The 173121-nt window shown below is 69.3% G+C and carries 165 protein-coding genes and 4 tRNA genes; 90 read left to right on the forward strand and 79 right to left on the reverse strand.

Going from position 1 to position 173121, the window contains the following annotated elements:
• The first annotated feature begins 48 nt into the window (after positions 1–48).
• Together B7438_RS07625 and B7438_RS07630 are read left to right on the forward strand one after the other, a co-directional pair.
• Positions 49–1203 (forward strand): acyl-CoA dehydrogenase family protein, encoded by a 1155-nt coding sequence (locus B7438_RS07625; protein ID WP_085368953.1) that lies wholly within the window; start codon positions 49–51, stop codon positions 1201–1203.
• A complete protein-coding gene (locus tag B7438_RS07630; RefSeq protein ID WP_085368954.1) occupies positions 1203–2642 on the forward strand; it encodes an aldehyde dehydrogenase family protein in 1440 nt (479 codons plus the stop codon). The genes B7438_RS07625 and B7438_RS07630 overlap by 1 nt, the downstream gene beginning before the upstream one ends.
• A gap of 28 nt (positions 2643–2670) precedes the next feature.
• Here the strand turns inward: B7438_RS07630 and B7438_RS07635 are convergent, their stop codons facing one another.
• The 8 genes from B7438_RS07635 to B7438_RS07670 form a co-directional block, all read right to left on the reverse strand.
• The gene (locus B7438_RS07635) at positions 2671–3444 is read right to left on the reverse strand and encodes an isocitrate lyase/phosphoenolpyruvate mutase family protein (RefSeq protein WP_085368955.1); all 774 of its coding nucleotides are present in this window, start codon (positions 3442–3444) and stop codon (positions 2671–2673) included.
• Positions 3441–4766: an alpha/beta hydrolase gene (locus B7438_RS07640; protein ID WP_085368956.1), complete on the reverse strand. Its 1326-nt coding sequence runs from the start codon at positions 4764–4766 to the stop codon at positions 3441–3443. Before B7438_RS07640 ends, B7438_RS07635 begins: the two co-directional genes overlap by 4 nt.
• Before the next feature lie 76 nt (positions 4767–4842).
• The gene (locus tag B7438_RS07645) at positions 4843–7113 is read right to left on the reverse strand and encodes a glycoside hydrolase family 3 N-terminal domain-containing protein (protein ID WP_085368957.1); all 2271 of its coding nucleotides are present in this window, start codon (positions 7111–7113) and stop codon (positions 4843–4845) included.
• The gene (locus B7438_RS07650; RefSeq protein WP_085368958.1) at positions 7110–8198 is read right to left on the reverse strand and encodes an ABC transporter permease; all 1089 of its coding nucleotides are present in this window, start codon (positions 8196–8198) and stop codon (positions 7110–7112) included. The genes B7438_RS07645 and B7438_RS07650 overlap by 4 nt, the downstream gene beginning before the upstream one ends.
• Positions 8199–8200: 2 nt before the next feature.
• Positions 8201–9286: an ABC transporter permease gene (locus tag B7438_RS07655; protein ID WP_085368959.1), complete on the reverse strand. Its 1086-nt coding sequence runs from the start codon at positions 9284–9286 to the stop codon at positions 8201–8203.
• A complete protein-coding gene (locus B7438_RS07660) occupies positions 9283–10095 on the reverse strand; it encodes an ABC transporter ATP-binding protein (protein ID WP_085368960.1) in 813 nt (270 codons plus the stop codon). The genes B7438_RS07655 and B7438_RS07660 overlap by 4 nt, the downstream gene beginning before the upstream one ends.
• Entirely contained in the window at positions 10092–10916 is an 825-nt protein-coding gene (locus B7438_RS07665) for an ABC transporter ATP-binding protein (RefSeq protein WP_085368961.1), read from the reverse strand. Before B7438_RS07665 ends, B7438_RS07660 begins: the two co-directional genes overlap by 4 nt.
• An 85-nt stretch (positions 10917–11001) precedes the next feature.
• Complete coding sequence (locus B7438_RS07670; protein ID WP_085368962.1) at positions 11002–12681, reverse strand: ABC transporter substrate-binding protein; 1680 nt, start codon at positions 12679–12681, stop codon at positions 11002–11004.
• Positions 12682–12832: 151 nt separating this feature from the next.
• Here B7438_RS07670 and B7438_RS07675 point away from each other — a divergent pair, with 151 nt between their 5' ends.
• Positions 12833–13480 carry a TetR/AcrR family transcriptional regulator gene (locus tag B7438_RS07675; protein WP_085368963.1) on the forward strand — a complete coding sequence of 216 codons (648 nt, stop codon included), beginning with the start codon at positions 12833–12835 and terminating at the stop codon, positions 13478–13480.
• A 19-nt stretch (positions 13481–13499) separates the two neighbouring features.
• Here the strand turns inward: B7438_RS07675 and B7438_RS07680 are convergent, their stop codons facing one another.
• Entirely contained in the window at positions 13500–14252 is a 753-nt protein-coding gene (locus B7438_RS07680; protein ID WP_085368964.1) for a DeoR/GlpR family DNA-binding transcription regulator, read from the reverse strand.
• Positions 14253–14458: 206 nt separating this feature from the next.
• Here B7438_RS07680 and B7438_RS07685 point away from each other — a divergent pair, with 206 nt between their 5' ends.
• Genes B7438_RS07685 through B7438_RS07710 form a run of 6 tightly spaced genes read left to right on the forward strand, consistent with a single transcriptional unit; the run spans position 14459 to position 19955 of the window.
• Entirely contained in the window at positions 14459–15610 is a 1152-nt protein-coding gene (locus tag B7438_RS07685; RefSeq protein ID WP_085368965.1) for an extracellular solute-binding protein, read from the forward strand.
• Entirely contained in the window at positions 15610–16557 is a 948-nt protein-coding gene (locus B7438_RS07690) for an ABC transporter permease (RefSeq protein ID WP_085368966.1), read from the forward strand. Before B7438_RS07685 ends, B7438_RS07690 begins: the two co-directional genes overlap by 1 nt.
• Positions 16557–17378, forward strand: a complete 822-nt coding sequence (locus B7438_RS07695; RefSeq protein WP_085368967.1) for an ABC transporter permease — start codon at positions 16557–16559, stop codon at positions 17376–17378. Before B7438_RS07690 ends, B7438_RS07695 begins: the two co-directional genes overlap by 1 nt.
• 29 nt (positions 17379–17407) lie before the next feature.
• Positions 17408–18460, forward strand: coding sequence for an ABC transporter ATP-binding protein (locus B7438_RS07700; RefSeq protein WP_256921915.1), 1053 nt, complete (start codon positions 17408–17410; stop codon positions 18458–18460).
• Positions 18457–19164 (forward strand): glycerophosphodiester phosphodiesterase, encoded by a 708-nt coding sequence (locus B7438_RS07705; RefSeq protein ID WP_085368969.1) that lies wholly within the window; start codon positions 18457–18459, stop codon positions 19162–19164. Before B7438_RS07700 ends, B7438_RS07705 begins: the two co-directional genes overlap by 4 nt.
• A complete protein-coding gene (locus B7438_RS07710; protein ID WP_085368970.1) occupies positions 19161–19955 on the forward strand; it encodes an inositol monophosphatase in 795 nt (264 codons plus the stop codon). Before B7438_RS07705 ends, B7438_RS07710 begins: the two co-directional genes overlap by 4 nt.
• Here the strand turns inward: B7438_RS07710 and B7438_RS07715 are convergent.
• Both B7438_RS07715 and B7438_RS07720 read right to left on the reverse strand, forming a co-directional pair.
• Entirely contained in the window at positions 19906–20379 is a 474-nt protein-coding gene (locus tag B7438_RS07715) for a hypothetical protein (RefSeq protein ID WP_085368971.1), read from the reverse strand. The genes B7438_RS07710 and B7438_RS07715 overlap by 50 nt on opposite strands.
• 43 nt (positions 20380–20422) lie before the next feature.
• Positions 20423–21745, reverse strand: a complete 1323-nt coding sequence (locus B7438_RS07720) for a replication-associated recombination protein A (protein WP_179150756.1) — start codon at positions 21743–21745, stop codon at positions 20423–20425.
• A 56-nt stretch (positions 21746–21801) separates the two neighbouring features.
• On the opposite strand from B7438_RS07720, the gene B7438_RS07725 reads away from it, so the two are divergent.
• A complete protein-coding gene (locus B7438_RS07725; RefSeq protein ID WP_085368973.1) occupies positions 21802–22398 on the forward strand; it encodes a dihydrofolate reductase family protein in 597 nt (198 codons plus the stop codon).
• 38 nt (positions 22399–22436) lie between these two features.
• On the opposite strand, the gene B7438_RS07730 is transcribed toward B7438_RS07725, so the two are convergent.
• Positions 22437–22901 carry a MarR family winged helix-turn-helix transcriptional regulator gene (locus B7438_RS07730; protein WP_085368974.1) on the reverse strand — a complete coding sequence of 155 codons (465 nt, stop codon included), beginning with the start codon at positions 22899–22901 and terminating at the stop codon, positions 22437–22439.
• 56 nt (positions 22902–22957) lie between these two features.
• Between B7438_RS07730 and B7438_RS07735 the strand changes: the two genes are divergently transcribed.
• From B7438_RS07735 to B7438_RS07770, 8 genes are all read left to right on the forward strand, one after another.
• Positions 22958–23851 (forward strand): alpha/beta hydrolase, encoded by an 894-nt coding sequence (locus B7438_RS07735; RefSeq protein WP_085368975.1) that lies wholly within the window; start codon positions 22958–22960, stop codon positions 23849–23851.
• Positions 23852–23894: 43 nt separating this feature from the next.
• Entirely contained in the window at positions 23895–24716 is an 822-nt protein-coding gene (locus tag B7438_RS07740) for a hydroxypyruvate isomerase family protein (RefSeq protein WP_218775150.1), read from the forward strand.
• Between the two features lie 32 nt (positions 24717–24748).
• Positions 24749–25375: an RNA polymerase sigma factor gene (locus tag B7438_RS07745; protein WP_085368976.1), complete on the forward strand. Its 627-nt coding sequence runs from the start codon at positions 24749–24751 to the stop codon at positions 25373–25375.
• Positions 25372–26181, forward strand: a complete 810-nt coding sequence (locus B7438_RS07750) for a hypothetical protein (RefSeq protein WP_085368977.1) — start codon at positions 25372–25374, stop codon at positions 26179–26181. Before B7438_RS07745 ends, B7438_RS07750 begins: the two co-directional genes overlap by 4 nt.
• A 128-nt stretch (positions 26182–26309) precedes the next feature.
• Positions 26310–27326, forward strand: a complete 1017-nt coding sequence (locus tag B7438_RS07755; RefSeq protein ID WP_085368978.1) for an NADP-dependent oxidoreductase — start codon at positions 26310–26312, stop codon at positions 27324–27326.
• A gap of 28 nt (positions 27327–27354) precedes the next feature.
• Positions 27355–28206, forward strand: a complete 852-nt coding sequence (locus B7438_RS07760; protein ID WP_085368979.1) for an alpha/beta fold hydrolase — start codon at positions 27355–27357, stop codon at positions 28204–28206.
• Positions 28207–28259: 53 nt separating this feature from the next.
• Positions 28260–28976, forward strand: coding sequence for an SDR family oxidoreductase (locus tag B7438_RS07765; RefSeq protein WP_085368980.1), 717 nt, complete (start codon positions 28260–28262; stop codon positions 28974–28976).
• Positions 28977–29017: 41 nt separating this feature from the next.
• A complete protein-coding gene (locus tag B7438_RS07770; protein ID WP_085368981.1) occupies positions 29018–29623 on the forward strand; it encodes a TetR/AcrR family transcriptional regulator in 606 nt (201 codons plus the stop codon).
• A 162-nt stretch (positions 29624–29785) separates the two neighbouring features.
• Here B7438_RS07770 and B7438_RS07775 read toward each other — a convergent pair.
• Positions 29786–29875: transfer RNA gene (locus tag B7438_RS07775), tRNA-Ser, on the reverse strand.
• 101 nt (positions 29876–29976) lie between these two features.
• Between B7438_RS07775 and B7438_RS07780 the strand changes: the two genes are divergently transcribed.
• On the forward strand, positions 29977–30783 hold the full coding sequence (locus tag B7438_RS07780; protein ID WP_085368982.1) for an SGNH/GDSL hydrolase family protein: 807 nt from the start codon (positions 29977–29979) through the stop codon (positions 30781–30783).
• Between the two features lie 64 nt (positions 30784–30847).
• Here the strand turns inward: B7438_RS07780 and B7438_RS07785 are convergent, their stop codons facing one another.
• Positions 30848–31774 carry an alpha/beta fold hydrolase gene (locus B7438_RS07785; protein WP_085368983.1) on the reverse strand — a complete coding sequence of 309 codons (927 nt, stop codon included), beginning with the start codon at positions 31772–31774 and terminating at the stop codon, positions 30848–30850.
• 115 nt (positions 31775–31889) lie between these two features.
• Between B7438_RS07785 and radA the strand changes: the two genes are divergently transcribed.
• Entirely contained in the window at positions 31890–33251 is a 1362-nt protein-coding gene (gene radA, locus B7438_RS07790; protein WP_085368984.1) for a DNA repair protein RadA, read from the forward strand.
• Positions 33252–33496: 245 nt separating this feature from the next.
• Here the strand turns inward: radA and B7438_RS07795 are convergent, their stop codons facing one another.
• The 4 genes from B7438_RS07795 to B7438_RS07810 all read right to left on the reverse strand — a co-directional run bounded on the left by B7438_RS07795 (position 33497) and on the right by B7438_RS07810 (position 37896).
• Positions 33497–34129 carry a hypothetical protein gene (locus tag B7438_RS07795; RefSeq protein WP_085368985.1) on the reverse strand — a complete coding sequence of 211 codons (633 nt, stop codon included), beginning with the start codon at positions 34127–34129 and terminating at the stop codon, positions 33497–33499.
• A gap of 44 nt (positions 34130–34173) precedes the next feature.
• Positions 34174–34692, reverse strand: a complete 519-nt coding sequence (locus tag B7438_RS07800) for an amino-acid N-acetyltransferase (RefSeq protein ID WP_085368986.1) — start codon at positions 34690–34692, stop codon at positions 34174–34176.
• Positions 34693–34809: 117 nt separating this feature from the next.
• Positions 34810–37335 (reverse strand): ATP-dependent Clp protease ATP-binding subunit, encoded by a 2526-nt coding sequence (locus tag B7438_RS07805; RefSeq protein WP_085368987.1) that lies wholly within the window; start codon positions 37333–37335, stop codon positions 34810–34812.
• A 129-nt stretch (positions 37336–37464) separates the two neighbouring features.
• Entirely contained in the window at positions 37465–37896 is a 432-nt protein-coding gene (locus B7438_RS07810; protein ID WP_247597154.1) for a hypothetical protein, read from the reverse strand.
• A 58-nt stretch (positions 37897–37954) separates the two neighbouring features.
• Between B7438_RS07810 and B7438_RS07815 the strand changes: the two genes are divergently transcribed.
• Positions 37955–38935 (forward strand): pirin family protein, encoded by a 981-nt coding sequence (locus B7438_RS07815; protein ID WP_085368989.1) that lies wholly within the window; start codon positions 37955–37957, stop codon positions 38933–38935.
• Between the two features lie 75 nt (positions 38936–39010).
• On the opposite strand, the gene cls is transcribed toward B7438_RS07815, so the two are convergent.
• Both cls and B7438_RS20515 read right to left on the reverse strand, forming a co-directional pair.
• Complete coding sequence (cls, locus tag B7438_RS07820; protein WP_085368990.1) at positions 39011–40474, reverse strand: cardiolipin synthase; 1464 nt, start codon at positions 40472–40474, stop codon at positions 39011–39013.
• Positions 40475–40578: 104 nt separating this feature from the next.
• Positions 40579–40752: a hypothetical protein gene (locus B7438_RS20515; RefSeq protein ID WP_179150758.1), complete on the reverse strand. Its 174-nt coding sequence runs from the start codon at positions 40750–40752 to the stop codon at positions 40579–40581.
• Between the two features lie 106 nt (positions 40753–40858).
• On the opposite strand from B7438_RS20515, the gene B7438_RS07825 reads away from it, so the two are divergent.
• Positions 40859–41677 (forward strand): cytochrome c oxidase assembly protein, encoded by an 819-nt coding sequence (locus tag B7438_RS07825; RefSeq protein ID WP_256921919.1) that lies wholly within the window; start codon positions 40859–40861, stop codon positions 41675–41677.
• Between the two features lie 18 nt (positions 41678–41695).
• Here B7438_RS07825 and lysS read toward each other — a convergent pair whose 3' ends face one another.
• The 13 genes from lysS to tilS all read right to left on the reverse strand — a co-directional run bounded on the left by lysS (position 41696) and on the right by tilS (position 53644).
• Positions 41696–43210: a lysine--tRNA ligase gene (gene lysS, locus B7438_RS07830; protein ID WP_085368991.1), complete on the reverse strand. Its 1515-nt coding sequence runs from the start codon at positions 43208–43210 to the stop codon at positions 41696–41698.
• Between the two features lie 31 nt (positions 43211–43241).
• A complete protein-coding gene (gene panC / locus B7438_RS07835; protein ID WP_085368992.1) occupies positions 43242–44120 on the reverse strand; it encodes a pantoate--beta-alanine ligase in 879 nt (292 codons plus the stop codon).
• A gap of 60 nt (positions 44121–44180) precedes the next feature.
• Positions 44181–44939, reverse strand: a complete 759-nt coding sequence (locus tag B7438_RS07840) for a Rossmann-like and DUF2520 domain-containing protein (RefSeq protein WP_085368993.1) — start codon at positions 44937–44939, stop codon at positions 44181–44183.
• Positions 44939–46630 (reverse strand): PH domain-containing protein, encoded by a 1692-nt coding sequence (locus tag B7438_RS07845; protein WP_143465717.1) that lies wholly within the window; start codon positions 46628–46630, stop codon positions 44939–44941. The genes B7438_RS07840 and B7438_RS07845 overlap by 1 nt, the downstream gene beginning before the upstream one ends.
• Positions 46627–47112, reverse strand: a complete 486-nt coding sequence (locus B7438_RS07850; protein WP_085368994.1) for a PH domain-containing protein — start codon at positions 47110–47112, stop codon at positions 46627–46629. Before B7438_RS07850 ends, B7438_RS07845 begins: the two co-directional genes overlap by 4 nt.
• Positions 47096–47575 carry a DUF3180 domain-containing protein gene (locus B7438_RS07855; RefSeq protein WP_085368995.1) on the reverse strand — a complete coding sequence of 160 codons (480 nt, stop codon included), beginning with the start codon at positions 47573–47575 and terminating at the stop codon, positions 47096–47098. Before B7438_RS07855 ends, B7438_RS07850 begins: the two co-directional genes overlap by 17 nt.
• Positions 47572–48102: a 2-amino-4-hydroxy-6-hydroxymethyldihydropteridine diphosphokinase gene (folK, locus tag B7438_RS07860; RefSeq protein ID WP_256921920.1), complete on the reverse strand. Its 531-nt coding sequence runs from the start codon at positions 48100–48102 to the stop codon at positions 47572–47574. Before folK ends, B7438_RS07855 begins: the two co-directional genes overlap by 4 nt.
• Before the next feature lie 11 nt (positions 48103–48113).
• A complete protein-coding gene (gene folB, locus B7438_RS07865) occupies positions 48114–48500 on the reverse strand; it encodes a dihydroneopterin aldolase (protein WP_085368997.1) in 387 nt (128 codons plus the stop codon).
• The gene (folP, locus tag B7438_RS07870) at positions 48493–49296 is read right to left on the reverse strand and encodes a dihydropteroate synthase (protein WP_085368998.1); all 804 of its coding nucleotides are present in this window, start codon (positions 49294–49296) and stop codon (positions 48493–48495) included. Before folP ends, folB begins: the two co-directional genes overlap by 8 nt.
• Positions 49293–49868 (reverse strand): GTP cyclohydrolase I FolE, encoded by a 576-nt coding sequence (folE, locus tag B7438_RS07875; protein ID WP_085368999.1) that lies wholly within the window; start codon positions 49866–49868, stop codon positions 49293–49295. The genes folP and folE overlap by 4 nt, the downstream gene beginning before the upstream one ends.
• Before the next feature lie 13 nt (positions 49869–49881).
• The gene (gene ftsH / locus B7438_RS07880) at positions 49882–51888 is read right to left on the reverse strand and encodes an ATP-dependent zinc metalloprotease FtsH (protein WP_085369000.1); all 2007 of its coding nucleotides are present in this window, start codon (positions 51886–51888) and stop codon (positions 49882–49884) included.
• A gap of 96 nt (positions 51889–51984) precedes the next feature.
• Positions 51985–52536, reverse strand: coding sequence for a hypoxanthine phosphoribosyltransferase (gene hpt, locus B7438_RS07885; RefSeq protein WP_055899140.1), 552 nt, complete (start codon positions 52534–52536; stop codon positions 51985–51987).
• A gap of 16 nt (positions 52537–52552) precedes the next feature.
• The gene (tilS, locus tag B7438_RS07890; RefSeq protein WP_085369001.1) at positions 52553–53644 is read right to left on the reverse strand and encodes a tRNA lysidine(34) synthetase TilS; all 1092 of its coding nucleotides are present in this window, start codon (positions 53642–53644) and stop codon (positions 52553–52555) included.
• Positions 53645–53655: 11 nt separating this feature from the next.
• On the opposite strand from tilS, the gene ppa reads away from it, so the two are divergent.
• Complete coding sequence (gene ppa, locus B7438_RS07895; protein WP_256921931.1) at positions 53656–54180, forward strand: inorganic diphosphatase; 525 nt, start codon at positions 53656–53658, stop codon at positions 54178–54180.
• Positions 54181–54267: 87 nt separating this feature from the next.
• On the opposite strand, the gene B7438_RS07900 is transcribed toward ppa, so the two are convergent.
• Together B7438_RS07900 and B7438_RS07905 are read right to left on the reverse strand one after the other, a co-directional pair.
• Positions 54268–55590 (reverse strand): NlpC/P60 family protein, encoded by a 1323-nt coding sequence (locus B7438_RS07900; protein WP_085369003.1) that lies wholly within the window; start codon positions 55588–55590, stop codon positions 54268–54270.
• Positions 55583–56887 (reverse strand): M23 family metallopeptidase, encoded by a 1305-nt coding sequence (locus B7438_RS07905; RefSeq protein ID WP_256921921.1) that lies wholly within the window; start codon positions 56885–56887, stop codon positions 55583–55585. Before B7438_RS07905 ends, B7438_RS07900 begins: the two co-directional genes overlap by 8 nt.
• A gap of 428 nt (positions 56888–57315) precedes the next feature.
• Here B7438_RS07905 and B7438_RS07910 point away from each other — a divergent pair.
• The 5 genes from B7438_RS07910 (at position 57316) to B7438_RS07930 (ending at position 58911) form a co-directional block, all read left to right on the forward strand.
• Positions 57316–57388 (forward strand) — tRNA-Glu (locus tag B7438_RS07910).
• A 51-nt stretch (positions 57389–57439) separates the two neighbouring features.
• Positions 57440–57516: transfer RNA gene (locus tag B7438_RS07915), tRNA-Asp, on the forward strand.
• Positions 57517–57578: 62 nt separating this feature from the next.
• A tRNA-Phe gene (locus B7438_RS07920) sits at positions 57579–57654 on the forward strand.
• A gap of 99 nt (positions 57655–57753) precedes the next feature.
• Positions 57754–58221, forward strand: a complete 468-nt coding sequence (locus B7438_RS07925) for a DUF6153 family protein (RefSeq protein ID WP_085369004.1) — start codon at positions 57754–57756, stop codon at positions 58219–58221.
• 84 nt (positions 58222–58305) lie between these two features.
• Positions 58306–58911, forward strand: coding sequence for a DUF305 domain-containing protein (locus B7438_RS07930; RefSeq protein WP_085369005.1), 606 nt, complete (start codon positions 58306–58308; stop codon positions 58909–58911).
• 61 nt (positions 58912–58972) lie between these two features.
• Here the strand turns inward: B7438_RS07930 and B7438_RS07935 are convergent, their stop codons facing one another.
• Both B7438_RS07935 and B7438_RS07940 read right to left on the reverse strand, forming a co-directional pair.
• On the reverse strand, positions 58973–59557 hold the full coding sequence (locus B7438_RS07935; protein ID WP_085369006.1) for a dihydrofolate reductase family protein: 585 nt from the start codon (positions 59555–59557) through the stop codon (positions 58973–58975).
• 27 nt (positions 59558–59584) lie between these two features.
• Complete coding sequence (locus B7438_RS07940) at positions 59585–60820, reverse strand: MFS transporter (RefSeq protein ID WP_085369007.1); 1236 nt, start codon at positions 60818–60820, stop codon at positions 59585–59587.
• A gap of 47 nt (positions 60821–60867) precedes the next feature.
• Here B7438_RS07940 and B7438_RS07945 point away from each other — a divergent pair, with 47 nt between their 5' ends.
• The gene (locus B7438_RS07945) at positions 60868–62295 is read left to right on the forward strand and encodes a PLP-dependent aminotransferase family protein (RefSeq protein WP_085369008.1); all 1428 of its coding nucleotides are present in this window, start codon (positions 60868–60870) and stop codon (positions 62293–62295) included.
• Positions 62296–62305: 10 nt separating this feature from the next.
• Here B7438_RS07945 and B7438_RS07950 read toward each other — a convergent pair whose 3' ends face one another.
• Genes B7438_RS07950 through B7438_RS07980 form a run of 7 tightly spaced genes read right to left on the reverse strand, consistent with a single transcriptional unit; the run spans position 62306 to position 69452 of the window.
• Positions 62306–63769, reverse strand: a complete 1464-nt coding sequence (locus tag B7438_RS07950; protein ID WP_085369009.1) for an NAD-dependent succinate-semialdehyde dehydrogenase — start codon at positions 63767–63769, stop codon at positions 62306–62308.
• Positions 63770–63794: 25 nt separating this feature from the next.
• Positions 63795–65021, reverse strand: coding sequence for an iron-containing alcohol dehydrogenase (locus B7438_RS07955; protein ID WP_085369010.1), 1227 nt, complete (start codon positions 65019–65021; stop codon positions 63795–63797).
• Between the two features lie 46 nt (positions 65022–65067).
• Entirely contained in the window at positions 65068–65838 is a 771-nt protein-coding gene (locus tag B7438_RS07960) for an SDR family NAD(P)-dependent oxidoreductase (RefSeq protein WP_085369011.1), read from the reverse strand.
• Between the two features lie 37 nt (positions 65839–65875).
• Complete coding sequence (locus B7438_RS07965) at positions 65876–66658, reverse strand: HpcH/HpaI aldolase/citrate lyase family protein (RefSeq protein ID WP_085369012.1); 783 nt, start codon at positions 66656–66658, stop codon at positions 65876–65878.
• A 2-nt stretch (positions 66659–66660) separates the two neighbouring features.
• Positions 66661–67575 (reverse strand): hypothetical protein, encoded by a 915-nt coding sequence (locus B7438_RS07970; protein WP_085369013.1) that lies wholly within the window; start codon positions 67573–67575, stop codon positions 66661–66663.
• Between the two features lie 24 nt (positions 67576–67599).
• Positions 67600–68532 carry a 3-keto-5-aminohexanoate cleavage protein gene (locus B7438_RS07975; protein ID WP_085369104.1) on the reverse strand — a complete coding sequence of 311 codons (933 nt, stop codon included), beginning with the start codon at positions 68530–68532 and terminating at the stop codon, positions 67600–67602.
• The gene (locus B7438_RS07980) at positions 68529–69452 is read right to left on the reverse strand and encodes a DUF6282 family protein (protein ID WP_085369014.1); all 924 of its coding nucleotides are present in this window, start codon (positions 69450–69452) and stop codon (positions 68529–68531) included. The genes B7438_RS07975 and B7438_RS07980 overlap by 4 nt, the downstream gene beginning before the upstream one ends.
• 203 nt (positions 69453–69655) lie before the next feature.
• Here B7438_RS07980 and B7438_RS07985 point away from each other — a divergent pair, with 203 nt between their 5' ends.
• The 12 genes from B7438_RS07985 (at position 69656) to B7438_RS08040 (ending at position 80184) form a co-directional block, all read left to right on the forward strand.
• Positions 69656–70432 (forward strand): IclR family transcriptional regulator, encoded by a 777-nt coding sequence (locus B7438_RS07985; protein ID WP_085369015.1) that lies wholly within the window; start codon positions 69656–69658, stop codon positions 70430–70432.
• A gap of 5 nt (positions 70433–70437) precedes the next feature.
• Positions 70438–71307 carry an ABC transporter permease gene (locus B7438_RS07990; protein WP_085369016.1) on the forward strand — a complete coding sequence of 290 codons (870 nt, stop codon included), beginning with the start codon at positions 70438–70440 and terminating at the stop codon, positions 71305–71307.
• Positions 71304–72185: an ABC transporter permease gene (locus B7438_RS07995; RefSeq protein ID WP_085369017.1), complete on the forward strand. Its 882-nt coding sequence runs from the start codon at positions 71304–71306 to the stop codon at positions 72183–72185. The genes B7438_RS07990 and B7438_RS07995 overlap by 4 nt, the downstream gene beginning before the upstream one ends.
• A 9-nt stretch (positions 72186–72194) precedes the next feature.
• A complete protein-coding gene (locus B7438_RS08000; protein WP_085369018.1) occupies positions 72195–73334 on the forward strand; it encodes an ABC transporter ATP-binding protein in 1140 nt (379 codons plus the stop codon).
• Positions 73335–73405: 71 nt separating this feature from the next.
• Positions 73406–74485 (forward strand): extracellular solute-binding protein, encoded by a 1080-nt coding sequence (locus B7438_RS08005; protein WP_085369019.1) that lies wholly within the window; start codon positions 73406–73408, stop codon positions 74483–74485.
• Positions 74486–74550: 65 nt separating this feature from the next.
• Positions 74551–75342, forward strand: coding sequence for an IclR family transcriptional regulator (locus B7438_RS08010; protein WP_143465720.1), 792 nt, complete (start codon positions 74551–74553; stop codon positions 75340–75342).
• On the forward strand, positions 75323–76303 hold the full coding sequence (locus B7438_RS08015; RefSeq protein ID WP_085369021.1) for a cyclase family protein: 981 nt from the start codon (positions 75323–75325) through the stop codon (positions 76301–76303). The genes B7438_RS08010 and B7438_RS08015 overlap by 20 nt, the downstream gene beginning before the upstream one ends.
• A 17-nt stretch (positions 76304–76320) precedes the next feature.
• Complete coding sequence (locus B7438_RS08020; protein WP_085369022.1) at positions 76321–77040, forward strand: CoA transferase subunit A; 720 nt, start codon at positions 76321–76323, stop codon at positions 77038–77040.
• A gap of 12 nt (positions 77041–77052) precedes the next feature.
• Positions 77053–77724: a CoA transferase subunit B gene (locus B7438_RS08025; protein WP_085369023.1), complete on the forward strand. Its 672-nt coding sequence runs from the start codon at positions 77053–77055 to the stop codon at positions 77722–77724.
• Positions 77721–78893 carry an acetyl-CoA C-acyltransferase gene (locus B7438_RS08030; RefSeq protein ID WP_085369024.1) on the forward strand — a complete coding sequence of 391 codons (1173 nt, stop codon included), beginning with the start codon at positions 77721–77723 and terminating at the stop codon, positions 78891–78893. Before B7438_RS08025 ends, B7438_RS08030 begins: the two co-directional genes overlap by 4 nt.
• A 72-nt stretch (positions 78894–78965) precedes the next feature.
• Complete coding sequence (locus B7438_RS08035) at positions 78966–79484, forward strand: DUF2127 domain-containing protein (protein ID WP_085369025.1); 519 nt, start codon at positions 78966–78968, stop codon at positions 79482–79484.
• A 28-nt stretch (positions 79485–79512) separates the two neighbouring features.
• The gene (locus tag B7438_RS08040; RefSeq protein ID WP_085369026.1) at positions 79513–80184 is read left to right on the forward strand and encodes a Type 1 glutamine amidotransferase-like domain-containing protein; all 672 of its coding nucleotides are present in this window, start codon (positions 79513–79515) and stop codon (positions 80182–80184) included.
• A gap of 9 nt (positions 80185–80193) precedes the next feature.
• On the opposite strand, the gene B7438_RS08045 is transcribed toward B7438_RS08040, so the two are convergent.
• On the reverse strand, positions 80194–80808 hold the full coding sequence (locus B7438_RS08045) for a TetR/AcrR family transcriptional regulator (protein ID WP_085369027.1): 615 nt from the start codon (positions 80806–80808) through the stop codon (positions 80194–80196).
• 138 nt (positions 80809–80946) lie between these two features.
• Here B7438_RS08045 and B7438_RS08050 point away from each other — a divergent pair, with 138 nt between their 5' ends.
• Positions 80947–81381, forward strand: coding sequence for a DUF6069 family protein (locus B7438_RS08050; protein WP_085369028.1), 435 nt, complete (start codon positions 80947–80949; stop codon positions 81379–81381).
• Here B7438_RS08050 and B7438_RS08055 read toward each other — a convergent pair.
• Positions 81354–82028 carry a phosphatase PAP2 family protein gene (locus B7438_RS08055; RefSeq protein ID WP_085369029.1) on the reverse strand — a complete coding sequence of 225 codons (675 nt, stop codon included), beginning with the start codon at positions 82026–82028 and terminating at the stop codon, positions 81354–81356. The two genes, B7438_RS08050 and B7438_RS08055, sit on opposite strands and share 28 nt — an antisense overlap.
• 107 nt (positions 82029–82135) lie before the next feature.
• Positions 82136–82849: an SDR family NAD(P)-dependent oxidoreductase gene (locus B7438_RS08060; RefSeq protein WP_085369030.1), complete on the reverse strand. Its 714-nt coding sequence runs from the start codon at positions 82847–82849 to the stop codon at positions 82136–82138.
• A 73-nt stretch (positions 82850–82922) separates the two neighbouring features.
• On the opposite strand from B7438_RS08060, the gene B7438_RS08065 reads away from it, so the two are divergent.
• Positions 82923–83462, forward strand: coding sequence for a TetR/AcrR family transcriptional regulator (locus B7438_RS08065; RefSeq protein WP_085369031.1), 540 nt, complete (start codon positions 82923–82925; stop codon positions 83460–83462).
• A 25-nt stretch (positions 83463–83487) separates the two neighbouring features.
• Here B7438_RS08065 and B7438_RS08070 read toward each other — a convergent pair whose 3' ends face one another.
• On the reverse strand, positions 83488–83964 hold the full coding sequence (locus B7438_RS08070) for a hypothetical protein (RefSeq protein WP_085369032.1): 477 nt from the start codon (positions 83962–83964) through the stop codon (positions 83488–83490).
• Between the two features lie 253 nt (positions 83965–84217).
• Here B7438_RS08070 and B7438_RS08075 point away from each other — a divergent pair, with 253 nt between their 5' ends.
• The 10 genes from B7438_RS08075 (at position 84218) to B7438_RS08120 (ending at position 95133) form a co-directional block, all read left to right on the forward strand.
• Positions 84218–84463, forward strand: a complete 246-nt coding sequence (locus B7438_RS08075; protein ID WP_143465722.1) for a hypothetical protein — start codon at positions 84218–84220, stop codon at positions 84461–84463.
• An 88-nt stretch (positions 84464–84551) separates the two neighbouring features.
• The gene (locus tag B7438_RS08080) at positions 84552–84989 is read left to right on the forward strand and encodes an Hsp20/alpha crystallin family protein (RefSeq protein WP_085369034.1); all 438 of its coding nucleotides are present in this window, start codon (positions 84552–84554) and stop codon (positions 84987–84989) included.
• Positions 84990–85159: 170 nt separating this feature from the next.
• Positions 85160–86416, forward strand: coding sequence for an ABC transporter substrate-binding protein (locus B7438_RS08085; protein ID WP_085369035.1), 1257 nt, complete (start codon positions 85160–85162; stop codon positions 86414–86416).
• Positions 86413–87363, forward strand: a complete 951-nt coding sequence (locus B7438_RS08090) for a carbohydrate ABC transporter permease (RefSeq protein ID WP_085369036.1) — start codon at positions 86413–86415, stop codon at positions 87361–87363. Before B7438_RS08085 ends, B7438_RS08090 begins: the two co-directional genes overlap by 4 nt.
• Positions 87353–88207, forward strand: a complete 855-nt coding sequence (locus B7438_RS08095) for a carbohydrate ABC transporter permease (protein WP_085369037.1) — start codon at positions 87353–87355, stop codon at positions 88205–88207. The genes B7438_RS08090 and B7438_RS08095 overlap by 11 nt, the downstream gene beginning before the upstream one ends.
• Entirely contained in the window at positions 88204–89529 is a 1326-nt protein-coding gene (locus tag B7438_RS08100) for a family 1 glycosylhydrolase (protein WP_085369038.1), read from the forward strand. The genes B7438_RS08095 and B7438_RS08100 overlap by 4 nt, the downstream gene beginning before the upstream one ends.
• A 2-nt stretch (positions 89530–89531) precedes the next feature.
• On the forward strand, positions 89532–91361 hold the full coding sequence (locus B7438_RS08105) for a glycoside hydrolase family 2 protein (RefSeq protein ID WP_179150759.1): 1830 nt from the start codon (positions 89532–89534) through the stop codon (positions 91359–91361).
• A 49-nt stretch (positions 91362–91410) separates the two neighbouring features.
• Positions 91411–92517 (forward strand): LacI family DNA-binding transcriptional regulator, encoded by a 1107-nt coding sequence (locus B7438_RS08110; RefSeq protein WP_085369039.1) that lies wholly within the window; start codon positions 91411–91413, stop codon positions 92515–92517.
• Between the two features lie 106 nt (positions 92518–92623).
• Positions 92624–94537 (forward strand): arabinofuranosidase catalytic domain-containing protein, encoded by a 1914-nt coding sequence (locus B7438_RS08115; protein ID WP_085369040.1) that lies wholly within the window; start codon positions 92624–92626, stop codon positions 94535–94537.
• Between the two features lie 80 nt (positions 94538–94617).
• On the forward strand, positions 94618–95133 hold the full coding sequence (locus B7438_RS08120) for a hypothetical protein (protein WP_085369041.1): 516 nt from the start codon (positions 94618–94620) through the stop codon (positions 95131–95133).
• Positions 95134–95143: 10 nt separating this feature from the next.
• Here the strand turns inward: B7438_RS08120 and B7438_RS08125 are convergent, their stop codons facing one another.
• Positions 95144–97720: a LuxR C-terminal-related transcriptional regulator gene (locus tag B7438_RS08125; RefSeq protein ID WP_179150760.1), complete on the reverse strand. Its 2577-nt coding sequence runs from the start codon at positions 97718–97720 to the stop codon at positions 95144–95146.
• A 189-nt stretch (positions 97721–97909) separates the two neighbouring features.
• Here B7438_RS08125 and B7438_RS08130 point away from each other — a divergent pair, with 189 nt between their 5' ends.
• From B7438_RS08130 to B7438_RS08140, 4 genes are all read left to right on the forward strand, one after another.
• Positions 97910–98122 (forward strand): hypothetical protein, encoded by a 213-nt coding sequence (locus tag B7438_RS08130; RefSeq protein ID WP_085369043.1) that lies wholly within the window; start codon positions 97910–97912, stop codon positions 98120–98122.
• Between the two features lie 117 nt (positions 98123–98239).
• Positions 98240–98371, forward strand: coding sequence for a hypothetical protein (locus tag B7438_RS20820; protein WP_256921924.1), 132 nt, complete (start codon positions 98240–98242; stop codon positions 98369–98371).
• Entirely contained in the window at positions 98368–98769 is a 402-nt protein-coding gene (locus tag B7438_RS08135) for a hypothetical protein (RefSeq protein ID WP_085369044.1), read from the forward strand. Before B7438_RS20820 ends, B7438_RS08135 begins: the two co-directional genes overlap by 4 nt.
• Positions 98770–98771: 2 nt before the next feature.
• Positions 98772–99152 carry an SHOCT domain-containing protein gene (locus tag B7438_RS08140; RefSeq protein WP_085369106.1) on the forward strand — a complete coding sequence of 127 codons (381 nt, stop codon included), beginning with the start codon at positions 98772–98774 and terminating at the stop codon, positions 99150–99152.
• Here the strand turns inward: B7438_RS08140 and B7438_RS08145 are convergent.
• On the reverse strand, positions 99149–99814 hold the full coding sequence (locus B7438_RS08145) for a winged helix-turn-helix transcriptional regulator (RefSeq protein ID WP_085369045.1): 666 nt from the start codon (positions 99812–99814) through the stop codon (positions 99149–99151). The two genes, B7438_RS08140 and B7438_RS08145, sit on opposite strands and share 4 nt — an antisense overlap.
• A 78-nt stretch (positions 99815–99892) precedes the next feature.
• Between B7438_RS08145 and B7438_RS08150 the strand changes: the two genes are divergently transcribed.
• On the forward strand, positions 99893–101398 hold the full coding sequence (locus tag B7438_RS08150; protein ID WP_085369046.1) for a DHA2 family efflux MFS transporter permease subunit: 1506 nt from the start codon (positions 99893–99895) through the stop codon (positions 101396–101398).
• 46 nt (positions 101399–101444) lie between these two features.
• Here B7438_RS08150 and B7438_RS08155 read toward each other — a convergent pair whose 3' ends face one another.
• Positions 101445–101846, reverse strand: coding sequence for a glyoxalase/bleomycin resistance/extradiol dioxygenase family protein (locus B7438_RS08155; RefSeq protein WP_085369047.1), 402 nt, complete (start codon positions 101844–101846; stop codon positions 101445–101447).
• Positions 101847–101973: 127 nt separating this feature from the next.
• Here B7438_RS08155 and B7438_RS08160 point away from each other — a divergent pair, with 127 nt between their 5' ends.
• The gene (locus tag B7438_RS08160; RefSeq protein WP_085369048.1) at positions 101974–102435 is read left to right on the forward strand and encodes a pyridoxamine 5'-phosphate oxidase family protein; all 462 of its coding nucleotides are present in this window, start codon (positions 101974–101976) and stop codon (positions 102433–102435) included.
• Positions 102436–102492: 57 nt separating this feature from the next.
• On the opposite strand, the gene mmsB is transcribed toward B7438_RS08160, so the two are convergent.
• From mmsB to chvE, 3 genes are all read right to left on the reverse strand, one after another.
• Entirely contained in the window at positions 102493–103668 is a 1176-nt protein-coding gene (gene mmsB / locus B7438_RS08165; RefSeq protein WP_085369049.1) for a multiple monosaccharide ABC transporter permease, read from the reverse strand.
• On the reverse strand, positions 103665–105209 hold the full coding sequence (mmsA, locus tag B7438_RS08170; protein ID WP_085369050.1) for a multiple monosaccharide ABC transporter ATP-binding protein: 1545 nt from the start codon (positions 105207–105209) through the stop codon (positions 103665–103667). Before mmsA ends, mmsB begins: the two co-directional genes overlap by 4 nt.
• 74 nt (positions 105210–105283) lie before the next feature.
• Positions 105284–106411, reverse strand: coding sequence for a multiple monosaccharide ABC transporter substrate-binding protein (gene chvE, locus B7438_RS08175; RefSeq protein ID WP_281727771.1), 1128 nt, complete (start codon positions 106409–106411; stop codon positions 105284–105286).
• Positions 106412–106776: 365 nt separating this feature from the next.
• Between chvE and B7438_RS08180 the strand changes: the two genes are divergently transcribed.
• Positions 106777–107805 (forward strand): LacI family DNA-binding transcriptional regulator, encoded by a 1029-nt coding sequence (locus B7438_RS08180; protein ID WP_085369051.1) that lies wholly within the window; start codon positions 106777–106779, stop codon positions 107803–107805.
• Positions 107806–107851: 46 nt separating this feature from the next.
• Here B7438_RS08180 and B7438_RS08185 read toward each other — a convergent pair whose 3' ends face one another.
• The 5 genes from B7438_RS08185 to B7438_RS08205 form a co-directional block, all read right to left on the reverse strand.
• Positions 107852–108862 (reverse strand): glycosyltransferase family 1 protein, encoded by a 1011-nt coding sequence (locus tag B7438_RS08185; protein ID WP_143465724.1) that lies wholly within the window; start codon positions 108860–108862, stop codon positions 107852–107854.
• A complete protein-coding gene (locus B7438_RS08190; RefSeq protein ID WP_085369053.1) occupies positions 108859–109731 on the reverse strand; it encodes a glycosyltransferase family 2 protein in 873 nt (290 codons plus the stop codon). The genes B7438_RS08185 and B7438_RS08190 overlap by 4 nt, the downstream gene beginning before the upstream one ends.
• On the reverse strand, positions 109707–110822 hold the full coding sequence (locus B7438_RS08195; RefSeq protein ID WP_085369054.1) for a glycosyltransferase: 1116 nt from the start codon (positions 110820–110822) through the stop codon (positions 109707–109709). Before B7438_RS08195 ends, B7438_RS08190 begins: the two co-directional genes overlap by 25 nt.
• A gap of 180 nt (positions 110823–111002) precedes the next feature.
• Positions 111003–112112: a polysaccharide pyruvyl transferase family protein gene (locus B7438_RS08200; RefSeq protein ID WP_085369055.1), complete on the reverse strand. Its 1110-nt coding sequence runs from the start codon at positions 112110–112112 to the stop codon at positions 111003–111005.
• Entirely contained in the window at positions 112109–113578 is a 1470-nt protein-coding gene (locus B7438_RS08205; RefSeq protein WP_085369056.1) for an oligosaccharide flippase family protein, read from the reverse strand. The genes B7438_RS08200 and B7438_RS08205 overlap by 4 nt, the downstream gene beginning before the upstream one ends.
• Positions 113579–113656: 78 nt before the next feature.
• On the opposite strand from B7438_RS08205, the gene B7438_RS08210 reads away from it, so the two are divergent.
• From B7438_RS08210 to B7438_RS08225, 4 genes are all read left to right on the forward strand, one after another.
• A complete protein-coding gene (locus B7438_RS08210; protein ID WP_143465726.1) occupies positions 113657–114982 on the forward strand; it encodes a hypothetical protein in 1326 nt (441 codons plus the stop codon).
• Between the two features lie 8 nt (positions 114983–114990).
• A complete protein-coding gene (locus B7438_RS08215; RefSeq protein ID WP_143465728.1) occupies positions 114991–116451 on the forward strand; it encodes a polysaccharide biosynthesis tyrosine autokinase in 1461 nt (486 codons plus the stop codon).
• On the forward strand, positions 116448–117092 hold the full coding sequence (locus B7438_RS08220; RefSeq protein WP_085369057.1) for a hypothetical protein: 645 nt from the start codon (positions 116448–116450) through the stop codon (positions 117090–117092). Before B7438_RS08215 ends, B7438_RS08220 begins: the two co-directional genes overlap by 4 nt.
• A 198-nt stretch (positions 117093–117290) precedes the next feature.
• Positions 117291–118382 carry a DUF5937 family protein gene (locus tag B7438_RS08225; RefSeq protein WP_085369058.1) on the forward strand — a complete coding sequence of 364 codons (1092 nt, stop codon included), beginning with the start codon at positions 117291–117293 and terminating at the stop codon, positions 118380–118382.
• Positions 118383–118410: 28 nt separating this feature from the next.
• Here the strand turns inward: B7438_RS08225 and B7438_RS08230 are convergent, their stop codons facing one another.
• The 9 genes from B7438_RS08230 to B7438_RS08270 all read right to left on the reverse strand — a co-directional run bounded on the left by B7438_RS08230 (position 118411) and on the right by B7438_RS08270 (position 129996).
• Positions 118411–119919, reverse strand: a complete 1509-nt coding sequence (locus B7438_RS08230; RefSeq protein ID WP_085369059.1) for a glycoside hydrolase family 3 protein — start codon at positions 119917–119919, stop codon at positions 118411–118413.
• An 81-nt stretch (positions 119920–120000) separates the two neighbouring features.
• Entirely contained in the window at positions 120001–122757 is a 2757-nt protein-coding gene (locus B7438_RS08235; protein ID WP_256921925.1) for an FAD-binding and (Fe-S)-binding domain-containing protein, read from the reverse strand.
• On the reverse strand, positions 122754–123443 hold the full coding sequence (locus B7438_RS08240; RefSeq protein WP_085369061.1) for a PIG-L deacetylase family protein: 690 nt from the start codon (positions 123441–123443) through the stop codon (positions 122754–122756). The genes B7438_RS08235 and B7438_RS08240 overlap by 4 nt, the downstream gene beginning before the upstream one ends.
• A 47-nt stretch (positions 123444–123490) precedes the next feature.
• Positions 123491–124375: a carbohydrate ABC transporter permease gene (locus tag B7438_RS08245; RefSeq protein WP_085369062.1), complete on the reverse strand. Its 885-nt coding sequence runs from the start codon at positions 124373–124375 to the stop codon at positions 123491–123493.
• Positions 124375–125343, reverse strand: a complete 969-nt coding sequence (locus B7438_RS08250; protein WP_085369063.1) for a carbohydrate ABC transporter permease — start codon at positions 125341–125343, stop codon at positions 124375–124377. Before B7438_RS08250 ends, B7438_RS08245 begins: the two co-directional genes overlap by 1 nt.
• Before the next feature lie 74 nt (positions 125344–125417).
• A complete protein-coding gene (locus tag B7438_RS08255; protein ID WP_085369064.1) occupies positions 125418–126719 on the reverse strand; it encodes an extracellular solute-binding protein in 1302 nt (433 codons plus the stop codon).
• Positions 126720–126751: 32 nt separating this feature from the next.
• The gene (locus B7438_RS08260) at positions 126752–127726 is read right to left on the reverse strand and encodes a GNAT family N-acetyltransferase (RefSeq protein WP_085369065.1); all 975 of its coding nucleotides are present in this window, start codon (positions 127724–127726) and stop codon (positions 126752–126754) included.
• A 132-nt stretch (positions 127727–127858) separates the two neighbouring features.
• The gene (locus tag B7438_RS08265) at positions 127859–129061 is read right to left on the reverse strand and encodes an exo-beta-N-acetylmuramidase NamZ domain-containing protein (RefSeq protein ID WP_085369066.1); all 1203 of its coding nucleotides are present in this window, start codon (positions 129059–129061) and stop codon (positions 127859–127861) included.
• A 65-nt stretch (positions 129062–129126) separates the two neighbouring features.
• Positions 129127–129996, reverse strand: a complete 870-nt coding sequence (locus tag B7438_RS08270) for a MurR/RpiR family transcriptional regulator (protein WP_085369109.1) — start codon at positions 129994–129996, stop codon at positions 129127–129129.
• Positions 129997–130154: 158 nt separating this feature from the next.
• On the opposite strand from B7438_RS08270, the gene B7438_RS08275 reads away from it, so the two are divergent.
• The 10 genes from B7438_RS08275 (at position 130155) to mgrA (ending at position 138446) form a co-directional block, all read left to right on the forward strand.
• On the forward strand, positions 130155–131075 hold the full coding sequence (locus B7438_RS08275) for an N-acetylglucosamine kinase (RefSeq protein ID WP_179150761.1): 921 nt from the start codon (positions 130155–130157) through the stop codon (positions 131073–131075).
• Complete coding sequence (gene murQ / locus B7438_RS08280) at positions 131068–132009, forward strand: N-acetylmuramic acid 6-phosphate etherase (RefSeq protein WP_256921927.1); 942 nt, start codon at positions 131068–131070, stop codon at positions 132007–132009. The genes B7438_RS08275 and murQ overlap by 8 nt, the downstream gene beginning before the upstream one ends.
• Positions 132010–132112: 103 nt before the next feature.
• Positions 132113–132763, forward strand: coding sequence for a GNAT family N-acetyltransferase (locus B7438_RS08285; RefSeq protein ID WP_085369069.1), 651 nt, complete (start codon positions 132113–132115; stop codon positions 132761–132763).
• Positions 132760–134058, forward strand: a complete 1299-nt coding sequence (locus B7438_RS08290) for a sensor histidine kinase (protein WP_085369070.1) — start codon at positions 132760–132762, stop codon at positions 134056–134058. Before B7438_RS08285 ends, B7438_RS08290 begins: the two co-directional genes overlap by 4 nt.
• Complete coding sequence (locus tag B7438_RS08295; protein ID WP_085369071.1) at positions 134055–134729, forward strand: response regulator transcription factor; 675 nt, start codon at positions 134055–134057, stop codon at positions 134727–134729. The genes B7438_RS08290 and B7438_RS08295 overlap by 4 nt, the downstream gene beginning before the upstream one ends.
• A 115-nt stretch (positions 134730–134844) precedes the next feature.
• The gene (locus B7438_RS08300) at positions 134845–135729 is read left to right on the forward strand and encodes an ABC transporter ATP-binding protein (protein WP_085369072.1); all 885 of its coding nucleotides are present in this window, start codon (positions 134845–134847) and stop codon (positions 135727–135729) included.
• Positions 135726–136850, forward strand: a complete 1125-nt coding sequence (locus B7438_RS08305; RefSeq protein ID WP_085369073.1) for an ABC transporter permease — start codon at positions 135726–135728, stop codon at positions 136848–136850. The genes B7438_RS08300 and B7438_RS08305 overlap by 4 nt, the downstream gene beginning before the upstream one ends.
• A 24-nt stretch (positions 136851–136874) precedes the next feature.
• Positions 136875–137135 carry a lipopolysaccharide assembly protein LapA domain-containing protein gene (locus B7438_RS08310; RefSeq protein ID WP_085369074.1) on the forward strand — a complete coding sequence of 87 codons (261 nt, stop codon included), beginning with the start codon at positions 136875–136877 and terminating at the stop codon, positions 137133–137135.
• Between the two features lie 39 nt (positions 137136–137174).
• Positions 137175–137333, forward strand: coding sequence for a hypothetical protein (locus B7438_RS20520; RefSeq protein WP_168690303.1), 159 nt, complete (start codon positions 137175–137177; stop codon positions 137331–137333).
• A gap of 75 nt (positions 137334–137408) precedes the next feature.
• Positions 137409–138446: an L-glyceraldehyde 3-phosphate reductase gene (gene mgrA, locus B7438_RS08315; protein WP_085369075.1), complete on the forward strand. Its 1038-nt coding sequence runs from the start codon at positions 137409–137411 to the stop codon at positions 138444–138446.
• Between the two features lie 26 nt (positions 138447–138472).
• Here mgrA and B7438_RS08320 read toward each other — a convergent pair whose 3' ends face one another.
• Complete coding sequence (locus B7438_RS08320; RefSeq protein WP_085369076.1) at positions 138473–139180, reverse strand: SOS response-associated peptidase; 708 nt, start codon at positions 139178–139180, stop codon at positions 138473–138475.
• A gap of 113 nt (positions 139181–139293) precedes the next feature.
• Here B7438_RS08320 and B7438_RS08325 point away from each other — a divergent pair, with 113 nt between their 5' ends.
• The 6 genes from B7438_RS08325 (at position 139294) to B7438_RS08350 (ending at position 150705) form a co-directional block, all read left to right on the forward strand.
• A complete protein-coding gene (locus B7438_RS08325; protein WP_256921928.1) occupies positions 139294–139821 on the forward strand; it encodes a DUF2087 domain-containing protein in 528 nt (175 codons plus the stop codon).
• Positions 139822–140247: 426 nt separating this feature from the next.
• A complete protein-coding gene (locus tag B7438_RS08330; protein WP_085369078.1) occupies positions 140248–141768 on the forward strand; it encodes a sugar transferase in 1521 nt (506 codons plus the stop codon).
• A 61-nt stretch (positions 141769–141829) separates the two neighbouring features.
• A complete protein-coding gene (locus B7438_RS08335) occupies positions 141830–146548 on the forward strand; it encodes a PKD domain-containing protein (protein WP_085369079.1) in 4719 nt (1572 codons plus the stop codon).
• An 8-nt stretch (positions 146549–146556) separates the two neighbouring features.
• On the forward strand, positions 146557–147708 hold the full coding sequence (locus B7438_RS08340; RefSeq protein WP_085369080.1) for a glycosyltransferase family 4 protein: 1152 nt from the start codon (positions 146557–146559) through the stop codon (positions 147706–147708).
• An 83-nt stretch (positions 147709–147791) separates the two neighbouring features.
• On the forward strand, positions 147792–149126 hold the full coding sequence (locus B7438_RS08345) for an O-antigen ligase family protein (protein ID WP_085369081.1): 1335 nt from the start codon (positions 147792–147794) through the stop codon (positions 149124–149126).
• A 121-nt stretch (positions 149127–149247) separates the two neighbouring features.
• A complete protein-coding gene (locus B7438_RS08350) occupies positions 149248–150705 on the forward strand; it encodes a polysaccharide biosynthesis tyrosine autokinase (protein WP_085369110.1) in 1458 nt (485 codons plus the stop codon).
• A 176-nt stretch (positions 150706–150881) separates the two neighbouring features.
• Here the strand turns inward: B7438_RS08350 and B7438_RS08355 are convergent, their stop codons facing one another.
• The 4 genes from B7438_RS08355 to B7438_RS08370 form a co-directional block, all read right to left on the reverse strand.
• The gene (locus B7438_RS08355) at positions 150882–151577 is read right to left on the reverse strand and encodes a hypothetical protein (RefSeq protein ID WP_085369082.1); all 696 of its coding nucleotides are present in this window, start codon (positions 151575–151577) and stop codon (positions 150882–150884) included.
• Positions 151574–152395: a CDP-alcohol phosphatidyltransferase family protein gene (locus tag B7438_RS08360; RefSeq protein WP_085369083.1), complete on the reverse strand. Its 822-nt coding sequence runs from the start codon at positions 152393–152395 to the stop codon at positions 151574–151576. The genes B7438_RS08355 and B7438_RS08360 overlap by 4 nt, the downstream gene beginning before the upstream one ends.
• Positions 152395–153615: a DUF1972 domain-containing protein gene (locus B7438_RS08365; RefSeq protein ID WP_085369084.1), complete on the reverse strand. Its 1221-nt coding sequence runs from the start codon at positions 153613–153615 to the stop codon at positions 152395–152397. The genes B7438_RS08360 and B7438_RS08365 overlap by 1 nt, the downstream gene beginning before the upstream one ends.
• 199 nt (positions 153616–153814) lie before the next feature.
• Complete coding sequence (locus B7438_RS08370) at positions 153815–154720, reverse strand: glycosyltransferase family 2 protein (RefSeq protein WP_085369085.1); 906 nt, start codon at positions 154718–154720, stop codon at positions 153815–153817.
• Between the two features lie 74 nt (positions 154721–154794).
• On the opposite strand from B7438_RS08370, the gene B7438_RS08375 reads away from it, so the two are divergent.
• A complete protein-coding gene (locus B7438_RS08375; protein ID WP_085369086.1) occupies positions 154795–155736 on the forward strand; it encodes a glycosyltransferase family 2 protein in 942 nt (313 codons plus the stop codon).
• Complete coding sequence (locus tag B7438_RS08380; protein WP_085369087.1) at positions 155733–156461, forward strand: polysaccharide deacetylase family protein; 729 nt, start codon at positions 155733–155735, stop codon at positions 156459–156461. The genes B7438_RS08375 and B7438_RS08380 overlap by 4 nt, the downstream gene beginning before the upstream one ends.
• Here B7438_RS08380 and B7438_RS08385 read toward each other — a convergent pair.
• On the reverse strand, positions 156451–157497 hold the full coding sequence (locus B7438_RS08385; RefSeq protein ID WP_085369088.1) for a glycosyltransferase: 1047 nt from the start codon (positions 157495–157497) through the stop codon (positions 156451–156453). The genes B7438_RS08380 and B7438_RS08385 overlap by 11 nt on opposite strands.
• A 149-nt stretch (positions 157498–157646) precedes the next feature.
• Here B7438_RS08385 and B7438_RS08390 point away from each other — a divergent pair, with 149 nt between their 5' ends.
• Both B7438_RS08390 and B7438_RS08395 read left to right on the forward strand, forming a co-directional pair.
• Complete coding sequence (locus B7438_RS08390) at positions 157647–158762, forward strand: glycosyltransferase family 4 protein (protein WP_256921929.1); 1116 nt, start codon at positions 157647–157649, stop codon at positions 158760–158762.
• On the forward strand, positions 158759–160108 hold the full coding sequence (locus B7438_RS08395; RefSeq protein ID WP_085369089.1) for an oligosaccharide flippase family protein: 1350 nt from the start codon (positions 158759–158761) through the stop codon (positions 160106–160108). Before B7438_RS08390 ends, B7438_RS08395 begins: the two co-directional genes overlap by 4 nt.
• Positions 160109–160205: 97 nt before the next feature.
• Here B7438_RS08395 and B7438_RS08400 read toward each other — a convergent pair whose 3' ends face one another.
• On the reverse strand, positions 160206–162761 hold the full coding sequence (locus B7438_RS08400; protein WP_256921930.1) for a right-handed parallel beta-helix repeat-containing protein: 2556 nt from the start codon (positions 162759–162761) through the stop codon (positions 160206–160208).
• Between the two features lie 445 nt (positions 162762–163206).
• Here B7438_RS08400 and B7438_RS08405 point away from each other — a divergent pair, with 445 nt between their 5' ends.
• Both B7438_RS08405 and B7438_RS08410 read left to right on the forward strand, forming a co-directional pair.
• Positions 163207–163791 (forward strand): hypothetical protein, encoded by a 585-nt coding sequence (locus B7438_RS08405; protein ID WP_085369091.1) that lies wholly within the window; start codon positions 163207–163209, stop codon positions 163789–163791.
• Between the two features lie 90 nt (positions 163792–163881).
• Positions 163882–164304 (forward strand): adenylyltransferase/cytidyltransferase family protein, encoded by a 423-nt coding sequence (locus B7438_RS08410; protein WP_085369092.1) that lies wholly within the window; start codon positions 163882–163884, stop codon positions 164302–164304.
• 80 nt (positions 164305–164384) lie between these two features.
• Here the strand turns inward: B7438_RS08410 and B7438_RS08415 are convergent, their stop codons facing one another.
• From B7438_RS08415 to B7438_RS08425, 3 genes are read right to left on the reverse strand one after another with little or no spacing between them, the layout of a single operon-like run.
• The gene (locus B7438_RS08415) at positions 164385–165569 is read right to left on the reverse strand and encodes an amidohydrolase (protein WP_085369093.1); all 1185 of its coding nucleotides are present in this window, start codon (positions 165567–165569) and stop codon (positions 164385–164387) included.
• A 5-nt stretch (positions 165570–165574) separates the two neighbouring features.
• On the reverse strand, positions 165575–166531 hold the full coding sequence (pip, locus tag B7438_RS08420; RefSeq protein ID WP_085369094.1) for a prolyl aminopeptidase: 957 nt from the start codon (positions 166529–166531) through the stop codon (positions 165575–165577).
• Between the two features lie 10 nt (positions 166532–166541).
• Positions 166542–167432 (reverse strand): neutral zinc metallopeptidase, encoded by an 891-nt coding sequence (locus B7438_RS08425; protein WP_085369095.1) that lies wholly within the window; start codon positions 167430–167432, stop codon positions 166542–166544.
• 46 nt (positions 167433–167478) lie between these two features.
• Here B7438_RS08425 and B7438_RS08430 point away from each other — a divergent pair, with 46 nt between their 5' ends.
• A complete protein-coding gene (locus B7438_RS08430) occupies positions 167479–168504 on the forward strand; it encodes a malate dehydrogenase (RefSeq protein WP_085369096.1) in 1026 nt (341 codons plus the stop codon).
• A 30-nt stretch (positions 168505–168534) separates the two neighbouring features.
• Here the strand turns inward: B7438_RS08430 and B7438_RS08435 are convergent, their stop codons facing one another.
• Positions 168535–170634 carry an acyl-CoA dehydrogenase gene (locus tag B7438_RS08435; RefSeq protein ID WP_085369097.1) on the reverse strand — a complete coding sequence of 700 codons (2100 nt, stop codon included), beginning with the start codon at positions 170632–170634 and terminating at the stop codon, positions 168535–168537.
• A 188-nt stretch (positions 170635–170822) separates the two neighbouring features.
• Between B7438_RS08435 and B7438_RS08440 the strand changes: the two genes are divergently transcribed.
• From B7438_RS08440 to B7438_RS08450, 3 genes are all read left to right on the forward strand, one after another.
• Complete coding sequence (locus B7438_RS08440; RefSeq protein ID WP_143465732.1) at positions 170823–171308, forward strand: SRPBCC domain-containing protein; 486 nt, start codon at positions 170823–170825, stop codon at positions 171306–171308.
• Positions 171309–171339: 31 nt separating this feature from the next.
• Positions 171340–171885, forward strand: a complete 546-nt coding sequence (locus B7438_RS08445; protein WP_218775152.1) for a helix-turn-helix domain-containing protein — start codon at positions 171340–171342, stop codon at positions 171883–171885.
• Positions 171882–173121: MFS transporter (locus tag B7438_RS08450; protein WP_085369099.1), on the forward strand; the 1240-nt coding region annotated here is incomplete at its 3' end. The genes B7438_RS08445 and B7438_RS08450, both read left to right, overlap by 4 nt.

Here is a 173121-nt window from a genome sequence, read left to right on the forward strand (position 1 = left end):
CCACTCCACACCCGACGACGACCCCCGCACCCACCGACAGGAACCCCGATGACAGCCCTCTCCGACACCTTCGACCTCGCACCCCTCCTCACCGCCGAGGAGCTGGGCTGGCAGGAGCGCGCGCGCACGTTCGCCCGCGAGCGCCTGCTCCCGGTGGTCGACGAGGACTTCGAGAACCGGCACTTCCGCCGCGAACTCATCGCCGAGTTCGGCGCCGCCGGGTTCCTCGGCATGCACCTCCCCGACGATGGCTGCGCCGGGGCCGGAGCCGTCAGCTACGGCCTGGTCTGCCACGAGCTGGAGGCCGTCGACAGCGGGTGGCGCACGTTCGTGTCCGTGCAGGGTTCGCTCGCCATGACCGCCATCTCGCGGTTCGGCTCGTCCGATCAGAAGGCCCTCCTTCCCGCGATGGCCCGCGGCGAGCTGATCGGCTGCTTCGCGCTCACAGAGCCGCAGGGCGGAAGCGACCCCGCCGCGATGACCACCACAGCCACCAGGGACGGCGACGACTGGCTGATCAGCGGGCGCAAACGCTGGATCGGCCTGGCGGGCGTCGCGGACGTCGCCGTGGTGTGGGCGCGCACCGACGACGGCATCCGGGGCTTCGTCGTCGACACCGCCTCCCCCGGCTTCACCGCCACGATCATCGACGACAAGCTCTCCATGCGCACCTCCGTGCAGTACGAGATCGACCTCGACGCGTGCCGTGTCCCCGCCTCGGCGCAGCTGCCGGATGCGGTCGGACTGTCCGCACCGTTCACGTGCCTCAACGAGGCGCGGTTCGGCATCGTCTGGGGCGCGATGGGCGCCGCCCGCAGCTGCATCGAGGTCGCTGTCGAGCGCGCGACGTCTCGCGAGGTGTTCGGCTCACCGATCGGCTCGAAGCAGCTCATCCAGCAGCGCCTCGCCGACATGCTGGTCGAGTACGAGAAGGGCATGCTGCTCGCCCTGCACCTGGGTCGCCTGGAGGAGCGGGGAGCCATCACACCCGTGCAGATCAGCGTCGGCAAACTGAACAACGTGCGCGAGGCGCTGACCATCGCGCACAGCGCCCGGACGATCCTGGGCGGTGACGGTGTCACGAGCGCGTTCCCGGTGATGCGGCACATGGCCAACCTGGAGTCGGTGAGGACCTACGAGGGCACGGACGACATCCACACGCTCGTCATCGGCCGCTCGCTCACCGGGCTCTCGGCGTTCTGATGCCAGGACCGACCCCCGTGGAGGAGGCGGTCGCCGCCGCGGCCGCGTCCGGCTTCACCGCCACCACCCGCTCGGAGCGCGCCGCCGCCCTCGTCGCCTTGGCCGCCGCGCTGGAGCGAGCGAGCGCCGAACTCGTCGCCATCGCCGCGGCCGAGACGCACCTGACGCCCGGCCGCCTCTCCGGCGAGGTCACGCGCACCGCGAACCAGCTGCGCTTCTTCGCCGAGGTGATCGAGGAGGGCGGCTATCTCGAAGCGGCGGTCGACCGCGCCGACCGGTCCACGGTTCCTCCGCGCCCCGACCTGCGGCGCATGCTGCGCCCGCTCGGCGTCGTGGCCGTGTTCACCGCCTCCAACTTCCCGTTCGCGTTCTCGGTGCTCGGCAACGACACCGCGTCCACCATCGCGGCGGGGTGTCCCGTGGTGGTCAAAGCGCATCCGGGGCACCCGGTGCTCTCCCGCCGCACCGCGGAGCTGGCAAGGGAGGCGCTGGCCGCCGCGGGCATCCACCCCGATGCCATCACCCTCGTGGAGGGCATGGAGGCCGGAGTCGAACTCGTCCGTCACCCGCTCGTCACCGCGGTGGCGTTCACGGGTTCCGAGCGCGGGGGCAGAGCCCTCTTCGAGGTGGCGGCGTCGCGTCAGCAGCCCATCCCGTTCTACGGCGAACTGGGCAGCATCAACCCGGTCGTCATCACCGCCGCCGCGGCGAGCGCCGACGCCGCCTCCCTCGCCGCCGGGCTGGTGGAGGTGGTGACCAGGGACGCCGGGCAGTTCTGCACCAAGCCTGGCCTGGTGTTCGTCCCGGCCGGGCACGGCTTCGCCGCAGCGGTGGCGAGCGAACTCGCGTCGGCTCCCGCGCATCCGCTGCTCACCGACGGCATGACGAGCGCGTTGGAGCAGCGGGTGTCCGCGCTCTCCCGGCGCGACGACCTCGCGGTCTCCCGCGGGCCAGGAGACGCGGACGCGCGCCCCGCCGTGGTGACGGCGGACATCGCGGCGTTCCTCGCCGACCCGGATGCGCTGCTCGCCGAGTGCTTCGGCCCCCTGACCGTCGTGGTCGAGTACACCGCCGGCGACGACCTGCTCCCCGCGCTCGGCCACCTGCCCGCCTCGCTGACGGCGACCATCCGCTCGGCGCCGGACGAGGACGTGACCTGGCTCGCCGCGATCCTGTCGCCCCGGTGCGGAAGGCTGGTCTTCGACGGCTGGCCAACCGGTGTCGCGACGGGATGGGCCCAGCACCACGGCGGAGCGTGGCCGGCCACGACGGGCTCGCTGCACAGCTCGGTCGGCGCCAGTTCGCTCCGCCGCTTCCTCACCCCGGTCGCCTACCAGAACGCCCCGGAGAGCGTGCTGCCGGCCGAACTCCACGACGCGAACCCACTGCACCTCCCGCGCCGGGAGAACGGCCGGCTGGTGCCGGCTACACGCGGGTAGTCCACCGGGCCAAGAAGGAAGCTCCCGCTCACGCTCTCCGCAGCGCCGCGAAGTCCAGCAGCCGCTGCTGCGACTCTGCGTACGACGTCGCCGACGGCACCGCGCGCCCGTCCCGGACGGCCGCAGCGACCTCCACGGCCGCGTCGATCGCCACGCGGTACGGCAGCGACCCAGTGCTCACCCTGCGCACGCCGAGCTCCCCCAGCCTCGCCAGCGACAGACCCGGCGTGACGAGCACGTTGAGCGGGAGCGGGATGGCGGCGGCCAGCTGTTCGATGGTCGCCGGGTCGGAGGCGCCCGGCACGAAGATCCCGTTGGCACCCGCGTCGGCGTACGTCTTCGCCCGCTCGACGACGGCCGCGACCGTGTCGTCTTCGTGGAACCAGTACGAGTCGATCCTGGCGTTGACGAACACGTGGGGGGCCGCGCGCCGGATCGCCGCGATCTTCGCCGCGGGGATGCCGGGGTCGACGAGTCGCCCGTCCGCCGAGTCCTCGAGGTTCACCCCGGCGACGCCGAGCCCTGCCACGAAGTCGGCCACCTCGGCGGGGTCGTCGCTGTAGCCGTCCTCGATGTCCGCGGAGATGTGCACGGGCAGGATGGTGAGCATCCCGACCAGCGCGACGGTCGCATCCCTGCTCGCGCCCCCGGCGTCCGGCCGGCCGGTGGATGCGTTGACCCCGAAGCTCGTCGTGCCCACCGCGGGGAAGCCCGCAGCGACGAAGGCGAGCGCCGAGCCGACGTCCCACGCGTTCGGCAGCAGCAGCGGAATGTCCTGGTCGTGCAGTGCGGTGAACGTCATGGTGGTCCTTCCCACCCTGCGAGAGTACCGCCGGGCGCAGGGATCGGCGCACGAGCGACCGCGGTCACCAGGCCGACCTCGCGGAGGGACTGCGTCCCCACGTCGAGGTAGCCGTGCTCGGCCAGGTGCGCCAGGAAGGCCTTCTGCCTGTCCTGCGGGGCGGGGATCGCCGTCCACACGGCGGACCGGATGTCGTCGTTGTACGCGGAGTGCAGGATCGGCGCATGGCCGGTGACGGCAGCCAGCCCGGCCGCCCGGTCGCCGTCGACGGGGAGCACGTGGGCGCCGAACCCCGGCGAGCGAGGGTCGGAGCGGCTCGCCCTGCCGAGCCCGGCCTCCGCGTCTGCTGCCGCCTCTCCGGCGAACACCGCTCCCGCGTGCAGGGCGGCTGCGGTGGGGATGCGCTCCTCGACCCCGGCGGATCCGAGCATCACGAAGGTGCTCACTCCGAGCGGTGTGTCTGCCAGGGCGTCCGCTGCCATCGTCGTGCCGTAGGAGTGCGCCACCACGTTCAGGGTGGGCGCATCGTGGGAACGGGAGGCGGCCAGACCCTGGATCGCCTCGGTGAGCTCCGGAGCCCCTCGCGTCGCGTACTCGCCCAGTGCTGCGTCGATGCCGACCGGCGGCACGACGTACCCCATCCAGGCGATGACCGCGTGATCGGCCGGAGCAGCAGCATCCCGTTGCGAACCCCACAGGTTCTGCGCGGCCAGCGCCCACAGCTGCATGTCGGTGGCGTACGTGCCCATGCCGGGAACGGCCCAGGTGACCATCGACGCCGTCTCCGGGTTCCCCACCGCGATGGCCGCGGTCGGGCGCACGCCGGGAACGAATTCGATCAGATGCCGCGACGGGTGGGTCTTCGCGTGCAGCGCGGCGGAGATCGCCGTGTACGCCGCCAGGCTCAGCAGCCCCGCCTGCCCGGACGGGTGCGTCCGGACGGCAGCCCTGGCCGCGGCCAGCTGCTCGGTCAGCGCGCGCCGGTTGGCCCGGTCGCGGACCGTGTACGAGACGCCGTCCAGGTTTCCGACCAGGCTGGGCAGGTCGCGCTCCAGCCGGCTGCGCGCTGCCGCCGGCAATGCGGGCCAGTCCCGCGCCGCCTGGCGGGGCAGCGAGTTCAGCAGCTCGAGGATCTGGTCGGGATGCTCGGAGATGACGGCGTCCACCGCGCTGCCCTCGAGCGAGGCCAGCTGGTGCAGGACCAGCGAACTCGACTGCTGGCCGCCCGCCGGGGCGACGACCACTGCGGCGACGGCGAGCACCGACGCGCCGCACGCGACCAGGATGCGCCGCACACCGTGAGCCCGAGTCGCACCCCTCATCTCCCCGAGGGTACGCCCAGCTGGGCCACCGGACGCGGGCGGAGCCGGACGCCGCCGTCGTCCGGTGGCCGCGTGATCAGCGCACCTCGAACCCCGCGGCCAGCAGGTCGGAGTTCCGCGACGACGGGCCGACGAGCACCTCGAACGCGCCGGGCTCGACGCGGCGCAGCCCCGCAGCATCCACGATCGTGCACTCGGCGACGGGCAGCCGGATGCCCACCCGCGCGGACTCGCCCGGCGCGAGGTCGACGTGCCGGTATGCCTTCAGCTCCTTGTCCGCCCAGCTCACGCTCGTGACGAGGTCGCGCACGTACAGCTGCACGGTCTCGCGGACGGGGCGTTGCCCGGTGTTGCTCACCGTCACCTCCGCGACGATGTCGTCCTGGAGGCCGACCTCCGTGCGCGCGACCGTGAGGTCCGCGTACTCGACCGTCGTGTACGAGCGGCCTTCGCCGAACACCCAGGCCGGCGCCTGCGTGAGGTCGGCGTAGCGGTCGCCGTGCTGGCCGCGGAGCTGGTTGTAGTACGTGGGCTGCTGGCCGACGTGCCTGGCGAAGGAGATCGGGAGGCGCCCCGACGGCTCCACCTGTCCTGCGATGATCTCGGCGATGGCCTGGCCGCCCAGCATCCCCGGGTTGGCCGCCCACAGCACGGCCGCGGCCTGCGCGACCGACGGAGGAAGCACGAGCGGCTTGGAGGCGAGGAGCACCACGACCACCGGCTTCCCCGTCGCGATCATGGCGTCGAGCAGCGCGTTCTGGCCGCCGATCAGCTCGAGGGTCGCCGTCGAGCGGCCCTCGCCGACGAGTTCGATGCGGTCGCCGACGACCGCGACGACCACGTCGGATGCCTCGGCGGCGGCGACCGCTTCGTCGAGCATCCGCTGGTCCGGCTGCGACGGCACGACCAGCGGCGGCCTGGGCTGCCCGTCCGGGAACGTCGCGCCGAGCGGGTCGGGCGCGAGGGTCAGGATGTCCGCCCCGCGAGCATGCTCGACGGTCCAGCCGTCGATCGCGCTCAGCCCGTCGAGCACGGTGGTGATCATCTCGCGCGGCTGGCCGTCGAGCCACCCAGCCTGGCCGGAGCCTCCCGCCCAGTCGCCGAGCTGCGTCTGGGCATCGTCGGCGAGCGGTCCGACGAGCGCGACGCGGAGCGGAGACGACGCAGACGACGCCAGCGGAAGGGTGCCGTCGTTCTCCAGCAGCACGATGGAGCGGCGAGCGATCTCGAGGTTGAGGTCGGCGTGTTCTGCGCTGCCGACCACCGCGTCGAGCTCGGCCTGCGGCAGGCGCGGGTTCTCGAAGAGTCCGAGATCGAACTTGATGGTCAGGATGCGCGCGACGGCGTCGTCGAAGTCGTCCTCCGCGAGCAGCCCCGCCGCCACGGCTTCGAGGGCGCCCTCGTAGAACAGCGGCGTCGTCATGATCATGTCGTTGCCGGCCTTCACCGCGGCGGCCGCCGCGTGCGCGTAGTCGGGCTGCACCTTCTGCTCCCAGACCATGCGACCGACGTTGTCCCAGTCGGTGATGAGCGTTCCGGTGTACCCCCACTCGCCGCGGAGCACCTCGCTGAGCAGCCAGTCGTTCACCGTGATCGGCACGCCGTCTGTGCTCTGGTAGCCGAGCATGAAGGTGCGGCAGCCCTCGCGGGCCACGCGCTCGAACGGAGGAAGGAACCAGCTGCGCAGCTTGCGCCGCGAGATGTCCGCCTCGCTCGCGTCGCGGCCGCCCTGCGTCTCGGAGTATCCGGCGAAGTGCTTCGCCGTCGCGAGGATCGCCGTCGGGTCGTCGAGGCCGTCGCCCTGGTAGCCGCGGACCATCGCGCTCGCCAGCTCGCCGATCAGGTACGGGTCCTCGCCGAACGTCTCGCTGATCCGCCCCCAGCGCAGGTCGCGGGCGATGCACAGCACGGGAGAGAAGGTCCAGTGCACTCCGGTCGCCGCCACCTCTTCGGCAGTGGCCCTGGCCACGCGCTCGATCAGGTCGGCGTCCCACGACGCGGCCATGCCGAGCTGGGTCGGGTAGATCGTCGCGCCCGGCCAGAACGAGTGGCCGTGGATGCAGTCCTCCCCGACCAGGAGCGGGATCTGCAGCCGCGTCTCCGCCGTCAGCCTGTTCGCCTCCAGGATGCGTTCCGGCGACGTGTGCAGGATGGAGCCGGCGCGGCGGCGCAGGATGTGGTCCTGCAGATCGTCCCGCGCATCCAGTTGCAGCATCTGCCCGATCTTCTCCTCCACCGTCATCCGGCTGAGCAGGTCGTCGACCCGCTCCGCCGTCGTGAACGATGGATCCCGGTACGGGACGAAACCGGAGGGCCGTGCCTCTGTTGCCGTCAGGGTCGATGTCATTCGGCAGTGCCTTCCGAGGTGGTTCCTGGCGAGGTGGTTCCCCGCGAGGTGCGGACCTCCGTGACGGTGGCGTTGATGTTCAGACCTTTCCGCTTCATGGCGCGAGCGCGCTCACCGGCCGAGCGCAGCCGGGGGTTGACGTACTCGTCGATGCCGAAGTTGACGAGAGAGAGGGCCACCCCGAGGATGGCGATGCACAGACCGGCGGGGACGTACCACCACCAGTAGTCGGGGAAGGCGTTGTTCTGCTGCGCCCAGAACAGGATGGTGCCCCAGTTGAGGTTCGACACCGGGATGACGCCGATGAACGCGAGCGTCGTCAGGCCGAGGACCGCCGCGGTCATCGTGCCGACGAAGCTGGACGCGATGAGCGCCAGCAGGTTCGGCAGCATCTCCACCAGGATGATGCGGTGCAGCGGTTCGCCGTTCGCCCGCGCCGCCTGGATGAAGTCGCGGTTCCTCAGCGACATGGTCTGCGCACGCAGCACGCGCGCTCCCCACGCCCATCCGGTGAGACCGAGCACTGCGGCGATGACGACGAGCGGCGGATCCTGGAACTGCGACGCGATGATGATCATCAGCGGCAGCCCGGGGATGACGAGGAACACGTTCGACAGCGCCGACAGCGCCTCACTCTTCCAGCCGCGCAGGTATCCGGCGGTCACGCCGACCGCGATCGCGACGATCGTGGCCATGATCGTGGCCAGGAACCCGACGACGAGCACGCCGCGGGTGCCGTAGACGAGCTGGCTGAACACATCCTGGCCGATGTGGGTCGTGCCGAGGAGGTGCTGGAACGACGGCGGCTGAAGTGTCGCGCTCAGGTTCTGCGCCTGGGGGTCGTACGGGGCGATCAACGGGGCGAAGATCGCGACCAGCACGAACACACCGAGGATGATGAGCCCGGTGGCGGACTTCGGGTTGCTGAACATCGCCAGCGACAGCTTCAGCTGCGACCAGAAGGTCTTCTTCTCCGGACTCTCGCTGCCCTGCTGGGGACGACCTGCCAGGACGGCCGCCGTCTCCGGGGCTCCGACGCCGACCGGCTGCGCGAGCGTGGATGTTCTCTCTGCGGGGGTGGTCATGATCAGGCCTCCGTCTGACGTGTGCGCGGGTCGAGGATGGCGTATGCGATGTCCGCGATGATGTTCGCGACCAGCACCGCCAGCACCAGGACGAGGAAGATGCCCTGCATCAGCGCGTAGTCCTTGGCGTTCGTCGCGTTGAGCAGCAACAGCCCGATGCCGGGATACGAGAACACCATCTCCATCACGAGCGTGCCGCCCACGATGAAGCCGAGCGCGAGGGCGAAGCTCTGGATCTGCGGCAGCACGGCGTTCCGGGCGGCGTAGCGCCAGAGCACGCGGCGGTTCGGCATCCCCTTGGCCTGCGCGACCGTGATGTAGTCCTCGTCGAGCACGGTGAGCATCATGTTGCGCATCCCGAGCACCCAGCCGCCGAGCGAGACGACCACGATGGTCGCCACCGGCAGCACGGCGTGCGAGACCACCTCCGAGATGAACTCGGCGTTCCAGCCGGGTTCGACACCGACCTCGTACGCGTGCCCGGCGGGGAACCAGCCGAGCGTCGTCGAGAAGATCGCGATGAAGATCAGGCCGAGCCAGAAGTACGGGATGGTGCCGAGGAACGTCGTGACAGGCACGAACGCATCCAGGCCGCTGCCGCGCTTCCACCCGATGACCGCGCCGAGGCTGGTGCCGATCACGAACGAGATGATCGTGGCGACGCCCACCAGTCCGAGGGTCCACGGCAGGGCGGACGCGATCGCATCCCCCACCGGCGCCATGCCCGTGGAGATCGAGACGCCCAGGTTGCCGTGCAGCAGCATGTTCCAGTAGTCGAGGTACTGCTGCCAGAGCGGCACGGAGGTGTCCAGGCCGAACATCGCACGCAGCGCTTTCTCCGCCTCCGGGGTCAGCTGCCCCTGGCTGCGCGCCATGAACGACGACACCGCGTCGCCCTTCATCATGCGCGGAAGGAAGAAGTTGACGGTGATGGCTGCCCACAGCGTGAACAGGTAGAACGCCACCCGGCCGCCGATGAACCGCCACGGGATGCGCGGACCGCTGCGCTCCGTGCGGGCGGCGGTCGTGCCGACGAGGGTCGGGTCGACCGGGGTCTTGTCGACGGGGGTCTGGGTCTCTGCGCTCATCGCGCACCTCCCGAGTTCTGGGCGGACAGTTCCCGGAAGAACTTCTCCGGGTCCGGCGAAGCGGCGCGCAGTTCGCGCGTGTACGGGTCGCTCGGACGGAGGATGACGTCGTCCGCCGTCCCGCGTTCGACGACCCTGCCCTGGTTGAGCACCATGATCTCGTCGCTGAAGTGGCGAGCAGTGGCCAGGTCGTGGGTGATGTAGAGGACGCCGAGCCCTTCCTCCCTCTGCAGGTCGGAGAGGAGGTTGAGCACGCCGAGGCGGATCGACACGTCGAGCATCGAGACCGGCTCGTCCGCCACCAGGAGGGCGGGGCGCGATGCCAGAGCCCTGGCGATGGCGACGCGCTGCCGCTGACCGCCCGAGAGCTCGTGCGGGCGGCGGTCGATCACGGCGTCAGCATCCAGGCGCACGCGGAGCAGCAACCTCCGCACCTCCGCATCCACCTCGGAGCGCGGGACGACGTTGTCGAGTCGCAGCGGGCGCTCGATGTGGTGGCGGATCGAGTGGGACGGGTTCAGCGAGGCGAACGGGTCCTGGAACACCATCCGCAGCTGCTGGCGGTAGCTCCGCAGCCGCCGTCCGCTCCGCGGGATCGGGACGCCGTCGAGCAGTACATCGCCGCTCGTCGGGGTCTCCAGCTGGGTCAGGATCTTGGCGATCGTGGACTTGCCGCTCCCCGACTGGCCGACCAGGCCGATGGTCTGGTGCGACGACAGCGTGAAGCTCACGTCGTCGAGCGCTCTGAGCTGTCCGGAACCGCGGACGTTGTAGACCTTGGTGACGTTCCTGAATTCGAGGGTCGTCATCGCGCGACCACTCCTCTCTCGCCGGTCAGGCGCGGGAACGACGCCAGGAGGTTCTTCGTGTACTCGTGCTGCGGGTCGTTCCAGATCCGCTCCGCGGTCGCGAGCTCGACGATCTCGCCCTCGCGCATGATCGCGATCCTGTCGCTGATCTCCAGCAGGAGGGGGAGGTCGTGGGTGATGAAGACGACGGAGAAACCGAACTCGTGCCTGAGCTGGGAGATCTGCCGCAGGATCTCGCGCTGGACGAGCACATCCAGAGCGGTCGTCGGCTCGTCCATCACCATCAGCTGCGGCCGGAGGGCGAGCGCCATCGCGATCATCACGCGCTGGCGCATGCCGCCGGACAGCTCGTGCGGGTACGAGCGCATCCGCTGACCGCCCACCTTGACGATCTCCAGCAGTTCGACGACGGCCTTCTTGCGTTCGGCGCGGCTCAGTTCCGGCCGGTGCACGATGAACACGTCTTCGAGCTGGGCGCCGATGGTCGCCACCGGGTTGAGGGCGTTCATCGCTCCCTGGAAGACCATCGAGATCTTGTCCCAGCGGAACCGGCGCATCTCCTCGACCTCGAGGGCGTTGATGTCGATGTCGTCGCCGCTCTTGTCGTGGAACACGACGCTTCCGTCGGTGATGACCGCCGGCGGACGGAGGAGTCGCTGCACGCCGTATGCGAGCGTGGTCTTCCCGCACCCGCTCTCCCCGGCGAGGCCGACGATCTCGCCCCGTTTGATGTCGATGGTGACGTTCTTGACCGCCCGCACAGGGGGATCGACGTCGTACACGACCGAAAAGTCGCGCACGGAAAGAAGGCTGTCTGTCATGTGCTTGTCGCTTTCTTGCTGGCCGCGAAGCATCCGGGGCGGACTCGGGAGGTGAGTCCGTCGTCCGCCCCGGATGCGCTGGGGACTACTTGGCAGCCGGCTTCAGCTTCATGACCACCTGCACAGCCCAGGGCTGCGTGGGGTCTGCCGTCGCGTACTGGTCGGACTCGCTCGGCCACCCGGTGAACTTGCGGGTGTTGTACTCGCCGAGCTGCGGGTGCGTTCCGATGGCGATGGCCGGCACGTCCTCGACGAAGATCTTCTGGATCTTGTTGAGGGCTGCGGTGCGCGATGCGTCGTCCGAGGCCTGCGCGTATTCCTTGAGCAGCGCGGTCGCCTCCGGGTTGTTGTAACGGCCGAAGTTGTCAGCGACCTTGCCGCCCGCTGCCTGCTCCAGGTATGCGCCGTTCATCACGTCGTCGTAGATGTGCCACGGGTTCGATCCCGATCCCGTCCAGTGCAGCACGGCGTCGAAGTTGCCCGTCGCCACGTTGGTGGTCCAGGTGTCCGCGTCCGGGGTGGCCACCTTGGCGTCAGCACCGAGCGTGTTCTTCACCTGCGTCGCCACCAGCTGGATGCCCGTGACGTAGTCGTTCCAGCCCTGCGGGTCCTGCAGGGTGAAGGAGACCGGGTTTCCGGACGGGTCGATCAGCGCGCCGCTCTTCCAGGTGTAACCGGCGTCGGTGAGGACCTTCTTGGCGCCGTCGACGTCGATCTTGAAGTTCTGGTCCTTGTACTCGGGGGCGATGTACTGGTCACCCGTCGGCTGCGGGATGCCGGTCACGCTCTTCAGCTCGGGACCCGCGTTGCTGCGCGCCTTCTCGGCGTGCGCGGTGCGGTCGACGACCATGTTGACCGCCTTGCGGAACGCCACGTTGTCGAACGGAGCCTTCGTCGTGTTGACCACGATCATGTCCGGGCTCAGGATGTTCGCACCCCAGAACACGTTGTGCTTCTTGTCCTTGTCGACGTAGTTCTTCTGGTAGTCGGTGATGAAGATCTGCGCCCAGTCGGTCTCGCCGTTCTGCAGTGCGCGGAGGAGGCCGGTGTTGTCGTTGTACTCGAGGTACTTCAGCTCGGCGACGGGGACCTTGCCGCCCCAGTAGTCGGTGCGGGCCTTCAGCACGACGCCCTGCGACGAGAAGGTCTTGATCGTGTACGGGCCGGTGCCGACGGCGTCCTTGACCGCATCCTTGGTCGGGTCTGCGATGCCCTTCCAGATGTGCTCGGGAACGATGGCGGTTTGCAGCACGTCGCCCTGCTTGACGAACTTCGACTCGGTGAAGCTGAGCACGACGTTGCCGCCGTCCTTCTTGACGTCTGCGAGCTTCAGGCCGGCCAGGTCGAGGGCCGGCGTGCTCTTGATGAGGTTGAAGGTGTAGACGATGTCGTCCGCGGTGAACGGCTTGCCGTCGCTCCACTTCACGTCCGCGCGGGGCGTGACGGTCAGCTGCGTGTAGTCCGCGTTCCACTCGACCTTCGAGGCGAGCCACGGGGTGGTCTCGTTCTTGCCGACCGGGTTGACCATCGCCAGGGGCTCGAAGATCATCCGGTTGTATCCGAGGGACTGGCCGGAGCCTGTGCTGATGAACGGGTTGTTGATCTGCGTGGCGAGCACTGCGGAGCCGTCCGGCTTCGCGATCGTGAGGGAGCCGCCGCTCCCGCCGTTCGCGGTGGACGAGCCGCTGGATGAGCAGCCGGTGAGCGCGATCGCGCTGAACGCGGCGATCGCGGTTGCCGTGATCAAGTACTTCTTAAGCCTCATTGCTTCTCCTTCGTGGCGGACACATCCGTTGTGTCCTGTGGTGCGTGGAATGTCGCTGACGATAACTTGCTTACTGGACAGAAAGCAAGTTGGGGCAAGGTTACTGAGTGGTAAGCTCGCTCGCAACCAGCACGAGAAGGAAGCGATAGGAATGGCAACAAGCGGCGGCAGTGCCAGTCCACGCCCGGAAACGGAACGCAAGCGCAAGGAGATCCTGCGCGCGGCGATCGAGACCTTCGGAACCAAGGGTTCGACGAACGGCACCCTCGCCGACATCGCCGAGCAGGTCGGCATCACCCACGCGGGCGTCCTGCACCACTTCGGCTCCAAGCAGAACCTGCTGCTCGAGGTGCTCGAGTTCCGCGACAAGGACGACGTCGCCCAGCTGCCGGACCGCCACGTCCCCCGGGGTCCCGCCCTGTTCGCGCACCTCGTCGCGACCGCGCAGCGCAACGCTCTCCGGCCCGGCATCGTGCAGGTGTACACCGTGCTCTCCGCCGAGTCCGTCACCGACGACCACCCCGCGAAGGCGTTCTTCCAGGACCGCTACCGCGTGCTCAGAGAGGAAGTCGACGCTGCCTTCCGCGCCCTCTGCGCCCAGGAGAACCTCACGGAGCCGGAGACGATCGACAAGGCGGCCGCATCCATCCTGGCCGTCATGGACGGCCTCCAGCTGCAGTGGCTGCTCGACCCCACCGCCGTCGACCTCGCCGGGGCGAGCGAGTTCGCCATCCAGGGGATCGTCAACAGCGCGCTCAACCCCGGACCGAAGCTCGGCACCTACCTGCGCGAGGGCTGAGCCCGTTCGCGGGCGCCGCCTACTCGGCCAGCACGATCCGCGTGCCGTGCTCGGCGGCCGCCTCCAGCGTCGCCGTGCCTGACCCCGGCGTCGTGACGACCGACTCGAAGTCCCGGATGGACGCGATGCGGTAGACACCCTCCCCGGGGAACTTGAGCGACGTGGCGACCAGGATGCTGCGGTCGGCCGCGCGGCGCATCCTGTCTTTGATGCCCGCCTCCTGATTCAGGTCGGTGACGACCGAGCCGTCCGGGCGGATGCCCCCGCTGCTGATGACGGCGACGTCGGCGTGGATCAACGCCAGCATCTGCTCGGTGAGCGGGCCGGAGACGGTACCGGGCTTCGAGCCGACCGCGCCGCCGAGCAGGATGAGCGTGCACGTCGGATCGTCACCGAGCGCGCGCAGGATCCACAGGTTGTTCGTGACGATGGTGACGGGACGGTCCTTCAGCTGCCGCGCGATGGCGAGCGTGGTGTGGCCGATGTCGAGGAGCACCACCTGGCCGTCGCCGATCAGGTCGGCCGTCGCAGCGGCGACGACCAGTTTCTCTCCGGCGTCCGGGTCGAGATCCGGATACTCGTCGTCCGGCGTCTCCGCCGGCTTCGCTCCCCCGTGCACCCTGCGCAGGCTGCCGGCGATCTCGAGTCGTTCGAGGTCGCGGCGGATCGTGGTTCCGCTGACCGCGAGGAGCTGCGACAGTTCGTCCACCGTCGCGCTCCCTGCTCTGCGGACGCGGTCGACGATGGCAGCTTCGCGCTGGTGGGTGAGCATGTTCTCTTCTCTCGTGGCGGGCGAACCTCAGTCTCGCCGTGCTCATTTTCGCTCATATGAACGCCGAATGAACAGTATCTGGCGCTCATTTGAAAGGTGCTGCGCAACTATCGCCAAGAACGTGCACCCCCGATTAGCGTGACGAGTGTTCGCCCCGACGACCAGGACGAACGCCCCTCCACCCCCTTCCCTCTCAGGAGTGCTCCGTGAAAACCCCTCGCCTGATCGCCTCCGTGGCAGCCGTCGCTGCCATCGGGCTCGCCCTCGCCGGCTGCGCGCAGAGCAGCTCGGCCGCGTCGTCCACCGACGGCGCAGACAAGAAGCTCACCGTCTTCCTCAGCGCAGACACCAACATCCAGGATCTCTGGCAGAAGACGCTCATCCCCGCGTTCGTGAAGGCCAATCCGGGATACAGCGTGTCCGTCGACTTCGACCTGCACGGGCTGCACGACCAGCAGACCGTCGCCAAGCTCACCGCGGCGACCATCCAGAAGAAGGACCCCGGCTACGACCTCGTCGACGCCGGTTTCGTCTCGCAGGTCGCCGCATCCGGGCTGCTCGAGAAGGTCTCCGGCACCGACGTCCCCGGCCTGAAGGACGTTCCGAAGGACCTCGTCACGGCCGGCGGCAACGGCGGCATCCCCTACCGCGGCTCCAGTGTCGTGCTCGCGTACGACACCAAGACCGTCGCCACCCCGCCGAAGACGCTCGACGACCTGCTCGCCTGGATCAAGGCCAACCCCGGCAAGTTCACGTACAACTCCCCGGACACGGGAGGCAGCGGCCAGTCGTTCGTCACGACCGTGCTCGACCAGAACGTCTCCGCCGCCGACCGCACCAAGCTGGTCACCGGCTCGGCGCCCGAGGTCGAGGGCGACTGGGACAAGGGATTCGCGACGCTCGCGAGCCTCAACCCGTACGTGTACCAGAAGGGCGTGTACCCGAACGGGAACAACCAGGTGCTCGATCTCCTCTCCAGCGGCCAGATCTCGATCGCCCCGGTGTGGAGCGACCAGTTCGTCACCGGCCACAAGAACGGCCAGATCCCCGCGAACATCGCGTACACCCAGATCTCCGACCCGTCGCTGACCGGCGGCGCCAGCTACCTCGGCATCCCCTCCGCCACCCCGCGCAAGGCGGGAGCAGAGAAGCTGGTGTCCTGGCTGCTCACCCCGGATGCTCAGGCGCTCGTCGCAGACAGCATCTCCGGATACCCGGTGATCGCGCTCGACAAGCTGCCGTCCTCGGTTCAGGACCAGTTCAAGAACGCCGACATCGCCAACCTCCGCCCGGCATACTTCGCCACCACCGCCGCCGACATGAACAAGGCGTGGGCGCAGAAGGTCCCCGGCAAGTAATGGCCACCGTCACCGCCGCCCCGGCGGCGACCACCGCGGTCCGCAGCGCCAGCACGGCGCGGCGGTCCGCGGTGACCGGCTTCCTGCTCGCGCTGCCTCCCGTGGTGGTGATCGCCCTGTTCGTCGGGGTGCCCGTGGTGCTCGCCCTCGCGTTCAGCGTCGGCTTCACGGGCGGCCTGAACTCCGTGATCGCGGCGGTCGGCCAGAACGTGCACCACGCGGACGGCGTCCTGCCGACCTTCGCCGCATACGGCGATGTATTCGCCACCGAGGCGTTCTGGCAGGACCTCGGACTGACGCTCGGGGTGACCGTCGCGAGCACCGCGATCGTCGTCGTCCTCGCCGGCGGCATCGGCCTGTACCTGCGGCTGCGCGGCGGCTGGCTCGCCCGGTTCCTGTCCGCCATCGCCATCGTGCCGCTGTTCATCCCCGTGGTCATCGCCTCCTGGGCCATTCTCACCTTCTACTCCGCCGACGGCTTCCTCCGGAGCCTGCTCGCGCAGGTCGGCGTCGACGGCCCGGTGTGGGCGTACACGGCGACCGCCATCGTCATCGGCTCGGCGTGGACGTCCCTTCCGTTCGCCGTGCTGATGATCGTGTCCGGGCTGCAGTCCGTTCCCGACGCTCTGATCGAGGCGGCCAGGGATGCGGGAGCGGGCACCGTGCGCATCGTGCGCACCATCCTGCTGCCGATGAGTGCCGTCCCGATCGTGATCGCCGTCACCTTCACCGCCATCGGCGTGATCGGCTCGTACACGGTCCCGTACTTCACCGGCCCGAACGCTCCGACCATGCTCGGCGTCGCCCTGGCCAGCTACTTCACCTCGTACAACCAGCCGCAGCAGTCGCTCGTGATGGCCTTCGTGGTCTTCCTCGCCGCGGCGGGCATCGGCGCGTTGTACGTCTGGGCGAACTTCCGCAGCGCCCGCCGCGAGGGGAGGATCTGATGCCGCGCGCCGTCTCCGCCGTGCTCCGCGCATCCGGTGCCACGCTGTTCGCGATCGTGCTGCTGGTGTTCGTGCTCGGTCCGCTGCTCTGGCTGGGCGCCCACGCGTTCGCGGACACCTGGACGTACCCGCACCTGCTTCCAGACTCGTGGACGCTGCGCTGGTGGTCGACGGTGTTCAGCGATCCGGCGCTCGGCTCGTCCATCCAGAACTCGCTGCTCATCACGCCGGTGGTCGTGCTCGTCTCCGCCGTGGTCTGCCTGCCCGCCGCATACGCCTTCGCGCGGTTCGAGTTCCCCGGTCGCCGGCTCTTCCTGATCGGCCTGTTCGCCACGAACGCGTTCCCGCGGATGGGGCTGTTCGCGACCCTCGCCTCCCTCTACTACGCGCTCGGCCTGATGAACACGATCGCCGGCGTCGTGGTGGTGCAGCTGCTCGGGACGATCGTGTTCATGACGTGGATCCCGGCCGCCGCGTTCTCCGCCGTCCCCCGCTCGCTGGAGGAGGCTGCGCGCGACGCGGGAGCATCCCGGGCGCGCGTGTTCTTCACCGTCACGCTGCGTCTCGCGCTCCCCGGCATCCTGGTCGGCGCCGTGATGGCGTTCCTCGCGGCGTTCGACGAGGCGCAGGGCACGTATCTGGTCGGCGCACCGGACATCCTCACCATGCCGACCGAGATGTACAGCCTCGTCCTCAACTTCCCCAAGCAGGTCGCCGCGGTCTTCTCGATCCTCCTCGCCATCCCCTCCGTCGTGCTGCTGCTCACCGTGCGCAAGCACGTGATGGGCGGGCAGCTCGCCGAAGGCTTCCAACTCAAATGACCGTCAGGCCCACGAACAAGGAGCACTCCGTGACCTCCCCCTCCGCCGCGACCGTCGGCTCCGGTGCAGACGGCCTGCGTCTGTCCGGGCTCAGCAAGACGCTGGGCGGCCGCACCATCATCGACGACCTCGACCTCACCGTGCAGAGCGGCGAACTGGTCTCCCTGCTCGGTCCGTCCGGCTGCGGCAAGACCACCACGCTGCGGATGATCGCCGGGTTCCTCGCTCCGGACGCCGGCAGCATCACGATGGCAGGCCGCGACGTCACGCGGCTCGGGCCGGACAAGCGGCCGAGCGCGATGGTGTTTCAGAACTACGCGCTCTGGCCGCACCTGACCGTGGCGAAGAACGTGGCGTACCCGCTGAAGCTGCGCACGCTGTCGCGCGCGCAGATCGCGGAACGGGTGGATGCGATCCTGACCCTGGTCAACCTGCTGCACCACCGGGACTCGCGCCCTCCGCGCATCTCCGGCGGCGAGCAGCAGCGCGTCGCCCTCGCGCGCGCTCTCGTGCAGGAGCCGGACGTGCTGCTGCTCGACGAGCCGCTCAGCAACCTGGACGCGAAGCTGCGCGTGAAGGTGCGCGAGGACATCCGGGACCTGCAGCAGCGGCTCGGGATCACCACGGTCATCGTCACGCACGACCAGGAGGAGGCGCTCTCCATCTCGGACAGGGTCGCGGTGATGAACGCGGGCAGGATCGAGCAGTTCTCGACGCCGACGGAACTCTACGCCCGCCCGGCGACCGAGTTCGTCGCGACCTTCATCGGCTCGCTCAACCGCTTCGACGGCTCGTTCGACGGCTCGCGCGTCGTGGAGGGCCCCGGCGTCGTCGGCATCCGGCCGGAGGACGTGGTGTTCACGCAGGCGCCCGTGCCCGGCGGGGTGCGCGCCGTGGTCGAGCGGGTGGTGCCGCACGGTCACTTCCACGAGCTGCGGCTGCGCCGCGACGACATCACGCTGAACGCGTACGTCACCGGCCAGCCGCCGCAGCTGGGGAGTGTCGGCTTCGCCACCGTCGAGTCCGCCCTCCTGTACAGGGACGGCCGTCTGGTCGAGCGCGCAGAGGCGGTGGTCGCATGACCCCGCGCGCCTGCGCCCACCGCGGCGACTCGTCGGTCTTCCGCGAGAACACCATCCGGGCCGTGCGGTCGGCTCTCGACAAACGTGCAGAGGTGGTCGAGATCGACGTGCGGCTCACCGCCGACGGCGACGTGGTCGTGCTGCACGATCCGACGCTCGAACGGCTCTGGAACGATCACCGCGCGATCGACGACGTGCCGACCGCCGACCTCGCGTCCTTCGGAGCGGCCGACGACCGGCCTCCCCTGCTCGCCGAGCTGCTGCCGCTCTTCGCCGACGCGGAGAGCAGGCTGGTGATCGACATGGAGGAGGCGCGTTTCGCCGCCCCCGCGCACGCCGTCGTCGCGGCATCCGGGATCACCGTCGACTGGTGCGGCGACCTCGACGGGATGCGCACCATCCGCTCCCTCGACCGGGATGCGCGCATCTGGTACCCCTGGGCCGCGCCCGTCGCACCGACCGCCGACGACATCGCGAGCCTCGCTCCCGTGACGATCAACATCCCCTTCGCCATCGCCGGCGACGCCTTCGTCCGAGCGGTCCACGACCTCGGCCTCACCGTCACCGCGTGGACTATCGACGACCCGGCCGACCTCGCGGCGGCCGTCGCCCTCGGCGTCGACACCGTCACCACCAACCGGCTCGACCGGCTCCAGGCGATGCGGTCGCAGCCCGTCTCCTCCCGTGCGGAGGTGGCGCGATGACCCCGGCCGAACTCGTCGACGCCCGCGACCGCGCCCGCGAGCTCGGGGCCTGGGCCGCCGAGCAGATCCGCACGAGCAGGATCACCGAGGTCTCCACCAAGGCGAACCCGGCCGACCTCGTCACCGAGCTCGACCAGTCGATCGAGCGGCACGTGCGCGAGCGGATCTCCGCCTGGTACCCGGATCACGCGTTCGTCGGCGAGGAGTACGGCGGCGAGTCTGCGCCCGGCCGCCCGACCTGGTACCTCGACCCGGTCGACGGCACCACCAACCTCGCCAACGGCGTGCCGTGGACGGCGTTCTCCCTCGCGCTCGCCCTGGACGACGTGCCCCTCGTCGGCGTGGTCGCCGACCCGTGGCAGAACGCGCTGTTCGACGCCATCGCCGGTGACGGCGCTCGTCGCGACGGCGAAGCGATCGCCATCGCCCCCGGCGGTTCCCTCTCGGGAGGCGTGGTCGGCAGCGAGCTGGCCGGGCATCAGGCCTGGACGGGAATGCGCGAGCTCGCGCAGGCGCTCACCGATCGGTTCTGCACCCTCCGAGTGATGGGTTCGGGCACGCTCACCCTGCTCGGGCCGGCGGCGGCGCGCGGGGTCGGCGCGGTCATCCACCGGTTCAGCCCGATCGACCACCTGGCCGCCTGCCTCATCGCGGCGGAGGCCGGGGCGGTCGTGCTCGGCGAGGACGGGCAACCAGCCGTGTTCCCCGCGACCGGCGGCGTGCTGGTCGCCGCACCGGAGGTCAGCGAGGAACTGTACGACCTGTGGCGGGCTGCACTCGCCGGGCGATGATCAACGACGCCGGGATGTGCCCGGCCGCGAGGACCAGCGCCGCCGCGGCGATCCAGAGGTTGCCGAGCCAGGCCGCCGTGCTCAGGAACACCACGACGGGCAGCACGGCCATCGGGACCGGGATCACCCACCAGCGCCGGTAGAGCGTCTCCCCCGCTCGCCCCGTTGCGAGGTACCGCGCCCACAGGGCGTAGTAGCCCGACAGCGCGGCGAGCGCGGGAACCGCCCACCAGCCGACCAGCTCGCCGGGCTCGGTGATCGGCGGGACGACCAGGCAGAGCGCCTGCCCCGCGCGTTCCAGCCACCCGAGCAGCCGGGGCACGCGCGCCTCCGGCATCGGGGAGAGCGGCGGGAACCACACCAGCAGCAGGTTGGGAGCGAGCACGGCGAGCGCCATGATCAGACCCAGCAGAGAGAAGCCCACGCATGAAGGCTAGCGGTGCGCGATCTCGCTCTCCCGCATCCGGTCAGTCGTCGGCGGCGGCCTTCCCGCCCCCTGCACCCTGATCGCGGAGCTTCGCCCACTGCCGGAGGCGTTCCGCGACGTTGCGTTCGTACCCGTTCTCGGTCGGTTCGTAGAACGTCTCGCGGGCCATGTCGTCCGGGAAGTAGTTCGCGCCGGAGAAGCCGGTCTCGGTGTCCGGGTCGTACTGATATCCCTTGCCGTAGCCGAGGTCTTTCATCATCCGGGTGGGGGCGTTCAGGATGTGCGCGGGCGGCATCAGCGATCCCGTGCGCTTCGCCGCGGCGTTCGCCCTGCTGAACCCGCGGTACACGCCGATCGACTTCGGCGCCGTCGCCAGGTAGAGCACGGCCTGGGCGATCGCGAGTTCGCCTTCCGGCGAGCCGAGGCGTTCGTAGACGTCCCACGCGGCGAGCGCCTGCTGCACCGCGTTCGGGTCGGCCATCCCGATGTCTTCCGTGGCGAACCGGGTGATCCGGCGGGCGATGAACAGCGGGTCCTCTCCGCCGGCGAGCATCCGGGCCAGCCAGTACAGAGCGGCGTCCGGATCGGAGCCGCGCATCGACTTGTGGAGGGCGGAGATGAGGTTGTAGTGCCCCTCCTGCGACTTGTCGTACAGCGGGGCGCGCTTCTGCACGGCCGCCGCGAGCGCCGCCGAATCCACGGGTGCTGGGAGCGACTGCACCTGCTCGATCATGTTCAGCAGGTAGCGGCCGTCGCCGTCCGCCATCGCGATGAGGGCCTGCCGGGCGTCGTCGTCGAGCGGCAGCGGTGCGCCGAGCAGTTCCTCCGCACGCGTGATGAGGATGCCGAGGGCCGCGTCGTCGAGGCGTTTGAGCACGAACACCTGGCAGCGGGACAGGAGGGCGCCGTTGAGTTCGAAGCTGGGATTCTCGGTGGTCGCTCCGACGAGCACGATCGTGCCGTCTTCGACGTACGGCAGGAAGGAGTCCTGCTGCGCCCGGTTGAACCGGTGGATCTCGTCGACGAACAGCAGCGTGCCCTGCCCGATCTCGCGCCGCCGCTGCGCGGCCTGGAACACCTTGCGGAGGTCGGCGACGCCGGAGAACGTGGCGGAGAGCGGTTCGAACGCCAGGTTCGTCTGCTCGGCGAGGAGGCGCGCGATGGTGGTCTTCCCGCAGCCGGGCGGTCCCCACAGGATCATCGACACGAGTCGCTGCGCAGCGACCATCCGCCCGATCGGCGCATCCTGGGCGAGCAGGTGGTCCTGGCCGACCACGTCTGCCAGGGTGTGCGGGCGCAGCCGATCGGCGAGCGGACGGGATGCGTCGTCCACGTCGAACAGAGAAGGCGGTAGCTCGCTCACGATCGCAGACTACCGTGGGGACCACCGCATCCCCAGCTGAGAGAAGGGAACACGACATGAGACTCACGATCAGCCTGCAGGTCACTCTGGACGGCGTCGCCCAGGCGAACGGCGGCAACAACGAGGAGATGGACCCCGGTTTCACCCGCGGCGGCTGGGCGCTGCCGCTGGGCGACGACGAGGCGGTGCAGTACATCCTCGACACCTGGCGACGCCCGGATGCGTTCCTCCTCGGCCGCAAGACCTACGGCCTGTTCGAGACATACTGGGGCGCACGCAGCGACGACGACGGCTTCGGCGCCGCGATCAGCTCGAAGCCGAAGTACCTGGTCTCCAGCACGGTGTCCGACCCCACCTGGCAGAAGACCACCGTCATCTCCGGCGACGTCGCCGAGCGCGTGCGCGAGCTGAAGGCGCAGCCGGGCGGCGAGCTGCTCGTGGTGGGGAGCGCCGCGCTCGCCCGCTGGCTCCTCGAGAACGAGCTGGTGGACGAGCTGAACCTCATCCAGTTCCCGGTGATCGTCGGCGAGGGCGAGCGCCTGTTCCCGGAACGCGGACTCGACTTCGCCCTCGACCTGCTCGACTCCCGGGTGTTCGGCACCGGGATCGTCGCCCTCACGTACGGAGTGGGAGGGCGGCCGGAGTACGCCTGAGCGACGACGACGACGACGGCTGCGGCCAGCGCCGAACCTCACCCCACCGGGATGCCGGCCTTCGCTGCCTCCAGCGAAGCGCGCAGCTCGGACAGGACCGCCGCGACGGCCTCCCGCCGCTCCCGCGGGATCGGGATGAGGGCATCCAGCTGCGCAAGGAACACCGCCTCCGCCTCGTCGACCAGGCGCTCCCCCTCCTCGGTGAGGCTGACCAGCGACGACCTCCCGTCCGACGGGTTCGGGTGGCGCCGGGCCAGGCCGCGCTGCACCAGGCGGTCCACCCCCTTGCTGATGGCGCCGACCCCCGCGACGAAGTTCTCGGCGATGTCGATCACCCGTGCGCCCGGCTTGGCCGCGAGGTAGCGGAGCATCTCGAACTGGGATGCGGCGATCCCGTGCTCGGCGCGCAGTGCGTCGTCGACCGCGTTGTACAACCGCGTCTCGGAGCGGACGAGGTCGTCGAAGAAGCCGGCCAGGTCGTCGCTCGCGCTTTTGTATGCCACGGCATATAGTCTAATGACTACATGCCTCGGCATACATCTACGCGATCGGAGAGACCATGAGCACGGAACAACGGAGGAACCTCGCCGAGCAGCTGCGGCTCGCCCCGGCGCAGCCACCGGCGACGATCGAGCAGATGCGGGCCGAGTTCGCCGCCCTCATGGGCTCCTTCCCCGTGCCGGGCGGCATCCGCACCACCCCCACCCGCCTCGCAGACCGGGCAGCCGTACTGGTCGAGCCGGAGGCGGACCAGCGCCCGGGCACTCTGCTCTACTTCCACGGCGGCTCCTTCATCCTCGGTTCGCCGACGACCGCCCTGAGCATCACGGCGCAGCTGGTCCTCCGATCCGGGATGCGGGCGCTCTCGTTGGACTACCGCCTGGCGCCCGAGCATCCCTTCCCCTCCGCCATCGACGACGGTGTCGCCGCATATCGGGAACTCCTCTCCCAGGGCACGCCGCCGTCGTCCATCGCCTTCGTGGGCGACTCGGCGGGCGGCGGACTGTCGGTCACCACCTGCCTGGCCGCGCGGGATGCGGGCCTGCCGCTCCCGGCGGCGATCGTCGCATTCTCCCCCGGCCTGGACCACACCCGGTCAGGGAGCAGCATGGTCACCAAGGACGGCGTGGACCCCTTCTTCACCGCCGAGGCGATGCGACGCACGGGCGAGCTCTACCTCGCAGGCCAGGACCCGGCTCAGCCGCTGCTCGCCCCCGCGGTGCACGCCGACCTTCACGGCCTGCCGCCGATGCTGCTGCAGGTGGGGACGAACGAGCTCCTGCTGGACGACTCCGTCCGCCTGGCCGAGCGCGCTCGCGACGCCGGCGTCGACGTCATCCTGGATGTCACCGCCGACGTGCCCCACGTGTTCCAGGCGTACGTCGGCGTGCTGGACGAGGCGGCGGAAGCGCTCGACCGGGCAGCGCTGTTCCTCCGCCAGCGGGTGGAATGATGAAGCGACCGCGCTGAGCCGCGCCCACCGACAGGAGACCGCCGTGACCACCATCGCCGCCAATCTGGAGTGGCTGTTCACCGAAACGGCCGACTGGACCGCCGACCGCATCCGGGCAGCAGCGGCCCACGGTCTCGACGCCGTCGAGATCTGGGGATGGCGCGACAAGGATGTGGAGGCCATCCGGGCGGCGCTCGACGAGACCGGCGTCACGCTGCTGTCGCTCATCGTGGACCCACAGCTGCAGCTCACCGACCCGTCCACGCACGAGCCGTATCTCGACGGGGTGCGCGATTCGCTGGAGGTCGCGATCGCGCTCGGCGCCCCCAACCTCGTGGTGGTGGCCGGCCAGGAGCTGGATGGGGTGCCCCGGCAGGACCAGCACGATGCGGTCGTCTCCGTCCTCTCGCGCGCGGCGGCGATCGTCGGGGACAGCGGGGTCACGCTGCTCCTGGAGCCGTTGAACTCGCGTGTCGACCACGTCGGGACCTACCTCTGGTCGACGAGGGAGGGACTCGACATCGTGCGCGAGGTCGGCTCCCCGCAGCTGCGCCTCCTGCTCGACGCCTACCACGCGCTCGTCATGGGCGAGGATCTCGCGGCCGTGGTCGGCGACGACATCGCCCTGGTCGGCCACGTGCAGGTGGCCGATGCCCCCGGCCGGCACGAACCGGGCACAGGGACGATCGACTGGCAGGCGCAGTTCCGTCTCCTCCGCGACCTCGGCTACTCGGGCCGCTGGGGCATGGAGTACGCCCCGAGCCGCGAGACGGCCGCCTCGCTCCGCCACGTCGAAGACCTGGCAGCACTGGTCGACGGACCGCGCGCGTCGGGAACCACGGCGTTCGTCGCGGACACTACTTAGATATGAGGGGTATTCGACTGGACGAGCCGACAGTGCTCGAACGTGTGCGGGGCGGTGACGCCGACGCGTTCGGGGAGCTGTTCGACCTGCACCACGATCGTGTCTTCCGCCAGGCCATGCGACTGACGGCGTCTATCCACGACGCTGAGGACGTGACGGCCGTGGTGTTCCTGGAGGCCTGGCGCCGCAGGGATGCGATGCGCGAGGTGAACGATTCGGTCATCGGCTGGCTGCTGGTGATGACGAACTTCGTGTTCCGCAACTATGCGCGCGCATCCCGCCGCTACCGCACCGGGCTGGAGCAGCTGCCACCGCCCGAGCACGCGCCGGATCACGCGGACGCCGTGGACGAGCGCATCGACCGCGACTCCCGCCGTGCGGCACTGCGCCGTGCGCTGGCCACGCTGCCGCGACGCGACCAGGACATCCTGACGCTGTGCGTGCTGGAGGAGCTGAGCACGGCCGACGCCGCCGCGGCGCTCGGCATTGCGCCGGGCACGGTCAAATCGCGCCTCTCCCGGGCGAAGACCCGGCTCACCGAACTGCTGCAGCAGGACCCCACCGCGGCGGAACCTGCCACGAGTCCCGCCGCGACGGAACCCACCACGACGAACCCCACTACGACGAACCCCACTACGACGAACGGAGGAGAGCGATGAGCACCGAGCCCACCTTCGACCCGCGCCGCAAGGCCGCGATCCGCGACCTGGTCGTCACGCACGCGGCCGCAACGCAACCAGGCACCGCCCACAAACGCACAGCGCTGATCGTGGCCCTGGTGCTGCTCGCCGTCAGCATCTCCGGCGGCACGGTGGCATACGCCCTCGGCACCGGACTTCTCGACCCGGCCCCGGTGGCGACCGCGACGCCGACACCGACACCCACTCCGACGCCGACGCCGACCGAGACACCGACCCCGACGTCGACGCCCACCACGGTGGCGCCCGTCGACGATCCGGCAGATCCGTCCACCTGGACCATCCGTTTCGATGGTGTCGGTCCGGTCAGTCTCGGGACGCCTTTCGCGGCGCAGCACCAGATCATCCCCGCGTTCTCCGACGCCACCGACCCGATCTGTGTCCCAGAACTGGCGTTCTTGCTCGCCCCCAACGGCCTCCGCTTCAGGTTCGTGGGCGCAGCCGACGGCTCCGACCAGACCGCGGCCATCGAGTTCGGCAATTTCGGAACCGGCGCCGACGACCACGCGAATACCCCGAAGACGCCTGAGGGCATCGGTATCAGTTCCACGGCCGAGGAACTGCTCGCCGCGTATCCGAACATCCAGCAGACGGGCACGTACAACGACCTCGTCACCTACTACGGCCTGACGGACAACCAGGGCGGCTGGATCGTCTTCGCCGTGATGAACGGCGCGGTCACCGACATCCAGATCGCCAACGAAGCTGTCCTGCCGATCGGTCAGAAAAGAGTCAATTCCATCCCTTCCGAGCGCTGCCCCGCCTGACGGGTGGGCCAGGACGCCCACATCACCTGCGGCATCCCGAGCCCTCTCCACCCGGCCCCACTTGACACAATTTCTGACTGTACTCATAATTGAGTGCAATCACTAATCCTGTCAAGAAGGGCACACTCGTGCACGCACTCTCCCTGACCGCATATAAGGAGCCGCTCCAGCGCTCGGAGGTTCCCGAGCCGACCGTCGGCCCGGACGACGTGCTCGTCGCGGTGCAGGCGGCCGGGCTCAACCGGCTGGACGAAGGGATCCGGCAGGGGCAGTTCACGCAGATCGTGCCCCTGCAGCTTCCGCACACGCTCGGGCTCGACCTTGCGGGCACGGTCATCGAAGTCGGTTCCGCCGTCCGGAGATTCACCCCGGGCGACGAGGTCTTCGCCCGGCCGCGGGATGGTCGCATCGGCACGTTCGCCGAACGCATCGCCGTCTCCGAGGACGATGTCGCGCGCAAGCCTGCCTCCGTCGACATGATCGAAGCGGCATCCCTCCCCCTCGTCGCGCTGACCGCCTGGCAGGCGTTCGTCGAGCGAGGCCACCTGCATGCGGGTCAGAAGGTCCTCATCCACGCGGGTGCGGGAGGGGTGGGCACGATCGCCATTCAGTTGGCGAAGCATCTCGGCGCAACCGTTGCCACCACCGTCAGCGCGGCCGACCGCGACTTCGTTCGCGGGCTCGGGGCGGATGTGGTGATCGACTACCGCACAGAAGACTTCGAAACCCTACTCAGCGGTTACGACCTCGTGCTCGACAGCCTCGGGGGTGAGAACCTCGAGAAGTCGCTGCGCATCCTCAAGCCCGGCGGCACAGCGATCGGCATCGCCGGTCCGCCTGACCCCGCGTTCGCTCGACGGATCGGGATGAATCCCGTGCTCCGGGCGGCCGTCACCGGGCTGAGCCGGAAGATTCGCACGCAGGCGAAGCGCCTGGGCGTGACGTACGAGTTCCTCTTCATGCGCGCGGACGGCGCGCAGCTCGAGCAGATCGCGGCGCTGGTCGACGAGCAGGTACTCCGGCCGGTCGTCGGCCGCGTCGTCCCGTTCGAGCAGGTCCCCGCCGAACTCGGTTCGCTCGCTCGCGGCATTCGCGGCAAGTCCGTCGCCGCCATCGCCGGCCCGTCGCCGCGCGCCGACCGCTGATCGTCACCCACCACCGAAGGAGCCCACCATGAGCACGGAACCCGTCGTCACCGCATACCGTGACGCCCCCACACGGACCATCCGCGTCGGCGACACGACCGTCGCCTACCGAGAGCTGGGACCGGCAGGCGGCATCCCGGTCGTCTTCTTCGTGCACCTGGCCGGAACGCTCGACAACTGGGATCCACGGATCGTCGACCCGATCGCGAAGCACCGCCACGTCATCGCCTTCGATCAGCGCGGGGTCGGCGGTTCCTCCGGGAAGGTTCCCACGACCCTCGAGGCCGCAGCGGACGACGCATACGCGTTCATCACGGCGCTGGGATACGACCTGATCGACGTCTTCGCCTTCTCCATGGGCGGGATGATCGCGCAAGACCTCATCCTGAAGCACCCCGGCCTGGTCCGCAGGCTCGTCCTCACGGGAACCGGCCCGCGCGGCGGCAAGGACATGGACAAAGTGCTTTGGACCACGTACTGGGACATCCTCCGCGCCGCGCTCGCCCGGTCCGACCCCAAGGAGTTCCTCTTCTTCAACCGCAACGCGACGGGCAAAAAGGCGGGAAAGGCCTTCATCGGGCGACTCAAGGAACGCGTGACCGACCGCGACAAGGACATCTCGCTCTCCTCGTTCCACACCCAGCTGAAAGCCATCCAGAGGTTCGGCAGATCGGCACCGTCCGACCTGTCACGGATCACGCAGCCCACGCTCATCGCCAACGGCGACAACGACCGGATGGTGCCCTCCGTCCTCTCGGAGGACCTCCACCGGCGCATCGCCGGCTCCGAGCTCGTCATCTACCCGGACTCCGGCCACGGTGCGATCTTCCAGTACCACGAGCACTTCGCGCCGGTCGCCGTCGACTTCCTCGGCGCCTAGCCGAGGCCGCACCCCTCACCCACACCGCTACCCCGAACAGTCAAGGAACCCTCATGCCATCGCTCACCAATGCCGTCGTCCTCGTCACAGGCGCGAACGGAGGAATCGGCACCGAGTTCGTCCGTGCCGCCCTCGACCGCGGCGCGTCCAAGGTCTACGCCACCGCGCGCAACCCCCAGGCGTGGACGGACGATCGCATCGTCCCGCTCCCCCTCGATGTGACGGACGCCGACTCCATCGAAGCGGCCGTCAGCGCGGCGGGCGATGTCACCGTGGTGATCAACAACGCAGGAGGGGTCCCGCCGACGGCGAGCATGCTCGACATCTCCGAAGCCGACCTCCGCGCGAACCTGGAGCTCAACTTCTTCGCCCCGGTGCGCGTGTCACGCGCGTTCGCCCCCACCTTGATCGCGGCCGACGACGCTGCCCTGGTGAACATCCACTCTGTCGCCAGCTGGTACGCCTTCGGCGGGACGTACAGCGCGTCGAAGGCCGCACTCTGGTCCGCGACCAACTCGCTGCGGCTGGAACTCGACCCGCTCGGCGTGCTCGTCACGGGAGTGCACGTCGGATACGTCGACACCCGGATGGCCGCGCACGCGGACGGCCCGAAGATGCTGCCCGGCGACCTTGTCGCCGCGGTGTACGACGCCGTCGAGGCCGGCGCGTACGAGGTCGTCGCCGACGACATCAGCGCCCGCATCAAGTCCGGCCTCGCCGCGCCCATCGAGGTCCTCTACCCGGAGTTGAGGACTGCGGGCGGCAACTAAACTCGTCTCCGAGCCGACCGACCACGTCGAAGGAACCCGAAATGAGCGACGTCACCGCCGAACTGGGGCGGCGCGAACGGAACAAGCGCGCCAAACTGGACCGCATCACCGCGGCAGCCTCCGAGCTGTTCGCCGTGCACGGGGTCGACGACGTCACCACCCAGCAGATCGCAGAGCTCGCCGATGTCGGCACCGGCACCGTGTTCCTCTATGCGAAATCCAAGGGCGAACTCCTCCTGCTCGTCCAGAACGCCCACTACGCCGAGGCGCTCGAGGAAGGGCGGGCCGCGGCCGCAACAGCACCGGATGCGCTCGAAGCGCTGCTCGCCGTCGCCCGCCCGATCGTCGCCTGCAACCGGGTCCAGATCGACAACGGACGCACCTACCTGAAAGAGATGGCCTTCGGCGATGCCGACGAGCCCCACCACCGCGCCGCGCTCGACATCGTCGCGCGGACCGAGGAGCTCCTGAGCGAGACCCTGCTGAGGCACGAAGCGAGTACTCCGGCGGACGCGCCCGTCCTCGCCCACGTCATCTCCGCGATCATGCTCCTCTCCATGGCGTCGGCCCCGGATCCGGAGACCTCCGTCGACGACGTCGTGCGCGAGATCGCGACACAGCTCGCCGCGGTGCTCGCGCAGCGGTGAGCGTCAGAGCCGGGCGATCATCGACAACGAATCGGCACAGCGAGGGGCTCTCCGAACGAGCTGACGGCCTGTGACCACGTGCCCGCCGACTGGCGTCTCCGCTCTTCGCGCGGGAGCAACGGCCTAGAAAGCAGAAAACCCCTGGCTAACCAGGGGTTTTCGTGGCGGTACCGGTGGGATTTGAACCCACGGTGGGCTTTCACCCACACAACTTTTCGAGAGTTGCACCTTCGGCCGCTCGGACACGGTACCGCGGACTATCGTACGCGAACGCCCCGCCGACCGCCAATCGACAGCGAACGGTCAGCGCACCACCAGCGCGCGTCAGGATGCGCGCGAGTACAGTGCTGGGAATGGGAACGAAGAGTCGTGTCGCTGTCGGTGCCGGTGTTTCCACGGTCGCGGTCGGGCTTCTCGCGTGGGCGCGGGTCAGGAAGGCTCAGGACACGCTGGAGGCGAGCCGGGTCCGGCTGAACGAGACGCTGCCCGTGCACTCCAAGTGGTGGCGGGATGCGGCCAAGGTGGAGGGCGAGCTGCTCTATGTGGCCATCGGCGACAGTGCAGCGCAGGGCATCGGCGCCTCCGCCCCGCGCAACAGTTACGTCGGCGTGATCGCCGACCACATCAAGGCCGCGACCGGGCGCTCGGTCCGGATGGTCAACCTCAGCGTGTCCGGCGCCACCGTCGCTCTCGCCGTGGCCGATCAGCTGCCGCGGTTCGCCGAGTTGAAACCGGATATCGTCACCGTCGCCATCGGAGCCAACGACATCGCCGCGTTCGATCCCGACCTGTTCGAGGAGGGCATCCGGAAGGTGTTCAACGCCGTCCCCCAGGATGCGATCGTCGCCGACCTGCCCTGCTTCTACCTGCCGTGGAACGAGAAGAAGGTCGCCGTCGGCAACGCCATCCTGCGCCGCGTCGCCGCCGAGCGCGGGCTTACGGTCGTCCCGCTGCACGACACCATGAAGCGTCAGGGGTTGCGCGGCATCGTGACCCAGTTCGCCGAAGACCTGTTCCACCCGAACGACCGCGGCTACCGGGTGTGGGCGTCCGCTTTCCTGCCGGCCGTCACCGCCCACGTGGTGCGCCGGTTCCCGCGCCGTCCGGTCACCGCGGCGACGCAGCAACCGCAGCAGCTACCGGATGCGCAGGCCAGCTGACCGCAGCTGACCGGCAGTGGATGCCCGGGGCGGCGCAGCACAACGCCTTCCCGCCCCGCTGCCATCACCCCTTCGACGTGCCCGGCGCCAGGTGCGACAGCACCCGCTCCCACGCGGGGATCACCACGAGGTGACCGGCGCCCGGCATCATCTCGACCCGCGCATCCGGGATCGCCTTCTGGTACCAGCTGGCGTGGGCGTTGCCCGCGAGCGGGTCGGCCTGGCCGTTGACGATGAGCGTCTTCGCCGCGATGTCGGCGAGGTCGAAGCCCCACGGGCGGGCGGTGTAGCTGAGGATGTCGGCCGCGACACCGCCAGGACCCTGCCGGAAGGCGTCCTTGAGCATCCGGCCGAGGCGGTCACGGGCGCCCGGCCTGGCGAGCGCTGCGTCGTCGACCGGGGATGCGCCGAGCAGGTCGAGAGGCACGTCGGCTTCCTGGTCCGCGGCGTTCACGGCGTCGGCCTGCGGCTGCAGCATTCCGCTCAGCTGGGCGAGCGCCGCATCCGGTTCGAGCGTCGCCAGGTGGTCGGACATGGCCTGCAACTGCGGGTCGATCCACTCGACCGCGTCGTTCGGGGCAGGCGTGCCGATGATGGCGACGCGGTCGGCGATGTCGGGGTGCCTGGCCGCGAAGGCGAGGGCGATGCGGCCGCCGGCCGACCAGCCCGCGATGCCGATGGTCTTCGGGCGGTTGACGCCCATGCTCGACTCGTCCCTGTTCATCGACCGCAGGTATTCGGCGATGTCGTCCGCCGCCTGCGTGATGCTCGGCCAGGTGCCGGCGGGCAGCGGGTCGCTCGAGCCGTAGCCGGGGCGGTCGAACGCCAGGATGTGCACGTTCCTGGTGCTCGACGCATCCGGATCCGGGTCGAAGACGGACGACCCGGGGGCCGGGTGGCAGAACACCACGATGCGCTCCGCCATCGAATCGCCGAGCCCGGTCACGCCGAGCTTGCGGCCGGACGCCAGTGTGAAGGTCAGATTCGCCATGCCGCCTATTGAACCCCTCACAACCGACACTGGCCAGCAGTTGCCCACAGTCCGCGCGATCCTCCGCCCGATGACGGTGGTCCCCCGTAGTGTGAAACCGGATCGAGGAGGTTGCGTGGCGAAGGCTCAGCTCAACTATCGCTGCACGGAGTGCGGCTGGACGACGGCCAAGTGGGCCGGCCGCTGCGGCGAGTGCCAGGAGTGGGGCACCGTCACGGAGGCCACGGCGCCGACGGGCGTCCTGCGCGCGCTCAAGCCCGTCTCGATCGGGGCGGACCGCGCCGCCCGCTCCATCACCGACATCGACACGGCCACGGTCAGCCACTGGCCGAGCGGCATCGCCGAGTTCGACCGCGTGCTGGGCGGCGGCATCGTGCCCGGCGCCGCCATCCTGCTGAGCGGAGAGCCCGGCGTCGGCAAGTCCACCCTCCTGCTCGAGGTCGCCTCCCGCGCCGCCCGCGCCCGGTCGCGCGTGCTCTACGTGAGCGCGGAGGAGTCGGTGAGCCAGGTCAGGATGCGCGCGGAGCGCACCGGGGCGATGCACGACCACCTCTTCCTCGCCTCGGAGACCGACCTCGCCACCATCGTCGGCCAGATCGACGCCGTCGACCCGCGACTCGTCATCGTCGACTCGGTGCAAACGGTGTCCAGCAGCAACGGCGAGGGTCTCGCGGGCGGACCGAGCCAGGTCAGGGAGGTCGCGAGCACGCTCATCCGGGTGGCGAAAGACCGCAACCTGCCCGTGCTGCTCGTCGGCCACGTCACCAAAGACGGTTCCATCGCCGGGCCGCGCCTGCTCGAACACCTGGTGGATGTGGTCTGCCAGTTCGAGGGAGACCGCCAGACCGCGCTCCGCTTCGTCCGGGCGCTCAAGAACCGCTTCGGCCCCACCGACGAGGTCGGCTGCTTCGAGATGTCGGGCGACGGCATCGTGGAGGTCGCCGACCCGAGCGGGCTGTTCCTCAGCCGCACCACCACGCCGGTCTCCGGCACCTGCGTCACCGTCGCGATGGAGGGGCGCCGTCCGCTCCCGGTCGAGGTGCAGGCCCTCGTCGTGGCCACCACAGCGCCCAATCCGCGCCGCGTCACGAACGGCGTCGACTCCTCCAGGGTCGCCATGCTGCTCGCCGTCCTCGAACGCCGCGCCGGCATCCGCCTCGGCGACAAAGACGTCTACGTCTCCACGGTCGGCGGCGTGCGCCTCACCGAGCCGGGCGCCGACCTCGCCATCGCCCTCGCCATCGCGTCGGCCGCCAACGAGAAGGCCATCCCGCACACGCTTGCGGCGTTCGGCGAGATCAGCCTGGCCGGCGAGATCCGCCCCGTCGCCAGCGGCAAGCAACGGGCGGCGGAGGCCACGCGCCTCGGCTTCACCACCCGGGTGGATGCGCGCAGCGAGAGCATCCGCGAAGCCCTCCGCGTAGCGTTCACGGCCGCGATCTCCGACCGCGAGCGGGAGCTCGACGCCGCGTTCTGACCCGCGGGGGCCGCCATTCTGGCGAGATGCCACTAACTGTCGCGAAACGCCCGGGATCCGCCACAGTTGGTGGCATCTCGCGAACGCGAGCGGGCGCTCGACGCCGCATCCTGACCCGGGGTGGCGCGCCAAGCTCGCGAGATGCCAGTAACTGTCGCAAAACGCCCGGGATGCGCGACAGTTACTGGCATCTCGCGGCCGCAACCGCGACCCCAGCCGCAACCGCCGCCGCAACCGGCGCGGGCTCAGTTCAGGATGAACTGCTTCGACTCCGCCGACTCGATGCCGGACACCGACGTGGTCAAGTGGTACGACGCCCCGCCGGCGGGAACCTGCTCGCGCGTCTGCTGGCACGTGGCCGGGTCGGAGCGCGTCCTGTCCCACTCGATCGGCGTCTGCGACGACACCGTCTTGCCGGGTTGCAGCAGCACTTCCGCATCCACCTTGTCCGACTGGCAGTCTGTCGACTTCCAGTACGTCTCCGTGCCGCTGGTGATCGTGAACACCTGCTGCGCCGTGCCTGCGTCGATCTTGCAGGACACCGTGCCCGTGTTCGTGATCGACACCGTCAGTTTCGGCAGCTCGCCGGCGGCGTAGGTGTTCGCGTCGGTGTTCGCCGTCACCTTCACGTTCGCCGGTTTGCAGGGCTGGCCGCTCGCCGTCGTGTTCTCGGTCGGGATGCTCGTGCCGTCCGCGCCAGGGGTCGCCGGCTTCGAGTTCGTCGCTGCCGGCGTCGGCGTGCCCTGGGACGAGCCGGGCCGCACGACGATCAGCACGACGACGACGATCACGGCGATCACGCCGAGGGCGAGGATGAGCCGGCGTCGCCAATAGACGTTGCTCGGCTGCGGGCCGACAGGATGCTTGAACGTCGACATGCCTGCAGGATAGCGGCGGCCGCGACGAATGCCGCGGCAACGCGCTAGAGCCGCTTTAACATACGAGTATTTCCCAAGGTATTGGGCTTCACCCGAGCCAGGTCGAGGAACTCCGCGACACCTTCGTCGTGCGAGCGGACCAGCTCCGCGTACACCTCGGGGTCGACCGTCTCACCGCCCATGTCCTCGAACCCGTTGCGCTCGAAGAACGCGACCTCGAAGGTCAGGCAGAACAGGCGGCTGAGGCCCAGCTCCCTGGCGTCGTCCTCCAGCCGCCGCAGCAGCGCGTGGCCGATGCCCCTGCCCAGCCAGTCCTCGGAGACGGCCAGGGTGCGCACCTCGGCGAGGTCGCGCCACATCACGTGCAGCGCCCCGCAGCCGATCAGCTCACCATCCGGCGTCTCCGCGACCCGGAACTCCTGCAGCGACTCGTAGAACACCACCGCATCCTTGCCGAGCAGGATTCGTCGCTGCACCAGCGGCTCCACGAGCTCCTGGATGCGCACCACGTCACTGGCACGCGCCCGGCGGATGACGAACCCGGCGCTGTCTGAACCACTCACTCGCCCAAGCCTAGCGACCCACCGCATCCGGATGCGCACACATGAACACACGCACACGCGAAAGCGGGGCCGCCATTCAGGCGACCCCGCTCCCGGGATACAACAGGTTCGGCTACCTCACTCGGAGGATGCGGCCAGGTCCGGCGTCGCCGGCCCCGTGCCGATGGCGGCCGCGGCGTTGACGCCGGCGCCGATCGGCTCCTTGCGGGCCTCCGTGGTGAACACGAACTCGCCGTCCTTGAAGTCGACGTGCACGTGGTCGCCGGCGTTGAGCTCTCCGTGCAGGATGCGCTCGCTGAGACGGTCCTCGATCTCGTGCTGCACAGCGCGGCGCAGCGGACGGGCTCCGAGGGTGGGGTCGAAGCCGACCTCGATCAGGCGCTCCTTGGCGGCCTGCTCCAGCGTGATCGTCATGTCACGGTCGAGCAGCCTGTCGGAGAGGCGCTTGATGAACAGGTCCACGATCTGCAGCAGTTCCGGCTTGGACAGCTGCGGGAACACGATGATCTCGTCGACGCGGTTCAGGAACTCGGGCTTGAAGTTCTTCTTCAGCTCCTCGTAGACCTTGCCGCGCATCCGGTCGTATCCGGTGGTCGGGTCGCCCTCGATCTGGAAGCCGACGGGGCCGCCGGAGATGTCCTTCGTGCCGAGGTTGGTCGTCATGATGATAACCGTGTTCTTGAAGTCGACCACGCGGCCCTGACCGTCTGTCAGACGTCCCTCCTCCAGGATCTGGAGCAGCGAGTTGAAGATGTCGGGGTGTGCCTTCTCGATCTCGTCGAACAGCACCACGCTGAACGGCTTGCGGCGGACCTTCTCGGTGAGCTGCCCGCCCTCTTCGAAGCCGACGAATCCGGGAGGAGCACCGAACAGTCGCGAGACCGTGTGCTTCTCGCCGTACTCCGACATGTCGAGGGAGATCATGGCCGACTCGTCGTCGAACAGGAACTCGGCGAGCGCCTTGGCCAGCTCGGTCTTTCCGACACCGGTAGGGCCGGCGAAGATGAACGAACCGGACGGACGCTTCGGGTCCTTCAGACCGGCGCGGGTGCGGCGGATGGTCTTGGAGAGTGCCGCGATGGCCTCCTCCTGACCGATGACCCGCTGGTGCAGCGCCTTCTCCATGAAGACGAGGCGTGCGGACTCCTCCTCGGTGAGCTTGAACACCGGGATGCCCGTGGCCTGGGCCAGAACTTCGGCGATGAGTCCCTCATCCACCTCTGCCGTGGTCTTCACGTCGCCGGAGCGCCACTGCTTCTCGAGGCGCAGCCGCTCGCCGAGGAGGTTCTTCTCCTCGTCGCGCAGCGATGCGGCCTTTTCGAAGTCCTGGTCTTCGATGGCGGCTTCCTTCTGGGAGCGCACCGCGGCGATCTTGTCGTCGAACTCGCGCAGCTCCGGCGGGGCCGACAGGATCGACAGCCGCAGACGTGCTCCGGCCTCGTCGATCAGGTCGATCGCCTTGTCCGGGAGGAAGCGGTCCTGGATGTAGCGGTCGGCGAGGTTCGCCGCCGCGACGATCGCGCCGTCGGTGATGGACACCTTGTGGTGCGCCTCGTAGCGGTCGCGCAGCCCTTTGAGGATGTTGATCGCGTGGGGCAGCGACGGCTCGGCCACCTGGATGGGCTGGAAGCGGCGCTCGAGGGCCGCGTCCTTCTCGAAGTGCTTGCGGTACTCGTCGAGCGTGGTGGCGCCGATCGTCTGCAGCTCACCGCGGGCGAGCAGCGGCTTCAGGATGGAGGCCGCGTCGATCGCGCCCTCGGCAGCGCCTGCGCCGACGAGGGTGTGGATCTCGTCGATGAAGGTGATGATGTCGCCGCGGGTGCGGATCTCCTTGGTGACCTTCTTCAGGCGCTCCTCGAAGTCACCGCGGTAGCGGGAGCCTGCGATGAGCGAGCCGAGGTCGAGCGTGTACAGCTGCTTGTCCTTCAGCGTCTCCGGCACGTCGCCGCGGACGATCGCCTGGGCGAGCCCTTCGACGACTGCGGTCTTTCCGACGCCGGGCTCACCGATCAGCACGGGGTTGTTCTTGGAGCGGCGCGACAGGATCTGCATGACCCGCTCGATCTCCTTCTCGCGTCCGATCACCGGGTCGAGCTTGTTGTCGCGCGCAGCCTGGGTGAGGTTGCGGCCGAACTGGTCGAGGATCTGGCTGCCTGCCTGCGCGGTGGCCTGATCGTTGCCTCCGACCTGGACCTGCTCCTTGCCCTGGTATCCGCTGAGCAGCTGGATGACCTGCTGGCGCACGCGGTTGAGGTCGGCGCCCAGCTTCACGAGCACCTGGGCGGCGACGCCCTCTCCCTCACGGATGAGGCCGAGCAGGATGTGCTCGGTGCCGATGTAGTTGTGGCCGAGCTGCAGCGCCTCGCGCAGGGACAGCTCCAGCACCTTCTTGGCACGCGGGGTGAACGGGATGTGCCCTGTCGGCTGCTGCTGGCCCTGGCCGATGATGTCCTGGACCTGCTCGCGAACGGCATCCAGCGAGATGCCGAGCGACTCGAGCGCCTTGGCGGCGACACCCTCACCCTCGTGGATCAGGCCGAGCAGGATGTGCTCCGTCCCGATGTAGTTGTGGTTGAGCATCTTGGCTTCTTCTTGGGCCAAGACGACGACGCGGCGGGCTCTGTCGGTAAATCTCTCGAACATGTCTACTCCTCAGACGCCGTTGCAGGGTTGGCGTCGATACAAAGAGAGTAACCACCGGAGGGCGCCGTTATAGCCCCTGTTCGCCGTGGGCGTGACAGTGTTTCCCCCGACTGTCCGGGATGCGCAGCCTCAGCCCCGCAGGCCGGGCAGGGTGAGCGTCGTGTCCGGCAGAGTGATGGTGACGTCGGAGGTGGTCGTCACCCCGGACGGCGTCTCGAAGATCGTGGTGTGCGGCACGTAGTCGCGCGTGCAGACGCCGCCGGGGGCGGGCTCGAGCATCGCCTTCAGCTGATTGCTGGCGGTGACGGACACCGATGCGACGGTGGGCGGGCAGGTCGAGCTGCCGTAGAGCACGATCGCGAAGCGGTCGCCGTCCTTCATCCAGACGGCCCACGCGGCACCGCCCGCGCTGCTCGCGGGGGCCTCGACACCCTTCGGTTCGCCCGCGTAGTCCTCCACGGGTTTCGAGGACGCTGCCGTGCATCCGGTCAGTGCCAGGCCGGCCAGGAGCACGCCGACGACGGCCACGGTTGCGCGGCTCGCCGCGAGAGTTCGATGCACGCTCTCATTCTAGGAAGCCGGAGGTGGTTCGTGGCTGTGCGCGTTCTAGGATGCACGTGTGAGCAACCTGGAACGCGACCCGGCGGAGGTGCTCGTCGACGACGAGCCGCGCATCGGAGACGATGCCGTCGAGATCCTCGAACCGCGGGATGTGCCGCTCGGCGGCCCGCGCGCGATGAACGTGCGCCGCACGCTCCCCCAGCGCCGCCGCTCGCTGATCGGCGGCTGGTGCTTCATCGACCACTACGGTCCGGACGACGTCTCGGCGACCGGCGGGATGCGCGTCCCTCCGCATCCGCACACCGGCCTGCAGACCGTCAGCTGGCTGTTCGAGGGCGAGATCGAGCACAGGGACAGCGTCGGCAGTCACGCGATGGTGCGGCCGGGCGAGCTCAACCTGATGACCGCGGGACGCGGGATCAGCCACTCCGAGGTCTCGACGCCGCAGACGACCCGCCTGCACGGCGTGCAGCTGTGGGTCGCGCTGCCGGACCGGTCGCGCGCGACGGAGCCGTTCTTCGAGCACCACGTGCCGGTCGCCGGGCAGCTCGGCGCCGCGGAGGTGCGCACGTTCGTCGGGCAGCTCGCGGGGAGCGGGACGGACGCCACCGTGTTCAGCCCGCTGCTCGGCGCCGAGCTGCTGGTCCGCGGCGCCGGGGAGATCGTGGTGCCGCTCGACGCGTCGTTCGAGCACGGCATCCTGGTGGACGCCGGGGACGTCTCCGTGGCGGGCGTGCCTGTGCCGCGTGCACACCTCGCCTACCTCGCGCCCGGACGCGACGCAGTGACCGTGACCGTCGGCGACGGCGGGGCACGGCTGGTGCTGCTCGGCGGTGAGCCGCTCGATGAACAGATCGTGATGTGGTGGAACTTCATCGGGCGCGGGCACGATGAGGTCGTGCAGTTCCGCTCCGAGTGGATGCGCGACGTGATCGACGACGAGGACGCCCACGGCCGGTTCGGCACCGTCGCGGGCTACGACGGCCGGGCGCTCCCCGCTCCCGACCTCCCCACCGTGCGCCTCAAGCCGCGCGGCTAGCGCGAGATACCAGCAACTGTCGCGAAACGCCCGGGATGCGGCGCAGATAGTGGCATCTCGCCGTCCCGGATGCGGCTACTGCAGCGCCGAGGTCAGCCGCGCGAGGTTGTCCAGCACCGTGGACCGCAGCGGCTGCTTCATCCACTCATCGAGCGTGAGCTCGCGGCTGTCGCGGCGGTAGCCGTCCTCGACGGCCCGCATCTCGTCCACGAACGAGCGGCCGCGCACCATCAGCGACACCTCCATGTTCAGCTGGAACGAGCGCATGTCCATGTTGCTCGACCCGATCACGGCCACGTCGTCGTCGATCGTGAAGTGCTTGGCGTGCAGGATGTACGGCTTCTTGTACATCCAGATCCGCACGCCGGCGCGCAGCAGCGCCTCGTAGTACGACCGCTGCGCGTGGTAGACGAGCGCCTGGTCGCCGACCTCCGACACGAACAGGTCCACCGCGATCCCGCGCTGCGTCGCGGTCGTGATCGCCATCAGCATGGCGTCGTCCGGCACGAAGTACGGCGATGTGATCACGATGCGTTCCTGCGCGTAGTAGAGCAGCGCGAGGAACAGGCGCAGGTTGTTCTCGCCGGGGAACCCCGGCCCGGACGGCACCACCTGGGCATCCAGCGCGTTCGCGGTGAGGTCGTCGGTGATCGGCTCCGTCTCGCGGCGGAGCAGTTCGTCGGTCTCGCTGTACCAGTCGGTGATGAAGATCGCGTTGAGACCGGCGACGATCGGCCCCTCCAAGCGCACGATCAGCTCTTTCCACTTCAGTCCGCGCCGGATGTTCGACTTCTTGTTGTAGCTGCGGTCGATCACATTCTGAGAACCCATGAAGCCGACCCGGCCATCCACGATCAGCAGCTTGCGGTGGTTGCGCAGGTCGGGCCGCTGGTACTTCCCACGGAACGGCTGCACCGGCAGCATCAGGTGCCAGGATGCGCCCATGTCGGTGAGGCGCTTGGTGGTCTGCTTGTAGTCCCTGGTGCGGTACGACGCGATGTGGTCGAGCAGCACGCGCACCGAGACGCCGCGCTTCACGGCATCCTCCAGCGCGTCGAAGAACGGCTTGGTGGTCTGGTCGCAGCTCAGGATGTAGAACTCGACGTGCACATAGCGGCGCGCTGCCCGGATCTCCTCCGTCATCGCATCCAGTGACGCCTGATAGTCGCCGTTGAGGCTGGCCGTGTTTCCGCCGACGAGCGGCATCGCCCCGAGATTGCGGTTGAGGGCGACGACGGACTCCAGCCACGGCGGCCACGGATGGTCGCGGCTGACCCGCTCGATGCCCTCCGTGCTCTCGATGATGAACTGGTTGATCTCCGCCTGCTTGTCTCGACGGCTCTTCGGCAGCTTGTACGAGCCGATCAGCAGGAAGAACAGCACGCCGATGTACGGGATGAAGAAGATGGCGAGCAGCCAGGCGGTCGCCGATGTCGGCTTGCGGTTGCGCGGCACGACGATCACGGCGATGACGCGGATGATGAAGTCGACGAGCAGCAGCAGCACGACGATCGCGGTGGTGAGGAACCCTGCGTCCATCGGCGCGCATCCCCTCTACCGATTGTGTGGGCGCGCTGAGGTGCAGGCCCTATCGCTTACCGTATCGAAGGGAAGGCCGCGAGGGTACTCACGACGCGGCGCAGCTACGCCTTGGGCGCGAGGCCGCGGCGTGCGCGCTCTTCGGCCTCCATGCGGGAGTACGCCTTACGCTCGGTGCGGTCGGCGCGAACGATGGAGCGCATGATCAGCCAGAAGAGCAGACCGACGAGGACGGTCGGTGCGAGCGACCACACGATCCCAGCTACGACATCATTCATAACTTGATAATGGTAGCTCCTGCACCTGAGAACGGAGACCATCACGCCACCCGTCACCGTCTTCCTCGCCACCTGGCACTTCGACCCGGTCGCCGCCGTCGCTCTCGTGACCGCTGCCGGACTGTACATCGCCGGCATCCTGGCCCTCCGCCGCCGCGGTCATCGCTGGCCGGTGGCGCCCACCGTGTGGTTCTTCGCCCTCGGCCTCGGCTCGTACGCGTGGGTCTCGTTCGGGTTCCTGGGCGCGTACAGCTCGGAGCTGCGCTGGGCGTTCACGACCCGCATCGCCCTGCTGCTGTTCGCCGTTCCCGCACTGATGAGTCTGGGACGCCCCGTCGCCCTGGCCCGCCTGGCTCTCAGCGGACACCGGGCGAGCAGGCTGGAGGCGACCCTGCGCTCGCGCGCGATCCGCCTGTTCGGGAACGCGATGTTCGCGCCGCTGTTCGCCTGCGCGGTGTTCCTCGTCTTCCTGACACCGCTCGCCGCCGTGCTGCGCGACAACCCGTGGTCGGAGTGGTCGATCACGGTCGTCGTGCCGCTCGCCGGGATGCTCATGGTGCTGCCGATCGCCGCCCACTCGATCATCCGCACCAGCTTCTTCGTGACGGTGGAGTTCCTGCTCGCGTTCGTCGAGATGCTGCTGGATGCGGTGCCCGGGCTGCTCCTGCGGCTCAACGACGGGATCCTGGATCACGCGCCCGCTGTGCTGGGTCCGCTGCCGTTCTGGTTCCCGAACGCGCTCCACGACCAGCATCTGTCCGGCGACTTCCTGTGGTTCATCGCAGAAATCGCGGACGTGCCCGTGCTCATCATCCTGTTCGTGCGCTGGATGCGCCTCGACCGCCGAGAGGCCAACCGGATCGACGCACTCAGCGACGACGAGCTGGATGCGCTCACGCGCGACCACCTGCGCCAGCGGCCGTGAGGGGCGGGGCGGAAGCCGCTACTTGACGAGCGGGAAGAGGATCGTCTCGCGGATGCCGAGGCCGGTGAGCGCCATCAGCAGGCGGTCGATGCCCATCCCCATTCCACCCGACGGCGGCATGCCGAATTCGAGAGCGCGCAGGAACTCCTCGTCGAGACGCATCGCCTCGACATCGCCCTCCGCGGCCAGCTTCGCCTGCTCGACGAACCGCTCGCGCTGCACGACGGGGTCGACCAGCTCCGAGTATCCGGTCGCGAGCTCGAAGCCGCGGGTGTAGAGGTCCCACTTCTCGACGACGCCCTCGCGCGAACGGTGCGCGCGCACCAGCGGGCTGGTGTCGACGGGGAAGTCCATCACGAACGTCGGCCGCACCAGGGTGTCCTTGACGAAGTGCTCCCACAGCTCCTCGACGTACTTGCCCGGCAGGGGATGCTGGATCTCGATCCCCTCCACAGCCGCGATCTCGCGCAGTCTCTCCACAGATGTCGCGGGAGTGATCTCTTCGCCGACCGCCTCGGACAGGCTGTCGTACATGCGAATTCGATCCCACTCCCCGCCGAGGTCGTACTCGGTGCCATCGGCCCAGGTCACGACGTGCGAACCGGAGATCGCCTGCGCGGCGTTCTGGATGAGGGTCTGAGTGAGGTCGGCGATCGAGTTGTAGTCGCCGTACGCCTCGTACGCTTCGAGCATGGCGAACTCGGGCGAGTGCGTGGAGTCCGCGCCCTCGTTGCGGAAGTTGCGGTTGATCTCGAACACGTGATCGATGCCGCCCACCACGGCGCGCTTCAGGTACAGCTCGGGTGCGATACGCAGGTAGAGCTCGGTGTCGAACGCGTTCGAGTGGGTGACGAACGGGCGCGCGGACGCCCCGCCGTGCATGACCTGCAGCATCGGGGTCTCCACCTCGATGAAGTCGCGCTCCGAGAACGTCTTGCGGAGGCTGGCGACGGTCTTGGCGCGATCGATGACGTTCTTGCGGGCCTGGTCGCGCGCGATCAGGTCGAGGTAGCGGCTGCGGACGCGCGTCTCCTCGTTGAGCTCGTTGTGCAGGTTCGGCAGCGGAAGCAGGGCCTTGGATGCGATGGTCCAGCTCTCCACCATGATCGACAGCTCGCCGCGGCGGCTCGAGATCACTTCGCCGGAGACGAAGAGGTGGTCGCCGAGGTCGACGAGTTCCTTCCACTCCGCCAGCGACTCCTCGCCGACGGCCGCGAGCGACACCATCACCTGGATGCGCGTTCCGTCGCCGGACTGCAGCACCGCGAAGCACAGCTTGCCGGTGTTCCGGAGGTGCACGACGCGTCCTGCGACGCCGACGGTCTCTCCGGAGACCTCGTCGGCCTGCAGGTGGCCCCACTTCGCGCGCACGGCGGGAATGGTCGTGGTGATGGGCACAGCGACCGGGTACGCGCCGCCCGCGGGAGTCTTCGCCTCGGCGATCAGGCGCTCGCGCTTGCCGAGGCGGACGGCCTTCTGCTCGCTGATCTCGTCAGCGGAGAGTTCAGGCTCGGGGGTCTGCTCGTCGGTCATCAGTGTCTTTCGTTCGTGCGGAGGAGGCCGTTCAGCTGATGCTGATGCGCTCGTTGTCGATCAGCCTGGTCGTTCCGACACGGGCTGCCACGAGCACCACGGCTGGGCCGTGGTGGCCTTCGGCGACGGCGAGGAACGAGTCCGGGTCGACGACCACGAGATAGTCAAGCTTAACGGCTGGTTCGGTGTCGAGACGCGCGCGGGCGGCGGCGAGCACCGCATCCACTCCTCCCGTCGCTGCTGCGGCCTTCGCGGCGGCGAGCGCCTGGGAGAGTGCGACGGCGGCGGCGCGTCCCGCCGGGTCGAGGTAGCTGTTGCGGCTCGACAGGGCGAGGCCGTCGGATTCGCGGACCGTGTCGACCACGGCGATCGTGACCGGCAGGTTCAGCTCGTCGACCATCCGGCCGACGAGGTGCACCTGCTGTGCGTCCTTCTGGCCGAACACCGCCACGTCGGGGCCGACGATGTTGAACAGCTTGGCGACGACCGTGAGCATCCCGTCGAAATGGCCCGGCCGGGATGCGCCCTCGTAGAGGGAGCCGATCGAGCCGGCGGTGACGCGGGTCTCCGTGGCGCCGTTCGGGTACATCTCCGCGGGGCTCGGCGCGAAGACGATGTCGGCGAGGCCGGCGAGTTTGGCGACGTCGGCGTCGAGGGTGCGGGGGTAGCGGTCGAGGTCCTCGCCCGGGCCGAACTGCAGCGGGTTGACGAAGATCGAGACGACGACGATCCCGCCGAGGTCTTTGGCGTGCGAGACCAGCCGGAGGTGCCCGTCGTGGAGGGCGCCCATCGTCGGCACGAGCACGACGCGACCGGATGGCGCGTCAGCGCTGCCTTCGAGGGCTGCGTCCCTGCGGCCGGAGGCGATCCGTGCGCGCAGTTCGGGAATGGTGGTCACGACGTCAGGCATCTGCTCCCCTAACGGCCGGTGCGCCGGGCGGGCGCGGAGTTGAACGGCCAGTCATCCAGGCTACTCGCCGCGGAGGAACCAGCCGCGATCGTCCCCCTGCTGCTCGTCGAACACCTCGGACAGGTCGATGGATGCCGGTGCCGACGCCGTCGTGATGGCGTTGTCGACGGCGGAGCGCAGCAGCGAGCTGAGGAACGGTCCAGGGTTGTCGACCCCGATGTCCCGCAGGATGCCGGTGGACTGCTCGACGATCGCCCGCGAGAACGAGGTGGCCGTCGCGACGGCCTCCGCGTACGCCTCTCGGTCCTTCTCGGCGATGACCACCGGCTCCCCGCCCATCTCGACCACCAGTGCCTGAGCGATCGGCAGCACGGGAGCGGGAGCGGTGACAGCGAAGTAGCTCTCGGCCAGCCTGGCGAGGTCGAGGCTGGTGCCGGTGAACTCGACGGCGGGATGCACGGCGATCGGGATCACGCCCGCCGCAGCGGCCGGCTGGAGCACAGACACGCCGAACCCGGGTGCGGTGTGCATGACGATCTGGCCGGGCTGCCAGCTGCCGGTGGCGGCGAGCCCGGCGACCAGACCGGGCAGTTCGGCGTCCGGCACGGCGATGACCACCAACTCGCTCCGCTCCACCAGCACGGGAACATCCAGGATGGGCGCGTTCGGCAGCATCGCCCCGGCCCGCTCCCTGCTCGCCTCCGACACGGCAGAGACCCCGACGATGGCGTGTCCAGCTCCCGCGAGCGCAGCGCCGATCACCGGCCCGACACGACCAGCGCCGATGATGCCGAGACCGAGTCGTCCGGAACGCTGCATCAGAGGTGCTCCTCGGGGGTCGTGGTGGGGGGCGCGGGCGGCGTCGGCGCATCCAGTGGGGCGGCCTGGTCGAACGGGAGCTCCGCCCAGCGGTGGCTGCGGTCGGACTGCGCGGAGGCGATGGCGCCGGCGGCGACGTCGTCGAAGAGGTGGACGCTCTGGGGTGCGTCCAGCGCTGCCAGCCTGGGTCGCACCGGACCCGAGACCGTGTGCAGGCGGGCGCCGGCGAGGCCGAGCATCCTGTCGATCGGGCCCTGCTGGATTTCGAGGCTCTGCAGGCGGGCGAGCGGGACCATCGCCAGGCTGCGCCACACCGCGCCGCGGCGCAGCAGGATCACCCCGTCGACGATGCTGTACCCGTTGCGCCTCCAGGAGAGCGGTCGCACCCAGGCGGCGCGGCGCGGGCTTCCGACGTAGGAGTCCCGTCCGCGCGATGTCATCCCGGCGACGATCATTTCGCGGTGGGCGTCCGTCGCGAAATCGGGGAGCACGAGGCCGAGCACCCGTGCGACGTCGGCCGCGTCGCCGACCGGGAGCATCGTGGTGTTCGGCTGCCCAGCCGCGCCCTTCTCCTTCGAGTGGCCGGCCGTGTCGATCCGGATCTGCCACCAGCCGAACGGACGCCACAGCAGCGGCTGCAGCACCTCGACCGCGTGGATGCGGCCGGGCGGCAGCGTCTCGTTGCTCAGGCTGAGCAGGCCGAAGCCGACGCGCACACCGTCCGGCGTTCCCGCGATCGAATAGCGCAGTGACTTCGTGAAGCGGTTGATGTAGAAGCTCGCCGACCCGAGCAGGCCGGGCAGCACCACGAACAGCAGCCACACCCGGCCCGTGGATACGCCGATCACCAGCAACGCGACCACCACCAACAGGAAGATGGTGAAGCCGCTGAGCACCAGCGAGCCGAGCAGGCGCAGCGGCGGAATCTTCACGACCGACTGCGGCGGAGCGACGGTGGGGTCGAGTTCCGGCGCGATGAACTCGTTGACGCGACGGGTCACCAGTCCGGACACGGCGCCTCCGGCCGCGGCGGCACCCTGCACGCCGGCCGGCGAACCATCCGGACCGGCCATGCCTCCCTGAGGCCCGGGCTCACCGAACGACTCAGTCACCTCTGGCGGACGGCTCTCCGCCTCGCTCGCACGCACCCCCGACGCCAGCCGCAACACGTCGCCGCGCAGCCCGTCGGCCAGCGACGAGCCGAGGTACGCCAGCTGCACGTTCGCGTCGTGTCCTGCCACGCTGATGTCCAGCTTCGCCGCGCCGAAGATCCGCGCGAGCACCGGGCGCACGATGTTGATGCCCTGGATGCGGTCCAGCCGGGCTTTGCGCTGCGTGCGGAAGAGGATGCCGCTGCGCACCTCCACCGCGTCGCCCGTGATGCGGAAGCTGTGCATCCGCCACGACAGGTAGAACGCTCCCAGGCAGAGCAGCAGCACCACCACGATCGCGAGGAGGGCCCAGCCTTCCCAGCCGTGGTCGTAGATCTGGTCGATCGGGTCTCCGCCGTAGTCCGGCGTTCCGATGAAGATGCCGACGATGCGTTCGCGCAGGTTGGAGAGCACGAAGCCGAGGATCGCCACGAAGACGATGCCACCGCGCAGCAGGGGCGTGGCCGGATGCAGGCGGTGCCATTCGCCGTCCGTGAACCGTTCGGCGGCGCGTTCCGCTGCGCTGAGCGGGGCGCTCACAGTCCTGCCCGCCTGCTCTCCGCGAGTTCGACGAGACGGTCGCGCAGGTCGGCGGCGACCGGTTCGGGGAGTCCGGGGATGACCACGCCGGTGGATGCGGCCGCCGTCACGAACTTGAGGTCGGCCAGGCCGAGGATGCGTCCGACCGGGCCGCGATTGATGTCGATCAGCTGCATCCGGCCGTACGGCACGGACACGAAGCGCTGGTACATGATGCCGCGGCGGAAGAGCAGGTCGTCCTCGCGCATCCGGTAGCCGATGGAGCGCGCACGGCGGGGCGCGATGATGAGGCTCACGATCGTGATGACCACCACCGCCGCCAGCAGCACCCAGCCCCAGCTCCACTGGGCGACCAGCCACAGGAAGGTCGCCGCCGCCGCAAGCACCACGCCGCTGACGACGGCGCTCACGATCACGACGACCACGTATTTCGGGGAGACGCGCTGCCACTCCCCCACGCTCAGGTCAAGACGATTCGACATGGACATTCTCCGGATCGCCGTTCTTGTCGTCGGGTGGGATGGTGCAGAGGTATTCGGCGACCAGCCCGGCGATCAGCAGCACGATGGCGCCGACGGTCGTGGAGACGGTCAGCCAGATCGTGCCGCCGGCCGGGATGACCGAGCGACTCAGCAGATAGACCAGGAGGCCGGCGCCGAGGCCGGTGAGCAGGGCGCCGGACAGGCTGCACGCCTTCGCGAGCACCACGATCCGCATCGCCTGGAACGGGTCGATCGGCCGGGCGTTCCTGCCGCGGACGGCTCGGCGGATCGGCACGGCGAACGCGACGACGATGATCGAGACGGCCACCAGCGTGATCGGCAGGGTGAGCGGAGGCACGAACACCGCGAGCCCCGACCCGGCCAGCGCCAGTTCGATGAGGAAGCCGGCGACCGCGGCGACGACGCCGAGGACGATCAGCGGGACGGGGGTGGTGCGTTTCACGATGCGCTCCCCTCGTATCGGCGGACAGGGTCGGTGGCGCGAGCGGCGAGAGCCGCGACCGGTCCGTGGCCGGTGAGCTGCGCATCCGGTGCGATGTCGAGCCAGGGCACCAGCACGAACGCGCGCTCGGATGCACGGGGATGCGGCAGCGTGACGCGCTCGTCGTCGGAGACGATGCCGTCGTAGTCGACGATGTCGATGTCGATGGTGCGGTCGCCCCAGCGTTCGTCGCGCACCCGGCCGAGCCGGTCTTCGACGGCGTTGACGGCGTCGAGGAGGGCGAGAGGGTCGAGGATCGTCTCGACCAGGGCGACAGCGTTCAGGTATGCGGGGGCGTCGTGGTCGATGCCGTCGAGTTTGAGGGCGGGCGTCTCGTAGAGCGGGGACACCGCATCCACCCGGATGCCCGGCGTCGCCTCGAGAGCGGCGACGGCGGCGCGGATGGTCGCCTCCCTGTCGCCGAGGTTGCCGCCGAAGGCGAGCACGGCCGGGTGGCCGACGCGCATCCGCTGCGGCCTGGGCGTCACGCCTCCCGGTGTCACGATCGCTCCCGCAGGATGCGCACGGCCACGTCGCCGAACGGCACACTGATCGGGGCGTCCGGCTTGTGCACCGTCACCTCGACCGCGTCGACCGGGGGATGCGCGAGCACGACGGCGGCGACGCGCTCGGCCACCGTCTCGATCAGGTCGACGGGGTCACGGCGCACGGCGTCGGCGATCTCCTCGGCCAGCTCGCCGTAGTGGACCGTCTGCGCCACGTCGTCGGACGCCGCCGGTGCCGCCAGGTCGAGCCAGGCGGTCACGTCGACCACGAAGTCCTGCCCGTTCTGCCGTTCGAAGTCGTAGACGCCGTGGTGCGCACGCACGCGCAGGCCGGTGAGGACGATCGCGTCGGACGGTCGGGTCGCAGCTGGCCTAGTCATCGCTTCCAGCTTGCCACGCCCGCACGACATCGAGGGCGATCCTGGTGGATGCGACATCGTGCACGCGCACGGCCCACGCCCCGTCGCGGGCGGCGAGCGCGCTGATGACGGCGGTGGGCGCATCCCGGTCGGTGGCGGAAGCGCCGTCGGGCAGCAGCGCGCTCAGGAATCGCTTGCGGGAGGCGCCGATCAGGATCGGGTACCCCAGCGTCTCGAACGCGCGGAGCCCGGCGAGCACCTGCCAGTTGTGCTCGCCCGTCTTGGAGAAGCCGAGGCCGGGGTCGAGGATGAGCCTGCTCGGGTCGATGCCGACGTCGAGCAGCGCGGTGACGCGCGCGGACAGTTCCGCGCGCACCTCGCCGACCGTGTCCGTGTAGCGGGCGAGGGATTCCATCGAGTCGCTCTGGCCACGCCAGTGCATCACCACGTACTGCAGGCCGGTGTCGAGCAGGGCCTGCGGCATGCCGGGGTCCGCGAGGCCGCCGGAGACGTCGTTGATGATCGCGGCGCCGACATCCGCCGTCGCCCTGGCCGTCTCCGCGTTCATCGTGTCGACGCTCACGGTGATGCCGCGGGAGGCGAGCTCGCGCACGACGGGGACGACGCGTGCCTGCTCCTCTGCGGGGTCGACCCGGAGGGCGCCCGGCCTGGTGGACTCGCCGCCGACGTCGATCATGTCCGCGCCCTGCTCCACCAGGTCGATGGCATGCGCGATGGCGGCGTCCGGTTCGAGCCAGAGGCCGCCGTCGCTGAAGGAGTCCGGTGTCACGTTGAGGACACCCATGATGAGCGTCACGCGATGCCACGCCCGATCAGGGCCACGAGCTCCGCGCGCGCGGCCGGGTCTGTGAACGCGCCGCGGGCGGCCATCGTGACCGTCGTGCTCGCGGTCTGCCTGGCGCCGCGCGTTGTCACGCAGGTGTGCGCCGCATCGAGGACCACCAAGACGCCGCGCGCCTCCGTGCCGCGTTCGATGGTGTCCGCGATCTGCTCGGTGAGCCGCTCCTGCAGCTGTGGCCGGGCGGCGAGCGTGTCGACCACCTTCGGGATGCGCCCCAGGCCGACCACCTTCTCCCCCGGCAGGTATGCGACGTGCGCCATGCCGAGGAACGGGAGCAGGTGGTGCTCGCAGATGGAACGGAACGCGATGTCGCGCAGCAGGATCGTCTCGGCCTTGTCGGTCTCCAACGGCACGGCGTCGCCCAGCTCGGCGGCAGCATCCTTGCCGAGGCCGGAGAAGAACTCGGCGTACGCGTCGGCGACCCGCGACGGGGTCGCCGCCAGTCCCGGACGCGCAGAATCCTCGCCGATGGCGGCGAGGATCTCTGCGACAGCTGCCTCGATGCGCGGACGATCGAAACCGGTCATGCGCGCGCCGGCTCTACGCGGTGGCCGGGCGCGGCTTGCGAACGGGTGCGCGCTTGGGCTTCGACGGCGGCTCGGAGTCGACTCCACCGTCCACGGCGCCGGCGTCGATCGGCGCCTTGGCCTTGGGGTAGTCGATCGGAGGGAGGTCGGAGATCGGGCGCTTGTCGCTGGACAGCCACTGCGGGCGCTCCGGCAGCTTCACCACGTCTTCGAAGATCTCGGCGATCTGGTTGTGGTCGAGCGTCTCCTGCTCCAGGAGAGCGGCGGCGAGCCGGTCGAGCACAGCGCGGTTCTCGTTGATGACCTGCCAGGCCTCGTCGTGCGCCTTCTCGATCAGGGTGCGCACCTCGGCGTCCACCTGCTCGGCGATGCGCTCGGAGTAGTCGCGCTGGTGACCCATGTCGCGGCCGAGGAACATCTCGCCGTTGGCCTGGCCGAGCTTGACGGAGCCGATGTCGGCGCTCATGCCGTATTCGGTGACCATCTTGCGGGCGATGGAGGTGGCCTTCTCGATGTCGTTGGATGCGCCGGTGGTGGGGTCGTGGAACACGATCTCCTCCGCGACACGGCCGCCCATCGCGTATGCGAGCTGGTCGAGCAGCTCGTTGCGGGTGACCGAGTACTTGTCTTCCAGCGGCATGACCATCGTGTATCCGAGGGCACGGCCACGCGGGAGGATCGTGATCTTGGTGACGGGGTCGGTGTGACGCATCGCGGCGGCGGCGAGAGCGTGGCCGCCCTCGTGGTACGCCGTGATCAGCTTCTCCTGGTCCTTCATCACGCGGGTGCGCTTCTGGGGACCGGCGATCACACGGTCGACGGCCTCATCCAGCGCACGGTTGTCGATCAGCTGCGCGTTGGAGCGGGCGGTCAGCAGGGCGGCCTCGTTGAGCACGTTGGCCAGGTCTGCACCGGTGAAGCCCGGCGTCTTGCGCGCCAGCACTTCGAGGTCGACGGAGGCGGCGAGCGGCTTGCCGCGTCCGTGCACCTCGAGGATCTTCTTGCGGCCGACCATGTCGGGGGCGTCGACGCCGATCTGGCGGTCGAAGCGACCGGGGCGCAGCAGCGCAGGGTCGAGGATGTCCGGACGGTTGGTGGCCGCGATCAGGATGACGTTGGTCTTCGGGTCGAAGCCGTCCATCTCCACGAGCAGCTGGTTCAGCGTCTGCTCGCGCTCGTCGTGCCCGCCGCCGAGACCGGCGCCACGGTGGCGACCCACCGCGTCGATCTCGTCGACGAAGATGATGGCCGGAGCGTTCTCCTTGGCCTGCTGGAACAGGTCGCGGACACGGCTTGCGCCGACACCGACGAACATCTCGACGAAGTCCGAACCGGAGATCGAGTAGAACGGCACGCCGGCCTCACCGGCGACGGCGCGGGCGAGCAGGGTCTTACCCGTTCCTGGAGGGCCGTACAGCAGCACGCCCTTCGGGATGCGGGCGCCGACCGCCTGGAACTTCGCCGGCTCCTTGAGGAAGTCCTTGATCTCTTCGAGCTCTTCGATGGCCTCGTCGGAGCCTGCCACGTCTTCGAAGGTGACCTTGGGGCTCTCCTTCGTGACGAGCTTGGCCCTGGACTTGCCGAACTGCATGACCTTGTTGCCGCCGCCCTGCATCCCGGACAGCATGATCCAGAAGAACACGCCGATCAGCAGCACGGGGATGAGGAAGCCGAGCGCGGAGAGCAGCCAGTTGGGCTGCGGGACCTCGTCGTCGTAGCCCTTCGGCAGGTTGGCGTCGTCGACGGCCTTGACCACGTCGGCGCCGCGGGGCGTGACGTAGTAGAACTGCACCTGGCTGCCGAGCGTCTTGTCGGCCGTCTTCAGATTCAGGTCGACGCGGTTCTCACCGTCCACGATCTTCGCGCTCGAGACCTTGTCGTCTTGCAGGAGCTCGAGGCCCTTCTGCGTCGACACTGCCTTGAAGCCCGACATGGTGATCAGGCTCGAGCCGATCCACACTGCGACGATGGCCAGCACGATGTAGAGAATCGGCCCGCGGAAGATCTTCTTGACGTTCATGGTGCAGCCAGAGTACCGCCACGGGACTGTGCGCCGCCTGCGTGTTCGCTCTGGGCGCGCCGGGCGTTCAGAACGCCCGTGATCGCCCGGTCGGGATCAGCTGTACACGGAGGGCGCGAGAATGCCGACGCCCCGCAGATTGCGGTACTTCTCCGCGTAGTCGAGGCCATAGCCGACCACGAACTGGTTCGGGATCTCGAACCCGACGTACTTCACGTCGATCTCGACCCTGGCGGCCTCCGGCTTGCGCAGCAGGGTGCAGATCTCGATGGACTCCGGGCCGCGCGAGCGCAGGTTGGCCAGCAGCCACGACAGGGTGAGGCCGGAGTCGATGATGTCCTCGACGATCAGAACGGTCTTGCCGTCCAGGTCGGTGTCCAGGTCTTTCAGGATGCGCACGACCCCGCTCGACGCGGTGCCGGAGCCGTACGAGCTCACGGCCATCCAGTCCATCGTGACCGGGATCTTCAGCTCGCGCGCCAGGTCGGCCATGACCATGACGGCGCCCTTGAGCACGCCGATCAGGAGGACGTCTTTGCCGGCGTAGTCGCGTTCGATCTCGCGGCAGAGCTCGGCGATACGGGAGCGGATCTGCTCCTCGGTGATGAGAATCTCGGTCAGGTCGTCGTGAACGTCCGTGAGTTCCATGAGGGAGGTGCTGTCCTTAAGAGTTGGGGGAAAACATGAGCAGCCCGTTCTGCCTGACAACTCTAACGCCTGGGAGGCTGAGCGGACCCTGGCCGTGCCAGTCGGTGATCAGCTCGGCGACCGCGAGCGTGTGCGCGCGGCTGAGCGACACCCCGAACTCGGCGGAGACGACCAGCCGGATGATCCGCTGACGAAGGGCAGGAGGGTCGGCCGCGAGCCCGCGCACGTCGAGGGCGACCGCTCCGTCGTCGGTCTGGGTCACCAGTTCGAGCGCCCAGTCGAGGGCGAGGCCGTCGAGCGCGTCGTCGTCCTCGCGCAGCTGTTCCGCCGTGCGGGCGAGCGCCTCGGCGATGCCGGGACCCAGCTCCCGTTCGAGCACGGGGAGCACGGTCGAGCGCACCCGCACCCTCGCGTACGACGGGTCTGAGTTGTGTGGGTCCTCCCACGGGGTCAGCCCGCTGTCAGAGCAGAACGCGTGCGTGGTCTCCCTGCGCAGCGCGAGGAACGGGCGCAGCAGTGTGCCGGTGTCCGCCGCCATGCCTTGCAGGCTGCCCGGGCCGGAGCCGCGGGCGAGGCCGAGCAGGACCGTCTCCGCCTGGTCGTCGAGGGTGTGCGCCAGCAGGATGCGCTCAGCGCCCGTGGATGCGCGTGCCCGGGAGAAGGCGGCGTGGCGGGCGGCGCGTGCGGCGGCCTCCGGACCGGAGCTGTCCGCATCCACGGTCACCGTCTCGACGATCACGGGGTCGAGGCCCAGACCGCGGGCGGTGGTTGCTGCGGCGGCGGCGACGTCGGCAGAGCCGGGTTGCAGGCCGTGGTCGACGATCACGGCGCCCGCCCGGTATCCGGCGCGCGGCGCCTCGAAGGCGGTGGCGGCTGCAAGGGCGAGCGAGTCCGCTCCCCCGCTCAGGCCGACGAGCACCAGCGCGCCGGCGGACAGTGGATGCGGTCGCTCCGGCCCGTGGTCGTCGTGCGCATCCGGGGCTTCGAGCACAGCCGCCGCTGCCAGTGCGGTGCGCACCGCACGCCGCGCGTCCGCGATCGGCGGGGTGAGACGGGGGCGGCGTTCGGCGCGGGGCGGTTCGGCGCCTGGAGAACCGTTGAGGTGCATCCAGTAACGTTATTGCAGACTTTTCGACACAAGGAGAGAACACCATGGCCGAATACGATGCGATCATCGAAATCCCCAAGGGGAGCCGCAACAAGTACGAAGTGGACCACGAGACCGGCCGGGTGTACCTCGACCGCGTGCTCTACACCGGGTTCGTCTACCCGACCGACTACGGGTTCTTCGAGAACACGCTCGGCCTCGACGGCGACCCCGTCGACGTGCTCGTGCTGCTCGAGTACCCGGTGTTCCCCGGCGTGGGCATCAAGGTGCGCCCGGTCGGCGTGCTCAACATGAGCGACGAGGCCGGCAGCGACGCCAAGGTGATCGCCGTGCAGTACAAGGACCCGCGCTGGGCGCACATCCAGGACGTCGATGACATCCCGGAGGGCACCCGCGCCGAGATCCAGCACTTCTTCGAGCACTACAAGGACCTCGAGGCCGGCAAGTGGGTCAAGGTCGACGGCTGGGGCGACGCCGCAGAGGCGAACGCCATCATCGAGGCGGGCATCGCCAAGCTCGCCGAAGAGGGCCACTAGTCCCCACGCAATCGAGTCCGGACTTATGCACGCCCGCCGCGGCGTGTCGCGTGCATAAGTCCGGACTCGATTATTTAAGGACCGTTGTCAGGCGCTGGGGCGGGCGACCTGGTACCAGGGGGAGCCCCAGACGGACTGGATCTTGACGACGTCGCCCTCGGTGGGGGCCGCGATCATCATGCCGCCGCCGATGTAGATGCCCACGTGGTAGAAATCGCCGGGAGCGTCGCCCCAGAAGATGAGGTCACCCGCCTGCTTGTCGCTGTACGAGACCAGCTGGCCGCGGTTGGCCGCGGTGTAGTACTGGTTGTTGACCGAGTGGCTGCCAATGTAGACGCCGGCGTACCCGTAGGCCTTCATGGTGAGGCCGGAGCAGTCGTAGCCGCCAGGGCCCTCTCCACCGAAGATGTACGGCTTGCCGAGCTGGGCGCGCGCGTAGGCGATCGCCGTGTCGACGACGTTGCCGTTCGGCGGTGCGACCGGGCCGCCGCCTCCGCCGCCGCCGCTGGGGGCTGTACCGCCGCCTCCACCGCCGCCTCCACCGTTGCCGCCGCCTCCGCCGGAGTTCTTCGCCTGCTCCTGCCGCTGGCGCTCTGCCTCCGCAGCCGCTGCGGCAGCAGCCGCCTGTGCGGCCCTGACCTGCTCGCCCTGCAGATACGCGGCCTCGGTCTGGGTCGACGTGTTCTTCAGCGTGGCGAGCTGGGCGACCAGCTCGGTGGACTTGCTCTGCTGGGTGGCGAGCGCCGCCTGGGCCTGCGCCTGCGCATCCTGAGCGGCCTTGAGCGCGTCGTCGGCCTTCGCGGCCAGCGACTGGCGCTCGGTCTTGGCGACCTTCGCCTGCGCGGTCAGCGACTCCGCGTTGTTCTTGTCTTTGGTGGCCTGCTCGTAGACGTCCTTCGACTGGGCGGTGAGCTTGCTCATCGTGCCCAGCTGGTAGAGCAGCTTGTCGGCGGCGGAACCGGAACCGCCGCCCTTCAGCATCAGATCGACGGAGAGGTCGCCGCCGCCGCTCGACTTCGCCAGGTGGGAGGCGAGCAGACCGGCGCGCATCTGCGAGGTCTTGGCCTTCTCCGCCGCGGCAGACGCCTGCTTCTGCAGGTCGGCTTCCTTCTTGGTGGCCGCCGTCAGAGCGTCCTTCGCCTGGAAGTACGCCTCCGCCGCCTTCTCGGAGGCGACGCGGGCCGCATCCACCGAGGACTGCAGTCCGGAGATCAGCTGGGTGATGTTGTCGATCATCGCCTGCTGGTTCTGGACGTTCGCTTTCGCCTGCTGCACGTCGTTCCACGACGGGTAGTCGTCTGCGAATGCGGGCGCGGCGATGACGCCGACGGATGCGGTGACCACACCCATGACGCCCGCGCCGATCATGACGCCGGGGCGAACCCGCGGCCTGTCGTTCTGGCTAGCCAAGTGGTGCCTGCCTTTCCCTCATGAACGGAATCCCGTCGATCTTCACGCCGCCGAGGCGCACCTCGAAGTGCAGGTGGCACCCCGTGGATGCGCCGGTCGTGCCGACGCGTGCGATCGGCTGGCCGGCACTGACCGACTGGCCGATGCCGACGAGGATCCCTCCGTTGCGGATGTGCGCATAACCGGTCTGCACACCGCTTCCGTGGTTGATCAGGACGAAGTTGCCGTACGAGCCGTTGGGGCCCGCGTACTCGACGACGCCTGGATATGCGGCGTAGATCGGCGAGTTGCATCCCGCGCCGATGTCGATGCCCTGGTGGTATGTGCTGCCGACGCCGCCCGGCGACGGGCGGGAGCCGAAGCCGTCGGTGATCGGGCCGGCGGCGGGGACGGCCCAGCCCTGCGGGCCGACATAGCCGCCCGGCAGTCCGCCGGAGCCCTGCGCAGCCGCGGCTGCCGCCGCTGCCGCGACACCGGCCTCGTAGCCGGCGACGGTCTTGCTGACGGTGTCGCGCAGAGCGGCGAGCTGCGCCTGCATCACGACGATCTGCTTCTGCTGCTCCGCGAGCTTGTCCTGGGCGGCCTTCGCGGCCTCGGCCGCAGCCTTGAGCGCGGCCTCCGCGGCGATCCGCAGCTTCTCGCGCTCCGCCTTGGCCACGACGGCCTGTGCGGCGAGCGCTTTCGCCGTGTTCTGAGCGGCCTTGGCGTCGGTGTAGACCCTGTTGGACTGCTCGACCAGCTTCGACATGCTGCCGAGGTCGGAGAGCAGCTTGTCCGGGCTGGTGCTCGAGGCGCCGTTGCCGCTCAGGAAGAGGTTGGCTGTGAGGTTGCGACCACCCGTGCGGTACAGCTGGGCGGCGAGCTTGCCGGCCTGAACGCTCGCGTCGTCCGCCTTCTTCTGGCTCTCGTCCGCCTGCTTCTGGATGAGGTCGGCCTTGATGTTGGCGTCGTCGAACGCAGCCTCCGCCGCCTGCAGCTCCTGGCCGCGCTTGACGGCCTCGGCCTGCGTGGCCGCCACCTCGCCCTTGAGCTGGCTGATGAGTCCGTTGATCCTGTCGACCTGCGCGGAGGCCGCTCCGGCGTTGGCCTTGGCGTTCTGGACGTCCTGCCAGCTCGGGTACTGGTCCGCGTACGCGGGGGCAGCGACGGCGCCGACCGCGAAGACGGTCGCGACGCCGATGGCGGCGACCAGGGCGCGCATCCGGTGCCGGATGGAGCCTGTGCGGCCGAGCAGGCCGGCGCGCCCGGCGGCGGGAGCTCGTCGGGGGCTGGGTGAGACCGGTTCAGTGCGCTTCATCGTTTCCTCGAACCCGTTCGCTCGTGCTCGTTTGAGTCACATGAGTCACACGGGTCCCGCTGTCAACGTGTGCAACTTTAGCAACAAGCACTCCGGGAGCCCAGGGTCGGTGGGCTGTGGATGCTCGAAGACACGGAGATCGACGGGGGGCGGCGCGCGACTGCACGGACAGCCCGGGCGGCCGTCGAGAGCGAATCTAACCCGCGATCGAGAGGAAACCGTGACCATTCGCTGGCTGGTCGCGGGATGGTCGCGGCATGGCGGAAATGGGTGGAATGCGCGCCGCTGGGTGCGCGCGCGGTCCGGCCCCGCGCATCCCGAACAGCCGGACCCGCCCGGGATGCACGCAGGATTCGCTTTTGCCCGGGGGTTTCCGTATGCTTGTTCGTCGGTGGTCATCGGAAAGTGAAAGCGATCCGTGACGTTCCGGCCCCATCGTTTAGCGGCCTAGGACACCGCCCTTTCACGGCGGCAGCACGGGTTCGAATCCCGTTGGGGTCACTGTCCGTTGAAGGTAACGGCGTCCTATATAATTGAATAGCTTCACATTGAGGCCCTGTAGCGCAGTTGGTTAGCGTGCCGCCCTGTCACGGCGGAGGTCGCGGGTTCAAGTCCCGTCAGGGTCGCCACGACGAGAAGCCCTTCCCTTGGGAAGGGCTTCCGTCTAGAGGCGGCATCGGTCGTCTCGAGAGGCTCTGTAGCTCAGTTGGTAGAGCGTTCGACTGAAAATCGAAAGGTCACCGGATCGATGCCGGTCGGAGCCACCAGAGAAAACCCCCGGTTCGCCGGGGGTTTTTTGTTGGCCCGACGACGCCCCGGCCGCGCATCCAGACTGTGCCGCTAGCGTGGCAGCGGAAGGAGAACGCATGCTCGCCGACGGCATCTCGATGAACACCCGCACGTGGCGCCGCCTGTTCATCCTCCTGATCGCGGTCGCGGGCATCGTCGCGGGCATCCTGGCCATGCACGTGGTCAGCACACCGGTGAGCCAACCGCACGAATTCGCCGCGTCCCACGTGGCGGCCGGTGTCGCGGACCAGGCTCCGTCTCACGGAACCGCCGCGGACCCCTGGGCTCTCCCTGCGGCGATGTCAGCCACGGGAACGACCAGCGCCTGCGCCGCCGGCGGTTGCGACCCGATGCACGACATGACCGTCATGGTGTGCACGCTCGCGCTGCTCGCCGCGACCATCCTGCTGCTGGCTCCCGCTCTGGCCAGGGCTCTGCTCGGTCCCGGCACGCAAGCCGCACCCTCCACCCTGATCCGGACGGCCGCCAGGACCATCGGATCGTCGCCGCCGTCTCTTCTGGCTCTCTCCGTCGACCGCAGATGACGCACGCAGCACCGCCGCGCACGCGCGGTGGTGCTTCAGCCTGCCCAACATCTGCACATCCACACGACGAAAGAGACAATCCACATGAACATCAGACTGATCGCGCTCGCCTCCGGCGCCCTCCTGACCGCAACGGCACTGGCCGGATGCACGCCCGGCCCCTCCGGGGACGGCTCCGGGATGGGGAACATGCCGGGGATGGACCACAGCTCCAGCACGGACGCCGCGACCTCCGACCACAACCACGCAGACGTCACGTTCGCGATGGAGATGGTGGCCCACCATCAGCAGGCCATCGAGATGTCCGACACCCTACTGAATAAGCAGGGTGTCGACGCGCAGGTGACCGGGCTCGCGCAGAAGATCAAGGCTGCTCAACAGCCGGAGATCGACACCATGAACGGGTGGCTCCGGGCCTGGGGGCAGGAGACCGGCATGAGCGGTATGAACATGGACGGCAGCGGCATGATGTCGCAGCAGGACATGGACGCGCTCACCGCGGCGTCCGGCACCGAGGCATCCCGGCTGTTCCTTACCCAGATGATCCAGCACCACGAGGGCGCCATCACCATGGCGGCGGCCGAGACCGAAAAGGGACAGGCGACCGATGCCGTCGCGCTGGCGAAGAAGATCGTCACAGCGCAGACCGCCGAGATCGCCGAGATGAAGAAGCTCCTCGCGAGCCTCTGACCTCTCTGGTCGAACGCGGGCGCCGTCACCTCTCTCCGGAGTCGTGGCGGCGCCCGTCGTCTCAGTCGCCCTGCCGCACTTCCCGCCCCGCGTCGTAGTCGAGCAGCAGTGCGCCGGTGTCGAGCTGGCGGGAGCCGACCAACGTCAGGTCGGTGGCGGGGAGTCCGTCGGCGAAGATGGAGCGGCCGGAGCCGGCCAGGCGTGGCATCAGCAGCAGGCGGTAGTGGTCGACGAGGCCGGACTTTGTCAGGGCCGCGACGAGGGAGATGCCGCCGACGGCCACGATTTCACCGTCATGGCGCTGCTTGATGCGGGTGACCGCCTCGTCCAGTGGGCCGCGCTCGACGGTGGCGTTCCATCCCGGCTGCTCGAGAGTGTCCGAGATGACCACCTTCGGCAGGCGGTTCATGGTGCGGGCGAACGCCCGGTACTCGTCGCCGTTCTCGGCGGTGTCAGCTGTCGGCCAGTACGCCGCGTTGAACTCTAAGGCGGTGCGTCCGTACACGAGCAGCTGGCCGTCGTGCGCGTTCGTGCCCGACCAATACTGCTGCATTTCGTCGGACCAGTCCGGCGAAATCAAGCTGCCGTCCGCCCGCTCGGTGAATCCGTCGATGGTCATGAACATCGCGACCGTGAGTGTTCCCATTGTCGTTCTCCTTCTGTCGGTGGTGCGTTATCGGGTGGGACCGGTGGTGGATGCGGTGATGGTTGCACTGGCGGATGCGCTGCGCCGCACGAGCGTGAGGACCAGCGGCAGCGCCACGGCGAGCGCGAGGAAAGCGAGGGCCGGCCCGACCAGGGCGGCGAGGGCGCTGACCGCGAACGCGCCCGCCGCCATACCGCCGTCGTAGCCCGCGTTCCAGAGGGCGCTGACGGTGGCGAACTGCCGTTCGTCCGCACGCTCGTACATGGCGGAGATGGTGCTGTTCTGCAGGGTGCCGAAGCCGAGACCGAAGACCACGCCGCCGGCGAGCACGAGGGGAGCGCTGGCGGTCGCCGCCATCGCGGCCATACCGACGGCCGAGAGTGCGATGCCGGGGAGGAACAGGCGGCGGTGCCCGAGACGGTCGCCGTACCGGCCGGCGAGCCAGCGTCCCAGCCCCGCCGCGGCCGGCTGCACCAGCAGCAGGGCGGGAGCGAGAGCGGAGGCGGAGCCGGTCAGCGCACCGGGGACACAGGTGACGACGACCCCGGCGACGGCCGCGGAGGCCGCGAACACGAGCGCCGGCCGCAGCAGCTCCGGGGAGCGCAGGCCCACGAGGATGCCGGTCCCCGACCGTCCGGAGGTTCGCGAGGAGACCTGCGCCGTCTGCGCCCCTGCTGCGCGCCCGGGCAGCCCGCCGACCGACGCCACCGCGAACAGAGGCACCGCCCCGGCGATCGCGAACACCCATCCGGGACCAGCCACGGCGCTGAGAGTCACCCCGAGCGGCAGCGCGAGCAGCGAAGGAACGGCGCTCACCAGCCCGGCGAGCGCGAGGCCCTCGCCGCGGCGATCGGCCGGGACGATCGCCGCGGTCACCGCGCCTCCCGCGACGATCGCCAGCGCGAAGCCCAGACCCCGCAGCACGCCGGTGGTCACGAGAACGGGGAGGGACACGGAGAACAGCAGAACGAACGTCGGAGCTCCGAGCAGCACGAGCCCCACCGCGAGGACCGCCCGGGCGCCGACCCGCTGCATCAGCCACGGCGAGGCCAGCTCGCCGGCGACGGTCGCCGCGAGCAGCGCGCCGTTGGCGACGCCGCCGCCGACCGGTGAGTTCGCGTCCGCGAGCAGCGGCACGGCGGCGAGCGGGAGGAAGAAGCCGACAGAGCAGGCGACGATCGAGACGAAGCGCAGCAGGAGCGGGCGCGTCACCAGCGGGGAACGCTGCGGAAGGGCGGTGGTGCTGAGGCTCATCGTGGTCATGGGAACGACCCTAAATTCGGGGTGGCATGGCGGTAAGATCCATTCGCATGGCGGTGGAGTGGTCCAATTCGACTCCCGAGCTGCTGGTCCGGCTGGACCGCGACTCCGGCGTTCCGCTGCGCACCCAACTACAGACGAACCTGCGGGCCGCGATCCAGGATGGGCGGCTCGCGGCAGGCGAACGGCTCCCCTCCTCGCGCGATTTCGCCGCCAGCCTCGGCGTGGCCCGCGGAACGGTCCAGGACTGCTACGAGCAGTTGCGGTCGGAGGGATACCTCGTCGCGCAGACCGGATCGGCGACGCGCGTCGCCGCGGTGCAAGTCGAGCCGGTCGAGCCGGTCGAGGGAGTCGGGGAGGCGCCGACCGTCGGGGTGCCGCACACCCCACCCGCCCGGGTCGCCGACTTCGCGTCGGGAGTCCCCGACCTCGGCACGATCCCGCGCGACGACTGGACGTGGGCGATCCGCGAAGCGACGAGGAGCGCCCCGAACGCCGCCTTCGACTACGGCGACCCGCGCGGAGACCCGAGCCTGCGGGAGGTGGTCGCCGCGTACCTCCGGCGCGTCAGGGGGATGAACGCTCGGTCTGCCCAGATCGTCGTGTGCGCGGGATTCGCCCAGGGCGTCGCGCTCACGTTCCGCGCACTCGCCCGGCGCGGCATCGCCACGATGGCGGTGGAGGATCCCGGCTCGATCGGCACGGTCACGCGCGCGGCGGAGGCGGTCGGCGGCTCGGCCGTGCCCGTGCCGGTGGACGAGCTCGGCATCGACGTGGCGGCGCTCGACGCGAGTGGAGCACGCGCGGTGGTGCTGACCCCCGCGCACCAGTGGCCGACCGGCGTCGTTCTCGCCCCCGAGCGGCGCCGCGAGCTGCTCGCCTGGGCCGTGCGCCGCGACGGCATCATCGTGGAGGACGACTACGACGCCGAGTTCCGCTACGACCGCGAACCGATCGGATCGTTGCAGGGGCTGGCGCCGGACCGGGTGGTCACGCTCGGAACCGTGAGCAAGTCACTCGCGCCCGCCCTGCGCCTGGGCTGGACGGTGACGCCGGCCTGGCTCGCAGACGAAGTGGCGGCCGCGAAGGAGTCCGCCGACCGCGGCGCACCGACGCTCGACCAGCTCGCCCTCGCCCGTCTCATCGAGTCCGGACGCTACGACCGGCACCTCCGCCGGATGCGCACCCTCTACGCCGCCCGCCGCGACGCGCTCGCCTCTGCTCTGCTGGCGCACGCGCCGACGGTGAGACTGACCGGCCTGGCGGCGGGGTTCCACGCGGTCGCCCACCTGGCACCGGATGCGGACGAGCAGCAGATCGTCGACGAGGCCCGCACGCGCGGGGTCGCGCTCTACGGGATGAGCACGTACCGCTCGACGAACAGCCCGCATCCGCCGCAGCTGGTGTTCGGGTTCGGCAACACGTCGGAGGAGTCGATCCGGGCTGGGGTGGCGGCCGTCGCCGACCTGCTCCGGTGACGTGCCCGCATCACGCCGTCAGGGCCAGATACTTCTCCTCCAGGAACTCCAGAATGCCCTCGCTGGAGCCTTCGCGGCCGAGCCCGCTCTGCTTGACGCCGCCGAACGGGGCGGCGGGGTCGCTCACCACGCCGCGGTTGATGGCGATCATGCCGGCCTCCAGGCGGCGTGCGACCGCGATGGCTTCCCGCTCCTCGCCGAAGACGTAGGCCATCAGGCCGAAGATGGTGTCGTTCGCCATCCGCACCGCCTCGTCCACGTCGTCGTATCGCACCACGGCGGTGACCGGTCCGAAGATCTCGTTCGCGTTGATCTCGGAGCCGTGGCGGACATCCGTGACCAGGGTCGCGTCGTAGAACGCACCCACCGCCGAGCTGCGGCCACCCTGCACGACGGTCGCACCGTCGCGCACCGCCGAGTCCACGAGAGCAGCCACCTTGTCGCGCTCCTTGACGGAGACCAGGGCGCCGAGCTGGTTGGACCGGTCGAGGCCGGGGCCGACCTTCAGCGCTCCGAGCTCGCCGGCCAGGCGTGCGACGAACTCGTCGTGGATGCTGGAGTGCACGTAGAAGCGGTTCGCCGCGGTGCACGCCGAGCCGCCGTTGCGCATCTTGGCCAGTAGGGACTCCCGCACCGTCACGTCGAGGTCGGCGCCGGGGAGGACGACCACCGGGGCGTTGCCGCCCAGCTCCATCGACGCGCTCACCACCGTGTCAGCGCAGGCGTGCAGCAGTTCGCGGCCGACCTCGGTCGAACCGGTGAAGGAAAGCTTCCTGACAGCAGGATGCGCGAGCATCTCGGCGACGATCGGCCCGGTCGGCACCGGGGTGACCAGGTTCACCACACCCGCCGGGAAGCCGACCCTGCGCAGCACGTCGACCACGTACGCGGCGGTCAGCGGCGTCTCCCTGGCCGGCTTCAGGATGACCGTACAGCCGGCGGCGAGCGCCGGCGCGAGCTTGCGCGTCGCCATCGCGGCCGGGAAGTTCCAGGGGGTGATCAGCAGGGAGACCCCGATCGGCTGGCGGTCGACCACGATGCGCTTGTCTCCGGCAGGGGAGAGCCGGTACTCGCCCGGGATGCGCACGGCCTCCTCGGCGAACCACCGGAAGAACTCCTTGGCGTAGTTCGCCTCGCCGATCGCGTCTGCGTACGACTTGCCGTTCTCGCGGATCATGATTTCGGCGAACAGCTCCACCTCGTCGGTGAGCACCTCGTATGCGGCGCGCAGCAGTTCGCTGCGCTGCCGGGGCGGGGTGTCCGCCCAGGCCGCCTGCGCCGCAGAGGCAGCCTCGACGGCGGCGAGGCAGTCCTCGCGGGTGGCGATGGCGAAGTCGGCGATGGTGCTGCCGTCGGACGGGTCGACGACGGGGAACGTCGTCCGGGCCGATCCCTGCCGCCATTCGCCGTCGATGAACAGGTCGGAGACGAGCGGAAGGGAGGCCGTGGTCGGCGCGGGGAGGGTGCTGGTCATGGGCGTTCTCCAGGGAGGGTGGTGGTCAGCGGACGGGGGCGGCGAGCATGGCGCGGTCGCCCGCGTAGGCCGCCTCGAGGATGGCGAGCAGCAGTGCGGGGTCGGAGCCGATCGGCGAGATGTCGACGAGACGTTTCGAGCGCAGCGCCAGCTCGGCGATGTGCGGCAGCTGGTCGCGCTCGATGCCGAGCTCGGCGAGACTGCCGGGGATGCCGATGGTGCGGCAGAGGTCGGCTACTCGGTCCACCGCATCCTGCGCGGCGATCCGGGTGTCCGTCTCCGTTCCGCCCATGGCCGCGTCGATCGCGGCCAGCTTCTCGGGGATGACGGGCACGCACGCCTGAAGCACGTACGGGATCATGAGTCCGGTGCCGAGTCCGTGGGGGGTCTTGGTCAACGCTCCGATCGGGTACTGCAGCGCGTGCGAGAGATGGGTTCCGCTCGGGCCGAACGACATCCCGGCAAGCAGGCTGCCGAGCGCGACCTGCTCGCGCGCATCCCGGTCGCCGCCGTCCGCGACAGCGCTCGCGAGGTTGGGGGCGATGGCGCGGATCGCGTCGAGGGCGAGACGGTCGGCGAACAGGTTGTGCCCGGTGAAGACGGGGAGGTCCCCCGACCAGTCCAGCGGCAGGTCGGCCGCCGTGAACGATTCGAGCCCGTGCACGAGGGCGTCGATGCCGGAGAACGCGGTGACGGACGGCGGTGCTCCGAGCGTGAGCTCGGGATCCACCAGGGCTGCCGCTGGCACGAGATACGGGCTGGAGATGCCGATCTTCATCGTCTGCGCCGGGTCGGAGACGACCGCGACAGGCGTCACCTCGGATCCCGTTCCGGCGGTGGTGGGCACGGCGACGATCGGCAGCACCGGACCCGGCACCCGGTTCTCGCCGTAGTAGTCGCTCAGAACACCGCTGTGGGCCACGAGCAGTGCCACCAGCTTCGCTGCATCGAGTGCGCTGCCGCCGCCGTAGCCGAGGACCACGTCAGGGGCGAACGCGGCGGCTGCTGCTCCGGATGCGGTGAGCGAGTCGACGGGCAGCTCGGGCAGCACGTCGGTGTGGACCTCGACCGTGAGGCCGGACCGGTCGAGCCCGTCCAGGACGGCGAGGAACTCGGGCGACGATGCGAGCATCGGGTCGACGACGGCGAACACGCGGATCCCGTGCTCGGCGATCACCCGCGGCAACTGGGCGCGCACGCCGAAACCGAAGTGGATGCGCGGGGGCAGCCGAAGGGTGCCGGAGGCTGGCATGGTGGTTCCTCTTCTCTGGTGCGATGCGGGGTCAGGCGATGCGTGGTCAGGCACTGAAACCCCCGTCGACGGGCAGCACGACGCCGCTGATGTGGCTCGCGAGGTCGCTCAACAGCCAGGCTGCTGCCTCGCCGACCTCTGCCCCGCTGCCGACCTTGCGCAGCGGGGTCGCGGCGATACGCGCCTCGACCCCGCCGGGGATGGCGGCGCGGGTCTGGTCGAGCATGGGCGTCTCCGTCGGGCCGGGCGCGAGCGCGTTGACGCGCACGCCCACCGGGCCGTTGTCGTGCGCCGCGGTGCGGGTGAGACCGATGACGGCGTGCTTGGTGGCCTGATATGCGCCCATCCCGGAGCTGCCGCGCAGACCGCCGATGCTGCTGACGTTCACGATGGAGCCCGCCCCCGCCTGCCGCATGATGCGCAGCTCCTCGCGGAGGCACAGCCACACGCCCTTGACGTTGACGGCGAGGATGCGGTCGAAGTCCTCCTCGGACACCTCGTCCAGGCGGCCGCCCTGGGTCAGGCCGGCGTTGTTGAACGCGCCGTCGAGCCGGCCGAAGCGCTCGACGGTGGCGTCGACGACCCTGGCGACGTCTGCGGCGACGCTGATGTCGCCGATGGCGTGTGCTGCATCGTGCCCGGCCGCGGTGAGCTCGTCGGCGACGGCGCGCAGGGGGCCCTCCGTGCGGGCGACGAGCATGACGGACGCTCCGTGCGCGGCGAACACCCGGGCCGCGTCGGCGCCGATGCCCGCGCTGGCGCCGACGACGAGGACGACCTTGCCGGCGAGCAGAGGCGATCGAGAGGGTACGGTCATTGCAGTTCCTTCCGGGAGGGAGCCGGGCCGGCGGGTGTCAGGCATAGGTGACCGTCCTCCCCGCGGCGAGCGCGGACGCTGCGGCAGCGCCGAGCAGACTCGCGTCGTTGCTCATCATCGTGAAACGGTACCCGGCGTCGACGGCTGCCTGCACCGACGCGGCCGACGCTCCCCCGGCGTTGCCGACCGGCACACCGGCAGCGTGACCGCCGCGGATCGCCGTCTCGATGATGGCCACGATCTCCGGGTCGGTCTCTGTACGGCCTTCGGCGGTGGACAGGTCGGCGGCGCCGATCAGCAGGGCGTCCACCCCGTCGACCGACGCGATCTCCTCGGCGGAGCGGGCGGCGGCGGCGCTTTCGATCTGGGCGATCAGCACCACCTCCTCGTTGCCGTAGCGCAGATACTCCGAGCGCGGCATCGCACCCCAGCCGCCGGCGCGGCTCGTGCTTCCGACCCCGCGGGTGCCGAGGGGGGCGAACCGCACGGCCGCCGCGGCGTCTCGCGCCTGAGCGACCGTGTCGACGTGCGGGAGCATGATGCCCTCCGCTCCCGCGTCGAGGACCCGCTGCACGAGACCGCCGTCGAGCGCCGGGATGCGCACGATCGGCGAGACACCGGCGAGCAGGGCGACCCCGATGTGCCGGGAAGCGGTCTCGACGCTCATCGCCGAGTGCTCCAGGTCGATCACCGCGAAGTCGAAGCCGGCGTGGGCGATGAGCTCCATGCTCTCCATCGCCGGCAGCTTGACCCAGGTGCCGATGGCGGGGCCGGTGGACACGGCCAGTGCCTGCTTGAACATGCTCGATCGAGGCAGCATGCTCACCGCGCAGGGTAGTCGTCGGCGTTGAGGACCCAGCCGGAGGCCGAGAAGTCCTCGCGCGGGGGCGAGAAGATGTCGAGGAGCTGCTGATGGCCGCCGACGCCCTGGGTCGTGTGCACCGTTGGCGGCGGGATGACGCAGATCGACGGCGTGCCGATCTCGCGATGCTCGTCTGGCCGCCACTGGGCGGAGTCCGGTCCCCACGGATAGCGGATGTGGTGCACGAATCGCCCCTTCACGCCGAACGAGATCTGCTCGAAGTCGTCGTGGTGGTGGGGAGAGAGCTTGTGCTGATCGCGGGGCCCCGGCTCTTCGGCGAGGAAGTTGACCATGAGGTTCGTCGTGCGGAAGATCCGGCCGAAGCGGCCATCCGCGATCGGGGTGTCCGCGAGAAGGTAGACGCGCAGCCGGAAGCCTCCGACCGGGTCCGGCCACGGCTCGAGAGGAGCCGCCCGGAGGTCGGGTTCCGCATAGGCGTCGGCGTTGACGGCGGTCGCGCGCAGGGCGTCGTCGACCGTCGAGAACAACCGGATGACCGGACCATCGGCCAGCACCTCCACCATGCTGTCCCCGGGAGGCACGGCGACGAACGCCTCCTCGACCACCTCAGCGGTCCGGCCGCCGGCGGTGATGCGCAACGGCGCGCTGTCGGAGTAGAGCAGCACCGCATACTCGTCTGGCTGCCCGGTGCGCGAGAACACCTCGCCGGCCTTGGCCTCGGAGTACGCGATCACCAGGTTCGCGGCCCGCGCGACCCAGGTCCGGCCACCGGCCTCCCCGACGAACGACGGCTCGAGGTCGTGGAACGCGATCCACTGCGACGGCTTGATCGGCGTGGCCGGGTCGATCGCGCGCGCCGTCGGCTGCGCGACGGCGAGCTGCGAGCGGATGTCGTCTTTGGCATACATCGTCATGTTCGTTCCTTCTCGTCCGTGTGCTTAGAGCGTGACCAGGTCCGCGCCCTTGAGCGCGAGCATCCGGCGGGCGTCGTCCGGCGTCGCGATCGGCCGGCCGAGGTCTTCGACCACGGCGCGGATCTTGCGGACCTGCTGGGCGTTGCTCGTCGCGAGCTCTCCCTTGCCGATCCACAGGCTGTCCTCCAGTCCCACCCGGACGTGCCCGCCGAGCCAGGCGCTGTGGGTGCCGAACTGCAGCTGTGCGCGCCCGGCCGCGAAGGCCGAGAACGCATATTCGTCGCCGAAGAGCTTGTCGGCGATGGCCACCATGTGGGTCAGGTTCGCGTGGTCGGCGCCGATGCCGCCCAGGATGCCGAAGACGCCCTGGATGAGGAACGGAGGCTTCACGAGCCCGCGGTCGGCGAAGTATGCCAGCGTGTAGAGGTGCCCGATGTCGTAGCACTCGTACTCGAACCGGGTCCCGAGCTTCTCTCCGAGCTCGCGCAGGGTGTACTCGATGCGGTCGAAGGAGTTGATGAACGGCTGGGAGTACGTGTTCAGCACGTACTGCCGCTCCCACTCGTGCTTCCACTCCGTCACCTTGTCCGCGATCCCGGAGTACACGAAGTTCATCGAGCCCATGTTGAGGGATGCCAGCTCCGGGGCGAATCGCAGGGCTCCGGCCAGGCGCTCCTGCATCGACATCGCCGACGAGCCGCCGGTGGTGATGTTGATCACCGCATCCGTCTGCTCCAGGATGCGCGGCACGATCTGCTCGTACACCTCGGCCTCCCAGGCGGGGCGGCCATCCGGGTGGCGGGCGTGGAGGTGGATGATGGCCGACCCGGCTGCCACCGCCTCCAGCGCCGACGCAACCACCTGGTCGGCGGAGAGGGGCAGGTGATCGCTCTGCGACGGCACGTTCACCGAGCCGGTGACGGCCGTGCTGATGATCACCTTCTCTGCCGCCTTCATCGGTTGCTCGCCTCGAGGCCGAGCAGGAACGCCGTGTTGCGGCAGATCATCTGCCGGATGTCCTGCTCCTTCACCCCGTGGTCGAGCAGCTGCTGCACCACATACAGGTAGCCGTCGACCGGGAGCGGGTTGCCCTTCTGGCCGAGGTCGGAGTCGATCACCGTGTGCTCGGGTCCGACCTTCTCGATCCAGTCGACGAGCTGGGAGATCGGGAAACCGGGGGCGGGGACGCCCGGGTGGTACATCGACAACTCGTGCTCCACGAAGGCGCCCAGGCCGATCATCTCCTCCACATCGTTGTCCGATGCGTTGACGATGAAGTCCGGGTGGTGCAGGAGCAGGCGACGCACGCCGTTCTCCTTCGCGGTCGCGAACAGCGCCTTCATCGACTCGGCGTCGAGGTGGCCGCCGGAGAGCATGATGTCTGCCTGACCGATCAGCTGCGTCACCCGCACGGTCTCCGCCGAGACATTCCCGTCGGCGGCCCAGACCGTCTCCTCCTTCTCTTCCAGGTTCGACCCGGCGGTCGGGAACCCGTCGTCGTGGCTGTGCGCGCGGATATGCTGGCCGGCCGAGACCGTCGGCCCCCACACGGCGCGACCGCCCATCTGGATGGCGACGGCGACGGCCGACGGGTTGATGCCGCCGACCTCCGAGTTGAGCGCGACCCCGCCATATGCCGGGGTCGGCGCCTCCCTGAGGCGGTCGCCCATCGCGAGCAGGTCCATCACCGTGTTGTGGTGGTGCGACTTGATCAGGATGGCGCGCATGCCGATGCGTGCGGCGTCGTACGACGCCTCCACGTGATCGAGCCGGCGCGGGAACGGGCTCGGGCCGGAGTGGACATGCAGATCGACGGCTCCCTCGAGAACCTTCAGCAGCGCGGGGGACGGGGTGGGCGTGTCATCGGTGGCGAGCATCCGAGAACCTCCTTGTGTTCGGATCACGTACTTTTCGTTCAGAATACGGACGAAAGCAGCCCTTGTCCACTGGAAGTCTCGAAAAACGCTGCGCTCTAGCTCATCCGGAATGTTCATGATCCGAAATTGTGGATTGCATTATGGACATTTACTTGCTTTACTGAACGCTGACAACGCTTCGACCCTCGACGAGGAGGTGAGTCATGATCGAGCAGACTGCAGCACACGGCGACGAGCCCCGGGCGATCGCCCTCCCCGATTCCGACAGGGGCGGCATCCAGTCGATCGAGCGCGCCGCGATGGTCCTGGACCTCTTCGACCAGCACACGCGGACGCTCTCCCCCGCCCTCGTCTCGGAGCGCCTCGGCCTCAACCGCACGACCGCGCACCGCTACCTGCTCTCGCTTCAGGCGTCCGGCTTCCTCAGCGCGTCGTACGGCCCCGGCCGCCTCATCGACCAGCTCTCCGGACTGGTGTCGAGCAGACAGCAGATCCTGTCGCTGGCCCCGACGATGCTCCGACAGCTCTCCGACGCCACCGGCCTGACCGCTGTCCTCAGCTTCCTCGGCCGCTCCGGCGCGGTCGTCGCCCACGTCGAGGAGGCGAACGCCGGCACGATCGTGCTGACGGTCAGGGTCGGTGCGGCGCTCGAACTCAAAGCCGCCCAGACCAGAGTGCTCCTCGCCTTCCAGTCCGACCCGACCGTCGTCCCTCGCCTGCACGCGGGACTCGATGCAGAGGAGGCCAGGCGCGAGAACGCCGAACTGGCCCTCATCCGCCGCGACCGCATCGCCTGGGCCGATCTCGGCAGGGTCGGACTGGCGTCCGTGGCGGCGCCGGTGTTCGGCGACCACGACATCCAGGCGGCGATGGCCGTCCTGGGGACCACGACGATGCTCCCCGCCTCCGGCGAGTCTGCGGAGCGTGTGGCGATGCTCAGAGAAGCCGCCGAGCAACTCGGCGCGATGGTGAACGGATGACACGGATGACGACGACGACGAGGCCACGGCGGCCGCGCCCGGCTTGGCTGCTCCTGGTGCCGGCACTCGGCCTGCTGGCCGTGGTGCTCCTGGTGCCCCTCGGCCAGAGCCTGGTGCGCAGCTTCGGCGCGCCCCAATTCACACTGGACCACTACGCGAAACTGTTCACGGACGGGGTCACCCTCACGGTCCTCGGCCGGACGGCGGTCACAGCGGTGATCGTGACCATCGTCGCGTTCCTGCTCGGCTACCCGTACGCCTACCTGATGACCAGGGTGGGACCACGGCTGCGCGGCGTGATGCTGGTGATCGTGCTCATCCCGTTCTGGACGTCGGTGATGGCGCGCAACTACGCCTGGATCGTGCTGCTGCAGCGCGGCGGACCGGTGCAGAGCGTCTTCGAGTTCTTCGGAGCGGGCGACATCGCGTTCCAGGGCAGCGTCCTCGGCGTCACGATCGCGATGAGCCAGGTGCTGCTGCCCTTCATGGTGCTTCCGCTGTTCAGCTCGCTGGGCGCCATCGACCGCCGGCTGCTGCTGGCAGCGCGCGGCTTGGGATCGTCGCCACTCGTGGCGTTCTGGAAGGTCTACTGGCCGCTCTCCCGCGGCGGTGTCGTCTCCGGGCTCATCCTGGTGTTCACGCTGAGCCTCGGCTTCTACGTCACTCCCGCGCTGCTCGGGTCCCCGCAGCAGTCGCTGATCGCCCAACTGCTCGCCCAGCGGACCACGCAGTTGCTCGACTTCGCCGGAGCAGGTGCCCTCGGCATCCTCGTGCTGGTGATCACGCTCGCGCTGGTCGCCTGGGCCAACAGGTTCGGCGGCACCATCTCGGCGATCGGCGTCACCAGCACATCCCCAACGAAGGAGCAGCGATGACCGCACTGCAGGAGCACGCGGCCCCGAGCATCAACGACGACGCGGCAGCGCAGCGCCGCGGAGGGCGGACCCGGCGCCGCCGCGACCGCGGGACCGACCCGATCCCCTGGTGGCTGATCGTCATCGGTGCGGCCGTCGCCCTCTACTTCATCCTCCCGACGCTGGTGGTCATCCCGCTCAGCTTCAGCTCGGCGTCCGCGTTCGAATTCCCGCCCACGGACTTCTCCCTGCGCTGGTACGAGAAGTTCTTCACCGACCCGATCTGGCTCACCTCGCTCGGCAACTCCTTCCTCGTGGCCATCCTGGCCGCGCTGATCGCGACCGTGGTCGGCACGGCGGCTGCGGTCGGGCTCGACCGGCTGGCTGGAAGGTTCGCCGGCTTCCTGCGCACGCTGCTGATGATCTCGATGGTCACCCCGGCGATCGTCGTGGCCGTGGCCGTGTACATCTCCTTCCTCCAGTGGCACCTGGTCGGGAGCCTGCTCGGCTACGTGCTCGCCCACGCGGCGCTCGGAGTGCCGTTCGTGCTGGTGTCCGTGTCGACGGCGCTCGGGGGGTTCGACGCGAATCTGCTGCGCGCCTCCGCCTCTCTCGGGGCAGCGCCGTTCCGGTCGTTCCTCACCGTGACCATGCCGCTGATCAGCCGAGGCGTGCTCACCGGAGCCATCTTCGCGTTCGTCACCTCGTTCGACGAGGTCGTGATCGCCCTGTTCCTGCGCTCGCCCACGTTCCAGACGCTCCCTGTGCAGATGTACAACAGCGTCACGTTCGAGCTCGACCCCACCATTTCCGCCTCGTCGAGCCTCGTCGTCGTCGCGGTGACCATCATCTTCCTCGTGCCGCTCATCGTCGGCAGCCGCAAGAAGAAGACCCGTTAGGAGACCGCCTTGACCCTCTCGACCCAGGAAACCGCCGTTCGGTCGGCGGCAGCAACGACCGCCCGTCAGGGCACCCGGATCCGGCTGGCGGACGTGACGAAGCAGTACGGCAATGCCGCCCCGGCCGTCGACCGCATCTCGCTCACGATCGAGCCGGGCGAGTTCATGACCCTGCTCGGCCCCAGCGGCTCAGGCAAGACCACGACGCTCAACCTCATCGCCGGATTCGAGACGCTGACCTCCGGCACCATCGCACTGAACGGAACCGACGTCGGATCGTTGCCTCCGCACAAGCGCAACCTCGGGATGCTGTTTCAGAACTACGCGCTCTTCCCACATCTGACGGTGGCGCAGAACATCGCGTACCCGCTCCGGGAGCGCAAGGTCCCGAAGGCCGAGATCGCTCAGCGGGTCGCCGCCGTGCTGGAGCTCGTCCAGCTTCCCGGGCGCGACGGCGACTATCCGTCGCAGCTCTCCGGGGGACAGCAGCAGCGCGTCGCACTCGCCAGGGCGATCGTGTTCAACCCGGCTGCGCTGCTCCTCGACGAGCCGCTCGGCGCACTCGACCGCAACCTGCGCGGGGCGCTGCAGACCGAGATCCGGCGGATCCACCGCGAGGTCGGCTCCACTTTCGTCTTCGTGACGCACGACCAGGAGGAGGCTATGAACCTCTCCGACCGGATCGCGCTCTTCAACAGCGGGCAGATCGAGCAGGTCGGCTCTCCTGAGCAGCTCTACCGGCGGCCGGACACGCTGTTCACCGCCCGTTTCCTCGGCGACTCCAACGTCTTCGACCTGTCGGACGCATCCATCGGCGCACGCGTCGGCTGGGAGGGCGAATCCTGGGCGGTCGACCCGGCGACCGTCGCCGACCATCCCGGCGTGAACGCGCACGCGGCAGTGGTCGTGCGGCCGGAGGATGTGCGCATCACCCTCGATGCCGCCCAGGTTCCCGCCGGCAGCAACACCGTGCGCGCCACCGTCCGCGACCTGGAGTACATGGGCTCCTATCGCACCGCCATGCTCGAGCTCGGCCGAACGCGACAGCTCGGCCGGGCCCGCATCGACGCTCTCGACTCCACCGTGCTCCTCGGCGACGAGGTGACCGCCTGGTGGAAGCCGGAACGCCAGCGGATCGTCGCCGCCTGACCGCGGCGCACCGCACCACCCCCCTCCCGCACCGAACCCACCAGCACCACCCGACAAAGAAGGAAACGACAATGGTGTCCAGATCCAGGACCTTGCCCATCGGCGCCGCCGCACTCGCGGTCACCGCCCTGCTCTCCGGATGCGCAGGCGGCAGCGCCGGCGCCCCCAGCAGCACCAGCGCGAAGGCGGACGCGCCCGCGACGATCACGTACGTCGGCTACGGCGGCGCCGGCCAGGACGCACAGATCCAGGCCTGGCAGAAGCCATATACCGCTGCGCACCCGAACATCACGTTCGTGAACACCTCGCCGCCCGACGTCGCCCAGGTGAAGGCGCAGGTCGACAGCGGCTCCGTGCAGTGGGACGTCGTGGCGACCGCGCCGTACGCCGCGCAACAGAACTGCGGCACGCTCTTCGAGAAGCTCGACCTGTCCAAGGTCGATCAGAGCCAGCTCGTCAAGGGCACCGTGGGCGACTGCTACATCGGCAACTGGATCAACGCCACACCGATCGCGTACCGCACGGACGCCTTCCCCAACGGCGGCCCGAAGACCGTCGCCGACTTCTTCAACAAGAAGCGGTTCCCCGGGCAGCGCGGCATCGTCACCAACCTGCAGAACGGCATCCTGGAGTACCCGCTGCTGGCGGACGGCGTGAAGCCGGACGACCTCTACCCGCTCGACGTCGACCGCGCGCTCGACAAGCTCAGCGAGATCCGCGACGTCACGACGTTCGCGCCCAACGTGGGAGCGCTGCAGCAGGCGGTCCAGTCCAAGCAGGTCGACATGTTCCTGCTGCCGGACTCCCGGCTGGTGCCCCTGCTCCAGAGCGGGATGAAGCTGACCATCGTCTGGGACGAGACCGTCGCTGCGCTCAACGCCTTCGCGATCCCCAAGGGAGCGCCGAACAAGAAGGCGGCGGTCGACTTCATCTCCAGCGTGATCGAGCCGGAGCAGGTCGCGAAGATCTCCGAGCTGCTCGGCGTCGCCCCGGTGAACAAGGAGGCGAAGCCGAAACTCGACCAGTACACCAAGCAGGTCCAGGTCTACGGTCCGGTCAACAAGGGAGGCACTGTGCTCCAGGACGTCGACTGGTACGCGAAGAACTTCAACGAGACATCCACCAAGCTGACCACCTGGCTCGCCGGGTGATCACCCGCCCCGCGCTCGGGTCTTTCCGCCCCGACGATGTCCACACCCTGAACTACGCTTCAGGCATGGCGAACATCGAAGGCAGTGGCGAAGCATCCGGATCCGACATCCAGGCGGTCGCCCGCGTCGGCCAGATCTGCTCCCTCTTCGGTCCGCACACGACCGATCTGACGGCAGCAGAAGTGGCTGAGCGGCTCGGCCTGAACCGCACCACGGCGTATCGATACTGCGCGTCGCTCGCTGCGGCAGGGATCCTCGAGCGCGGGGCGAGGCGCGGATCGTTCGCCCTCGGCGGGCTCATGCTCCAACTCGGGATCCACGCCCTCACCCGGCGCCGGGTGACCGAGATCGCGCCGCCGTACCTCGCCGAGCTGAGCGCCGCCGTCCGCATGACGGCGGTGCTCAGCCTCTGGGGAGCCCGCGGCCCGGTCGTCGCACTGGTCGAGGAGGACAGGAGCAGGACCGCCGTCGTCACCGTGCGGGCCGGCTCCCAGCTCGACGCGACGGCCGCCCAGACGCGGGTCTTCCTCGGCCACCTGGACGACGAGCGCGCCTTCGGCTGGGTAACGGAGGGGGCGACGTCCGCTGAACGGGCCGAGCTGGAAGCTGCCGTATACACGGCCAGGCGATCCGGATACTGCATCACCCCGCAGTCCGGCGGCGTCTTCTCCCTCGCGGCCCCTGTCTTCGACGAATACGGGATCGCTGCCACCGTCGGCCTCCTCGGCGCAGACCCGCAAGCCGACCTCACGGCCGGCTCGCCCATCATCACCGCACTCTTGAACACGACGGCGGCGCTCACCAACGAGCTCCGCCGCATCCCGGACGGACGACCACATGAGAATCCCGACCTATGACGAGCTCGCCACCGCGACTCCTCCCCGCTCGAGCTGGGGCGTCTTCGGCGCCGACGACCGGCTCGGCACCATCAACTTCCTGACCCCCGACCGCGTCGCAGACGCCGCGCGTCTCGTGCGCACCGGCCGCCGGTTCGGACTCGACCACCCGATCACCGCGTTCGAGCCGTATCCCACCGGCACCCGCCGGCCGCTCGAGCACCACATCTTCTCCAACAACGAATGGCACAGGGACGACTACGTCGACTCCTTCTATCTGCAGTCGTCGTCGCAGATCGACGCCCTGCGCCACATCGGGCATCCCGAGCACGGCTTTTACAACGGCTTCTCCTCCGCGGACAACACCGCCGGCTCGATCGAGCTCGGGGTGCACACCTGGGCGGACGCCGGCATCGTGGGCCGGGGCGTGCTGCTCGACCTGCCCCGCTACTTCACCGCGATCGGCGAGCCGTACGATCCGGCGTCGACCATCGTCGTGGATGCGGCGATGCTCGACGACATCGCCGCCAGGCAGAACGTGTCGTGGCACGGCGGCGACCTCCTGCTCCTGCGCACGGGCTGGGCAGAGCAATACCTCGCGAAGACGCCGGAGGAGCGGCTGCGGACCCCGTGGCGTCAGTCGCCCGGGCTCGCACAGCGCGAGGAGGTGCTGCGCTGGCTGTGGGACCACGAGATCGCCCTCGTGGCCGCCGACAACCTCGCGGTCGAGGCCGACCCCGTCCTGGACAGCGACTTCCGCACCCCCGGCGAGAAGCCACCGCCCCGCGGGGTCGACCACAGCGGGATGCTGCACCGCCCGCTGATCGCGCTCCTCGGCATGGCACTCGGCGAGCTGTGGAAGCTGGACGAGCTCGCCGCGGACTGCGCGGCGGACGGGGTCTACGAGTTCCTCCTCACCTGCAAACCGCTCAACCTGCTCGGCGGCGTCGGCTCCCCGCCGAACGCGATGGCCATCAAGTGAGCGCCGGACGGAGTGACGTGTCCGGCGCGTCCAAGATCTGGAGCACTGCCGCAGAGGCGCTGCACGAGGTGGTGCACGACGGGTCCGTGATCGCTGTCGGCGGCTTCGGGCTGAGCGGCAACCCCACCGACCTCATCGAGGCCCTGCGGGACACAGGTGCGACCGGGCTCACCATCGTCTCCAACAACATGGGCGTCGACGGGAAGGGCCTCGGGCTGCTGCTGGAGAACCGGCAGGTCGCCAGGGTGATCGCCTCGTACGTCGGCGAGAACCGGCTGTTCGCCCAGCAGTACCTCGACGGCGTCCTGGAAGTGGAGTTCACCCCGCAGGGCACCCTCGCGGAGCGGCTGCGCGCCGGTGGCGCCGGCATCGCCGGCTTCTACACGAAGACGGGCGTCGGCACACCGGTGGCGGAGGGCAAGCCGGTCGAGGTGTTCGACGGCGAGCCGTACATCCTGGAACGCGGGATCGTCGCGGACGTCGCGCTGGTGCACGCCTGGCTGGCGGATCGAGAGGGCAATCTCGTCTACCGCCGCACCGCCCGCAACTTCAACCCGCTGGTCGCGACCGCCGGGCGGATCACCATTGCGGAGGCCGAACAGGTGACGGACGACTGGATCGACCCCGATGCCGTGGTGACCCCCGGCATCTTCGTGCAGCGTCTGGTGACCGCGCGCCCACGGGTCAAGGACATCGAACAGCGGACGGTCCGGCCCCGGATCACCGCGGACGCGTAGGAGGAGAAGACCGTGGCATGGACCAGAGACGAGATGGCGGCCATCGCGGCCTCCGAACTGCGCGACGGCGAGTACGTCAACCTCGGAATCGGCATCCCGACGCTCGTAGCCAACCACCTGCCGCCGGGCGTCCGGGTGACCCTGCAGAGCGAGAACGGCCTCCTCGGAATGGGCCCCTTCCCCTACGAGGGCGAGGAGGACGCCGACCTCATCAACGCCGGCAAGCAGACCGTCACGCTCCTCGACGGCGGCAGCTGCTTCGATTCGGCGACCTCGTTCGGGATGATCCGCGGCGGCCACGTATCGATCGCCGTTCTCGGCGCTCTCCAGGTCGCAGCCAACGGCGACCTGGCCAACTGGACCATCCCCGGCCGGCTGGTGAAAGGGATGGGCGGCGCGATGGACCTGGTCGCCGGCACGCCCAGGGTCATCGTGCTCACCGACCACGTCTCCAAGGACGGGACCCCGAAGATCGTGACCACCTGCGATCTGCCACTCACCGGAGCAGGGGTCGTGGACAGGATCATCAGCGACCTCGCCGTCTTCGACGTCACCCCCGCCGGGCTGGTGCTGCGGGCGACGGCGCCCGGCGTCACGGAGGCCGAGCTGCGGGAGAAGACGGCGGCGGCGTTCACGCTGCCGGAGTCGCAGCCCGTCTTCTCCGCCGGGGTGGTGTCCGCGTGACCGCACTCATCGTCGGGTACGCGCGCACCCCGTTCGTCCGGTACACCGGACAGTTCGCCGCCGTCCCGGCGACCGAGCTGGGAGCCACCGCCGTCCGCGGCGCGCTGGAGCGCGCCGGGATCGCCGCAGCCGAGGTGGATGCGGTGTTCGCCGGGCAGGTGCTCCAGGCCGCGGCGGGGCAGAATCCGGCGCGCCAGACCGCTGTCGGAGCCGGGATCCCGCTCACCGTTCCGGCGATGACACTCAACGCCGTGTGCTTGTCCGGGATGGAGGCCGTCGTCACCGGTGCGAGGCTCATCGACGCGGGAGAGGCCTCCATCGTCGTGGCCGTCGGCCAGGAGTCGATGTCGCTCGCACCCCATGCCTGGCCGGGATCGCGGGCGGGCTCCCGGTACGGTGCGATCGAGCTGGTCGACACCCTCGAACGGGACGGCCTCACCGACGCGTTCGAGAAACGGTCGATGGGCTCCTCGACGGAGGACGGGAACACGCGACTCGGCCTCGACCGCGCCGAGCAGGACGCGTGGGCGGCGGCGTCGCACCAGCGGCTGGCGGTGTCGGCCGACGCGCAGGCCGCGGAGATCGTCCCTGTCGGCGTTCCGGGAAGGAAGGGCCAGGTCATCGTCACGGCAGACGACGGGCTCCGAGCCGACACCACGGTGGAGTCCCTCGGCCGGTTGCGGACGGCCTTCGGCGCAGACGGCACCATCACGGCGGGCAACTCGTCGCAGATCACGGACGGCGCAGCCGCCGTGGTGCTGATGAGCGCGGAAGCCGCGGCGGCTCGCGGCATCGCGGGCATCGCCCGCGTCCGCTCGCACGCGTTCGTCGCCGGCCCGGACGTCTCGCTGCACGCCCAGCCCGCCCGTGCCATCCATGCCGCCCTGACGACGGCGGGACTCTCGTCGACGGAACTGAGCGCCGTGGAGATCAACGAGGCCTTCGCGGCCGTCGCCGTCCACTCGACACGCGAGCTCGGCGTCGACCCCGCCATCGTCAACACACACGGAGGCGCGATCGCGCTCGGTCACCCGATCGGAGCATCCGGAGCCAGGATCGTCGGTCACCTGGCACGCAGGCTGACCGCGCTCGGAGCCGGCTCGCTCGGCGCCGCGGGCATCTGCGGCGGTGGAGGTCAGGGATCCGCGGTTGTGCTCGAGGCGGTGTGACGGCGCGTTCTGCTCCGCCCAGGGGATCGCCGACAATGGTTGTTGACGGCGCATCCGAGAAGCGGGGGAACGATGAGGGAGCGAGTACTCGACCTGGTGTTCCTCGTCGGGGTGCTCTTCAAAGGAATCGACGGGCTCCTGGAGACGATCGGCGGGATCGCGCTGCTTTTCGTGACGCCCGGCCAGGTGAAGTCCGCCGCCCATGCCGCGACGTCGAAGGAGCTCACCGAGGATCCGCACGACCTCGTCGCCAACCTTCTCGTGCACGGCGTCTCTCACCTGCACACCGGGAGTCAGATGTTCATCGCGGCCTACCTGGTGCTGCATGGTGTGGTGAAGCTGGCGATCGTCGTCGCGCTGCTGGTCGGATCCCGGCGCGTCTACCCGTGGGCGATGGCCGCGCTCGGTGTGTTCGTGGTGTTCCAGATCTACGAGCTCGTCACGGCGCCGTCCGTCGGGGTGGTCGTCCTGACCATCCTGGATGTGGTGATCATCTGGCTCACCTGGCGCGAGTGGCGCCGGAACCGCGAGCTGCGGAAAACCTGGCGGGGCACCGTCGACTGGATCTTCCGCCGGCATGTCACGAGTTAGGATTCCAGGCATCGGACGGGGGACGAGGATGAAGCTGCTGCTCACATCGGGCGGGGTCACCAACGACAGCATCCGCGCATCGCTGATCGGGATGCTCGGAAAACCGATCGCCGACAGCCGCGCCCTCTTCATCCCCACTGCGCAGTGGGGGCAGCCGCTCTGCAGCCCGGAGAGCGTGTGGCGGTCGACGGCCGACCGCTGGGAGGGCGATGGCGGGCTCGTCGGGCTCGGCTGGAAGTCGGTGGGCGTGCTCGAACTGACGGCACTGCCGAGCATCGCGGAGGAGCGCTGGATGCCGTGGGTGCGCGACGCCGATGTGCTGCTGGTCGACGGCGGGGAGGCGAGATTCCTCTCCACGTGGATGCTCCAGTCCGGCCTGGCCGGGATGCTGCCTGAACTCGTCGACACCGTCTGGGTGGGAGTGAGTGCCGGGAGCATGGTGCTGACTCCGCGCGTGGGGACGGAGTTCCTCGATTGGCAGCCGGAGGGGCCGGACGAGACGCTCGGCCTGGTCGACTTCTCGATCTTCCCGCACCTGGATTACCCGGGCTGGACGGAGAACACGCTCGAGGCCGCGCGGCGCTGGGCCGAGCGCATCCCGGGCCGGTCGTATGCGATCGACGATCAGACCGCGATCGCCGTGGTCGGGGGCCGTGTCGAGGTGATCAGCGAGGGGCACTGGGAGCAGTTCGACCGCTGACGCCGCGGTTCACGGGGTCGAGCGTGTCGCCGATCCGGGCGACTGCCCCAGAGCCGGAAGGACCACCCAGTCGATGAGCTCGGTCACCGCATCCTCGTCGAGGTACTGCTTGCGCAGCACGACGCTGCCGAACGCGGCGGTGGGCACGAGCCCCGCGATGAGGGCGACCGGGACGTCGGCGGGCACGACCCCTCTGGCGATCCACCGTTCGATGACCTCCCTCAGCGCAGCGGCCGGCGGACTGCCGACGTCGCGGTTGGCGGCCTGATAGAGGTCCGGGTCGCTGCCGAGGGCGCTGAGCAGGCTGGCCAGGATGCGGCCGGAGCGTTCGTCGGAGCCGGCGAAGTGCATCGCGGTGCGGCGGAGGTCCTCGCGTAACGAGCCGGTGTCCTGCGGGTCGAGCCTGGTCTGGGTCGCGCGCACGGCGGCGACGACCAGATCGACCTTCGTCTCCCAGCGGCGGTAGATCGCCGACTTGCCGCAGCGGGCACGCGCCGCGACAGCGGCGATCGTCGTGCCGACGTACTCCCGCTCGATCAGCAGATCTTGGGTCGCCTCGATGATGCGGTGCTCGAGCCCGGAGTCCCGGGGTCGACCGGAGGGCTGCGTCGCGTCGGCGGACATGGGAGAGGAGTCTACCTTCCGGGTTCGGGTGTTCCCGTAAATTGCTTGCCGAATTACGGTACTTAAGAGTACCGTAACCAATTACGAGAACGGCGTATCCGTAATGGGCGCCCGTTCCCCCGACCGTTTGGAGGAGTCATGGCAACAACCTCGGCCACCGCAGCACCGGTGGCGGCACTCTCGAAGCCGCGCGTCGCGGTCATCCTCGTCGTCGCGGTCGCCATCGCGATCGCGCTCAACGCCGTCGTGGCGACCATCGCGAAAGCGGCGGGCGCCCCGGCCGACTTCGGCGGACTCTCCGTGCCCGCGTACGTCTCGATGACGATCCTCGGCGTCCTGGCGGGGTGGATCGGCTGGCGCCTGGTGGAACGTCACGCGCGCAATCCGCGCAGGGCGCTCACCATCCTCGTCCCCGTGGTCCTGCTGCTGTCGTTCATCCCGGACATCCTGCTGGCGGTACTCCAGTTCATGCCGGGCGCGACGGGCACCGCGATCCTCGCGCTGGTGGCGATGCACATCGTGGTGGCCGCGGTCGCAGTGCCGGCCTACGTGCTCGCATCCCGGTCGCGCTGACGGGCGGACGGCCTCAAGCGCAGAAACAGGGCGGCGCAGACCAGGGCGACCACGACCATCCCGAGGCCGAGAACCGCGCCGGCCGCGACGTCGTGGATGTAGTGGGCGCCCTGCGCGACCCGGTCGAACGCGACAATCGCGGCGCATCCGAAGGCCGCAGCCATCACGGCGAACCGGCGGGACAGCACTGCGATGACGGCGGCGGCCGCGAAGGCGAGCGTCGCGTGGTTCGACGGGAACGACCAGTCGCCGAGCGGCGCGCACTCCTCCGCCAGCGGCCACCGCTGACAGGGGCGCAGCTCCGTGACGAGCAGCTTGATCGACTCGCTCGCCGCGTACGCGATCCCGACCGAGACGACCAGGGCGACCACGCGGACCCGGGCGGCCGGTTGCCGCCGCCAGCTCAGGACGATGGCTGCGGCCACTCCGGCGGCGAGCGCCACCAGCGCAACCTCCGAGAGGAGGCCCACGCCGGGCACGCCCGCCGAGACGGCGACGAGCCACCTGGTGGCGACGACGCTCAGGCTTCCGGGGAACGGCATCACCAGCACGAGCGCACTGAGGGCGACGGCGGACGCGAACAGCACACGCTGCGGCACGGTCGGGAGGGCGGCGAGCACGGCGGTGCGGAGGGGAACGGTGGGCATACCCGGACGCTATCCGGGCGGCTGCGTGGCTCTCATCCGTCGCTCGACGGGTCTTGCTACACAGAACGAATGACTTCTCCGAAGCGCCCGAGCACCCTGGCGCCCGGTCACCACGGCACCGTCTCCCCGTTCCTGTCGAGGTACTGCAGGCCGGCCGCGCCGCGCTGCGCATCCACCGTGTCGACCAGCGGCGGGATGCTCTCCTCGATGCGCAGCGTCGCGCCCGAGCCGCCCATGTCGGTCTGCACCCAGCCGGGGGCTGTCAGCAGGAGCGTGCGATCCTCGCTGTCGTGCCGGGCCGCGTAGCTGCGCATCAGCTGGTTCAGCGCCGCCTTGCTGGCGCGGTAGACCTCGAACCCGCCGGTGTGGTTGTTGGCGACGCTCCCCTGTCCGGACGACATGACGGCGATGGTGCCGTCCGGCGCGACCAGGTCGTCCAGCGCCTCGACGGTGCGGATCACGCTGAGCACATTCGTGTACATCATCCGTTCGAACTCGTCGTCCAGGATGTCGGCGGCGATGGCGTTCCGGGGGACGAGCGCGATGCCGGCGACGATGAACAGCAGGTCGAAGGTGCGCCCGGAGAGACGCCTGCTCAGCGCATCCACCTCGTCCCGTTTCGTGATGTCGACGTGCTCGATCTCGACCGCGTCTCCCGCCCGCTCGGCGAATGCATGCAGGGGCGTCGGCGCGTCGCCGCGCACGGTTCCCACGACCCGGGAGCCGCGGGCGACGTACTCCTCGACGATCGCCTCGCCCAACCCTCGGGATGCGCCGATCACGAGCACGGTCCTGTTCGGACTGGTCGTGTGTGTGTCCATGTTCTTCTCGTTTCACTCAACTATTGTTGAGTGAAACAATACCACTCTCACTCAACCGCTGTAGAGTGAATGCGTGGATGAGCCGATGACGCGCGCAGAGCGACGAGCGGCGACCGCCGCGAAGATCCTCGAGGCAGCACAGACCGAATTCGGCGAGCGCGGCGCCGACGGCGCGACCGTGCGCGGAATCGCGCAGCGCGCGGGTGTCGACCCGTCGCTCGTGCTGCAGCACTACGGCTCGAAGCAGGCGCTGTTCGCCCTGGCGGTCCGGCCGGCGCCCGACCTGAGCGCCGAACAGGTGCCGCAACACCTGGCGGAGGTCCTGGATCTCCGGCTGCGCGAGCTGCCGCCGCACACGAAGGCTCTCGTGCGCTCCATGCTCACCTCGCCGGAGGCGGCGACGGTGATGCGCGACTATCTGGAAGACCGGGTCGACAACCTGGCGCGCACGAGCGACCGCGACGACGCCCGCCTGCGCGCGGCCGTGCTGGTGTCGAGCATCCTCGGGATGACGATCGCCAGGCACTTCGTCGACCTCCCCGAGCTCGACATCGACAGCGACGACATCGCCGCGGTCGTCGAGCCGTGGTTCGGGATGCTGCTGGCGGACTGACCAGAGGCCGCAGGCCGCGTGAGCGTCACGGCTGGTGCGTGACCGTCAGCTCCGGCGAGCCGAACGGGAACGGGAAGACGATCGTCCCACCGTCGGCGAGCGTGTCGATCGGGAACAGCATCATCCAGGTCAGGGCGATGGCGCCGGAGACGAGCGCGATGGCGATGATCAGCCCGGCGGCGCGGTCGAGGAGACGCAGGGCATCCGTGACGGTCGCCGAGTTGCGGGCGATCCTGCCGATCACGACGAACAGGATGACTGCGAAGGCGGCGTAGACCAACCAGCTCGGGCGCAGCGCGATGTTCCTGCAAGTGGTCTGCACCACACCATCCGATGCGCCGCTGTCCGAGCAGGCGCCGACGCTGCCCGTGCAGAGCATCGTGTAGACGACCGCCGCGATGCCCGTCGTGATCAGCACGCGTCTCAGCCGGACCAGGATGGGTCCGGCGGGGAGCCGTGAGAGCTCCCCCAGCTCGACCTTCGGTCCCGTCAGTGTCGGCATCACAGTCCCCCTGTCTCGATGTCGATCGCCATTCTGCCCGAACCCACACCCGCTCGTCGAGCGCCGCCGCAGGGACGCGTTCTCCCCCGGTTCCGGCCGGGGTGAGGAGGCGCGCTCGGAGCACTTGCGAGCCATCGAACAGTGTTGTAAAACATATGCATCAACTGATCCACATCCTCTCTGGGTCGCGGAGTCGGGCCTCGGCATCCGGCTTCGCGGCGGCACGCGACGACAGGTATGGAGGTGATGAACCGTGACAGTGGCGGACGTGGTCGAGCAGACCGCGGACGAGTTCGCGGAGATCCTCTGCTCCGATCAGGAGTGGGTGGACGCGGAGTTCGAGCAGATCGTCTCCGGCTTCTGGGATGCGCCGGCGACGACGGCCGACGCCCCTCGGTCGCGGGACGCGGCCGCGCATCCCGATCGGCGGACGACGTCGCATCCGCACGGCGGACCGCGAGCACCGGAGCCGCGCGCATCGATCCGGTCACCACCGTGACACCGGGCCAGGACGCCTGGCCATGCCGACACCACGAACAAAACCCGGCGGCACCGTGCCGCCACACCGATGGAAGGAGAATCTCACCATGTCGATGTCATTTGATCCTTTCAGCCAGCTGGACAGGATCGCCCAGAGCGTGTTCGACACCAGCAGGCAGCCGCGGCTGATGCCCGTCGACCTGTTCCGCGAGGGTGACCAGTACGTGCTCAACGCCGACCTCCCCGGCGTCGACCCCGGTTCGGTCGACGTGGACGTCGACGGTCACCTGCTGACGATCAGGGCGCAGCGGTCGGCCGCCAACCGGGAGAACTCGCGCTGGCTGGCCCAGGAGCGGCCGTTCGGTTCATACCTGCGCCAGTTCACCATCGGCGACGACGTCGATGCTGAGCGCATCAGCGCCAGCTACGACAACGGCGTGCTCAGCGTCGTCATCCCGGTCGTCGAGCGGGCCAAGCCGCGGAAGATCCGCGTCGACTCGGCCGCCGACCACCAGAACGAGAACCAGAAGGCGGTCGTCGCCTAGCAGTGCCATCGGGGCGGGGTGGTTGCCGGCAACCACCCCGCCCCGTCACGTCTCTCCCCCACCGCAGATCGACTGCATTGTGCTCTGTCGCCTTCGTCGTCTACTATCTGCTTTAACGATGAAGCACCATTCATCCGATCATCGTTACCTTCGCTCAAGGGAGAGACTCCATGCGCTACAAGAAACAGCTCGCGGTCGTCGCGGTCGCGACCGCGGTCGGCCTGCTCGCCACCGGATGCTCCGGTGGCGGCTCCAACTCCGGCGATCCCGTCAAGCTCACGGTGTGGACAGGATTCACCGGTGGAGACGCACCGGGCTACGAACAGATCGTCAAAGACTTCAACGCCTCGCAGAAGAAGATCACCGTGACCATGTCGGCCGAGCCGTGGGACACCATCCAGCAGAAGCTGCCGTCCGCGTGGATGACCGGGCAGGGCCCGGACATCGCCGCCCCGGCCTCCGACCCCAACGTCATCGCGCAGTACGTCAAGACCAAGTCGGTGCTGCCAATCACCAAGACCGGTGACTCCGCGACCACGATCAACGTCTCGAAGTTCGCTCCGGCCCTGGTCGATGAGTTCACCTACAACGACAAGCTCTACGCGGTGCCCGCCAACTACGCCACCCTCAGCCTCTACTACAACAAGGCGCTCTTCACCGCAGCGGGCGTCACCCCGCCCACCACGGTCGACGAGCTCAAGGCGGCTGCCAAGAAGCTCACCACGGACGGAAAGTACGGGCTCGTGCTCGCCGACAACAACACCATCCAGATGTGGCCGGTGCTGCAGTGGCTGGAAGGCGGAGACATCGTCGACGCGAAGAACTGCAGCGTCCTTTCCAGCACCAAGGGCCGGGACAGCCTGAAGCCGTGGGTCGACCTCGTCGTCAACGACAAGATCTCGCCTGTCGGCCTCACCGGGGCCGAAGCGGACGCCCTCTTCTCCGCCGGCAAGGCCGCGATGGAGATCAACGGGCCCTGGGCGGCGCCCGGATACAAGAAGGCCGGCATCGACCTCGGCATCGTGCAGGTGCCCGTCGCCGCGTCCGGCAAGCCGGTGACCCTCGGCTCCACGGCGCCGCTCGCGATCTCGGCCAAGACCAAGCACCCGGAGGAGGCGCAGGAGTTCCTCGCGTACTGGACGGGCAAGGTCGCGCAGAAGAAGTTCTCGCTCTCGACCGGCTTCCCGTCGCTGCGCACCGACCTCGCCGACGACTCGGAGCTCGCGGCCAACCCGGTCGTGAAGGTGTTCTCGTCGCAGGTGCCGGACTCCCGCCTCTACCTCCCGCAGGTGCCGAACGCGACCCAGGTCGACTCCGACGCGTACGTGCCGCTGATCGGCAGCCTCACCAGAGGCACCGGCATCGACGACGGCACATCCACCGCATCCAAGAAGATCGACGAACTCACGGGCTGCTCCAGCAAATGACCGTCATCACCAGGGCCCGGGAGTCGCACGACGGCTCCCGGGCCCGCCCCACCGCACACGGGGAGCAGCCGCGGAGGCGCAGGCGCTTCCGCGTAGGTCCCGCCCTGCTCTTCATCGCCCCCAGCTTCCTCATCCTCGGCGTCTTCGTGCTCTGGCCGATCCTGGTGTCGTTCTGGTACAGCCTGCACGACTGGACCATCGGCGCCGACGACCAGCCCTGGGTCGGCTTCGACAACTACATCAAGCTCACCCAGGACCCGCGATTCTGGGATGCGCTCGTCCACACCACGCTCATCACGGTCATCTCCGTGGTCGGGATCGTCGTGGTCGGCCTCGCGCTGGCACTCGCCCTCGCCGCGGAAGGACTCGGCACCCGCATCATCCGGTCGGCGTTCTTCTTCCCCACCGTCGTCTCGCTGACCTCGATCGGCCTGGTCTGGCGGTTCCTGCTCGACCCCGAGCTCGGGCTCATCGGCGGGATCACGTCGGCGCTCGGCCTCGGCAAGGTCGGGTTCCTGCAGTCGCCGGAGCTCGCCCTGCCGACGATCATCTTCGTGAACATCTGGAAGAACGCCGGATTCGTCATGATCATCCTGATCGCCGGCCTCAAGGGCATCCCGTCGGAGCGTTACGAAGCGGCCAGGCTCGACGGCGCAGGCGCGGTGAACCTGCTGCGCTACATCACCCTCCCCGCACTGCGGCCGACGATGCTGTTCGCGACGCTCATCATGACCATCCAGTCGTTCCAGCTGTTCGACCTGGTCTACGTGATGACGGGAGGCGGTCCGCTGTTCTCGACGGAGACCCTGGTCACCCTGCTGTTCCGCGAGGGTTTCGTGAACTTCCACACCGGATACGCGGCGGCGATCTCGTGGGCGCTGTTCCTCGTGATCGTCGTCATCTCCGCCCTCCAACTCAGAATCTTCAGGTACAACGATGTCGACTGACACGCTGCGCCGGCGCACGGTCCGGCCATCCACCCGCTTCGCGGACGTCTCGAAGTGGATCTTCGTCGGCGTGGGGCTCGTGCTCGCCCTCGTCCCCTTCATCTGGATGCTGTCCACCTCGTTCCGCACCGAGAAGGACCTCTTCAGCAACCCGGCCAGCCTGTTCCCCACCGAGTGGACGCTGCACGGCTACCAGGGCGTGTGGGAGCAGCTGCCGTTCCTGCTGCTGGTGTTCAACACGATCGTCTTCGCCGGAGTCACCACCCTGCTGACCCTGCTGTTCGATTCGATGTGCGCGTACGCGCTCGCCAGGATCGACTTCCCCGGCAGGAACATCGCGTTCTGGCTGGTGCTCGTCACGCTGATGGTGCCGTTCCAGGTCACCCTCATCCCGGTGTTCATCGAGCTGTTCCACCTCGACTGGCTGAACACCTATCAGGGGCTGATCATCCCGCGCGCCACCAGTGCGTTCGGCATCTTCCTGTTCCGTCAGTTCTTCGTCTCCATCCCGCGCGACCTCGACGAGGCCGCCAGGATCGACGGGGCAGGACACCTCCGCATCTACTGGCAGATCATCCTGCCGCTGGCGAAGCCGGCCATCGCAACGGTCGCCGTGCTCAACTTCACCGCGCTCTGGAACGACCTGCTCTGGCCGCTCGTCGTCACCAGCACCTCCGAGATGCGCACCCTCCCCGCCGGGCTCGCGCTGTTCGGCGGACAGCACGTGACCGACCACGCCGTGCTGATGGCCGGAGCCGTGATCTCGCTGCTCCCCATCGCCATCGCCTTCTTCCTCGCGCAGCGATACTTTGTCGCCGGCGTCGCAACGACAGGACTCAAGTGACCACATTCATCGAAGGCTTCCCCCACGACCGGCTGCGCTGGCTGATCGGCATCGAGGACACCTGCGTCTATCCGGCCCCCGGTTCGTCGATGGGCGCGCTCAACGAGTTCGCCCTCACCGGGCACGACGAGCACTGGCGGGAGGACCTGGCCACCGCATCCGGGCTCGGGGCGACCGGTCTGCGCTACGGGGTCAGCTGGCCGCTCGTGCACGTCGCCCCTGGCCGCTTCGACTGGAGCGCTCTGGACGAGCGGATCGACGTCGCCGTCAACGAGCTCGGCCTCACGGTGATCGCCGACCTGGTGCACTACGGGACGCCGACCTGGCTCGACGGCTCGTTCGCCGACCCGGTGTTCCCGGAGGCGCTCGCGGAGTTCGCCGGGGCGTTCGCCGAACGCTATCGCGGAGTGGTCGACCACATCACGCCGCTCAACGAGCCGATCACCACGGCGTCGTTCTGCGGGCTGCGCGGCGTCTGGCCGCCCGCGCTGACCGGCTGGGACGGCTGGACGACCGTGGCGGTCGGGATCGCCAGGGGCGTGCAGCGGGCGGTCGCCGCGATCCGGGATGCGAACCCCGGCGCCGTCGTCGTCCACGTCGAGGCGTCGCAGCTCTACGAGACGACGGACGACGCGCTGCTGGCCGAGGTCGAGCTGCTGCGCTCGCTGTCCACGCTGCCCACCGACCTCATCCTGGGCAGAGTGGATGCCGCGCACCCGCTGCACGACTGGCTCACCGGCAACGGGGCGGCAGAGGAGCACCTGGCCGAGCTGCTTTCCGGCGCTCCCACCATCGACATCCTGGGCGTCAACTACTACCCAGACCTGACCCCGCGCATCCTGGAGGTGGTCGACGGGGCCACCAGGCAGGTCACCGCGAACCGCTGGGCGGACGGGCTCCGCACGGTGCTGCTGCGCTGGGAGGAGCGGTACGGGATGCCGATGCTGGTGACGGAGACGAGCATCGAGGGCACCCAGCGGGTGCGCCGCGACTGGCTGGAGGCCGCGACGGAGACCGTGCGCACGCTGCACGGGGAGGGCGTGGACATCCGCGGCCTCACCTGGTGGCCGCTGCTCGACTTCGTCGACTGGTCGTTCGCCTCCGGTGGGCGCAACGTCGAGGAGTTCGTGCTGCATCCGGAGACCTCGCACGACGCGACATCGGAGACGTTCGCCGACCCGGCAGCCGGGGTCACCCCCTTCCTGCGCAGGATGGGACTGATCGAGCTGAGCGAGGGCGACGACGGGTCCCTGCTGCGCACGCCGACGGAGGCAGCGCCGTCGTTCCCGCGCGAAGCGGCAGCACTGCCGGAAGGGCTCTGAGCGTGGCGGGGACGCTCCGGGCGAGCGCGCTGACCATCGCGCGGCCCAGACCGCAGCTGCTCAGGGAGGATTGGGCGGAACTCGACGGCACCTGGGGTTTCGCGTACGACGATGCAGAGGTCGGCGAGCGGGAGGGCTGGCACACCGCCGGCCACCGGCTGGCAGGGACCATCGCCGTGCCGTACCCTCCGGAGAGCCCGGCATCCGGGGTCGGAGACGACCGGTTCCACGACGTGGTCTGGTACCAGAGAGAGGTGTCGTGGGAGGACGTGCTCGAAGCGGGCTTCTCCTCCGGCCGGCCCCGCGTGCTGCTGCACTTCGGTGCTGTCGACTACCGCGCGAGCGTGTGGCTGAACGGCATCCCGGTCGGCAGCCACGAGGGCGGTCACACGCCGTTCACCCTCGACATCACGACGGCGATCGTCGACGGTGGCGTGCAGCTCATCACGGTGCGGGCCGAAGACAGGGCCGCCGACGTGGAGCAGCCGCGCGGCAAGCAGGACTGGCAGGAGGACGCGCACATCATCTGGTACCGGCGCACCACCGGGATCTGGCAGCCGGTCTGGCTCGAAGCGACGCCCGAGGTGTTCGTCGAGCAGTTGCACCTGACCCCGGATGTGCCGGGCGCAGCGGTCGCGTTCGAGGTGAACCTGAACCGGCCTTCGGCGCCTGGCACGCGCTGCCGCATCCGGTTGCTGCTGGGCGACGAGACGATCGCCGAGCTCACCACCGCGGTGAGCGGCCAACGCCATGTCGGCCAGATCACGGTGCCCCGGCTGCGGAACGGGCAGGACCGCGACCGCATCCTGTGGTCACCAGATTCGCCTGTCCTGGTGGATGCGACCGTCACCGTCGAGACACCGGGCGGCGACGCCGACACCGTGTACAGCTACCTCGGGCTGCGGTCGGTGGATGCGCGCGACGGCAGCTTCCTACTCAACGACCGTCCCGTCGTCCTCCGTTCCGTGCTCAGTCAGGGCTACTGGCCGCAGTCGCACCTGGCCGCACCGGATGAGCGGGCGCTCCTGCACGAGGTGGAGCTGATCCTGTCGCTCGGCTTCAACTCCGCCAGAGTGCACCAGAAGATCGAGGACCCGCGCTTCCTCTATTGGGCGGACAGGCTCGGGCTGATGCTGTGGGCGGAGGCGCCGGCGGCGTACGTGTTCTCCGCGACGGCGGTCGAGCGGCTGACCAGCGAGTGGATGCGCGCGGTCGACCGCGACCGGTCGCACCCCTCGGTGATCACCTGGGTGCCGCTGAACGAGAGCTGGGGCGTGCAGGACATCGCGCACTCGCCGGCGCAGCGCGCGTTCGCCCGCGGCCTGGCCGACCTGACCAGGGCACTCGACCCGACGCGTCCGGTGATCACGAACGACGGCTGGGAGCACCTCGAATCGGACATCTTCTCCGTGCACGACTACGACGCGGATCCGGAGACGGTGCGGTCGCGCTACCTCGACGGTGCAGCCCGCGACGCCCTCCGGCACGGCATCGGTCCGTGCGGGCGGGCGATGGTGCTCACCGACGCGCTCCGCGACGACGCCCCGCTGATGCTGACGGAGTTCGGCGGCATCGAGTTCGCCGCGGGGAGCGGCCCGGCCGCGGAGGACAGCTGGGGGTACTCGACGGCAGACACGCACGAGCAGTTCGAGGACCGGTTGCGTTCCCTCTACCGGGCGGTGCAGGCCAGCACCGTGCTCGCCGGCACCTGCTACACGCAGCTGACCGACACGATGCAGGAGGCGAACGGCCTCTGCACGGAGGACAGGACGCCCAAGCTCGCCGCGCACACCATCCGGGAGATCGTCACCGGGGCCGCAGAACCGTCATGAGATACGGTAAGGATCGCACGGGCGAGGCCCCCACGGGAAGGAACCGGACATGCCAGAACGGGCGAGCGCCAGGCGCGTCACCCTTCGCGACATCGCCGAGAAGGTGGGCATCACCCCGTCAGCCGTCTCGATGGCCCTCGCCGGGAAGCCGCGCATCGGGGACGACACGCGCAAGGCCGTGCTCGCCGCCGCGTCGGAGCTCGGTTACGTGCCCAGCTCGGCCGCCCGCGCCTTGCGCAGCCAGCACGCAGGCACCATCGCGCTGATCGTCCCCACCACGGCGACGCACGTGTTCGGGCACAGCTACTTCATGCTGGTGCTCGAGGGCACCTCCTCGGTCGCCAACGAGAACGACGTGCAACTGCTCGTCTCCACGAACCCGGACAACGAGCACGGGCTGGCCGCGTACGAGCGCGTCATGCGCTCCAACAGCGCGGACGGCGCGATCCTCACCAGCGCGGCGATCGACGACCCGACGGTCGAGCGTCTGATCGCGAGCGGCCTGCCCGTCGTGATGATCGGCAACTTCCCGTACCTGCCGTCGGCGGTGACCGTCGGCATCGACGACCGTGCGGCATCCCGTGCGATCACCGAGCACCTGATCACGGCGCACGGCAGGAGCAGACTGCTCCACCTCTCCGGTCCGCTCGATCACCAGACCGGCGCAGACCGGCGCGACGGATTCCTGGATGCGGTGCGCGCCCACGGCGTGGAGGATGCGTCGCTGGTCATCGAGGGAGACCTCAGCGAGGCATCCGGCGTGACGGCGGTGCGTGAGCTGGGCGACGGCGTCTCCGCGTTCGACGGGATCGTCGCCGCCAACGACGACATGGCGTTCGGCGCGCTGACAACGCTGCGGAGCGCATCCATCGACGTGCCGGGCGCTGTCGCGATCGTCGGCTTCGACGACTTCGGGCTCGCACGGGTGACCACGCCGAGCATCAGCACCGTGCGCGTGCCCGCGCAGCGGATCGCCCGGATCGCGAGCGAGCGGCTGTTCGCGATCATGGCGGGGGTCGACGGCTGGCAGCGGCACGAAGTGGGCGTCGACCTGGTGCTGCGGCAGTCCTGTGGATGCACGGCTCAGGATGCGACGGAGGCCGACGCGGTCGTCGTCCCGGTCGCGCCGGCTGGCACGGGAGGGGTAGCGGGCTGACGCTCGCGGGCCATACACTCTGTTTAATCGTTAAAGCACTCGTTTTCGCCGATGCTTTAACGATGAAGCTCCTGCAAGCAACGACGCTGGAAAGGAAGGAAACACCGTGCACACCGTCTCAACGACGACCGGCAAGCGGTATCTCACCGCCGCGCTGGGCCTCTTCACCCTCGTACTCGCCCTCGTCTTCTCCCCTCTGGCGGCCCCCGCCCCCGCTTCGGCGGCCGGCGACGGGCCGTGCGACATCTACGCGGCGGGCGGAACGCCCTGCGTCGCGGCGTACAGCCCGGCGCGCGCCCTCTACGCCTCGTACAACGGCCCGCTCTACCAGGTGAAGCGCGCCTCCGACGGCGCCTCCAGGAACATCGGCGTGCTCTCGGCAGGCGGATACGCCGACGCGACGCAGCAGGACAACTTCTGCTCCGGCACGACCTGCGTCATCCCGATCGTGTACGACCAGTCCCCCAACCACAACGACCTCACGCCCGCCCCGGCCGGCGAGCAGGGAGCAGCCAACGCCCCGGCGGACGCCGGCGCGCTCCCCATCACGGTCGCAGGGACGAAGGCATACGGCCTCTACCTTCCCCCGGGGGTCGCATACCGCCGGTCGAGCACGGTGACCATCGGCACGGCACGCGGCGCGAGCCCGGAGTCGATGTACATGGTCGCCAGCGGAACGAACGTCAACAGCGCGTGCTGCTCCGACTTCGGGAACGTCGAGACCGACACCGTCGACACCGGCGCAGGGCACATGGACACGCTCAACCTCTCCACCCTCGGCGCGAACGGAGCCACCGGGCACGGCCCGTGGGTGCAGGCTGACCTCGAAGAGGGCGTCTTCCAGGGCAAGACCGCGGTGTGGACGCCCAACCAGGGCAACGCCTCCAAATTCGTCACCGCCGTGCTCAAGAACAACGGCGTCGACACCTTCGCGCTCAAGGGAGGCAACGCGCAGTCCGGTGGGCTCTCCACCTGGTACAACGGCGCCCTGCCGGACGGCACAGACCGGTTCGGCAGCACCTGGAAGCCGATGAAGCTCGAGGGCTCGATCGGGCTGGGAGCCGGCGGCGACAACTCCAACCGCGGCACGCAGTCCTTCTTCGAGGGCGTGATGACGAGCGGCTACGCGACGGACGCCACCGAGAACGCCGTGCAGACGAACATCGTCTCCCAGAATTACCAGGGCGTGAGCACGGGCGGCGGACCGGGCAGGACCATCGTCGGTCCTGGCGGGAAGTGCGTCGACGTGGCGGGGGACGATGTCGGGGGCAACCTCGCCACGGTGCAGCTGTGGGACTGCAAAACCCTCGCCGCCGATCAGCACTGGGTCGGCAGCGCGCTGCGTGAGGGAACGCTCAACACGCTCGGCCGCTGCCTCGACGTCGACGGCAACGTGACGACCCTCGGAACGGGCGTCGAGCTCTACGACTGCAACGGTGCTGGCGGCCAGCAGTGGATCCCGCAGGCCGACGGCTCGATCAAGAACCCCGCATCCGGTCTCTGCCTGGATGCGCCGAACGGCAACACGGCCAACGGCACGCCGCTGAGGATCTGGACCTGCAACGGCGCCGCCGCGCAGAAGTTCACCGTGGCGACCCCGATCCTGTACCCCGTGGCCGGCGCCGCGTCGAAGTGCGTCGACGTCGCCGGCGACGACGTGAACGGCAACGGAGGGGTCGTGCAGCTCTGGACCTGCCAGAACGTGGTCACGGGCGCGCCGGGCGGCCGGGCGGAGGCGCGCGACCAGCAGTGGACGTACAACCCCGCCGACCAGAGCGTGCGGACCATCGGCCGCTGCCTCGACATCGACGGCAACTCCACGGTGATGGGCACCGGCGTCGAACTGTACGACTGCAACAACGTCGGCGGCCAGCACTGGGTGCCGCAGGCCAACGGGGCTCTGCTGAACCCCGCATCCGGATACTGCCTCGACTCCCCGAACGGCGCGACCGCCAACGGGACAGCGCTGCGGATCTGGGTGTGCAACGGGGCTCCTGCCCAGCGGTTCGTCCTGAACTGAGCGGCGGTGGGGGCCTGGGCGCGATGCGCATCCGGGCCACCCACTAGCCCGCCGGCGCCGCGCGCGTACGATGACCCGACATGAACACAACCGGATGGATCATCCTGATCGTCGTCGTGGTGGTGGTGATCGCGATCATCGTCGTGATCGCCATGACAGCGGGACGGCGACGGAAGCAGGAACTCGACCGGCACCGGGCGGAGGAGCTCCGGGTCGCCGCCCGCGACGACGACCTCGCCGCGCGCGAACGGGAGGCCAAGGCGTCCCAGGCCGAGGCGGACGCGAAGCAGGCGGAGGTCGAAGCCGAACGGCGACGCCGCGATGCTGAAGCGCACGCCGCCGAGGCGCGCGACGCCCGCGCATCGGTCGACGAGAAGCTGACGAAGGCCGACGCGGTCGACCCCGACGTGCGCACGGATAGGAACGGTGCGAGGACCGTGGACGCGGATCGGACCGTGGAGGCCGACCGGACAACGGCAGCCGACCGGGCCGTCGACGACGACCGCCGCGAGCCGCGCCACAGCGAGCCGCGGATGGACATGGGCGGCAGCGACCGCACGACGAGCACGCCGCCGCCCCCGCCGCCGGCGCGCTGACCGGCGAACGTCAGCGCGACGCCTCGAGCACGGTCGCCGCTCTGTCGATCAACCCGTACTGCGTCGCCTTCGCAATGGCGTCGCGGCGATTGGCCACGCCCAGCTTGCGATAGATGTGCGCCATGTGCGTCTTCACGGTGTTCACCGAGATGACGAACCTCGCCGCCAGCTCGGTGTTGGTCAGCCGGGTGGGCAGCAGGGCGATCAGCTCCAGCTCGCGACCGGTGAACGCTCCGGCCGGTTCGAGCTCGCCGGACGCATCCGGATGGTCGCCGGCTGCAGCGAGCACGGCGAGGCAGGTGGGGTGGAACAGCCCGTCGGCCAGGTGCTCCACGCGCCGGACGACCACCGTGCCTGCCTGGAGGAAGACCCGGACGAGCCCGTGCCTGTCCGCGATGTCCATCGCCTCGGACAGCAGACCGTCCGCCCTGTCGTCCAGCCCGACAGCCGCCGAGCACCACGACTCGAGGATGAGCGCCCTTGCCTTGCCGAGCGGTTCGGCAGCATCCGGCAGGTCGGAGAGATGCCGTACGAACTCCCTGGCCGCATCCGGATGCCCGAGTGCGAGCTCAGCCGCCGCCTCCTCGAACACCACGGACGTGGTGGTCACGCGGGAGCGGTCCGAGAGTCTCCTCGCGCCGTCCGGCGCCCCGCTCAGCCGGAGCGACCTGCTCTGCCTGGCGAGGAGGCGGTCGGCGACGACCGGCGGCGACGGACCCGTCGGCGGCCCGGGGAGCCTGTCGTTCTCCGCCAGGTCGACCACGTCGCAGATCGCCGCGTATGCGACCCAGGAGAGCTGGCGGCGACCGGTCGCCGCGATGCGGGCGAGCCCCTCGCGGTATTCGGCCCTCGCACGGCCGGGCTCCACACGCTCGATCGCGGTCAGCGCCAGTGCGAGGTGCGCCTCCGCCGTGCTCGGATGCCGCCAGTTGTTCGTCTCGCGGGCGAGGGCGAGAGCGTCCTCTGCGTAGCGGTCGGCGATGCCGGTGCGGCCGCACCACGCACTCAGCAGGGCGAGCGAGCCGAGCACCGCGATGCGCCAGACGGAGTGCCCCGCGCCGTCCGTCGCGAGAGCCGCGGTGAGCCAGTGGCGGGCCTGGGCGAAGTTCCCGACGAGGAAGTGGGCGCGGCCGAGCGAGAGCATGGCGATCGTGGTCATGGCGTCGACGCCGGGAAGCCTGCTCGGCCTCTGCGCGTCCCCGATCCGCTCGATGGACGCCAGGGCCTGCTCCGCGCAGGCGATGGCCACCTCCGGCCGGTGCCCCCAGTGCACCAGCGCGGAGAGGAACGTCTGTGCGCAGGCCCGCTCGAACAGCGTGCTCTCCGGCCGGTCGGCGATGGCGCGCAGGCGGTTCTCCGCCAGACCGGCGTCCCCGCTCATCCCGGTGAGGATGCCCAGCAGCAGTTGCACATCCACCCGCTCGGCGAGCACGTCGGCGGGCAGCGCCCCCAGCCAGCGCGCGAGGGAGCCGACGTCCGCCGCCTCGATCGCCTCGACCGCCGAGTCGAGGATGACGTCGATCGCCCTCTCCCAGTCGTGCGCCCTGAGCAGGTACTCGACCGCGATGCCCTCGTCGCCGTGAGCACGGTGCCACGCGGCGGCGCCCTCCAGGATCCTGGCCTCCGTGCCCGGCGCCTCCGACCGCATCCGGTAGCGGAGCAGGTCGCGGAACAGCTGGTGGAACCGGAACCACTCGCGGGAGTCGCGCAGCGGCACGAGGAAGAGGGACTGGCGTTCGAGCCTGCCCATGAGGTCGGAGCTGCGCTCGCCCAGGCCGAGGTCGGAGAGCAGTTCGGCGCTGAAATAGTCGAGAGCGCACAGCTCGAACAGCGTCTCGCGGTCGCCGGGAGGCAGCGCGCCGAGCACTTCTCCCGTGAGGTAGTCGGCGACGAGCCGGTCCGAGCCGCCGAACTCGGCGATGAACTGGGTGGAGTCCCGGCGGAGCCGCAGGGTCATCGCGGCCATCTGGATGCCGGCCACCCACCCCTCCGTCCTGTCCAGCAGGGTCGCGACGCTCGCTCTGTCGAGTTCGCGCCCGGTGATCGCGGCCACCAGCTGCGCTGACTCGTCGTACGACATCGCGAACGCGGCCTGCCGCAGCTCGGGGACCTCGTAGCGCAGCCGAACGCCCGTCCACGCCACGGGAGAGTCGGAGCGGCTGGTGATCAGCAGGTGGATGTTGGGCGGCAGCAGCGCGACCGCCTCGCCCAGCTCGGCCAGCAGCGCCGGCTCGCTCAGGTGGTGCAGGTCTTCGAGGACGATCACGATCTGCGCCGTCGCGCTGAGCTTCGGGACGAGCGCCGTGACGAACCCGCGGCCGAACGGGGTCCCGGCACCCAGGACGATGGAGGCGATGTCGCCGCACGCCGGGCTGCTCTCGACCAGCGCGTCGATGAGGTGAGCGCCGAAGACGGTGGCGTCCCCGTCGGCCCCGACCACGTCCATCCAGGCGAAACAGACCTCGGGATGCGACTCGACCCACTGACTCACCAGCACCGATTTGCCCGAGCCGGCCTGGGCGACCAGCAGAGTCAGCGGGTGTTCGAGGGCGACATCGAGTTCATGCAGCAGCTGCGGTCTGTCCACAGCGTATGTCGGTACGTATCGGCCTGCGAGCATGTCGCCGCCCTCCTGGGGATCCTCTCAGTGTGGCACGCGGCGCTGCTCCCGGCCAGCGCAGGCATCACCCTCCGAGGATGATGACGCGAACGCCGGACGCGCGGATCATGAGGGGGACGTGACGATTCCGGCCGACGCCCGTTGGGAGGGTCAGCGGTGCACACCGAGGTTTTCGAGATCGTGGTGAAAGGCACACTGAGCCTTCCGCTGATCGAAGCGCTGGAAGGATTCACGGTCACCCGTGTCGAGGACGGCAACACGTACCTGCTCGGGGAGGTCCCCGACCAGGCACGGCTCCAGGGCGTGCTCGCGATGCTGGCCGACCTGACGGTGGAACTGATCTCGGTGAACAGGGTGGATCAGGTGTGAGAAGAAAAGGAGCGAGTAGACGGCCGATCTCATCCCCCGGGGGTGATGCCGCCCGAACCGTGCCCCACTACTTTCGGCACCATCAGTTCGCTCGAACTGCGGTCATCGGAGGAATCCATGTCACACATCGACCCGGCAGCGGTCAGCACTCCGGCAACGCACTCCATCGACATCACGGCGGCCCTGCAGAGCGCCGCGCCCGTCCAGCGGCCCACGAACGGCCAGGCAGCCAGAGGAGCGGCAGCATGACGACGGCCGACCGGAGCATGAACAGCTCCTGGGGCGTCTTCGCCTCCGTCGTGGTGCTGCTGTCCGGGCTGTTCAGCGTGCTCCAGGGCATCGTGGCGATCTTCGCACCCGACCCGTACTACGTGGTCTCGCACGGGACGCTGTTCATGCTCGACATCTCCGGATGGGGATGGTGGAACCTCATCATCGGCATCCTCATCGTCCTCACCGCCGGCGGCCTGTTCGCCGGTCAGACGTGGGCGCGGATCGTCGCCATCATCCTGGCCGTGCTGAGCGCGCTCGGCCAGCTGGTGCTCATCCCGGCCCAGCCGTGGTGGTCGGCGATCGTCATTGCAATGGACGTGCTCATCATCTACGCCGTGACAACCCACGGCGGTCGCCAGCACACGGAGGCATGATCATGAACTTCTGGGATTTCGTGGTGTATTCGTTCTGGATCTTCGTCTGGATCTCGTACCTGATGGTGCTCTTCTCGATCATCGCCGACATCTTCCGCGACCACGAGCTGAACGGCTGGCTGAAGGCGATCTGGATCATCTTCCTGGTCTTCGTGCCGTTCATCACCGCGCTGGTCTACCTCATCGCGCGCGGACCGAGCATGGCCCGCAGGAAGATGGCCGAGGTCCAGAGTGCGCAGGGGGAGACCGACGCGTACATCCGCACGGTCGCCTCCACGTCGTCGCCCGCCGATGAGATCGCGAAGGCGAAGACGTTGCTCGACAACGGGACCATCAGCCAGGCGGAGTTCGACTCGCTGAAGGCGCGCCTGCTGGCGGCTTAGGCTGCGTTCGGGCTGTACGGCACGCGCAGCGTCGCCGCGAACCGCTCGAACAGCGACGCATCGCCCTCGAGCTGCACCACGCCGGTCGCGACGGCCGTCGGCGCGTCCAGTTCGCCCGCCATCACGTCCCGGATCTGCGGGCCGGCCGTGATCACGAGGTCCGGCTGCTCCGCCGGGCCCTGACCGACTTCGATCGCGCCGTCGCGCATGACGACGTGCGCCTCGATGCCGCCGACGCGCACCGTGTACGCGCTGTCCCAGTCCTGCGGGACGACGCCGTCCCCTGCCGCCACCCGCAGTGCGGCCGTGATGGATGCGGTGGTGACGATCTCTCCGTCGCGCGGGGTCCGCATCCCTGCGGCTCCCCAGCGGGACAGGGCATCCAGCACCGGGCGCAGCTCGTCGCCGCGCGGCGTGAGCTCGTAGACGACGGAACGCTCGGCCCCCGACGGCGCCACGCGGGCGACGATCCCCTCGTCCTCCAGGTCTTTCAGCCGGGAGGCCAGGGTGTTGGTCGGGATGCCCGGGAGGCCGCTCGCCAGGTCGGAGTATCGGCGGGCCGCGACGCTGAGGTCGCGCAGGATGAGCAGCGTCCAGCGCTGGCCGACGATCTCCGCCGCGCGCGCCAGACCGCAGAACTGCCCGTAGTGCTGGTTCGTCATGAATGTCACTCTACCACTTGACTTCATTAATTGCAGTGTGCTTTATTTTTTGCAGCACCTCAATCAAGGGAGTTTGACATGACCGACACCATCGACCGGGCGGAGGCGACCACATCGTCGGCCACCGCTCCACAGGCCGCCGCCTCACAGGCCGAAGCTCCACTGGCCGCCCGCAATCGCACAGCGCTCGCCCTCCTCCTCGCCGCCGTCTTCGTCGTGTTCCTGAACGAGACGATGATGGGTGTCGCCCTTCCGCGCATCCAGGAATCCCTGCACATCGACGCGACGCAGGGGCAGTGGCTGACCACCGCGTTCGCACTCACGATGGCCGTGGTCATCCCGATCACCGGCTGGCTGATGCAGCGACTCGACACCCGTCCCGTCTTCACGGTCGCGATGTCGAGCTTCGCACTCGGCACACTGGTCGCCGCCCTCTCCCCCGCCTTCGAGCTGCTCGTGGTCGGTCGCGTCATCCAGGCGGTCGGCACCGCGATCATGATGCCGCTGATGATGACCACGGTGATGACGGTCGTGCCGGCCGACGACCGCGGACGGATCATGGGGCGCGTCTCGATCGTGATGTCGGTGGCGCCCGCCGTCGGTCCCATCGTCTCCGGCGCCCTCATCCAGGTGCTGCCGTGGCAGGGACTGTTCTGGGTGATGCTGCCAATCGCGCTGGTCATGCTCGCCATCGGCGTTCGCAAGGTGCCGAACGTCTCCGAGACCAGGAAGGTGCCCCTGGATGTGCTGTCGGTGATCCTGTCCGCCGTCGCGTTCTCCGCCCTGGTGTTCGGACTCAGCCAGATCGGCGCGGCAGCCGTCGGCGGGGCGGCGGTGCAGCCCTGGATCCCGGTCGCCGTCGGCCTTGTGACGCTCGGCTTCTTCGGCTGGCGGCAGCTCGTGCTGCAGCGCACGGACTCGGCCCTGCTCGACCTGCGCACGTTCCTCTCGCGCGACTTCGCGGTCTCCGTCTCGATGATGACCGCAGCGATGGTCGCCCTGTTCGGCGCGTTCATCGTGCTCCCCCAGTTCGCCAGGTACACGCTCGGCCTCGAACCGCTCTGGATCGGCGCGATCCTGCTCCCGGGCGGCCTCCTGATGGGCCTCGCCGGCCCGACCGTCGGCCGCCTCTACGACCGCTTCGGCCCGCGCCCGCTGGTCATCCCCGGCTCCATCGGCCTGGCCGTCGCGCTGTGGACCCTCGCCTTCGGGCTCGGCGAAGGGTCATCCTGGGTCGTGCTCCTCGGCGCCCACATCGTGCTGATGCTGTCGCTCGCGTTCCTCTTCACCCCCGCGTTCAGCGCATCCCTCGGCTCGCTCCCTCCCCGCCTCTACTCGCACGGCAGCGCGACCATCGCCACCCTGCAGCAGGTCGCGGGAGCCGCGGGGACCGCGATCTTCGTCGCCCTCTACGCCACAGGGGTGGCCTCCACGGCGAACGCCGACCCCGACCTGCCGTCGCCCGCCGCGGCTGCCGCGGGATCGCACCTCGCGTTCCTCGCGGGAGCCATCCTGTCGCTCGGGGTGATCGTGCTCGCCCTGTTCGTCCGGAAGCCCGCCACCGCGGAACAGCAGGCCGACTGACGGCCGTTCAGCCGTTCGTCACCGGCAGCGTGACACGTAAGTCGTCCTATTCGCCGAACGCGGCGTCGGCGGGCGGGTCGGACTCACCCTGCCAGAAGTTCCACCGGTAACCCCACGGGTCGACGATGGTGAAGGTGAGCGGCCCGTACGGTTGCTTCTGGACGGCGCTGATCGGAGCATTGCCGTCGGCCGCTGAGACGCGTGCCCGATAGGCGTCGATGTCATCGACATGCACGATGAGCAGAGCGCCGGCGCCCTCGCCGATACGCGGCGGCCGGCCCGAGACCGAGATACGGCTCTCCCCGACGAGGATGTCGGCCTCTTTGGTGGACGGCCCGCCCAGGCGCCAACGCGTCGACGGCCCGAACTCGAGCACCCGCTCGAGCCAGTCGAGTGCCGCATCCGCGTCCTCGTAATACAAGTAGGGAATCACTTCACCGAAGGCCATGGCATGCCCCTCTCGTCGCACCGATCCAAGCAGCGAACGCGCCACACGGCAATACTCCGCTGCGCAGGAGCAGCCGCCGGAGGCAGACTGAGTTCAGCCCCGCCGCCGAGCGAAGGAGAAGACGACCATGACCGACCGTCCCGCCATCGAGGGCATCCTCGCCGCCAACCGCTACTGCGTGATCGGGAGCACTGACGCATCCGGTGCGCCGTGGGTCACTCCAGTGTTCTTCGCTCCGCTCGACGCCGACCGGATCTGCTGGGTGTCGTCACCGGATGCGCGGCACTCGCGCAACATCGCGAGCAGGGCGGCGGTGGCGATCACGGTGTTCGACTCCACGGTCGCCGTCGGCAGTGCGGAAGCGGCGTACTTCGACGCAGAGGCGTCCCCGGTGGCCGCCGATCAGGTCGCGGCCGCGCTGCAGGCACTCAACCGGCGCCTGCCGGAGCAGAAGCAGCTGGAGCCGGCCGACCTCGAACCGGAGGGGCCGCTGGTGACGTATCAGGCGGTGGTGCGGCACCGGTACGTGCTGGTGCGCGGGGGCGACCCCGTGCACGGGAACACGCTGGACATGTCGCTCGAGGTGTGAACCACGGGTGGACGACGCCGTGAGGCCAGGAGCGTTCCCGCTCCTGGCCTCACCGGGTCACTGGCCGACCGAGCGGCGCTTGTTGTACACGTCGAACGCGACGGCGGCGAGCAGCACCAGGCCCTTGATGAGCAGCTGGTAGTCGCTGTCGACACCGAGGATCGACATCCCGTTGTTGAGGACACCGATGATCAGACCACCGATGATCGCGCCCGGGACGGTGCCGATGCCGCCGGTGACCGCTGCGCCTCCGATGAACACCGCCGAGATGGCATCGAGCTCGAAGCCGGTGCCCGCGCTCGGACTGGCCAGGTTGAGCCCCGCCGTGAACACGAGACCGGCGATCGCCGAGATCACGCCCATGTTCACGAACAGCAGGAACGTCACGCGCTTGGTCTTGACACCGGACAGCTGGGCCGCGGCCAGGTTGCCGCCGATCGCATAAATGTGGCGGCCGAACACCGAGCGGTTCATCACGGCCGTGTACCCGACCACGAGGGCGCCCAGGATGATCAGCACGATCGGCGTCCCGTTGTAGCTGGCGAGCAGCAGGGTGACGATCAGCACCAGCAGCACCAGGAAGACCACCTTGAGCACGAACCACCAGATCGGCTCGTCCTCGAGGTCGTACTTGCGGCGCACCAGACGCTGACGCACCGCGCTCGCGACGATCGCGATGGAGGCCAGCAGCCCCAGGATGAGCGTCAGCGGTTCGTACCCCGAGGTGCCGAAGGTGGGCAGGAAGCCGGAGCCGATCGCGCGGAACTCCTTCGGGAAGAACGAGATCTGCTGGTTGCCGAGGGCGATCTGCGCCGCACCGCGGAAGACGAGCATCCCGGCCAGCGTCACGATGAACGCCGGTATGCCGAAATAGGCGATCCAGTAGCCCTGCCAGGCGCCGACGATGGCGCCGAGCACGAGGCAGAGCACCACCGCGAGCGGCCACGGAAGGTGCCACTCCGAAATCATCACACCGGCCATCGCGCCGATGAACGCCACGACACTGCCGACCGAGAGGTCGATGTGGCCCGCGATGATGACCATCACCATGCCGACCGCGAGGATCAGGATGTAGCTGTTCTGGACGATGAGGTTGGAGACGTTGATCGGTGCGAGCGTGATGCCCGCCGTGGTGATCTGGAAGAACAACACGATCACGATCAGGGCGATGAACAGGCCGATCTGGCGGAGCTGACCTGTCAGATAGTTGAGGGCCGTGCTGAGGGCTTTCATGCTGTGGTCTTCTCGCGTTCCTGGGTCATGAGTTGCATGAGGTATTCGGCGGTTGCCTTCTCGCGGGGGACATCCGCCGTGATGCGGCCCTCGCTCAGGGTGTAGATCCGGTCGCAGATGCCGAGAAGCTCCGGCAGCTCGGACGAGATGACGATGATGCCTTTGCCCGCGTCGGCCAGCCGGTCGATGATCGTGTAGATCTCGTACTTGGCTCCGACGTCGATGCCGCGGGTCGGCTCGTCGAGGATGAGCACATCCGGATCGGCGTACATCCACTTGGAGAGCACGACCTTCTGCTGGTTGCCGCCGGACAGCTTGCCCGTCAGGGTCGACACGCTCGGCGTCTTGATGTTCATGCTTTTGCGGTAGTCGTCCGCGACCGCGCGCTCCTTGAGCTCGTTGACGAACTTGAGCCAGTCGACCAGCTTGTCGAGCGCCGCGATCGAGATGTTGCGCTGGATGTTGTCGATCAGGTTGAGCCCGTACCGCTTGCGGTCCTCGGTGGAGTATGCGATCCCGTTGGCGATGGCCTTCGAGACCGTGCTCACCGAGATCGGCTCCCCGCGCTTGTAGACCTGGCCACTGATGTTGACGCCGTAGCTGCGCCCGAACACGCTCATCGCCAGCTCGGTGCGTCCGGCGCCCATGAGTCCGGCGATGCCGACGATCTCGCCGGCGCGGACCATCAGGTTGGCGCCGTCGACCACCTTCCTGGCGCGGTCGAGCGGGTGGTGCACCGTCCAGTCCTCGATGCGCAGCAGCTCCTCGCCGATGTGCGGGACGTGGTCGGGGAACCTGCTCGCGACGTCGCGGCCGACCATCCCCTTGATGATGCGGTTCTCGCTCGGGTCGTCGCTGCGCATGTCCAGCGTCTCGATGGTCTGGCCGTCGCGGATGATCGTCACCTTGTCCGCGATCGCTTTGATCTCGTTGAGCTTGTGACTGATGATGATCGACGTGATGCCGTGATCCTTCAGCTGCCGGATGAGGTCGAGCAGGTGGGCGGAATCGTCGTCGTTGAGCGCGGCGGTCGGCTCGTCCAGGATCAGGATGCGCACCTCCTTGGAGAGCGCCTTCGCGATCTCGACGAGCTGCTGCTTGCCGACCCCGATGTCCTTGATCTTGGTGATCGGGTTGTCGCGCAGGCCGACGCGTCGCAGCAGCTTGCCCGCTTCGACGTTGGTCTCGTTCCAGTCGATGAACCCGCCGCGCTGCCGCTCGTTGCCGAGGTAGATGTTCTCGGCGATCGAGAGGTACGGCGACAGTGCCAGCTCCTGGTGGATGATGACGATGCCTGCCGCTTCGGAGTCGTTGATCGACTTGAACTCGACCGGCTCTCCGTTCAGGAGGATCTCACCGTCGAAGGTGCCGTGCGGGTACACGCCGGACAGCACCTTCATCAGCGTCGATTTGCCTGCGCCGTTCTCACCGCAGATCGCGTGGACGGTACCTTCCTCGATGGAGATCGAGACATCCTGGAGGGCTTTCACCCCCGGGAAGGTTTTCGAGATGCCCCGCATCTCGAGGATCGTGTCGGACATGGTCTCCCTTGTTTCTTCGCGAGAGGGTGGGCGCGGCTGTGGCGCCGCGCCCACCCCTGTTCATGCCCTGCGGGCTACTTCAGGTCGGATTCCTTGTAGTAACCGCTGTCGACGAGGACCTTCTGGTAGTTGTCCTTGGTCACGACGACCGGCTGGAAGAGGTAGCTCGGCACGACCTTGGTCTTGTTGTCGTAGCTCTTCGTGTCGTTGACCTCTGGCTTCTTGCCGGTGAGGATGTCGTTCGCCATCTTCGCGGCCTCGTTGGCGAGCTGGCGGGTGTCCTTGTAGATCGTCGAGTACTGGGTTCCCGCGATGATCTGCTTGACGCTCGCCACCTCGGCGTCCTGCCCGGTGATGATCGGGAGTTTCTTGCCGCCCGATCCGTAGCCCGCGCCTTCCAGCGCGCTCAGGATGCCGTCGGAGAGTCCGTCGTACGGGGACAGCACGCCCTGCACGGCCGCTCCACCGGAGTACGACTTCGCGACGAGGTCCTGCATCCTGGCCTTGGCGGTCGCCGGGTCCCAGCGCAGGATGGCGACCTGGTTGAACGCGGTCTGGCCGCTGCCGACCTTCAGGGTGCCGTCGGCGATGTACGGCTTGAGGGTGTCCATCGCGCCGTTGTAGAAGAACGTCGCGTTGTTGTCGTCGGGGCTTCCGGCGAACACCTCGATGTTGAACGGGCCCTTGGCGCCGGTCTTCTTGCCGTCTGCGTCGAGCACGCCCAGACCGGTGAGCAGCGAGTTGGCCTGGTAGACGCCGACCTTGTAGTTGTCGAACGACACGTAGTAGTCGACGTTCTTGTCACCGGTCAGGAGGCGGTCGTACGAGATGACCTTGATGCCGGCCTTGGCTGCCGCATCCAGCTGGTCGGTGAGCGAACCACCGTCGATGGATGCGATGATCAGGACCTTCGCACCCTTGGTGATCATCGTGTTGACCTGCTGCACCTGGGTCGGGATGTCGTTGTTCGCGTACTCGAGGTCGACCTTGTATCCGTTCTTCTCGAGGTCGCTCTTCACCGCGTTGCCGTCGGCGATCCAGCGCTCGGACACCTTGGTCGGCATGGCGACGCCGACCAGGGCGCCCTTGTTGTCGCTGCTTCCTGCGTCGCCTCCGGTGCCCGGCCGGCCGCCGGAGCAGGCGGCCAGCATGACGGCGACGCCGATGGCGACGGCCCCGATCGCAATTCTCTTCAATCTCACTGTGATTCCCTTCGAGCAAGGTGGTGGCCCGGGCGCCCGTCGCGCGCGGTGTCCAGCAGGACCGGGGCGGTCAGCGTTGGGGAGAGGTGAAGCTCAGCGGCGTCATGGAGCAAATCGCTTCCTCGCAATCCGTCGTCCATCTGTGCGACTCCCTCGTCATCCGCTAGGTTGGTCCCAAATATGTGACCGGTCCCAGAACGGTAAGACGTTATGCCCCTTCTCCCCCAGGCGTCAAGCACCCCGACGCAATTCGCTCACGATCCGTGTGGTGGCGCGACCAGCAGGACAGCATCCACGCCCCCTAAGATCAGCAGCACACCGCGTGTGCAGACGGTCGCGTCGCACCGCCAGAACCCGGAGCGCGCATGACGGACAAAGTCGACGACGACTCTTCGCGCCCGCTGTCCATCCGCGACATCGCGCGGCTCGCCGGCGTCTCCCGGCAGACGGTCTCCCGGGTGCTCAACGGCGAGCGCTACATCAAGCCGTCCACCGAGGCGCAGGTGCGCAAAGTCATCGACGACCTCGCCTGGCGGCCGAACAGCGCCGCCCGCGCGCTCGCCACCTCCCGGTTCACGACCATCGGCGTCGTGGTCACGGCGCGTTCGCACTACGGGCCGTTCAGCGCGGCGGCCGCCGTCGACCAGGCCGCCAGGGCCCGCGGCTACGCCATCGTCTCTGCCACGCTCGCCCGCGAGGACGAGCAGAGCCTCGCGGCGGCGCTCGACACGTTCCTCGCCCATGGCGTGGACGGCGTGGTGATGATCGCCCCGCAGCAGCGCGCCCACGAAGCCCTGCAGCGCGTCTCCATCCGGGTGCCGTTCATCAGCCTGCAGTGGCGGGATGCCCCCGGCGAACGCGTGGTGGCCTTCGACCAGCGGGAGGGCGCCCGCCTCGCCACCCGCCACCTGCTCGAACTGGGCCACTCGCGCATCCTGCACCTGGCCGGTCCGCAGGACTGGAACGAGGCGGAGGAGAGGATGCACGGCTTCCTCGAAGAGATGTCGGCCTGGGACATCGCACCTCCACCGCCTGCCCTCGGCGACTGGACCTCCGACCTCGGCTACGACGTCGGCCTCAAGCTGCTGCGCCCGCGCGACTACACGGCGGTGTTCGCCTCCAACGACCAGATGGCCCTCGGCCTCATCCACGCCGCCGCCGACCTCGGCCTCTCCGTCCCCGGCGATCTGAGCGTGGTCGGCTTCGACGACATCCCGGAGGCCAAACACTTCAGCCCGCCGCTCACGACCGTCCGCCAGGACTTCAGCCTCCTCGGCGCGGTCGCGATCGACCTCCTGCTCGCCGAGATCGAAGGCACGAGCCCGCCGGACCGTCCGGAATTCCCGGTGCCGGAGCTGATCGTGCGCGGGAGCACGGTGCCGCCGAGGCGGTAGGCGGGCGGCCACACAGCGCCTGCCCCTGCCTTCGTCGCGAGCGCGGTCAGCTGCAGAGACTCGTGGCGAACTCGTGGAGCGCCTCCGCGCTGGCCTCCCAGCTGAAGCGCCGGCTGGACAGGTCGGAGATCGGCTCCGCATCCAGGTCGTGCATCGCCCGCGCCATCGCGGCAGCGTCGCGCGGCGGTGCGTAGAGCGCGTCGCCGCCGCACGCCCACCGCAGAGCAGGGATGTCCGAGGCCAGGAGGCGCCCGCCCGCCGCGAGCGCCTCCACCGCCGGGAGCCCGAACCCTTCATCGAGACTGAGCAGCAGCACCCGGCCGGCGGCCGCGTACAGGGCAGCCAGGGTCACATCGTCGACGTAGCCCAACTGCCGGATGTCCGGTGCCTCGCGCACCGGGTCGGTTCCGGCGAAGACGTGCGCGGCCTGTCCACCGACGAGCACGAGCGGATGTCCGAGGCGCCACTCCTCCGGCAGGGAGCGGTACGCCTGGATGATCGTCCGAAGGTTCTTCCGCGGGTCGGTGCTCGCCACCGCGAGGAGGAAGGTTCCCGGCACCAGACCGAAGCGCTCGGAGACCGCGCCGGGCGCACCATCGGGGACGGAACGGAAAACGTCGGCCGCAGCGTTCGGAACGATCCGGATGGGCGTGCCAGGACCGACGAGCTCGCGCACTCTCTCGGCTGTCGGCTCGGACACCGCCACGATCCCGCGAGCGGATCGCAGCTGCGCGCGGAGGATCGGAGCGTGCGTCCAGCCGTATTTCCTGCTGTACCACTCCGGGTGATCCAGGACGAACAGGTCGTGCACCACGAGGATCTGTCGTGACGACCAGATCGGTCCCCTGCTGGTCAGGGTGACCAGGAGGTCGTCGCGCCGAAGCCTCGCCGAGACGCTCTGCGACCAGAGCCACGCGGAGACGGGATGCCGCTGGGCACGGGAGGAGGGGGCGAGCTCCCTCCACGGAAGTCGAGCAGCGAGTTCGGACGCATACCGCTGCTGACCGGTGACGACCTGCCCGCGGAAAGCGCCGTTGACGATGACCGACACGGTCACCCTCGAATCGCGAGCATCGTGGGGCGCTGGAGATGGCCGGTGAACCGGCCGAGCCGCGTCGCCAGCTTCAGCGCTGAACCGAACGGGAGTTGGACGACCGCCGCTGCGACACCGCCGGCCTCCCGCACGAGGTCCCGGACGGTCCACCGGGCGCCGGCGTGCGCGTGACGCTTCAAGAGTTCCGGGTCGCTTGCGGCATCGGCGCGCCCCTGCAGGAAGAGAGCGGCGAACGTCTCGCGACGACGACAGTGGATGATCGCATCCGGCGCGAAGCCGAGTCGGCGACCAGCCGCGATGGCGCGCCAGGAGAAGTCGACGTCCTCACTCCGAGGCAACGCCTCGTCGAAGCCGCCGAGCTCGTCGAGCGCCTCCCGTGTCACGCCGAGGTTTCCGCTCGGGACGAAGGAGAGATGCGAGAACTTCGACGGTAGCCCGGTGACAGCGATGCGCCCCCAGCTGCCCAGCCGAGGCGGGTTCAGTCGATCGAACTCCAGCATTCCGCCCACGATGTCCGCGTCTCCGAGCCCGTCGACCATCGCGGTGACCCATCCGGGGCTCGCCACGTCGTCGGCGTCGCAGAACAGGATCAGCTCACCGGACGCTGCGCGCCACCCGGCGTTTCTGGCATGGCTCGGCCCCGCGACGGCCGACGAGTCGATCACGCGAAGCTCGACCCCGCGCGGCAGCCGGAGGTCGCTCAGCCCGGGAACCGGGCCGGCATTGCAGCTGAGGACGAGCTCGAACCTGTGCTGTCCGGCTTGCGCGCTGAGGGCATCCAGTTGCGCCGGCAGGTGCTCGATGTTCGGCCCCACCGGCACTACGACACTGATCGTGCGACGCGTCATCATGCGGACGTCGGGCTCATCCACGCGCGGATCGCCTCCTCGAAGCGAGCGGTGTCGAACGTCCTGGCGTGAGCGCGGGCAGCGTCCGAGTTCAGACCGGCGGCCTCCTCCACGGCCTGCCTGAGCAGGCTCCTGTCGTCGAAATCGCGCACGGCCACCCCGGTGACCCCGTCGACGACCGACTCGGAGGTGCCCCCGATCGCGTTGATCACCACCGGGGTTCCGAGAGCCATCGCCTCCACCGGCATGATCCCGAAGTCTTCGATGGCGGGGAAGACGTAGACGGAGGCCCGCTGCATGAGCGCCGCGAGCAGGGCATCGGAGGGGGCGCGAACGAACTGGGTCGGGACTCCCGACTGCTGGGCGCGAGCGCGCAGGCGGTGCTCCTCCGGCCCGGAGCCGGCGATCACCACCGGAGTATTCGAGGCCCGACCTGCCTCGATCACGAGATCGAGGCGCTTGTAGCTCACGAATCGCGAGGCGCCGAGCACGTATTCGGCGGGCAGCGCGTCGAGAATGCGCTGCTCCGACCCGTTCAGCCTCGAACGCCAATCGGTGGTCGCCTGCAATCGCGCGACGTCGACGGGAGGGTGGGTGACGGTCGCATCCGTGCCCCAGCTGTCCTGGATGCGCGTGCGAACGAAGTTGCTGTTCGCCGCGATGTTGACGTTCGCCCGTGCACGCCGGACGTCCAGGGGCTTGAAGAGCGGAGCAGTGGCCCGCACCAGGGGGCTGCGCCCGCGCTGATCGAGGTCGGGCGACCAGATATAGCGTGCCGGGGTGTGCACGTAGACGAACTTCCGTTCGGCCGGAACGGTGGAGATCTTGGCGTGGTGGGCGAACAGGTGGGAGCTGACGAGCGCCCAGTCGTACTCGACCCTCCCGCGCATCCTGCGCCAGACGAAGGGCATCGCCGGCATCGCCAGGGCCTTGTTGCGGCGCAACGGCGTTCGCGACAGCGCGCTCTCGGCGACCCGGCGACCGGGGAACCGCTCTGGCGCATCGTTCCAGAGGCAGAACAGGTCTGCCGATGGATACATGTCGGCGAACGAGTCGAGTACCCGCTCGGCACCTCCGACGCGCTCGATCCACTCGTGCGCGATGAGGCCTGTCATGCGTCCCGCCGGCGGAGAGGGTCGCCAGACAGCGTGAAGAGAGTGCCGGTAGTGGCGTACATGAAAGCCTTCGTGATGCTTGCCCGACGGGTGGGCAAATGTTTAAGACATCACTACGTTAGTGATCAGACTTTACGCTTTCAACGCTTTGATTATGTATCGTTTTAGTATTCTGAAACGTTAGTCAGAGGTCAGTTCGGCGGCACTCACTGCACCGAAATCGGCCGCGCGCATCCGCAGCAACTCCTCGGTTGGAAGGCCGCCGGCCATCCACAGCCTGATGGCGTCAGCGGACCGGTCGAGCGCGTCTCCGAGGCGCTGGACGCTGGCACCGATCCGTGCCGACCGCTCCGAATCCAGGCTCTGCCGAAGCTCGGCGGCCAGCCGGTCCCCGGACACGCCGGGCTTGATCGCCGCACGCACGCCGGCCACGCTCAACCAGAAATCGTCACACTTGCTCGCGTACGCCAACGGCACGGCGGGGACTCCGGCGGCAACTGCCGCCACGACCCCGTGCAACCGCTCGGACACCATCAATCGACAGCGTGCGATCTCCGTCATCATGGCTCGAACATCGCCGTCGAAGCCGACGACTCGGGTGTCGGCGCCGAGAAGGTCTCGAAGTGCGTCCGTCACCGGCCTGTCGGCCGACGTCACCTCGAAGACGGTGACGGTCGCGCCGAGCTCGGTGGCGACACCGCGGACAGTTCGCGCGACCTCCGCCACGTCGAAGCGGCTCGTGCCCTCCGAGCCCAGGCAGAGGCCCACCGTGTTCAGCGGGCTGGACGTGACGTCGACGTGCCGAGGATAGAGCAGAGCCGGGTCACCCAGGACTGCGGTGGGCTCCCACTGGTCAGAGCACTCGAGGGCGGTCAGCGGGCCACGCACGCCGAAGAGAGCCACGTCGGGTTCGCGCTTCCAGGCCGCCCAATCGTGCGGCTGCCGACTCAGCAGGAAGCGATCCCCGCGCTCGGCGGCTCCCGCACCGGGCACGAGCGTTCCCGACGCACCGAACATCCGGCGAGCCAGCCGCGTATGCTCCGCCCACGTGCGAAAGCCGATGGTCGTGCCGCCGCCGAGCAGCACGAGTCGCTCACGCCCGGCAAGTCGCGTGCGCGCTCGAGCGTACTTCCCCGCTTCTTTCACGAGGTACCGGCCGAGGGTGAGCGGCGCCGTGACCTCCAGGCGATCGTGGAGAGCTGCACGCCACGAGTCATAGAGGAGCTCGTCTCCGAAGTTGTCGTTCCCTTGCCAGCCCAGGTAGATCAGGGATCGTCGGCCGTTGCTCATCGTGCATCCTCCGGTGTGGTGGTTTCGTCGTGCGTGCGCAGCGCGGTGAAGAGCCCGGCGACGGACCGCCGGGCAGGGCGGAGTGACGCGACGGTCAGCGCCCAGGCGACCAGCCCCGCCGACACCGTGCCGAGGAGGGCGAGTATCCCGGTGCCTGGCACGGCGCTGTCCGCGGCGAGCGCCGCAGCTCCCACAGTGATACTGGCGATCACGCCGGGAAGAAAGGGGACGAGGAGGTCGCCCGCTCTGGCGCACCCACTTCGATGGCAGGCGACCACCACGGCTGCCGCGGTGAGGAAGGCGGAGGCCACGACGCCGATCGCGATCCCGACCGTTCCGAATGGCGCGCCCACGGCGATCAGTGCGATCGTCCCCGCCGCCGTGCCGAGGGTGACGCGGGACTGCAGGCGCACCAGCCCGCAGGAGACGAGCACCCACGATGAGAGGAAGATCACCACGTTCGCCGCGCCCGCTATCGCCAGGATGCGGAAATACACGGAGGAACCGGCCCAGGCCGGACCGAAGAGCAGCAGGATGAGCCGGTCGGCCACGGCGGCCAACCCCACGAGGGCAGGGAGGACGCTCAGCCCGACGAGCGATGCCATCGAGCGGAGAGCCCGCCGGAATCGCTCAGGATTCGACCGCAACCGGCTCAGCGCGGGCAGCGCGACCCGCTGGAGTGGTGCGGCGATCTGGGACACGGGAAGAGCGACGAGCTGGGTCGCCTGCGCATACAGCCCGGTGGCCGCCGGCCCAGCAACAACCGAGACGGTCACGCGGTCGGCGTTCTGAGCGACGAATCGGAACAGCTGCGTGACCCCGGAGTGTCCGGCGAACACGAGGTCCGCGCGCAGCTGCGACAACGTCGCCGGGCGTCCTGGTTGCCAGCGACCCATGATCGCGAGGGTTGCCGCCAGGACACCGGCGGTGACGATCGCCTGGAGAACGAGGGCGTTCTCGGCCGCGCCGCCCGCCGCCGCCACGATCGCCGTCGCACAACCGACCACCGCGGCGAGCACGTCAGCCAGCGCAAGGCGCCGGAACGCGTGCCGACGGCCGAGCACAGCGGCCGGAATCGTCGCGACGCCGGCCAGCACGGGCACAGAACCGAGGAGCACCAGTGACAGTCCGGGAGCTCCGGTCGCCCACCACAGCACGAGGGAGGTGACGGAGCCGCCCACCATCCCGACGGCGATCGCGACGATATGCAGCGCACTGGTGACCGCGTTGTCGAAGCCTCCGCGCTGAATGACGACATTCGCGAGTCCAGAGGTCCGAATCACCTCGGCGAGCGTCGTGAACACCAGAACGATAGCGGCGAATCCGTACGCGGCCGGGCCCAGCGCTCTCGCGACGACGATGACCGTCACGAACTGCAGCAGGAAACGTCCCCAACTCGCCAGAGCAGTGACCATCCCGCCCCTGGCGGTCGTGCTGCGCAATGGAGTCTGCCCATCTGGGGTCATGGATTGAACACCCCAGTCGAAGTCATCACCCACTCAATATGTCATAGTTTAGCCTGTGCGCGATGAGAGGAGGTCGGCGTGACGCTGCTCGGTGCCCTGTTCGTGCTGGCCGCTGTCGTGGCTTTCCTCTGCCGGCCGTCGTTCGTCGTCTACGTCCTGGCGGCATCCGCCGCCTTCCCTGCATCGGCCGCCGTCGTGGTCGCCGGCAACGCGTTGACACCGTTCGCCCTTCTCGGCCTGCTGGCCGCCGTGACGCTTCTCTTCGATCGTCGCCGGATACGCGCAGGCCGCGGACGGTCGATGCTCCTGGTGTTCGTGCTCTGGTCGCTGGTCGTCACCATCGTCGGGCCGAAGCTCTTCGCCGGAATGGCCGTCCTGTCACCGCGCGACGGCATCGACAACGCCGTCGTGGCGCCGGCACGCCTGGCCTTCAGCGTCTCCTCGCTCGCGCAGGCGGTCTACGTGCTGGTCGGCGCGCTGGTGGTGCTCTTCCTGGCCAGGTCGGGCGCGAGATCCACGGTGGCTGCCGTGCCGCTGGCGATCGGCACCGGCCTCTCCGCCCTGAGTGCCGTATTCTCGATGGCCGGAATCGCCTGGCCGCACGAGTTCTTCGACACGAACCCCAACGTCCTGTACTCCGACACCTCCGACGGCGGGAGTTCGCGCCTGCGCGGCATCTTCAACGAGCCGTCCGAACTCGCCGGTTTCTCGCTCGGGGCCGCGGCCTTCTTCGCGGTCGCGGCCGCGCGATCCCGCGGCTGGGGCCGGGTGATGTACGCCGGGTTCGGTGCCCTGGCCGTCGTCAATCTCGGCTTGTCGTCCTCGGGGACGGCCGCTGTCGGGGTCGTGGTGTTCGCGGCCTTCGCCGCCGTGGCCATCTTCGTGCACCTGATCAGAAGCAACGGCAGGAGCGTGCCGTACGTGCTCTTCGCGGCGATCGTCGGTGCTGCCGCCGCTGTCGCATTCGGGGCGCAGACCATCGGCTGGATCGACCAGATCGTCAACGGCAAGGTCGGAAGCGATTCCTATCTGACGCGCACCGCATCCGACCTCTTCTCCCTCCGCCTGGCAGCCGAGACCGGGGGCATCGGAGTGGGACTCGGTGTCAACCGCCCGTCGTCCTTGCTGACGATGCTCATCTCGAGCGTGGGAGTCATCGGCGTGGTGGCATTCGCGGCTTTCGCGTTCTCCGTGGCTCGCGGGGCTCTCGGGACGCCGGCCGCTCAGCCGGCGTTCTGGTCGCTGGTGGCCTTGCTGATCGCGAAGTCCGTCAGCCTCCCCGACCTCTCGACCCCGCTCCTGTGGCTGCTGCTCGGCGTGTGCGCGAGCGCGTCTTGGACGACCCAGCCCGTTCGCCCGGTCGACGCTTTCGAGCGTGGCCAACTGAAACCACTGAACCACTGAAGGACGCGATGGATCTCAAAGAGTATTTCCGAATTCTCCGTCGGCGCTGGCTCCTCATCATGCTCGTCGTGCTCGCGGCGGCCGGTGCCGCTCAATCGGTCACGATGCTGACCACGCCCCGGTACGCCGCGACGTCCCAGCTCTTCGTCGCCGTCCACGGCAACGAGTCGGTGGGCGACCTGAACCAGGGCAACGCGTTCGCGCAGAGCCGCGTCGCCTCCTATGTCGCCCTGGCCACGAGCCCCACGGTCCTGGATGCCGTCGCAGCGGAGACCGGGCTGTCCGCGGACGATCTGGCCACCTCGATCAGCGCCACGTCGCCCCCGAAGACCGTCCTGATCGAGATCCGCGCAGAGAGCTACAACGCGCGCCGCGCGGCACGAATCGCGAACGTCACGGCCGACCAGCTCGTGAAACTCGTCGGCGAACTGGAGGCGACGAACGACCACATGCAACAGCCGGTCAGTCTGCGGAAGGTTCACGATGCGGACGTTCCGCGCTCGCCCTTCGAGCCGAGCACCTTGCGCAACCTCGCGGCCGGCCTGCTCCTCGGGGCGGCAGGCGGAATCGGGGCGGCGCTGGTCGTCGATCGTCTCGACACCCGGCTGCGCGGTCGGCAAGCCGTGGAACAGGCAGCGGTCGCCAACGTCCTGGGAGCTATCACGACGGAGTCCGGCCAGCAGGACCTGCTGCTCCGGCCGAGTCAGAACTACTCGGCGCGCCACGAAGCGTTCCGCCAGTTGCGGACGCACCTCCAGTTCGCGAACGTCGACGGCGGCGTGCGCTCCGTGCTCGTCACCTCGTCGATTCCCGGCGAGGGAAAGAGCACGACGGCAGCCAACCTGGCGATCGTGCTCGGCGAGTCCGGCGTGCGGGTGCTGCTCGTCGACGCCGATCTCCGTCGCCCGGTCATCGCGAAGGCGTTCGGCCTCGAAGGCTCGGTCGGTCTGACCACCGTCTTGACCGGGCGCATCCCCCTCGCAGACGCTGTCCAGCCTGTCGCCGGTTTCACGGGGCTCTCCGTGCTGACGGCGGGCATCCTGCCCCCGAACCCGAGCGAGATGCTGTCGTCTGCGGCGATGGAGCGCGCGCTGGGACAGATGCGCGAGCACTTCGAAGTCATCGTGGTCGACAGCCCGCCGCTCATCGATGTGTCGGATGCGGGTGCTCTCGCGACGCTCGTCAGCGGCGTCCTGCTCGTGGCCAGCGCCGATGGGCGGCTCCACAAGGATCAGCTGGCCCAGTCACTGGAGAATCTGCGCTTCGTCAACGCCAAGCTCTTCGGGCTCGTCCTCAACCGGCTCGACGCATCGCGAAGCAAGGCGGGCTACTACGGGTACCAGTCGAGCTCCGTCCCCGCGGGGCGTGACCGTTCGCGCAAAAGCCGGAGGGCGGGCAGGCTCGGAAGCGGGCAGGACACCCCCCGGCCGGAGCCGACCGCCCTCGACCCCAAGCGGAGGCGCTCATGACGGCTGCGCGCGTCGTCGTCGTGTGCACAGCGAACATCTGTCGCTCACCGTTCGCAGAGCTGGTCCTGCGGCGAGGCCTGCACACGGCGCACGTCACGTCCATCGAGGTCGTCAGTGCAGGGACGGCGGCTCTCGTGGCCGCGCAGATCCATCCGCTCTCCGCCGCCGAGCTGACCCTGCGCGGCATCGACTCTGCATCGTTTGCTCCCCGGCAGGTGGATCGGCGAATCCTGTCGGAGAGCGACCTCGTTCTGACAATGACCAGAGCGCACCGCGGCGAGTTGCTCGACCGCGAGCCGAGCGCTCTTCGCAGAACGTTCACTTTCCGGGAGTTCGCAACGCTGGTCGGGCATCCGTCTGCCGCCCAGGCCGACTCGTTCGCCGGCCTGGTGCGGGCCGCCTATCTCGCTCGATCGTCCCGCCCTGGCGCGGTCAACGGCGAGGAGGCCGATATCGCCGACCCGTACGGCGGGACGCGCGAAGCCTTCGCAGCGATGGCGGGCGCGATCGAACGGGACGCCCGCACGATCACGCACGCGCTCTCGCTGCTGTCAGAGCCACAGCCGTCTGCGCTCGGCGCTGCTGCGCAGCGCGTCGGCGCTGTCCAGCCGTCCTGCCAGAAGCCGGGCACTCTCCAGTGACCGCGACCGCCGTCCGGCGGAGAGCCGTGAGAGCGTCAGCAGCAGGGCGGCCAGGCGGGCGCTGAGGCGATGGGAGTGTCGGAGAGGTGCCGTTGTCATGACTCACACGATCGACGTTTCCCGCACCGATCTCGCTCCGATTGACCGTTATCGTCAATCGGTCGCAGGATCGCGCGTGATCCTTGGGACAATCTCGGCATGAGCGTTTCGATCGACGTCAGCAGGATCGGCACGGAGGACTACCGGTTCTCCCCGTCCCCGCTCGCCGAGCTGGCCTCGGCGATCCACCTCCTCGTCGAGCCCGCCCACCATCCGGCCCAGCAGGGGTGGGTCGCCGCGGTGGCCGCATCCACGGAACCGCACCTCCTCGAACGGCTGATCGACGCCGATTTCCTCTGGCGCACCTCCCGCGCCGACATGTTCCTCCCCGCTCACCCCGGCACCGAGCTCGCCGACGAACTGGATTCGGTCGACGCGCTGGACGACGAGCTCTGGGTGTCCGCAGCCCTGCTGACCAGCAGTTGCGGAACACTCCCGCTCCACCGTGAGCTCGGCTCGCCGCTCGTGGATGCGCGAGCGCGCGAGGTGGCACGCGAACGAGCGCTCGCCAGAGGGCCGCGCCAGCTGGCGTTCGTCGACTTCGTGCTGTCCGACCCTCCGCGCGCCAGGGCGATGATGCGGCAGCTGCTCGAAGACTGCGACTCGGCGTTCTTCGGCGAGCTGTGGCGGCGCCTCCGGCCGGCGCTGGCCGCCGATGCGCGGGTCAAGCACGACCTGCTGGCGACCGCGGGCCTGCCGCGCATGCTGGAGGTGCTCTCTCCCGCGGTGACCACCGACAAAGCGGCGACGCGCATCGTGGTCGACAAGCTGCAGGATGCCTCCACCACGGCGGGCGAGGCTGGGATCACCTTTCTTCCGAGCGTGCTCGGCCACCCTCATCTGCTCGTGGTGCACGCCCCGAAGTGGTCGCCCGTCATCCAGTATCCGGTGACCGCGGGCGATACGTCCGCGTCCACCACCGCCATCGACGTGATCGAGCAACGCCTGCACGCCCTCGACAACCCGATCAGGCTCCGGCTCGCCAGAAGCCTCATCCGCGGCCCGCACACCACGGCGGACCTCGCAGAGGCGTGGCACCTGAGCGCACCGGAGGTGTCCAGGCACCTGGCCATCCTGAGGAAGGCCGGGTTCATCACGTCGAGCAGACGCGGCCGCTACGTGGTGTACACGTTCGACGCGATCGTCGCCGCCCGGCTGGGGCAGGACATGATCGAGGCGCTGCTGCGGTGAGCGGGGTGCGAGGGGCGCGCCGCCGCGCTCAGCCGCACAGCACCCTCGCCACCGCGGCGGCGTTCACGCGCGCCGAGCCGTACGCGTACACGGCGTTCGCCGCCGCGCCGGGCTCACCGGGTCCCGGCCAGCCTGCCACGATCACCACCGTCTCCGGGCGGCGGGCGAGCACCGCATCCACGACCCCGGCTTCCAGCGCGTTGCTCTGCACTTGGTTGACGATCAGGACGGGTGCGGCCGCGGAGGCGAGGACGTCGGCGGCGCGACGGGCGGCGTCCTCCGCCGTCCCGGCATCGGTGAGCCAGACGCGCTCGACCTCGCGGTAGCTGCTGAGGGCGCGGGTGAAATGGTCGGCCTGGGCGCCGACGGCGATGTTGCGCTTGGTGCGCGCATCCACGACGGTCAGCGGGCCGGGGGCGAGACGCGCGGCCCCCGCGATCCGGATGGAGGCGGTGACGATCGCGTCGAGGTCGGGTGCCGGGGGTGCTGCTGCCGCGCGCGGCTGGGAACGCACCCAGACTGACAGCGCGGCGACGCGCTCCGCCGCCTCTGCGACGCGGGAGGCGGGGAGCTCGCCGGAACGCACTGCGCCCACCAGCGCATCCCGCACGTCGAGATACTCCATCTCGTCGGTGGGGCCGTCCGGGTGCTGCGGGTTCTGAACGGGGTTGCCGATGCAGAGCAGGTCGACCCCGGCCAGGAGCGCGAGCACCGCTCCCCGTCCCATCCCGACGGTGTGGCGGATGGCAGCCATGTCGAGGGCGTCGGAGACGATGACGCCGTCGAAGCCGAGCGAGCGGAGAAGGCCCAGCGCGCGGGGGTTGAGGGTGGCGGGCTCGTCGCCGAGCTGCGGCACCCGGAGGTGCGCGGTCATCACGGCCTTCACTCTCGCGGACACGGCCTCGGCGAACGGGCGCAGGTGCACCTCGTGGAACTGCTGGTCGGTGGCATTGCTCACGGCGAGCGCCAGGTGCGAATCGGTGGAGGTGTCCCCGTGGCCGGGATAGTGCTTGGCGCACGCGGCGACACCGGCCGACTGCAGGCCCCGGACGGCCGCGGCGGTGTGCCGGGCGACGAGCTCCGGATCTGCGCCGAACGAGCGGACGCCGATGACCGGGTTGCGCGGGTCCACGTTGACGTCGACGGTCGGGGCGAGGTCGATGTCGATGCCCGCCGCCGCCACGATGGCGCCCGTCCAGGCGGAGACGGCCTCGGTCGTGGCCACGTCGTCCGCCCTGCCGAGCACCGCATTGCCGGGCGTCGATGAACCGTCGCGGGCCTCGAGCCTCGTGACGATGCCGCCTTCCTCATCCACTCCGATCACCGCGGCCGGGTTCAGCTGGTGGATGCGCGCAGAGAGTGCACGGACCTCCTCCGGCCCTCCGATGTTCTGCTCGAAGTAGACCAGCCCGGCGAGCCCGTCGCGCAGGGCGTCCTCCGCCCATCCTGGGAGGGTGCGCCCGCGGAAGCCGGGCCAGATCACACTGTTGACCAGGCGCAGAAGCGCCTCGTCGTCGCCGATGTCCGGGTTCTGCATGGAGACTCCATTCGCGCGACAAGCGGGCAGAAGAATGTTCCGCCCCGTGCGATCGCGCCATACGCACGGGGCGGAAGCCGGTCAGGCGGGTGGCCTGGTCGCTCGTTCCAGGTGGACGAGGATGTGTTCGTAGTCCGCTCCGACGGCCCTGGTCATCCCTAGCTCGCAGGTGCGGTTGGTGGAGGCGTACGCGTCGTGATCTCGGGATGTCACCTCGGCGGCCTCCGCCGCTGTCGCGCTGGCGGTCAGCTCAGGATGCAGCAGCCCCCTGTCGCCCGCGAACCCGCAGCAGCTCCAGCTGACCGGCGTGACGACCTCGGCGGCGATGCTGGATGCGATCGCCGCCAGCTCCTGGTCGATGCCGAGCTGGGCGGACGAGCACGTTGGATGCACGACCATCGAACCGATCGGCTCCGTGACCGACACCGCGGGCAGGAGGCGTTCGGCGGTGAACGCGATGCTGTCGACGACGGTGAACCCCGCCGTCGCCGCCATCAGCGCCAGCCCTTCCGTACAGCTGCTCGCGTCGCAGACCACGGGCAGGCGGCCCCCGTCCGTCGCCTCCAGCAGCACAGACCGCACGCTGTCGGACATCCGGTCGTACCCCGCCGTATAGCCCTTGGACTTCCACGGGGTCCCGCAGCAGAGCGATCCGATTCCGTCCGGGACAGTCACTGACACTCCCGCCCGCTCGCACAGTGCGAGGAACGCCTCGGAGGCGGACAGCGCACCACGCGGCGCGCCGAACATGGTGCCGACACAGGCGGGGAAGAAGACGGCGACAGGATCGGCGGCGGCCAGCGGCCTGCGTGCCGCGCCTCCGGCGGGCAGTTCGGCCGAGTAGAGCGGCACCTGTTCGTCGCCGAGCATGCTGCGCCCGAGCACGGTCGCGGCTTTCACCACGGAGGGTGGCAGCGCCTTGGCGACCGTGAGGGCGGCTGCTGCGCCGACGGTCACGGCACCCCACTGACGGGATGCGGCGCCCCAGACGGTCGCCGCCGGCCGCGCCGCCGTCTCAGCGCGGAGCCGCCGCACCAGGTCGCCGGTGTTGATGCCGACCGGGCAGGCAGACTGGCACATCCCGTCGACGGCGCAGGTCTCGACACCCTGATACTCGTAATCGGCGCGCAGTCGTTCGAGCAGAGCCGTGTCGCCGGCCCGCTCCGCGTCGGCCATCTCGCGCCGCAGGACGATGCGCTGGCGCGGGGTGAGGGTGAGGTCACGCGACGGGCAGGCCGGTTCGCAGTATCCGCACTCGACGCAGCGGTCCACTTCGGCCTCGACAGCGGGCGTGATCTTGAGGTCGCGGAGGTAGGAGCCTGGATCGTCCGACAGCAGGACGCCGGGGTTCAGCATCCCTGTCGGGTCGAGCAGGCGCTTGATCTGCCACATCACGGCGTAGAGCTCGTCGCCGTACTGCCGCGAGACGAACGGTGCCATCACTCTGCCCGTGCCGTGTTCGGCTTTGAGGGAGCCACCGAAGAGGAGTACCAGATCCACCATCGCCTCCGTGAAGGCGCGGTAACGGTCGAGCGACTCCGCACGGTCGAACCGCTCGGTCAGCATGAAGTGGACGTTTCCGTCCTTGGCGTGACCGAAGATCACGGAGTCCTCGTAGCCGAACCTGTCGAACAGCTCGATGAGGCCGTCGCAGAACGCACCCAGGTGTTCGACGGGCACCACCACGTCCTCCAGCAGCGCCGTCGTTCCCAACGGGCGCGCTCCGGCCACCGCGGTGTACAGCCCTTTGCGCAGGTGCCAGAGGGAGGCGCGTCGCGCGGGCTCCTGAGACAGGAGGACCGGATGCACCACCGGCAGAGCATCCACGGTGGCCTCGGTGCGGCGAAGCTCGGCGGCGAGCGCCGCGTCGTCTTCCGTCTGCAACTCGATGAGGAGTGCGGCGTGCTGGTCGACGGGGAGCGCGGCGATGTCGGTCGGGCAGTCGGGGAGCTGCTGTGCGACGCGCAGCGAGGTGGCATCCATCAGCTCCACGGTGGCGAAGCCGGCGTCGGCGAGCAGGCTCGTCGCTGCCGCCGCCTCCGTGAGCGTGCGGAACACGGCGAGGCCGGTCGCCACCGACGTCAGCACCGGCACCGTGCGGAAGGTCGCGGAGGAGATGAAGCCGAGGGTGCCCTCGCTGCCGATCATCAGATGGGCCAGGATGTCGACAGGCCGCTCGAAGTCGAGCAGCGCGTTCACGCCGTAGCCCATCGTGTTCTTGCGGCTGAACAGCCGCTCGATCGTGGCGACGGACGCCGGGTCTGCGAGCACCCGCTCGCGCAGCGCGGAGAGCCCGGCATGCACATCGGGTTCCGCGCGGGCCAACTCGGCGTCGGCGTCCGGCGCTGCCGTGTCGATCACGGTGCCGCTCGCCAGAACGACGACCATCGACTCCACCGTGCGGTACGAGTTCTGGGTGATGCCGCAGACCATCCCGCTCGAATTGTTGGCGAGCACGCCTCCGATGGTGCAGGCCACCTCGCTCGCCGGGTCCGGCCCGAGTTTGCGCCCGTGGCGGGCGAGGACGGCATTGACCTGTCTGACGGTCGCTCCGGGGCCGACGCTGACGCGCATCCCGTCGTCGAGCACCCGGATGGCGCGGAAATGCCGCCGGGTGTCGGCCAGCACGCCCGCGGTCGACCCCTGCCCGCTGAGGCTGGTGCCGCCGGAACGGAAGGTGAGGGATGCGCCGGATTCGCGTACTCGGCGCATCAGCTCGACCACCTCGGCCACCGTGCCGGGCGTCTCCACTGCCGACGGGACCAGGAGGTAGTGCGACGCGTCGTGTGCGATCGCGTGCCTCCTGGTCACGCTCTCGGCAGGCGCGGCAGTGCTCACGGTCCGGCGAGCTCGAACTTCGAACTGCCGCCGACGGTGAACCCGCACGCTCGTTCCGTGCCGACGAGGCAGCCCTTCGCCGACATCATCGCCGTGTAGTAGTCGATGTAGCGGAAGCCGTACGTCTCTCCGCGCGCGAACGCCTGGTTCTGGATGGCAGCGCGCCAGATGTCGAAGGCCTCCTGCGGGATGGGCACGTACAGGTCGGGCTGGAAGCCCTCCGCGTCCTCCCAGTTGTCCGCGTGCAGGAACTGCTTCACGCCATGCCGCCCGAGCGGACTGTCGAGAGGAAGAGAGGCGAGGAACCTGGCGCGCTCGGCGATGATCGCCGCACGCTCGTGATCCCGGTGGATGCTCTTCGTCCAGTGCGTGATGATGATGTCCGGTTTCTCGGCCCGGATGATGTCGGCCAGCTGGCCGGCCGCCTCGTCGTCGTCGGGCAGGAAGCCGTCGGAGTAGTCGAGCACCCGGAACTCGGCGCCGATGTCCGCGGCGAACTGTTCGCCTTCCCGCACCTTCTGGACGCGGTACTCGTCCGGGCTCAGCGCCGGATGGCCGCGCTCTCCGTACGTGCACGCGACGATGATCGCCCGGTCTCCGTCGAGCACCATCTTGGCGAGGGTCGGCCCCGCCGTGAGGTCCATGTCTCCGATGTGCCCGCCGATGGCGAGGACTGTCCTGCTCACGTTTCGCTCCGTTTCTCGTTGTTCGCGCTGGTCACGTCGTGCCGGCGTCACTTCATGCCGCTGAGCATGACGCCGCGCACGTAGTACTTCTGGAAGAAGAGGAAGATGATCAGCACCGGGATGGTGCTGATGACGATTCCGGCCATGACGATCGGCATCGTGCGGTTGGGGTCGATGAAGCTCTGCAGCAGCTGGATGCCGACAGGGAGCGTCATCAGATCGGAGTTGGTCGACGCGATCAGCGACGTCCAGATGTAGTCGTTCCATTGGCCCACGAAGGTGATGAGGCCGAGCGTGATCGCCACCGGCTTGGCCTGCGGAAGCACGATGTTGTAGAACAGCCTCCACTCGCCCGCACCGTCGATGCGCGCGGCCTCGAGCATCTCGTTCGGCACGCCGACCATGAACTGCCGCATCAGGAAGATGCCGAAGCCGCTCACCAGGAACGGGAGCATCAGCGAGACGATGTTGGTCGTCATACCGCCGTCTCCCCCCTGACCCAGGATGTTGTTCCCGCCGACCAGCGGCCAGTTCACCATGATGAGGAAGTCGGGGATCAGCAGCAGGAACGGCGGGAGCATCATCGTCGCCAGGATGAAGCGGAAGATCACATCCCTCCCGCGGAAGCGCAGCTTGGCGAGCGCATAGCCCGCCATCGCGGACGTGATGAGCACGGACGCCGTGACCACCAGGGTCACGATCACACTGTTCATGAACAGGCGCCCGAGCTGCAGCTGGTCGAAGGCGGCGCTGTAGTTGCTCCAGGTGAAGTCCTGCGGCAGGAAGTGGTACGGCAGCACGCCGTACTCGCCCGGGCCCTTGAACGAGCTGAAGAGCATGTCGAGGAAGGGCATCGCCATCAGCACACCGCCGATGGCGACCAGGCTGTACGAGAGCCAGGGCGTGCGTACCCGCTTGTTGCGCAGAGCCATCAGTCGTCGTCTCCTGAACGTCGGCTGACCCAGAGCTGGATCAGGGTGATGATGAAGATGATCACGAACAGCACCATCGCCATCGCGCTCGCTGTGCCCCACGCACCGAACTTGAAGGCCTGCTGGTACATCTCGAACGCCGCGACGTTCGTGGAGTTGACCGGCCCGCCGTCCTTCGTCATCACGATGATGAGCGCGAACGACTGCAGTCCGGCGATCACCTGGGTGATGAAGACGAACACCAGCGACGGCCGCAGCAGCGGGAGCGTGATCCCCCAGAACGTCTGCCAGCTGTTGGCGCCGTCGATCTCGGCAGCCTCGTACACCGTGCGGTCGATCGACTTGATTCCAGCGGTCAGGATGAGCACCGCGGCGCCGATGGACGCCCACGCCTGCACGACGGCGACGGAGGGCAGTGCGATCTTCGGGTCGGAGAGGAAGCCGATCGAGTTGATGTGCAGCGCGTTCAGCAGGCCGTTGATGAGGCCGGAGGGCTGGTACATCATCTTCCACACGTTGCCGATCGCGACCACGGTGGCGACCACGGGGAGGAAGTAGAGGAACCGCCAGAAACCCTGGAAGCGGAGGCGCTCGATGCACTGGGCGACGAGGAGCGAACCGGCGACGGCGAGGATCACGGACAGTGCGGCGAAGACGAACGTGTTGACCAGGATCGGCGACAGGAACGTGCTGTTGAAGTTGAGGATGTCGGAGTAGTTCTCCACCCCGATGAATTTGATCTGGGTGAGGTCGTACCCTCCCCACTGCGAGAGGGAGAGGAAGATCGCGAAGAACGACGGCAGGATCAGGAAGACGAGGAAGAACAGCAGCGACGGCGCCAGGAACAGGTAGCCGGCCCTGCCCTCCCTCCTGAACCTCCGGGATTTCACCCTGGACGGCGCAGAGAGCTCCGCGTCGCCCAGTTGGCTCGCCGCTTCGCGCGTCGCGCTCGCGTACATTCCAGTCATATGTCGTCTCCGCCTGTGTGGCTGCTTCTGAGGGGGTGGGCAGGGCCGCGGGGGCGACCCTGCCCACCGGATTGCTACTTGCGGTCGATCTCGGCGGTCAGGTTCTTGAAGGTCTGATCGACGGGAGCGTGATTCACAAGAATCTCGTTGAGTGCGTTGTGCAGCGAGGTCTTCGCCTTGTACGCGTTGGCGGCGTTGGACTCGGCCATCGCGTAGCTCGCCGCGTCGTAGATCGGCGTGAGGTTCGCATCCTCTGCCTGCAGCTTCGGGCCGAGGATGTCGGCGTCGGCCTTGCGCGGCGGGATGAGGCCGTTCGTCGCCAGGAAGTCACCCATTTCGGTGACGCCCTCCTTGTTCTTGTTGGAGTTCAGCCAGGTGAGGAACTCCCAGGCCTCCTTCTTGTGCTTGCTGCCCGAGTTCACCCCGGTGAAGAAGGAGTACGCGAGCGAGCCCTTGTCCCCTGCTTCCGGGCCGGGAACGGGAGCGGTGCCGACGTTGGAGTACTCGTCCTTCATCTGCGTCTTCAGGCTGCCGATCCACCAGCCGGCCTGGATCGCCATGGCGACGCCGTTGGTCGGGAAGGTCTTCGTCGGCATGATCGACGTGGTCGTCGCCCCGGACTTGGCCAGGTCGGCCTCGAGCTGCATCGTCTCCTTGGCCTTGCCGTTCAGCGCTGAGTCGCCGTTCGGCTCGAGGAATTTGCCGCCCGCCGAATCCAGCAACGAAAGGAACGGGTGGGCGGTCTGGTTGTCGCCGTCCTGGATGAGGGAGAGCCCGACCACCTGATAGTTGCCGGAGCCGTCCTTCTTGGTGGTCTTGTTCGCGATCTCCTTGAGCTCATCCCAGGTGGCAGGCGGCTTGTCGTACCCGGCGTCGGCGAGGATCTTCTTGTTGTAATACAGGACGTACGTGTTGAACTCCGTCGGATATCCGAACACCTGGTTCGCACCGGTGACGGATGCCGCCGCGGCCTCGCTGTAGTTGTCCTTGATGTCCTTCGCGACCTCGGCGGACGGCTTGTCGAGCACACCGTTCGCGGCGAGCTGGCCACCCCAGAGGGAGTACGAGCTCATGATGTCGGCACCCTTGCCGCCGGTCTGACGCACGTTGAGCGTGGTGAGGAGGTCGTCGAAGTTGACCGTCTGCTGCTTGACCTGGATGTCCGGGTGGGACGAGTTCCACTCGTCGATCATCTTGGTCATGCCGCTCTTCATGGGGTCCTGACCGTAGTGGCTCAGGAAGGTGAGCGTGACTTTGCCGTCGTCGCTTCCCGACGAACCGGTACCGCTGCAGGCGGACAGCGCGAGCGCTGCCGCCCCGACGACGAGTGCCGCCTTGGCGATTCGGCCTCTGCGGCCGAACAGTGCTGTTCTCATGGTTTTCCTCTCGGTGGGGTGGACGCTGCTGTTCAGGCAGCGAGCGGCGCGTGCAGGATCGCGAAGGTGCGAGTTACGGTGAAACCGGTCTTGGCGTACAGGTACCCTGCCGCCGAGGTCTCCTCTGTCCAGAGGAACCAGGCGCTGTGGGCGCCGAGTGCGCGCATCCGTTCGAGGGTCAGGTGCAGGAGGATCTCGCCGAGGCCCGTCCCGCGGCTCTCCGGCAGCACGCCGAACGGCCCGAAGCGTTCGAGCACGTTCTCGTACGTGCCGTGCATCGCCCAGCCGAGCATCACGCCCTCCGGGTTGCGCACGGAGATGATGCGTTCGAGCGGCTGGCCGCCGAGCACGCCCTCCCGGATGCCGCGCGACCAGTCGGGGTTGAACCGGGAGCCGGCGATGTCGATCAGGTCGACGAGGTCGTCCCCGGTCGGCGAGCCGAACGTCCAGCCGTCCGCCCTGAGGGACGCGACCTTCTCCCGGATGCGCTCCGGGAGTTCGTAGTCGTTGAGCGTCCTGTCCATTGCGACGGACTCGTACTGGGTGGTGAAGCCGAGCTTGGCGAGCAGCCCGGCGGCGTCCGGATAGCGGGCGGCGTCGAGGCCGGGGAGGAAGTAGTTCGGCGTGTACGACGAGAAGTACGCGGTCTTCGCGCCCTTGTTCGCCAGCCACTCCATGACGCCGCCGACCAGTGCGGCTCCGAGTCCCTGGTTGCGGTGGCCCGGGGTGACGAAGAAGAACGGCACCCAGCCGGAGTCCGGCTCGAGGTCGGCTCCGTCGGCGGCGATCCTGCGGTGCACCCCGTATGCGGCTCCGACGATCTCGCCGTCCGCCTCGGCCACCAGGAGGCCGGATGCGTCGAAGTTGCGGTCGAGCAGGAACATGTCGCGGAACCGGTCGTATGTGATTCCGTCGGCCGACGCAGCGGCCGTCCAGGCCTGGGCGATCTGGGGGCCGTCGCCGCTCTGGAAGGGTCGGATCGTCGCGGTGGACGTGGACTGCTGCATCGAATCTCCTCGTGCCTTTTCACTTCGGTGTGCCGGCGCATCCTGGCCTTGGACCGAAATTACCTTCATTGATGGAACCATGTCAAGTATTTTCAACCACCGCCATAGATGCGGTAATCATTTACGCGCTCGTTACACGGACGAAACGCGCGAATAGAGCAGGACATCGTCGCCGTAGACGTCCTGGACGGGCACGACGCCCGGATTCAGGGCTGCCGCCGGCTCACCGGCGTGGACGGCATCACGCAGCGCGGACGAGCCCCAGAGGCGGTCGACCGCGTACCCGCGCTCGCCGGACTCCACCCGCTGGCCGGGCTCCAGGAACCGGAAATCGTCCGGGTAGAGCTCCGCAACGGCGTCCAGGATCGCGAGGCCGGTCGACACGGGATCGAAGGCGCTGCGATCGACGATGTGCAGCTGAACCCCCCGCACGGTCTCCCCCGCATACTTGTGGAACGTCGGCGAATACCAGAGCTCGCGGAACAGCACTCCCGGGATGCGAGCATCCCGCAACCGCGCGGCGAGCCGGCCATCGATGTACGGCGCCCCGAGCATTTCGAAGGGCCGCGTCGTGCCCCTGCCCTCGCTGACGTTCGTCCCCTCGAAGATGCCGGTCCCCGTGAAGGCGTACGCGGTATCCAGCGTCGGCATGTTCGGAGATGGCGGCACCCAGGGCAGCCCCGTGGCGTCGAAGTCCGCCGATGCGTCCCAGCCCTCCATCCGGATGACGTCGAGGTCGGCGGAGAGACCGTCGGCGGGCAGATCCCTGGTGTTGAACAGCCGCGCCAGCTCGCCGGCGGTGAGCCCGTGGCGCTGGTGCACGTCGCTTCGCCCGACGAAACTGCCGAACCCGGCGACGTCGATCCCCGGTCCGGAGAGCACGCCTCCACCGAGCGGGTTCGGGCGGTCGAGGACCACGAACCGCACGCCGGTGCGCGCTGCACTCCGCAGGCAGTCGTAGAGCGACCAGATGTACGTGTAGTAGCGCACTCCGAGGTCCTGCATGTCGAACACGACGGTGTCGACACCGGAGTCCTCGATCAGGCGATCGAGTTCCTCGCCCGACTTCAGATACGTCTCGATGATCGGCAGGTCGGTGCGGGCGTCGTGTGTGCTCGTCTCGGTCTCGCCGGCCTGCACAGAACCGTTGAGCCCGTGTTCCGGCCCGAACAGCGCCGTGACCGGAGCACCGGCCTCCACCAGGGCGTCGACCGTGCGGCCGAGGTCGGGTGTCGTGCCGGTGAAGTTGGTGAGCAGGCCGATCCGCCTGCCGCCGAGCAGTCCGGGATCCTCCGCGGCGATCTCGACGCCGGTGCGGGCGCGCTGGGTTGTCATGGTTATCCTTCCGTGGGCGCGCGGCATCGCACCGACGCACGGGGGACGCCGGATGGAGGCAGCGCTCAGTTTTCTTCTCGGAGTTCTCTGACGATTTCGTATGTGCTCTTCAGCGCCTGCACGGTGCGGTCGTACCGGCCGCGGGCGACGCCGACGAAGATGTAGTCGACGAGCGTGAGCTGCGCGATCCTGCTCGCCATCGCGCCGGAGCGGAACGTGGTCTCGCGCACCGCGGTGCGCAGCACGTCGTCCGCGTGCTCGGAGAGCGGCGAATCGGGGACGTTGGTGATGGCGACGGTGTACGCCCCACCGTTGTGGGCGCCACGCAGGAAGGCGTTGGTCTCCTTGGTCTTGCCGTTGTGCGAGAAGCCGATCGCCACATCCCCCGCTCCGATCAGCGCGGCGGACACGAGTGCGTCGTGCGCGTCGGTGAAAGCAAGCGCGATGTGCCCGATGCGCAGCAGTTTCTGCGCGAGGTCCTGTGCGCCCGCGTTGCTCGCCCCGACGCCGAAGACGACCACGCGCTTGGCGCGCTCGACCTTGCGGACCACCCGCTCGAGCACCGCGATGTCGATGCTGTCCGCCGTCTCCCTGATGCCGAGGATCTCGCTGCTGGCGATCTTCGACACCATCTCGGCGAGCGTGTCGGACGGGCTGATGTCCGCGCCGTATGTGCCGGAGCCTGTGCTGCCGAACTCCGCGGACTCCTTGCCCAGTTCCGCCGCGAGCTGCAGTTTGAGCTGCGGGTAGCCGGTGAGGCCGAGCGACTGGCAGAAGCGCACGATCGACGCCTCGGACGTGTTGCACGCCCTGGCGAGTTCGGTGATCGTGTTCTCCACGACGATCTGCGGCCGCTCGAGGATCGCGTCGGCGACGCGGCGCATGGTGGGCGGGAACGATTCGACGTGCGCCTGGATGTTGGTCTGGATGCTCACAGGGACGACACTAATGACACCGTTCGCCATGTCGGCTCCCTCCGCTCGTTTTCACGCTTGGCGAGTCACGCTATCGACGCGCCGGGCCGTTTGTCAATCATTTACTTTGGATCGCTGATCCATGTAAATTGTCTCTATCACCGATGGATAAGGACGACGTGAGCACAGAAGCCGTACGCAGCCACATTGCGGTCGACCTCGGCAAGACCAACTGCCGGGTGCGGCTCGACGCCGGGCGCGCATCCACCGAGGTCCGCGGCCACGGGTTCCCCGGACTCGCTGCCGAAGGGGGCGCCGAGCTGGCCATCGCGGCCATCGCCCCCCTCGTCGCGTCGCTGGGCGCGGAGCAGCTGGCTCGCGTCACCGAACTCGCCATCGGTGCAGCGGGCGCCGACTCCGACAGGGATGCCGCTCGCCGGGCCGCCGAGCGCGCTCGCGAACTCTGGGGCTTCGGCGTCGCCATCGCCTCCGACGTGCTCACCGCGCACATCGGCGCGTTCGACGGAGCAGCGGGGACGGTCCTCATCGCCGGGACGGGCGCGGTGGCCTTCGAGGTCGGAGACGACGGCAGTGCGCGGCGCTCGGACGGCTGGGGCCCGTGGCTCGGCGACGAGGGCAGCGGTCGCTGGATCGGCCAGGCCGGCCTCGTCGCGGCGCTCAGGGCGGCGGACGGCCGCGGGCCGCGCACGGCGCTCGAAGAGGACGCAGCCTCCATCGCCGGGGACCTCGTCGGCCTTCCGCGCGCGATCATGGGCGGCGGCGATGTCGCACGCGCACTCGCCTCCTTCGCCCCCGTCGTCCTTGCGAACGCGCGAGGTGGCGACCAGGTGGCGCAGGGCATCGTCGATGCCGCCATCGACCACCTCGCCGCAGCGGCGGCCTCCGTCGCCACCCCCGGCTCTCCTGTCTCCGTGATCGGCGGGCTCACCGACGACCCCGAGTTCCTGCGGAGGCTGCTCGACGAGCTGGGCCGCCGTCACCTGTCCCCGCGCCGCCCCTCCGGATCGTCGCTGGACGGAGCGGCGATCCTCGCCGCCCGCCGTGACCTTCCCCACGAAAGGTATGCCATCCGTGTCTGACATCCTCAACAGAGCGCGAGGTCCCCACGACCTCCTCCTCGCCGAGCTCTCCACGCTCACGACAGAAGCGATCGTGGAAGACGGACGCGACCTCGACATGCTCAGCACAGCGGGGCTGGTCGAGCTGATGAACGAGCACGACGAGAGCGTCCCTCCCGCGGTCGCCGTGGTGCTGCCGACCATCGCAGCGGCCATCGACGACATCGCCGCCCGGATGCGCGACGGCGGTCGCCTCATCTACATCGGAGCCGGCACCCCGGGACGGCTCGGCATCGTGGACGCCAGCGAGTGCCCTCCGACGTTCAACGTCGACCCCTCCCTGGTGGTCGGGATCATCGCGGGAGGGGACGGCGCGATCCGGACCGCGGTGGAGAACGCCGAGGACGACCCGCAGGGCGGGGCGGACGCTCTCAGCGGGATCGCACTCACGGCGATGGATGTCGTGGTCGGGATCTCCGCATCCGGTCGCACCCCGTATGTGGTCGGCGCGCTGGAGTACGCGGCGGAGATCGGCGCGCTCACCGTCGCGATCGCCTGCAACAGCAACTCCACCATCGGACGCGTCGCCGACCACGCCATCGAGGTCGTCGTCGGCCCCGAGCTGATCGCTGGCTCCACGAGGCTCAAGGCGGGCACGGCGCAGAAGCTCGTGCTCAACATGATCTCCACCATCGCGATGATCAGGCTCGGCAAGACGTACGGCAACATCATGGTCGACCTCCGCGCCACCAACGAGAAGCTGCGTGCGCGCGCCGAGCGCACTGTCATGCTCGTCACCGATTGCACCCCGGCGGAGGCGGCGGAGACGCTGGCCCAGAGCGACGGCTCGGTGAAGATCGCCATTCTCATGCTGCTGCGCGGCCTCAGTGCTGACGCCGCGCGCGCGTCGATGGCGACAGCGCCGAGTCTCAGGGCCGCCCTCGGCGCCGCCTGACCATGGCCATCCTCCTTCGGACGTTCTGGGCGGTGGTCGATGCCCACCGGCCAGGCGCGAGTCTCGGGAACGTGATCGCCGACCTCCCTTCCGGTGACCGTGCGTGATCCGGCCGTATGCCCCGGGCGATGTGGCGTCGCTGTCCAGAGTCTGCCTCCTGACGGGTGACTCCGGCGGCGACGCCACGGGGAAGTACGCCGACGACGGACTGCTCGCCGACATCTTCCTCCTGCCGTACCTCGAGCTCGAACCGGAGCACGCGCACGTCCTCGACATCGGCGGCCGGGCGGTGGGGTACATCGTCGCGACCCCGGACAGCGTGGTCTTCGCCGAGCGGTACCGCCGCGAGTGGCTCCCACGGTTCGCGGCCGCTCATCCACTGGTCGACCCGCCGACCACGCCGACCGAGAGCCTCGCGCTGGTCGGCCACTCCACCTCGCACCTGATCGGCCCGGACCACGAACTGTTCCCCGCCCACCTGCACATCGACCTCCTGCCGGTGGCACAGGGACAGGGCTGGGGGCGCAGGCTGATGGCCACGCTTCTGCGCCAGCTGGCGGATGCGGGCGTCCCCGGTGTGCAGCTCGGGGTCGGCGAGCGCAACACCGGGGCGCAGGCCTTCTATCGGCGGCTCGGGTTCGCGCCGTTGCCTTCGACCCCCGACGACGGGCTGCGGCTGGGCATCCGGACCGGCGCCGCCTCCCCCGCACGACGGATCCGCCGCCGCGCATCCACCGCTAGCGTTGGAGGATGACCAGCGCATCACCACGACTGCTGGCCGCGCCGGCGAGCGAGTGGCACCGTCCAGCTCCGGATGCCCGTGGCCGGCGAGCGGACGTCGTGCTCGCGGTCGTCCTGACCGCCGCGATGATCGGCTCGGTGTTCCTCTACCAGCGCACCGGGATGTACGGCAGTTCGGAAGCGTGGGTGAGCATCGTCTGGGCCGTCGCGAGCGGGGCGCCGCTGGCCGTGCGGCGGCGCTGGCCGGAGGCGGTCGCGATCTGCTCCGCCGTCGCGTTCTGGTGGGGAGGCGAGTTCCGGGTCGGCGAGTACCTGTTCTCGAACATCGCCCTGTTCATCGCCGTCTACACGCTCGGCGCGTGGGGTCGCAGGCGCACCCTGGCGACGGTGCTGCGACTCGCGATCATCGCCGCGATGTTCGTCTGGCTGTTCTGGAACCTGATCGTCACCGCCGGGATCAGCTCGGTGGTCCCGGAGCTGTCGCGCGAGGGGACACTCTCCCCGTACGTCGCGTTCGGTCTCATCCAGATCATCATCAACCTGCTCTATTTCGGCGGCGCGTACTACTTCGGCGACGCCGCATTCCGGTCGGCGCGTGCGAGGCACGAGCTGGAGACGCTGACACTCGAACTGGCGGAGGAGCGCGAGCGCACCCAGCAGCAGGCCATCGCGCTGGAACGGGTACGGATCGCCCGCGAGCTGCACGACGTCGTCGCGCATCACGTATCGGTGATGGGGGTGCAGGCGGGAGCAGCGCGGCTCGTGCTCGACCGCGACCCCGCCGCCGCCCGCTCCTCGCTGCTGAACGTCGAGTCGAGTGCGCGCACCGCCGTCGACGAGCTGCGGCTGCTGCTCGGCGCCCTGCGCGATGACCAGGCGGCGCCCGCAGGCGACGCGGCGACGACGCACGGCGTGGACCAGCTGGGCGAACTGGTCGACGACGCCGTCGGCGCCGGCCTGCCCACCCGGCTGCACGTCATCGGCAGCCGCAGGGCGGTGCCGGCGACCATCGGGCTCTGTGTGTACCGCGTCGCGCAGGAGGCGCTCACCAACACCCGGAAGCACGGCGGAGCGGGGGCGACCGCCGAGCTGCGGCTCCGATACACCGACGACAGCCTCGAAGTGGAGGCGTCGGACACCGGGCTCGGCGCAGGACGCTCCGCCACCGCATCCGGGGCCGGGATGGGGCACCTCGGGATGCGCGAACGGGTCGCGTCCGTCGGAGGGAGCATCGAGATCGGTCCGCGCAGCCGCGGCGGATACCTCGTCCGCGCGCGCTTCCCGCTCGCCGCGGAGGTGACGAGGTGAGCATCCGGGTACTGCTCGCCGACGACCAGGAACTCGTCCGCGCCGGATTCCGGATCATCCTGCAGTCGGACGACGCGATCGAGGTGGTCGGCGAGGCGGGCGACGGCCGGACCGCCGTGCGGCTCTGCGAGGAACTGCAGCCGGACGTGATCTGCATGGACGTGCAGATGCCCGGCATGGACGGGCTCGAGGCGACCAGGCAGATCGTCGCCAGGCCCGACCTCGCCGCCAGCGTGCTCGTGCTCACCACGTTCAACCGCGACGACTACCTCTTCACCGCACTGCAGGCGGGCGCGAGCGGGTTTTTGCTGAAGAACTCGTCGCCGGAGGAGCTGGTCAACGCGGTGCACGTGCTCGCCAGAGGGGATGCGCTGCTGTCTCCGGATGTGACCCGCCAGGTGATCAGCCGGTTCAGCGATGGGCGGGCGGGAGCGCTGGCGGGTGGTGCGACAACCGCCACCGGCACCGCGGTCGACGACCTCACCGACCGCGAGCGCGAAGTGCTCGGCCTCCTCGCCGGCGGCCTGTCCAACGCGGAGATCGCCGCGCGGCTCTACCTCGGCGAGGCCACCGTGAAGACGCACGTCTCGAAAGTGCTGCTCAAGCTGGGACTGCGCGACCGCATTCAGGCCGTCATCTTCGCCTACGAGAACGGGCTCGCCGGGCGCTGACCCGCGCCGGGCGCTGACCCGCCTGCCCTCCGCCGAGCGACGGACGACGGCAGGTGGATGCGGTGCTCGCCCGCGCATCCGTAGCGTGGAATCGACCACGGAAGGGACGGCGACAATGCTGCAGATCCAGAACGTCGAGAAGCGCTACGGGGACCGCCTCGTGCTGCGCGACGTGAGCTTCACGGTGCCGCGAGCGCGCATGACCGGCTTCGTCGGAGGCAACGGCGCGGGCAAGACGACGACCATGCGCATCATCCTCGGCGTGCTCGCCGCGGACGGCGGCGCAGTGCTGCTCGACGGCCAGCCGCTCACCGCGGACGACCGCCGCCGCTTCGGCTACATGCCGGAGGAGCGCGGCCTCTACCCGAAGATGAAGGTCGCAGAGCAACTCGTCTACCTGGCGCGGCTGCACGGCCTCAGCGCCGCTGCCGCCTCCCGCAACACCGACGCGCTGCTCGACAGGCTCGGCCTCGGCGAGCGCTCCGGCGACCTGGTGGAGAGCCTCAGCCTCGGCAACCAGCAGCGGGCGCAGATCGCCGCCGCCCTCGTGCACGACCCCGAGGTGCTGGTGCTGGACGAGCCGTTCTCCGGGCTCGACCCCCTGGCGGTGGATGTGGTGGTCGGCGTGCTCCGCGACTACGCGGCCTCCGGCGCCCCCGTGCTGTTCAGCTCGCACCAGCTCGACATCGTCGAGCGGCTCTGCGACGAGCTCGTGATCATCGCCGATGGCGAGGTCAAGGTCTCCGGCGGCACGGACGAACTGCGGCGCGAGCACGGCGGCGGACGCTACGAGCTGCTCGTCTCCGGCGACGCGGGCTGGCTCCGCGGGCTCGACGGTGTCACCGTGCTCGACTTCGACGGCGGATACGCGCTGTTCGAGTCCGACGACGCGACGGCGCAGGCTGTGCTCAAGCGGGCGACGGCCGACGGCGGCGTGGTCAGCTTCGGACCCCAGAACCCCTCCCTTGCACAGATCTTCCGAGAGGCCATCGGCAAATGAGCGCATCAGCATCCACCGGCACCCCGTCCACGCGCACCACCCCGCCCGCCCCGGGCTTCGCATCCGGGGTCGGTCTCGTCGCCCGCAGGGAGATCGTCACCCGGCTGCGCAGCAAGTCGTTCGTCGTCTCGGCGGCCGTGCTCGTGCTGCTCGTGCTCGCCTCCGTGCTGCTCGGCAGCATCTTCGGCGGGAGCGACAGCTCCACGAAGGTCGCCGTCGTCGGGTCGGCCGAGCAGGTCGTCGGCGGGGCGGACGGCCTGGATCCGGTGCAGGTCGATTCACGCGCCGCCGGGGAGGAGCTGCTGCGCTCCGGCGACGTGTCCGCCGTGGTGGTCCCCGGCTCTGGGACGCCGCCCGTGACCGTGATCGGTCTCGACAGCGCGCCTCAGGGCGTGCTCGCCGCTCTGAGCATCCAGCCGAAGGTGGAACTGCTCGACCCGTCTGCGCAGCCCGCTGCCCTGGTCTACATCATCGCCCTCGGTTTCGGGATCGTCTTCATGATGTCCGCTGTGACCTTCGGCACGATGATCGCCCAGAGCGTCGTCGAGGAGAAGCAGACGCGCATCGTGGAGATCCTGCTGTCGACGGTGAGCGCCCGCGTGCTGCTCGCCGGCAAGGTCGTCGGGAACAGCGTCCTCGCACTCGGCCAGATCGCCGCCATCGCCATCGCAGCGATCCTCGGGATGATGGTCACCGGCCAGCAGGTGCTGCTCGGCACCGTCGGTCCCGCTGTCGCCTGGTTCGTGGTGTTCTTCGTGATCGGCTTCGTGCTGCTGGCCGCCCTGTATGCAGCGGCCGCCTCGCTCGTCTCCCGCTCGGAGGACATCGGCTCGGTGACGTCGCCGGTGATGATCCTCATCATGGTGCCGTACTTCCTGGTGATCTTCTTCAACGACAACCCCACCGTTATGGCGATCATGAGCTACGTGCCGTTCGCCGCACCGGTCGGGATGCCGGTGCGCATCTTCCTGGGAACGGCGGAGTGGTGGGAGCCGATCCTGTCGCTCGTGCTGCTCGTCGCATCCACTGCCGTGGTGATCGCGCTCGGCGCCCGGGTGTACTCCAACTCGCTGCTGCGGACCGGCGCTCGCGTGAAAGTCTCGGAAGCGCTGCGCGGCTGACCGGCCTGCGAGCATACTGAGCGCATGAGTGCTGAGGATGCTGGCGGCAGGGACAACGCCGTCGTTCGGTTTCTGAAACGGAAGTGGCTGGCCATCGTCCTGGTGGTGCTGCTCCTGATCGTGGCCATTCAGAACGGGGTGGGCAACGACCAGGCCACCATCTACCTGCTGTGGGCGCAGTTGCGGATGCCGACGTGGGTGCTCGTGGTGGCGGTGTTCGTGGTCGGCGGCGTGGTCGGATGGGTGCTCGCGCGCAACAGGGCAGCTCGCAAAGCCAGACGCTGACCTTGACGCGGCGCAGGTGCGCGGAGTTAGGTTGCCTGCATGGTCACTCTCATCATCGTGCTTCTGGTCGTCTGGGCTGTGCTCGCGATCCTGGGCTTCGCGATCAAGGGTCTGCTGTGGCTGGCGATCATCGGGCTCATCCTGTTCGTCATCACGGCGATCATCGGCTGGCTGAGGCGCAGCGGCAGCAAAGGCTGATTCAGCGACCGCATCCCTGAATCGGATCACCGCGGCCTGTTGGACAGGACGGCCCGCACACGGAAAAGTGGATGCATGGCCTACCACCCCCTCCCCGAGCGCTACGACCGGATGCAGTACCGCCGCACCGGGCGCAGCGGGCTCGATCTTCCAGCGCTGTCCCTCGGTCTCTGGCACAACTTCGGCGACGACCGGCCGTTCGCGACGCAGCGGGACATCGTGCTGCGGGCGTTCGACCTCGGCATCACGCACTTCGACCTCGCCAACAACTACGGCCCGCCGTACGGCGCGGCAGAGGTGAACTTCGGGCGCATCATGCGCGACGACCTGCGCCCGTACCGCGACGAGATCGTGGTGTCGTCGAAGGCCGGCTGGGACATGTGGCCCGGTCCGTACGGCCAGGGCGGCGGCGGACGGAAGTACATGCTCGCGAGCCTCGACCAGTCCCTGTCGCGGCTCAGCCTCGACTACGTCGACATCTTCTACTCGCACCGACCCGACCCGTCGACTCCGCTGGAGGAGACGATGCAGGCACTGGACACCGCCGTCCGCTCCGGCAAGGCGCTGTACGTCGGCATCTCGTCCTACGGTGCAGAGGATGCGCGCCGCGCCGCCGAGATCCTGCGCGAACTCGGAACGCCCCTGCTCATCCACCAGCCGTCGTACTCGATGCTGAACCGCTGGATCGAGAACGAGGGGCTGCTGGATGCGGCGGGCGATGCCGGCTTCGGCGTCATCGGGTTCACCGCCCTGGCGCAGGGGATGCTCACCGACAAGTACCTGAACGGCATCCCGGACGGCTCGCGCGCCGCTGCGGGCAGCTCGCTCGACGCGGACTGGCTGACCGACGACGCGGTGGCGCGCCTGCGGTCGCTCAACGAGATCGCGGCACGGCGCGGCCAGTCGCTCGCGCAGCTGGCGCTCGCCTGGGCACTGCGCGACGAACGCGTGACGTCGCTGGTTATCGGCGCGAGCAGCGTCGCCCAGCTGGAGCAGAACGTCGGGGCGCTGGACAACCTCGCGTTCACGGATGAGGAGCTGGCCGAGATCGACGAGCTGGCCGTGGAAGCGGGCGTCGACCTGTGGGCGGGCGCGCGCCGCGGGGAACTGTAGGGGCGGAGCGGTCGGCCGGGCCCCAGTCAGTCGATCGGGCGGATGAGCTCTGGCCCGTCTCCGGTCACCGGCCCGACGCGGTCGAAAGCGAGCGACTCGGCGACGCCGACGGCCGCGCGCACGGCCTCGTCGAGCAGCGCCTGGTCTCCGACGACGGTCGGGTCGACCCAGTGGTCCCACAGTTCGCGCGGCAGCGGCACGGGGTTGCGGTCGTGGATGTGCTCGAGCGTGTGCACAGCGTCCGCCGTGAGGATGGTGGCGGTGAGGTGCCAGCGCTCAGGGTCGCCGTGTTCCTTGGCCGGGTCTGCCCACCAGGCGTACAGCCCCGCGAAACCCATCAGCTCGCCGTCGGGCAGGTGGATGAAGTACGGCGTCTTCTTCTTGGTGACGGGATCGGTCTGCCACTCGTAGTATCCGATGGCCGGCACGATCGCGCGGCGGGAGGCGACGGAGGCCTTGAACATGGGCTTCTCCGCCGCGGTCTCCGCGCGGGCGTTGAAGGTGGGGACCTTGGTCTTCAGCTCTTTCGACCAGGAGGGCACGAGCGACCACCTGGCCAGTTCGAGCCGTCGGACGCTCGGCTCGTCGTTCTTCTTGCTCTCCAGGAAGATCGGGATGGGGTCGGTGGGCGCGATGTTCCAGCTGGGCCGCCAGTCCCGGAAGTCGCCTCCCTCGGCGACGAACTCCTGGATCATGTCGTCCGTCTCTTTGTCCATCGCGAACCGTCCGCACATACCCCGACCATACCTCCCGCCTCCGACACCCGACGAGACACCACTATCTGTCGCGAAACGCCCGGGATGCGGCACAGTTACTGGTATCTCGATCGCTGGAGGGTGTGGATAACGTGGGCGACTGGCGGAGGATCGTGGCGGCGCTGGGGAACGCGGACGCCCGGGTGGTGTTCGCGGAGGTGGTGCTGGGCGGCGCAGGCGCGGCCGGCACGGCTGGCGCGGCCGGCGCGGGGCTGTCGCCCGCGCGGCGGCGGCGCGCGCTGGCGGCGCTGACCGCATCCGGGGTCGTGGTGGAGCAGGACGGCGCGCTGGTGGTCGACGGCGCCGTGTTCGCCGACGCCCTCCGGGATGCGCAGCGACGGGATGCGCGGGGCAGGGCTCCGCGCACCGGCGTCGAGCGGTTCCTCGACGCGGATGGACGCATCGACCGGTTCCCGGCGAACGCCGGGGAGCGGCGGGAGTTGCTGGCGCTGGTCGCCTCCGCGGTGCTCGGGGATTCCGAAGTGGTGGACGAGCGCGAGCTGTCCGAGCGGCTGCTGCGGTTCGGGGACGACCCCGCTCTGCTGCGCCGGTATCTGGTGGATTTCGGGCTCGTCGAACGCACCCGTTCCGGGTCGGAATACGCGAAAACACGGGCCTGAGAGTCCCGTTCCGGCGCGCCTCAGAGCGCCCGCACGCAAAGATGAGTAATAATCACCCCCATAGAGGGCTCACGCGAACCTGAAAAAACGATGTAATCTCACTTTTGTGAATAGGTGAGAAACAGTCACTTTCCGTTCGCTGAACAAGCTCGTCGGTCTCACGAGTGGGACTCACCGGTTCACGCCACCCGAAAAAGCACCAACCCGACACACGCAGGGACGACCCGTGAACCCGCATCCGCCACGTCGAGCGACCCGTTCGCTCAACCCCCTCGAACAGAGGGCCGCTCGGCGCGCGCGGAGCAACGGGACGACCCTCATCAGCGGGGCCGGCGGCGGTGAAGCCGTTCGAGACCACGGCTTTCCCCCAGCCGTCGTCGGCTCTTCGGTCGGTGCATCCATCAGCAGCGCGGGGAGGGCGCTCCGATGACCGTACTCAAACCACGCCTGACCACCATCGGCCGTTCGGCCGCACCGACCCAGCGCCGCAGCTCTGAGCGCACCTGGGCGCGGCAGTACCGCGCTCGCTTGTTCATCACCGACACCGCGATCATCCTGGCGTCCACGCTCTGCGCGATGTTCCTGCGCTTCGGCCTCGACGACACCGGCACCCAGTTCGCCGGATACCGCACCGACTACTTCACGCTGTCCATGCTCATCGCGGCGACCTGGATGTTCGCCCTCGCCGTCAACCACTCGCGCGACCCGCGCGTGGTCGGCGTCGGCGTCGCGGAGTACAAGAGGGTCGTGAACGCCAGCGCGCTCACCTTCGGTCTGCTCGCCATCGTCTTCCTGGTCGCCAAGGTCGACATCGCCCGCGGCTACTTCGTGCTGGCGCTCCCGCTCGGGGTCGTCGGCGTGCTGACGTCGCGGTGGCTGTGGCGGCAGTGGCTGATCCGCCAGCGGATGTTCGACCACTACCTCTCCCGCGCACTCGTCGTCGGAGGGTTCTCCGACGTCGACTACGTCGTGCGGCAGATCCACAACAAGTCGGGCGCCGCCTACCACGTGGTCGGCGCATCCCTCGACACGGGCAAGCGCAAGGGCGCCAAGAAGGACGCGGCGATGAAGAAGCGCATCGCCGCCCCCGACCGCGAGGTGCCCGTGGTCTCCGACCTCGAAGGCGTCGCGGACGCGGCCGCCCGCCTGGGCGTCGACACCGTGATCGTCGCCGGCCAGTCGCTGACCGGCGGCGACTTCGTGCGCACCCTGGCCTGGAAGCTCGAGGGCACGGCCACCGAGCTGGTGCTCGCGTCGCGCCTCACCGACGTCGCCGGCCCGCGCATCCACTTCCGTCCCGTCGAGGGGCTGCCGCTCATCCACGTGGAGATCCCGCAGTTCGAAGGAGGCAAGCACGTGCTCAAGCGCGCGTTCGACTTCTTCGCCTCCGGCCTCGCACTCGCGCTGCTCTCCCCCGTCTTCCTCGCCGTCGCGCTTTTCGTGAAGCTCGACGACAACGGCCCCGTCGTGTTCTCGCAGGAGCGCGTCGGCCGCAACGGCGAGACGTTCCGGATGTTCAAGTTCCGTTCCATGTGCGTCGACGCAGAAGCGCGCCTCGCCGAACTGCAGGCGAGAAGCGACGGCAACGGCGTGCTGTTCAAGCTCAAGGACGACCCACGCGTCACCCGCGTCGGCCGCATCCTGCGCAAGTACTCGCTCGACGAGCTGCCCCAGCTCGTGAATGTCTTCCTCGGCGACATGAGCCTTGTCGGACCGCGGCCTCCGCTGCGCTCCGAGGTCGAGGGATATGAGAACCACGTCCACCGTCGCCTGTACATCAAGCCGGGACTCACCGGCATGTGGCAGGTCAACGGACGCTCCGACCTCTCCTGGGAGGAAAGCGTCCGACTCGATCTCTACTACGTGGAGAACTGGTCGCTCACCGGCGACCTGGTCATCATGTGGCGGACGGTCAAAGTGCTCACCCATCCCGTCGGCGCCTACTGACGCGCCAGGGCCTGCTCTCACAACAACCCCCAACCCGACCCGAACAGACACCGAGGTTGTCATGACCACAGAACTCCGCCCACGCGCTCGCTCGCTGGGCATCCTGACCGCGATCGTCACAGCGGTGGGCTTGGTCTTCGGAGGACTCGCGATCGCATCGCCGGCCTCCGCTGACAGTGCTCCACCAGACCCGACGAACCCCGCCACCCCTGCCACCGTCACCGACGACGTGCTCCCGACCCCGCAGATCAACGGCGTCGTGTGGGCTCAGGTCGTCGTCGGCAACACGGTGTACGTCGCGGGCAAGTTCACCTCCGCGCGGCCCTACGGCTCGCCGGCGGGCACGAACGAGACCCCCCGCAACAACCTGCTCGCCTACAACATCACCACGGGCAGCCTCCTCCCCTTCGCGCCGAACCTGAACGCGCAGGCCCTCGGAATCACAGCATCCCCCGACGGGTCGCGCATCTACGTGGTCGGCGACTTCACCTCCATCGACAGCAAGGGCTACTACCGTCTCGCGGCGTTCTCGACGGCGACGAACACCATCGTGACGGCCTTCCGCCCCATCATGGAGAGCCAGACCCGCGCTGTCGCGGCCTCGAACACCACGGTGTACACGGGCGGTGACGCCTCCAGCATCAACGGCGTCGCCCGCGCGTACGTCGGAGCGGTGAGCGCGACGGACGGCTCGACCCTCAACTGGCAGGCCAACGCAGACGCCCCCGTGGATGCGCTGGCGCTGACCAAGGACGGTTCCAAGCTGATCGTCGGCGGACGCTTCCAGAACCTCGGCGGCGTCGCCAACTACGGCCTCGGCGCCGTGGACGCGAGCACGGCGGCGATCCTGCCGTTCGCCGCCAACCAGACCGTGCGCAACGCGGGGACGCAGGCGAGCATCACGTCGCTGTACACGACCGCAGACCGCGTCTACGGCTCCGGCTACGTCTTCGGCGCCGGCGGCAACCTCGAGGGCAGCTTCTCCGCCGACCCGAACACCGGCGCGATCAACTGGGTCGAGGACTGCCACGGAGACACGTACTCGATCTTCGCCCAGAACGACGGCCCGCTGTACGTCGCGGGTCACCCGCACTACTGCGGCAACATCGGCGGCTTCCCGCAGACGAGCCCGACCTGGACGTTTTACAACTCGATCGCTTTCAGCAAGGCGGCGACCGGCACGATCACGGCCGACCCGTACGGCTACTTCAACTGGGCGGGCACCCCGTCTCCGTCGCTGCTCGACTGGTTCCCCAAGTGGTCCGTCGGCACCTTCACCGGACAGAGCCAGGCCACCTGGAGCGTCGCGGGCAACGACAAGTACGTCGTCTACGGCGGCGAGTTCCCGACGGTCAACGGCATCGCGCAGCAGGGTCTGACCCGCTTCGCCGTGTCGAGCGCAGCGCCGAACAAGGTCGGCCCGCAGGGCATCCCGCTCACCCCGACGGCCGCGTCCTTCAACGCCGGTCAGGTGCGCGTCAGCTTCGCGGCGACGTACGACATGGACAACGGCTACCTCACGTACAAGGTGTACCGGGATGCGGGCACCACGCCGGTCTACCAGACCACCGTGCGCTCCAACTTCTACACCCGGCCGATGATCGGGTTCGTGGACAGCGGGCTCACGCCGGGATCGCATCCGATCTATCACGTGAAGGTGTACGACCCGTTCGGCAACACCACATCGCGTGACACCAACGCGATCACGGTCGCGGCCACCAACAGCGGAGGCGCGTACTCCGACTCGGTGACGCAGGCGGGAGCATCCTCGTACTGGCCGCTGGACGAGTCGAGCGGCACCACGGGCTTCGACCACATCGGGTTCAACGACGTGCAGGAGACCGCCGTCACCCAGGGTGCGGCCGGCCCGATCACGGGTACCACCGCCAGCACGTTCAACGGGTCGACCAGCCTGGCCGTCACGCAGACCGCCATCCAGGCGCCAGACACGTACACGGCGTCCGCGTGGTTCCGCACCTCGTCGACCAGCGGAGGCAAGATCCTCGGCTTCGGCAACGTGAACACCGGGCAGTCCGGCAGCTACGACCGTCACGTATACATGGACAACAGCGGGAAGATCTGGTTCGGCGTCTACCCGGGAGGCGTCGCGACGCTGAACAGCTCCGGCTCGTACAACGACGGGCAGTGGCACCAGGTCGTCGCGTCGCTCGGCGCCAACGGCATGCGGCTGTACCTCGACGGCAAGCAGGTCGGCAGCCGCACGGACGTGACCAGCGGCCAGAACTACCAGGGCTACTGGCGCATCGGCGGTGACAACATCGGCGGATGGCCCAACCAGCCGGCGAGCAGCTACTTCGCCGGTGACATCGGTCAGGTGTCGATCTACCCGACGGTCCTCGACCGCAGCACCGTGGTGAACCAGTTCGTCGCATCCGGTCGTCCGTCCCCCCTCGCCCCCGCTCCCGCGGATGCATACGGAGCTGCCGTCTACAACGGCAACCCGGACATCTTCTGGCGCCTCGACGAGACCAGCGGCTCTGTGGCCAACAGCGCGGACGCGTACACCAACAACGGCACGTACTCCGGCACCGCGACCACCAAGAACCAGAGCGGCGTCCTGCCCGGCACGGCTGACAAGGCCGTGCGGTTCAACACGAACAACTCCGGATCGTCCGGCGGCATCGTGACGAGCAACCAGCAGTTCGCCAACCCCTCGGTGTACACCGAGGAGATCTGGTTCAAGACGACCACCACCAAGGGCGGAAAGCTGATCGGCTTCGGCGACCAGCAGACCGGCCTGTCGAGCAACTACGACCGCCACGTCTACATGCAGGACGACGGCCGCATCGTGTTCGGCGTCTGGACCGGTCAGGCCAACACCATCACATCGCCCAACCCGCTGAACAACAACCAGTGGCACCAGGCGGTGGCGTCGCAGGGACCGAACGGCATGGCCCTCTACGTCGACGGCCAGCTCGTCGGCACCAACCCGCAGACGCAGGCGCAGGCATACAGCGGATACTGGCGCATCGGCGGCGACAACACCTGGGGTTCCACCGGACCGTACTTCAGCGGCACGCTGGACGAGGCTGCGGTCTACCCGAGTGTGCTGAGCGCTCAGGATGTGGCGAACCACTACTCGCTCGGAACGTCCGGCACCCTGCCGAACCAGCTGCCGACCGCGTCGTTCACCTCCTCCGCGTCGTTCCTCGACGCGAGCTTCGACGGCACGGCGTCCACGGACCCGGACGGCACGATCGCCTCGTACGCCTGGGACTTCGGAGACGGTGACACCGCAACGGGCGCAACGGCCACTCACACCTTCCTCCAGAGCGGCAGCTACCCCGTGAAGCTGACCGTGACGGACAACCAGGGTGGGACGGGCACCGTGACCAAGGTCGTGGCCGTCCAGGCCGCACCGCCGAACCAGCCGCCGGTGGCAGCGTTCACCTCCTCGGCGACGTTCCTCGACGCGAGCTTCGACGCATCCGGTTCGTCAGACCCGGACGGCACCATCGCCTCGTACGCCTGGGACTTCGGTGACGGAGCGACGGCGACCGGAGCGACGGCGACGCACACCTTCTCCGACACGGGCACATACCCCGTGAAGCTGACGGTGACCGACGACAAGGGCGCGACCGCGAGCATCACCAAGGGTGTCGCCGTTCAGGCCGCACCGCCGAACCAGCCGCCCGTGGCAGCGTTCACCTCCTCGGTGACGAACCTCGGCGCATCGTTCGACGGCTCGACCTCGAGCGACCCGGACGGCACCATCGCCTCGTACGCCTGGGACTTCGGAGACGGAGCGACGGGAACCGGAGCGACGGCCACCCACACGTACGCCACCGGCGACACGTTCACGGTGACCCTCACGGTGACGGACAACCAGGGTCTGTCGACCTCGGTCTCGCACCAGGTCACCACGACCGTCCCGCCGAACCAGCTCCCGACCGCGTCGTTCACCGCAACGGTGACGAACCTCGGGGTCTCGGTCAACGGTTCGGCCTCGGCTGACCCGGACGGCACGATCGCCTCGTACGCCTGGAACTTCGGAGACGGAGCCACAGGTACCGGAGCGACCACGACGCACACCTACGCTGCAGCCGGCCCGTACACGATCACCCTGACCGTGACGGACAACCGGGGAGGCACGGCCACCACCACCCGCGCGGTGACCGCGACCAACCCGGCCCCCAACGCCCTCGCCCAGGATGCGTTCGAACGCTCCGTGACGAACGGCTGGGGAACGGCGGACAAGGGTGGGGCGTGGACGCTCTCCGGCGGCGCGACCAGCTTCAACGTCACGAACGGCGTCGGCCAGCAGGTGACGCCTGCCGGTATGACGAAGACGGCGACGCTGACGACGGTCACCCAGACGAGTGCCGATGTGACGGTCACGGTCTCCGCCGACAAGGCGGCGACCGGTGGCGGCATCTACTACTCGGCGATCGGCCGCATGATCGGCACGAACGACTACGAGGCCAGGGCATGGGTCAAGTCGACCGGTGCCGTGCAGCTCCAGCTGATGCAGGGTTCGACGACCCTGTCCGCGCTCAACGTCCCCAACCTGACGGTTGCTGCCGGTGACAAGCTGAAGATCCACCTGCAGGTGTTCGGCACGTCGCCGACCACGATCAGGGCCAAGGTGTGGTCCGCATCCACCACGGAGCCCGCTGCCTGGCAGCTGACCTCCACGGATGCGACGGCAGCCCTCCAGGCCGCCGGGTTCACCGGACTCCGCACCTACGTCTCCGGAACGGCGACCGACATCCCGGTCACCACCCGTTTCGATGACTTCGTGGTGGTGCCCGCACAGTGAACGACCGGATGAACCGCACGCGGCGCACGGTTCTCGTGGCGCACCCGAGCTCGGAGCTGTACGGCTCCGACCGGGTGCTCCTCGAGAGCGTCACCGCCCTCGTAGACGATGGCTGGGATGTGGTGGTGACGGTGCCGGACGACGGCCCGCTGCTGCCCGAAGTCGTCGCCCGCGGGGCGAGGGTCAGGAGGTGCGCGGCACCCGTGGTGCGCAAGAGCGCCCTCCGCCCCCTCGGCTTCGTGCGGTTCGTCGGCACGGCCGTCCGCGGCCTCGTCGACGGGATGCGGATGCTCCGCCAGGAGCGTCCGGCCCTCGTCTACGTGAACACGGTCACCGTGCCCCTCTGGATCGGACTCGGACGCCTCGCCCGCGTGCCCGTGCTCTGTCACGTGCACGAGGGCGAGAGCTCCGCCTCCCCTCTGCTCCGGCGCATCCTGGCGCTGCCGCTGCTGCTCGCGAACACCATCGTGGCCAACAGCAGATTCAGCGTCGGCGTGCTCGGCGGGTCGTTCCCGTCGCTGGAGCGCCGCGCGGAGGTCGTGTACAACGCCGTCCCCGGCCCGCCGGAGCGCACGCCCGTGCGGGCGAGCATCGACGGCGACCTGCGGGTGACGTACATCGGCAGGCTCTCTCCCCGCAAGGGCGTCGACGTCGCCATCGACGCGATCGCCGAGCTCGACCGCCGCGGCGTGCCGGCGACGCTCGACCTCGTCGGAGCGGTGTTCCCCGGCTACGAATGGTACGAGACGGCACTGCGCGAGCAGGTCGAGAAGAAGAAGCTCGGCGACAGGGTCAGCTTCCGCGGGTTCCAGCCGTCGGTGTGGGAGTACGTGCACGGCGGCGACGTCGTCCTCGTGCCGTCGCGCGCCGACGAGCCGTTCGGCAACACCGCCGTCGAGGCCATCCTGAGCGGCCGTCCGGTCATCGCGAGCGCCACGAGCGGTCTTCTCGAGGCGACGGCGGGATACGCGACGGCCACCACGGTCGTCCCCGGCAGCTCCGACTCGCTGGCAGACGCCCTCGTCGGCACCATCGCGGACTGGGAAGACACCAGGGCGAACGTCGGTTCGGACGCCGAGGCGGCCGAACGCCGGCACAGCCCGGACGCCTACCGCCGCAGGATCGCCGCGATCGTGCGCGGCAACGCTCGCACGCGCTGACGACCGGCGCTCGCGAACTCGAACGGGCGCTGCGGCGCCCGCTGGCTTAACATGGGCGGAAGGGGGTGATGAGGATGTTTCACATGGCGGCGCTGACCGGTCCGGTCGTGGACAGGTCGCTCCTGCTGGCGCTCGCGCTGGTGGTCGCCTTCGTCGGCTTCCTCGTGCTCCGCCGCTCGCCCAGGCTCGCCGTCTGCGTCTGGATCTGCGTGCTCGCCTTCGTGCCGATCTGGCTGGGCGTCAACGTCGGCTTCAACGGCAACTACTACCTCCCTCCCGCGACGGCGGCCGGGCTCCTCGTGCTCGCTGCTCTGCTGCCCATCCCGCGCCTGCGGCTCAGCTGGGTGGACGGGCTGGTGGTGCTGGTGGTGGTCGCCGCGGTGTGCTCGCTCTACACGGGCAGCGCATCCATCGCCGTCAGCGCGCTGTTCAGCATCGTCACCTACTACGTCATCGCCTATCTGGTCGGCCGGTTCGCTCCGCTGAAGGTGGATGCGCGCTGGCTGCACGCCGCCATCGCCATCGTCTTCACCGTCGTCGCCCTCCTCGCCGTCATCGAGGGGCTGACGCACTGGAACCCGTTCGTGGAGATCCACGCCGGCAACTCGCTCTACACGATCTGGGGCAGCATCCAGGAGCGCGGCGGCGTCCCGCGCGCCGAGGGGGCGTTCGGCCACTCCATCGCGCTCGGGTCCAGCCTGGCTCTGGCGGTTCCGCTCACGCTGGCCGCGCCGTTCCGGCTCTGGGTGCGCGCGGGCATGGTGCTGCTGATGCTGGTCGGGACCGTGTTCACCTTCAGCAGGATCGGGATGATCTGCGCGCTCCTCGGGCTCGTGCTGAGCATCCTGTTCATGCGCGACGCGATCACCAGGAAGGCGAGGATCGTGCTCGTCGCCGTGATGCTCGCCGTCTCCGCCGTGCTGTTCCCGCTGGTCGCCGCAGTGTTCGACGACGCCGGCTCCGAGGCGAGCGACAGCGCGAACTACCGGGGGGACCTGCTCTCGCTGATCGGCACGATGAACCCGATCGGCGTCGCGTCGTCCGCCGAGAAGAACTCGGCGGGCAACCTCTATTTCGGGGACTTCCGCTCGATCGACAGCCAGCTCATCCTGACCGGGCTCACCAACGGCGTGATCGTGCTGCTGGGCATCCTGGTCGCTCTCGCCGGCGGCATCATCCTGCTGGTCAGGCGCAAGGCAAGCCCGGCGACGATCGCGCTGGTCGCCCAGATCCCCGCCTTCGCGACGGTGGCCCTCATCACCCAGTACTCGATCTTCGTGTGGTTCGTCGCCGGACTCGCAGCGACGACGCAGTTGCTCCCCCTCAATTCCGCGGGAGTCATGCTGGACGGCCACTCGGAGGAGCACCCGCGTCACACTCGCACCGACGCGCGTCCTCCGGTGAGGAGTGCCGCCTAGAATGCCTTCAACGACGCCCGACCGCGTCCGCCGTCCGCCAGACACCCGAGCGATCCACCGCTCGCTGCCCGGCGAGCGAGCGGCGCCTGCCATCACATCCGACTCCCTGGGAGGCCCGTCCATGAACACGCACCAGTACCTCACCGCATTCCGGCGGTACTGGTACGTGATCGTGGTCGCGACCATCGTCGGCGGCCTCGCCGGTTTCGGTCTGTCACAGATCGCGAAGCCGGTGTACACGGCCACCTCCGGTCTCTACTTCTCGCTGAACTTCGGCGGGTCGGCCAGCGACCTCAGCCAGGGTTCGACGTACACCCAGAACCAGATGCTGTCCTTCGCCCAGCTGGCGGAGTCGCCCGTCGTGCTCCAGCCGGTGGTCGACGACCTCGACCTGGATGTGACCGCCAAGGGCCTCGCGGACGCCATCGCCGTCAGCACCCCGCAGAACACGGTCATCCTGGAACTCGCGGTGACGGACCCCGACCCCGCGCAGGCCGCGAAGATCGCGAACGCCGTCGCCGCCAGCCTCAGCAAGACGGTCGAGCAGATCGCGCCGAAGAACGCTGAGGGGCAGACCACGGTGTCCGTCCGGGTGATCGAGAACGCGAGCGAGCCGAAAGACCCGTCATCGCCGAACACCCGCCTCAACGTGGTCACCGGGCTGCTGCTCGGCCTGATCGTCGGCGTGCTGATCCTCGTGCTCAGGGCCACGCTGGACACGCGCGTGCACAGCGCGGAGATCGCGGCCGCGGTCACCCAGGCTCCGCTGCTCGGCTCCATCCAGAAAGAGCGGGGCAAGCATCCGCGTCCCGTTCTCGCCGTCGAGCCGCTGTCCAACTCGGCGGAGAACTATCGGCAGCTGCGGTCGAACCTGGAGTTCGTCACGCTGGGCTCCCCCTCGCGGGGCATCGTGGTCACCTCGTCCATCCCCGCTGAGGGCAAGTCGATGATCGCCACCAACCTGGCGCTCGCCCTCGCCGAGACCGGCCAGCGCGCCCTGCTGATCGACGCGGACCTGCGCCGCCCGATGGTCGCCAACTACTCCGGACTGGTCGGAGACGCCGGCCTCACCTCCGTGCTCGCCGGCCGGGCGGAGTTCTCCGACGTCGTGCAGCGCTGGGGCGAGGGCAGCCTGGACGTGCTCACCTCCGGTCCGATCCCGCCGAACCCGAGCGAGCTCCTCTCGTCGCGGGCAATGACCGAACTGCTCGGCCGCCTGGTCGCCGACTACGACGTGGTCGTGATCGACACGGCCCCGCTCATCGCAGTGGCAGACGCCGCGATCCTCGCCCGCCAGGTGGGAGGAGCGATCGTGGTCGTCGACCGCACGCACGTCCGCCGCCAGCAGCTCACCCAGACGATGGACTCCCTGGAGAAGTCGGGCGTCACGGTGCTGGGCATCGTGCTCAACCGGGTCAGCGCGCAGAAGAACAGGGACGTGTACTACCCGGCGGCCAAGCAGCCACAGCGCCGCTTCGGCCTGCCGACCAGGGCATCGTCCACCGCCGCCGGCACAGCAGCAGCGCCGGACGACGCTGACTCCGCAGAGTCGTCGGAGTCGGTGCCCACCCACAAGTAGTCGGCGGGTGCGGCTCCGCTCGCGCGGAGATTCCGGCCGGCCGGCGCCCAAAGTCCGTTCGAGCGGACTTTCGGTCGGCGAGTCGCTGGCGCCCTCCGTACGTGCGGAAGCGCCAGCGAGGGCTGACGCGTCGTGTCCGCGTTTCCGACCTGAATTTGCTGGTGATCGGTTGACGCTCAGCGCGCTCCGGTGAACACCACGAGCTTGGCGCCCGCGGCGTCGGCGAGGGTGACGGTGACCGTCTTCGCGTCGTCCGGCACGGTGAAGACGTAGGTGGCCGTCGCCGTCGCGCCGGGCGCGAGCTCGGAGCCGAACGGCTTCGTGGCCTTGTCGCTGTCGACCCTGGCCGCCGGTGTCGCGTCGTCTCCGTAGTATCCGTTGACCGTGACCGCGGTGAGCGGCACGGCAGCGCCCGTGTTGTTCGTGAGCGTGATCGTCGCCTTCACCGACGGTCCGCTGACCTCGCCTGCACGGGATGCGGTAGCGGTGTACGCCTCCAGCTTCGTGACGGCGGCGGTGAGACCGGCCGGCGTCTTCGCCTGCTGCTTGGTGCTCACCGTCTCCGCGACCTTCTGGCCGTATTTGACCTCGTCGCTGCGGGCAGCGGGAGCCTCGCTCTTGGTGCCGCCGGGCGCGGGCGTCGCTGTGCCGCTCGACCCGCCGGTCGCCGGGGTGTCGGACGGCGCGGCCTGCTGCGTCGCCACCGGCTGCAGCGCGTTCGGCACTGGGCCGCCCGGCTGTGCGCCGTGGATGCCGGCGACGATGAGGCCGGCTGCCACCGCTGCGACGGCGACACTGCCGACGACGATGAGCGTGATGCGGTTGCGGACGTGGTGGTCCGGGCCTCTGGTGGCCTCTGTTGCGTCGGTCATGATCGTCCTTCTTCGGTGCTCTGGCGTTGGTCGGTTGCCAGGTGCTGGTCGGGGGTGGCCGGGGCGCGCAGCTCCCGGAACCAGCTGGCAGCCGCCAGCAGGAGGAACGCGGTCGTCGCCGCGAAGAGCAGGGTGTACACCACCAGGAACAGCGGCAGTGCGCCGAGGAGCACGAACGAGAGGCAGAGCACGCCGTAGTCCATCGGCAGGACCGCGATGGCGCGCATCCACGACGGGCGCCCAGGGGCGTCGGCGGCAATGGATGCGCGCCCGCGCTGCCGGCGGAGCTGCTCGGTCAGGATCATGCCGAAGAACAGCACGGACGAGACGATCGAGAACGCCACGGGGATGAGCAGCCACCAGGTCGGCACGGAGCCGTGCAGCCAGAAGCCGACGGCGAGCGCCAGCGGCATGGTGACCACCTTGGTCGCGTCGACCATGTGATCGAGCCATTCGCCCGCCGGACTGCTGAGTCCGGTGAGCCGGGAGACCTGTCCGTCAGCGCTGTCGAACGCGTAGCCGACGAGCAGCAGCACGGCGACGGTGATCCCGGCCCACCAGGACGGAGGGAAGACGACGAGGATGGCGATGGCCGCGAACGTCCAGACGGCGCTGATGGCCGTGACAGCGTTCGGGGTGAGTCCTGCGCGGTACGCCCACGCGGCGAGGTAGCGGCCGATGCGCCGGTTGACGTAGCGGGAGTACGCCGGCGCGCTCCGTGCTGCCGGCTTCTGCGCCGCCGCCAGGCGGTGCACCACGTCGAGGTAGCTCTCGCGAGCGGCGCCCGCTGCTGCCGCTTCTGCCGATCCGGCGCTCATCAGCTGGTCCGCTCTGCCGGGACGGCCACGGAGGCCAGTCTGCTCTGCCCGTTCACGCGCTGCCCGAACACGGGACGCTTCGGCTTGACCGCCCTGCGCTCCACGAGGTCGCTGCACAGTGCTTCGTATGCGTCGGCGACCGCATCCCAGTCGTAGCGCTTCGCGCGCTCGCGGGTAGCCGTGCTGCGCGCGGCGTGCTGCTCGACGGCCGCCTCCGCGAACCCGATCGTGCCGGAGAGGTCCGAGGCGGCGGAGAAGTAGAGACCTGCGTCGCCGAGCACCTCGCTGTTGAACGGGACGTCGTATGCGATGGTCGGCGTGCCGGCCCCGACGGCCCTGAGCAGCGACGGGTTCGTTCCGCCGACCGAGTGGCCGTGCAGGTAGGTGTACGCCGACGCGTAGAGCTGATCGAGCAGCTCCTGGTCCCAGACGCCGCCGAGGAAGCGCACCCGGTCGTCCGCGAGGGCGCGCACCCTGCGGGTGTACTCCTCGGCGTACGGCGCGGAGCCGACGACGACGAGCGGCAGCTTCGCGTCGCTCCTCCGGTAACCGTCCACGATGGTGTCGACGTGGTTCTCCGGCTCGAAGCGGGCGACGACCAGGTGATAGCCGTGCGGTGCGAGGCCCAGTTCGCCGAGGCGGTGGGTGGCTCCCGCGACGGTCGGCGCTCCGTAGGCGATCAGCCTCGTGCCCGCCGCGAACTCGGTGGTGTAGTAGTCGGCGATGCCCTGCGCGTCGGCGATCAGCGCATCCGACCAGCGGACGGCGGCGGACTCGGCGAAGCGGTAGTACCGCCGGCCCATCGCACCCCACTTGGCGCGCTGCCACTCCAGTCCGTCGACGTGGGTCGCGACCGGGATGCGCGCGGCACGCAGCATCGGCAGGTACAGCGAGTTGGCCGCGTTGAAGACGATCGCGGCGTCCGTCCGATGGGTGAGCAGGTGGCCGACCGAGAGCCCGGTGTGGCTGAGGGTTTCGAGCGACCTGCGCCGCATGGCGCCCTGGTGCACGAGGGTCATGCCCTTGTAGTTCGCCAGCTCCTCCTGCGGCTCTGCCCCGTCGGCGGTCTCCACACGACGGCAGTAGACCCGGACGCTGTGGCCGCGGTCGGCGAGCCGGCTTCCGACCTCTTCGACGCACGTCTCGAACCCGCCGTACCGAGCCGGGACGCCACGCGTCCCGACCAGTGCGATGCTGAGTTGCTTTCCCCCTGCGCCCATCGGATTTCCGCTCCCCGTCGTGTCTGGCCGTCTCCGGCCGTCGGTTCGCCGACGTCGGCACGGTCCGCGCTCCGACTGGACCGAGTCGGGGCACACCACGGGTGGAAAGGATCGCTTCAGCGTCGGGCTGCTGTTGCCCCGCCAGTCTAATCCGAGAAATCCTCATTGAATGCCCCCTTCTTCGGGGGGCGAGTGTTTCTCACTTCTTTCGGGACGCCCGCAACCCGTCCCTGACACCGGTGAACGCCGCCCGGAGCGGAGCGACCGGATGCGCGAACTGGCGCCGCCCGCCCTGGAGCAGCACCTCCCACGCGATCGGCAGGCTCGCCCGCCTCCATCGCCGCACGGTCGCCGCATCCAGATTCCGCGACGCGAACACCAGCCGGTTGCGGATGTTGAAGTAGTAATACCCCTCGGACTTCGCGGCGCCGGCGCTCTCCAGCCCGTCGCCCTGGGTGCCGCCCTCCGCGTGCACGGCGACCGCAGCATCCACCACCCGGACGCTCGCCCCCGCCCTGCGCGCCCGATAGGACATCTCCACGTCCTCCCAGTACAGGAAGTACCCGTCGCCGAACCCGCCGATGCGATCCCACAGCTCGGCGGACACCATCAGGCAGGCACCGGACAGCCACTGCTCGAGACGCGGATCGTCGGCGACGGCCCGCTTGCGCGTCGCGGTGATCCGCCCGTCACCGAGATCCAGGTCGGACCCGTCGAACCAGACGGACCCGTCCGGCCGCAGGATGCGCGGGGCCAGCAGGGCAAGCGGCTCGGCGGCGACAGCGGCGGCGAGCGTCTCCACCGCATCCCGCGCGATGGTCGCATCCGGGTTCAGCAGCAGGAAATCGGTCGCACCGGCCGCGCGCGCGGCGTCGACGCCCGCGTTCATCCCGAGCCCGAAACCGAGGTTGCCCTCCGGCGTGACGATCACCCAGCCGCGCTCGGCGCCGAGAGCGACGACGGCGGCGCGTTCGCCGGCGTCGGAGAAGTTGTCCACTACGACGAAACGCGCCTTCGGCATGGCGTCGGCGAGCGGGACGAGGTTGGCGCGCAGCAGGGACGACGAGCCGTAGTTCACCACGACGACCGCGAGCTGTCCGACCATCCGCGGATGCTATCACGGGGGTGCTGCCCGGCCCGGGGCAGACGAACGCGGCCGACTGTGGATAGGTTGTCCCTGTGCCGAACCTGACGATCGCGGTGCCCACATACCACCGCCCTGACGACCTGCGCGAGCTGCTGCCCGCCCTCGTCGCGCACGGACGCGCTCTCGAAGCGGAGGACGATAGCGATTACACCGTCGAGGTGCTCGCCGTCGACAACGACCCGGAGGGAAGCGGCAGGGCGGCGGCGTCCGCGGTGGAGGGCGTGCGGTACGTCGTCGAGCCGCACCCCGGGATCGCCGCCGTGCGCAACCGGGCCATCGACGAGGCGTCCGGGTCGCGGCTGCTGGCGTTCATCGACGACGACGAGCGGCCGCATCCCGGGTGGCTGACCCAGCTGGTGCGGGTGTGGGAGGCGTCGGAGGCCGCCGCCGTGGCCGGCAGGGTGGTCGCGGCGTTCGAGCGACCGCTCGACCCGTGGCTGAAGGCCGGCGACTTCTTCACCCGGCGTTCGCTGCCGACGGGGACGGACATCGACGTCGCCGCGGCGGGCAACCTGCTGCTCGACCTCGATCAGGTGCGCAGCAGCGGAGTGCGGTTCGCCGTCGATCTCGGTCTGAGCGGCGGAGAGGACACCCTGTTCAGCCGCCAGCTGCACCACGCCGGGTTCCGGATGGTGTGGTGCAACGAGTCCGTGATCACCGACCTCGTCCCTCCCGCACGGCAGAACAGGCGGTGGGTGCTGCGGCGCGCGTGGAGTCACGGCAACTCGGCGGCCGTGGTGCGCCTGCGGCTCGCCGACGGTGCCGGCGGGATGCTCGCCGCGCGCCTGTGGGCGGTCGCGGGCGGCGCGGCCAGGGTCGTCGGCGGGGTGCTGAGGGTCGCGCTCGGGATCGTGACGGGCTCCCTGCGGCATCAGGCCCGCGGTTCGCGGGCGGCATACCGGGGACTCGGGATGATCTGGGGAGCGTTCGGCGGCGTCTACCAGGAGTACGCGCGCACGGAGGCCGCGGCATGAGCGCGCTGCACAGGCTGCGCAACGGCGCCGCCACGGCCGTGCGCCGCGTCGGCGCGCCGGTCGGCTCCGTGATGCGGGTGCGGACGGACGCACCGCTCGTCGCGCTCACCTTCGACGACGGGCCGGTCGACGGCGGCACGCAGAAGGTGCTCGCCGCGCTCGGCGACGCCGGAGCGACGGCCACGTTCTTCGTGCTGCTCACCCGCGTCCGCCGCGCGCCCGCGCTGTTGCGCGACGTGGTGGCCGCCGGTCACGAGATCGCACTCCACGGGCCGGACCACCGGCGCCTCACCACCCTCCCTCCGGACAGCATCCGCTCCAGGATGCGCGACAGCCGCTCCGAGCTCGAAGACGCGGCGGGCGTCCCCGTGCGCTGGTTCCGCCCGCCGTACGGCGCGCAGAACATGCGCATCTGGCGGGCGACCAGGGCCGCCGGGATGACCCCCGTGCTGTGGGGGCCGACGCTCGCCGACTGGCGCACGACATCGACCGAGGAACGGCTGCGGCTCGCCGTGCAGGGTGAGCGCGGCGCGATCATCCTCGGGCACGACGGGTTCGCCGACGCGGTCGACGGGGTCGACGACGGGCCGGCGCCCGAGCTCGACAAGGGGCGACTGGTGTCGGCCGTCGCCGCGGGTTACGCGGACAAGGGACTGAGCCTGCGGTCACTCGGTGAGGTCGCAGCGAGCGGCAGGCTCGTGCGCGAGGCCCGCTTCACGCACTGACCGAGCGTCGCCTCGCCGCCCTGCTGCCCGCCAGGGCGATCGCCTGACGGTAGGCGTCCGCGTGCTGCTCGCCCGCCTTCGCCCAGTCGCGCGCGCTCAGGTCCGGTCTGCCCGCCGGCGGCGTCTCCGCGACATCCGCGATGGCGGCGGCCAGCGCATCCGGAGTCAGCGCCCCGGTGTACCGGTGCACCCACGCCTGGCCGACCTCCTCGGCGAGCGCCGCCGTCGTCGGGTTGTCCGGCACGAGGATCGGGCGGTCGAGCGACAGCGCCGTGAGGGCGCCTCCGGAGTTGTGCATCTCGCGGTACGGCAGAGCGATCAGCGCCGCCCGCGAGACCAGCTCGACGATCTCGGCGTCGTGCAGGAATGCCAGGGTGACGTCGACGCGGTGGTCGCGCTCCGCGCGCTCCAGGACGGAGGTGGCGAGTTCGTCGCTCGACGGCTTGCCTGCGACCTCGAGCCGGAGGTCGTCCCCCGGCACGGCGGCGAACACATCCAGCAGCTCTTCGACGCCCTTGTAGCGGCGGATCAGCCCGAAGTAGCCGACCCGTCCCTGCTGCGGGGAGCTCTTCGCATATGCGGCGAACCAGTCTCGATAGTGGCCGTGCAGGATGGTCGCGTACTCGACGCCCGGCGCGAACTCGGTGGTCGGGTTCAGCCGGATGCGCAGGGTGGTCCTGTCGTCGAACCAGCGCAGCAGGGCGTGCTCGCGGCGGGAGATGCCGGTGGGCAGGTGGATGTTGTGGGTGGTCCGGACGATGGGCGTCTTCGTGAGCGCGAGCTTCCACATCAGCAGCACGAACAGCGCCTGCCGGACGAACGCTTTCGGCTTGCTCTGGCCGGCGACGAGGATCTCCGGCCAGTGGGCGTGGAACACGTCGTACCGGCCGAGCAGCGCCTTCTTCCAGGAGAACGTGCGCAGTTCCAGGTCGGGGGTCGAGCGCAGACTGTCGCGCAGCATGATGATGTACGGGTTCGTGGTCGGCCGCGGGTCGGGGAACGACTGCTGCACGACGATTCGCTCTGCGGCTGTCATGGTGCCACCCACAATAGGCCCACCGGGATGCGCCCCCCACAAGCAGGGGACATTTGATGAGAAATGCTCGTTATTGATCCGGATTCGTCCTAAGCTCGTTCGACAGAGCCAGCGAACCGACCCTCGCCGGCCGAAGGACGTTCGACGAGATGGCCACCGCAACCAGCCTGCAGCACCCCCGTGTGCGGCTCTACGACCAAGTGCGCAGCGTGCACCTGGAGCGGGCGCGCGAGCTGGAGCCTGCGGCGATCGTCTTCCGCAGCAAACGCTACGACTTCGACGAAGACCTCACGGACGGCCTCGAGCTCGCCCAGGCCGGCACCATCGCCGCAGCGCGCCTCGCTCTCACCAGCAGGATCACCCACCTCGAGATCAACGAGCCGCTCTACCTGGATGCGCTGCCCCGCACCGCCGTCACCCTCTTCGCCATCGGCCTCCGCCGCATCGTCGGCGGCCGCCGCGTGACCGTCGCCACGTACGCCATCGAGAACCTCGACCCGTTCGCGACCACCCCTCCGCGCTTCAAGACCCGCGTGCGCCGCGGCATCGAACGCCTCCTGGCCGAGTACGTCTGGCGCAGGGTCGACAACGCGGTGTTCGGAACGGCAGGGGCGCACGGGCTGTACGCGCAGTCATTCCGCACCCAGCCGCGGCGGCACGCCACCGTCGAGGCGCTGCCGAGCCCGTGCCCCTGCGTCGACGACTCGGACACCGCGAACGGCGACAGGAACAGCGTCGTCTTCCTCGGCAACTTCGGAGCGCGCAAAGGCTTCAGCGACGTGCTCGCCGCCTGGCCGCTCGTCCGGGAGAGCAGGCCGGATGCGCGGCTCACCCTCCTCGGCACCGGCAGCCAGCTCGACGACGCCCGCGCCGCAGCAGCCGCGGACCCGACGATCACCCTCCACGTCGACCCTCCCCGCTCCGAGATCCACGCGCACCTCCGCACCGCGCACGCCCTGGTGCTCCCGTCGCGCAGGATGCCCGGCTGGCGCGAACAGGTCGGCCTGCCCATCGTCGAAGCGCTCGCGCACGGCTGCGAGATCGTGACGACCGACGAGACCGGCATCGCGGACTGGCTGCGCGAGAAGCGGCACAGGGTGCTCCCGTCCGACGCGAGCGCCGCGCGCATCGCCGGGGCGATCGCCGCCGCCGTCGACGCCGACCGTGCCAAGGCCGACATCCTCGCCACGCTGCCCGCCGTCGACGGGCGGATCGCGGCGGGACGCCTGCTATTCGACGACCCTGCGCATCCGGTGGCCCGATGAGCCACGCGAGGGCCGCAGGCACAGGGATGCTCAAGTCGGTCGGATCGACGGCCGTCATGAAGGTGCTCGTGATGGGCGTCTCCGGCATCATCGGCATCGTCAACAGCCGCCTCATCATCCAGAACTTCGGCACCGACGCGTACGCCCAGTACGGGCTGCTCGCCGCGCTCCCCGCCCTGCTGCCGTTCGCGGACCTCGGCATCGCCGCCGTCGCGATCAACGCGGTCGCCGGCTCCTCCGACCCGCGCAGTGACCCCGTGGTGCGGCGCACGCTGACGACGGCGTTCCGCATCCTGTTGCTGTCCGGCGCCACGATCATCGGGATCGGCATCGTCATCTCGCTGCTCGGCTGGTGGCCGCTGCTGCTCGGCCAGGGACTGCTCCCGGACGGCGGCAGCCTTGCGGCGATGCTCTGCCTCGGCACGTTCGGGCTGGTGCTTCCGCTGAGCGTCGGTTCGCGCATCCTGGTCGGGCTGGGCAAGACGAGCACCCAGGTGGCGAGTCAGGCCGTGGTCGCGCCCGCGATGTTCCTCGGCATCGCGACGCTGGTGGCGCTGTCAGCGCCCGCGGGGAGCTTCATCGCGATCCTCTCCTACATCGCCAACGGGCTGGCGTCGCTGATCTGCCTGCTGGTGGCGGCCAGGATGATCAAGCCACAGGTCGGAGCCGCGCTGCGCGAGGTGCCGTTCCCCCGCCGCTACCCCGGCGTGCCCGCCATCGGCGTCGCCTGGCCGATGCTCGTGCAGATGGTCGCGCTGCCGATCGCGATGCAGACGGACCGGCTGCTGCTCAGCCACCTGACCACCGGGACAGAACTCGCGCAGTACAACCTCGCCTCCCAGCTGTTCGGCCTCGCCGTGCAGACGATCGCCGCGGCCGGCGTCGCGCTCTGGCCGATCTACGCGCGCGCCCGCTCGGAGCGCAGGGTCGAGTCCCCGCTCAAGCCGACGATCTGGTTCCTCGCGGGCGGCCTCGCCATCGGGCTGGCCCTCGCCGTGCTCGCGCCCTGGCTCACGAAGTTCATCGCCGGCGACGCGCTCACGCTCGACCCGTGGCTGATCGGCGGCTTCGTCGTGTTCGTCGCGCTGCAGGCGGCCAAGTACCCGGTCGGGATGTACATGACCGACCAGCGCGGCCTCACCTTCCAGGTCTGGCCGATCCTCGCGAGCATCCCGCTGAACCTCGGCCTCTCCTGGTGGCTGATCGGCGTGATCGGCGCCGGAGGGCCGATCGTCGGCTCCGCGGTCAGCGTGCTGCTGTGCCAGGTGATCCCGAACCTCTGGTTCGTGTCCCGCGATCTGCGCCGCCGTCGCGCAGAGCTGGCCGACGTGCCCGCCCCGGTCTGAGCCGCCCCCGACGACAGCGAGCCCAGGGTTCCCACCTGACGACGGTGTCGTGAGGCGAAGAACCCTGGGCTCGAGTGCTGCGGGGTGGAGCTCCGGGCTACCAGGCCCCGAGGTGGACGCTTCCTGCAGGCTTGCCCGCCAGGGAGGCCAGCGCGGCCGGGATACCGGTCGGCACGCTGGTGAGCGCCGCGGCGATGCCGGTGAGCTGGGTGGGTGCCGCGGACGCCGCACCCTCCTGGAGCACACTGTGCGCATCCTGACCGGTCGCCGCGGTGAAGGCGGAGAAGGTCGGGTAGATCGCCGGGTCACCGGCCCCACGGGACCAGATCACTGCCCACGACGGCGCGTTCGCCGACGGGCGGCGGTACAGGTTGTGGTCCGCCGTGATCTTCATCTGGGCCGCAGAGAACTGGTGCGAGTAGTCCTCGACGCAGAGCAGGCAGTTGCCCGAGCCACCGGAGATCACGTTGTTGCTGATCGAGATCGGGCCGGTGATCCAGGTCATCGTCGGGTCGGGGAAGGCCTGACGCTGGTCGTGACCGGCGTCGGACGCGTTCGCCCCACGGCGCGAGTCCTGGGTGATGTCCAGGTTGCGCACGTTGTTCGAGATGGTGTTGTTCCAGACCTGCGCGTTGCTCACGTCGTTCAGCTTGATGCCGGACTTCTGGTTCCCGGACACCACGTTGTCGACGAGGTTGGCCGTAGCCGAGATCTCGATGACGATGCCGTTGCCGACATTGTTGAGCGAGTCGTTGCCCGCGACGGTCATCCCGTACACCGACTCGTCGAACCACAGGCCGTGGCTGGCGTTGTTGAGGAACGCGCTCGACCGGACGTCGACCCCGCGTGACCGGGTGATCTTCACGCCGCCGCTGACGGGCGATGTGTTGAAGTTCTCGCTGTTGTCGTTGGCCGCGAGCACACCCGTCAGTTTGAGGTTGTCCGAGTTGTTCGCGTGGATGCCGAGCAGGCCGTTGCGGGCCGCCGTCACCTGGCGGAAGGTGTTGCCGGAGCCGCCGACCGACACCCCGGTGGTGGCGTTGTCGAGGAACGAGACGTTCTCAAACGTCGCGCCGCCCTTGTAGTCGGTGACCGTGCCCATGTCAGGGACAGACGGGGCGTAGCGGCGCACGCCGACACCCTTCAGGGTGAAGCCGGTGCTGCCGACCGAGATGGCCTTCTGCAGGTCGCTCGCGCGGACCTCCTTGCCGGTCGGGTCGGACCCCATCACGAGTGCCTTGGCTCCCGTGTCGTAGAAGAACGTGCCCGGCTTGACGGCGGCGCGGCTGGAGACCTGCGTCTGCGCGACCCCGCCGACGAACAGCTGGTCGGGATGCGCGGCCATCGGGTATGCGGGGTTCAGCCACTGCCAGCCCGCTGCCGTACCGTCGGATGCTCCACGGTCGTACGTGGGGCTCGCGTCGAAGACGTGGTTCCAGCCGGAGGCGACCCAGGTCGTCCCGGACTTCGCCCAGCCGCCGACCACGGAGCTGCCATCGAACCAGGCGGCTTCCTTCGGGTACGACTGCACGGTGATGGCCTTGCCGGACGGCACGTTCACCGACTCGTGGTAGGTGCCGCCGCGGAGCACGATGGTCGCGCCGGACGGTGCCACGTCGAGCGCGCGCTGCACCGTGCGGAACGGAGCAGCGACGGTGCCCGCCGCGGAGTCCGAGCCGGAGGGCGAGACGACGACCGCGTTGGCCGGCACGGCGTACGACGTGCTTCCGATAGCCGCTGCGCCTGCCGCGACGCGCATCCCGGTGGTGTCGATCGACGGGTCCGCTGACGGCGCCGGCTGCGTGGGCTGGGTCGGCTGCGTGGGCGTCGTCGGGGGAACCGGCTTCGCCGGGGTGGTCGGAGCCGGGGCCGGAGTGGTCGGCGCCGGGGCGGGCGTCGTGGTCGGCGGCTTCGTCGGGGCGGGAGCCGGGGTCGTCGTGGTGACGGGGACCAGGGTGCTCGCGCTCAGGTTGTCGAAGGCGACGTTCTGGGCGGCGGTGGAACCGGACAGGTACGACCAGGCCGCGAGGCTGCCCGCGCGCTGGATGCGCTGAGCGCTGCTGTCGGATGCGGTGGCCTGCCAGTTGGGCTTGGCCGCGCCGTTCTGCCAGGCACGTGCCGAGAGGGCGACCGGGTTGGTGCCCGTCGCCTGGAACTCGAGCTGAACGCTGGCGCCGGGCTTCAGGCCGGTGGCGACACGCACCTCGGGTGCGACCGTCGTCTGGTTGGCGGTGGAACCGTTGACGCGCACGATCGTGAGCGTGAGGTTCCCTCCGGCGCCGACGCGCACGTTCGCCTGGTAGTACGACCCTGCTGCGAGGCGCAGCTGCAGACCGGCGTACACGCCGTTGCCGCTGGTCGGGATGCGCGGCACGTCGATCGTGGTCGACGCCGTCACATCGTTCGCGCTGACCGCGGGAAGCGCGGCGGTGAGAGACGAACCCGGGCGGGGGAGCGCCATGACGCCCGTCTTCCCGTCGGCGGAGAACGACTTGCTGCTGCTGAGGGAGTAGCTGCCGCCGACCTGGGCTGCACCCCAGCCGTTCGGCTGGGTGCGGTCGAGGGAGTCGGCGACGATGCGCTGACCGACCTGGTAGCTCAGTGGAGCTGCGGTCGCTGCAAGCGCGGGCAGCCCGAAGGCCGCAACAGCCACGACGGTAGCGCCGGCGGCGATTCCGTATCCGAGTCTGCGGTTCTTTTTGGGGGTTTCATTACGGTGGGCAGGCTGACGAATCATCAATACGTCTGTCCAAACTTTCGTCGTTGTGGGGATGGAACAGTAGGTGAGACCAACGACTACTGAAATGCTGCTGAGCACGCTAGCAGACGGGATACGCCCGCGCGAAACATAAATCAATAAGCGTACCGCGTGTCTCACGATTGCTCTCACCATCAGCGACCCCCCATTCGGGTGGCGCGATCCGCGAGATAGCGCGCCATTCAGATTGGCCAACAAACGTTTTCTTGAGGAAAACACAGGGGTGAAGCGCTCTCACAGACCCACTTAGAGGGCCACCGCTCTCAGGGGATTGCCAGCCTGAAGGCCCCTGCGTCGCGTGGTAAGCGCATCCATCGCGGCGGTCCGCGAGAATGGTCGGGTGCCAGCACCGACCTTCCGCATCCTGACGCTCTGCACGGGGAACATCTGCCGGTCCCCCGCCGCCGATCTGCTCCTCGCGCACGCCCTCGCCGGCGACGAGCGCTTCGCCGTCAGCTCGGCCGGCACGCACGCGATGACCGGATGGGGCATCTCCTCCCCGATGGACGAACTCCTCGCCGAGCGGGGCATCGAGAGCGACCAGTTCGTCTCCCGGCAGGCGGATCGCGCGCTGCTCTCCTCCGCCGACCTCATCCTCACGGCCACCCGCGAACACCGCGAGTGGGCGGTGGGTGCCGCGCCGGGCACGGTGCGGAGGGCCTTCACGCTGACGGAGTTCGCGGATGCCGCCGACGCGCATCCCGAGCCTGCTGCGGTCACCGCGCGGGAGCTGACGGCGTGGGCGGCATCGCACCGGCCGAGCGCCGCCGTCGCGAACCGCGGGGCGGCGACCAGGCGCGGGTATGTGGAAGGGGACATCCTCGACCCGTACGGGCGCGGGCGGTCGGCGTATGTGGCATCGCTCGGACAGATCGAACCGCTCACCGGGAGGATCGCGCGGGTGCTGCTGAGCACGCATCCCTAGCTCGACGGAGCGAGTTTCGCGGATGGGGTGACAAATTCTCACTTATTCGACAGAATAGGTGAGGAAACCTCAACCCGGAAGGCGAAGCCCGTGACCCGACGCGTCGGCTATGCAGCAGGGGCGTTCGATCTGTTCCACATCGGACACCTCAACATCCTCAAGCACGCCAAGAGCCAGTGCGACTACCTGATCGCGGGCGTCGTGTCCGACGAGATGCTGCGGCAGGTCAAAGGCATCGACCCTGTCATTCCGCTCGCCGAGCGGCTCGAGATCGTGCGGAACATCGGCTTCGTCGACGAGGCGGTCGCCGAGACGGTGCCGGACAAGCTCGACACCTGGCGCGAACTGCAGTTCGACGTGTTCTTCAAGGGCGACGACTGGCGCGGCACGGAGAAGGGCCTGCGCCTCGAACGCGAGTTCGCCGCCGTCGGCGTCGAGGTCGTCTACTTCCCGTACACGATGACCACGTCGTCCACCACGCTCCGCCGAGCCCTCGCGGTCCTCGCCGGCTGACCCCGAAACAATCGAGTCCGAACTTATTCACGCCCCGCCTCGGCGTGTCGCGTGAACAAGTTCGGACTCGATTTTTTGGGTCAGGCGGGGAGCTCCTGGCCCGCGACGAGGACGAGCGCGCGGGGCGGCGCGGCGACGAGCGCCTCCGGCACGTTCTGGGCGTCGAGAAGCACGACGTCGGCGACCGAGCCGACCGTGAGGTCGTGGGTGGCCCTGCCGACGAACGACGCGGCGTCGCTCGTGGCGACGCGCACCGCATCCACCAGGTCGTCGTCGCGGCGGAAGCCGGACAGCTGCGCCAGCCTGGCCGCCAGCCGCAGCAGGTCGCCGTCCCCGTACGGTCCCCACAGATCCCGGATGCCGTCGGTGCCGAGCCCGACGGGCACGCCGGCCGCGCGCAGCTCGGCGAGCGGCAGGCGGGGCGCGTTGATCGGGGCGACCGTGGTGATGGACACGCCGGTCTCGCGCATCCCGTCGATGAGCGCCCGCCGCCGCGCCTCCGGCAGCTCGCCGATGGCGAAGCCGTGCGCCACGTTCACCCGCCCGGCGAGCCCGGTCGCGCGCGTGCGCTCGATGATGAGCTCGTACTGGAACGCGCCGAGCTCCCCGCCGTCGTGCAGGTGGATGTCGATGCCGACGCCGCGCCGGTCTGCGATGTCGAACAGCGCGTCCAGCTGACCGACGGGGTCGCGGTCGATGGATGCCGGGTCGAGGCCGCCGATGTGCTCCGCGCCCTCCGCGGCTGCGCGGTCGAGCAGGTCGAGCACGCCCGGCCTGCGCAGCACGCCGTCCTGCGGGAACGCCACGATCTCCAGCGCCACCGGCACGCCGAGCGCCGCGACAGCCTCCCGCACAACCTGGATGCCGTCGAGCCCGACCCCGAGGTCAACGTCGACGTGCGAGCGGAACGCCGTCGTCCCCTGCTCCACCAGCGCGCGCAGCAGCGCCAGCGTGCTCTCGCCGCTCGGGATGCCCAGCTCGCGCCGGTGCGCCCGCTCGTGCTCGATGCGTCCCTGCGTGGTGGCCTCGCCGCCGTACGACACCCACGGCTTGCCCCACCAGCTCTTGTCGAGGTGGGCGTGCGCGTTCACCAGTCCGGGCAGGGCCAGCAGCCCGTCGCCCTCGATGAACCGGGTGCCCGGGTCGCCGGACACGGCCTCCGCCGCCGGGTCGTGCCGCTCGACCGCGACGATCACACCGTCGGCGATCCGGAGGTCGGACGCCTCCCCACCCCACGGCCGCACATTGCGCAGAACGGTCTGCATCGCACTCACCCGGCGAACCGGTCGGTGGCCTCGATCAGCGCATCCAGGATGCCCGGCTCGTCGAAGGCGTGACCCGCATCCGGGATCATGCGGAAGTCGGCCTCCGGCCACGCACGGTGCAGATCCCACGCCGTCATCGCCGGGGTGCACACGTCGTACCGGCCCTGCACGATCACGGCCGGGATGTCCGCGAGCAGGTGGGCGTTCCTGATCAGCTGCTCCTCCTCGAACCAGCCGCCGTTCATGAAGTAGTGGTTCTCGATGCGCGCGAACGCCACGGCGTACTGCTGCTCGGTGAAGCTCTCCACCACATCCGGCCGGGGAAGCAGGGTGATCGTCGACGACTCCCACCGCGACCACGCGACACCCGCCGGGATGTGCACGGCAGGGTCCGGGTCGTTGAGCAGCCTGCTGTACGCCCGGATGAGCCTCCCGCGCTCGGCGACGGGCACCGGTTCCACGAAGCCCTCCCACAGGTCCGGGAACAGCGCGGCCGCCCCTCCCTCGTAGAACCAGTCGAGCTCGGCGGGACGCAGCGTGAAGATGCCGCGCAGCACCAGCTCGGTCACCCGGTCGGTGTGCGTCTCGGCGTACGCGAGCGCGAGCGTGCTCCCCCACGAACCGCCGAACACCATCCACCGCTCAACGCCGAGGTGCTCGCGCAGCTTCTCGATGTCGGCCACGAGATGCCAGGTGGTGTTCGCGCTGAGGTCGGCCTCCGGCTCGCTGGCGTGCGGCAGGCTCTTGCCGCAGCCACGCTGGTCGAACAGCACGATCCGGTACTTCTCCGGGTCGAACGCGCGCCGCTGGTTCGGGTTCGTGCCTCCGCCCGGGCCGCCGTGCAGGAACACCACCGGCTTACCGTCCGGGTTTCCGCTCGTCTCCCAGTAGAGCTGCTGGCCGTCGCCCACGTCGAGCAGGCCGGAGTCGTATGGCTCGATTTCGGGGTAGAAAGTGCGCATACGCCCGAGGCTACAGCGAGCCCGCCCGCACCGAGAACGTGTCGCAGGACGCCGCGCCGTTCTGGAACCCGGTGGAGAACCAGCGCTGCCGCTGCTCGGACGATCCGTGCGTCCAGGTGTCCGGCTGGATGTCGCCAGTGGATGCGCGCTGGATGCGGTCGTCTCCGACGGCGGAGGCCGCGCTGAGCGCATCCTGGATCTGGGCCTCGGTGATCGGCTGGAGGAAGGGGACGCCCTTCTCGTCCTTCGTGGTCGACGCCGCGCCCGCCCACGCCCCGGCGAAGCAGTCGGCCTGCAGTTCCAGCCGCACGCTGTCGGAGGCCGCGCCGCTGGAACGGCTGGGGTGCGCATCCATGATCCCGCCGATGTTCTGGATGTGGTGACCCCACTCGTGCGCCACCACGTACATCTCGGCGAGCGGGCCGCCGCTCGACCCGAAGCGGGTGCGCAGCTCGTCGTAGAACGCGGTGTCGACGTACACGGTCTGGTCGGTCGGGCAGTAGAACGGGCCGGTCGCGCTCGACGCAGCGCCGCATCCCGTGCCGGTCTGGCCGGTGAAGAGCACGAACTGCGGGGAGGTGTACGAGCCGCCGAGCGCCGGCATCTCGGTGGTCCAGAACGCTTCGATGGATGCCGCTGCGCCCTTCATCCTGCAGTCGATGCGCGCGTTGGCGTCCGCGCCGGTCGTGCAGTCGGTGAGTTCCTCCCCTGTGCCGATCTGCTGGGTCTGGCCCTGGGACGCCCCGCCGTCGACGAACCCGGTGAGGTCGACGCCGAGAAGCTGCGAGAGCAGCAGGATGGCGATGGCGCCGAGTCCGACGCCACCGGCCGCGATCCCGGCGGTGCGCCCGCGCCGCTTGGTCTTCCCACCGCTGATGTCGGCGTTCGGGTTGAAGGTCATGCCCGCCACGGTAGTACGGGTTGGTGGCCCGTCATAGGCTGGCGGCATGAGCACTGCGAGCCCCGAGAACACCGCCGACGCCACCACCACCGGCCGAGCCCCCGTCACCGTCACGGTCACCGGGGCGGGAGGGCAGATCGGCTACGCCCTCCTGTTCCGCATCGCGTCCGGGCAGCTGCTCGGGCCGGACGTGCCCGTGCGCCTGCGGCTGCTGGAGATCCCGCAGGGCCGCGCCGCCGCGGAGGGCACGGCGCTCGAACTGCAGGACGGCGCCTTCCCGCTCGTGCACGACCTCAGCGTCACCGAGGACGCCACCGCCGCGTTCGACGGCGTCAACATCGCGCTGTTGGTCGGCGCGCGCCCGCGCGGCCCCGGCATGGAGCGCGCGGACCTGCTCGAGGCCAACGGCGCCATCTTCGGTCCGCAGGGCGCCGCGATCAACGCGGGTGCAGCATCCGACGTCCGCGTGCTGGTGGTCGGCAACCCCGCGAACACGAACGCGCTGATCGCCAGCGCCCACGCCCCGGATGTGCCGGCGGACCGGTTCACGGCGATGACCAGGCTCGACCACAACCGCGCGGTCGCCCAACTCGCGGTGAAGCTCGGCGTGCCGGTGTCGGCGATCGACGGCGTGATCGTGTGGGGCAACCACTCGGCCAGCCAGTATCCGGACATCAGCCACGCCACCGTCAACGGCCGCCCGGTGACCGACCTGGTCGACGAGGGCTGGCTCGCGGACGAGTTCATCCCCCGGGTCGCGAAGCGAGGGGCGGAGATCATCGCGGTGCGTGGTTCGTCGAGCGCCGCCTCCGCGGCGAGCGCCGCCATCGACCACGTGCGCGACTGGGTCGACGGCACAGGCTCGCGGTGGACGTCGGCCGGCGTCGTCTCGGACGGCTCGTACGGTGTGGAGGCCGGCCTGATCTCGTCGTTCCCCGTCCGCTCGGAGGGCGGCGCGTGGCGCATCGTCGACGGCCTCGACATCGACGCGTTCTCCCGTGCCCGCATCGACGCCTCGGTCGCCGAGCTCCGCGAGGAGCGCGACGCCGTCCGCGCCCTCGGGCTGCTGTAGGCCGGCAGCCGCGCTCCTCGCTCCCGGCCGTCAGCGCTTGGGCGACTTCTCCGGGGTGGGGGCCGTGCCGGAGGCGCGCTGGTCCGCGTAGTAGGCGCGGGCCTCCGCCTGGCGCTCCGCCTCTGCGCCCGTTGCGATCGCAGCACGGATGTGCTCCGGCCCGTAACCGAACGCATCCACCAGGTCGACGGCGTGCGGGCGGAGGCGGGTGAGCAACCGGTCGATGTACGCCGTGACCGCCTGCGCGCGCTGCGGAGCCAGACGACCGTGGATGAGGTACCAGGCCAGGTGCTTCTCGATCAGCCCGAAGCCGAACAGGTCGCGCAGCCAGGTCAGGACCTGGCGGGTCCCCGCATCCGGAGCCTGCTCGAGGGCGTCGGTGAACGCCTCCCATTGCAGGAGTTCCGCGTGGGCGCGGGCCGCCTCGATGAGCTCGTTCTGCTGCGAGTTGAACAGGTCGGCCGCCGCCTTCTTGCCCAGCTTCGATGCCGGACGCAGCTTGCCGGCGACGTCGGCGATCATCGTCGCGACCCTGTCGGTGAGCAGTTCGCGCTGGGTGGCGGGCTCCTGCAGCCAGTTGACGGCGCGGGCGGTCGAGCCGAAGTCCTTGACCGTCTGCGCGACCGAACGGAGGCCGGACCCGTGGTAGGCCTTGCCCGCCGCCTGGGTGACGACGTAGCGAGCGAGCGCGCCGGTGTCCGCCTTCGCGAACTTGCGCGAGAAGTCGGTGAGCAGCCGCTTGGCGACGAGCTGCAGCAGCACGTTGTTGTCGCCCTCGAAGGTCACGTAGATGTCGAGGTCCTGGCGCAGGGAGGTGAGCCGGTTCTCGGTGAGGAAGCCGGAGCCTCCGCAGGCTTCACGCGCCTCCTGCAGCGTGTCGAGCGCATGCCAGGTGGACAGCGGCTTGAGGGCCGCCGCGATGGTCTCGAGGTCCTGGCGGTCGGTGTCGCTGTCCGCGCGCCCGCTGAACACGTCGTCGAACTTGTGCAGGAACACCTCGTGCGCGAACCCGGCCGCGTATGTGGTCGCGAGCAGCGGCAGCAGGCGGCGCTGGTGGCGCTGGTAGTCGAGGATGACCTCTTCGTCCGTCTCGCTTCCCGCGGTGAACTGGCGGCGCTCGTTGCCGTAGGTGATCGCGATCTTCAGCGCGACCTTCGCGGCGTTGACAGCGGAGCCGTCGAGCGAGACGCGACCCTGCACGAGCGTCCCGAGCATGGTGAAGAAGCGGCGGCCCGGGCTGCTGATCGGCGACGAGTACGTGCCGTCCTCCGCCACGTCGCCGTACTTGTTGAGCAGGTCGGTGCGCGGGACGCGGACGCCGGTGAAGTGCAGGCGGCCGTTGTCGATGCCGTTCAGACCGCCCTTGAGGCCGTCGTCCTCCCCGCCGACACCGGGCAGGAACGCGCCGTCCGCATCCCGGATCGGCACGTAGAAGGCGTGGACGCCGTGGTTGACGCCCTTGGTGATGAGCTGCGCGAACACGACGGCCGCGATGCCGTCCTTCGCCGCATTGCCCAGGTAGTCCTTCCACGCCCCGCGGAAGGGGGTGTCGATGACGAACTCCTGGGTCTCCTCGTCGTAGGTGGCCGTGGTGGCGACGCTGGCGACGTCGGAGCCGTGCCCGGTCTCCGTCATCGCGAACGCGCCAGGCACATCCAGCGACATGATCCCCGGCAGGTACTTCTCGTGGTGCTGGGCGGTGCCGAGCTGCAGCACGGCGGCGCCGAACAGCCCCCACTGCACGCCGGACTTGATCTGCAGAGACGGGTCGGCGACCACCAGCTCCTCGAAGCCGGCGATGTTGCCGCCATTGTCGTCCCCGCCCCCGACGCTCTTCGGGAACGCGCGGTGCACCTGGCCGTTCTCGACCAGCAGCTTCAGCTGCTCGAAGGTGCGGGCGCGCTGGTCGTTGAGGCTGAGCCCCTCGACCTTCTGCATCTCCGGACGGCCGGACAGCTCGCGGGACGCCAGCCGGATCTCGGCCCAGTCGCCGAGCAGCTGACGCCCGAGCGCCTCGACGTCGACACGCGCGGACGGATCGCCGGGCGGAGTGGTTGCCGATCGGGGGTCCGCCACCGGGGCGGTCGGCTTCTTCGCGGACGGAGTCGTGCGCTCGGCGGTATCGACCATCAGGGTTCCTCTTCGCTCTCGTGCGGGATATCGTCACGCTACGACGAGCATCCCCGTTCGCGAAGTCGTCGGTGCGCGGCCTACAAACCGCAGCCGGATGCGCCGCGACTGGTTTGCGGAATGCTCCAATCGCGGGGGTGCCGATTGTGCCTCTGTCCACAACAATGCATGGAAAGCGACGGAATGCCATGGGCGAGCACAGCGATGCGACGGGCGAGCACAGCGCGCGCGTGACGAAGACCGTCGCGGCGGACCGGCCGCTGGTCTGGGAGGCGTTCACGTCCGCGGACGCCCTGGCCTCGTGGTTCTGGCCGCCCCGCTTCGCCACGACGGCGACGATGGATGCGCGCGAGGGCGGCGCGTGGAGCATCCGGTCGGCGCCGACGGCGATGGGCGCATCCGGGACGGTGCTGCGGGCGGTGGAGCCGGAGCGGCTGGAGCTGACCTGGCGCTGGGACGGGGAGGCGGAGGAGACGCGCGTGGCGGTGACGCTGGTGGAGGTGGTGCCGGCGGCGGGCGAGGGCGGCACGGCGGATGGCGCGGCGGGTGCCACGACGATCACCGTCGTGCACGACGGCTTCGCGTCGGAGGAGGCGGCAGCCGACCACGTGGAGGGGTGGAGCGACTGCCTGGACAGGCTAGCGGCGCGACTCGACTCCCAAAGAACTGTTTGACAGTTGCTGCGCGAGTGGCCAGACTGGCAGGGTGACCGACCAGAACACCCAGACGCACCCGTCTGCGCCGCGCGAGCTGCGCGACCTGCGCGTTCTCGCGCATCCACTGCGGCTGCGGCTGCTCTCGCTCCTCGGCGGCGCCGCCCTCAGCGCGGCGGAGGCCGCCCGCGAGCTCGGCGACACCCAGGCGAACGTGAGCTACCACCTCCGGCGGCTGCACGACGCCGGGCTCGTCGACGTGGTGGAGGAGGTCGCGATCCGCGGCGGCAAGGCCAAGCGCTACCGCCACGATCCCACCAGCGGCGAGCGCCTCGGGATGGCCGGAGCCCCCGAACTGTTCCTCGCCATGAGCGCAGAGCTCGCCCGCCGCGCCGTGCTGCAGGCGCCGGGCACGCGCTCCACCTTCACCGACGCGGAGTTCTCGATCGACGACGCGGCGTACCGCAAGGTGGAGGCGCTGGTGCGGGAGGCGGGCATCGTCCTGGCCGACGCCGCCCAGCCCAGTGGCACCGCCGGAACCCACCGGGTGGCGGCGACGCTGGCGCTGTTCGAGCTGGCGCAGGGAGACGCGCAGTGAGCCGCGGGTCATACGCCGACGTCCTCCGCATTCCGGGCGCCGCCGCGCTGTTCGGCTCCGCGCTGGTCGGGCGGCTCGCGTTCGCGACCGTCTCGCTGTCGCTGCTGCTCAGCGTGCAGGCGTCGACGGGAACCTTCGCCGCCGCCGGAGCAGCGACCGGCGCGTTCGGCGTGACCAACGTGATCGCCTCCCCCACCCGCGCGCGGGCCGTCGACCGGTTCGGGCCCACCAGGGCGCTGCTGGTGATGGGGGTGCTGTTCTCCGCCTCCCTCGTCGCCACCGCGTTCGGCTGCCTGGCCGACGCCCCGGCCGCGCTGCTGATCGTCCTCGCGGCGGTCGCCGGCGTGTTCGCGCCGCCGCTCGGGTCGACCATGCGTGTGATGTGGGCGTCCATCGCCCCGGATGCGCGCATCCTGCCCCGCGCGTACAGCCTGGATGCGGTGGCGGAGGAGCTGCTGTTCACCACCGGCCCCCTGCTGGTCGGGCTGCTCGTGTTCGTCGCCGGGCCGGTGACGGCGCTCTTCACGACGGCCGGTGTGGCGTTCGTGGGGACCGCGCTGTTCTGCCTGCACAGGCACGTGCGCGCGAAGGGCGCGGCGACGACGACAGCGCACGCGCACGAACGCCCGCTGCGGCAGCGCGGCTTCCCGACGGTGCTGGTCGCGCTGACAGGGGTCGGCCTGGTGATCGGCACCGTCGAGACGGCTGTGCCCGCGTTCACCGCCGAACGGTCGATGGCGGCGGCGTCCGGCATCCTGCTCGCCCTGCTGGCGGCGGGGAGCGCGGTCGGCGGGCTGGTCTACGGCCACCGCGCCTGGAAGCCTGCGCTGGCGATCCGGCTCACCGTGCTGAGCATCGCGTTCGTCGCGGTCAGCGCCATCGCCGCCCTCGCGCCGGACCAGATCACGCTCGGCGTCATCCTGTTCGGCCTCGGGCTGTTCCTCGCTCCGACGGTCATCACGGCGTACCTGCTCGCCGACGCGCTCACCGCCGAACACGTGCGCACCGAGGCGACCACCTGGACCAACACCGCCGTGAACTTCGGCGTCGCGGTGGGGGCGGCGGTGGCGGGCGTGCTCGTCGACCACGCGGGCACGACCACCGCCTTCGCGGTCGGCGCGACGGTCGCGGGCGTGCTGGTGCTCGCCGCCGGTTCGCGCACGCGCGCGCTCGGCGTGGCCAGCGCGCCGGCCGCAGGCGGCGCGCCCGCAGCGGGTGGCCCCACCTCCCCCGAGG

Origin of the sequence: Leifsonia sp. NCR5, assembly GCF_002105485.1 — a bacterium.
Lineage (GTDB): Bacteria > Actinomycetota > Actinomycetes > Actinomycetales > Microbacteriaceae > Leifsonia.

Coding starts and splice junctions, on each gene's coding strand:
- B7438_RS07625 (WP_085368953.1), top strand. CDS start 49: ATGACAGCCCTCTCCGACACCTTCGACCTCGCACCCCTCCTCACCGCC.
- B7438_RS07630 (WP_085368954.1), top strand. CDS start 1,203: ATGCCAGGACCGACCCCCGTGGAGGAGGCGGTCGCCGCCGCGGCCGCG.
- B7438_RS07635 (WP_085368955.1), bottom strand. CDS start 3,444: ATGACGTTCACCGCACTGCACGACCAGGACATTCCGCTGCTGCTGCCG.
- B7438_RS07640 (WP_085368956.1), bottom strand. CDS start 4,766: ATGAGGGGTGCGACTCGGGCTCACGGTGTGCGGCGCATCCTGGTCGCG.
- B7438_RS07645 (WP_085368957.1), bottom strand. CDS start 7,113: ATGACATCGACCCTGACGGCAACAGAGGCACGGCCCTCCGGTTTCGTC.
- B7438_RS07650 (WP_085368958.1), bottom strand. CDS start 8,198: ATGACCACCCCCGCAGAGAGAACATCCACGCTCGCGCAGCCGGTCGGC.
- B7438_RS07655 (WP_085368959.1), bottom strand. CDS start 9,286: ATGAGCGCAGAGACCCAGACCCCCGTCGACAAGACCCCGGTCGACCCG.
- B7438_RS07660 (WP_085368960.1), bottom strand. CDS start 10,095: ATGACGACCCTCGAATTCAGGAACGTCACCAAGGTCTACAACGTCCGC.
- B7438_RS07665 (WP_085368961.1), bottom strand. CDS start 10,916: ATGACAGACAGCCTTCTTTCCGTGCGCGACTTTTCGGTCGTGTACGAC.
- B7438_RS07670 (WP_085368962.1), bottom strand. CDS start 12,681: ATGAGGCTTAAGAAGTACTTGATCACGGCAACCGCGATCGCCGCGTTC.
- B7438_RS07675 (WP_085368963.1), top strand. CDS start 12,833: ATGGCAACAAGCGGCGGCAGTGCCAGTCCACGCCCGGAAACGGAACGC.
- B7438_RS07680 (WP_085368964.1), bottom strand. CDS start 14,252: ATGCTCACCCACCAGCGCGAAGCTGCCATCGTCGACCGCGTCCGCAGA.
- B7438_RS07690 (WP_085368966.1), top strand. CDS start 15,610: ATGGCCACCGTCACCGCCGCCCCGGCGGCGACCACCGCGGTCCGCAGC.
- B7438_RS07695 (WP_085368967.1), top strand. CDS start 16,557: ATGCCGCGCGCCGTCTCCGCCGTGCTCCGCGCATCCGGTGCCACGCTG.
- B7438_RS07705 (WP_085368969.1), top strand. CDS start 18,457: ATGACCCCGCGCGCCTGCGCCCACCGCGGCGACTCGTCGGTCTTCCGC.
- B7438_RS07710 (WP_085368970.1), top strand. CDS start 19,161: ATGACCCCGGCCGAACTCGTCGACGCCCGCGACCGCGCCCGCGAGCTC.
- B7438_RS07725 (WP_085368973.1), top strand. CDS start 21,802: ATGAGACTCACGATCAGCCTGCAGGTCACTCTGGACGGCGTCGCCCAG.
- B7438_RS07735 (WP_085368975.1), top strand. CDS start 22,958: ATGAGCACGGAACAACGGAGGAACCTCGCCGAGCAGCTGCGGCTCGCC.
- B7438_RS07750 (WP_085368977.1), top strand. CDS start 25,372: ATGAGCACCGAGCCCACCTTCGACCCGCGCCGCAAGGCCGCGATCCGC.
- B7438_RS07760 (WP_085368979.1), top strand. CDS start 27,355: ATGAGCACGGAACCCGTCGTCACCGCATACCGTGACGCCCCCACACGG.
- B7438_RS07765 (WP_085368980.1), top strand. CDS start 28,260: ATGCCATCGCTCACCAATGCCGTCGTCCTCGTCACAGGCGCGAACGGA.
- B7438_RS07770 (WP_085368981.1), top strand. CDS start 29,018: ATGAGCGACGTCACCGCCGAACTGGGGCGGCGCGAACGGAACAAGCGC.
- B7438_RS07780 (WP_085368982.1), top strand. CDS start 29,977: ATGGGAACGAAGAGTCGTGTCGCTGTCGGTGCCGGTGTTTCCACGGTC.
- B7438_RS07785 (WP_085368983.1), bottom strand. CDS start 31,774: ATGGCGAATCTGACCTTCACACTGGCGTCCGGCCGCAAGCTCGGCGTG.
- B7438_RS07795 (WP_085368985.1), bottom strand. CDS start 34,129: ATGTCGACGTTCAAGCATCCTGTCGGCCCGCAGCCGAGCAACGTCTAT.
- B7438_RS07805 (WP_085368987.1), bottom strand. CDS start 37,335: ATGTTCGAGAGATTTACCGACAGAGCCCGCCGCGTCGTCGTCTTGGCC.
- cls (WP_085368990.1), bottom strand. CDS start 40,474: ATGGACGCAGGGTTCCTCACCACCGCGATCGTCGTGCTGCTGCTGCTC.
- B7438_RS20515 (WP_179150758.1), bottom strand. CDS start 40,752: ATGAATGATGTCGTAGCTGGGATCGTGTGGTCGCTCGCACCGACCGTC.
- lysS (WP_085368991.1), bottom strand. CDS start 43,210: ATGACCGACGAGCAGACCCCCGAGCCTGAACTCTCCGCTGACGAGATC.
- panC (WP_085368992.1), bottom strand. CDS start 44,120: ATGCCTGACGTCGTGACCACCATTCCCGAACTGCGCGCACGGATCGCC.
- B7438_RS07840 (WP_085368993.1), bottom strand. CDS start 44,939: ATGCAGCGTTCCGGACGACTCGGTCTCGGCATCATCGGCGCTGGTCGT.
- B7438_RS07850 (WP_085368994.1), bottom strand. CDS start 47,112: ATGTCGAATCGTCTTGACCTGAGCGTGGGGGAGTGGCAGCGCGTCTCC.
- folB (WP_085368997.1), bottom strand. CDS start 48,500: ATGACTAGGCCAGCTGCGACCCGACCGTCCGACGCGATCGTCCTCACC.
- folE (WP_085368999.1), bottom strand. CDS start 49,868: ATGACCGGTTTCGATCGTCCGCGCATCGAGGCAGCTGTCGCAGAGATC.
- ftsH (WP_085369000.1), bottom strand. CDS start 51,888: ATGAACGTCAAGAAGATCTTCCGCGGGCCGATTCTCTACATCGTGCTG.
- hpt (WP_055899140.1), bottom strand. CDS start 52,536: ATGGAACTCACGGACGTTCACGACGACCTGACCGAGATTCTCATCACC.
- tilS (WP_085369001.1), bottom strand. CDS start 53,644: ATGCACCTCAACGGTTCTCCAGGCGCCGAACCGCCCCGCGCCGAACGC.
- B7438_RS07905 (WP_256921921.1), bottom strand. CDS start 56,887: ATGAAGCGCACTGAACCGGTCTCACCCAGCCCCCGACGAGCTCCCGCC.
- B7438_RS07925 (WP_085369004.1), top strand. CDS start 57,754: ATGCTCGCCGACGGCATCTCGATGAACACCCGCACGTGGCGCCGCCTG.
- B7438_RS07930 (WP_085369005.1), top strand. CDS start 58,306: ATGAACATCAGACTGATCGCGCTCGCCTCCGGCGCCCTCCTGACCGCA.
- B7438_RS07935 (WP_085369006.1), bottom strand. CDS start 59,557: ATGGGAACACTCACGGTCGCGATGTTCATGACCATCGACGGATTCACC.
- B7438_RS07940 (WP_085369007.1), bottom strand. CDS start 60,820: ATGACCACGATGAGCCTCAGCACCACCGCCCTTCCGCAGCGTTCCCCG.
- B7438_RS07945 (WP_085369008.1), top strand. CDS start 60,868: ATGGCGGTGGAGTGGTCCAATTCGACTCCCGAGCTGCTGGTCCGGCTG.
- B7438_RS07950 (WP_085369009.1), bottom strand. CDS start 63,769: ATGACCAGCACCCTCCCCGCGCCGACCACGGCCTCCCTTCCGCTCGTC.
- B7438_RS07955 (WP_085369010.1), bottom strand. CDS start 65,021: ATGCCAGCCTCCGGCACCCTTCGGCTGCCCCCGCGCATCCACTTCGGT.
- B7438_RS07960 (WP_085369011.1), bottom strand. CDS start 65,838: ATGACCGTACCCTCTCGATCGCCTCTGCTCGCCGGCAAGGTCGTCCTC.
- B7438_RS07965 (WP_085369012.1), bottom strand. CDS start 66,658: ATGCTGCCTCGATCGAGCATGTTCAAGCAGGCACTGGCCGTGTCCACC.
- B7438_RS07970 (WP_085369013.1), bottom strand. CDS start 67,575: ATGACGATGTATGCCAAAGACGACATCCGCTCGCAGCTCGCCGTCGCG.
- B7438_RS07975 (WP_085369104.1), bottom strand. CDS start 68,532: ATGAAGGCGGCAGAGAAGGTGATCATCAGCACGGCCGTCACCGGCTCG.
- B7438_RS07980 (WP_085369014.1), bottom strand. CDS start 69,452: ATGCTCGCCACCGATGACACGCCCACCCCGTCCCCCGCGCTGCTGAAG.
- B7438_RS07985 (WP_085369015.1), top strand. CDS start 69,656: ATGATCGAGCAGACTGCAGCACACGGCGACGAGCCCCGGGCGATCGCC.
- B7438_RS07990 (WP_085369016.1), top strand. CDS start 70,438: ATGACGACGACGACGAGGCCACGGCGGCCGCGCCCGGCTTGGCTGCTC.
- B7438_RS07995 (WP_085369017.1), top strand. CDS start 71,304: ATGACCGCACTGCAGGAGCACGCGGCCCCGAGCATCAACGACGACGCG.
- B7438_RS08005 (WP_085369019.1), top strand. CDS start 73,406: ATGGTGTCCAGATCCAGGACCTTGCCCATCGGCGCCGCCGCACTCGCG.
- B7438_RS08010 (WP_143465720.1), top strand. CDS start 74,551: ATGGCGAACATCGAAGGCAGTGGCGAAGCATCCGGATCCGACATCCAG.
- B7438_RS08015 (WP_085369021.1), top strand. CDS start 75,323: ATGAGAATCCCGACCTATGACGAGCTCGCCACCGCGACTCCTCCCCGC.
- B7438_RS08035 (WP_085369025.1), top strand. CDS start 78,966: ATGAGGGAGCGAGTACTCGACCTGGTGTTCCTCGTCGGGGTGCTCTTC.
- B7438_RS08040 (WP_085369026.1), top strand. CDS start 79,513: ATGAAGCTGCTGCTCACATCGGGCGGGGTCACCAACGACAGCATCCGC.
- B7438_RS08045 (WP_085369027.1), bottom strand. CDS start 80,808: ATGTCCGCCGACGCGACGCAGCCCTCCGGTCGACCCCGGGACTCCGGG.
- B7438_RS08050 (WP_085369028.1), top strand. CDS start 80,947: ATGGCAACAACCTCGGCCACCGCAGCACCGGTGGCGGCACTCTCGAAG.
- B7438_RS08055 (WP_085369029.1), bottom strand. CDS start 82,028: ATGCCCACCGTTCCCCTCCGCACCGCCGTGCTCGCCGCCCTCCCGACC.
- B7438_RS08060 (WP_085369030.1), bottom strand. CDS start 82,849: ATGGACACACACACGACCAGTCCGAACAGGACCGTGCTCGTGATCGGC.
- B7438_RS08070 (WP_085369032.1), bottom strand. CDS start 83,964: ATGCCGACACTGACGGGACCGAAGGTCGAGCTGGGGGAGCTCTCACGG.
- B7438_RS08080 (WP_085369034.1), top strand. CDS start 84,552: ATGTCGATGTCATTTGATCCTTTCAGCCAGCTGGACAGGATCGCCCAG.
- B7438_RS08085 (WP_085369035.1), top strand. CDS start 85,160: ATGCGCTACAAGAAACAGCTCGCGGTCGTCGCGGTCGCGACCGCGGTC.
- B7438_RS08090 (WP_085369036.1), top strand. CDS start 86,413: ATGACCGTCATCACCAGGGCCCGGGAGTCGCACGACGGCTCCCGGGCC.
- B7438_RS08095 (WP_085369037.1), top strand. CDS start 87,353: ATGTCGACTGACACGCTGCGCCGGCGCACGGTCCGGCCATCCACCCGC.
- B7438_RS08110 (WP_085369039.1), top strand. CDS start 91,411: ATGCCAGAACGGGCGAGCGCCAGGCGCGTCACCCTTCGCGACATCGCC.
- B7438_RS08120 (WP_085369041.1), top strand. CDS start 94,618: ATGAACACAACCGGATGGATCATCCTGATCGTCGTCGTGGTGGTGGTG.
- B7438_RS20820 (WP_256921924.1), top strand. CDS start 98,240: ATGTCACACATCGACCCGGCAGCGGTCAGCACTCCGGCAACGCACTCC.
- B7438_RS08135 (WP_085369044.1), top strand. CDS start 98,368: ATGACGACGGCCGACCGGAGCATGAACAGCTCCTGGGGCGTCTTCGCC.
- B7438_RS08140 (WP_085369106.1), top strand. CDS start 98,772: ATGAACTTCTGGGATTTCGTGGTGTATTCGTTCTGGATCTTCGTCTGG.
- B7438_RS08145 (WP_085369045.1), bottom strand. CDS start 99,814: ATGACGAACCAGCACTACGGGCAGTTCTGCGGTCTGGCGCGCGCGGCG.
- B7438_RS08150 (WP_085369046.1), top strand. CDS start 99,893: ATGACCGACACCATCGACCGGGCGGAGGCGACCACATCGTCGGCCACC.
- B7438_RS08155 (WP_085369047.1), bottom strand. CDS start 101,846: ATGGCCTTCGGTGAAGTGATTCCCTACTTGTATTACGAGGACGCGGAT.
- B7438_RS08160 (WP_085369048.1), top strand. CDS start 101,974: ATGACCGACCGTCCCGCCATCGAGGGCATCCTCGCCGCCAACCGCTAC.
- mmsB (WP_085369049.1), bottom strand. CDS start 103,668: ATGAAAGCCCTCAGCACGGCCCTCAACTATCTGACAGGTCAGCTCCGC.
- mmsA (WP_085369050.1), bottom strand. CDS start 105,209: ATGTCCGACACGATCCTCGAGATGCGGGGCATCTCGAAAACCTTCCCG.
- B7438_RS08180 (WP_085369051.1), top strand. CDS start 106,777: ATGACGGACAAAGTCGACGACGACTCTTCGCGCCCGCTGTCCATCCGC.
- B7438_RS08195 (WP_085369054.1), bottom strand. CDS start 110,822: ATGACAGGCCTCATCGCGCACGAGTGGATCGAGCGCGTCGGAGGTGCC.
- B7438_RS08200 (WP_085369055.1), bottom strand. CDS start 112,112: ATGAGCAACGGCCGACGATCCCTGATCTACCTGGGCTGGCAAGGGAAC.
- B7438_RS08205 (WP_085369056.1), bottom strand. CDS start 113,578: ATGACCCCAGATGGGCAGACTCCATTGCGCAGCACGACCGCCAGGGGC.
- B7438_RS08215 (WP_143465728.1), top strand. CDS start 114,991: ATGGATCTCAAAGAGTATTTCCGAATTCTCCGTCGGCGCTGGCTCCTC.
- B7438_RS08220 (WP_085369057.1), top strand. CDS start 116,448: ATGACGGCTGCGCGCGTCGTCGTCGTGTGCACAGCGAACATCTGTCGC.
- B7438_RS08225 (WP_085369058.1), top strand. CDS start 117,291: ATGAGCGTTTCGATCGACGTCAGCAGGATCGGCACGGAGGACTACCGG.
- B7438_RS08230 (WP_085369059.1), bottom strand. CDS start 119,919: ATGCAGAACCCGGACATCGGCGACGACGAGGCGCTTCTGCGCCTGGTC.
- B7438_RS08245 (WP_085369062.1), bottom strand. CDS start 124,375: ATGGCTCTGCGCAACAAGCGGGTACGCACGCCCTGGCTCTCGTACAGC.
- B7438_RS08250 (WP_085369063.1), bottom strand. CDS start 125,343: ATGACTGGAATGTACGCGAGCGCGACGCGCGAAGCGGCGAGCCAACTG.
- B7438_RS08255 (WP_085369064.1), bottom strand. CDS start 126,719: ATGAGAACAGCACTGTTCGGCCGCAGAGGCCGAATCGCCAAGGCGGCA.
- B7438_RS08260 (WP_085369065.1), bottom strand. CDS start 127,726: ATGCAGCAGTCCACGTCCACCGCGACGATCCGACCCTTCCAGAGCGGC.
- B7438_RS08265 (WP_085369066.1), bottom strand. CDS start 129,061: ATGACAACCCAGCGCGCCCGCACCGGCGTCGAGATCGCCGCGGAGGAT.
- B7438_RS08290 (WP_085369070.1), top strand. CDS start 132,760: ATGACCAGCGCATCACCACGACTGCTGGCCGCGCCGGCGAGCGAGTGG.
- B7438_RS08300 (WP_085369072.1), top strand. CDS start 134,845: ATGCTGCAGATCCAGAACGTCGAGAAGCGCTACGGGGACCGCCTCGTG.
- B7438_RS08305 (WP_085369073.1), top strand. CDS start 135,726: ATGAGCGCATCAGCATCCACCGGCACCCCGTCCACGCGCACCACCCCG.
- B7438_RS08310 (WP_085369074.1), top strand. CDS start 136,875: ATGAGTGCTGAGGATGCTGGCGGCAGGGACAACGCCGTCGTTCGGTTT.
- B7438_RS20520 (WP_168690303.1), top strand. CDS start 137,175: ATGGTCACTCTCATCATCGTGCTTCTGGTCGTCTGGGCTGTGCTCGCG.
- mgrA (WP_085369075.1), top strand. CDS start 137,409: ATGGCCTACCACCCCCTCCCCGAGCGCTACGACCGGATGCAGTACCGC.
- B7438_RS08320 (WP_085369076.1), bottom strand. CDS start 139,180: ATGTGCGGACGGTTCGCGATGGACAAAGAGACGGACGACATGATCCAG.
- B7438_RS08330 (WP_085369078.1), top strand. CDS start 140,248: ATGACCGTACTCAAACCACGCCTGACCACCATCGGCCGTTCGGCCGCA.
- B7438_RS08335 (WP_085369079.1), top strand. CDS start 141,830: ATGACCACAGAACTCCGCCCACGCGCTCGCTCGCTGGGCATCCTGACC.
- B7438_RS08340 (WP_085369080.1), top strand. CDS start 146,557: ATGAACCGCACGCGGCGCACGGTTCTCGTGGCGCACCCGAGCTCGGAG.
- B7438_RS08345 (WP_085369081.1), top strand. CDS start 147,792: ATGGCGGCGCTGACCGGTCCGGTCGTGGACAGGTCGCTCCTGCTGGCG.
- B7438_RS08350 (WP_085369110.1), top strand. CDS start 149,248: ATGAACACGCACCAGTACCTCACCGCATTCCGGCGGTACTGGTACGTG.
- B7438_RS08355 (WP_085369082.1), bottom strand. CDS start 151,577: ATGACCGACGCAACAGAGGCCACCAGAGGCCCGGACCACCACGTCCGC.
- B7438_RS08360 (WP_085369083.1), bottom strand. CDS start 152,395: ATGAGCGCCGGATCGGCAGAAGCGGCAGCAGCGGGCGCCGCTCGCGAG.
- B7438_RS08365 (WP_085369084.1), bottom strand. CDS start 153,615: ATGGGCGCAGGGGGAAAGCAACTCAGCATCGCACTGGTCGGGACGCGT.
- B7438_RS08370 (WP_085369085.1), bottom strand. CDS start 154,720: ATGGTCGGACAGCTCGCGGTCGTCGTGGTGAACTACGGCTCGTCGTCC.
- B7438_RS08380 (WP_085369087.1), top strand. CDS start 155,733: ATGAGCGCGCTGCACAGGCTGCGCAACGGCGCCGCCACGGCCGTGCGC.
- B7438_RS08385 (WP_085369088.1), bottom strand. CDS start 157,497: ATGACAGCCGCAGAGCGAATCGTCGTGCAGCAGTCGTTCCCCGACCCG.
- B7438_RS08390 (WP_256921929.1), top strand. CDS start 157,647: ATGGCCACCGCAACCAGCCTGCAGCACCCCCGTGTGCGGCTCTACGAC.
- B7438_RS08395 (WP_085369089.1), top strand. CDS start 158,759: ATGAGCCACGCGAGGGCCGCAGGCACAGGGATGCTCAAGTCGGTCGGA.
- B7438_RS08415 (WP_085369093.1), bottom strand. CDS start 165,569: ATGCAGACCGTTCTGCGCAATGTGCGGCCGTGGGGTGGGGAGGCGTCC.
- pip (WP_085369094.1), bottom strand. CDS start 166,531: ATGCGCACTTTCTACCCCGAAATCGAGCCATACGACTCCGGCCTGCTC.
- B7438_RS08425 (WP_085369095.1), bottom strand. CDS start 167,432: ATGACCTTCAACCCGAACGCCGACATCAGCGGTGGGAAGACCAAGCGG.
- B7438_RS08430 (WP_085369096.1), top strand. CDS start 167,479: ATGAGCACTGCGAGCCCCGAGAACACCGCCGACGCCACCACCACCGGC.
- B7438_RS08435 (WP_085369097.1), bottom strand. CDS start 170,634: ATGGTCGATACCGCCGAGCGCACGACTCCGTCCGCGAAGAAGCCGACC.
- B7438_RS08440 (WP_143465732.1), top strand. CDS start 170,823: ATGGGCGAGCACAGCGATGCGACGGGCGAGCACAGCGCGCGCGTGACG.